The 207,228-nt window shown below is 60.7% G+C and carries 192 protein-coding genes, 1 tRNA gene and 2 riboswitches; of the genes, 103 read left to right on the forward strand and 90 right to left on the reverse strand.

Features of this window, described 5'->3' with window-relative positions:
- Positions 1-157: 157 nt before the first annotated feature.
- Entirely contained in the window at positions 158-832 is a 675-nt protein-coding gene (locus tag DET50_RS06055; RefSeq protein WP_113861983.1) for a class III extradiol ring-cleavage dioxygenase family protein, read from the forward strand.
- A 13-nt stretch (positions 833-845) separates the two neighbouring features.
- Positions 846-2,249, forward strand: coding sequence for an amidase (locus DET50_RS06060; protein WP_113861984.1), 1,404 nt, complete (start codon positions 846-848; stop codon positions 2,247-2,249).
- Between the two features lie 24 nt (positions 2,250-2,273).
- Here the strand turns inward: DET50_RS06060 and DET50_RS06065 are convergent, their stop codons facing one another.
- The 3 genes from DET50_RS06065 to DET50_RS06075 form a co-directional block, all read right to left on the reverse strand.
- Positions 2,274-3,320: a peptidoglycan -binding protein gene (locus DET50_RS06065; protein ID WP_113861985.1), complete on the reverse strand. Its 1,047-nt coding sequence runs from the start codon at positions 3,318-3,320 to the stop codon at positions 2,274-2,276.
- Positions 3,317-4,045: a flagellar motor protein MotA gene (locus DET50_RS06070; protein WP_113861986.1), complete on the reverse strand. Its 729-nt coding sequence runs from the start codon at positions 4,043-4,045 to the stop codon at positions 3,317-3,319. Before DET50_RS06070 ends, DET50_RS06065 begins: the two co-directional genes overlap by 4 nt.
- A 176-nt stretch (positions 4,046-4,221) precedes the next feature.
- Positions 4,222-4,905, reverse strand: coding sequence for a type 1 glutamine amidotransferase domain-containing protein (locus DET50_RS06075; protein WP_113861987.1), 684 nt, complete (start codon positions 4,903-4,905; stop codon positions 4,222-4,224).
- A gap of 202 nt (positions 4,906-5,107) precedes the next feature.
- Between DET50_RS06075 and DET50_RS06080 the strand changes: the two genes are divergently transcribed.
- The 3 genes from DET50_RS06080 to DET50_RS06090 all read left to right on the forward strand — a co-directional run bounded on the left by DET50_RS06080 (position 5,108) and on the right by DET50_RS06090 (position 7,783).
- The gene (locus tag DET50_RS06080; RefSeq protein WP_113861988.1) at positions 5,108-5,860 is read left to right on the forward strand and encodes a substrate-binding periplasmic protein; all 753 of its coding nucleotides are present in this window, start codon (positions 5,108-5,110) and stop codon (positions 5,858-5,860) included.
- Positions 5,857-7,248 (forward strand): ribonuclease J, encoded by a 1,392-nt coding sequence (locus DET50_RS06085; RefSeq protein WP_113861989.1) that lies wholly within the window; start codon positions 5,857-5,859, stop codon positions 7,246-7,248. The genes DET50_RS06080 and DET50_RS06085 overlap by 4 nt, the downstream gene beginning before the upstream one ends.
- A 106-nt stretch (positions 7,249-7,354) precedes the next feature.
- A complete protein-coding gene (locus DET50_RS06090; RefSeq protein WP_113861990.1) occupies positions 7,355-7,783 on the forward strand; it encodes a hotdog fold thioesterase in 429 nt (142 codons plus the stop codon).
- Between the two features lie 5 nt (positions 7,784-7,788).
- On the opposite strand, the gene DET50_RS06095 is transcribed toward DET50_RS06090, so the two are convergent.
- A complete protein-coding gene (locus tag DET50_RS06095) occupies positions 7,789-9,120 on the reverse strand; it encodes a cyclic di-GMP phosphodiesterase (protein ID WP_113861991.1) in 1,332 nt (443 codons plus the stop codon).
- A 122-nt stretch (positions 9,121-9,242) separates the two neighbouring features.
- Positions 9,243-9,974, reverse strand: a complete 732-nt coding sequence (locus DET50_RS06100; RefSeq protein ID WP_113861992.1) for a sulfite exporter TauE/SafE family protein — start codon at positions 9,972-9,974, stop codon at positions 9,243-9,245.
- Between the two features lie 67 nt (positions 9,975-10,041).
- On the opposite strand from DET50_RS06100, the gene DET50_RS06105 reads away from it, so the two are divergent.
- The 3 genes from DET50_RS06105 to DET50_RS06115 all read left to right on the forward strand — a co-directional run bounded on the left by DET50_RS06105 (position 10,042) and on the right by DET50_RS06115 (position 11,664).
- On the forward strand, positions 10,042-10,500 hold the full coding sequence (locus tag DET50_RS06105; RefSeq protein WP_113861993.1) for a YchJ family protein: 459 nt from the start codon (positions 10,042-10,044) through the stop codon (positions 10,498-10,500).
- A gap of 67 nt (positions 10,501-10,567) precedes the next feature.
- Positions 10,568-11,458, forward strand: coding sequence for an EamA family transporter RarD (gene rarD / locus DET50_RS06110; RefSeq protein ID WP_113861994.1), 891 nt, complete (start codon positions 10,568-10,570; stop codon positions 11,456-11,458).
- Positions 11,455-11,664, forward strand: coding sequence for a DUF3565 domain-containing protein (locus tag DET50_RS06115; RefSeq protein ID WP_113861995.1), 210 nt, complete (start codon positions 11,455-11,457; stop codon positions 11,662-11,664). Before rarD ends, DET50_RS06115 begins: the two co-directional genes overlap by 4 nt.
- Before the next feature lie 17 nt (positions 11,665-11,681).
- Here the strand turns inward: DET50_RS06115 and DET50_RS06120 are convergent, their stop codons facing one another.
- Together DET50_RS06120 and DET50_RS06125 are read right to left on the reverse strand one after the other, a co-directional pair.
- Positions 11,682-12,050 carry a thiol-disulfide oxidoreductase DCC family protein gene (locus tag DET50_RS06120; RefSeq protein WP_113861996.1) on the reverse strand — a complete coding sequence of 123 codons (369 nt, stop codon included), beginning with the start codon at positions 12,048-12,050 and terminating at the stop codon, positions 11,682-11,684.
- Entirely contained in the window at positions 12,034-13,389 is a 1,356-nt protein-coding gene (locus tag DET50_RS06125; protein WP_113861997.1) for a CHAD domain-containing protein, read from the reverse strand. Before DET50_RS06125 ends, DET50_RS06120 begins: the two co-directional genes overlap by 17 nt.
- Positions 13,390-13,560: 171 nt before the next feature.
- Here DET50_RS06125 and DET50_RS06130 point away from each other — a divergent pair, with 171 nt between their 5' ends.
- The 9 genes from DET50_RS06130 to DET50_RS06170 all read left to right on the forward strand — a co-directional run bounded on the left by DET50_RS06130 (position 13,561) and on the right by DET50_RS06170 (position 22,585).
- A complete protein-coding gene (locus DET50_RS06130) occupies positions 13,561-14,631 on the forward strand; it encodes a TRAP transporter substrate-binding protein (RefSeq protein ID WP_113861998.1) in 1,071 nt (356 codons plus the stop codon).
- 121 nt (positions 14,632-14,752) lie between these two features.
- A complete protein-coding gene (potA, locus tag DET50_RS06135) occupies positions 14,753-15,874 on the forward strand; it encodes a spermidine/putrescine ABC transporter ATP-binding protein PotA (RefSeq protein ID WP_113861999.1) in 1,122 nt (373 codons plus the stop codon).
- Positions 15,867-16,727, forward strand: a complete 861-nt coding sequence (gene potB / locus DET50_RS06140) for a spermidine/putrescine ABC transporter permease PotB (protein ID WP_113862000.1) — start codon at positions 15,867-15,869, stop codon at positions 16,725-16,727. The genes potA and potB overlap by 8 nt, the downstream gene beginning before the upstream one ends.
- Positions 16,724-17,494 (forward strand): spermidine/putrescine ABC transporter permease PotC, encoded by a 771-nt coding sequence (gene potC, locus DET50_RS06145; RefSeq protein ID WP_113862001.1) that lies wholly within the window; start codon positions 16,724-16,726, stop codon positions 17,492-17,494. Before potB ends, potC begins: the two co-directional genes overlap by 4 nt.
- Positions 17,491-18,531: an extracellular solute-binding protein gene (locus DET50_RS06150; protein ID WP_113862002.1), complete on the forward strand. Its 1,041-nt coding sequence runs from the start codon at positions 17,491-17,493 to the stop codon at positions 18,529-18,531. Before potC ends, DET50_RS06150 begins: the two co-directional genes overlap by 4 nt.
- A 155-nt stretch (positions 18,532-18,686) precedes the next feature.
- Complete coding sequence (locus DET50_RS06155) at positions 18,687-19,766, forward strand: extracellular solute-binding protein (RefSeq protein WP_113862003.1); 1,080 nt, start codon at positions 18,687-18,689, stop codon at positions 19,764-19,766.
- Between the two features lie 5 nt (positions 19,767-19,771).
- The gene (locus tag DET50_RS06160) at positions 19,772-20,866 is read left to right on the forward strand and encodes an ABC transporter ATP-binding protein (RefSeq protein ID WP_113862004.1); all 1,095 of its coding nucleotides are present in this window, start codon (positions 19,772-19,774) and stop codon (positions 20,864-20,866) included.
- A complete protein-coding gene (locus DET50_RS06165; RefSeq protein WP_113862005.1) occupies positions 20,863-21,723 on the forward strand; it encodes an ABC transporter permease in 861 nt (286 codons plus the stop codon). Before DET50_RS06160 ends, DET50_RS06165 begins: the two co-directional genes overlap by 4 nt.
- 4 nt (positions 21,724-21,727) lie before the next feature.
- A complete protein-coding gene (locus tag DET50_RS06170; protein ID WP_113862006.1) occupies positions 21,728-22,585 on the forward strand; it encodes an ABC transporter permease in 858 nt (285 codons plus the stop codon).
- Between the two features lie 27 nt (positions 22,586-22,612).
- Here the strand turns inward: DET50_RS06170 and DET50_RS06175 are convergent, their stop codons facing one another.
- From DET50_RS06175 to DET50_RS06195, 5 genes are all read right to left on the reverse strand, one after another.
- Positions 22,613-23,056, reverse strand: a complete 444-nt coding sequence (locus tag DET50_RS06175) for a universal stress protein (RefSeq protein ID WP_113862007.1) — start codon at positions 23,054-23,056, stop codon at positions 22,613-22,615.
- 33 nt (positions 23,057-23,089) lie between these two features.
- Positions 23,090-24,376 (reverse strand): TRAP transporter large permease, encoded by a 1,287-nt coding sequence (locus DET50_RS06180; protein ID WP_113862008.1) that lies wholly within the window; start codon positions 24,374-24,376, stop codon positions 23,090-23,092.
- Between the two features lie 35 nt (positions 24,377-24,411).
- Positions 24,412-25,005, reverse strand: coding sequence for a TRAP transporter small permease (locus DET50_RS06185; RefSeq protein ID WP_113862009.1), 594 nt, complete (start codon positions 25,003-25,005; stop codon positions 24,412-24,414).
- A 114-nt stretch (positions 25,006-25,119) separates the two neighbouring features.
- On the reverse strand, positions 25,120-26,148 hold the full coding sequence (locus DET50_RS06190; RefSeq protein WP_113862010.1) for a TRAP transporter substrate-binding protein: 1,029 nt from the start codon (positions 26,146-26,148) through the stop codon (positions 25,120-25,122).
- 141 nt (positions 26,149-26,289) lie between these two features.
- On the reverse strand, positions 26,290-26,829 hold the full coding sequence (locus DET50_RS06195) for a YqiA/YcfP family alpha/beta fold hydrolase (protein ID WP_113862011.1): 540 nt from the start codon (positions 26,827-26,829) through the stop codon (positions 26,290-26,292).
- Between the two features lie 120 nt (positions 26,830-26,949).
- Here DET50_RS06195 and DET50_RS06200 point away from each other — a divergent pair, with 120 nt between their 5' ends.
- Entirely contained in the window at positions 26,950-27,492 is a 543-nt protein-coding gene (locus DET50_RS06200; RefSeq protein WP_113862012.1) for a glutathione peroxidase, read from the forward strand.
- Here the strand turns inward: DET50_RS06200 and DET50_RS06205 are convergent.
- Complete coding sequence (locus tag DET50_RS06205) at positions 27,459-28,478, reverse strand: LLM class flavin-dependent oxidoreductase (RefSeq protein WP_113862013.1); 1,020 nt, start codon at positions 28,476-28,478, stop codon at positions 27,459-27,461. The two genes, DET50_RS06200 and DET50_RS06205, sit on opposite strands and share 34 nt — an antisense overlap.
- 8 nt (positions 28,479-28,486) lie before the next feature.
- The gene (locus DET50_RS06210) at positions 28,487-29,116 is read right to left on the reverse strand and encodes a metallophosphatase domain-containing protein (protein ID WP_113862014.1); all 630 of its coding nucleotides are present in this window, start codon (positions 29,114-29,116) and stop codon (positions 28,487-28,489) included.
- A gap of 94 nt (positions 29,117-29,210) precedes the next feature.
- On the opposite strand from DET50_RS06210, the gene DET50_RS06215 reads away from it, so the two are divergent.
- Genes DET50_RS06215 through DET50_RS06225 form a run of 3 tightly spaced genes read left to right on the forward strand, consistent with a single transcriptional unit; the run spans position 29,211 to position 32,035 of the window.
- Complete coding sequence (locus DET50_RS06215; RefSeq protein WP_113862015.1) at positions 29,211-30,098, forward strand: Nmad3 family putative nucleotide modification protein; 888 nt, start codon at positions 29,211-29,213, stop codon at positions 30,096-30,098.
- Entirely contained in the window at positions 30,091-31,236 is a 1,146-nt protein-coding gene (locus DET50_RS06220) for a mechanosensitive ion channel family protein (protein ID WP_113862016.1), read from the forward strand. Before DET50_RS06215 ends, DET50_RS06220 begins: the two co-directional genes overlap by 8 nt.
- Positions 31,237-31,282: 46 nt before the next feature.
- The gene (locus tag DET50_RS06225; RefSeq protein ID WP_258546065.1) at positions 31,283-32,035 is read left to right on the forward strand and encodes a putative 4-mercaptohistidine N1-methyltransferase; all 753 of its coding nucleotides are present in this window, start codon (positions 31,283-31,285) and stop codon (positions 32,033-32,035) included.
- 3 nt (positions 32,036-32,038) lie between these two features.
- On the opposite strand, the gene DET50_RS06230 is transcribed toward DET50_RS06225, so the two are convergent.
- Positions 32,039-32,815, reverse strand: coding sequence for a GntR family transcriptional regulator (locus tag DET50_RS06230; RefSeq protein WP_113862018.1), 777 nt, complete (start codon positions 32,813-32,815; stop codon positions 32,039-32,041).
- A gap of 229 nt (positions 32,816-33,044) precedes the next feature.
- Here DET50_RS06230 and DET50_RS06235 point away from each other — a divergent pair, with 229 nt between their 5' ends.
- The 4 genes from DET50_RS06235 to DET50_RS06250 are packed head-to-tail and all read left to right on the forward strand — an operon-like array spanning position 33,045 to position 37,716.
- Positions 33,045-34,733, forward strand: coding sequence for an L-lactate permease (locus DET50_RS06235; protein WP_113862019.1), 1,689 nt, complete (start codon positions 33,045-33,047; stop codon positions 34,731-34,733).
- Between the two features lie 40 nt (positions 34,734-34,773).
- On the forward strand, positions 34,774-35,601 hold the full coding sequence (locus tag DET50_RS06240) for a (Fe-S)-binding protein (RefSeq protein ID WP_113862020.1): 828 nt from the start codon (positions 34,774-34,776) through the stop codon (positions 35,599-35,601).
- Positions 35,598-37,043 (forward strand): LutB/LldF family L-lactate oxidation iron-sulfur protein, encoded by a 1,446-nt coding sequence (locus DET50_RS06245; RefSeq protein ID WP_113862021.1) that lies wholly within the window; start codon positions 35,598-35,600, stop codon positions 37,041-37,043. The genes DET50_RS06240 and DET50_RS06245 overlap by 4 nt, the downstream gene beginning before the upstream one ends.
- 1 nt (position 37,044) lies before the next feature.
- On the forward strand, positions 37,045-37,716 hold the full coding sequence (locus DET50_RS06250; protein ID WP_113862022.1) for a LutC/YkgG family protein: 672 nt from the start codon (positions 37,045-37,047) through the stop codon (positions 37,714-37,716).
- Positions 37,717-37,746: 30 nt separating this feature from the next.
- Here the strand turns inward: DET50_RS06250 and DET50_RS06255 are convergent, their stop codons facing one another.
- Positions 37,747-38,634: a LysR family transcriptional regulator gene (locus tag DET50_RS06255; RefSeq protein ID WP_113862023.1), complete on the reverse strand. Its 888-nt coding sequence runs from the start codon at positions 38,632-38,634 to the stop codon at positions 37,747-37,749.
- Positions 38,635-38,760: 126 nt separating this feature from the next.
- On the opposite strand from DET50_RS06255, the gene DET50_RS06260 reads away from it, so the two are divergent.
- Genes DET50_RS06260 through DET50_RS06285 form a run of 6 tightly spaced genes read left to right on the forward strand, consistent with a single transcriptional unit; the run spans position 38,761 to position 45,780 of the window.
- Entirely contained in the window at positions 38,761-40,203 is a 1,443-nt protein-coding gene (locus tag DET50_RS06260) for an aldehyde dehydrogenase family protein (protein ID WP_113862024.1), read from the forward strand.
- A gap of 11 nt (positions 40,204-40,214) precedes the next feature.
- Positions 40,215-41,216: a dipeptidase gene (locus DET50_RS06265; RefSeq protein ID WP_113862025.1), complete on the forward strand. Its 1,002-nt coding sequence runs from the start codon at positions 40,215-40,217 to the stop codon at positions 41,214-41,216.
- A 37-nt stretch (positions 41,217-41,253) separates the two neighbouring features.
- Positions 41,254-42,873 (forward strand): BCCT family transporter, encoded by a 1,620-nt coding sequence (locus tag DET50_RS06270; RefSeq protein WP_113862026.1) that lies wholly within the window; start codon positions 41,254-41,256, stop codon positions 42,871-42,873.
- Between the two features lie 3 nt (positions 42,874-42,876).
- Positions 42,877-44,607, forward strand: coding sequence for a hypothetical protein (locus tag DET50_RS06275; protein ID WP_113862027.1), 1,731 nt, complete (start codon positions 42,877-42,879; stop codon positions 44,605-44,607).
- Complete coding sequence (locus DET50_RS06280) at positions 44,604-45,371, forward strand: DUF3726 domain-containing protein (protein ID WP_113862028.1); 768 nt, start codon at positions 44,604-44,606, stop codon at positions 45,369-45,371. Before DET50_RS06275 ends, DET50_RS06280 begins: the two co-directional genes overlap by 4 nt.
- A 13-nt stretch (positions 45,372-45,384) precedes the next feature.
- Entirely contained in the window at positions 45,385-45,780 is a 396-nt protein-coding gene (locus DET50_RS06285; RefSeq protein ID WP_258546066.1) for a RidA family protein, read from the forward strand.
- A 21-nt stretch (positions 45,781-45,801) separates the two neighbouring features.
- Here the strand turns inward: DET50_RS06285 and nfsA are convergent, their stop codons facing one another.
- Positions 45,802-46,539 carry an oxygen-insensitive NADPH nitroreductase gene (gene nfsA / locus DET50_RS06290; RefSeq protein ID WP_113862154.1) on the reverse strand — a complete coding sequence of 246 codons (738 nt, stop codon included), beginning with the start codon at positions 46,537-46,539 and terminating at the stop codon, positions 45,802-45,804.
- Between the two features lie 111 nt (positions 46,540-46,650).
- Between nfsA and DET50_RS06295 the strand changes: the two genes are divergently transcribed.
- The 4 genes from DET50_RS06295 (at position 46,651) to codA (ending at position 51,313) form a co-directional block, all read left to right on the forward strand.
- Positions 46,651-47,859: an MFS transporter gene (locus DET50_RS06295; protein ID WP_258546067.1), complete on the forward strand. Its 1,209-nt coding sequence runs from the start codon at positions 46,651-46,653 to the stop codon at positions 47,857-47,859.
- A gap of 208 nt (positions 47,860-48,067) precedes the next feature.
- Positions 48,068-49,351: a cytosine permease gene (gene codB, locus DET50_RS06300; RefSeq protein WP_113862156.1), complete on the forward strand. Its 1,284-nt coding sequence runs from the start codon at positions 48,068-48,070 to the stop codon at positions 49,349-49,351.
- Complete coding sequence (locus DET50_RS06305) at positions 49,352-50,053, forward strand: PucR family transcriptional regulator (RefSeq protein WP_113862030.1); 702 nt, start codon at positions 49,352-49,354, stop codon at positions 50,051-50,053. It begins immediately after the preceding gene.
- Positions 50,054-50,083: 30 nt separating this feature from the next.
- A complete protein-coding gene (gene codA / locus DET50_RS06310; protein ID WP_113862031.1) occupies positions 50,084-51,313 on the forward strand; it encodes a cytosine deaminase in 1,230 nt (409 codons plus the stop codon).
- Positions 51,314-51,382: 69 nt separating this feature from the next.
- On the opposite strand, the gene DET50_RS06315 is transcribed toward codA, so the two are convergent.
- Positions 51,383-51,940: an NADPH-dependent FMN reductase gene (locus DET50_RS06315; protein WP_113862032.1), complete on the reverse strand. Its 558-nt coding sequence runs from the start codon at positions 51,938-51,940 to the stop codon at positions 51,383-51,385.
- Between the two features lie 253 nt (positions 51,941-52,193).
- Between DET50_RS06315 and DET50_RS06320 the strand changes: the two genes are divergently transcribed.
- The gene (locus DET50_RS06320) at positions 52,194-53,144 is read left to right on the forward strand and encodes a ketopantoate reductase family protein (protein WP_258546068.1); all 951 of its coding nucleotides are present in this window, start codon (positions 52,194-52,196) and stop codon (positions 53,142-53,144) included.
- A 45-nt stretch (positions 53,145-53,189) separates the two neighbouring features.
- Here DET50_RS06320 and DET50_RS06325 read toward each other — a convergent pair whose 3' ends face one another.
- A complete protein-coding gene (locus tag DET50_RS06325; protein ID WP_113862033.1) occupies positions 53,190-56,300 on the reverse strand; it encodes an efflux RND transporter permease subunit in 3,111 nt (1,036 codons plus the stop codon).
- Positions 56,301-56,312: 12 nt separating this feature from the next.
- Positions 56,313-57,461: an efflux RND transporter periplasmic adaptor subunit gene (locus DET50_RS06330; protein WP_113862034.1), complete on the reverse strand. Its 1,149-nt coding sequence runs from the start codon at positions 57,459-57,461 to the stop codon at positions 56,313-56,315.
- Positions 57,462-57,637: 176 nt separating this feature from the next.
- On the opposite strand from DET50_RS06330, the gene DET50_RS06335 reads away from it, so the two are divergent.
- The gene (locus DET50_RS06335; protein ID WP_113862035.1) at positions 57,638-58,402 is read left to right on the forward strand and encodes an IclR family transcriptional regulator; all 765 of its coding nucleotides are present in this window, start codon (positions 57,638-57,640) and stop codon (positions 58,400-58,402) included.
- 2 nt (positions 58,403-58,404) lie between these two features.
- Here the strand turns inward: DET50_RS06335 and DET50_RS06340 are convergent, their stop codons facing one another.
- The 14 genes from DET50_RS06340 to DET50_RS06405 all read right to left on the reverse strand — a co-directional run bounded on the left by DET50_RS06340 (position 58,405) and on the right by DET50_RS06405 (position 76,364).
- Entirely contained in the window at positions 58,405-58,737 is a 333-nt protein-coding gene (locus tag DET50_RS06340; RefSeq protein ID WP_113862036.1) for a hypothetical protein, read from the reverse strand.
- Between the two features lie 149 nt (positions 58,738-58,886).
- Positions 58,887-60,275, reverse strand: coding sequence for a phosphohexomutase domain-containing protein (locus tag DET50_RS06345; protein WP_113862037.1), 1,389 nt, complete (start codon positions 60,273-60,275; stop codon positions 58,887-58,889).
- Positions 60,276-60,335: 60 nt separating this feature from the next.
- Positions 60,336-61,814, reverse strand: coding sequence for a mannose-1-phosphate guanylyltransferase/mannose-6-phosphate isomerase (locus DET50_RS06350; RefSeq protein ID WP_113862038.1), 1,479 nt, complete (start codon positions 61,812-61,814; stop codon positions 60,336-60,338).
- Positions 61,815-61,892: 78 nt separating this feature from the next.
- A complete protein-coding gene (locus DET50_RS06355; RefSeq protein ID WP_113862039.1) occupies positions 61,893-63,089 on the reverse strand; it encodes an alginate lyase family protein in 1,197 nt (398 codons plus the stop codon).
- Positions 63,090-63,122: 33 nt separating this feature from the next.
- Positions 63,123-64,592 carry an alginate O-acetyltransferase AlgX-related protein gene (locus DET50_RS06360; RefSeq protein WP_258546069.1) on the reverse strand — a complete coding sequence of 490 codons (1,470 nt, stop codon included), beginning with the start codon at positions 64,590-64,592 and terminating at the stop codon, positions 63,123-63,125.
- A gap of 26 nt (positions 64,593-64,618) precedes the next feature.
- Entirely contained in the window at positions 64,619-65,266 is a 648-nt protein-coding gene (locus DET50_RS06365; RefSeq protein ID WP_113862040.1) for an alginate O-acetyltransferase AlgF, read from the reverse strand.
- 1 nt (position 65,267) lies between these two features.
- Positions 65,268-66,425 (reverse strand): alginate O-acetyltransferase, encoded by a 1,158-nt coding sequence (locus DET50_RS06370; RefSeq protein WP_113862041.1) that lies wholly within the window; start codon positions 66,423-66,425, stop codon positions 65,268-65,270.
- Positions 66,426-66,434: 9 nt separating this feature from the next.
- Entirely contained in the window at positions 66,435-67,853 is a 1,419-nt protein-coding gene (locus tag DET50_RS06375; protein ID WP_113862042.1) for an MBOAT family O-acyltransferase, read from the reverse strand.
- 2 nt (positions 67,854-67,855) lie between these two features.
- Positions 67,856-69,433 (reverse strand): right-handed parallel beta-helix repeat-containing protein, encoded by a 1,578-nt coding sequence (locus DET50_RS06380; protein WP_113862043.1) that lies wholly within the window; start codon positions 69,431-69,433, stop codon positions 67,856-67,858.
- A 10-nt stretch (positions 69,434-69,443) separates the two neighbouring features.
- Positions 69,444-70,868 (reverse strand): alginate export family protein, encoded by a 1,425-nt coding sequence (locus tag DET50_RS06385; protein WP_113862044.1) that lies wholly within the window; start codon positions 70,866-70,868, stop codon positions 69,444-69,446.
- A 5-nt stretch (positions 70,869-70,873) separates the two neighbouring features.
- Entirely contained in the window at positions 70,874-72,244 is a 1,371-nt protein-coding gene (locus DET50_RS06390) for a tetratricopeptide repeat protein (protein ID WP_113862045.1), read from the reverse strand.
- A gap of 14 nt (positions 72,245-72,258) precedes the next feature.
- Complete coding sequence (locus DET50_RS06395) at positions 72,259-73,428, reverse strand: PilZ domain-containing protein (RefSeq protein WP_113862046.1); 1,170 nt, start codon at positions 73,426-73,428, stop codon at positions 72,259-72,261.
- Positions 73,429-73,490: 62 nt separating this feature from the next.
- Positions 73,491-74,969 (reverse strand): glycosyltransferase family 2 protein, encoded by a 1,479-nt coding sequence (locus DET50_RS06400; protein WP_258546071.1) that lies wholly within the window; start codon positions 74,967-74,969, stop codon positions 73,491-73,493.
- Positions 74,970-75,053: 84 nt separating this feature from the next.
- Positions 75,054-76,364 (reverse strand): nucleotide sugar dehydrogenase, encoded by a 1,311-nt coding sequence (locus DET50_RS06405; RefSeq protein ID WP_113862048.1) that lies wholly within the window; start codon positions 76,362-76,364, stop codon positions 75,054-75,056.
- Positions 76,365-77,029: 665 nt separating this feature from the next.
- Between DET50_RS06405 and DET50_RS06410 the strand changes: the two genes are divergently transcribed.
- The 13 genes from DET50_RS06410 (at position 77,030) to DET50_RS06470 (ending at position 90,271) form a co-directional block, all read left to right on the forward strand.
- On the forward strand, positions 77,030-77,830 hold the full coding sequence (locus DET50_RS06410) for an SDR family NAD(P)-dependent oxidoreductase (protein WP_113862049.1): 801 nt from the start codon (positions 77,030-77,032) through the stop codon (positions 77,828-77,830).
- 67 nt (positions 77,831-77,897) lie between these two features.
- Complete coding sequence (locus DET50_RS06415) at positions 77,898-79,046, forward strand: acyl-CoA dehydrogenase family protein (RefSeq protein WP_404932720.1); 1,149 nt, start codon at positions 77,898-77,900, stop codon at positions 79,044-79,046.
- Entirely contained in the window at positions 79,046-80,071 is a 1,026-nt protein-coding gene (locus DET50_RS06420; protein WP_113862051.1) for a phosphotransferase family protein, read from the forward strand. Before DET50_RS06415 ends, DET50_RS06420 begins: the two co-directional genes overlap by 1 nt.
- Positions 80,068-80,430, forward strand: coding sequence for a DUF6285 domain-containing protein (locus DET50_RS06425; RefSeq protein ID WP_091997706.1), 363 nt, complete (start codon positions 80,068-80,070; stop codon positions 80,428-80,430). The genes DET50_RS06420 and DET50_RS06425 overlap by 4 nt, the downstream gene beginning before the upstream one ends.
- A 25-nt stretch (positions 80,431-80,455) precedes the next feature.
- On the forward strand, positions 80,456-82,069 hold the full coding sequence (locus DET50_RS06430; RefSeq protein ID WP_113862052.1) for a long-chain-fatty-acid--CoA ligase: 1,614 nt from the start codon (positions 80,456-80,458) through the stop codon (positions 82,067-82,069).
- A 130-nt stretch (positions 82,070-82,199) separates the two neighbouring features.
- Positions 82,200-83,423, forward strand: a complete 1,224-nt coding sequence (locus DET50_RS06435) for an ABC transporter substrate-binding protein (RefSeq protein ID WP_113862053.1) — start codon at positions 82,200-82,202, stop codon at positions 83,421-83,423.
- A gap of 77 nt (positions 83,424-83,500) precedes the next feature.
- Positions 83,501-84,370, forward strand: coding sequence for a branched-chain amino acid ABC transporter permease (locus DET50_RS06440; protein WP_113862054.1), 870 nt, complete (start codon positions 83,501-83,503; stop codon positions 84,368-84,370).
- On the forward strand, positions 84,367-85,314 hold the full coding sequence (locus DET50_RS06445; protein WP_113862055.1) for a branched-chain amino acid ABC transporter permease: 948 nt from the start codon (positions 84,367-84,369) through the stop codon (positions 85,312-85,314). Before DET50_RS06440 ends, DET50_RS06445 begins: the two co-directional genes overlap by 4 nt.
- Complete coding sequence (locus DET50_RS06450; RefSeq protein ID WP_113862056.1) at positions 85,311-86,093, forward strand: ABC transporter ATP-binding protein; 783 nt, start codon at positions 85,311-85,313, stop codon at positions 86,091-86,093. The genes DET50_RS06445 and DET50_RS06450 overlap by 4 nt, the downstream gene beginning before the upstream one ends.
- Entirely contained in the window at positions 86,090-86,794 is a 705-nt protein-coding gene (locus tag DET50_RS06455; protein WP_113862057.1) for an ABC transporter ATP-binding protein, read from the forward strand. Before DET50_RS06450 ends, DET50_RS06455 begins: the two co-directional genes overlap by 4 nt.
- 45 nt (positions 86,795-86,839) lie before the next feature.
- A complete protein-coding gene (locus DET50_RS06460; RefSeq protein WP_113862058.1) occupies positions 86,840-87,523 on the forward strand; it encodes a TetR/AcrR family transcriptional regulator in 684 nt (227 codons plus the stop codon).
- 36 nt (positions 87,524-87,559) lie between these two features.
- Positions 87,560-89,023 (forward strand): NAD-dependent succinate-semialdehyde dehydrogenase, encoded by a 1,464-nt coding sequence (locus tag DET50_RS06465; RefSeq protein ID WP_309472649.1) that lies wholly within the window; start codon positions 87,560-87,562, stop codon positions 89,021-89,023.
- 24 nt (positions 89,024-89,047) lie between these two features.
- Entirely contained in the window at positions 89,048-90,271 is a 1,224-nt protein-coding gene (locus DET50_RS06470) for a CaiB/BaiF CoA transferase family protein (protein WP_113862060.1), read from the forward strand.
- 41 nt (positions 90,272-90,312) lie between these two features.
- Here DET50_RS06470 and DET50_RS06475 read toward each other — a convergent pair whose 3' ends face one another.
- Positions 90,313-91,104, reverse strand: a complete 792-nt coding sequence (locus tag DET50_RS06475) for an enoyl-CoA hydratase/isomerase family protein (protein ID WP_113862061.1) — start codon at positions 91,102-91,104, stop codon at positions 90,313-90,315.
- A gap of 156 nt (positions 91,105-91,260) precedes the next feature.
- On the opposite strand from DET50_RS06475, the gene DET50_RS06480 reads away from it, so the two are divergent.
- The 6 genes from DET50_RS06480 (at position 91,261) to DET50_RS06505 (ending at position 97,896) form a co-directional block, all read left to right on the forward strand.
- A complete protein-coding gene (locus DET50_RS06480) occupies positions 91,261-92,076 on the forward strand; it encodes an ABC transporter ATP-binding protein (RefSeq protein ID WP_113862062.1) in 816 nt (271 codons plus the stop codon).
- Complete coding sequence (locus tag DET50_RS06485) at positions 92,076-92,954, forward strand: branched-chain amino acid ABC transporter permease (protein WP_113862063.1); 879 nt, start codon at positions 92,076-92,078, stop codon at positions 92,952-92,954. Before DET50_RS06480 ends, DET50_RS06485 begins: the two co-directional genes overlap by 1 nt.
- 1 nt (position 92,955) lies before the next feature.
- A complete protein-coding gene (locus DET50_RS06490; RefSeq protein WP_113862064.1) occupies positions 92,956-93,999 on the forward strand; it encodes a branched-chain amino acid ABC transporter permease in 1,044 nt (347 codons plus the stop codon).
- A gap of 71 nt (positions 94,000-94,070) precedes the next feature.
- Entirely contained in the window at positions 94,071-95,279 is a 1,209-nt protein-coding gene (locus tag DET50_RS06495) for an ABC transporter substrate-binding protein (RefSeq protein ID WP_113862065.1), read from the forward strand.
- A gap of 8 nt (positions 95,280-95,287) precedes the next feature.
- Positions 95,288-96,097 (forward strand): ABC transporter ATP-binding protein, encoded by an 810-nt coding sequence (locus DET50_RS06500; protein WP_113862066.1) that lies wholly within the window; start codon positions 95,288-95,290, stop codon positions 96,095-96,097.
- Positions 96,094-97,896, forward strand: coding sequence for an AMP-dependent synthetase/ligase (locus DET50_RS06505; RefSeq protein WP_113862159.1), 1,803 nt, complete (start codon positions 96,094-96,096; stop codon positions 97,894-97,896). Before DET50_RS06500 ends, DET50_RS06505 begins: the two co-directional genes overlap by 4 nt.
- Before the next feature lie 8 nt (positions 97,897-97,904).
- On the opposite strand, the gene DET50_RS06510 is transcribed toward DET50_RS06505, so the two are convergent.
- From DET50_RS06510 to DET50_RS06520, 3 genes are all read right to left on the reverse strand, one after another.
- Positions 97,905-98,852 (reverse strand): hypothetical protein, encoded by a 948-nt coding sequence (locus DET50_RS06510; protein WP_113862067.1) that lies wholly within the window; start codon positions 98,850-98,852, stop codon positions 97,905-97,907.
- Positions 98,853-98,955: 103 nt separating this feature from the next.
- Positions 98,956-101,724, reverse strand: a complete 2,769-nt coding sequence (locus DET50_RS06515) for a mechanosensitive ion channel domain-containing protein (RefSeq protein WP_113862068.1) — start codon at positions 101,722-101,724, stop codon at positions 98,956-98,958.
- Positions 101,725-101,851: 127 nt separating this feature from the next.
- Complete coding sequence (locus DET50_RS06520) at positions 101,852-102,139, reverse strand: YebG family protein (protein ID WP_113862069.1); 288 nt, start codon at positions 102,137-102,139, stop codon at positions 101,852-101,854.
- Between the two features lie 230 nt (positions 102,140-102,369).
- On the opposite strand from DET50_RS06520, the gene DET50_RS06525 reads away from it, so the two are divergent.
- Positions 102,370-103,620, forward strand: coding sequence for an ABC transporter substrate-binding protein (locus DET50_RS06525; protein WP_113862070.1), 1,251 nt, complete (start codon positions 102,370-102,372; stop codon positions 103,618-103,620).
- Between the two features lie 62 nt (positions 103,621-103,682).
- Here DET50_RS06525 and DET50_RS06530 read toward each other — a convergent pair whose 3' ends face one another.
- The 9 genes from DET50_RS06530 to DET50_RS06565 form a co-directional block, all read right to left on the reverse strand.
- The gene (locus DET50_RS06530; protein ID WP_113862071.1) at positions 103,683-103,922 is read right to left on the reverse strand and encodes a sulfurtransferase TusA family protein; all 240 of its coding nucleotides are present in this window, start codon (positions 103,920-103,922) and stop codon (positions 103,683-103,685) included.
- Positions 103,915-104,040, reverse strand: a complete 126-nt coding sequence (locus DET50_RS19595) for a hypothetical protein (protein ID WP_258546070.1) — start codon at positions 104,038-104,040, stop codon at positions 103,915-103,917. Before DET50_RS19595 ends, DET50_RS06530 begins: the two co-directional genes overlap by 8 nt.
- Entirely contained in the window at positions 104,037-105,209 is a 1,173-nt protein-coding gene (locus tag DET50_RS06535; RefSeq protein WP_113862072.1) for a formate dehydrogenase subunit gamma, read from the reverse strand. The genes DET50_RS19595 and DET50_RS06535 overlap by 4 nt, the downstream gene beginning before the upstream one ends.
- An 86-nt stretch (positions 105,210-105,295) precedes the next feature.
- On the reverse strand, positions 105,296-105,904 hold the full coding sequence (gene fdh3B / locus DET50_RS06540) for a formate dehydrogenase FDH3 subunit beta (protein ID WP_113862073.1): 609 nt from the start codon (positions 105,902-105,904) through the stop codon (positions 105,296-105,298).
- Positions 105,905-105,919: 15 nt separating this feature from the next.
- Positions 105,920-108,805: a formate dehydrogenase subunit alpha gene (locus DET50_RS06545; RefSeq protein ID WP_113862074.1), complete on the reverse strand. Its 2,886-nt coding sequence runs from the start codon at positions 108,803-108,805 to the stop codon at positions 105,920-105,922.
- An 88-nt stretch (positions 108,806-108,893) separates the two neighbouring features.
- The gene (locus DET50_RS06550; RefSeq protein WP_091997649.1) at positions 108,894-109,085 is read right to left on the reverse strand and encodes a twin-arginine translocation signal domain-containing protein; all 192 of its coding nucleotides are present in this window, start codon (positions 109,083-109,085) and stop codon (positions 108,894-108,896) included.
- A gap of 40 nt (positions 109,086-109,125) precedes the next feature.
- A complete protein-coding gene (locus DET50_RS06555; RefSeq protein WP_113862075.1) occupies positions 109,126-109,737 on the reverse strand; it encodes a TorD/DmsD family molecular chaperone in 612 nt (203 codons plus the stop codon).
- A gap of 109 nt (positions 109,738-109,846) precedes the next feature.
- Positions 109,847-110,473 (reverse strand): DUF3306 domain-containing protein, encoded by a 627-nt coding sequence (locus tag DET50_RS06560; protein WP_113862076.1) that lies wholly within the window; start codon positions 110,471-110,473, stop codon positions 109,847-109,849.
- Positions 110,473-111,051, reverse strand: coding sequence for a DUF3305 domain-containing protein (locus tag DET50_RS06565; RefSeq protein WP_113862077.1), 579 nt, complete (start codon positions 111,049-111,051; stop codon positions 110,473-110,475). Before DET50_RS06565 ends, DET50_RS06560 begins: the two co-directional genes overlap by 1 nt.
- 143 nt (positions 111,052-111,194) lie before the next feature.
- Here DET50_RS06565 and DET50_RS06570 point away from each other — a divergent pair, with 143 nt between their 5' ends.
- The 4 genes from DET50_RS06570 to DET50_RS06585 are packed head-to-tail and all read left to right on the forward strand — an operon-like array spanning position 111,195 to position 115,214.
- Positions 111,195-113,174 (forward strand): 4Fe-4S binding protein, encoded by a 1,980-nt coding sequence (locus tag DET50_RS06570; protein ID WP_113862078.1) that lies wholly within the window; start codon positions 111,195-111,197, stop codon positions 113,172-113,174.
- A 17-nt stretch (positions 113,175-113,191) separates the two neighbouring features.
- The gene (locus DET50_RS06575) at positions 113,192-114,040 is read left to right on the forward strand and encodes an Mrp/NBP35 family ATP-binding protein (protein ID WP_091997640.1); all 849 of its coding nucleotides are present in this window, start codon (positions 113,192-113,194) and stop codon (positions 114,038-114,040) included.
- On the forward strand, positions 114,037-114,741 hold the full coding sequence (locus tag DET50_RS06580) for a biotin/lipoate--protein ligase family protein (protein WP_113862079.1): 705 nt from the start codon (positions 114,037-114,039) through the stop codon (positions 114,739-114,741). Before DET50_RS06575 ends, DET50_RS06580 begins: the two co-directional genes overlap by 4 nt.
- Positions 114,738-115,214, forward strand: coding sequence for a DUF6505 family protein (locus DET50_RS06585; RefSeq protein WP_113862080.1), 477 nt, complete (start codon positions 114,738-114,740; stop codon positions 115,212-115,214). The genes DET50_RS06580 and DET50_RS06585 overlap by 4 nt, the downstream gene beginning before the upstream one ends.
- Here DET50_RS06585 and DET50_RS06590 read toward each other — a convergent pair whose 3' ends face one another.
- The 7 genes from DET50_RS06590 to DET50_RS06620 all read right to left on the reverse strand — a co-directional run bounded on the left by DET50_RS06590 (position 115,215) and on the right by DET50_RS06620 (position 120,798).
- Positions 115,215-116,462: a molybdopterin-binding protein gene (locus DET50_RS06590; RefSeq protein WP_113862081.1), complete on the reverse strand. Its 1,248-nt coding sequence runs from the start codon at positions 116,460-116,462 to the stop codon at positions 115,215-115,217.
- Positions 116,463-116,473: 11 nt separating this feature from the next.
- Entirely contained in the window at positions 116,474-116,965 is a 492-nt protein-coding gene (gene mobB / locus DET50_RS06595) for a molybdopterin-guanine dinucleotide biosynthesis protein B (protein ID WP_113862082.1), read from the reverse strand.
- A complete protein-coding gene (gene mobA, locus DET50_RS06600; protein WP_113862083.1) occupies positions 116,962-117,549 on the reverse strand; it encodes a molybdenum cofactor guanylyltransferase MobA in 588 nt (195 codons plus the stop codon). Before mobA ends, mobB begins: the two co-directional genes overlap by 4 nt.
- On the reverse strand, positions 117,542-118,411 hold the full coding sequence (locus tag DET50_RS06605) for a formate dehydrogenase accessory sulfurtransferase FdhD (RefSeq protein WP_113862084.1): 870 nt from the start codon (positions 118,409-118,411) through the stop codon (positions 117,542-117,544). The genes mobA and DET50_RS06605 overlap by 8 nt, the downstream gene beginning before the upstream one ends.
- Positions 118,412-118,476: 65 nt before the next feature.
- Positions 118,477-119,283, reverse strand: coding sequence for an ABC transporter substrate-binding protein (locus DET50_RS06610; protein WP_113862085.1), 807 nt, complete (start codon positions 119,281-119,283; stop codon positions 118,477-118,479).
- Between the two features lie 76 nt (positions 119,284-119,359).
- Positions 119,360-120,103 (reverse strand): ATP-binding cassette domain-containing protein, encoded by a 744-nt coding sequence (locus DET50_RS06615; protein ID WP_113862086.1) that lies wholly within the window; start codon positions 120,101-120,103, stop codon positions 119,360-119,362.
- Positions 120,100-120,798, reverse strand: a complete 699-nt coding sequence (locus tag DET50_RS06620; RefSeq protein ID WP_113862087.1) for an ABC transporter permease — start codon at positions 120,796-120,798, stop codon at positions 120,100-120,102. Before DET50_RS06620 ends, DET50_RS06615 begins: the two co-directional genes overlap by 4 nt.
- Before the next feature lie 117 nt (positions 120,799-120,915).
- Here DET50_RS06620 and DET50_RS06625 point away from each other — a divergent pair, with 117 nt between their 5' ends.
- Together DET50_RS06625 and DET50_RS06630 are read left to right on the forward strand one after the other, a co-directional pair.
- The gene (locus tag DET50_RS06625; protein WP_113862088.1) at positions 120,916-121,800 is read left to right on the forward strand and encodes a helix-turn-helix transcriptional regulator; all 885 of its coding nucleotides are present in this window, start codon (positions 120,916-120,918) and stop codon (positions 121,798-121,800) included.
- A 98-nt stretch (positions 121,801-121,898) separates the two neighbouring features.
- Positions 121,899-123,029, forward strand: a complete 1,131-nt coding sequence (locus tag DET50_RS06630; protein WP_113862089.1) for a putative sulfate/molybdate transporter — start codon at positions 121,899-121,901, stop codon at positions 123,027-123,029.
- 61 nt (positions 123,030-123,090) lie between these two features.
- On the opposite strand, the gene DET50_RS06635 is transcribed toward DET50_RS06630, so the two are convergent.
- Positions 123,091-124,047, reverse strand: coding sequence for a DMT family transporter (locus DET50_RS06635; RefSeq protein ID WP_113862090.1), 957 nt, complete (start codon positions 124,045-124,047; stop codon positions 123,091-123,093).
- 75 nt (positions 124,048-124,122) lie between these two features.
- Positions 124,123-125,502, reverse strand: a complete 1,380-nt coding sequence (locus tag DET50_RS06640; protein WP_113862091.1) for a sodium:solute symporter family transporter — start codon at positions 125,500-125,502, stop codon at positions 124,123-124,125.
- A 238-nt stretch (positions 125,503-125,740) separates the two neighbouring features.
- Positions 125,741-125,826: riboswitch (glycine riboswitch) on the forward strand.
- A riboswitch (glycine riboswitch) is annotated at positions 125,827-125,925 on the forward strand.
- A 22-nt stretch (positions 125,926-125,947) separates the two neighbouring features.
- Between DET50_RS06640 and DET50_RS06645 the strand changes: the two genes are divergently transcribed.
- The 3 genes from DET50_RS06645 to DET50_RS06655 all read left to right on the forward strand — a co-directional run bounded on the left by DET50_RS06645 (position 125,948) and on the right by DET50_RS06655 (position 129,556).
- The gene (locus DET50_RS06645; RefSeq protein WP_113862092.1) at positions 125,948-126,568 is read left to right on the forward strand and encodes a trimeric intracellular cation channel family protein; all 621 of its coding nucleotides are present in this window, start codon (positions 125,948-125,950) and stop codon (positions 126,566-126,568) included.
- Positions 126,569-126,609: 41 nt separating this feature from the next.
- On the forward strand, positions 126,610-128,394 hold the full coding sequence (locus DET50_RS06650) for an FUSC family protein (protein WP_113862093.1): 1,785 nt from the start codon (positions 126,610-126,612) through the stop codon (positions 128,392-128,394).
- A 154-nt stretch (positions 128,395-128,548) separates the two neighbouring features.
- On the forward strand, positions 128,549-129,556 hold the full coding sequence (locus tag DET50_RS06655) for a lipid A deacylase LpxR family protein (RefSeq protein WP_113862094.1): 1,008 nt from the start codon (positions 128,549-128,551) through the stop codon (positions 129,554-129,556).
- A gap of 245 nt (positions 129,557-129,801) precedes the next feature.
- Here DET50_RS06655 and DET50_RS06660 read toward each other — a convergent pair.
- From DET50_RS06660 to DET50_RS06685, 6 genes are all read right to left on the reverse strand, one after another.
- A tRNA-Arg gene (locus DET50_RS06660) sits at positions 129,802-129,878 on the reverse strand.
- Positions 129,879-129,979: 101 nt separating this feature from the next.
- Positions 129,980-131,824, reverse strand: coding sequence for a protein kinase domain-containing protein (locus tag DET50_RS06665; RefSeq protein WP_113862095.1), 1,845 nt, complete (start codon positions 131,822-131,824; stop codon positions 129,980-129,982).
- 9 nt (positions 131,825-131,833) lie between these two features.
- Positions 131,834-133,432 (reverse strand): dihydrolipoyllysine-residue acetyltransferase, encoded by a 1,599-nt coding sequence (locus DET50_RS06670; RefSeq protein WP_113862096.1) that lies wholly within the window; start codon positions 133,430-133,432, stop codon positions 131,834-131,836.
- Between the two features lie 26 nt (positions 133,433-133,458).
- Entirely contained in the window at positions 133,459-134,436 is a 978-nt protein-coding gene (locus DET50_RS06675) for an alpha-ketoacid dehydrogenase subunit beta (RefSeq protein WP_113862097.1), read from the reverse strand.
- Position 134,437: 1 nt separating this feature from the next.
- Complete coding sequence (locus tag DET50_RS06680; RefSeq protein ID WP_113862098.1) at positions 134,438-135,622, reverse strand: thiamine pyrophosphate-dependent dehydrogenase E1 component subunit alpha; 1,185 nt, start codon at positions 135,620-135,622, stop codon at positions 134,438-134,440.
- Positions 135,623-135,803: 181 nt separating this feature from the next.
- Positions 135,804-136,349, reverse strand: a complete 546-nt coding sequence (locus DET50_RS06685) for a YaeQ family protein (RefSeq protein WP_113862099.1) — start codon at positions 136,347-136,349, stop codon at positions 135,804-135,806.
- A 74-nt stretch (positions 136,350-136,423) separates the two neighbouring features.
- On the opposite strand from DET50_RS06685, the gene DET50_RS06690 reads away from it, so the two are divergent.
- From DET50_RS06690 to DET50_RS06745, 12 genes are all read left to right on the forward strand, one after another.
- The gene (locus tag DET50_RS06690) at positions 136,424-136,783 is read left to right on the forward strand and encodes a CidA/LrgA family protein (protein WP_113862100.1); all 360 of its coding nucleotides are present in this window, start codon (positions 136,424-136,426) and stop codon (positions 136,781-136,783) included.
- On the forward strand, positions 136,773-137,498 hold the full coding sequence (locus DET50_RS06695) for an LrgB family protein (RefSeq protein WP_113862101.1): 726 nt from the start codon (positions 136,773-136,775) through the stop codon (positions 137,496-137,498). Before DET50_RS06690 ends, DET50_RS06695 begins: the two co-directional genes overlap by 11 nt.
- Positions 137,499-137,655: 157 nt before the next feature.
- On the forward strand, positions 137,656-139,218 hold the full coding sequence (locus DET50_RS06700) for an ABC transporter substrate-binding protein (protein WP_113862102.1): 1,563 nt from the start codon (positions 137,656-137,658) through the stop codon (positions 139,216-139,218).
- Positions 139,219-139,295: 77 nt separating this feature from the next.
- The gene (locus DET50_RS06705) at positions 139,296-140,345 is read left to right on the forward strand and encodes an ABC transporter permease (RefSeq protein WP_113862103.1); all 1,050 of its coding nucleotides are present in this window, start codon (positions 139,296-139,298) and stop codon (positions 140,343-140,345) included.
- Positions 140,342-141,274, forward strand: a complete 933-nt coding sequence (locus DET50_RS06710) for an ABC transporter permease (RefSeq protein ID WP_113862104.1) — start codon at positions 140,342-140,344, stop codon at positions 141,272-141,274. Before DET50_RS06705 ends, DET50_RS06710 begins: the two co-directional genes overlap by 4 nt.
- 4 nt (positions 141,275-141,278) lie before the next feature.
- Positions 141,279-142,277 carry an ABC transporter ATP-binding protein gene (locus DET50_RS06715; RefSeq protein ID WP_113862105.1) on the forward strand — a complete coding sequence of 333 codons (999 nt, stop codon included), beginning with the start codon at positions 141,279-141,281 and terminating at the stop codon, positions 142,275-142,277.
- The gene (locus DET50_RS06720) at positions 142,274-143,284 is read left to right on the forward strand and encodes an ABC transporter ATP-binding protein (RefSeq protein ID WP_113862106.1); all 1,011 of its coding nucleotides are present in this window, start codon (positions 142,274-142,276) and stop codon (positions 143,282-143,284) included. Before DET50_RS06715 ends, DET50_RS06720 begins: the two co-directional genes overlap by 4 nt.
- Positions 143,285-143,359: 75 nt before the next feature.
- Positions 143,360-144,265, forward strand: coding sequence for a LysR family transcriptional regulator (locus DET50_RS06725; RefSeq protein WP_113862107.1), 906 nt, complete (start codon positions 143,360-143,362; stop codon positions 144,263-144,265).
- Position 144,266: 1 nt separating this feature from the next.
- Complete coding sequence (pepQ, locus tag DET50_RS06730) at positions 144,267-145,553, forward strand: Xaa-Pro dipeptidase (RefSeq protein ID WP_113862108.1); 1,287 nt, start codon at positions 144,267-144,269, stop codon at positions 145,551-145,553.
- Between the two features lie 105 nt (positions 145,554-145,658).
- Positions 145,659-145,865 (forward strand): bacterioferritin-associated ferredoxin, encoded by a 207-nt coding sequence (locus tag DET50_RS06735; RefSeq protein ID WP_113862109.1) that lies wholly within the window; start codon positions 145,659-145,661, stop codon positions 145,863-145,865.
- Between the two features lie 89 nt (positions 145,866-145,954).
- On the forward strand, positions 145,955-146,431 hold the full coding sequence (bfr, locus tag DET50_RS06740; RefSeq protein ID WP_091997532.1) for a bacterioferritin: 477 nt from the start codon (positions 145,955-145,957) through the stop codon (positions 146,429-146,431).
- Between the two features lie 9 nt (positions 146,432-146,440).
- Positions 146,441-147,799, forward strand: coding sequence for a phosphohexomutase domain-containing protein (locus DET50_RS06745; RefSeq protein ID WP_113862110.1), 1,359 nt, complete (start codon positions 146,441-146,443; stop codon positions 147,797-147,799).
- Between the two features lie 209 nt (positions 147,800-148,008).
- Here DET50_RS06745 and DET50_RS06750 read toward each other — a convergent pair whose 3' ends face one another.
- Together DET50_RS06750 and DET50_RS06755 are read right to left on the reverse strand one after the other, a co-directional pair.
- Positions 148,009-149,127 carry a phospholipase A gene (locus tag DET50_RS06750; RefSeq protein WP_113862160.1) on the reverse strand — a complete coding sequence of 373 codons (1,119 nt, stop codon included), beginning with the start codon at positions 149,125-149,127 and terminating at the stop codon, positions 148,009-148,011.
- A gap of 10 nt (positions 149,128-149,137) precedes the next feature.
- Positions 149,138-149,476, reverse strand: a complete 339-nt coding sequence (locus DET50_RS06755; protein ID WP_113862111.1) for a hypothetical protein — start codon at positions 149,474-149,476, stop codon at positions 149,138-149,140.
- A gap of 203 nt (positions 149,477-149,679) precedes the next feature.
- On the opposite strand from DET50_RS06755, the gene DET50_RS06760 reads away from it, so the two are divergent.
- On the forward strand, positions 149,680-150,093 hold the full coding sequence (locus DET50_RS06760; protein WP_113862112.1) for a c-type cytochrome: 414 nt from the start codon (positions 149,680-149,682) through the stop codon (positions 150,091-150,093).
- A gap of 73 nt (positions 150,094-150,166) precedes the next feature.
- Here DET50_RS06760 and DET50_RS06765 read toward each other — a convergent pair whose 3' ends face one another.
- The 3 genes from DET50_RS06765 to rep form a co-directional block, all read right to left on the reverse strand.
- The gene (locus DET50_RS06765) at positions 150,167-150,682 is read right to left on the reverse strand and encodes a hypothetical protein (protein WP_113862113.1); all 516 of its coding nucleotides are present in this window, start codon (positions 150,680-150,682) and stop codon (positions 150,167-150,169) included.
- Positions 150,679-153,003 (reverse strand): galactose oxidase early set domain-containing protein, encoded by a 2,325-nt coding sequence (locus DET50_RS06770; protein ID WP_113862114.1) that lies wholly within the window; start codon positions 153,001-153,003, stop codon positions 150,679-150,681. The genes DET50_RS06765 and DET50_RS06770 overlap by 4 nt, the downstream gene beginning before the upstream one ends.
- A gap of 101 nt (positions 153,004-153,104) precedes the next feature.
- Positions 153,105-155,123: a DNA helicase Rep gene (gene rep / locus DET50_RS06775; protein WP_113862115.1), complete on the reverse strand. Its 2,019-nt coding sequence runs from the start codon at positions 155,121-155,123 to the stop codon at positions 153,105-153,107.
- 140 nt (positions 155,124-155,263) lie between these two features.
- On the opposite strand from rep, the gene DET50_RS06780 reads away from it, so the two are divergent.
- The 6 genes from DET50_RS06780 (at position 155,264) to rsd (ending at position 162,524) form a co-directional block, all read left to right on the forward strand.
- The gene (locus DET50_RS06780; RefSeq protein WP_113862116.1) at positions 155,264-157,000 is read left to right on the forward strand and encodes a putative bifunctional diguanylate cyclase/phosphodiesterase; all 1,737 of its coding nucleotides are present in this window, start codon (positions 155,264-155,266) and stop codon (positions 156,998-157,000) included.
- Positions 157,001-157,054: 54 nt separating this feature from the next.
- The gene (locus tag DET50_RS06785) at positions 157,055-159,391 is read left to right on the forward strand and encodes a Tex family protein (protein WP_113862117.1); all 2,337 of its coding nucleotides are present in this window, start codon (positions 157,055-157,057) and stop codon (positions 159,389-159,391) included.
- Between the two features lie 65 nt (positions 159,392-159,456).
- Positions 159,457-161,004 (forward strand): glutamate--cysteine ligase, encoded by a 1,548-nt coding sequence (gene gshA, locus DET50_RS06790; RefSeq protein WP_113862118.1) that lies wholly within the window; start codon positions 159,457-159,459, stop codon positions 161,002-161,004.
- Positions 161,005-161,126: 122 nt separating this feature from the next.
- Positions 161,127-161,342, forward strand: coding sequence for a ribosome modulation factor (gene rmf / locus DET50_RS06795; RefSeq protein ID WP_113862119.1), 216 nt, complete (start codon positions 161,127-161,129; stop codon positions 161,340-161,342).
- Positions 161,343-161,434: 92 nt separating this feature from the next.
- Positions 161,435-161,941 carry a disulfide bond formation protein B gene (locus DET50_RS06800; protein WP_113862120.1) on the forward strand — a complete coding sequence of 169 codons (507 nt, stop codon included), beginning with the start codon at positions 161,435-161,437 and terminating at the stop codon, positions 161,939-161,941.
- Positions 161,942-162,044: 103 nt separating this feature from the next.
- Positions 162,045-162,524, forward strand: coding sequence for a sigma D regulator (gene rsd, locus DET50_RS06805; RefSeq protein WP_113862121.1), 480 nt, complete (start codon positions 162,045-162,047; stop codon positions 162,522-162,524).
- A 77-nt stretch (positions 162,525-162,601) separates the two neighbouring features.
- On the opposite strand, the gene DET50_RS06810 is transcribed toward rsd, so the two are convergent.
- The 3 genes from DET50_RS06810 to DET50_RS06820 form a co-directional block, all read right to left on the reverse strand.
- A complete protein-coding gene (locus tag DET50_RS06810; RefSeq protein WP_113862122.1) occupies positions 162,602-163,339 on the reverse strand; it encodes a BamJ family beta-barrel-assembly machinery protein in 738 nt (245 codons plus the stop codon).
- Positions 163,340-163,471: 132 nt separating this feature from the next.
- Positions 163,472-163,861, reverse strand: coding sequence for a DUF4124 domain-containing protein (locus DET50_RS06815; protein ID WP_113862123.1), 390 nt, complete (start codon positions 163,859-163,861; stop codon positions 163,472-163,474).
- On the reverse strand, positions 163,858-164,370 hold the full coding sequence (locus tag DET50_RS06820; RefSeq protein WP_113862124.1) for a TIGR02444 family protein: 513 nt from the start codon (positions 164,368-164,370) through the stop codon (positions 163,858-163,860). The genes DET50_RS06815 and DET50_RS06820 overlap by 4 nt, the downstream gene beginning before the upstream one ends.
- A 42-nt stretch (positions 164,371-164,412) precedes the next feature.
- Between DET50_RS06820 and DET50_RS06825 the strand changes: the two genes are divergently transcribed.
- Positions 164,413-166,359: an ATP-binding cassette domain-containing protein gene (locus DET50_RS06825; protein ID WP_113862125.1), complete on the forward strand. Its 1,947-nt coding sequence runs from the start codon at positions 164,413-164,415 to the stop codon at positions 166,357-166,359.
- A gap of 28 nt (positions 166,360-166,387) precedes the next feature.
- Here the strand turns inward: DET50_RS06825 and ppx are convergent, their stop codons facing one another.
- Positions 166,388-167,914, reverse strand: coding sequence for an exopolyphosphatase (gene ppx, locus DET50_RS06830; RefSeq protein ID WP_113862126.1), 1,527 nt, complete (start codon positions 167,912-167,914; stop codon positions 166,388-166,390).
- A 291-nt stretch (positions 167,915-168,205) separates the two neighbouring features.
- Here ppx and trxA point away from each other — a divergent pair, with 291 nt between their 5' ends.
- On the forward strand, positions 168,206-168,532 hold the full coding sequence (gene trxA / locus DET50_RS06835) for a thioredoxin TrxA (protein WP_014420340.1): 327 nt from the start codon (positions 168,206-168,208) through the stop codon (positions 168,530-168,532).
- An 84-nt stretch (positions 168,533-168,616) separates the two neighbouring features.
- On the opposite strand, the gene DET50_RS06840 is transcribed toward trxA, so the two are convergent.
- The 4 genes from DET50_RS06840 to moaB are packed head-to-tail and all read right to left on the reverse strand — an operon-like array spanning position 168,617 to position 171,131.
- On the reverse strand, positions 168,617-169,063 hold the full coding sequence (locus DET50_RS06840) for a molybdenum cofactor biosynthesis protein MoaE (protein WP_113862127.1): 447 nt from the start codon (positions 169,061-169,063) through the stop codon (positions 168,617-168,619).
- Between the two features lies 1 nt (position 169,064).
- Positions 169,065-169,325 carry a molybdopterin converting factor subunit 1 gene (moaD, locus tag DET50_RS06845; RefSeq protein WP_113862128.1) on the reverse strand — a complete coding sequence of 87 codons (261 nt, stop codon included), beginning with the start codon at positions 169,323-169,325 and terminating at the stop codon, positions 169,065-169,067.
- Between the two features lie 2 nt (positions 169,326-169,327).
- Entirely contained in the window at positions 169,328-170,542 is a 1,215-nt protein-coding gene (locus tag DET50_RS06850; RefSeq protein WP_113862129.1) for a molybdopterin molybdotransferase MoeA, read from the reverse strand.
- A gap of 13 nt (positions 170,543-170,555) precedes the next feature.
- Positions 170,556-171,131, reverse strand: coding sequence for a molybdenum cofactor biosynthesis protein B (gene moaB, locus DET50_RS06855; protein WP_113862130.1), 576 nt, complete (start codon positions 171,129-171,131; stop codon positions 170,556-170,558).
- Between the two features lie 370 nt (positions 171,132-171,501).
- Here moaB and rho point away from each other — a divergent pair, with 370 nt between their 5' ends.
- The 3 genes from rho to DET50_RS06870 all read left to right on the forward strand — a co-directional run bounded on the left by rho (position 171,502) and on the right by DET50_RS06870 (position 175,494).
- The gene (gene rho, locus DET50_RS06860) at positions 171,502-172,764 is read left to right on the forward strand and encodes a transcription termination factor Rho (protein WP_091997492.1); all 1,263 of its coding nucleotides are present in this window, start codon (positions 171,502-171,504) and stop codon (positions 172,762-172,764) included.
- A 239-nt stretch (positions 172,765-173,003) separates the two neighbouring features.
- Positions 173,004-174,491, forward strand: a complete 1,488-nt coding sequence (gene ubiD, locus DET50_RS06865; protein WP_113862131.1) for a 4-hydroxy-3-polyprenylbenzoate decarboxylase — start codon at positions 173,004-173,006, stop codon at positions 174,489-174,491.
- Positions 174,492-174,504: 13 nt separating this feature from the next.
- Positions 174,505-175,494, forward strand: coding sequence for a 2Fe-2S iron-sulfur cluster-binding protein (locus tag DET50_RS06870; RefSeq protein WP_113862161.1), 990 nt, complete (start codon positions 174,505-174,507; stop codon positions 175,492-175,494).
- Between the two features lie 55 nt (positions 175,495-175,549).
- Here DET50_RS06870 and DET50_RS06875 read toward each other — a convergent pair whose 3' ends face one another.
- From DET50_RS06875 to DET50_RS06900, 6 genes are all read right to left on the reverse strand, one after another.
- Complete coding sequence (locus DET50_RS06875) at positions 175,550-176,791, reverse strand: heme biosynthesis HemY N-terminal domain-containing protein (RefSeq protein ID WP_113862132.1); 1,242 nt, start codon at positions 176,789-176,791, stop codon at positions 175,550-175,552.
- Entirely contained in the window at positions 176,788-177,909 is a 1,122-nt protein-coding gene (locus DET50_RS06880; protein ID WP_113862133.1) for a uroporphyrinogen-III C-methyltransferase, read from the reverse strand. Before DET50_RS06880 ends, DET50_RS06875 begins: the two co-directional genes overlap by 4 nt.
- Before the next feature lie 8 nt (positions 177,910-177,917).
- The gene (locus tag DET50_RS06885; protein ID WP_113862134.1) at positions 177,918-178,730 is read right to left on the reverse strand and encodes a uroporphyrinogen-III synthase; all 813 of its coding nucleotides are present in this window, start codon (positions 178,728-178,730) and stop codon (positions 177,918-177,920) included.
- The gene (gene hemC, locus DET50_RS06890) at positions 178,711-179,652 is read right to left on the reverse strand and encodes a hydroxymethylbilane synthase (protein WP_113862135.1); all 942 of its coding nucleotides are present in this window, start codon (positions 179,650-179,652) and stop codon (positions 178,711-178,713) included. The genes DET50_RS06885 and hemC overlap by 20 nt, the downstream gene beginning before the upstream one ends.
- Positions 179,653-179,731: 79 nt before the next feature.
- Entirely contained in the window at positions 179,732-180,493 is a 762-nt protein-coding gene (locus tag DET50_RS06895) for a LytR/AlgR family response regulator transcription factor (protein ID WP_113862162.1), read from the reverse strand.
- A gap of 31 nt (positions 180,494-180,524) precedes the next feature.
- A complete protein-coding gene (locus tag DET50_RS06900) occupies positions 180,525-181,613 on the reverse strand; it encodes a sensor histidine kinase (RefSeq protein ID WP_181799942.1) in 1,089 nt (362 codons plus the stop codon).
- A gap of 55 nt (positions 181,614-181,668) precedes the next feature.
- Between DET50_RS06900 and argH the strand changes: the two genes are divergently transcribed.
- Positions 181,669-183,078, forward strand: a complete 1,410-nt coding sequence (gene argH / locus DET50_RS06905; protein WP_113862136.1) for an argininosuccinate lyase — start codon at positions 181,669-181,671, stop codon at positions 183,076-183,078.
- A 22-nt stretch (positions 183,079-183,100) separates the two neighbouring features.
- Here argH and DET50_RS06910 read toward each other — a convergent pair whose 3' ends face one another.
- A complete protein-coding gene (locus DET50_RS06910) occupies positions 183,101-185,542 on the reverse strand; it encodes an EAL domain-containing protein (protein ID WP_113862137.1) in 2,442 nt (813 codons plus the stop codon).
- A 142-nt stretch (positions 185,543-185,684) separates the two neighbouring features.
- Here DET50_RS06910 and lptM point away from each other — a divergent pair, with 142 nt between their 5' ends.
- From lptM to xerC, 5 genes are read left to right on the forward strand one after another with little or no spacing between them, the layout of a single operon-like run.
- Positions 185,685-185,855 (forward strand): LPS translocon maturation chaperone LptM, encoded by a 171-nt coding sequence (gene lptM / locus DET50_RS06915; RefSeq protein ID WP_113862138.1) that lies wholly within the window; start codon positions 185,685-185,687, stop codon positions 185,853-185,855.
- A 35-nt stretch (positions 185,856-185,890) separates the two neighbouring features.
- Positions 185,891-187,141 (forward strand): diaminopimelate decarboxylase, encoded by a 1,251-nt coding sequence (gene lysA, locus DET50_RS06920; RefSeq protein WP_113862139.1) that lies wholly within the window; start codon positions 185,891-185,893, stop codon positions 187,139-187,141.
- A gap of 14 nt (positions 187,142-187,155) precedes the next feature.
- Complete coding sequence (gene dapF, locus DET50_RS06925) at positions 187,156-188,070, forward strand: diaminopimelate epimerase (RefSeq protein WP_113862164.1); 915 nt, start codon at positions 187,156-187,158, stop codon at positions 188,068-188,070.
- Between the two features lie 17 nt (positions 188,071-188,087).
- Complete coding sequence (locus DET50_RS06930; RefSeq protein ID WP_113862140.1) at positions 188,088-188,834, forward strand: DUF484 family protein; 747 nt, start codon at positions 188,088-188,090, stop codon at positions 188,832-188,834.
- A gap of 40 nt (positions 188,835-188,874) precedes the next feature.
- Positions 188,875-189,789 (forward strand): tyrosine recombinase XerC, encoded by a 915-nt coding sequence (gene xerC, locus DET50_RS06935; RefSeq protein ID WP_404932723.1) that lies wholly within the window; start codon positions 188,875-188,877, stop codon positions 189,787-189,789.
- On the opposite strand, the gene DET50_RS06940 is transcribed toward xerC, so the two are convergent.
- Complete coding sequence (locus tag DET50_RS06940; RefSeq protein WP_113862141.1) at positions 189,783-190,016, reverse strand: DUF2789 domain-containing protein; 234 nt, start codon at positions 190,014-190,016, stop codon at positions 189,783-189,785. The two genes, xerC and DET50_RS06940, sit on opposite strands and share 7 nt — an antisense overlap.
- 95 nt (positions 190,017-190,111) lie before the next feature.
- Between DET50_RS06940 and DET50_RS06945 the strand changes: the two genes are divergently transcribed.
- A complete protein-coding gene (locus DET50_RS06945; protein WP_113862142.1) occupies positions 190,112-192,901 on the forward strand; it encodes an ATP-binding protein in 2,790 nt (929 codons plus the stop codon).
- Between the two features lie 11 nt (positions 192,902-192,912).
- Here DET50_RS06945 and DET50_RS06950 read toward each other — a convergent pair whose 3' ends face one another.
- Positions 192,913-193,278, reverse strand: coding sequence for a hypothetical protein (locus DET50_RS06950; RefSeq protein WP_113862143.1), 366 nt, complete (start codon positions 193,276-193,278; stop codon positions 192,913-192,915).
- Between the two features lie 203 nt (positions 193,279-193,481).
- Between DET50_RS06950 and DET50_RS06955 the strand changes: the two genes are divergently transcribed.
- On the forward strand, positions 193,482-194,084 hold the full coding sequence (locus tag DET50_RS06955) for a hypothetical protein (protein ID WP_113862144.1): 603 nt from the start codon (positions 193,482-193,484) through the stop codon (positions 194,082-194,084).
- A gap of 59 nt (positions 194,085-194,143) precedes the next feature.
- Entirely contained in the window at positions 194,144-196,306 is a 2,163-nt protein-coding gene (locus tag DET50_RS19715; RefSeq protein WP_113862166.1) for a patatin-like phospholipase family protein, read from the forward strand.
- A 9-nt stretch (positions 196,307-196,315) separates the two neighbouring features.
- Here DET50_RS19715 and DET50_RS06965 read toward each other — a convergent pair whose 3' ends face one another.
- The 3 genes from DET50_RS06965 to DET50_RS06975 form a co-directional block, all read right to left on the reverse strand.
- Positions 196,316-196,990, reverse strand: coding sequence for a GntR family transcriptional regulator (locus DET50_RS06965; protein WP_113862145.1), 675 nt, complete (start codon positions 196,988-196,990; stop codon positions 196,316-196,318).
- Between the two features lie 83 nt (positions 196,991-197,073).
- Entirely contained in the window at positions 197,074-198,507 is a 1,434-nt protein-coding gene (gene cls / locus DET50_RS06970) for a cardiolipin synthase (RefSeq protein ID WP_113862146.1), read from the reverse strand.
- Entirely contained in the window at positions 198,504-199,580 is a 1,077-nt protein-coding gene (locus tag DET50_RS06975; protein ID WP_113862147.1) for an AraC family transcriptional regulator, read from the reverse strand. Before DET50_RS06975 ends, cls begins: the two co-directional genes overlap by 4 nt.
- Before the next feature lie 390 nt (positions 199,581-199,970).
- Between DET50_RS06975 and DET50_RS06980 the strand changes: the two genes are divergently transcribed.
- From DET50_RS06980 to DET50_RS06995, 4 genes are all read left to right on the forward strand, one after another.
- A complete protein-coding gene (locus DET50_RS06980; protein WP_113862148.1) occupies positions 199,971-200,768 on the forward strand; it encodes an alpha/beta fold hydrolase in 798 nt (265 codons plus the stop codon).
- A 110-nt stretch (positions 200,769-200,878) separates the two neighbouring features.
- Complete coding sequence (locus DET50_RS06985; RefSeq protein WP_113862149.1) at positions 200,879-201,967, forward strand: SMP-30/gluconolactonase/LRE family protein; 1,089 nt, start codon at positions 200,879-200,881, stop codon at positions 201,965-201,967.
- Positions 201,964-202,437, forward strand: coding sequence for an acyl-CoA thioesterase (locus tag DET50_RS06990; RefSeq protein WP_113862150.1), 474 nt, complete (start codon positions 201,964-201,966; stop codon positions 202,435-202,437). Before DET50_RS06985 ends, DET50_RS06990 begins: the two co-directional genes overlap by 4 nt.
- Before the next feature lie 85 nt (positions 202,438-202,522).
- Entirely contained in the window at positions 202,523-203,506 is a 984-nt protein-coding gene (locus DET50_RS06995) for an NADP-dependent oxidoreductase (RefSeq protein ID WP_113862151.1), read from the forward strand.
- A 74-nt stretch (positions 203,507-203,580) separates the two neighbouring features.
- Here the strand turns inward: DET50_RS06995 and DET50_RS07000 are convergent, their stop codons facing one another.
- From DET50_RS07000 to DET50_RS07010, 3 genes are all read right to left on the reverse strand, one after another.
- Positions 203,581-205,458: a cation:proton antiporter gene (locus DET50_RS07000; RefSeq protein ID WP_113862152.1), complete on the reverse strand. Its 1,878-nt coding sequence runs from the start codon at positions 205,456-205,458 to the stop codon at positions 203,581-203,583.
- 20 nt (positions 205,459-205,478) lie between these two features.
- Positions 205,479-206,270, reverse strand: coding sequence for a tRNA cyclic N6-threonylcarbamoyladenosine(37) synthase TcdA (gene tcdA / locus DET50_RS07005; protein ID WP_113862153.1), 792 nt, complete (start codon positions 206,268-206,270; stop codon positions 205,479-205,481).
- A gap of 172 nt (positions 206,271-206,442) precedes the next feature.
- Positions 206,443-207,228, reverse strand: a 786-nt coding sequence (locus DET50_RS07010) for a transposase (protein WP_147252197.1), incomplete at its 5' end; no start/stop codon positions are given.

Genomic DNA, 207,228 nt, shown 5'->3' on the forward strand with positions numbered 1-207,228 from the left:
AGAGTAGGCTGAAGAGGATCAATCAGATAATCCGCTGAGAAAGATTTTCTTCTTTACATCTTTGGCATTTTATCAACCAGAAATTCCGGATACCCCTGTAAAAAAGCTGGGGCGATGAGCCTCAGCTGTTGATCTGATTATTTCTGGAGAAAGATCCGTGAACAAGCTGCCGGTGTTGTTTGTCTCTTGTAACGCGGGAAGTCTGCAGTCTCAGCAGGACGCCGGCTCAGGTCCAGCCCGGATGATTTGGGGAAAGCGTTACCAGAGCGTCGTATTGATCAGTACTGACACAGACCTTCAGGCACCCCTGATAGTTCACTTGAAGGGCAGTGCTGACCGATCCGAGAGCATCCATAGACTGCTGGGTTCGCAGGGTTTTGCACCCGATAGTCGCTCCTACAGCCCAAACAGCCGGGATGGCTTGCTGCGTGTCCTGCTATCCGAAGAGCCGGGAGATCTGTCTGAGTTGCGGTTGAATACCGGGATGAGCGAGCAGGAGTATCGGCGTATCGGGCAGTGCCTGGAGGTTCTGCGCGAACAAGGGGTGCTGATCATTTGTCTGGACGACAAGGCCGACAGCCAAGTGTTGCTGCATGACCGTCACTTGCGGGAGATGATCAATGGCTGGGTTCAGGACCAGCAATGGGGAACTGTAATGAAGTTCAAAGGGGATGCCCCGAAAATTGCACCAACCCTGCGACTGGATGACCCCACCGTGTGCCTGCTCAACGCGGCCTTCAGCCTTGGAGGTTCGCAATTTCCCCAGAGGATGTTCAGCAGCGGCATGGACAATTCCACCCGGATGCTCTCCGGGTTCGGTTGGATGAGGTAGCAAAGGTGCGATGATGCTTCAGAATCGCCTTCTGGCAATGCCGCTCAGAGAGCTGTCGGAAAGGCTCGCGGATGGAATGCTCACAGGTAGAGCACTTGTCGAGGCTTCGATCGCTGCGTACGAGGCCTATGGTCAATACGACAATTCGTATGTTCACTGGAATCCCGAGAAGGCACTGAGCCTTGCCATCGCTAGCGATCGGGTTCGAGCGGCTGGTGGCAATACCGGTGCTTTGATGGGGATTCCCATATCAGTCAAGGATTTATACGGTGTTCCTGGTCTTCCGATCCATGCGGGATGCGCAAGGCCGTTACCCGAGCAGTGGCAGGCGGCGGGGCCCTTGATAGATGCATTGCAATCTCAACTTGCGCCTGTCGTTGGCAAAACACACTGCGTTGAATTCGCGTTTGGAGGGCTGGGCACTAACGCTCACTGGGGAACGCCGAAAAACCCGTGGGATACGAGTTCACATCGTGTTCCCGGGGGCTCCAGTTCCGGGGCAGGTGTTTCACTGATCAACGGAACGGCTTCGTTGGCTCTCGGGACGGATACTGCCGGTTCGGTTCGTGTGCCTGCAGCCATGACAGGCGTGGCCGGTCTGAAAACAACCGAAGGCCGATGGCCAAAAGCACAAATTGTTCCTCTCTCACGCACGCTGGACTCGCCCGGGATGCTTGCCCATCGCGTTGAAGACCTTGCATACGCATTCAATGCGCTGGATCCGAAAGTACACAGGCGTGGAAGTCGAGTGCCGGATACGCCAGATCTTGCGGATCTCACTTTTGGCGTTCCAGAGGCATTCTTCTGGGAGAACTGCAGTCCAGGGATTGCTGAAGCCATTGAGCGGTCATTGAGACAGCTTGAATTAGCGGGTGCCAGACTTGTCAGTTTCGAGTTGTCAGGGCTGGATGAAATTTATTCTGTCTTCCTTAAGGGAGGAGTGGCGGCACCAGAACTAGCTGCTTTTATGAAGACTGAGTTGCCAGACTTTATTGAGTCGTTAGACCCGGACGTGGCGGCCAGACTGCATACTGCCGAACAGCTACCGGCCTGGGAATACATTCATCGTCGCCAGTTGATAAACAAGTTTTCTGAAAAAGCGGCGTCAGAACTGGCAAGGATTGATGCACTCCTGACTCCAACCGTTACCCTCACTCCGCCAACGGTAGCGAGCCTCAGTAAGCCCGAAGCCTATGTGAAAGCCAATATGCAGACGTTGCGAAATACTGCCATGGGCAACTATTTGGGACTATGCGGATTGAGTATGCCCGCAGGCAAAGATGAGGCGGGCATGCCGGTTGGGCTCCAGATACTGGCCGGTCCCTGGCAGGATCAGAGACTATTGGCAATCGGTCAGGCGATTGAAAAATGCCTTGGGTGTTGGCCCGATATATTGGGCACACCTCCAGTCCGGTAAGTCTCCACGGGGCCCGTTTCAGGTTCACCGATCCGTCAGCTTCAACTCAATCCGCCGGTTCTTCCGCAGCGCCTCCGGACTGGTGCCTTCGGCTACTGGGAAGAACTCGCCAAAGCCTGCGGCCACCATGCGCCGCTCGGGTACCCCCTGGGCAGCCAGGTAACGTACCACCGCCACGGCGCGAGCGGTGGACAGCTCCCAGTTGGAGGGGAATTTCGGCGTATTGATAGGCACGATGTCGGTGTGCCCGTCTACGCGCAGGATCCAGTCGACATCTTCGGGAATCTTGCTGGCAACATCCAGCAGCAGGTTCGCCAGTTTGTCGAGTTCGCGCTTGCCGTCCTCGCCCAGTTCCGCCGAGCCTGAGGCAAACAGCAGTTCCGAAGGCAGCAGGAAGCGGTCGCCCACGATCCGGATATTCTCGTTGGTGGCCAGGATATCCCGGAGGCGGGCAAAAAATTCCGACTGGTACTGCTCCAGTTCATTGACCCGTTCGGCCAGCAGGGTGTTCAGGCGCTGGCTGACCTTCGCCAGCTCCTCTTCCTTCTCCGCGGTCATCTGTTCCTGTAATTCCAGTGCCGAGGCAATTTTCCGCAGTTGTTCCCGCAGAGAGGCAATCTGGTTGGAGAGGCGCAGGATCATGGCCTGCTGGCTCGCGGACATGTCGTCCTTCTGGGCCATCGACTGTTCCATGCGGGCCAGTCGCTCGGCCTGGGCCTCGGCCGTGGCGGTCTGCTGCATCAGCTGTTCGCGGGTGGATTCGAGGCTGCTCACCAGTTCGTCGTTACGGGCCAGGCTGCTGCTGTAGTCCTCCTGCAGCGTGATCATCTGCTCTTCCAGGGCCTCGGTTCTGCTCCGTTCCATCCCCAGCAGCTCTGACAGTTCATCCAGCTGGGCATTCAGGCGGGCGAGCTGCGTATCGCGGTCTGACAGGGTCTGGGACAGATAGAGCTGACTGACCACATAGATCAGTAGCATGAAGATCACGAGCATCAGCAGGGCGGACAAGGCGTCCACAAAGCCCGGCCAGACGTTGGTGGTACTGCGGCTGCGGCGTTTGGATCCGATCATGACGGCTCTTTCTGGTCATCGACCCGGTCGACGAGGTTGGTGACCCCCGTGAGCCACTCCTCAAGCCCGTCGTAGAAACGGTTCTGGGCATGGCCGGCCTGGATATCGAGAAAGCCCAGGATCAGTGAGCCGCCCAGTCCCAGCAGTGAAGAACTGAAGGCCGTTCCCATGCCCTCCAGTGGCTTGAGCAGGCCCTCCTGCAGGTCCGCGAATACCTTGCCGAAATCCTCCTGACTCATGTCCAGCCCGGTGATTACCTGCCCCACTGCATTGATCGTGCCCAGCAGCCCCCAGAAGGTGCCCAGCAGACCCAGGAACACCAGCAGGCTGATGAAATACCGTGTGATTTCCCTCTGCTCATCCATGCGTGAATGGATACCGTCCAGCACCGTGCGCAGCGAAAGCGTCGACAGGGTAAACCGGTCCCGTTTGGCCTCTTCACCCAGCTGTCGGGCCAGGGGCTTCAGCAGGCGGGGCTCCTGCACCACCGAAAGACCGGCATGGCCCGTGCGGAACTGGGCAATCCAGCGCAGCTCCGGGAACAGGACAAACACCTGTCGATAGGTCAGGGCGATGCCGACAATCAGAACGCCGACAATCAGCAGGTTGAAGACCCAGTTGGCCATGAAGGCGGTCATCAGGGGCTTGTGGATCAGAACACCAACGACCACCACCACGCCGAGGAACAGCGTCATCCAGAAAAGAGTGTGTTTGGGGTTGCTCATGACGAAGGCCAGTCTGCAGGAAGTTTCACAGAAACATAGCACAGGCTGGGGGATGTGTATCGGAGGAGTCGGAGACATTAAAAAGGGGTCAGATGAACGATTTCATCAGACCCCAGGCTCAGCGCCAACTCCGGGGTCAGAAGAACGCTTTCTTCTGACCCCTCCTTCACCGGCAGTCAGCCCTCCTGCAAAGCCTGCACCACCGCCTTGGCAGCACCCTCGGAGGAGGCCGGGTTCTGCCCGGTGATCAGCTTGCCGTCGACCACGATGTGAGGGGCCCAATCGTCACCCCGGGTGTATTCCCCGGCGTTGTCCTTGAGCATGTCCTCGACCAGGAACGGCACGATGTTGGTCAGCTGTACCGCATCTTCCTCGGTGTTGGTGAAGGCGGTAACCTTCCGGCCGCCGACGATATTCTGCTCCGGCTTGATGAATACGTTTTTGAACACGGCCGGGGCGTGGCACACTGCGCCGATGACCTTGTCCTGATCGTAGGCTTTCTTGATCAGCGCGATAGAGGTCTCGTCGTTGGCCAGGTCCCACAGCGGGCCGTGGCCGCCGGGATAGAAAACCGCGTCATACTCGTTCATGTCGACATCGCTCAGCTTCTTGGTGCTGGCGAGCATTTCCTTGGCGTGGGCGTCCTTCATGAAGCGTTCGGTGGTCTCGGTGAGGGCCCCTTCGGCTTCGCTGTTCGGATCCACCGGCGGCTGGCCGCCCTTGGGAGAGGCGATGGTGATGTCGGCACCGGCGTCCTTGAACACGTAGTAGGGCGCGGTGAACTCTTCAAGCCAGAAACCGGTCTTGTGGCCGGTGTCGCCCATTTGGTCGTGTGATGTCAGAACCATCAGGATCTTCATACAGGTCGGTACCTCTCGTTTCGGAATAAATGGCACAATTTGTCCGATGTACTTACCGAGCTGGCATCGGAACGGTCCGGATTCAACCCTGCATACGTAAATTCACGGGGAGCAGATCTGGAGCGGCTATACTCGTTAGTGGCCAGAAACAGATCGTCGTCTGTTCCAAATGCACGGAAAATCCGCAAAGGATGCTTTTTAGATGGGACGTATCATTCTTCTCCTGCTGGTGTTGATGGCTGTTCCTGCCATGGCCCAGCGGGGTACAGAGACCGTCGAGCCGTTAGCCGTGACGGTCGGGGTGAACCACGCACCTCCCTACCGAATTATCGAAGCGGATCAGAAAAGCGGCCTCTACGTGGAAATCTTCGAGGAAATCGCGGATTTGCTCGGTTGGCAGGTGCATTATCGGGAAGCTCCCTTCCGCCGTGTCCTCCGGATGGTGACCCAGGGCGAGGTGGATATCATGCTTGGCCCGGTGCGTACTGATGCGCGGGATGAAGATCTGGAATTTGTGGCCCCCGCCTTTCCGCCGGAACGCCGGCTGTTTTTCTACCTGAATGATAATCACCGGATCGACCGGTATTCGGACCTGTACGGCAAGCGCATCGGAGTACTTGAGGGCGCGCGGTATTTCAATCGCTTCGACAGCGACGAGAACCTGACGAAAGAGCCGGCCCCACGCTATGAAAACCTGATGCTGATGATGGCCCGGGGCAGGGTCGATGTGGTGATCGCGCCGGAACTGGTAGGGCTGTACACTGTCCGGAAACTGGATTTGGCGGCGAGGGTGTCACCGTTCTTCGTGCCGGGTGAGCGCTCCTGGATCGCGGTAGCCAAGGATTCCCCGGCCCTGGCCTATGCCGATGACATTCGCGCGGCCCTGAAACTGATTGAAATGAACGGAACCCACGAGGCCCTGGTGCTGAAATACCTGGAAAATTCCCCGCAATGACCCCGGACCACAACGACCTCTGGTTTTTACCCCTTGGCGGCACCGGCGAAATCGGCATGAACCTGAACCTCTACGGTCACGATGGTCAGTGGCTGATGGTGGATTGCGGTGTCACCTTCCCGAAACCGGGCCGGATTGCGGCCGATGGCACCGTACATCACCGTGGCGAGCCGCCGGTACAGATGGCCGACCCGGCCTTTATCGCCGATCGTCGCGAACAGCTGGCGGGCCTGGTCATCACCCATGCCCACGAGGATCATGTCGGTGCGGTGCCCTACCTTTGGCCGATGCTGCAATGCCCGGTCTACACCAGCCGGTTCACCGCCGAGATCCTGCGCCGGAAACTGGCGGAATTCGATCTCCTGCATCGGGTGCCGATTATCGAGGTCAATACGGGTGAGGAAGGTGAGGAAAGGCAGATCGGTCCGTTCAATGTGCAGTGGCTGGCCCTGACCCATTCCATTCCCGATCCCAACGCCCTGATGATCCGCACGCCGCTGGGCAATATTTTCCACAGTGGTGACTGGAAGCTGGATGACCAGCCCCTGGTTGGCCATGGCTACTCGCCCGGGACCTTCACCGATCTGGCGGAGGAAGGGGTGGCTGCCATGGTCTGCGATTCCACCAACGCCACGGTGAAGGGGCATTCCCTGTCCGAGGCGGCCCTGCACAAGGGGCTTCTGGACGCTGTGCGCAGCGCCGAAGGCCGTGTTGTGGTGACCTGCTTTGGCAGCAACATTGCGCGGCTGCATACCCTGGCGGGGATTGCCCGGGAGACCGGCCGTTACATGGGGCTGCTGGGGCGCTCCCTGATCAACATGAGTGGTGCCGCCAAGGCAGCGGGTATCTGGGACCGGGCCGACGAACTGATCAATCCTTCCCACCTTGGTTACCTGCCCCGGGAAGAGGTGCTGGCGGTGGCGACCGGCAGCCAGGGCGAGCCCAGGACCGCGCTTCGGCGGCTCTCGATGGGCAGCCATCCGGACTTCGAGCTGGAGGCCGGCGATACCGTGATCTTCAGCGCAAGGGCGATCCCGGGCAACGAGGAGGCCATTGAAGCGCTGATCTCGAGACTCAAAGAGCTGGGCGTCCGGGTGATCACCGCCGAAGATGCCGGCGTTCCCATCCACGCCTCCGGCCATCCGGCCCAGGAGGAACTGGAAACCATGTACCGATGGGTGAAACCCAACCTGGCGATTCCGGTCCATGGCGAGATGGAGCATATGGAGACCAATGCGGATATAGCCCGGGCCTGCGGCGTGCCCCGAACCCTGGTGGGCCGAGACGGCGACCTGTTCATGATCCGGCCGGTACCGGGTATTCGCCGCCAGGTTGTGGAAACCGGCCGGCTCGGCTGGGAAAAGCGGGAGCTGGTTCGGGTTTACTGAGTGGATCTGTAAGGTCATAAAAGCCGTGGTGCTGAGCAAGCTAACCGGATAGACTCAGGCCATTAGCGCGTACCGAACAAGTTCAATTCAGGAGCAACGTACCACCATGGCAATCTGGACCAGAACCCCGAATCTAGAGCAAATGATGGAAGCCAGCCGGAAAACGGCTGTTGGCCACATGGGCATTGAATACCTCGAAGTCGGTGACAATTACGTGAAGGGCCGGATGCCGGTGGATGAGCGCACGGTCCAGCCGTTCGGTATCCTGCATGGCGGTGCCTCGGTGGTGCTGGCAGAAACCCTGGGCAGCATGGCCGCCAACTGTTGCCTGAAGGATCCCGGTACCGTTGCCGTGGGTCTGGACATCAACGCCAACCACATCCGTCCGGTCAGCAAAGGCTGGGTTTACGGAACCGCCACCGCTCTGCATATCGGCAGCGCCACCCAGGTCTGGGAAATCCGTATCGAGAACGAAGAGGGCAAAACCACCTGCATCTCACGCCTGACCATGGCGGTCACCAAGCGTCCCGGATAATCCGATTACGGGGCTGGTTGAGAAGGTTTGCTGGTGATCAGCCCCTGATCGACGAAGTCCTGCAAGACGATGTCGAAGCTGCCATCCGGCACTTCTTTCTTGATGCGATAGGTGTTGCCGGCGTGGTCATCGGGTAAAGTCATCAGGTCGATCAGGCGGTAGGGCTCAAGCAGGGATTTATCAGCTTCCCGTACCAGCAGAACCTTGGGCTTGAGCTTTTGCCCGGGCCGGGTTTCCACCACGATGCCCACTTCGCCGTTGTGCATTTCCACGATCGAACCGGGTGGGTAGACACCGATCATCTGGATAAAGGCCTCGGCCAGTTCCTCGTCGAACTGGGTGCCCCGATGGGTGTGGATGATCTCCAGCGCCTGCATGGAGGCCCGGCCCTTGTCGTAGATCCGGTTGCTGGTGATGGCGTCGTAGGTGTCCACCAGGCCGACCATTTTCGCAAACAGCGGAATCTGGTGGCTCTGCAGCCCGCGCGGGTAACCGGAACCGTCCATCCGTTCATGGTGGCTGAAGGCCACATCCACTGCCGTTGCCAGGGCATTGCTGGTGCCCATGAGAATGGAGCGGCCGTGATTGGTGTGTTCCCGCATGATGCTGAATTCGTCCGGGGTCAGGGCGCCGGGCTTGTTCAGGACCCGGTCCGGAATCCGGGTCTTGCCGACATCGTGCAGAAGCCCGCACAGGGCCAGGTTGCGGATTTCCCCTTCCAGCAGTCCCAGATGTTTGCCAAACGCGGCGGAGAGGATCGATACGTTGATGCAGTGCTCGGCGGTGTATTCGTCCTGATTCTTGATCTTGGTGAGCAGCAGCAGGGCATTCTCGTTTCTCAGAACGCTGTCCACGCAACTGTTGACCACTTTCCGGGCATTGTTCAGATCCAGGGTGCGCCCCAGGCGAAGCCCGGCCATCAGGGACTTCGCGGTATCCCGGGCCTCCTCGAAACGCATCACCGCCGGCCCCATTTCCTCCGACATGCTGACCTTGTTGATGTAATTGACGCGCTTGCGGGGCAGCTTGCTCCGGGACGAGGCTGTCGGGGGCTGCTGGGCGGGGGATTTCTTGCGCTTGCCGAACAGGCTGAAGCGTTTCCGGGCGGGTTGTTCCGATCGGGCTGCGGGTGCGGCCGCCTCGACGCGGCCTTCGATAAACACGAACTGGCACTGGGCCTGAAGGGCCTGCAGTTCGGACTTGTTCTGGATGACAAAGCCCTGCAGCAGGAAGTCGGTATCTTCCCACGGCCGATCCAGCCGGATTACGTGCATGCCGATTTCCAGGTCGGCAACGTCGATCCGGGTTTCAACGACTTCCTGGTGCCGTAGAGCCATGACGGAGTCCGCTTCTCTTTGATTCCTTTTTATTGCACCATTCTGGCCCTGATTGGTGAAAGTTTGGTCATCTGAAATGTAAAATCTCGTGAAACATCCGGTTTCCGGGATATGTTTGGCCTTCAGAGCGACATCAGCCCCCGCACCAGTGCCGCCGTTCCCGCCACTGCGGCGATCCCCAGGATGATCGGTCTCAGTCCTTCAAAAGGCATTCGGTTTACCAGTTTTCCGGACATCAGGAAGCCGATGAGCACTCCCGGAAAGGTGGCTGCGAACAGTCCCAGTTCCCGAATGCCGAGATAGCCGGACAGTGCCAGGGCGGTCAGACTGAAGAAACTGGCAACCAGAAAGAACGCGGACATATTCGCCCGCACCAGTGGGCCCTTCTCGTTCTGGTAGATCAGGGCAATCGGTGGCCCGCCGACAGCGGTAATGGTGCCCATGTAGGTGGAAGCGGCACCGGCGATGACGCTGTTGCGGGCATTGAGTCGGGGTTTGAGACCGCCCACGCTCAAGGCGACACCGGCCAGGATCAGGATGCCGAACACCAGTTCAAACCCATTCGGGGAAATCAGTACCAGGGTAATGCCCGCCAGGATCATGCCGACAAACCCGCCGCCGATGGCAAAGCGCACCTGCCGGATTTCCAGGGCACCGCGGTTGCGGATCAGCATCAGGATAGTGAGCAGCGTCGCATTCAGCACCAGGGGCGCCGGCAACAGGATCGGGCTGATCAGGAACAGCAGCGGTGCGGACAGGGTGCCGATACCATAACCGGCAACCCCCTGCAGGCAGGCACCGGCGATAATGGCCAGATTGGCCAGGACGAGCTGTGCCACGGAAAGGTCAAACAAGCCTTTTCATCCTTCTGAACTTGATACACTTTGGGGCTCCACAGCCAAACCGGAGCAAACCCACGAAATGATACCTGAGCAGTCAAACACCCTCTGCCCATGCGGCTCGGGGAGAACCTATGAACAATGCTGCGGCCCGTGGCACCGGGGTGAACCGGCGCCGTCTCCGGAAGCGCTGATGCGGTCCCGGTATACGGCATTTGTTCAGGGGCGGGCGGATTATCTGCTTGCGACCTGGCATCCCGATACCCGTCCCCCGGAACTGGGCCTGGACGGCTCGCCGGACTGGGTGAATCTTAAGATCCTCGATAGCACGGAACAGGGTAGCAGGGGCAGGGTCCATTTTCGCGCTGTTTATCGTGCCGGTGCCGCTTGGGGCTATCTCGAGGAAAAATCCGACTTTGTCCGGGAAGACGGGCGTTGGTATTACCTCTCCGGCGAGACCGAGGAGGGTCAGCTCAAGCCCGGTCGCAATGAACTCTGTCCCTGCGGCAGCGGGAAAAAGTTCAAGGCCTGCTGCAGGTAAGCCGTTCGTTCAAGCGCACTCATCATCGTCCTTGTGGTAGATTGACCGGCTGGATAATGAGGAACCTATGAAAGCAGCCACACCCGAGACGACCAAGGGCGTTCTCTATGGCCTTGCGGCCTACACCATGTGGGGAAGTTTCCCCCTGTATTTCGCCCTGTTCGAGGGGGTGCCCGCCTGGGAGGTCCTGATCCACCGGGTGATCTGGTCCTGCCTGTTCCTTGCCATCGTGATCACGCTCATGCAGCGCTGGCAGCCGGTGAGATTGGCCCTGGCCAGACCCCGCAAGCTGGGCTTTGTGCTCGGCTGTGCCGTGTTCATTGCCCTGAACTGGGGCGTGTATATCTACGCGGTGGAAACCCGCCATGTGCTCCAGGCCAGCCTTGGCTACTTCCTCACGCCCCTGGTGAACGTGGCTATGGGGATGCTGATTCTCAGGGAGACCATTACCCGCCTGCAGGCCATCGCGGTGGTGCTGGCCACCGTGGCCATCCTGTACCAGTTGTTCCTGTTGGGCATCGTGCCCTGGATCACCCTGATTCTGGCCTTCAGTTTCGGCACTTATGGCCTGTTGCGGAAGAAAGTGGAACTGGATGGGCTCTCCGGCCTGTTTGTGGAAACGCTCCTGCTGCTGCCCGTAGCCCTGCTGACCTGGGCCTGGCTTGGTAGTGAGGGTGTTTCCCACTTCTCCGACAGCACCGGCATGATGCTGTTGTTGCTGTCTTCCGGTATCGTCACTGCCATCCCGCTGTTGGCGTTCGCCGGTGCGGCCCGCCGGCTGCGGCTGGCGACGGTGGGATTTCTCATGTACATCAACCCGACCATCCAGTTCCTCATTGCCCTGTTTGTGTTCGAAGAGCCCCTGAGTGGTGAGAAGCTGGCCAGTTTTGTCATGATCTGGGTGGCGCTCGCGATCTATTCCTGGTCGGCCTGGAATGGGAGGAAATCACCGCAATGAAACAATCCATCACCGGTTATCACCGGGACGAGGAAAACCACTGGGTCGCCCAACTTGCCTGCGGCCATAACCAGCATGTGCGCCATGACCCGCCCTGGGTGAACCGTCCCTGGGTCACCACTGAAGAGGGCCGGCGGTCCATGCTGGGTTTTGACCTGGAGTGCAAGAAATGCGATCAGGGCGCGCCTCTGGACGATCAACCCTGATTCCGGAGCTTTGCCAGTCAGCCTGCGTCGCACTCTGCGCAGGCGTATTTGCGTTCATAGCGTCGGTCAGCCCAGAGCTCGTATACCGGTGAGGCGATCTGGTGGATCCCCGGCCAGAGCAGGGGCTTGAAGAGAAAGCCGAACGGTGTGTGGGACCAGGCGCGTACGGTGGCGTGCAGGCCGGTAACCCATTCGCCGGTCCAGGTCATCAGGTGCAGGCGGCGCAGCAGCATCTCGTGGGGCGGCAGGATCAGGCTGCCGTTGCGCTGCTGGTGGATATCCGCCAGAACCAGGTTGCCTTTGTTCAGGCGCCTCAGCGCCCGGACTTCCCGGGCGCACAACGGGCACTGGCCATCGTAGAAGAGAGTGTCATACCGGGGCTCCATCGAGTCCTCCTAGCGCGAGTATCTGGCGTCGGGCGTCCGCTTTCTGCTGTTCCAGTCTCTCCTTCAGGCCATCGACGGCCCCCGGCAGCGTTTCCGGTGCGCGCGTTCTGAAGGCTTTGACCAGCTCGATCTGCACGTGCAGGTCCTGGAACCGGCCATAGAGCTCCTGGCGGTATTTCAGGGTCTTGAGTGGCTGTTTCCAGCCCCTGGCATCCAGCTCCATCAGGTAGCGGATACGCTTGAGCAGCTTCCGGAGCCGGTGAATGTCGTCATCCGGTGAGTTGTGTAACAACTCGGCGGTACGCCTGTTGAACTCCCGTATACGATTCTCTACCGCCTTCCGGATGTCTTTTGGTGTCAGCCGTCCGGCCAGTTTCCGGAACTGGCGGGAATGAATCTGATTGTCCCAGTGGTGCATGGCGTCCCGGTAGGGCTTGCTCCCGAGCCGTTTGACGAGGGCGTGGTGCTCCTGGTCGGCCTCGGTTTCTGCCCAGGTGCCGAGGGCAGTTTGCAGCTCGCTGTTGTGTTCACAGAGTGCCGGCAGATCCTGGAGGAATACATGCAGATCCCGGAGCCTGCTGGTGGCGCGTGCGTTGCGCTTGAGTTGCCTGATCGATCGGTCCAGGGATTTGTCGCCGGAGACTTCCTCCACCGATTCGGTAATGGCCCGGCTGCGCCGGATGGCAATCCGGAACTGGTGCAGGAACTCATCATCCAGCCCTACCTTCACCCCCGGTTCCAGTTCCCGCATGCGCTGGAGCTGATGGGACAGGGCCTCGGGAATGTCGCGTCCGGGCTCGTCGCCGGTGGTCCGGGCCCGTTTTTTCCGTTTGCGATCGAACTGCTGGTAGCTGAATTCCCTGGGCGTGAGGAAGGCTTCGAGCCGACCTTTGCCGGCCGCCATCTTGCGCCAGGGCTTGTCCGGTAACCGTATGTGCACAAAGCCGGCCGTGGGCAGGTTCGCGGGTGGATGCTTGAGCAGGTGCCCGGCCAGTTCCAGCAGGGCGGGGTTATGGCCGATGATGGTGATGGTTTCTTCCCCGTCGTCCAGGGCTTTGAGCCAGTGCAGGAGCCGGCGGTAGTCGAAGGTGTAAAGCTCCGGGGTGACCTGAACCCGGTTATCGGGAAATCCTGCCGGAACAATGCCTGCCAGAGTCCGCCGTGCCCTGACTGCATCGCTGGCATGGATGGTGCCACCGAAGGCACCGCTGCGCACCAGTGCCCGGCCAAGCGGAGCGAGCTGGCTTTCGCCGCGGCTGTTGAGCGGGCGTTGGTGATCGCTGAGGGCTTCATCCGCCCAGCTGGACTTGGCATGACGTACGAGAAACAGGTGCTTCATGGAAAAGACCGAATCCAGGAGAGTTGGATAATAGAGTAGTGCCTGTGTGGCATGATGTCGCAGGGCCAGCCGTTGATTTATGACAAAGATTGGCTCCAGGCCGTTAGCAGGCTATGATGGACATGGACCCGAAATACCTATTCATACCTATAAAAAGCGGAAGCCAACACCATGAATTTACGCAAGTCTTTCTTTGCCGCTGTGGCTGTTGCGGCGTCGGCCTTCAGCGTGTCTGCGCTGGCACAGGAAACTCATACCCTGACCCTGGCTCAGACCTGGGGGCCGAATTCACCAATCCTGGGGGAAACCACCGAGCACTTTGCTGACATGGTCGAATCCATGTCCGATGGTCGGCTGAAAGTCCGTGTGGACGCCTCCAACAAGCACAAGGCGCCTTTCGGCATTTTTGACCTGGTGCGTACCGGCCAGTACGACATGGGGCACACTGCCTCATACTACTACAAGGGCACCATCCCCAATGCCATGTATTTCACCACCATTCCGTTCGGCCTGATCGCACCGGAAATGTACGCCTGGTTCTACCATGGCGGCGGTATGGAGCTCATGCAGAAGGTTTACGAGCCTTACGGCGTGCTGTCATTCCCGGGCGGTAATACCGGTAACCAGATGGGTGGCTGGTTCCGCAAGGAAATCAACTCCGTGGAAGATCTCCAGGGTCTGAAAATGCGCACCCCGGGCTTTGCCGGCGAGGTCATGTCAGAGCTGGGCGTCGCGGTGACCAATATCCCGCCCGGAGAACTGTATAGCGCCCTTGAGCGTGGCACCATTGATGCTCTGGAATGGGTGGCCCCGGCACTGGACTTCCCCATGGGCTTCCACCAGATTGCGAAGTACTACTACTCTGGCTGGCAGGAGCCGGGTGCCGAGGTTCAGTTCCTGATCAACAACAAGACCTGGAACAAGCTGCCGGCGGATCTGCAGGAGATTCTCCGGGTCGCCATGCGCACCGCAGCGTATGACATGTACATCCAGAGTGTGCATGAAAGCAGCGTTGCCTGGAACAAGATGAAGGAAGACTATCCGGACGTGACCCACAAGGTGTTCCCGCCGGAAGTTATCGACGCCCTGCGTGAAACCACCGACCGTCTGCTCGAGGAAGCGGCGGCCAAGGATCCGCTGGCCAAGGAAATTATCACTTCCCAGCGTGACTACCTGAAGCAGGTACGTCCCTGGATCAACATCTCGGACAAGGCCTATCTGAACAGTGTTGCCGGCGAGTGATCGCCCAAAACGCTTAAGGTCCTGAAAACAAGGGGCGTCGGGGTTTCGGATTACCCCGACGCCCCTTTTTGTTTGCTACGCTTTCTGGAAAAATAGCGGGCTCACTTTCCGGGCAGGGCCGATGAAAAAGACACTGCTTTCTCTGAGTAATCTCACCAAACAGTTTGACGGCAAAACCGTTCTGGATTCCCTGAACCTGGACATCTATGACGGGGAATTCATTACCCTCCTGGGTCCGTCAGGCTGTGGCAAAACCACCTTGCTGCGTTTGATGGCGGGCTTCGAACATGCCGATGCCGGCACCATTACCCTGTCCGGGGAAGACCTGACTGGCACCCCGCCGGAACACCGTCCCCTGAATACCGTGTTCCAGCATTACGCACTGTTTCCCCACATGTCGGTGTTCGACAACGTCGCTTACGGCCTGAAAATGGAGAAGCGACCGAAGGAGGAGATTCGCGAGCGTGTCGAGGAAGCGCTGGCGATGGTTCAGCTGCAGGATTACATGCGTCGCAAGCCCCATCAGCTGTCCGGTGGCCAGCAGCAGCGTGTGGCGATTGCCCGGGCGGTGGTCAAGCGCCCGCGACTGTTGCTGCTGGATGAGCCGCTCTCGGCCCTGGATTACAAGTTGCGGCGCACCATGCAGGTGGAGCTGAAGCGCTTGCAGCGGGAGCTGGGCATCACCTTCGTGTTTGTCACCCATGACCAGGAAGAAGCGTTGTCGATGTCCGACCGGGTGGTGGTGCTCAAGGATGGTGTGGTCCAGCAACTGGGCACCCCCAGGGAGGTGTACGAGCGCCCGGCCAACCTGTTTACCGCGCGTTTCGTCGGTGAGACCAATTTCTTTCCGGGCGAAGTGGAGTCGATCCATGACGGCGCCATCACCGTGGATGTGTTCGGCCTGAAACGGACCCTGCGCCGCCCGGACTTCCCGGTACGGGAAGGGCAGCCGCTGCATGTGTTGCTGCGCCCCGAGGATATCCGCGTGCTTGATCCGGCCGATGAGCAGGGCGTGGCCGGCAAGATCGTCGAGCGCAACTATAAGGGCAGTACACTGGACTCGGTGATCCACCTGGATGATGGCACCGAAGTACTGGCCAGCGAGTTTTTCGACGAGGACGACCCCGCCTTCGATTACCGGTTGGGCGAACCGGTGAAGGTGAGCTGGGTCGATGGCTGGGAGTGGTTGCTCCCGGAGGAGGCGGATGAACCTGTCCATGAGGATGCACTGACCGATGCCTAGCATTACCCGGCAGCCGTTCAGGACGGCGGTGCTGGTGCTGGTGTGGGGCTGGTTGTTGTTTCTGGTGCTGGCGCCGAACCTGTTGGTGGTGGGTGCCAGTGTGATGACCCGGGATCCGGGCACGTTCATCTCATTGCCCCTGAACCTGGATGCCTACCGGCAGCTGTTCGACCCGCTGTACCTGGAGGTCTTCCTGCATTCCCTCTATATGGCGGCGATGACGACCCTGGTCTGTCTGCTGATCGGCTATCCCTTTGCCTGGGCCCTGTCGAAACTGGGCAAGCAGCGCCAGTTGCTGCTGATATTCCTGTTGATCGTACCGTTCTGGACCAACTCGTTGGTGCGTACCTACGCTCTCAAGATGCTGCTGGCCACCAACGGTCTGATCAACAGTGCCCTGATGGGGCTTGGCTGGATCGATGAACCACTCCAGATGCTCTATACCGAGGGCGCGGTGATCATCGGTCTGGTCTATCTGCTGCTTCCGTTCATGATCCTGCCGCTGTATTCGGTGTTTGACGACCTGCGTCAGGAGCTGTTGCTGGCCTCCCATGACCTGGGCGCCGGCCGCTTCGCCACCTTTATCCACGTGATCGTACCACTGACCCTGCCGGGCGTTCTGGCCGGTGTGATGCTGGTGTTGTTGCCCGCTATGGGGCTGTTCTTCGTACCGGATATCCTTGGCGGGTCCCGCAACCTGCTGGTGGGTAACGTCATCAAGAACCAGTTTCTGGATGCGCGGGACTGGCCGTTCGGGGCGGCGGCGAGCATTGTGCTGACGGTGACCATGGCCATCCTCATGCTCGCCCACCGCCTGAGCAAACAGCGTATCGGTGAGGAGGGCGCGGGATGACCCGGTGGTTGCCAAGAGCCTATCTGGTACTGGTCTATCTGCTGCTGTACGTGCCCATTGGTGTGCTGGTGGTGTTCTCTTTCAATGACTCCCGCAGCGGCTACACCTGGGGCGGGCTGAGCCTGCGCTGGTACCAGTCCCTGTTCAACAACAACGCCATGGTGGAGGCGATGTGGAACTCCCTGTGGCTGGCGCTCTCGGCGGCGACCGTCTCCACCATTATCGGGGCACTGACGGCGCTGGCGCTACACCGGTACCGGTTCCGGGGCAAGAAAGTGCTCAATGGCATGCTGTTCGTGGTGATGATGTCGCCGGAGATTGTGCTGGCGATCTCGCTGCTGGCACTGTTCCTGCTGGTGGGCATCCAGCTTGGCTATGTGTCACTGCTGCTGGCCCACGTCACCTTCTGCCTGCCGTTCGTGGTGATTACCGTGATGGCCCGGCTGAGCGGCTTTGATGAGAGCCTGCCCGAGGCGGCCCGGGACCTGGGTGCCTCCGATTTCACCATGACCCGGACGGTGCTGATCCCTGTGATCATGCCGGCGTTACTGGCGGGCTGGCTGCTGGGGTTTACACTGTCACTGGACGATGTGGTGGTCAGTACCTTTGTGAGTGGCCCCAGTTATGAAATTCTGCCCCTGCGCATCTACTCCATGGTGCGGGTGGGGCTCAAGCCCGAGGTCAATGCCCTGGGCACGCTGTTGCTGGTGTTTTCACTGGTTATGCTGATGTTGTCGCAATGGATTCTTACAAGGAGCAAACGATGAAGAAACTCGCACTGGCCGGCCTGCTGGCTGTAGGCCTGACTGGCTGCAGTTCCGAGGAGCCGAAGGTTCTCAACCTGTATAACTGGTCCGAATACATGCCGCAGGAAGTGCTGACGCGCTTCGAGGAAGAAACCGGCATCCAGGTGGTCTATACCACCTACGACAGCAACGAAGCCATGTATGCCAAGCTCAAGCTGCTGGATGACAGCGCCGCCTATGACCTGGCCGTGCCCTCCACCTACTACGTGAGCAAGATGCGCCAGGAAGACCTGCTGATGCCCATCGATCGCAGCAAGATCGAGGGCTTCGACAATCTGGACCCGGATCTGGTAAACCTGGACATCGACCCGGACAACAAGTTCAGTATTCCCTACCTGTGGGGCACCACCGGCCTGGCGGTGGACACCGCCGATGTTGAAGGCGAGCCGGTGACCGCCTGGGCCGATCTGTGGGACGAGCGTTTTGAAGGCCGGGTGATGCTCACCAATGATATGCGCGAAGTGTTTCACGTGGGTCTGCGGGTGCTGGGCTATTCCGGCAACAGTACCAATCCCGAGGAGATCAAGGCGGCTTACGAAAAGCTGACTGAGCTGATGCCCTCCGTTCGTACCTTCAACTCCGACGCGCCCCGGGTGCCCTACCTGGAAGGCGAGACCGATGTCGGCATGATCTGGAACGGCGAGGCGGTGATGGCGGAAGAGACCATGCCTGCACTGGAATACGTCTATCCGGAAGAGGGCATCATCGCCTGGCTGGACAGTTTCGTGATTCCCAAGAATGCCAAGAACCCGGAGGCCGCCCACAAGTTCATCAGCTTTGTGCTGCAGCCGGAAATTTCCGCACTGATCAGTGAGGAGATCGGCTATGCCACTCCGAACCTGGCCGCCCGAGAGATGCTGCCGGAGGAAGTGGCCAACAATCGCGCCAGCTACCCGACACCCGAGGACATGACCAACGCCGAGTTCCAGGTGGATATCGGAGACGAGGCGCTGCAGGTGTACGCCAAGTACTGGGAGATGCTCAAGTCCGGGCGGTGATGTCAGTCCGATACATCAATGAATCCGGAACGGAGGCCTCGGCCTCCGTTTTTTGTGAATGGGGTTTCACAAAACTGACATACATGGTCTATACCTTCCTGATAACAACCGGTTAGCAAACTTGTTACCTACCGTTATCAGGAGATACAAAGATCATGGGATCGCGCACCGCAAGGACATCCGCACTGCTTGGCTCCACCTTCCTGGCTGCTGTCACTTTTTCCGGAAGCCTGCTCGCTGAAGAGCTGCGACTGATTACCTGGGGTGGATATGCCCCGGACGACGTGGTGGCCCAGTTCGAGAAAGAGACCGGAATCGATGTGAAGGTCACCCTCTCCAACAATGAGGACATGATCTCCAAACTGCGGGCCACCGGCGGTGCCGGCTTTGACCTGGCCCAGCCCAGCCAGGACCGGATCATCGGTGTTCAGCGCCAGTTCAATATCTACAAGCCCATCGATTTCAGCCGCGTCAACACGGATCAGCTGCAGCCATCCATGGTCAAGGCCACCAAGGACTCCACCGAGCTGGATGGCGAATTCTACGGTGTGCCTTCGGTCTGGGGTACCAGCGGCCTGATCGTCCACAGCTCGGTGGCGGATACGGTTACAGATTACACCGACCTTTGTGACCCGGCGGTGGCCGGAGAGGTCAGCTACCGTCTCAAGCGCCCGACACTCATCGGATTTGCCTTCGCCATGGGTATGGATCCCTTCGCGGCCTATAACGACCGAGACGAGTACGAATCGATCCTGGCGAAGGTGGAAGACAAGCTGATCGACTGCAAGAGCAACGTGAAGACCTACTGGACCGGTGGTGACCAGCTGCTGGCGTTGTTGCGCACCGGCGAGGTGACCGCGGCCATGGCCTGGGATGCCGGCGGCTGGAAACTGAACGCGGAGAACCCGGAGATCCGTTTCGTGGCCCCGGACTCCGGCGCCCTGGGCTGGATCGACACCTTTGCCATTCCCCGCCGCAGTGAAAACGAGGAAGCCGCCTACAAGTGGATCAACTTCGTGATGCAGCCGGAGATTGCCGCCCGGATCACCAACGCCTCGGGTAACTTTACTGCCTCCAAAGGCGCGGACGAGTTTGTCCGGGCGGAGCTGCGGGATGCCTACCGCGCCAGCTTCAATGACCAGGCAATCAATAATATCAAGTGGTATCCGCCGGTACCTCCCGGACTGGAGACCCTGGAAGGGCAGGTGCTGGACCGCGTCCAGGCCGCGAACTGATCTCTATGGGGATCGAGTCCGACCTGTTCTGCTCGAACCTGGTCCGCCGCTTTGGCAGCAATGCCGCGGTGGACCATGTTTCCCTCGACGTGCCCGCGGGCACGTTTTTCTCGATTCTGGGCCCCTCAGGCTGCGGCAAGACCACGCTGCTGCGGCTGCTGGCGGGTTTTGACCGGCCCGATGAGGGCGATATCCACATCCGCGGCGCCCGCATGAACGATGTGCCCCCCAACCGGCGCCCGGTCAACATGGTGTTCCAGCATCTGGCCCTGTTCCCGACCATGTCGGTGGGTGACAACATCGGTTATGGCCTGAAGCGCCAGAAAGTACCGGCCGCAGAGCGGCGCACGCGGATCGCCCGGGTGCTGGAGCAGGTGGGCCTGCCCGGTATGGAAAACCGGAATCCGGGCGAGCTCTCCGGTGGCCAGCGCCAGCGTGTGGCCCTGGCCCGCTGTTTGGTGCTGGAGCCGACGCTGCTGCTGCTCGACGAGCCTCTCGGGGCCCTGGATCTGAAACTGAGGGAGCAGATGAAGATCGAACTCAAGCATCTGCAGAAGGCCTTCGGGACCACTTTCGTGTACATCACCCACGATCAGTCCGAGGCCATGGTGATGTCGGACCAGGTCGCCGTGATGAAGGATGGTCGGTTTGACCAGGTGGCCCCGCCGGAAGAACTGTACCGGGAACCGGCTACCCCATTTGTTGCCGGATTTGTCGGAGATAACAATCGCCTCACCGGCGAGCTCGTAGCCGTGCAGGACGAGCTGGCGGAACTCCGGCTGGATGATGGCAGTATGGTCCGTGGCCGGCTGGGTCAGAGTTCGCCGCCCATCGGTGAGCGGGTGGACCTGTTCATTCGCCCTGAATCCCTGGTATTGGGAGGAGACGCCCTGAGGCCCGATTACTCGGCGCTCAGGGCTTCGGTGACCGCTACCCTGTTTGATGGCGCCAACAGTCGTCTTGAGGCCGACAGTGCCGGCCAGACCCTGTATGCACGGTTACCCCAGGACGGCTCGGCGCCAAGATTGCGAGAGGGTGCCGGTGTCCAGCTGGCGTGGGATCCGATGCTGGCAAGGGTGTTTGCCCCGGGGGCCGCATGAACGCCAGTGCCGGTCGCCTGTCCCTGTGGTTGCTGCTCACACCCTTCCTGCTGTGGATTGTGCTGCTGGTGCTGGTACCCCACCTGCAGATGCTGCGGGTATCCTTCCAGGTCCGGGAGAGCTGGGATACGCTGGCATGGGGGCTTGAGCAGTACCAGAACTTCTTTACCGAATCCTATTACTGGCGCACCTTTGTCCGAACGGGGGTGATGTCGCTGTTCACCACGTTTCTCACCCTGCTGATTGCCTTTCCCATTGCCTGGTACATCGCGAGGCTGGCACGGGGCCGTGCCAAGGGACTGCTGTTTCTGGCGTGCCTGGTGCCGTTCTGGGCCAGTGAACTGGTGCGTACCTACGGCTGGATGATCCTCTTACGGGAAAGCGGACTGTTCAGTTCCTGGCTGCAAGCTCTGGGCTGGGCGGATGGCCCGGTGGAAATGCTCTACAACGACGTGGCGGTGATCATCGGCCTGGTCTACAACGGCCTGCTGTTCATGGTGGTGCCGCTGGTCACCACCCTGGACGGCATGGACGAGAACCTGGTGGAGGCCGGCTATGATCTCGGGGGTAGCCACCTCACCGTGCTGCGAGAGGTGGTGGTGCCCTGGGCCATGCCTGGCATCGTATCCGGTTGCATCGTGGTGTTCATGCTGACCCTCGGCAGTTACCTGACCCCCATCCTCATGGGCGGCAAGGACAGTGCCTGGTTCACCGGGCAGATTTTTACCCAGTTCATTACCCGCTTTAACTGGGAACAGGGCGCCGCCCTCGGCGTTTTGCTGCTGGTACTGTCGTCGCTGATCGTCTGGCTGGGACTGAAACTCTCTGGCCAGTCCCTGCGCAAGGTCATGGGGTGAGGGCATGATACGGTCGGTTCCCCGCTCCCGTTGGTTCGATGGCCTGTACCTGGCCTACCTGGCGGCGTTTTTTGTCTACCTGGCACTGCCCCTGACCGTGACGGCGGTATTTGCGTTCAATGATGCCCCGTTCCCGTCGCTGCCCTGGAAGGGCTTTACCCTGGACTGGTACCTGGCGGACGGTTCTGGTGGTCGCACCGGCCTGTTCCACGATGACACGCTGTTGTCCGCGCTCTGGGTGAGTACCAAGATCGCCTTCTGGGTGACGGTAGTCAGCGTTACCCTGGGGTGCGCCAACGCGGTGCTGTTCGAGCGCCTGGAGTTTCGCGGCAAGGAGTTCCTGTACCTGCTGATGTTGCTGCCGCTGGTGATTCCGGGAGTAATTCTGGGGGTGTCGATCCTGGTGTTCTACAGTGGTATGGCCAATGATGCCTCCCGGCTGTGGGGTGTCGAGCTGGATGTGTTCCGGCCGGGGATGACTCTGGTGGTGATGGGGCAGGTGACTTTCATTGCCACGCTCGCCACCCTGGTGATCGCTGCCCGCCTGCGCAAGTTTGACCGGCAGCTGGAAGAAGCGGCGCTGAACCTGGGCGCCACACCCGTGGTGGCCTGGTTCACGGTGACGCTGCCCTGGCTGATGCCGTCGATTTTCGGGGCAGCGGCGATGGCGTTCCTGATGTCCTTTGAGAACTTCAACACCACGGTAATGCTCACCGGCAGTGATACACCGCTGACCGTTGCGCTGTTCAATCGGTTGCGGGAAGGATCGACACCAGTACTGAATGCGGTGGCGCTGTTGCTGATGGTGGGCTCTGCGTTGTTGGCAGTGATGGCGCTGGGAAGGTCCCGGGATAGCGCCTGATGGCGCTATCCCGGCCGGGATGGAGTGTCAGACCACCAGTACCGGGCACTTGGCGTGGGACGCCACCCGGTGGGAGACACTGCCCAGGAACATGCCGTCCTTGTCGCTGTTGGTACCCTTGGTACCGACCACAATCAGGTCCGCTTCCTTGTCCTGGGCGAACTTGATGATCACCCGTGATGGCCGTCCGGCTTTCACAAAGCCGCGCACCTTGGTGGCGCCATGTTCCTTGGCCAGGTCTTTGGCATGGTTTACCACTTCCTTCGCATACTCCGAGAGCACCTTGTCCGGAATGTCCATGTCGGCCGGGCGACCGATCGACAGTGAAGCCTCGAACAGGCTGTGGTGTTTGTACACGCAGAGGATGTAGATCTCCGCCTCGGGGATCAGTTTCTGGAGATCGATGGCCTTGTCCAGCGCCTTGAGCGAGGTCTTGGACCCGTCCACCGCGACCAGGATTCTTTTGAACATGGGTTTCTCCTTAAGGACCCTTGAGTCTCTCCATTAATCCCTGAACGCCACGTCCCGCAGGAACAGGGCAATGTCCGGGAAGGCGATAATCAGGCCTGCGGCCGCCACCAGCATGAAGATGAACGGCGGAGTTCCCCGAATCACCTCAAGGTAGGGCCGTTTGAAGATCGCGATGGCCGTGAAGATATCGCAGCCAAAGGGTGGTGTGGCTGAGCCGATGGCCACCTGGAGTGTAATCAGTACACCCACCAGAACCGGGTCCAGGCCGGTCGCCTCGATAGCCGGTGCGAAGATGGGGGTCAATACCAGGATCACCACAATCGGGTCCACGAACATACAGGCAATGAAGAACGCGACACAGATGGCGATCAACACGCCCACCGGGCCGGCTTCATTGACGCCAACCGCTTCCAGGATGGACTGCGGAATCTGGGCAAAGGAAATGATCCAGGAGAAGCCGTTGCCCACAGCCACCAGGATGAAGACGACTGCCGTTATCAGACCGGTTGATTTGGCAATCCTGTAGATATCTGCCAGCTTGAGCGAGCGGAATACGACAAACTCGAGCAGGAATGCATAGAGCACACAGACTGCCGCTGCCTCGGTCGGACTGAAGATGCCGCCGTAGATGCCGCCGACAATAATGACCGGGAAGAACAGTGGCCATAGTGCCTCTCGAACCGATACCGCTCGCTGTTTCCAGGTGGCCTTCTCTTCGGTGGGAACATTGTTCCTGTAGGCATAGATCAGGCAGTAGATCGAGAACATGAACAGTATCAGAAACCCAGGGCCGATACCGGCAATGAACAGCTCGGCAATGGAGGTCTCAGAGATGACCCCGTAGATAATCATGCCAATGCTGGGCGGGATCAGGAAGGCTATGTCACTGGAGTTGATGATCAGTGCCAGAGTGAATGGATCCGAGTAGCCTGCCTTCAGCATCTTCGGTCGCAGCGGGGAGCCCACGGCCACCACAGTCGCCTGGGTTGAGCCGGAGACCGCGCCGAACAGTGTGCAGGAGGTGGCAGTACTGATCGCAAGGCCGCCCTTCACATGGCCGATAAAGGCCATGACCATGTTGATCAGTCGATCCGCGGACTGGCCGCGGGTCATGATATCTGCAGCCAGAATGAACATCGGTACTGCAATCAACGACGCCGGCCGGATGCCCCCCATCATCTGCTGGATGAAGGTACCCATCTGGCCGAAGCCGTCGAACATCATTACAAAGCCGACCACCGCACCGGTAATCAGCGGAACCATCATCGGGAAGCCCAGCAGCAATAACCCGATCATGATCACCATCATTATAGTTGCCATGATTTCTTATCCTTACCTGAGTTCAGCTGCAGGGGTCATACTTCCGATTCGGTGTCGGCGTAACCATCAACAACGCCAGTGGAGAGGTAGACATCCTTGCTGGTGAAGTTCTTGATGGCGGTGAGGAAATACTGGATGCCGGTAATCGCAAAACCTACCGGGGCCCAAATATAGATCCACCAGATCTCAAAGCCCAGTGCCGGCAGAATCCGGCCCCGCTCATAGAGAGTCTCGATATAGCCGTAGGAATGGTAGCAGAGGAAAAACATCACCACCGAGGTGAACAGGGCAATGATGATCATCAGCAACTTGCGTCCCTTGGTGGGAATCGCGTCGTAGACAGCCGACATACGAATGTGGCGTCCGTGGCGGGCTGCGTAGCCGATACCAGCGAAGGTGATAAGAATGATCAGAATTCGGTTGATTTCTCCGGAGAAGAACAAACCCTCCTGGAAAACGAACCGGGCAATTACATTCACGCAGGTGTTGACGGCCATAAGGATCACGCCCATGGCGAGCATGACCGCTTCGACTTTGCTGATGAAAACGTCAATGGTACCCAGGAAGCCGGGTAAGCCGGATTCATAAGATCCGGTGTCGTCTTCGATCTCCGGAGACTTTTCGGACATAGGGTTAGCGCTCCGAAAAAAGGCTTTCAGCCGGGGGATGATGAATGAATGGCTGATAGCCGGGGGTTAACTGAGAAAGGGCTCCCTCTTCCGAGGGAGCCGCCTTCAGTGGGTTCAGTCGGACTGAACTTCTTTCAGGTCTTCCTTGAACTGGTTCAGCAGCTCTTTACCGCTTTCGCCAGTCATCTCGATGAACTTCTCTTCAACCTGAGGCGCGCGCGCCTTGAAGGCTTCGATCTGTTCGTCGTTCAGTCGGGTAACCGTGACCTCATCGCTGGCTTTCTTGATCTTCTCGAGTGACTCCTCTGCCAGACCGTCGATATGCACAAGGATCTTTTCAAATGCATAGTCGGCAGCATCCTGGACCAGCTTCTTGTCTTCCTCGGACAGGCCGTTATAGAAGTCCTGGTTCGCCATCATGGCCGTAGTAAACCATCCGTGACCGGTAAAGATCAGGTTCGGAGAAACTTCATAAAGACCGCCGGATTCGATCCAGAAGATCGGGTTTTCCTGACCCTGAATCATGTTGGTCTGCAGGGCACCGTAGACCTCACCCCAGGGCAGCGGCGTAGGAGTTGCGCCGAATGCGTCGTATGTCTCGGACAGAAGCGGGTTGGTCATGACCCGGATCTTCTTGTTGTTGAAGTCTGCGGGCTTGGTGATCGGCTCATCAGCCGTTACAACCATTTCACCTTCAGGATACATCTGCAGAAGCTCGAGGCCGTGTTGGGCATACAGCTTCGGGAACATCTCGTTGATTGCTTCACTTTCCCGGAAGAACTCTACCACTGTCTCCATATCGGTAGGCATCAGGTATGGAATGAAGAAAATCTGTGCCTCGGGAATCAGTGCGCCAGTGAAACCGGGAGACTGGTTTACGAAATTCAGAATGCCCGCCTGGGTCTGCTCCATGATATCACTGGACTCACCCAGCTCACCGAAGCGATAAACCTGCAGGGTGTGGTCCGAGTTTTCCTCGATATATTCCTTGAACTTGTAGGCGTAAACGTCCTGAACATCGCCTTCGTATTCTTCATGGGCATAGCGCCAGTTGGCCGCGTTTACGGCGTTTGCCGCGGTCAGGCCGGCGAATGCCAGCGCTGAAATACCAGCCAGTTTCCTGAATTTACTCTTGCTGCTCATCGGGTTGTCTCCGCTCGTTATTTTACGTTAATCCATTGTTACGTTTATAAAGACTGGCAAAACAAAGTCGTTTTCGCAAGAAAATGGCGGAAATAAGCCAATACCGGATACAGGTTTTAGCCGGATCGCAAGTGCATGAATTCAGGATGGATTCAGTTCTGACAGGCAGTTTTTCACGAACAGGGTGAATTCCCGTACCACGGTATCGACACTGTTCTGGAGGCGGTGCCCGTCGGGCAGAACCAGGGTGGTGATGCGTTGCTCCCGGGCCAGTTCCAGAACCGGCATTGCCGGTACCACATCGTCATCCCAGCCGTGGATGATCCGGGTGTGTTTCGCCTGAATGACGGGGCTGGACTGGGGATAACGCGGCAGTGCCAATGCCGGTGCCAGCAGGAAACAGCCCAGCACCGGGGTGAGGGCGCTGGTCTGGGCGCAGACCCAGCCACCCATGCTGGATCCGGCCAGGATCGTTCGCGCCGGATCCGCGCTGGCCTCATCCATGGCCGCCCGCATCTGCTGCAGGCGGACATCCGGATCCTTGCTGCTGCGGTGGTCGATGGCCTCGGCGCAAATGCCGGGGAAAGCTTCTGCTGCCTGTTTCATGGCCTGGATCTTGGTGCTGCCGGGCCCGCTTTCCAGTCCGTGGGAAAGGAACAGGTGAATGATCTCTCGGGGCATATCGGTCTTCCTGAAACGTGTATTTACAGGGATGATTGCGATTGATGGCGCCGGTGTCCAGTGATCAGAGCCGTATTGGTGTCCGGAACGTATGAAGGGTTGATATCAAGGAGGCTCTTTATGTCCAGATTGCTAATGATCCTGGTGCTCGCGGCTCTCACCAGCACCGCGCAAGCCCAGGAAACAGAGGGCTGCCCGGCGTTTCTCGACCACGAGCAGCGGAAGCTGCATTCCCGGGATTCCGTCAACCTGTGCGAGCTTGCGGGCGGCAAACCCATGCTGGTGGTCAACACTGCCAGCCGCTGTGGGTACACCGGTCAGTTCGAGGGGCTGGAGGCACTGCATCAACGATATGCAGACAAGGGTCTGGTGGTTGTGGGGTTTGCCAGCGACGACTTCCGGCAGGAAGCGGACAGCGAGGAAGAGGCCGCCAATGTGTGCTTCGTGAATTTCGGTGTCACCTTCACCATGATCGCACCGGGTCCGGTGACCGGCACCGACGCCAATCCGGTGTTCCGCGAGCTCAATCGGCAGAGCCAACCACCCCGGTGGAATTTCACCAAATACGTGGTGAACCGGGATGGCGAAGTGGTGCAGCGGTTCCCGAGCCAGGTCCGGCCGGAGGATCCTCAGTTGATCGAGGCGGTCGAGTCGGTGCTCTGATTCCGGGTAGCGGCCAGTATGTCGAGGGCATGGCGGCGCTTTTCCGGGTCGTAGATGTCCACCGTGAACATGAGCTCGTCCACCTCCACCGTCACCAGCAGGTCGTTTAGTTGCTGGCGAATGGTGGCAGCATCTCCCAGCAGCTGTAGCCCCAGGAAATCCCGGACACTGGCCTCCTCACCGGCATTCCACAGGCCCTCCATGGTTTCCACCGGTGGCTTCATCCACAGCGGCTGGCCCCGGAACAGCGACAGGATACGCTGGTAGCTGGTGGTGGCCAGGTAGCGGGCTTCCTCAACGGAATCCGCGGGTATGGCCGGCACTGCCAGCATGGCATAGGGCTCGACAAGCTGGTCGGAAGGCTGGAAGTTGTCCCGATAGACTCTCAGGGCCTCCCGGTAGAGGCGTGGCGCGAAATGGCCGGCAAAGGCATAAGGCAGCCCCCGCATGGCCGCCAGTTGGGCGCTGTAAAGGCTGGATCCCAGCAGCCAGATGGGTACATTGGTGCCGGCGCCGGGAATGGCCTTGACCGGTTGGCCGGGCTGTAACGGCCCCAGAAGGGTTTGCAGCCGGGCGACGTCTTCCGGGAATTGCTCGGCGCCCAGCCCATCCCGGCGCAGAGCCCGGGCTGTTACCGGATCGGTGCCGGGAGCCCGGCCCAGGCCCAGATCGATCCTGCCGGGATAGAGTGATTCCAGGGTCCCGAACTGTTCGGCAATCACCAGCGGCGGATGGTTGGGCAGCATCACACCGCCGGAGCCCACTCGAATGGTGGAAGTCTTGCCCGCAATATGGCCGATCAGTACCGAGGTTGCCGAGCTGGAGATGCCTTCCATGTTGTGGTGCTCGGCCAGCCAGAACCGCCTGAACCCGAGCTTTTCCGCGTGTTGGGCATAGGCAACACTGTTCGCCAGGGTAGTGCCGACGGAGTCGCCCTCGCGGACCGAGGCGAGTTCCAGCAGGGAATAGTCAGGGTGTTTGGACATGGTGCTCCTCAAAGGTCCAGAACGACAGGCAGGTTCAGTGGCTTGTAACTGCCTGTACAGGTGCTGGCGTTGACGTGCAGGCAATTGCCTACCTGTTTCTGGCCATAGCTTTCATGGATGTGCCCGAAAATGTGGAACCGGGGCGACCGGGATTCAAGCACCCGGGCCAATTCCTCGCAGCCCACGGACTGATCTCCCAGGCCGCTGGGCACCGTGTCCAGGATGCCGGCGGCCGGACCATGGGTGATCAGTACATCCAGCTTCTCGGGAATGCGTTCCCAGCGCTCGGCCAGCTCGGGCCCCCGCTCCAGGTTGAATGCCCAGTTGAAGAAAACCGGGGTCCAGGGGCTGCCCCAGAACCTCAGCCCTTCCAGCTCCAGGCCACTGTCCTGAAGATAATGGGCGTGGGTCAGCAGAACACGGGATTCCTCCGGTTCGTCCTGGAAACACCAGTCATGATTGCCCGCGATCAGAATCTTGTGCCGGTGGGGCAGGCTGCCGAACCAGTCATTCAGATCCTCCAGATCATCCAGGGTGCCCTGGCCCAGGCAGTCGCCGGCGTGGATCAACAGGTCGCCATCAGGCACTTTTACCTGGCGATGCATGCCGTGGGTGTCGGAAATACAGACAATTTTCATGGTGGTCTCCGATTGGCGGCCTGTCGGGGCGCATTGGACAACAATCTACGATAGCATTTTCCCCTGCCGAATCCCCATTGATCCAGGAGTGCGTGTGCGACTGATTCTGAGCCGGAAAGGCTTCGATTCCTCTGCCGGAGGCTGTCCCAGCCCGGTTCTGCCCGATGGTTCCCTGTGTGTCCTGCCAATTCCCGACCGGCTGTCACAGATCCGCTATGACGATGTGTCATTCGGGGCGCGCCGTCTCGGCAAGATTGCCCGGGACCTTTCCGGTGGCCGGGTGCGGGGCGGTTCCGGTGCACATCTGGATCCGGATCTGGTGGCCGATGCCCTGCCGCGCCAACCCGGCTGGCGGCCTTTGCTGGGCCAGACCGGTTCAGCCCAGGGGCATCTGAATAATCAGGGTGTGGGTGTGGGCGATCTGTTTCTGTTCTTTGGCGTATTCCGAAAGGCTGAGATGGTGCGTCGTCGATGGCGGTTTGTGCCGGGTACCCGGCCATTTCATGCCATCTGGGGCTGGTTGCACGTCGGTCAGGTGCATGCTGTAGATGATCTGCCGTCGAAGGCACTGCCCTGGGCGCGCTACCATCCGCATTTTTGCCGGGGACCGGATCCGGGCAATACCCTGTATGTGTCATCGGATTCCTGGCGGTTACCCGGGCATCGACGCGCTTTGCCGGGTAGTGGCGTGTTCCCGCAACTGCAAGATCGCCTGAGGCTGACTGATCCTGAAGGCCGACTCCCCACCCGTTGGCGGCTGCCGGCCGGATTTTTCCCCGCCGGGGGCAAACCGGCGCTAAGCTATCATCAGAAGCCTGACCGTTGGCGACTGGACCTGCCCTGGTGTTATCTGGCCAGTGCCGCACGGGGCCAGGAGTTTGTGCTGGATCTGGATGCCTATCCCGACCTGCTGCCCTGGCTGGCAGAGTTGATAGGGACGGGTAACGCCGAAATCAAGAACAAGGAACCGGCGAATGGCTGAGACCTTTATTACGGCTGTAATCGAACAGCTGAAGAAAAACCTCGGGGACACCGTCGAGGCGCTTGGCGGCGGAGAGCTGGACTGGGGGGCGCTTGCGATCCACGCCTTGAGCCAGTTGGTGATATCGGTGTTCTATGTCGCTCTGTTTGTTGGCGCCTACGTGATTGTGATCGGTCTGACTCGACTCGTCGTTGGCAAGCGCCGGGCTGCCCACCCGCTGTTCGGTCATCTGCGTACCGGAGTGCGTTACCTCATGGGCCTCGGCGCGTTACTGGTGATTCTGGCCCAGTTCGGGGCGGGTGCGGTGTTTCTGGCAGCGATGGCAAAGGCCGGATTGATGGCGCTCGGTTTCTTTGTCGCCTGGCTGGTCCTGGGCCGGCTGATTCGGGAGACGATGACCCGCTACCGGATGGATCCTTCAATCCGGCAGCTGGTGGAAAATCTGTTCTCGGTACTGGCGGTCACCTTCGCGGTTGTCACGGTCGTTGCCCAATTCGGCTTTGACGTGGTCTCCATCGTGGCCGGGCTGGGTATCGTTGGTATCGCGGTGGGTTTCGCCGCCCAGTCCACCCTTTCCAACTTCATCGCCGGTATAACCCTGCTTATCGAACGGCCTTTTCGCATCGGGGACTGGGTGACGATCAACGGCCAGGATGGCAAGGTGGTGAAAATTGCTCTTCGGACCACCTGGCTGCGGACCCGGGATAACATCTTCACAATGATTCCCAACGACAGCGTGGCGTCCTCTGATATTGTCAATTACAGCGCGGAGGGCGCGACACGACTGAATATTCCGGTGGGCATCGCCTACAAGGAATCGGCACAGGCGGCCCGGGAGGTCATCATGCCGGTATTGCACGCGCACCCGGAGGCACTGCAGTCGAAAGGCATGGAGCCCAGGGTACTGATGGAGAGCCTGGGGGATTCCTCGGTCAATCTGAAAGCGCAGGTGTGGATCACGCCGGACAATCTGGATGTGCAGCCCAGAATCATGGCCGAGATACTCGAGCAGATCAAAGAGGCGCTGGATGCCGCCGGTATCGAGATACCTTTCCCGCATCTGCAATTGTTTATCGATGACGCCAAGGGGCTGAAACCGGTGGTGGAGCCCCTGTACCCGAAACCGGCGGGCGACTGATTCGCTGCTCTCATGGCAGGATCGGCCCAGCAACGAGGATATGCATGTGAACGAGCCCAGCGGCTATTACGAGAGTGACACCACACTGGCGCAGTACCTGGAATTCCACTTTGGTGAATCCTGGCACGGCGAGCCGAACTTCCCCCAGGAACTGGCGCGGCTGTGTTTCGATGCGATGAACGGTCGGGATCACGGCAAGGCCCTGGATCTGGGCTGCGCCTGCGGCCGGGCCACCTTCGAGTTGGCTACCCGCTTTGACCACGTCGACGGTGTCGACTATTCCGAAAGCTTTGTCAGTGCAGCAGCAGACATGGCGAAGCAGAGGCAGGTACGCTATGCCCGCCCGGAAGAGGGTGAACTGGTGAGTTACCAGGAGCGGAGCCTCGCGTCCCTCGGGTTGGAAGATGCCGCCGGCAAGGTGAGTTTCCATCAGGGCGATGCCTGTGATCTCAGTTCCCGGTTCACCGGATACGATCTGGTACTGGCGGCCAACCTGATCGATCGTCTGTATCAGCCGTCAAAGTTTCTCACCACGATTCACGAGCGTATTACCGAAAACGGCCTGCTGGTCATCGCCTCCCCGTATACCTGGCTGGAGGAGTACACGCCCCGCGAAGCCTGGGTCGGTGGTTTCCGGAAGGACGGGGAGGACTACACCACCTTTGATGGCCTGCGGGATATGCTGTCTCCGCATTTCCGGCTGCTGGTGGACCCCCACAGCGTGCCCTTCGTGATCCGCGAGACCCGGAACAAGTTCCAGCACAGTTTCTCTGAAGTGACGGTCTGGGAGAAACTCTGAACGTCAGCTTCGGGTCAGGCTGTCCCGGCGGATGGCCCGCTCCAGACGACGGTGGCTTTCGCTGCGCTCGGACAGCACCTGCTGCACGTATTGTATGTGGGTGCCTGCGATCTCCCGGGCGTCATCCGCGCGCCCTTCCATGATGGCGTTGAACAGCAGTTGATGCTGCTGCTTGAGCCCTTCCCGGGTTTCTGCTTCTCTCGCGTACATGCCGCCGATGTTGGTCACCACGCTGCTCTTGAGCATGTTGAACAGGGTGCGGATGGTGTGCAGAAGAATGACGTTATGGCTCGCCTCCGCGATGGCCAGGTGAAAGCGGGCATCCGCCGCGCCCTCGGCTTCCACATCCCGCTCGGACGTTTTCTCGTAGCAGGCCTGGAGTTCCTTGTAGGCCGCCTGCAGATGCTCACGATCCACCTCTGTCGCTCGCTGGGCGGCGTAATAGGCGCAATCCGCCTCCAGGGTGCGGCGGAACTCCAGCAGATCCCGCTGGGCCTCAGGCCGGTCTTCCAGTAGCGAGATCAACGGGTCACTGAAGCTGGAGCCCAGGTTTTCGGTGACAAAGTTGCCGCCCCCCTGACGGCTGGTGAGCAGCCCCTTGGCGGCGAGTTTCTGCACAGCCTCCCGAAGCGAAGGGCGTGATACCCCGAACTGCTCGGCCAGCACCCGTTCCGGCGGCAGCCGCTCGCCCGGCTGCAGGGTTCCTTCCAGAATCATGGTTTCCAGCTGCTCGACGATGGTGTCGGCCAGGCGCCGGGGGGCAATATGTCCGATGGCCATTAAATGCACTACCTGAGGATTTCGGTGGATTTCAGATTGGTCTTACCAAAACAGCATACCCCGATTACCGGTTGATTTGACAGCAATCACCAAACGCAATTGGACCAATGTCGAGGGTGGTCGTTTTGACAGCGGTCGGCCCCTTCCCCTAACGTAAGCGCCTACCTCTTGTAAATTGGTAATACCAATTATCCACTAAAGATTCCAAAAACAAGATTTGGAGAGTTGTATGTCGTCCGGATTGCTTGCCCTCTTGGCGTTTACCCCCATCCTCCTGGCCGGGATTCTGCTACTCGGCCTGCGTTGGCCGGCCCGCCGTGCCATGCCGCTGGTGTTCCTGGTCACGGCCCTGATCGCCTATACCGGCTGGGACATGAGCTTCAACCGTATTCTCGCATCCTCGCTGCAAGGGCTGGTGATCACCCTCGGTCTGCTGTGGATCATCTTCGGCGCCATCCTGCTGCTCAACACCCTGAAACATTCCGGGGCCATTACTGCCATCCGCGCCGGCTTCACCAACATCAGCCCGGACCGTCGGGTGCAGGCGATCATCATCGTCTGGCTGTTTGGCTCGTTCATCGAAGGAGCCTCGGGCTTTGGTACCCCGGCGGCCATTGCCGCACCCCTGCTGGTGGCGGTCGGCTTCCCGGCCATGGCGGCGGTCATGCTGGGCATGATGGTACAGAGCACGCCGGTATCGTTCGGGGCGGTCGGCACTCCGATCATCGTGGGTGTGACCACGGGTCTCGATCGCAACAGTATTGGCGAGCGCATGGAACAGCTGGGTTCAAACTGGGACCAGTACCTGCAGCTGATCACCTCCGAGGTGGCCATTATCCATGCCATCGTCGGTGTGCTCATGCCGCTGTTCATGGTCATGATGATGACCCGCTTCTTCGGCAGGAACAAAAGCTGGCGCGAAGGCCTTGAGGTGCTGCCGTTTGCTCTGTTTGCCGGTATTGCCTTTGTGGTGCCTTATGCCCTGACCGGCGTGATCCTCGGGCCCGAGTTCCCTTCGCTGCTGGGTGGACTGATCGGCTTGGCTATTGTCACCACCGCCGCTCGCAAGGGCTTCCTTCTGCCGAAAACCACCTGGGATTTTGCGCCCCGAGACCAGTGGCCGTCCGAGTGGTTCGGCCTGATTGAAATGAAACTGGAAGATCTGGCCGCCAAGCCCATGAGCGGTTTCCGCGCCTGGCTGCCCTATGTGCTGGTGGGCGTGGTGCTGGTGATCAGCCGGGTGATCCCAGAGGTCAAGGCGGCCTTCACCGCTGTCGGCGTGGGCTTTTCTAACATCCTGGGCGAGGCGGGCATCAACGCCGGTGTTCAGCCGTTGTACCTGCCCGGCGGTATTCTGGTGATGGTGGTGATCGCCACCTTCTTTATTCACCGGATGCAGGTGCGGGAGCTGACCGCTGCGGTCAAAGAATCCGGCAGTGTGCTGCTGAGCGCCGGTTTTGTGCTGCTGTTTACCGTGCCAATGGTGCGGATCCTGATCAACTCCGGGGTCAACCTGTCTGACCTGCCGAGCATGCCCATTGCCATGGCAACCTGGGTGGCCGATACCGTCGGCGGTATCTATCCGCTGCTGGCGCCTGCCGTTGGTGCCATGGGTGCGTTCCTGGCTGGCTCCAACACCGTCTCCAACATGATGTTCAGCCAGTTCCAGTTTGGTGTCGCCGAGAGTCTTGGTCTGTCCACCGCATTGATCGTGGCGGTGCAGGCGGTGGGCGCTGCTGCTGGCAACATGGTGGCGATCCACAACGTGGTGGCCGCGTCTGCCACGGTCGGTCTGCTTGGCCGCGAGGGCCAGACCCTGCGCAAGACCGTCTGGCCAACCCTGTATTACCTGTTAATGACCGGCCTGATTGCCCTGATCGCCGCCTACGGGCTGGGCATCGTGGATCCGTTGGTCTGACTGTAAGCGCGCGAGCGCTGTTTCCGTGAAGGAGCCAATCATGAGCGAACTGTTTTACGACGCCGCCCCCAATGCCACCCGGGTGGCTCCGGAGCGACCCGGTCCGCGACACTATCCGGCCAAACCCCGGGAAGTGATCCTGTTCGGGACCTGTGTGGTGGATCTGTTCTTTCCGGAAGCAGGCCTGGATGCCATCCGCCTGTTGGAACGCGAGGGCGTCCGGGTACATTTCCCGGAAGGGCAGAGCTGTTGCGGCCAGCCGGCGTGGACCTCCGGCTATGCGGCCGAGGCGAGGGAAGTGGCCCGTGCGCAGCTGGCCATTCTCGATGCCGACATGCCGGTGGTGGTGCCCTCGGGCTCCTGCGCCGGCATGTTCCGCCAGCATTACCGGGAACTGTTCGCCGATGAGCCGGACACCCTGAAACGGGTTGAGTCGCTGGCCGAGCGTACCTTCGAGCTGACCGAGTTCCTGCTCAACGTCTGCCAGGTTGAGTGGCAGGATCTGGGTGAACCCACCCGGATTGCCCTGCACACCTCCTGTTCCGCCCGCCGTGAGATGAACACCCACCTCCATGCCCGGGAACTGCTGGGCAAGCTATCCAATGTGGAGCGGGTGGACCATGACCACGAGAGCGAATGCTGTGGCTTTGGCGGAACCTTTTCGGTAAGGATGCCGGAAGTCTCCGGCGCCATGGTAATGGACAAGACGCAATCCCTGATGGCTTGCGGAGCCGACGAAATGGTTACCGCCGACGGCGGCTGCCTGATGAACATCAACGGTTCCCTCGACAAACAGCAGCAGACTTTCCGGGGCCGGCACCTGGCCAGTTTCCTTTGGGAGCGCGTGAGCGGGGAGGGCAAGGTATGAGCCAGCGAATTCCTGTTACCGAACTGACCGGCGGTTTCCGGGACCGGGCGGAAATTGCGCTGGCGGACGGTCAGCTTCGGACCAACTTCCGCACCGCCATGGACTCGCTGATGAAAAAGCGGGCCGACGCCTTCCCCGATGAGGAGGAGCGCGAAGGCCTGCGGGAGCTGGGCAACCGGACCAAGGCCCGGGCCCTGTCCCGACTGCCGGACCTGCTCGAGCAGCTGGAAGCAAAGCTGACCGACAACGGCGTGAAGGTGCACTGGGCCGAAACCACCGAACAGGCCAACGAGATCGTCCATGGCATCATCCGGGCTCGCCAGGGTTCCCGGGTGGTCAAGGGCAAGTCCATGGTCAGCGAGGAAATGGAGATGAACGACTACCTCGCCGAGCGCGGGGTAGAGTGCCTGGAGTCGGATATGGGTGAGTACATCGTCCAGCTCGACGGTGAGAAACCCTCCCACATCATCATGCCGGCGATCCACAAGAACCGTCGCCAGGTGTCGAAGCTGTTCCACGACAAGCTGGGGGTTGAGGAGACCGACGACGTCAACGAGCTGATCCAGATCGGCCGTCGCACCCTTCGCCGCAAGTTCATGGAGGCGGATGTCGGGGTTTCCGGTGTGAACTTCGCCATTGCTGAGACCGGCACCCTGCTGCTGGTGGAGAACGAGGGCAACGGTCGGATGAGTACCACCGCGCCACCGGTGCACATTGCTGTAACTGGTCTCGAGAAGGTGGTGGAAAACCTGCGGGACGTGGTGCCGCTGCTCTCCCTGCTGACCCGCTCGGCCCTGGGGCAACCGATCACCACCTATGTGAATATGATCTCCGGCCCGCGCAAAGCCGACGAGTTGGACGGCCCGGAGGAGGTGCACCTGGTGCTGCTGGACAACGGCCGCAGCGGTGCTTTTGCCGATGCCCAGATGCGCCAGACCCTCAACTGCATCCGCTGCGGCGCCTGTATGAATCACTGCCCGGTGTACACCCGGGTGGGTGGCCACACCTACGGCGAGGTCTACCCGGGGCCGATCGGCAAGATTGTGACGCCGCATATGGTCGGCCTGCACCAGGTGCCAGACCATCCCAGCGCCTCCTCCCTTTGTGGGGCCTGTGGTGACGTGTGCCCGGTGAAGATCCCGATCCCGGAACTGCTTCAGCGCCTGCGCCAGGAGAATGTGAAAAGTCCGGCGGAAGGGGCGAAGGTGAAAGATGGGGGCGCCAAGTATTCCCGGAAGGAACGTCTGGTCTGGCGGTTCTGGCGGACCCTCAATAGCAGCCCGGTGCTCTACCGCCTGTTCCTCTGGGGGGCCACCCGGTTCCGCAAACTGACACCGAAAAATGTCGGTCCCTGGACCGAAAACCACACCGCGCCGGTCCCGGCGAAACGTTCCCTGCACGATCTGGCCAGGGAGCACCTGGCCCGTAACGGAGGGCAATGAGATGAGCGCCCGCAGTAATATCCTGAACAAGCTTCGCTCCGGTCTGGCCGGCTCCATTCCGCGCCCGGACGACTTCGACGAGCGCCTGGTAACCGAACCCTGGCAGTACGCGCCGGAGGACCGGATCATGCGGCTGCGCAATCTGATGGAGGCGGTGCATACCGAGATCCATCAGGTCAGCAGCGACAACTGGCCGGAAAAAGTGGCCGCGATCCTGGCCAAGCGGGACCTCGGCAATCTGCTCCATGCCCCGGCAACCGACCATGGCCAGCAACTCGCGGAATACTTGCAGCAGTCAGACTCGTCCGTGCAACTGCTGGCGTACGACCGACCGGTGGAGGAATGGAAAGAGGAACTGTTCTGGGAAGTGGACGCGAGCATTACCGGCACCGTTGGTGCCATTGCTGCCACCGGCTCGCTGGTGCTCTGGCCGGACCGGCACGAGCCGAGGCTGATGAGCCTGCTGCCGCCGTTGCACATCGCCCTGCTCAGGGCCAGCGAGATCGAGGATAACCTGTACGCCATGATGCAGCGCCAGAACTGGTCGGCGGGCTTGCCCACCAACCTGTTGCTGGTGTCCGGCCCGTCCAAGACCGCGGATATCGAGCAGGTCCTGGCCTATGGTGCCCATGGGCCGAAGGAGCTGGTGGTCCTCATACTTGAGGATGCCTGAGGTGGTACGGGCGTAGCTGCCTCACTGTTCTCATGACATATCCAGGCCAGCCAGGCTTGTCAGTATCCGTTCTTCCAGGGCCTGGGCCGGCGGCGACAGAGAACGATGGGCCGGCTTGATAATGCCGATCTGCCGTACCAGCCTGGGTTCACTCAGGGGTATAAAACAGAGCTTGTCACTATCTACGGGGAAGGCTAGTCGCGGCAGTGTTGTAATCCCACTTCCCGCCTCGAGCATGGCAAGCAGTGAAATCATGTTGGAAATGAAGAAGTCGTTATTTTCGACCAGGCTGGCCGCCGCCGTATTTTCCAGAAGCCGGGAGGTACCGTTGGCAATGAATCGCTCCCGGGCCAGTTCTGTCCATTTCAGACTTTTACGGTTCGCCAGCGGGTGATCCCGTCGCATGACTACACCCACCTTGTCCTCGAATAGTGGGGCAAAACTCAGGCGTTCGTCTTCCACCCAGACGCTGCTGATGCCCAGGTCCACCTCGCCACTGGCCACCAGGCGGCAGACAAATTCTGCATTCTCGTCGTGAAGGTTGATGTTGATGTCCGGATACTGGCTGACAAACCCGGCCAGGAATTCCGGCATCAGCCGACTGGCGACAGACGGAACCGTCGCCAGGGTCACCCGACCCTGATGACCGCCGGCCACCTGCTGTAATTCGCTCGCCAATCGATCGTGCTGTTTGACCAGATCCCGGAATCTTGGCAAACAGTATTCGCCAAAGGGCGTGAGCTGGGCTTTGTGGGTTTTTTCGAAAAATGGCTGGCCGAGCCGTTCTTCCAGGTCCCGGATCGCCATGGAGAGAGCCGGTTGACTGCGATACAACTTGCGGGCTGCGCCCTGAACACTGCCTTCTTCCCATACAGCCAGGACATAGCGTAGCGGCTGGATTTTCAACTCGATCGACACGCTAACTCCCTCAAAAACTTTGATTTCCCAAAAGTATAAGATCTTCTTATAAAAATCACGAAATTTTTGATTATCCTTATTAATGCTCAGGGTCTACTCTGTGGAAACATCTTGAGGAGGAACCCTATGTCACAGTCACACGCACTCTACATCGGCGGAGAGTGGGTCGCAGGCGCCAACGGAGCGCTGCCGAATCAGAATCCGTCAGATCTCAGCGACATCATCGGTCACTACGATCAGGCCAGCACCGATCAGGTAAAGCAAGCGATCACCGCGGCCAGGGAGGGGCAGAAGGTATGGGCCGAGACCGGGCTGGAAGCGAGATACAGCGTACTGATGGCGATTGGTGATGAGCTGATTGCCCGCAAGGATGAGCTGGGTGAGTTGTTGTCGAGGGAAGAAGGCAAGCCTCTGGCCGAGGGCAAGGGAGAGGTTTACCGTTCCGGCCAGTTCTTCCACTACTACGCGGCGGAAGTGCTGCGGCAGATTGATGACAGGGTAGCGTCAGTGCGTCCCGGGATTGAAATCGAGACGCGCCGTGAGCCCCTGGGCGTGATTGGCGTGATTAGTCCCTGGAATTTCCCTATGGCCACTGCCGTCTGGAAGATTGCGCCGGCTTTGGCTTTCGGCAACGCGGTGGTGTTCAAGCCGGCGAACCTGGTGCCGGCCAGCGCCTGGGCATTGACGGAGATTATCAGTCGGCAGGACCTGCCGGCGGGAACCTTCAACCTGGTGACCGGAAGCGGCCGTGAAGCAGGCGAAGCCCTCATCACCAGTCCCGAGGTTCAGGCGATTACCTTCACCGGATCGCTTGATGTTGGCCGTCGCGTGGCATCGGCCACAGCCGCCAATCTGGTGAAATGCCAACTCGAGATGGGCTCGAAAAATGCACTGATCGTGCTCGAGGACGCAGACCTCGATCTTGCAGTTGAAGCGGCTTTCGCCGGTGCCTACTCGGGCTCAGGCCAGAAGTGCACAGCGTCATCCCGACTGATCGTTATGGACGCTGTACATGACGAATTCGTGGACAAACTGACTGCCAGACTGGCCAGCGCCAAGGTTGGCCCGGCTCTGTCAGAGAATACGGTGATCGGGCCCATTGCCAGCAAGACCCAGCTGGAGGCCAATCAGCGTTGGGTAAACGTTGCCCTGGAAGAGGGCGCAAAAATGGCGTTCGGTGGAGACCACGTTAACGCCGAAACCGACGGTTACTACATGCAACCGGTGCTGTTCACGGACACCACTAATGACATGAGCATCAACCGTGACGAAGTTTTCGGTCCGGTGGCGTGTGTCATACGGGTGCCGGATTATGAGGCCGCGCTGGCCACTCTGAACGATACCAACTATGGGCTCACCGCTGGTCTGATCACCGGCTCCCTGAAACGCGCGACCGATTTCAAGGCCCGTGCCGAGACAGGCTGTGTCATGGTCAACCTGGCCACTGCCGGCACTGACTACCATGTGCCTTTCGGCGGTCGAAAGGATTCCAGCTTCGGTCCCCGTGAACAGGGACAGTACGCGCGGGAGTTCTACACCGTGGTGAAGACCTGTTACACGAAGGCCTGAGGAATCGCACCATGTCGAAGTCTGTATTAACCATTGATGGTCTCCAGTACTCCAACTGGTCCCGCGGTATCTTTGAACAAATGCGGGAGGGCGGTGTTGATGCTGTCCATGCCACCCTCGTGTATCACGAGAATTGCCGGGAAACTTTACTGCGGTTTGGCGAGTGGGAGCGTCGCTTCGAGGAGCACAGCGACCTGATCATGCCGGTGCGCGCGCCGGACGATATCGAGCTGGCGCGGGAAACCCATCGGGTGGGGGTGTTCTTCGGGGCCCAGAACTGCTCGCCAATCGAGGACGATATCGACCTGGTCGCCCTCATGCGCCGGCTCGGGCTTCTGATCATGCAGCTCACCTACAATAACCAGAGTTTACTGGCTTGTGGCTGCTACGAATTGGAGGACAGCGGAATTACCCGTTTTGGCAAACAGGCAATCCGGGAAATGAACCGGGTCGGCATGCTTATTGATATGTCCCACAGCGGCGAGCGATCCACCCTGGAGGCCATTGAAATCTCCGAGCGGCCGGTGATCATCTCCCACGCCAACCCGTCAAGTTTTCATCCGGCCAAGCGCAACAAGTCTGATTCTGTGCTCCGTGCCATCGCACAAAGCGGTGGTATTCTCGGCTTTTCGGTGTATCCGTTTCACCTGAAGAATGGCCCGGACTGCACGCTGGATGATTTCTGCGGCATGGTCGCCGATACCGCGGAGCTGATGGGCATCGATCACATCGGGATGGGTACCGATCTTTGCCAGGCTCAGCCGGAATCGGTACTGACCTGGATGCGTAACGGGCGTTGGTCCAAGGCGATGGACTACGGCGAAGGCAGCCAAGCGAACGCCGGGTGGCCATCACCGTTGTCCTGGTTCAGTGATAACCGGCACTTCCCGAACATCATTGAGGGCCTGCGCCGAAAGGGATTCAACCATGAAGAAATCGAGAAGATCATGGGCCGAAACTGGCTCCGGCAACTAACCGAGGGCACGCGGCCGGCTGTTGATACCGCGTTCTGAAAACCAATCTGTTCAAAAACAACAACAGGTAATCGTCATGACCAACTCAGCCAGCTCCATCGCTATCCCGGAAATCGGCGCCAGTCGTTTCGGCGACCCGATTGTACTGTTCCTGACCGTCGGCTTTATTCTGCTCTTCCTTGGGCTGTCACTGTATGACATTGAATGGACAGCCAGCCTGATCAGTGCGGGCTTTGCCTGGACCGCTGCTAATCTGGGCTCCTATTTCCAGCTTCTGCTACTGCTCACCTTTCTGATCGGTATGGGCGTGGCCATATCGCCGGCGGGTAGCGCAAAAGTCGGGAACCTGGATGCGCCCGAGTTGAGTACCTTCAAGTGGTTGTCGGTAATTATGTGCACCCTGCTGGCGGGCGGCGGGGTTTTCTTTGCTGCTGGTGAGCCAATCTACCACTTCGTCGTCACGCCGCCGGTGTTCGATACCGAAGCAGCCACAGCGGAGGCGGTTGCCCCGGCTCTTGCCCAGTCCTTCATGCACTGGGGCTTCCTGGCCTGGGCCATTCTTGGCACTCTTTCCGCCATCGTTCTGGCTCATGCCCATTATGTGAAGGGGCAGCCGCTGAAACCAAGGACTCTGCTCTACCCGGTATTTGGTGATCGGATAATGCAGGGATGGTTTGGGGCCTGTGTCGACTCAGCCTGTGTAATCGCGGTAGTCGCGGGAACGGTCGGGCCTATCGGTTTTCTGGCTACCCAGGTCAGTTTTGGCTTGCACGATCTGTTCGGGTTTTCTGGAGGGTACGGTACCCAACTGGTCATACTTGGCGTCCTGGCGGCGGTATATGTGACCTCGGCAATGACGGGCATTCACAGAGGGATTCAGTTACTGAGTCGTCTCAACGTGTTTCTTGCCCTGGCGGTTGCTGCCGTTATCTTCCTGTTCGGTCCGACGCTGTTTCTCACTAACGCCTTCACCCAGGGGTTTGGTGAATACATTAGTTCCTTCTTTGCCATGGCTACCGTCACTTCTGTCACTGCAGAGGGCTGGTGGATGCAGTGGTGGACGGTGTTCTTCTTTGCCTGGTTCCTGGGCTATGGCCCGTTGATGGCGCTTTTTGTAGCGCGTATTTCACGGGGGCGGACCATACGGCAGATGATTCTCGCGGTCAGTGTTCTGGCCCCTATTGTCACAACCATCTGGTTCACACTCCTGGGTGGCTCCGGCATTTTTTATCAGCTCACTGGAGTGATTGACTTGAGCGAGGCGCTCAACAACTTCCAGTTTGATGTCGCAACGCTCACTGTTGCCCAGGCCTTGCCGGGCGGAGCAATGATGGCCCTGGCGATCCTCGTGCTGACAACCATTTTCGTGGCAACGACCGGCGACTCGATGAGCTACGCCATTGCCGTGGTCAGTGTGGGCCATGATGAGCCGGAACCGATTGTGCGGGCCTTCTGGGGTGTGGCCATGGCGCTCATGGCGGCTGTACTGCTGTACATGGGAGCAGGCCAGATCAGTGCGCTGCAGCAGTTTATTGTGATAACGGCGATACCCGTGTCACTGATTCTTTTACCCTCGCTGTACATTGGCCCAAAATCGGCCTACGCCATGGCCCGTGAACAGGGAATTGTCGCTCCCAAGGGCGAAGTGGCACTAGTTGGCGCGACCACCGCCTCGCCTGCGAGTTCAGGAGACTGAAGCATGGCAACTCCCTCACACGTTACCGAGCAGTTACACCTGCGCCCGTCGGATCAGGTGATGAAACTGGAGCGACTGGGAAGCCTTCACGCCAGCCGACTGAGCTTCTGTCGCAGCCTGGTTCGCCAGATGGCGCGCGAGGACTGGACAGTCAACACGGACCGTTTTGACCTGGATGCTGACGGCCACGGGGTCGTGATCTACCGGCTGAATACGCCCAACCACACCTATCACGGAGTGGTATTCTCCCAGCACCTGGATCCGGCGCGCCGGTCTGACCGGGTGATTGCCGAAGCTTGGGACGTCACTTTTGCCCTGGTAGAAGGAGAAGTGGAGGCCAGCCTGCTCGACCAGATGGCGGCCAATGTACCGCTTCAGGAGGCTGGTCGTCAGCATCCGAGATTGCTGGTGCTATCGAGAGCCAACAAGAGCCTCCGAAATTTCAGCCACTTTGTTGAGGCATTGGCCTCCGGGCGCCAGCCGGATCCCGCCTGGTTAACCCGGGTGGGGTACCTGTACCGCACGACAGCCGTATACGGCAATGGCAAATTCGGGATCGCGGACTACGCCCGGCTCCAGAAAAACCCGGATTTCAACCGGCCGTTCTCCGCGCAGATGTTTGCCGTGTACCTGCTTCGCCATTTCTCGGTGCAGCAGGTAGAGCATCTTGCCCAAATGCATTCGCCGGAGCGTGCCGTGACCCTGGCCCCGGCACTTCAGCGTTACCTGGGTATCGGCAACTCAACCGGTCTTGGGATGGCTCCTTTCCTGATCAATCATCCGCAGCTGATCCAGCAATGGGTATATGGCAGGGAGCGGGCACTGGCGTATGCCCGCGAACAGTTGCCGGATGACGCCGGCCGTCGGGAGCTGCTGGCGTTATTGAAGCGGGCACATCAGCATTTTTCCGAAACGGTGACGGAAGACGCTGAGCAGAGCCTGCGCAACGAGGCCACCGTCGCTTCTATCAAAGCGGTTATGGAGTGGCTGGAAAGAACCCCGGCCACATCCCGTCTCTGGACCGATTTGCTGGCGTGGGCGGATGAGCAATGCGCACTGGAGGCGCAGGAGCTGATCAACACCTTACTGATCGAGCTATATCCGGACATCATCGATGCTATGGAGAATGAGCTGGGTTGTGAGGAAATACTCGAATTACAGCCGGAAATGCGGGCGGCAACCCTGAAAAGCCAGATTGAACGCCGGTTTTCGTGGGCGCTCGACTACGATCCCAAGAATCCCGACCACCATTACTGGTTCTGGTACCGGTCCGCCGAAAAGGAGGAACCGCGCCTGGGTGTGCGTGCCGCCGAACCGGGTGCCGAGAAGGAAATGCTCCTGGCCATAGGGCCGCGTATTTACCGCACACATCAGTTGCTGGATGCGTTTCTCGACCGTTGTCCGGCAGGTTCCGTGGTCGAGTTCCTGATGGCCCATCCGCGGCAGAAGGAAACGGTAAGGCGCATCCAGACCATGGCAGCTACGCCTTATGGAGAAATTCAGGCCAACCTCTGGCACCGGGACATGAAACCTATGCACCTGCTTCGAACCAAACTGTCGTTTTTTGGTGCCAGCCGCTTTGACCCCAAATCCGATCGCTGGGTTCGGGTTACGTTGTTTCAGGGGGCGCCGCTGTTTTGTGAACTGTTCAGCGATCATGGTGCCAACAAGGCACGTCTGGCGGAGCTGGATGACTGGAGTTTTCCCGTGCAACCGGAGTTGGAATCGCAATGAAAGTGTCATTTAACGAACTTCAGGGCATCGGTCGAAAAGCCTTTGCCGCGATCGGCTTTGCCGAGGGTGACGCGATAGACGCTTCGGAAATGGTTGCCTGGCTTGAAGCCCACGGCCTCGGCGGTGCCGAAGCCCTGAAGAAGGGCTTGCGATACATCGTTACCGAAGATCAGAGCACTTCACCAACACTGGTCTATCAGGACGCCGACTTCAGCGTACTGGATGCCCACAACCATAGCATCCTGGGCAATGCCAGCCTGGCTGTCGAACTCGGCTATGCCCGGGCGCGGTCGAGGGGATTGTCGATCACCAAGATTCGTCGCTGCCACAACCGTATTCTGATTATCGGCTATCTGTCGCGGCTGGCGCGCCGCGGCATGAACGTCACCGCGTTCTGGCGCAACGCCCACGACCCTCTGACGGAAGTGGTGGTCGGCTTCAAGGCGGGGCATCCGGTGCCTGAAATCTGTTTCTACAGTCTGGATGATGCGCCCGATGACACCGAGAGGAACGACGGCATCACCCTGATCATGGCCAATCACGTTGATTTGTTGCCAAGTCTGCGTTCGGACTACGCATTGACCAACTTGATGTGGCAGACCGAGGAAGACCTGGAACGGCTGAAGGATCGGGCGCTGGTTGAGGGCATGGAGGTGGACGACGAACTCTGGCGCAGCCTCAAATCCCTGGCCGAGCAACTGTTGGTCGAGGCGACCGATGCTTCACGGGGTGGCGCGGGTGCGGGTACCAATGACAACGACTGACAGGAAGGCAACAGTGACCGAATCCATAACGACCACTCCTATTGCAACCGGCTTGCCGCAATCAAAGGCCCCCCTCGAATGGGCCGTGAGTGCGAACGGCATCCTTTTCACCGCCCAGATTCCGATCGACGCCAGCGGCCAGGTGGTTGCAGGCGGAATAGAAGCGCAGGCCCGGCAAACCATGGAGAATCTGAAACACACACTTGAGTGCGCAGGGGGCGGGATGGCCAGCCTGGCGCAGGCCCTGATCTATGTGACGGATCGGGCCCACCTGCCGGTGGTGAACCAGGTGTACGGTGAATACGTTACGCAACCATACCCGAACCGCGCGGCAATCATCGTCTCCGGATTTGCCCGAGAAGAGATGTTGGTCGAGATCGTGGCTTATGCCGCGACACCTCATCCTTGAGGACGCCTGAGGCGGTCGGGGTTACTTGACCCCGAACCCGCGCTTGTTGAGAAATTCCTTCATGTGCGGCCGAAGCTTGGTGGTGAACAGCGGCTTCAGCTCCTTGGACCAGTTGGAATCCTTGTTGCCACCGGTGCGGTCCAGGTAATACTGGTGCATGGTGTCGTCGAATGCGGCGACCTGCTCCTCGTCCTTGCTGTCGTCGTAGTAGTCTTCCTTGAGAATGGTCTCCAGCGACAGCCGGGGCTTCACTTCCGGATCCTGGTCCGGGTAGCCGAGGCTCATGCCGAACACCGGGTAGACGTGCTCCGGCAGTTTCAGAATCTCGGCCACCTGGGCCGGATCATTCCGGATCCCGCCCACGTAACACAGCCCCAAGCCTTCGGATTCGGCGGCAACCGCCACGTTCTGGGCCATCAGCGCGGCATCAACACTGGCCACCACCAGCTGCTCGGTCATACCCCGGACCACGTCGGCGCCAGCTCGCTCCGCGGCTTCGGTGGAGCGTTTCATGTCGGCGCAGAACACCAGGAAATCTGAAGCCTCCACCACATGGGCCTGGCCACCGGCCAGTTCGGAAATCTTGCGGCGGTTCTCCGGATTGACCACGTGGATGATGGAGTAGGCCTGAACGTGGTTGGAGGTGGCGGCGCACTGGCCGGCACGAACCAGCTCTTCCAGCAGGTCGCGGGGGATCTTCTGGTCCTTGAACTTGCGGATGGAGCGGTGGGATTTGATGAGTTCAATGGTCGGATTCATGGGTTCTCTCTGATACATGGCTTTCAGATAGCATACGAAACAGTTCACAATAATCCGTTCCATTGCCGTAAGGCAAACGACTGAGAATTCCCTTCCCTGGAGATTACGCTCTTGTCTGCTGACGAGACCAAACGAAATTTCGTGGCCGTCTGTGTATCGCTGACGTTCTGCTTTGTCGTCTACTCGATGCTGCTGGTGACGGTTCCGGTCTACAGCCTTGAGTTGGGCGCGACACCGCTGATGCTGGGTGTGGTTCTGAGTTCCCAGTATCTACTCCCGTTCCTGCTGGCCATTCCGCTCGGCGGCGTGGTCACTCGGCATGGCGGTCGGGTGACCCTGGTGGCGGGGGCGCTGGTCATGGTGGTGGGGCTGGTGCTGATGCAGGTGCTGCCGGGTTTCTATGGCCTGATTGCCGGCCAACTGCTGGTCGGGCTGGCCCATCTGCAGATGGTGCTCTCGGCGCAGACCGTGATCTCGTCACTGGCAACGGGGCCCAGGTTGGAAGGTTATTTCGGATGGTATGCGACCTGGCTGTCCGGCGGCCAGGTGATTGGGCCGCTGATTGCCGGCGGCTGGATCGAAGTAGCAGGAGGCGTTGGCAATCTTTTCCTGGTGATGGCCGCCATCGCCCTGGCAGGTGGAATCACGGGCCTGCTGCTCACCGGCGAGGCGAACCGGGGCGAGCGGGTTGCCCGATCGCAAACCGGGTTCCGGGCCCAGGCCAGGCTGATGCGGGAGAATAGCGGGGTGCAGATTTCCGTGCTGATCACAGTTGCCGGCATGTTCGCATTGGGTGTCTATGGCAGCTACCTGCCGGTGTACCTCGACAGCCTTGAAATGGGCGCGGCATTGATCGGGGTGCTGGTCAGTATTCGGGCGGGCGTGTCCATGCTCGCACGCCCCTTCATTCCGAGGATCATAGCTGCTGTGGGCGGTCGGGAAAATGCGACTTATTTGTCCCTCGGCACGCTTGCGGTTGGCCTGGGTTGCCTGGGATTTGCCGGGAATGCGCCCCTCGTGGCGCTGTTGTCGGTTCTGGTGGGAGTGGGCTCTGGTCTGTGTCAGCCCCTGTCGATGGTGGTGCTGGCGGAAAGTGTCGAGAAGGCCCAGCGGGCGGGGGCGCTTGGCATGCGGCTGATGGCGAACCGGGCGATCCACTTCCTGGCCCCGTTGCTGTTCGGTGCGATCCTGGCTATTAGTGGTTTTGGCGTGTCGTTTGCGCTGTCGGGGATTGTGGTGGCGGTGGTTGCCGGAGCTCTATATCGCTTTGGGTTTCCAACTCCGGGGGCATCGGCACGGCAGGAATCGAATCGTAAGTGATCGTGGGCTGCACCGTAATGAAAACCGGCCCGCTTTATTGCACCAAAACAAGGCGAAAAGGTCTCGTCAGAGGTCTCTTCGCCTTTCTTTTTGTGCAGATTGCACATGCAGGGTCCTCTTTTTGTTAGCGCGTGGCTGAATTAAACGGCATATGGCATAGACGTTGCCATGTCTTCTGGTGAGTTTTCACCACAGAGAGACAATGGCAATGACTTCACAAGTATCTCCCCAGGAACAGGACTATCCGCTTAGCCCGGTTCCCATGGACCAGCGTCGCAGTATCTGGTCCATGGGTCTGGTTCTGCTTGGCTTCACGTTCTTCACTGCCACCATGTGGGCTGGTGGCAGTATCGGTGTCGCATTCGATTTTTCCACCATGCTGCTGGTGCTGGCAGTGGGTAATCTCCTGCTGGGCACCTACGCGGCGATACTCGGCTATATCGCCGCCAAGACCGGTCTGAACACGGCGCTGATGAGCCGCTTCACCTTTGGCGAGCTGGGCAGCAAGCTGTCCGACTTCATTCTCGGGTTTACCCAGATCGGCTGGTACGCCTGGGGCACGGCCACCATGGCCATCCTGCTGGTCAAGCTGACCGGCCTGCCGGAAAGCTGGACCACCCCGCTGATGGTGGTGTTCGGATTTGGCTTCTGTATCACCGCCTTCATTGGCTACAAGGGGCTGGAAATGCTGTCCCGCTTTGCGGTGCCGGCCATGATCATTCTGGTGGCGGTCAGCATGACCATTGCCACCTCCGATGCCGGAGGTCTCACCGGGCTGCTGGCCATTACCCCGGCCGATGACATGACGGTGGCGGCCGCGATCACTCTGGTGTTTGGCACCTTCGTGAGTGGCGGCACCCAGGCCACCAACTGGACCCGCTTTGCCAAATCCGGAAAGACTGCCGTGATTGCGACCCTGGCTGCCTTTTTCCTCGGTAACGGTCTGATGACCCTGATCGGCGCCTTCGGCGCGCTGGTCTACCAGCAGGCAGACATCGTCGACATCATGGTGGCCCAGGGCCTGGCCACGCTCGGCATCCTCATGCTGTTCCTGAATCTCTGGACGACGCAGGATAATACCGTATACAACTTCGCGGTCGCCGGCTGCAACATGTTGCGTACCCGTCGACGTAAGTCGGTGACCATTGGTGGCGCAGCCATCGGTACGGCACTGGCCGTCATGGGGATGTACGAGTGGCTGATCCCGTTCCTGGTGCTGCTGGGAACCTTCATCCCGCCCATCGGTGGCGTCATCATGGCCAGCTACTTTATCGGCTACAAGCGTCAGTACCCGGCCCTTGAGGAGGCGACCCTGCCGGCGTTCAACGTGCCGGGACTGGCAGCCTATGCCATCGGCTCCGCGGCGGCCTATACCTCACCCTGGATTGCGCCGATTGTCGGGGTACTGGTTGCGGCGGCGAGCTATGGGCTGGTACTGCTGGTCAGCGACGCGGTGCGTGAGCGCCGGGCCCAGGTCCTGGGAGTCGCGTAAGTGGCCCTGCAATGCCGCGACATTCCGCAACTTCCCGGCCTCGGAGCGATTCAGCTCCGGGGCGGAAGTTCCGGCGCGGACAACTCGGTGCGCTGGCCTTACCTGGCGGAGAATCGTTCTTTCCGGCAGTGGGTAAGGGGCGGCGAGCTGGTGTTTGTCACCGGGATCAGCCGCCATCGTAGCCCGGCGAACCTGGCCGAGTGTCTCTACGAGGGCAGGGACTGCCGCATCTCGGGGCTCGTCGTGCTGACCGGCGATGCCTACATCGGTCAGTTGCCCGCCATGTTGAGCCGTCTGGCGGATGAACTTGCCATACCGTTGTTCGAGCAGCCGTACTCGCTGCCGCTGGTGGATGTGACCGAGGCCATCGCCAGGGCCATTCTGACCGGGGAGCAGGCGCAACAGCCCGAGGGTGACAGTCTGGCTGATGCCCTGGTGGCCCGCCTCGACGGTCATCAGCTGGACAAACTCATCGGTCAGTACCTGCCCGGGATGCAGGACCGTCTTGCCGGGAGTGCGGATCTCCTCGAAGCCTGGCTGGCCGAGCGGGGTAATCAATGTGCCATGGCCGAGGCGCTTGGCTGCCATAGAAACACCATCCGGAACCGGATGAACCGGTTGGCGGAGGACATGCCTCCGCAGACCGATCCTGATGAAACCTTCAAGACCCTGGTGCTGGCTCACCTGCTGTCAAAGCGATGATCCGGGCCAGAGTGAGAATGTGGAGATGTTATGAGTGAAAACCTGAATGCCATTGTCAACGCCCGGCTGCAGGGCCGCGAGGGACTGTATCAACTGATCATCGCCGATGGCCGGTTTCGCAGCATCCAGGCCCAGTCCGCACCCGCCGATGCCGGAGAGAATCAGCTGGACGCCGGCGGTAATCTGGTCACGTCACCGTTCGTGGAGCCGCACATCCACCTGGACGCGGCCATGACCGCCGGCGAGCCACGCTGGAACCAGAGCGGAACCCTGTTTGAGGGCATTGAATGCTGGTCCGAGCGCAAAGCCAGCCTGACCCGCGACGACGTGATCGGCCGGGCTGAGCAGACGCTGAAACTGTTTGCCGATCATGGTATTCAGCATGTCCGCACCCATGTGGATGTGACCGACCCCAAGCTGACAGGCCTTAAGGCCATGCTTGAAGTGCGTGAGCGCGTGGCTGAAACGGTGGATCTCCAGATCGTCGCTTTCCCGCAGGAGGGCCTCTGGTCGTTCCCCCAGGGCCGGGAATTGATGGAGGAGGCCGTGCGTCTGGGAGCCGATGTAGTTGGTGGCATTCCCCATTTCGAGTTCACCCGGGATTACGGTGTTGAATCGGTGCGTTGGCTGGTGGAGCTGGCCCACAAGCACGACCGCCTGGTCGACGTGCATTGTGACGAGATCGACGATCCCGAATCCCGCTTCCTGGAGGTTCTGGCTGCCGAAGCTCTCAGGCTCGATTATGGCTCCCGGGTCACTGCCAGCCATACCTGTGCCATGGGTTCCTATAACGACCACTACTGCAGCCGGCTGTTCCGGTTGTTGAAGAAATCCGGCCTGCGTTTCCTATCGATGCCCACAGAGAGTCTGCACCTGCAGGGGCGATTTGACGGTTACCCAAAACGGCGTGGCCTGACTCGGGTCCCTGAACTGCTCGATGCGGGCCTGAAGGTGGCGTTCGGTCAGGATTCCATCCGGGATCCCTGGTACCCGCTCGGGAACGGCAACATGTTGCGCACCCTGGACGTCGGCCTGCACGCCTGCCACATGCTTGGCATGGGCTGGATCGATCGGTCGCTGGAACTCATTACGGACAACGGCGCCGCAGCCCTGGATTTGAAGGAGTACGGCATCGAGGAAGGGCTGCCGGCACGCTGCGTGGTTCTTCAGGGGCGGTCCCCTTACGAGGTGTTGCTGGGGCAGTTGCCGGTTGCCGCGTCCATCCGCGATGGCCGGGTTCTGGTGAACCGGCGGGCTTGAGCCGCCTTTCAATAAAAATGCAGAATCCCCGGTTTGCCGGCCGGGGATTCTGGTCGCCTATTCCCCTGTTCAGCGAATCGTTTTAAGGGCCCTCGCCCATTTTTCCATTTCCTCCAGCATGGCGTTGGCGGAGCCCGTGTGATGCTCGGCCGGGAGGAAACGACGCTGGTCATCCAGGCTTTCCCAGGGCATCTGGACCATCACGCCTTCCACCATCGGCATCATTTTTACCGTGGTGACCAACTGCTTGGCGACCTGGGCCGAGCGTAGACCTCCGGAAACACCGCCGTAGCTGACAAATCCGCAGGGCTTGTAGTTCCACTCGTTGTAGATGTAGTTCAGCGCGTTCATGAATGACGGCGGCGGGCAGAAATTGTATTCGGGAATGACGAACACATACGCATCTGCCTTGCTGACGCTCGCTGACCAGGCTTTGGTGTGCTCATGTTCGTACTTCTGCATGCGAGGATGGTTGGCCTCGTCATAGACCGGAAGGTTGAAATCTGCCAGATCCACCAGTTCGCTGGTAAATGCTCCCTGGGCATTGGCCAATGAGTCGAACCACTCGGCAATGGAGGGGCCGACCCGGCCGGGGCGTGTGCTGCAGATGATGGTTTGCAGTTTCATGGAAGGACCTCGGATAGTGGATTCTCAGCCGTAGTGGGCCGGCCAGAGAATCTGTTTAACAAATCTTGATTGAAAACAGAGAGTAAAGTGCGCGAACCCGAAAAGATAACGGAGGATTCAGCAGGATTTCATCAAATATTCTGAGCGTCTCGGTGCGCTCAGGTAGTGATCCTGCGGGTCAGCGGGTTTGCCTCACATTCCCCGACGTTGTCCATGGTAAAATGCCGCTTTCCATGCAGCAGGAAATTACTCCATGACCCTCAAAGTGTTGATGATCGGTGCCGGCGGGATCGGCGCCTATTACGCAGCCCGGCTCGCCAGGGCCGGCCATGACGTGGTGCTTACGGCCAGGGGGGATCACCTGACAGCGCTGCAAAGCCAGGGGCTTCAGGTGGATTACGAGGGTGAGAAGCTGGACTGCCGGTTGCCGGCGGTCGACCACGCGGCACTGGTTCAGGATTATCGGCCGGACGATTTTGATCTGGTTGCAGTTGCCCTCAAATCAACCGCAACCGGTCCGGTAATGGACGAACTCGGGGACTGGCTTGGAACCGGCTCCGTCCCGGTGTTATCCCTGCAGAACGGCGTGGACAATGAGCCGCTGATTGCGGATGTGATCGGGGAGAATCGGGTGCTGGGCGGCCTGGCCGTGCGCATTGGTGGCCACATCATCGGGCCCGGTAAGGTGTTCGCCGAAGGCGTGGCACAGATCGTTATGGGGGCCTGGCCGCAAACAGATGGTCCGGACGATACCCGGCTGCCGCTGCTCAAGCGCCTGGAAAAAGCCTTCAACGAAGCGGGCATTCCCACCACGGTCACTGACAACATCCGTTACGAACTCTGGCGCAAGCTGGTCATCAACAATGGAGTCAATCCACTCTCGGCCCTGACCAGCCTGGATACCCGCAGCCTCACTCACCATCCCGAGTTCAGCAAGATTGTCTACGGCATGATGGCGGAAACGGTGGAAGCGTCGAAGGCGGATGGGGTAAACCTTGGTCAGCAGGATCTGGACGAGATGTTTGATCTGATCAGCAACTTCAACGCCATCAAGACCTCCATGCTGGTGGACAAGGAAAAGGGCCGGCCACTGGAACTGGACAGCATCGCCGGGGCGGTGCTCAGGCGATGCAGTCAGCTCGGCGTGGCAGCACCCCATACCTTTACGGTAAATGCCTTGTTGAAGCACCAGGAAGGGCAGTGAGAATCCGTGGTCACCGGAGTCGGTGACCACGATCTGGGGCTGGTGTTACTCGCCCGTCTTTCCCTTATTACCGGTCAGCCCGGCTACCACCACATAGAATAGCGGCACGAAGAAGATGGCCAGGAACGTCGCCGCGAGGGTGCCTCCCACTACGGCGGTCCCGATGGCGTGCTGGCTGGCACTGCTGGCACCGCTGGCGATCGCCATGGGCAGGACCCCGAACACGAAGGCCAGCGAGGTCATGATGATCGGACGCAGCCGCAGTCGTGCTGCTTCTGCGGTGGCCTGCAGCAGCGGTTTGCCTTCCTCTTCATAGAGTTGGCGAGCGAACTCCACGATCAGGATGGCGTTCTTGGAGGCCAGACCCATGGTGGTGAGCATGCCCACCTGGAAGAAAACGTCGTTGGACAAGCCCCGCGCCATGGTGGCCAGTACCGCTCCGAGCACGCCCAGTGGCACCAGCATGATGACCGCAAACGGGATTGACCAGCTCTCGTACAGAGCCGCCAGGCACAGGAATACCACCAGAATCGACAACAGGTAGAGCATCATGGCCTGGTTGCCCGCCTGTTTTTCTTCAAACGAGAGACCGGTGTACTCCAGGCCCAGCCCCGGCGGGAGATCGCGGGCGATACGCTCCAGCGTCGCCATGGCATCGCCTGTGCTGTATCCCGGGGCCGGGCTGCCCTGGATCTGCACGGCAGGCACGCCCTGGTAACGCTGCAGGCGCGGAGAACCATACACCCATTCACCGGTGGCAAAGGCCGCAAAGGGCACCATCTCGCCCTGGGCGTTGCGTACAAACCACTTGTCGAAGTCTTCCGGCGCCAGCCGGGATTCCTGCTGCCCCTGGACATAGACTTTCTTCACCCGGCCATTGTGCAGGAAGTCGTTGACGTAACTGGACCCCCAGGCCGCTGACATGGTGGCGTTGATGTCGGCAATGGACACTTGCAGTAACCGGGCCTTTTCGTCGTCGATCAGTACCTGGTACTGGGGCTCGTCCGGCAGGCCGTTATGACGCACCATGGTCAGCTCCGGTGCAGCATTGGCCCTGGCGAGGAACTCGCCCATACCCGCCATCAACCCCTGGTGGCCGATGGCGCCATTGTCTTTCAGGTAGAGATCGAAACCGCTGGCGTTGCCCAGCTCCAGAATGGCCGGAGGCACGATCGGGAATACGATTGCGTCCTTGATCCCGGCGAACCGACCGCCGGCCCGGCCGGCCAGCGCAAAGACGCTCCGGGCAAAGGTTTCCCGGTCGGCAAAGGGTTTGAGATCGACAAACAGAATCCCGGAGTTCTGGCCGCGGCCGGCGAAGTTGAAGCCCCGCACAGACATCACGCTCTTGACCACGTCGGATTCTTCTTCAAGCAGGTAATTCCCGGCTTCCGCCAGCACGGCTTCGGTACGCTCGGCGGTGGCGTTGGCGGGCAATTGCACCATGACAATCATCACGCCCTGATCTTCATCCGGCAGGAACGCGGTGGGGAGCCCTTTGAACAGGAAAGCCACACCGACAACCAGCAGAAGGTACAAGCCCATAAAGCGCCCTTTGCGCTTGATAAGGTAACTGACGCTGGATTTGTAACGGTCTGCATTGCGGTCAAAGGTACGGTTGAACCAGCCGAAAAAGCCTTTTTTGGCGTGCTGGTTCCCAGGCTTCAGCAGGGTGGCGCAAAGAGCCGGGGTGAAGATAAAAGCGATCAGCACAGAGAATGACATGGCCGAGATGATGGTGATTGAGAACTGTCTGTAGATCACCCCGGTAGAGCCGCCGAAGAATGCCATGGGCAGGAATACCGCTGAAATCACCAGGCCGATACCCAGCAGGGCGCCTGAAATCTGGTCCATGGATTTCCTGGCCGCCTCTTTGGGGGACAGACCTTCTTCTTCCATCAAGCGTTCAACGTTCTCCACCACTACGATGGCGTCGTCTACCAGCAGGCCGATAGCCAGCACCATGGCGAACATCGTCATGACATTGATCGTGAACCCGAAAGCGTACAGCACGCCAAAGGTCGCAAGCAGAACCACCGGCACCGCGAGTGTGGGGATGATCGTGGCCCGCCAGCTCTGGAGGAACAGGAACATCACCAGGAACACCAGAACCACGGCTTCGGCCAGGGTCTTGGCCACCGTCTCGATGGACGCGGAGACCACCGGCGTGGTGTCGTACGGCAGAACAATCTCTATACCTTCAGGCAGGAAGCGCTCCAGCTCGGCCAGGGTTTCTTTCACCCGTGCGGCCGTTTCCAGCTGGTTGGCGCCGGTCGCCAGGCGCAGCGCCATACCGGCCGCTGGCGCGCCATTGTATTTACCGGTGATGGCGTAGTTTTCGTTGCCCAGATTCACCTCGGCCACATCGGCCAGGCGCACCTGTGAACCATCCGGTTTCACTTTCAGCAGGATGTTCTCGAATTCTGCGGCGGTTTTCATGCGCTGTTTGCCAATCACCGTGGCCTGCAGCTGAACACCCTCCGCCGTGGGCAGCCCGCCAAGCTGGCCCACTGACACCTGGACGTTCTGGGCCCGCACCGCGTTGATCACATCCTGTGGGGTCAGCTGGAAACTGTTCAGTTTTTCCGGATCAAGCCAGATGCGCATGGCGTACTGGGAACCGAACAGCAGGAAGTCACCCACACCCTGGGTGCGGGCAATCGGGTCCTGGATGTTAGAGACGATGTAATCGGCCAGGTCGCCCTGGGTGTACTTGCCATCCGGGCTGGTCAGCGCAAACACCGTGAAAAAGTTCACCTTGTACTTGGACACCCGGATACCCTGGCGTTGCACTTCCTCCGGTAACAGTGGGTTAGCCAGCTGCAGTTTGTTCTGAACTTGCACCTGGGCAATGTCCGGGTCGGTGCCCTGTACGAAGGTGGCAATGATGGTCATGCTGCCGTCCGAGTTGCTCTCGGAGGAGATGTAGCGCAACCCATCAAGGCCGTTGAGCTGTTGCTCGATGACCTGTACCACGGTGTCCTGCACAGTCTGTGCCGAAGCGCCGGGATAGACCACAGAGAGTGCGATGGCCGGCGGGGCCACGTCCGGAAACTGGTTGATGGCCAGGTTCTTCACCGCCAGGCCGCCACCAAGCATCAGCATCAGCGCGATGACCCAGGCAAAGATAGGCCGTTCGATAAAAAATCGGGGCATGCTGGGAACTCCTTATTCGGTCCGGGGTGTCAGATCAGGACGCAGGTCGACATTGGTTGCCGGGGCGGCCTGCACGGGAATGCCCGGTGCCAGGCGCTGAACGCCTTCGGTCACAATTTTTTCGCCGGCCTCCAGGCCAGCGTTGACTAACCAGGTGTTGCCTACCGTGCGGGCGGTCTCCAGGGCACGGCGACTGACGGTGTTGTCCTCGGTCACGACCCAGACCGTGGGGACGCCCCGCGTGTCACGGGTCACGGCCTGCTGGGGAATCAGGATGGCATCCGGTCGCGTGCCTTCTTCCACCACAGCACGGACAAACATGCCCGGGAGCAGCTTGCCATCAGGATTGGGGAATTCTGCACGCAAGGTAACCGAGCCGGTGCCTTCGTCCACCATCACCTCGGAAAACTTCAGGACGCCTGCAAGGGGATAACGCTCGCCATTTTCCAGTACCAGGGAAACCCGGACATCGTCGTTTTCATTCGCCTCGATCAGACCGCTTTCGATGGCTTTCTGGAGATCCAGCAGTCTGGTGACCGGCTGGACAATGTCGACGTAGATCGGATCCAGTTGGGTAATGGTGGCCATTTCATCCTGCTGGCCATTGGTGACGAGAGCCCCTTCGCTGACCCGGGAGCGGCTGATTTTGCCACCGATGGGGGCCTTCACCGAGGTGTAGGCAAGATTGATCTGTGCAGCCTGGTACTCTGCCTCTGCACTGCGGCGGGCTGCCAGAGCATCATCATACTGCTGGCGGCTGATGGAACGGCTGCCCACCAGATTCTCGTAGCGCTGGGCCAGATTGCGGGCATTCACCAGAGCCGCTTCGGCCCGGGCCAGGGCGGCCAGGTAGGGCGCATCATCGATCTGGTAAAGCACTTCGCCCTCTGCCACAACACTGCCCTCGGTAAACAGCCGTTCCTCGATAATGCCGTTCACCTGCGGGCGAACCTCGGCAACACGCCAGGCCCGTGTTCGGCCCGGGAGTTCCGACGTCAGCGTCAGGGGTTGTTCGGTGACCTCGTAGACTCCGACCTGGGGTGGCGGGCGCTGGCCCTGATCCACGCTGTTCGGGTCACTGCATCCGGCCAGTATCATCGGCAGGGTTAATAAGACTGCAAGAAGCCGCGCGAGCCTCTGCCGTTCAAGGGTAAGGTGCATCCGATATCTCCGTATGTGCTGGTGAGGATGTACTGCAATGCGGGATAACAACCGTATTGCGATACACCCGTTAATATCGGATTCTACTGCGGATTGCGGGTAGCGCGGCGGGTTGACAGGGACGTCCCGGGGCTCCGTAATACCTCCACATGTGAAACCATCCGGAAGCTGCGCCGATGATGTCAGAACAGGATCAGAACCCCGAACCCAGGCACGGGGGGATTCAGGTAATCGCCCGCGCGGCGGCGATCATGAGGGTGTTGGGTACCCATCCCGATGGCCTGAGCTTGGGTGAATTAGCCAGGGAATTGTCGCTGCCCCGGTCCACGGTCCAGCGCATTATCGCGGCGCTGGAAACGGAAGGTTTTGCGGAGCACGCCAGAAGCGGTTACCGGCTGGGGCCGGAACTGGGTCGTTTGCTCTACCATACCCAGGTTGACGTGATATCCGTGGCCCGACCATTGCTGGATGAATTGAGCCAGAGCCTGGACGAAACCGTTGTGTTCTGTACCGCAGAACGGGAACGGGTACTGGTAATCGACAGGGTGGTTGCCGAGCGGGAACTTCGGGTGGTCCCGCCCATGGGCACGATTCGCGTACCGTTTCATTCCACGGCGCCGGGCAAGGCGCTGATGGCTAACATGGACGACCAGAGAGTTGGTGCACTGCTGGATCTGGCGGAGGCCGAGACCTCAGAAAAGACGGTGGACCGGCAAGGTCTCCTGCGGGAAATTCAGACCGTGCGCCGAACCGGCGTGGCGGAGGAAATGGAGGAGTACCGCGAAGGCATCACAGCCTTCGCGGTGGCACTGGAAACCTACCTGGGCCACTTCGCCGTGGCGGTGGTGGTCCCGACTTTCCGGGCCCGGCATCACCGCAAGGAATATGTTCAGCCTCTCAAGGACTTCAAATCCCGTCTTGAAGCCAAACTCGGCGCCTGATCCTATTCGGTGCCGTAACGGTCCTCGGACCAGTCCATCAGGCTGCGCTTCTGCAGTTGCGTCAGCAGGCTGTTGATGCCGGCGAGCATCAGGAACACGAAAATGCCGAAAGGCACCAGGCCGTGAACCTCGGGGTTCGGCGCGGCGACGGCGGGCACCAGGATCAGGCCGATGCCGTTACGCAGCAGCCGGATGCCGAGGATGCTGTAGTGGAATCCCGGCTGAAGGGTGTTGGCCGGTCCTGTCAGAGTGCGTCCCAGCACAGGTAACAGGTGTACGGTGTTCAGCAGTAGAATGATAAAGATAAGTGTCTGGGCTATCTGCAAAAATGTCATGATACTGGATGAAAAGGTAAGAATATCGGGTCAAAAAACGGTCGGAATTATCGCCGATTGGCGCTTTTTTATCCAGTGTCTCGCGATCCTGGCCCTGGCCGGTGGAGGTGCCCTGGCGCCCCGCTTGCGAGGGCCAGGGTGGCCCCGGGTCAGATGGCGATGCTGATCTGTGAATCCTTCTGGGCCTCGCCATCGAGCTCGTCGATGTCATCGAGCAGGGATCGGGTAAAGCACTTCATCAGTTCGATATCACCCCGGCTCTCCACGTTCAGCCGGATCACCGGTTCGGTGTTCGACATCCTCAGATTGAAGCGCCAGCGCTGGAACTCCATGCTCAGGCCATCGATGTGCGTGACCGACAGGGCCTCCTCCAGATATCGGCGCTCGATGCCCTGGAGGATGTGTTCCGGGTCTTTCACGGTCCGGTTGATTTCACCGCTGGCAGGGAAGGCCTCGATCCGGGCGTCGATCAATGACGACAGCGCTATCCCGGATTGGCACAGCCGCTCGGCCACCAGCAACCACGGGATCATGCCGCTGTCACAATAGGCGAAGTCCCGGAAATAATGATGGGCGCTCATCTCGCCACCGTAGATGGCGTCCTCGTCCCGCATCCGCTGCTTGATGAAGGCATGGCCGGTCTTGCTTTCAATGGGCTCGCCGCCGGCTTCCTGTACCAGTTCGCGGGTATTCCAGGTCAGGCGCGGGTCATGGATCACCTTGCCACCGCCGGTCTTGCACAGGAACTGGTCTGCCAGCAGCCCGACAATGTAATAGCCCTCGATGAACCGGCCCTTCTCGTCGAAGAAGAAGCAGCGGTCAAAGTCTCCGTCCCAGGCGATGCCCATGGCGGCATTGCTGGCAGTGACCGCCACGGATGTGGGCGTCCGGTTTTCCGGTAGCAGCGGATTGGGAACGCCGTTGGGAAAGTTGCCGTCGGGTGTATGGTGAACCCGATGGAACTCGAACGGCAGATACGGTTCGAGGGCATCGATCACCTCGCCGGCACCGCCGTTGCCCGGATTCACCACGATGCTCAGGGGCGTCAGGGTATCCCGGTCGATGTAGCCCAGAAGGTGCTCGATATAGGGCTTCATGGCATCGATCTGAAAAAACTCGCCTGGCTGGCGGGCATTGCCCAGGGGTTCCCGGCAACCCTCCCGGATGGCGAGCAGGCCGTTGGTGGAACTGATCGGGCGGGCGTCCGGGCCGACCATCTTCATGCCGTTGTAGTCCCTGGGGTTGTGGCTGGCGGTTACCATGATGCCGCCATCCATGCCGAAATGGCTGGTTGCGAAATACACCTGCTCGGTGCCGCACTGGCCGATATCGAACACATTGGCACCGGCCGTGCGTAGTCCTTCGCTGAGTGCTGCCGCAATCTCGGGGCTGGACAGCCGGATATCGTAGCCGACGATCACCTTGCGGGCGCCGGTGACCTCCACATAGGACTGGCCGATGCGCTCGGCCAGTTCGGGATTGAGTTGTTCCGGTACCTTGCCCCGAATGTCATAGGCTTTAAAGCAGTCAAGATCCATGGTCAGTCTCCTCTGAATCGCTGGGAAACAGGCCCGTACCCCGGAGGGCGGGCCCTGGTTTCAGGCCCGGGTCATCATTACCGGGATGGCTTCTTCTTCCACTTCGCCGTAGCCGGACTCCGTTTCCTGGGGCGTGCGGCCGTACTGGTCATCCAGTCGCTCGATGTCGTCCTCGCCGAGGTAGGCGCCGGACTGGACCTCGATCAGTTCCAGGGGAATCTTGCCGGGATTGAACAGGCGATGGACCGAACCGATGGGGATGAAGGTGGATTCGTTCTCCGAGAGCAGGAAGGTTTCCTCATCCCGGGTCACCTCGGCGGTGCCACGCACGATGATCCAGTGTTCGGCCCGGTGGTGGTGCTTCTGCAGCGATAGCTTCTCGCCGGGTTTGACGGTGATCCGTTTGACCTGGAACCGGTTGCCGTTGTCGATGCTGTCATAGCTGCCCCAGGGCCGGAAGACTTCCCGGTGTACTTCGGTTTCGGTCCTGGCCTGTGACTTGAGCTCGTTGACGACGTGCTTGACGTCCTGGACGCAATCCCGGCGGGCCACCATCAGGGCGTCCTTGGTATCGACGACAACCAGATCCTCCACGCCGACCATGGCCACCAGTTTGTCCGGTGCATGGACCAGGCAGCCGGAGGTCTCCCTCAGGCAGGCGTCGCTGTATACCGCATTGCGCCGCTCATCCTTGTTGCTGATGTCCCAGATGGATGACCAGGCGCCGACATCGTTCCAGCCGGCGTCCAGGGGCACCAGGGTGGCGCGGGTGGTTTTCTCCATCACCGCGTAGTCGATGGAGTCCTCGGGGCAGTGTGCGAAAATTTCGGCTGGAATCCGCTTGAAGCCCATGTCCTGCTCCAGGGAGCGGGCCGCGAGCATGGCGGTGTCATAGATATCGCGGCTGTGTTTTTTCAGCTCCGCCAGATAGACGTCGGCGCGGAACATGAACATGCCGCTGTTCCAGTAATAGCCACCTTCCTCGAGCAGTGCCCGGGCTGTGGCCGCATCCGGCTTTTCAATGAACCGGCGGACCGGGCGCGGCTCGTTGGGCTCAAGCTCGGGGTGGCCGGCAGCGACATAGCCGTACCCGGTTTCCGGCCGGTCCGGAGTGATGCCGAACAGGACCAGGTTTCCGTCCCGGGCAACCTTCATGCCTTCTGCGATGGCCTTGTGGAAGGGCTCGGTCTGATCAATGGCATGATCCGCCGGCAGCACCAGCATGATCGCCCTGGGGTCCTGCCGGGCCACCTCGATGGCGGCCAGAGCCACGGCGGGTGCGGTGTTGCGCCCGAACGGTTCCAGCAGGATGGACTGTGGTGCTTTGCCAATGGCGCTGAGCTGCTCCTGAACCAGGAACCGGTGGTCCTCGTTGGCCACGATGACGGGTGCCTCAACCTCCGTTTCGGGCAGGCGGGCCAGGGTCTGCTGGAACATGCTTTGTTCGTTCAGCAGGGGAAGAAACTGCTTGGGGTAGGCACGGCGCGATAACGGCCAAAGCCGGGAGCCTGTGCCACCTGAGAGTATCACTGGAATCATAGTCCTGCTCCTTTCCTCGTTTCCTGAAGGCCCGGAGTCGGTTCCGGGCGGGTTTCTGACCTGGGTCGGTGCCATTGGTCAGCCGTTGGTTGTGTGTCCGTTGATGCGCAGGTCCGTCGGGGGGAAGGGATCGGTCCCGTTGGGCCAGAGCGGTTCGATGCCATACAGAAACTCGATGTCGCCACCCAGGCGGGTGCTCTTCATCGGGCCATACTCCTCCAGGAAGGAGGACATGCCCGGCAGGCCACTCCAGGTTTCGGTCCAGGGGCGCATCCAGGCCAGGCCCCAGCCGGTATAGAGCCCCTTGGTGATCTGCTCGTGGCCATTGATGGCGGCTATCCGGTCGGGCTCTTCCAGGCCATCCACCACGTTCTGGGCGAGCTTGACGAACCGCTCCCGGTTGCCGTCGTATACCGGCGTGTCGTTCACCTCGGCGAACACGGCAAGGAGCGTCAGTGGCTGCATGGCATAGTTCAGGTACTCCAGGGCGCGATCCTCGCGGCTGAGCTCCTTGGGCAGGTAGCCGTCGGAGGTGATCTGGCCCATGGCCTCGTCAAACTTGGCAAGGGACCAGGACCAGTCGTCACAGTCACCGGTCGCCACGGACGCAGACATGACCGCCCAGGCGGCCCAGTAGTCGTGGTTGTTCACCTTCCTTGGCTCGCGATCGGTGTAGTATTCCCTCACCCCACCGACCACCCGGGAGAACCAGTCCTCGATGCGGGCCAGTCGCTCCTGGTCCAGGGCGGTTTCGCTCGACGACAGCTTCATCCGCAGGTAGGCATTGGCCGATGCTGCCAGTGCCCATTTGCGCACCGCCTGGCCAACATGGTTGATGTTCTCCGGCAACAGGGCGTCGGCACTGGCCCACTGTTCCAGGTTGTCCAGCACGCAGTCCCGGGCGGCAGGGCCGTCCCCGTCTACCTGGTAGTCGTCGGCGGCGGCGATAACCGTTTTTTCGAAGTTGCGGATGTTTTCCGATGCCTTCAGGTATTCCTGGTAGGCGGCTTCGTTGAGTTCATTGCGGGCGCTGTCGCTGCCCTCGTACTTGCTGGTGAAGTCCATGTCACCGGTGTGCGGTGGCACCATTTCGCAGTCGTAGTCGCCGGCACCCTCCCGGACTTCGGGGATCTGGTAGTAGCCGAGAGGCGCCCTCAGGCCCTCAGTCGGGCATTCTGCGGCGTTGAGAACGGGCGTGGCGGCCAGGCTCAGCACTGTGGCCGGGAGGAGGGTGCGCCAGGCTCCGGGTATTCGTATCGGGTTTTCCGTGCTCATAAGGCAACTCTCCTTTCAGAGTTGATGAATTGCTCAGATTTCCTGACGGCGGCAGATTTTGGCCGTGACCGTCAGGCCTTCGGTGACCTGTTCCGGTTCCAGCGCCAGGTCGAGGGACATGAACAGCTCGTCGTTCCAGCTTTCGCCAGTGGGTAGCTCAAACATGAAGCGTCCGGTGGTCTCGACCCGGGAGCCGTATTCCAGATCAATCCGGTCCTTACGGCCGAAGACGAACCAGATGAGAGCGTCGAGCTTCTTGACCTTCGGATCGCTGAACTGGAGTTCGATGAGGTACTCGTCACTTGGCAGTTCCAGGAATTCACCACCGCCGTTGAACAGCACTTCCGTGGTTCCGGCGGAGACTTTGGCGGTGTTCTGGAGTACCGGCTCGCTGCCGGAGCAGCCGTCGGTCACCATCGGGACGAGCTGGCGGTAGAACTCGGCGCTGTCCAGAGTGTGGTAGGCCGGCACCTCCCAGAGCAGGATCTTTGGAGGCGACTGCTGGAAGTTATCGGACATCAGGTACTCGAAGATGGAACCGTCGTAACTGCCGCCGGCAACGGCGACGTTGAGAATCTCCACGCCGAGAAACTCCTGCAGATAACCGACAAAGTTATAGTCCTGGGCACCTTTGCTGTTACTGGTGCCCACCAGGGTGATGGGCGGCAGGGTGTCCTCGCCGAACAGGGCGCTGGCCTCGGAGGATTCCAGGGTGCCAGCGGCCTGGGTACGGAACTCGTCCACGTACTGGGTGGGCCAGGTCTGGCCACAGATCCTGCGGGCGGCATCCTGCAGCGAACCGTCCTTGCGGATCAGGCCGGTGCGTCGGGTCTCGAAGCTCTGTTTGGGCAGGGACTGGTAGGCCGGCATCTGCTTTATCCGGTCGGCCACCAGCTGCGCCGTGCGTTTGGCTCCGAAAGGGGTCCAGTGGTGGTCACGCTTGAAGTAGTAGGCATCCTTGCGGTCCTGCTCCCGCAACAGGGGGCTGAGGTCGGGTACCACCAGCCCCGCCGAGCGGAAACGCTCGAGCGCGGCGACGTAATTGGTCCGGGCAAAGGGCCAGGAGAAGGACACCGGCATGTACTCCGGTAGCTTGTCGGGGTGCACCAGGCCTTTGGTTGGCTGGAACACCATGACCAGTTCGGTGCCGGTGGTCTGTTTCAGGTGACGGGCAAATCGCCTGAGGTGGGCAAGCCCTTCGGGGCTGGGACCGAATTGTTCGGGCAGCTCGGCTTCTGACCGGAACAGCCAGCCGTCCTTGCCATCGACGAGAACATTGAAGTTCTTCAGATAGCTGGTGTCGTAGGACTCGATCCGGGAAGCTGCCGGGCAGAGGTCGCAGCAGGGCTCGACCTCGTACTCCGGGAACTCCACCGCCGATGCGTCCGGCAGGCCGAAGGCAACCCCGGCCAGAACCGCCGCCAGAAACCGCCCCGGTCCAGGGCCGAGGCGGAGTGCACGCTTGCTGATGCGGTGCATGAATACCGTCTCCAGTTGTTTCACGGAATGTTTCTTTGCCCTGTCACGGCTCAAATCGAGGTGTCCACCTTGTTCTCACTCACGATCAGTCGCGGTGAGCCTTCCACCTCCAGGATGAAGAAACTGAACACCTTGCCGCGCTGCAGGTTGACCGGCGGGGTGGTGGCCAGTGCCTGGCCGTCGTCGAAGGCACCCAGAGATACCTTGACCGCATTGATCTCGCGGTTGGCCACGTCCATGGAATCCAGGCCCTTGATGACGTCGACCTTGCCGTCGGCGGTCTTCAGTGAAATGGGCGCCTCAGGCGTCAGGTTGTAGAAAGAAATCAGCGCCTTGCGCGGATTGTTGAAGGCTTTGTCCTCAAGGATCATCAGCTCGCCGGAATCCATTACCACGGCGGTGTAGAACCGGTTCTTTTCCATGGTTACCGGTGCCGAGCGGCCGGCGACGGACAGGTGATAACCGCCCTCGGGCAGGTAGATGTAGGGGCTGGCCTGCAAGGGCTCGATATCCTTGAGGGATTTGCCGCCAATGGAGGCTTCGGGCACGGTGCCCTTGATGTCGGCGTTGACCACCCGGATGAACGCGGCGCCATCCGGCGCTTCAGCGGCATACAGGGCGTCCTCGCCCGCCTGGGCGGCCAGGGGAGTGAGCAGAAATGTCAGTAGCAGAGTCAGGGCTTTGAAGATTGGATGCATGTCAGTGCTCCTCAGAGATTGATGGGTTGCGGTTGGTGGCAGCAGCCAGTTGATGGCTGTTGTTCCCGAACCAGGCGAGTGCCTGTTCGGATTCAATGGGCTGGGCCAGGTATCGCTCCGGGAATTCCCAGAGCACCAGGCTCGGCCGGTTGGTCCGGAACTCCTCGGACTGGAGGTATTCCGTCATGGGTTCAAACGGGCCTTGTCCTTCCTCGGCCAGGTTGATCAGATCCTTGCCCAGGTAGCGGCGCAGGGCGCCCGGAAAGTCCCACAGGGGATTGGCGCTGTAGCTGGTGCCGACCAGCACAAGGTCGGTCTGCTGTTCCGAAAACAGCAGGTCACTGGCGCTCTCGTCGCTTTTGGCCTTCACTGTTTCGCGCTTGTTGAAACGGTCCGGGCGGGGAGCCAGGTGCTCGAACAGCGGGTCCAGGGGCAGGTAGTTGAGCAGATCGCCCTCATGACGAATCGGTTCGCCCAGCGTGGTCACAAACGTCTGCTCTCCCCATGACTGCTTGTCCAGGCTATGGCGGATGAAGCCCGAAGCATGGCGCGCGAAGACTTCGGCGCCTGCAGGCGACCAGTGGGTGTCGGTCCGGAGGAAGACCTGTGTTCCCTCCACCTGCGCCCGCTCCAGTTCGCCCAGCAGATCTGGCGCGTCGACACCTTCCGACTTCAGGCGCTCCAGGAACCGGGGATACAAGGCCTGCATCTCGGGGGCAGGGCGGGTATCGCCGAGTTTTTCGGTATAGACGCGGGCTTTGCTGGGGACGACCAGAACGACCAGCGGGATATCTCGGGCGCGCAGGAAGTTGCTGACTTCAGCCACACGCTCGAGATTGGTGTCGATCAGTTCGGGATTGTCGGTGGCCGGGAACAGTTCCTCATCGGTGAACAGCCAGTTATCACGCCCGATGGTCACGCCGGGACGTCCCTCGTCGAACACCAGGTAATTGATCGCCGCCCAGATATTCGTCCCGAGGTCTCGAACCGGGAACTGGTCGTCGTAGTGGCTTTCCAGATCCCGTGCCAGCTCGCCGTTGATGGGGTCGAGCTTTTCGGCAGCCCCGTAGTTGGCTAGCGAGCGCAGGGACAGCCCGCCCAGGGTCAGGACAGTGACGATGAAGAGTCCGGCGGTCAGTTTTTTCGAAGTCCTGGTCATGGCATCACCTCAGAACTGGAAGTAGAGGAACGGCGAGAAGCTTTCCGCGGAGAGCTTGAGCACCGCCATCAGGAACACGGGCAACAGCAGCGTTGGCAGCACCACCCGCAACGGCGTGGCACGGACCCCGTCGAGGCTCCAGGAGAAACGGTCCTTCATACCCATGACCACAACGATCAGGTAGGCCAGTACCAGGATCGCCACGTTGAGGCCGCGAATGTCCTTCAGGTAGGCGCCGCTCAGCTCAAAGCCGGAGAAACTGAACATGGCGCTGTAGAACTCGAAGGCCGATCCGATAGTCGAGGCCCGGAAGGTTACCCAGCCGACCATCACGAACAGGAAAGTCATGAGCCAGCGGCTGACCCGGAAGCTGCGGGGTGCACCCGACACACCCAGGGCCCGCTCGATCGCCAACAACCCGCCGTGCCAGGCGCCCCAGAGGAGGAATGTCCAGTTGGCGCCGTGCCAGAGACCACCGAGCAGCATGGTCAGCAACAGGTTGCGATAGGTGCTGAACACACCACCCCGGTTGCCGCCGAGCGGGATGTACAGGTAATCGCGCAGCCAGCTGGACAGGCTGATGTGCCAGCGCCGCCAGAACTCGGTGATGCTCTGGCTGATGTAGGGCTGGTTGAAGTTCTCGATAAAGCGGAAACCCATCATCAGCCCCAGTCCGATGGCCATGTCCGAGTAGCCGGAAAAGTCGAAGTACAGCTGTGCGGTGTAGGCCAGGATGCCGAGCCAGGCGTCCGCCGTGCTCGGATCGGACAGGGCAAAGGCGCTGTCCGCCAGCGGTGCGATTGAGTCGGCGATGAACACCTTCTTGATGAAACCCTGCATGAAACGGATGGCACCTTCGCCGAACTTTTCCAGGGTATGGGTGCGGTAGGCGAACTGGTCCGCCAGGTCCTTGTAGCGCAGGACCGGACCGGCAATCAGTTGCGGGAACAGGGCGATGAACGCAGCGAAGTCGACAAAGCGCCGGGTCGGCTCGGTGTCGCCCCGGTAGACATCCACCACGTAGGAAATGGCCTGGAAGATGTAGAAGGAGATGCCGATGGGCAGGATGATGTGGGCCAGTTCCAGCGGCTGATAGCCCAGGGACACGAACAGGCCGTTCAGGCTGTCCACGCCGAAGTTGGCGTACTTGAAGTAGCCGAGAGTTGCCAGATCGCCGGCGATACCCACGGCGACCCACTTTCGGGCCTTTGCGGTGCCAATGCCACTGTGATGGATTCCGAGGCCGATCAGGTAGTTCCAGAGCGTGACCGCGACGAACAGCAGCAGGAAATCCACCCGCCACCAGGCGTAGAAGGCATAGCTGCCCAGCAGAATGACCCAGGACCGGTGCCGGAATGGCGTCAGGTAATACAGCCCCAGGAACGCGGGCAGGAACAGGAACAGAAAGATATTGGAAGAGAAAACCATCGTCAGCCTCCGGCGTTACCGTTGTTGGAAACGGGTTCCGGTGTCAGGCGCACGGCGTGGCGCCCGTTCAGGAGAGCATCGAAAATTTCGGTCTGATAGGTGCCCAGCAGGCCTTCGAAGTGGATGCCCACGTCCGAGCGCGGAAAGCGCATGTTGACGTCATAGAGCTCGAGATACTGCGGGTTGTCCGAGGCCAGGGGACCGCTGGCGTTGGCGGCCAGGTTGCCGCCGACGATGGTCATCGACACCGCCTGGTGGTAGTAGTCTTCCTCGAAGTTCCGGTCGGTGGCGCTCAGGTCCTTGACCTGACCGAGCACGCCGTAAGTACCGTTGAGGGCGGCGACGTTGTTGTAGACCCGGACATTGGTGCTGTTGCGCACACGGATGCCATTGCGCAGGTTGTTCATCAACCGGTTTTCCCACAGCAGGTTGTCCGGTGACTCGTACAGGCCGATACCGTCGCCCTGGTTATCATGGACCAGGTTGTTCGCGACCACGTTGCGGCGGCTTTGCCGGTCCAGCACGATGCCCGACAGGCCGTTCTCGTAGCTGTGGTTGTTGATGATCCAGCTGTCGTTCACCTCCCGGGAGATGATGATGCCGTGCTTCTCCCTGGTCCCGTAGACCTCGTTGCCGGCGATCAGCAGATGGCTGGAGTAGTCGTGCGGGTCGATGCCGTAAACGATATTGTCGTGGTAGACATTGTTCACGATGGCCACGTTCTCGGCTTCGTAGCAGTAAAAGCCGTAATAGATGTCGGAGAAGGTGGACTCGACCAGCCAGGCTTCCGGCGCCGACCGTTGCAGACGTTTGTTGTCGTATTCCGAGTATTGGGCCACGGTGAAGCCGTAGGATTTGCTCTGGTTGTATCCGAGGTGCTTGAAGGTTGAGCCGAGCACAAAGGTCTCGCTGCCGCCCCAGCCAACGAAAAATGGTCGGAAGTTGGACTTCCTGACGAAGGTGGCCGGGCCTTTGGCCTTTTCCCGCCAACCGGTGACGGTGCTGTCGATCACGAACAGCCAACCGTCATTGGCCATGAACGCGCCCCGTTCCTCGGACAGGCGCAGGGTCTGGTCGCGGATCACCAGGGTCGCTTCCGGCTGCACCACCAGCGGCAGACGTATGGTGTAGGAGCCGTCGTCGTTGCGCTCCATGTAACGGGGATTGCCGACCTGCTCGTACACGTCATCGAGCGTTGCCCGGCCGGCATCCACCAGGATCGCCTTGGGGTGGGAATACTGGCGAATCACCCATTCCCGGGCCCGGCCCTGATCGACGAAGTCCCCCAGGGCCGGGATGTCGCCGATGCGCTGGACGGATACCCGGGGAGCACCCTCTGGCCGTTGGGCCAGCTGCTGCTCCACCGCATCGCGGTTGTATTGCGACACGTCCGGAAGTTCCGGAAGCTCGGTGGCCACCTCCTCGCCTGGTACTACCTGCAACCGATAGTCCTCCAGCTCGTACTGGGGCGCGGATTCCGATGGCTCCAGCCGGGTTTCCAGATTCGCCGCAGCCGCCACGGGTACCAGCAGGGCGCAGGTACAAAGAGGCAGCAGGCGTAACAGTTGATGGTGTTTCATGGCCGGTTCCCTAGAATCGCTTCGCGACATCGAGCACGACACGATGACGGGCGTCGTCCGCGTCCGGACCATAGGCGTCGCCCGGGAAGAAAACGCCGCCGCGCAGTCGCACGTCAAAGGTGTTCCAGGCAGCGCCGTCATCACCGTAGTAACCCAGCACCAGATCGACGGACTCGCCCAGGTCATCGCTGGTGCCGGTGAATCCGGGCTCGATCAGGTCCGAGGTCACGGAGCCGGCCTGGTCTGCCAGCCAGTAGCGGTGGTAGATGAGGTTGGCTGCCCAGTCGTCCCGGTTGGTGAGGGCGGTGTAGGCCGTGACGGTCTTCAGGTTGCTCCACTCGGGCTGGAAGGCCTCCCCGAACCGGGCGACCTGGGAGCGGGTGCCGGTGTACCGGGACCGGTTGCTCTCCAGACCGGTCTGGCGGAAGGCGTCGGATTCGTCTCCGCTGTCGCCGCCGGAAGCGATGGCACCATGGACCCCTGCGGTCCAGCGTGGGCTGTCCACAAGCTGGGCCCGCAGGCCGATATCGGCTGCCCAGCCGCTGACATCCTGCTCCTGCCGGGACAGTAATCCGGTCTCGGTGGTCGACAGACGGGACTGGTCACCGGTCACGGCCGCCACCGACGCCAGGTACTGGAGTCGGCTGTGGGAGTGCCAGTCGAAGTAGGCGTTATCTGCTCGGGCGTTGGCCCAGGTCAGTGAGTCGGTCACCCGCTCGGGCAAGCCATTGTCGGTCTCGGCTGCCAGGTCGCGGTCATTGCTGTAGCGCTCGGCATGGGTCACAAGGAAGGTGAGATAGTGGTCCTTGTGCCACTGCCACCGGGTCTGACCAAAGGCCCGGGCAATGTCCTGTTCCTCGACCGGCAGTTCGCTGACATCGGTATGTGCCTCGGAAATCTTGTTGGCAATACCCGCCGTGGCGTCCAGCAGCGTGGTGTCGAAAATCCAGCGGGTCAGGGTGATGTCATCGTCCCACCACATGCCGGTGTCCTCTTTCAGTCGCTCACGACCGAAGCGGATCGATTCCCCGGGGTAGTCGGTCAGGCCGTTGTAGTCGAACCAGAATTCCCTGAGCGCAAAGAAGGCGTCGGTTTCGGTACCGCCGATTTCATCACTGACGTCCACCTGGCCGGTGGCCCCGAACGCCTGCAATCGGAGCTTCGAGCGCCAGTGATCGGACAGCTGCCAGACCCACTCGGGCTTGAGGTCCAGTGCCACTTCGTCCGACTTGGTGCTGGAGCCGGGGGTGGTGCCGAGCCTGCGGTCACCCTCGCTGATCAGGCTGAACTTGGCCCGGGTGTTGTAATCCAGAAGCCTCGGATAGGACACGTCGGTTTCGCTGTCCCGGGTTTCCTGTGCCCAGCTGGTAGTTGTTCCGAGGCAGCCGAGTACCATCATCAGTCCGGCCATTCCGGTGGTTCCGTTCGTTGCCATGTGGGTTAGCCCCCCTGACGTTGTCTGTTTGTTTGGTCTGAAGCGCCGGTCGCCTGGCGGCGTGCTGCCAGCTCCCGGTTCGCCAGTGTTTCAGCCGCCTGCTCCAGCGCCCTGGGCATCTGGGGCACCATCTCTACCAGGAGCTCTCTTGCTCTTGGCAAACCGGCATCGGTGGCAAGCAGGGCGAAGGACCAGGCGTAGAGCTTGTTGACCTCGATGCCCTTGCCTTCCCAGTACATCTCCGCAAGCAGGTAATCTGCCTTGGGGTACCCGCGCCGGGCCGCCTTGAGCAGGTGATCCCTGGCCTTGCGCGGTTCCGGCTCGCCCAGGTAGCCGCGCTTGTAGATCCGCCCCAGCAGGTAGTCGGCCGAGGGATATTTCTTGCTGGCTTCGCGGGCATACTCGATGGCCTTGCGGGCATCGATCGGGACAATGCGTCCCCGCTCATACAGCCGGGCCAGGGTGAGGGAGGCCTTCAGGTCCCCCTGGCTGCGGGACGTTTCCAGCAGCCGGATGACTTCCTCCGCGTCCGCCAGATAGGTGTTGTCCATGATCAGGCGCGCCCGGCCGGTGATGGCCGGCACATAGTCGGGAATAAGCAGTTGGTAAAGCTCGTTTGTGACGGCGACTTGCTTCGCTGGTGATTCCTCGTCCGATAGCCAGCGGGCAAACAGGTACAGGTCACGGTCGTCGATCTTGCCCTGTTTCCAGGCCTTACGGGCCCTGGCCACCAGTGCGTTGAAGCGGTCGGTGTGTCCGTCCGCCAGGTAGACCCGGGCGAGGATCACCAGGCAATCCGGATGGGATACGGCGATCGGCTCGCACAGGGAAACGATTTCACCGGCCCGGGCTTGCAGCTGACCGTTCAGGATGTAATAGCGCGCCAAGGCAAGATCACCGGAGGGGTCGCCTTTCTGCCGTGCCCGCTGGATCCACTGCATCGGGTCGGCCTTGGGGAACTCCTGCGGATGATCCAGGTAGAGCTCGATCAGCGGCATCAGCGCGCTGTCATCGCCTGCCGCCATGGCTTTTTTCAGGTAGAACTCGCCTTTGGCTCGCTGGCTGACGCTTTTGCCCTCGCGGGCATACAGCTTGCCCATCCGGCTCAGGGCCCGGTCGCTGCCTTGCTCGGCCGCAGCCTGGTACCAGTGCAGTGCCTTGCCAAAGGCCGCTTCGGAGTCCTCGTCGGAGTACAGGTCGCCGAGCTCCACCTGGGCGTCGGCAAGCCCGAACTTTGCGAGTTTGGTCAGCTCCGCCCGGGCCGCGCCGAGGTTACCGGCGGCGGCCTCCTGCTCGGCGCGTTGCATGTCCGGGAGGCCGCTGCAACCGGCGATTCCCATCAGCAGGAGCATGGCTGTGGATGCCTTGTGGATCATGGCCTGGGCTCCAATCAGTTGCCGGATACCCGGTCGACGATGCCGTCCAGGGCAGACAGCTGGATGACATCAACGGTCACGCCGATGGGGCGGCCCACCGATTCAAGCGGCATGGGTTGCTCGGCCTGGATCAGGGCGTTGATCGCGGTGCCCGGCTGGTTGGGGGTCTCGGCGTCGACATAGAGTGATTCGATGGAGCCCCCGCGGGTCTCGCCACCGGCCAGGTGCAGGGTGACGCTCTGGCCCTCCTGCAGATTTTCACCTTCGGTGAAATTGAACCGGGCGATGATGTGGGCAGAGGCGTCGGTCGGGACCAGCACCGCGATCTGTTCACCCTTGCTCATGTACTGGTCTTTGGCGGGCAGCAGGTTCAGCACCTTGCAGTCACACGGACTGGTCAGGGTGCCCCGGACGCTCTGGCCCAGGAGTTCCTCGATCTGCTCGACGGTGTAATTGCCGTTACCCACCAGTTCGTTGACGTAAGCCAGCATGGGCGCGTCGAACGTGGCAATGGGCTGGCCTGCTTCGACCTGATCACCGGGTTGGACCAGGGTGGTGACCTTGCCGTCCTTGGGCAGGCTGACCGGGATGTCCTCGGAGGCCACCATGGCGGTCTCCGCCTTGGTGACGAAGTAGATCTGCCAGAGCTGGTATCCGATGAAGGTAACGGCGATCAGGCCAATCCCCATCACCACCAGGCTCACGACCATCGCCCGGGCGCTGGCGAAGAACCCGAGGGCCTGACTGGACTTGCTCTTGCGCGCCTTGGTGAAGTTCTCCCGGGACAGGGTGTTGAGGACATCTCCGGCAGACACGATCTCACCACTGAGGAACGAGGTGATCAGGTAACGCAGGACGGAAACCTCGCGCTGGCCCAGGTTCTGGAATTCACAGCCACAGCGGTCACTGTCGTGCCCGAGGTTCCTGGGCACGAATTCCACTTCCACCGCCATGTCCATGCCGTCCACCTTGAACACCAGCCGGCCGTTGTAGACCTTCCCGCGGCGCAGGGACTCATTGCCCAGGCGGATGCAGAAACCACCGGCAGACAGATCTTCCAGTGGAAAGCGCACGGGGGCGCCGTCGAGTTTCACGAAGAGTGTCGCCGGCATGCGGACCCGGGCGAACTGCCTCTGTGCTTCGGATTCGTGTACAAACTGCGGTGCTATCGCTGCCGTGTTCATTACTTTGACCCTTGAATGTTGGCTGTTTTGTTAATGCTTGATTCCCCGTGGCGCGGTTGGCGTCACACGATGAACATGACGGTTGCCAGGAAGACGCTCGAGGCAGAGAACGTCATGATCCGGGATGACCAGCGGTTCATGCGCTGCTGGAACGAGGCCGAATCCGTGCTGTAACTGGTCTTCTGGCGTGTCCAGGACTGCCGGTCGAGCCGGAAGAACACATAGATCTTCATCAGCGACCCGAAGATCTGGTTGAAGTACAGGATCAGCGGGTAGGCCGGCCCCACCGGGTGCCCCGTGGCCACCAGCATGGCGCTCAGCACCAGGCGGGTAAGGCCGATCCAGAGCAGGTAGGCGATCAGGATCACGCCGGAGTATTTGATCGCTGCCACGATCGCGGCGGTCAGTCCCAGGATGCTGGTCCACATGGAGATCCTCTGATCCCAGAGCACGTACCAGGTGAACCACCCCAGGCGGCCCGGCCCCAGCTTGGTGGCCCGGCTGTTCTGGCGCAGGTTGTTGCCGTACCACCGGAACATGAGCTGCCTGGCCGAGCGGATGAAACTCGGATCAGGTGGATGCTCGACGGTGTGGATGGACGCATCGGGCACGTAGAAGGTGTCGTAGCCAAGGCGCATCATGCTGTACCAGCTGGACTTGTCGTCGCCGGTCAGGAACCGGAACTGGCCCAGCCGCCAGTGTTTGAGGGAGTCGTACTCCACGTCGGAGATGAACTCCGGACGGGTCACCACGCTGGCGCGGAAGACCGACATCCGGCCGGTCAGCGTAAGGACGCGCCGGGCAAGCCCCATGGAGCACATGTTGATGTGCCGTTGAGCAAAGCGCAGCTTGTGCCACTCGGACATCATGTAGCTGCCCTTGACTTCGCAGAATTCGTTGGTGGTCAGTGCACCCACCCGCGGCATCAGCTTGAAAAAGGGGGCGGTCTTGCGCACGACACCCGAGTCCAGGACGGTGTCGCCGTCGACCACCGCAACGATGGCGTTGTCATCGGGAATGGCGCGGGAAATGGCCCGGAAGCCATAAGCGAGGCCGTCGCGTTTACCGGTGCCGGGAATGCGGACCAGGTTCAGCTGGACCCGCTCCGGTGGGTTGAGCTTACGCCAGAGCGAGCGCATCAGCATTTCATCGGACAGTTCCACGATGGAGGCAACCACGGTGGTCGGCCAGCCACAGTCGATGGCTTCGCGGATGATGGATTCGTAAACCTGTGCGGTGGTGGCGGCGTCGATCCGGAAGCTGGTCACCATCAGGAAGACATGGGACGGCGCTCCCTCATCCCCCAGTTTCCGGGCCTTGCGACGCAGGATCGGGTAGGCGTGATGCAGGAAGTACATGCCCCGGACAAAATGGGTGATGCCCACGGAGTAACGCCAGAGTCCGATGCCGCCGATCAGCAGGATGAAGTGGGCGCCGCCCGGGACAATGAACTCCCTGGGCAGGGCGACCGCTAGCGATCCCAAGGCCGCCAGGTACAGGCACCAGCCACCGGCACGGGAAAAAGGGTTGTCCGGAATCATCGACATGGCCGAGGTTCTCCAGGGTTCATCAATAAGGTCTGCTTGCAAGGAGCCCCGGCGCACTGGGGTGCCGGGGCGCGGGCGTTACCAACAGATGCCTTCGAGCACACCGTTGGTGGTGGTTTTCATGAAACCCACCAGGTCCACGACCCGTTTGCCTTCGGGCACTTCCGCGATGACGGTTTCAAACAATTCGTCGTTGTTGCCGACCACCAGTACATCCCCATGCTCGACCACGCCGCGCAGATCGCTGTCCATCAGGTTGGAGAGATGGGGAATCTTCTGGTTGATGTATTCCCGGTTGGCGCCGTGGGTGCGGGCATAATCCACGTTGCGGTCGAAGATCCGGAGGTCATAGCCCTTGCCGATAAGCAGCTCGGCCAGCTCCACCAGGGGGCTTTCCCTGAGGTCGTCGGTGTTGGCCTTGAAGCTCAGGCCCAGCATGCTGATCTTGCGGCGGCCGTAACCGGTCACGATGTTGAAGGCCTTGGCCACCTGCTCGTTGTTGCTGCTCATGATGGAGCTGAGCAGGGGATGTTTGACGTCCATCTGGTTGGCCCGGTAGGTCAGGGCGCGGACATCCTTGGGCAGACAGGAGCCGCCGAAGGCGAAGCCGGGGCGCATGTAATAGCGGGAGATGTTCAGCTTGTTGTCGAGGCACATCACGTCCATGACGTCCCGGCCGTCCACACCCATGGACTTGGCGATGTTGCCGATCTCGTTGGCAAAGCTGACCTTGGTGGCGTGCCAGACGTTGCAGGTGTACTTGATCATTTCCGCCACCTCGATGGGCTTGCGGATCAGCGGCGCATCCAGATCGCCATAGAGTTCCGCAAGCAGTTCACCGGAGCGGTTATCCAGCTGCCCGATCACGGTCATGGGCGGATGGTCGTAGTCCTTGATAGCCGTGCTTTCCCGGAGGAATTCCGGGTTCACGCAAACACCGAAATCCTGTCCGGCGATCTTGCCCGAGGCCTCCTGCAGGATCGGGATGACCACGTCCCGCACGGTGCCTGGCAGCACGGTGCTGCGAACCACCACCAGGTGCCAGCTGTCCTTCTCGCGCAACGCCATGCCGATGTCCCGGGAAACCTTCTCAACAAAGGTCAGATCCAGGTCGCCATTGGGCTTGCTCGGTGTGCCGACACAGATCATGGACATCTCGCTTTCCAGTACAGCGGTCATTCCCTCGGTGGTCCCTTTGATGCGGTGGGCGCGAACGCCGTCACCCAGCAACTCTTCAAGGCCCGGCTCAACGATCGGCGATTTGCCGCTGTTCACCAGTTCGATCTTGACCGGGGAAACGTCCACCCCGACCACCTCATGACCGCGACGGGCCAGACTCGCCGCACAAACGGCACCCACATAACCCAGACCAAATATGCTTACACGCATGGTTTCCGCTCCCTTGTTGTTCCGGAAAGATGTGCCGGTGTTACCGGTTTCGATGTTGCTCTCCGAAAAACGTCAAAAAAATGGTGTTTCTGAGGTTGTCTGCCAAAGCCGTTCTGTCCTTGCTTCGTGTCTGCAAAAAAATGGTCCATCACCGCGCTGTGAATCAGTGCGAACACGACCGGTTTTCCTGCAGTCCTTTTGCTGTTTCGGGCTCTGGAAAAATTTCCTCCGGCGGCCCTGAAACAGTTTTAAAACGTACCGAAACAAATAATTAAATGCCTGTTACGCAATGATAATTTTGACTTGTCGGCTTGATTTACATGTATGGGATCTGGTGTGAATCCGGGATTGACAGGTGTGCGTCAAGTGCTTGATTCCCCGTGGGAGCACCAGGCGGATCTGTCGTTTTCACAGGCAGGAATGGGCGACAAAAATTTGACGATGGTGATTTTGTAAATTCTGTTTATCTATTTTGGGGAGGGAAACTATTTCGAAAACGTCTTAAAAATAGTTCTTGTTACGGGAACTTTCTGAACGATGTCCCGATTGTCATTTCCGGGATGGATCTTTTTTGAGGGCTCATCGTGTCCGCGCGCCGCCTTCCCGAAATTGGGGCTTGAATATTTCGAGCGCTCGTTCTATTTTTGGGTTCCGGAGGTCGAGATATGAACAATTCCAATAACACGAACCCTGGCAATACAGACTGGTCCCTGCACGTTGGCGGCAAGACCGCACTGGTCACCGGCGCCGCTGGCGGTCTGGGCCACAGCTTTACCCAATGCCTGCTCGAAGCCGGCGCCACGGTCATCGTCAGTGGCCGCCGCCGCGAGGCGCTGGAGTCTCTGAAGAGCGATTTTCCCGAACATGCTGGCCGGATCCATGTGGTCACCATGGATGTCACCGACGAGGCAAGTGTCACCGAAGCCTTCGACACCATGGCCGATGACGTCGGCATTCCGGATGTGGTGGTTTCCAATGCCGGTGTCGCCACCAGCAAAAAGGCGCTGGACCTGACTGGCTCCGACTGGGACCAGGTGGTCGACACCAATCTGAAGGGTTGCTGGCTGGTGGCCAATGAGGCCGCCCGTCGTCTGTCCGCCATCAACCGGGGCGGCAGCATCATCATGATTTCTTCCATCCTGGGCCATCGGGTGGCCGGCAACGTGGCGCCCTACGCGGCGGCCAAGGCCGGTGTCGAGCAGCTGACCCGGGCACTGGCGCTGGAATGGGCCCGTTATGGTATTCGCGTCAATGCCCTGGCTCCCGGCTACATCGAGACCGATCTGAACCGTGTTTTCTTCGCGACCGAGCCCGGCCAGAAAATGATTCGCCGTATCCCCCAGCGCCGCCTCGGCCAGGCCGGGGATCTGAGCGGGCCATTGCTGCTGCTGGCCTCGGACCTTTCCGACTACATGACCGGCAGCACCCTCGTGGTGGATGGCGGCCATCTTCAATCCTCGCTGTAAGGAGCAGGCTGTGGACTTCAATCTGGATCCCAGGAATGAATCGTACCGGAAACGCATCCGGGACTTTGTGGAACAGGAGCTTTTGCCGCTGGAGCAGAATCCGGACGCCTATGACGAGCATGAGAACATTGCGCCGGAATATCTGGAGCAGATGCGCGCCAAGGCCAAACAGCAGGGCCTGTGGTGCCTGCAGATTCCCGAGCATCTCGGTGGCCAGGGGCTGGATATCTCCGGCATGGCGGCCTGCTACGAGGAAATGAACCGGTCCATCTTCGGGCCAGTGGTGTTCAACTCCGCCGCACCCGATGACGGCAACATGATCGTGTTGGCCAAGGTGGCCACCGAGGCCCAGCAGGAGCGTTGGCTCAAGCCCATTGTGGAGGGCCGGGTCCGGTCGTCCTTCGCCATGACCGAGCCACCTCCCGGCTGCGGCTCGGACCCCGGCATGATGCAGACCACCGCTACCCGCAAGGGCGATCGCTGGGTCATCCATGGTCACAAGCATTACATCACCGGGGCCGGGGAAGCGTCCCATTTCATCCTGATTGCCCGTACCTCCGACGATACCCGCAAGGGGCTGAGCGCCTTCATGTTCCACAAGGACGATCCGGGCTGGGAAGTGGTGCGGCGTATTCCGATCATGGGGCCGGAGGAGCACGGCGGCCATTGCGAGATCCGTTTTGACGGCCTGGAGATTCCCGACGAGAACCGGCTGATGGAAGTGGGCGACGGCCTCAAGGTGACCCAGATCCGCCTGGGCACAGCCCGCCTGACCCACTGCATGCGCTGGCTGGGACTGGCCCGCCGTTCCCTGGAAATCGCCACCGACTATGTCGAGAAGCGCGAATCCTTCGGCCAGACCCTGGCCCAGCGTGAAGGTGTCCAGTGGCTGCTCGGTGAGGCCGCCATGGAAATCCAGATCGGCCGGCTGCTGACCATGCACGCCGCCTGGAAGCTGGACCAGGGCGACTTTGCCCGCAAGGAAGTGTCCATGGCCAAGGTTGCGGTGGCGGATACCCTGCATAAAGCCGTCGATACGGCGATCCAGCTCTGTGGTGCCCGGGGTTATTCCAAGGATACACCGCTGGAGTGGATCTACCGCTATGCCCGCCAGGCCCGCCTGGTGGATGGCGCGTCGGAAGTGCACAAGATGGTGTTCTCCAAGCTGCTGCTGTCGGAGCGCACCGATTTCTGGCACTGGGGAGTGAAGCCCTGATGTCTGCTTTGGCCGACACCTTCAGCAATTTTATTGTCCGGCAGAGTGGTGCCGAAAGCGCGCGGGTCATCGAGTTCAGCAAGCTCTCCGGGGGCGCCATCCAGGACAACTTCGGGTTAACCCTGGAGCTGGAAGGCGGCGACCGGCCGGGCCGGCAGGAATTCGTGGTCCGGCAGGACGCCCCCTCGGGGGTGGCGGAGAGTCTGTCCCGGCCGGAGGAATTCCGGGTATTGCAGGCGGCATTCGGCGCCGGAGTTACCGCGCCGGAGCCGCTCTGGCTATGTGAGGACGCCGAAGTCAGCGGCCGTATCTTTTATGTCATGAGCCGGGCCTCCGGGTCCGCGTCGCCGCGCAAACTGGTCAAAGGGGATCTCACTGACGATCAGCGTCGGCACCTCGTGCGCCGGCTCGGTGCCGAGCTGGCCCGGCTGCACACGGTGCGGCCGCCGATGGCATCACTGGCTTTTCTCGACATGCCGGCAGGGAACAATCCGGCCCTGAGCCGGGTGGCGCTGTACCGCCGCTACCTGGAGGAAATCGGGGAGCCGCATCCGGTGCTGGAATGGGCCCTGAACTGGCTCGAGGACCACGCGCCGGAACCCGGTCCCACGGTGCTGTGCCACTGTGATTTCCGCACCGGAAACTACATGGTGGATGGTGACGAGCTGACTGCTGTGCTGGACTGGGAGTTCGCGGCCTGGAGCGATCCCTGCGAGGACCTGGGCTGGCTGTGCTGCCGCAGCTGGCGCTTCGGTGGTGATGACCGGGAAGTCGGTGGCGTTGGCGATAAAGACGATCTTCTGGCCAGCTACCGGGAAGTGAGTGGCGCCGACATCGATCCGGCTGCGGTCAGTTACTGGGAAGTCGTGGCACTGGTGCGGTGGGCGATGATCGCATTGCAGCAGGCACGCCGGCATATGTCCGGAGAACAGCGCTCCCTGGAGCTGGCCCTGACCGGGCGCATGGTGGCCCAGATGGAATACGACCTGCTGAACCAGATTCCGGAACTGGAGGAGGGGCAATGATCAACGAGCCGGATAGCCGCGACCTGCTGACCGAGGCCCGCCAGGTATTACTGGATTCCCTGGTACCGGATCTGGCGGGGGAGCAGAAATACCAGGCCCTGATGATTGCCAACGCCATGGGCATGGCCATCCGGGAGATCGAGCAGCGGGCGCAGGGTGAACCTGACGCCACCGACCGGTCGCTGTCGCAATTCCTGGCCGGACACCAGTTACCGGATGACCCTTCACAGGGTGAGCAGACCCTCGCCCGGGCCCTCCGTGACCGCCGGCTCGATGGCGATGATCCGGAACTGAGATCGGTTCTGAAGGGCATGACGGAGGCCCGGTTGCGAATCAACAACCCGGGCTTTCTGAAATAATCCGGACAGTCCAACACGGTGCGATATGAACAAGTACAAGAACCTGAACAAGACCGCCGCCAATCATTCCGCCCTGACCCCGCTGACTCTGCTGCAGCGGTCGGCGCGGGTCTACCCGGACAAGCAGGCGGTCATCGACGATGACATGAGCCTGTCCTACCGGGACCTGTATCGCCGTTGCCGACAGATGGCGGATGCCCTGCGCGCCCGGGGTATTGCCACCGGCGACACGGTAGCGATCCTGTGCCCCAACAGCCATGAAATGCTCGAGTCCCACTACTCGGTACCCATGGCCGGGGCGGTGCTCAACGCCATGAACATCCGTCTGGACGCCGGCACCCTCTCGTTCATCCTGGCCCACGGTGAGGCGCGGGTGCTGTTCTACGACACCCAGTGGGAAAACCAGGTCCGGGCGGCGATTGCCGAGCTCGAGGTGCGGCCACTGCTGGTGGCCATCGAGCGCAAGGCCGGCGCCAGCGAAGGTCTGGCGGAACTGGACTATGAGTCCCTGATTGCGGAGGGCGGCCCGGAGGCATCGTGGTCGCAGCCGGACGACGAATGGGATGCCATCACCCTGAACTACACCTCCGGCACCACCGGCAATCCCAAGGGCGTGGTCTATCATCACCGGGGGGCCTACCTGGCCGCCATGTCGAACGCCATGGCCTTCGATATGACCGCCGAAACCGTCTACCTGTGGACCCTGCCCATGTTCCACTGCAACGGCTGGGCCTACACCTGGGCGATCACCGCCGTCGGCGGCACCCATGTCTGCCTGCGGGAGGTCGATACCCGGGAGATCTATCGGCGGATCGAGGAATACGGCGTGACCCACATGTGTGGCGCCCCGGTTGTGATGAACATGCTGGTGCAGGATCTCGGTCATGAGAACCTGACCCTTTCACGGCGCGCCCGTTTCGCCCTCGGTGGCGCCGCGCCCCCCAGCGCCGTGATCCGCAAGGCGGAGGAAATCGGTTTCGAGATCACCCACCTCTACGGCCTGACCGAAACCTTCGGCCCGTCCACCCTGTGCGTGCCCCAGCCGGAATGGCAGGCGCTGCCCCTGGAAGAGAGGGCGGTGAAAATGTCCCGCCAGGGCGTGCCCACCCATGGCCTGGACGACGTGGACATCCTCGATATGGCCAGCGGTGAGCCGGTACCGGCCGATGGCAGGACCATGGGGGAGATCTGTATCCGGGGCAACACCGTGATGAAGGGCTATCTCAAGAACCCGGAAGCCACCGACAAGGCCTTCCGGGATGGCTGGTTCCATACCGGCGACCTGGCGGTCATGCACCCCGACCGCTACGTTGAAATCCGGGACCGGGCCAAGGACGTGATCATCTCCGGCGGCGAGAACATCTCCAGCCTCGAGGTGGAGGAAGTGCTCTACCGGCACCCGAAAGTGTCCGAAGCGGCGGTGGTGGCCATGCCCGACGAGAAGTGGGGCGAGGTGCCCTGTGCCTTCGTCAATCCCATTGATGACGGTGACGAGCTGACTGCCGAGGACATTATTGCCTTTTGCCGGGACAACATGGCGCACTTCAAGGCGCCGAGGAAGGTGGTGCTGGGCGAGCTGCCCAAGACCGCCACCGGCAAGATCCGCAAGAACATTCTCCGGGACTCCCTGTCCCGATGATTGGGCTGACCATGGTCAGCAGGAGGTTGCGATAGCGCGAACAACGCATTCAGACCCACGAAAACCGGCCCCGATGTAACGGGCCTGACAGTTCCAGTGACAACAAAGACAAGAACACAGGAGCAATACCATGAAGAAAACAAGCATGAAGAAACTGCTGGTTGCGATGACCGCAGCCGCAACTCTCGGTACCGCCGGGACCAGCTATGCCGAGGATCCGATCCAGATTGGCGGGATCTACATTCTGTCCGGCAGTGCTGCCACTTACGGTGAGTTTGCCCAGAAGGGTATCAACCTGGCGGTGGATGAAATCAACGCCTCCGGCGGCATCCTGGGTCGCCAGGTGGAAATGGTTTATGAGGACAGCCAGGGCAAAGCCTCGGTGGCTATCCAGGCCGCCCGGAAACTGGTCTATTCCGAGGGTGTTGAAGCCCTGGTGGGCCTGGACAGCTCGGGTGTTGCCCAGGGCATGGTGCCGACCATGCCGGAGTTGCAGAAACCGCTGATCATTACCCACGCCGCCACGCCGGATGTAACCGGCAAACTGTGTAACCCGTTCACCTACCGCATCAGCGTCAACGTGGCCCAGAACATGAAGGCTGCGGCTCTGGTTGCGGCGGAAACGGATGCTACCAACTGGACCACCATCGGTCCGGACTACGCCTTTGGTCACCAGTCCTGGGAATTCTTCGGTAATTACCTGAAGGAAATCAATCCGGACGTGAACCTGATGTCGGAGACCAACTTCCCGCGCTTCGGTGCGGAGGACTTCACGCCATTCATCGACCGGGTGATGAACTCCGATGCCGAGGGTGTGCTGATCTCCGTCTGGGGTGGTGACCTGGTCAACTTCATCCGTCAGGCCAACACCCGTGGTTTCTTCGACAAGGACATGGAAGTGATGTTCACCGTGGGTGCCGCCACCGAGGTGCTGTCCGCCCTGGGTGAGGAGATGCCTGAAGGGGTTCACCTGTCCACACGCTACTGGTATGACGCTTACGACAATGAGGTGAACGACCGCTTTGTCAAAGCCTACATGGATGCCTATGGTACGCCGCCCAGCTATAACGCCGAGGGTGCCTACGCTGCCATCTATGCCTACAAGCAGGCGATGGAAGCGGCCGGAACCACCGAGGGTCCGGCTGTGGCCAAGGCCCTCAGTGGCATGAGCATGGAAGCGCCGAATGGCACCGTGACCTTCCGTGCCGGGGATCACCAGGCCATGGTCAGCCCGAACTGGGGTGTTTCCGGCCCGATGCATGCCGAGCACGGTATCCGGACCCTGACCAACCTGCAGATCTTTGACGGCGAGAAAGTAGCCCGCACCATTGAAGAGACCGGTTGCAAGCTCTGATCAGACCATCTTTCATCAGCTTGACGTGGCGCCCTCCGGGGCGCCACGAAACCGGCCCTAACCTAATGAGGTAATCCATGTCTGGCATCGGAGCGGCGTTGCTAAACAGTCTTGATATCGGGCTGCTGCTGTTCATCATCGCAGTGGGCCTGAACATCGTGTTCGGTGTGCTGAACATCATCAACTTTGCCCATGGGGCGTTGTACATGTTGGGAGCCTACCTGGCTTTCACCCTGATCAATCTTGTGGGGATGCCCTTCTGGGCGGCCCTGCTGCTGGCGCCGATCGGTGTGGCCATCCTGGCCGTCATTATTGATCGGCTGCTGTTGCGATTCATCTACAGTCGGGACGTGGCGGACAGCCTGTTGCTGACCTTCGCGATCCTGCTGATCATCAACGAGAGTGTCCGCGTTATCTGGGGCAGTGGCATCCACGTGGTGCAGCCACCGCAGCTGCTGTCCGGCTCGATGGAGCTGCTGGGCAGTTCCGTGTCCACTTACAGCCTGTTCGTGATTGTTGTCGGCCTGCTGTTGCTCGCCGGGCTGTGGTACCTGTTCAATCGCACCCGTGTTGGCCGCATCATGCGCGCCGCAGCCCTGGACCGGGACATGGCCGAAGCCCTGTGCATCAATACCCGCATGGTGGTCACCGGCGTGTTTGCCTTCGGTGCCTGGCTGGCCGCTGTTGGTGGTGTGGTGGCAGCGCCGATGCGGGCCCTGGACCCGGGCATGGGCGACAAGATCATCATCGAGTCCTTCATTGTGGTGGTCATCGGCGGCCTGGGCAGCTTCCCGGGCGCACTGCTCGGTGCCATCGTCCTCGGCCTGATTCACGGCTTTGGCGGCCGCTATCTGCCGGAAGTGAACCTGCTGCTGCCGTTCCTTGGCATGGCGCTGGTTCTGTTGTTCAAACCCAATGGCATCATGGGCAAGGGGGCGACCGCATGAAGACCAAGATCCTGATGGGCCTGCTGGCCGTGGCGATTGCGGGGCTGATTGCGGTGCCCTGGATTGCTTCCTACTTCTATATTTTCATCCTCACCGAGATCCTGATTCTTGGCCTGTTCGCGGCCAGCTTCAATCTGATCTTCGGCTACACTGGCATGCTCAGTTTCGGCCATGCGGCCTTTTTCGGTATCGGTTCCTACGCCACGGCGCTGGTGCTGATTCACCTGGAGTGGCCATTCCTGGCCTGCCTGCTGGTGTCCATGGGCGCCTCGGCACTGCTGGCCCTGGTGATCGGCTTCCTGAGTGTAAGGCTCAATGAGGTCTATTTCGCCATGCTTACCCTGGCGTTCGGCATGATGGTATTTGCCATCGCCTACCAGTGGCGTTCCGTGACCAACGGCAGTGACGGCCTGGCCGGCTTTACCCTGGGCTCCTTCGGGCTCGGCGTGGACCTGATCCTGGGTAACCCGGCGGTCTACTACCATGTGGTGCTGGTCATCGTCGCTATTGCCGCGGTGGTGCTGTACCTGGTCTGCCGCAGTTCCTTCGGCATGATCCTCAAGGCGATCCGCCAGAACCCGGAGCGGGTGTCCTTCGCCGGGCTGAACGTGCGCACCTACCGCCTGGTGGCATTTGTCATCGCAGGCTCCTTTGCCGGCCTCGCCGGTGGCCTGATGGCCCCGTTCCTGCGGGTGGCCAGTCCGGAGCTGTTGCACTGGTCCATGTCCGCCGAACCGGTTCTGATGGCGATCCTTGGTGGCACCGGCTACTTCCTGGGGCCGTTTGTCGGCTCTGCGGTGTTCGTGCTGCTGGAAACCTGGATCACCAGTTTCACCGAGTCCTGGATGCTGGTTCTGGGGATCATTCTGGCGATGATGGTGATTTTCTTCCGCAAGGGGTTGCTGGGTACCGCCCTTGACTGGTGGCTGGAGGTGAAGAAATGAGCAAGCCGATCCTGACCATAGACAACCTCACCAAGCGTTTTGGTGGTGTTACTGCTGTCAACGGTATCAACCTGGAGGTCATGCCGAAGGAAACTATCGCCATCATCGGGCCCAACGGTGCCGGCAAGACCACTTTCTACAACATGGTGTCCGGGCGGATGCTGCCGACCGAGGGCAAGATCACCCTGGACGGGCAGGACATCACCGGACTGCCGCCCCACAAGATCAGCCGTCTGGGGGTGTCCCGGTCGTTCCAGATCAACAACATCTTCCCGGAGATGACGGTGCAGGAGAACGTGGAGGTGGTGCTGTCGGCCTACCATGGCCACAGCCGGAAACTGTTCAACATTGCCTCCCGCAATACCGGGATCCAGCAGGAGGCCGTGGAGTACCTGAAGCGGCTGGGCATTGACGGTCTCAGGGACCAGCGGGCCGAGGTCATCAGTTACGGTGACAAACGCTTGCTGGAAATTGCCATGGTGCTGGCCACACAGCCCAAGCTGGTGCTGCTGGACGAGCCCACTGCCGGCATGACCCCGGACGAGACCCGCCGCACCACCAAACTGGTGAAGAGCCTGGCGGACAGTGGCGATTACACGTTTCTGATCACCGAGCACGATATGGACGTGGTGTTCAATCTGGCCGATCGCATTCTGGTCATGCATCGCGGCGAAAAACTGTTTGCCGGCACTCCGGAAGAAGTGAAGAACCATCCGGAAGTTCGTGTCGCCTACCTGGGTGAGGAAGAAGAGGACGCGGTCGAGGAGGCCAACCCATGATTCTTGATGTTCGCAATATCCAGACCTTCTACGGCGAGAGCCAGGCGCTTCAGGGTGTCACGCTGCAACTGGACGAGGGCGAGACCGTGTGCATCCTGGGCCGGAACGGTGCCGGCAAGAGTACGACCCTGAAAAGCATCATGGGCCTGACACCGCCACGATCCGGCGAGGTGATCTTTGATGGCAAGCCGATTCACGGTCTGCCGGCCCATCAGATTGCCCGGGCCGGTATCGGTTATGTGCCGGAGGACCGGCGGATTTTTCCGGGCCTGACAGTGCGGGAGAATCTGGATGTGGCTGCCTACCAGCGCAAGGGCAGTGCCGCCCGCTGGACCGTGGATGGCATTCTCGATAAGTACGAGATGCTGGGTGAGCGGGCCGATCAGGACGGCGCCACGCTTTCAGGTGGACAGCAGCAGATGCTGGCCGTGGCCCGGTCCCTGATGATCCAGCCGCGGCTGTTGTTGCTGGATGAGCCCAACGAAGGGCTGGCTCCGGTTATTGTGCAGCAGATCGGTGAACTGATCGACGACCTCAGCAAGACCACCACCATTCTGTTCACTGACCAGAGCGTACAGTTCGCCCTCAAGCATGCCCGCAGGGCGTACATTCTTGAAAAAGGACAGGTGGTGCACGAGGCACCGAGCGATGAGTTGCGCAAAGACCAGGCAACCCAGGACCGGTTCCTGTCGGTGGCGTGATCTGACTTATAATCCCCGCCGCAGGAGCAGACAGGCGTGGTACCAATGATTGAAAACTACGAGGCATTTCGCAACGAGCTGAGCATGTCCAAGGAGGATGTGGTCCGCGAGGTTTATCGTCAGAACAAGGACAGGATCAGCATCAAGAAGGAGGCGACGGCGGTCAAGAACCTGATCCGCATCATCGAGTCGACGCTGAGACTGGCCAACTCCAAGGGCTTCCATGCCATGACCCTAAGGGATCTGTGTTCGGATTCGGGCATGAGCATGGGCGGTCTTTATGCCTACATTCGCAACAAGGACGACCTGATCCACCTGATCCAGAGTCACGGCTTCACCATCACCCGTCGCACTTTGTTGCACTACACTGGCGAGGTGGATGACGTACGTGACAAGCTGTTCTCGGCGATCAAGGCGCACCTGTACCTGAGCGAGCTGATGCGGGCCTGGTTCTATTTCTCCTACATGGAAGCGAAAAGCCTGCCGGCGCCGGAGAAGCGGGATGCGGTGGCCATTGAGCTGGAGATCGAAGACATCTTTCTGGGTGTTATCGAGGACGGTATCGAGGCTGGCGTGTACCGGCCGAGGAATGCCCGGCTGGTGGCCTCGATGATCAAGGCCCTGCTGCAGGACTGGTACCTGAAGCGCCGGAAATACCGCGACCAGAATGTGGCCGTTGACGACTATGCTGCCTTTGTCAGGGATGTGATCGAAAGCTATCTGCTCTGAGGGCGTTGACTCTCTCCTGTGAGGACTGTGATGACTATCAGTTTGACGAATCCGGAACTGCTGCGTGAAAGCGCTTATATCAATGGCGAGTGGGTCCAGGCTCATTCGGGGGATCTGTTGCCGGTGACCAACCCTGCCAATGGCGAACATCTGGCCAGCGTGCCTGACATGGGCGCCGACGATACCCGGCAGGCGATCCAGGCGGCCGAGGCGGCATGGCCGGAATGGCGTGCCCGTCCTGCCAAGGAACGCGCTGGTATCCTGCGCCGGTGGTTTGATCTGGTGATGCAGAATCAGGAAGACCTGGCCCGGCTGATGACCGCGGAGCAGGGCAAGCCCCTGGCGGAAGCCCGGGGCGAGGTGGGCTACGGCGCCAGTTTCATCGAATGGTTCGCCGAGGAGGCCAAGCGGGCCTATGGTGACGTGATTCCGGGCCACGGCCGTGACAAGCGCATCGTGGTGATCAAGCAGCCCATCGGGGTGGTGGCGGCAATCACACCCTGGAACTTCCCGGTGGCCATGATCACCCGCAAGGTGGCCCCGGCCCTGGCTGCCGGCTGTCCGGTGGTGGTCAAGCCGGCGGAGGATACCCCGCTGTGCGCCCTGGCCCTGGCGGTGCTGGCGGAAGAAGCCGGTGTCCCGCCCGGGATTCTCAACATCGTGACCTGTTCGAAGGGCCGGGCGCCGGAGGTGGGCGAGGAGCTGAGCACCAACCCGGTCATCCGCAAGGTGTCGTTCACCGGCTCCACGCCGGTGGGCAAGTTGCTGATGCGCCAGGCCAGCGGCACGGTCAAGAAAGTGAGCCTGGAGCTGGGTGGCAATGCCCCGTTCATCATCTTTGACGACGCTGATCTCGATGCCGCGGTGGCGGGGCTGATGGCCTCCAAGTACCGCAACACCGGGCAGACCTGCGTGTGCGCCAATCGCATCTATGTCCAGTCGGGTGTCTATGACGAATTTGTTGAGAAGCTCAAGGCTGCCGTCAGCAAGATGGTGGTGGGTGCCGGCCTTGAAGGTGACACCCAGCAGGGCCCGCTGATCAATGCCGCGGCCCTGGACAAGGTCCAGCGCCACATCGAGGATGCCACCACCAAGGGCGCAAAGGTGGCCCTCGGTGGCAAGGTGCATGCGCTCGGCGGTACCTTCTTCGAGCCGACTATCCTTACCGACGTCACCCAGGACATGCTGGTGGCCAGTGAGGAAACCTTTGGCCCGGTGGCGCCGCTGTTCCGGTTCGACACCGAGGAACAGGCGATTGCCATGGCCAATGATTCGGAATTCGGCCTGGCAGCGTACTTCTACAGCAATGACATCCGTCGCATTTGGCACGTGGCCGAGGCCCTGGAAACCGGCATGATCGGTATCAACGAGGGCATTATTTCCACCGAAGCGGCGCCGTTCGGCGGGGTCAAGGAGAGCGGCCTGGGCCGGGAAGGTTCCCGTTATGGCCTGGATGAGTTCATGGAGCTCAAATACCTGTGCCTTGGTGGCATGCGCTAACACGTCGGTTGCGAGGAGAGTCGGATGGCAGGCCCCCTGTCGCACCTGCGTGTGCTGGACCTTTCCCGGGTTCTGGCTGGCCCCTGGGCCGGTCAGATTCTCGGAGATCTTGGCGCCGAGGTAATCAAGATCGAGCGCCCAGGCACCGGGGATGACACCCGGTCCTGGGGGCCGCCCTATCTTCAGGGCGCGGATGGCAGTGCCGAGTTATCCGCCTACTTCCTGACCGCCAACCGCAACAAACAGTCCCTGGCCGTGGATATCGCCCATCCCGAGGGGCAGGCGCTGGTCCGCAAGCTGGTGGCCGAATCGGATGTGGTGCTGGAGAACTTCAAGGTCGGCGGCCTCAAGCGCTATGGCCTGGATTACGACAGCCTCAGGCGCATCAACCCGAAACTCATCTACTGCTCCATTACCGGCTTTGGTCAGGATGGCCCCTATGCCAGTCGTCCGGGCTATGACTTCCTGATCCAGGCCATGGGCGGGCTGATGAGCATCACTGGCCAGCCGGACGGCGAACCCGGGGCTGGGCCGATGAAAGTCGGCGTGGCCCTGACGGACATCATGACCGGGCTCTACGCCACCATTGGCGTGCTCGCCGCCCTCAGCCACCGGGACCGGACCGGGGAAGGGCAGTACGTGGAGGCCGCGCTGCTGGACGTGCAGGTGGCCTGCCTGGCCAACCAGGCCATGAATTACCTGACCACGGGCACGGCACCGGCCCGTATGGGCAATGCCCACCCCAATATCGTGCCTTACCAGGACTTCCCCACCGCGGACGGCAACATGGTACTGACGGTGGGCAACGATCAGCAGTTTGCCCGCCTGTGCGACGTGCTCGAACACCCGGAGTGGGCCAGCGATGAACGCTTTGCCACCAACCGGGCCCGGGTGGCCAACCGCAAGGAACTGATCCCGAAACTGAGGCAGGCCACGGTGATGCGCTCGACCCGGGAGTGGGTCGGGATCCTGGAGCAGGCCGGGGTACCCTGCGGACCGGTGAACACCCTGGATCAGGTCTTTGACGATCCCCAGGTGCTGGCGCGGGGCATGAGGCAGAATGTTGCCCACCCCAACCTGGGTGAGATACCGACCGTTGGCAATCCGATCAAGCTGAAACTGACCCCGGTCACCTACCGCACGGCGCCACCATTGCTCGGGGAGCAGTCCGAACAGGTGTTGCAGCGGATTGCCGGTCTGTCTCCCGGAGAGATCGAAGCGCTCCGGGAGCGCGGCGTGATCTCATGACACCGACGGTGCGGGGATTCCGATACAGGTGCCCGCATCGCTCATTGCCCCCGGAATTGTGCCGGTCGCTTGGCGAGAAACGCGGCGACCCCTTCCTGGAAGTCCGAAGTTCCAACCGCTTCCAGAAAGGCCTGTCTTTCCGCTTCCAGGTGTCCGGAAAGGGCACCGCCGAAGGCCTCATCCGAGAGTCGTCGGAAGGCGGCGTAGGCTCGGCTCGCGCCGTTGGCAACCTTGCTGGCAAGGTCGGTCAGGGCATCGTCAAACTCGCCTTCGGGGGCAACCCGGTTGATCAGCCCCCAGTCCAGCGCCTCCTCGGCGGTCAACGTCTGGCCCAGCAGCATCAGCTGACTGGCGCGACCGGCACCGATGCGGCGGTTCAGGAACCAGGTGCCCCCGCAGTCCGGAACCGTCCCGATGCCATCGTAGGCCACCATGAACCGGGCGTTGGCGTCAGAAATAATCAGGTCCGCGCCCAGGGCCAGGCTCAGCCCGGCGCCGGCGGCAAAGCCCCGGACCCCGGCAATGACGGGGGCGTTCAGTTCGCGCAGGATCAGGATGGCCGGGTTGAGGGCATCCAGCAGAGCATTGACCACCTCCCGGGCCTGTTCGGGGCCGCCAGCCATGCTGGCGACATCTCCGCCGGCCATAAAGGCACGGCCGGCGCCGGTCAGCACCACGCACCGAAGCCCGGTCTGGTCCCTCAGGGCTTTGGCGGCCTCCAGAAAGGCCTCGGCCATGGGAATGTCGATGGCATTCAGCGCGTCGGGGCGGTTGAAAGTCAGGGTGGCCACGCCGGTGTTGTCGTCGAACTGCAGGATCACGGGGGAGGTCATTGTTGTTCCTCTTTTTTTGGCAGACCTGAACCCTGAATATAGAACACAGTTTTCTGGCGCGGGCCCCCTGCGTCGACTATTTTTAAGAATGGACGTTCCACACTCGTCCAGACCAGCAAATAACAACAATCATAAACATCTTGAGGCGTGTTATACGTGAGTATCCTCGAGGTCAGTAACCTGTCCTTGTCCTTTGGCGGTGTAAAAGCGCTGCAGGACGTCAGTTTCCGTGTGCCGGAAAATACCGTCACCACCATCATCGGTCCGAACGGGGCGGGCAAGACGTCGCTGTTCAACTGTATTTCCGGTTTCTACAAGCCCCAGCAGGGCACCATCCGCTATGAAGGGCGGGAGCTTTCCAGTGGCATCAAGCCGCCGAAACGGGCCGCCCTGGGCCTGGCCCGGACTTTCCAGAACATCGCCCTGTTCCGGGGCATGACCGTACTGGACAACATCAAGCTCGGTGCCCATGTGCACATGAAAAGCGGGCTGCTGGGTTCGATGTTCTACTTCGGGGCCGTCCGTCGGGAAGAGATGGAAGTGCGCCGGGAGGTGGAGCACCGGATCATCGACTTCCTGGAGATCGACCATATCCGTCGCCAGTCGGTGGCCAGCCTGTCCTATGGCCTGCAGAAGCGGGTCGAGCTGGCCCGGGCGCTGGCGATGCGCCCGAAGGTGCTGATGCTGGACGAGCCGGTGGCGGGCATGAACCGGGAAGAGAAGGAGGACATGGCCCGCTTCATCCTGGATATCCGGGAAGAGTGGGGCGTGACCGTGCTGATGGTAGAGCATGACATGGGCATGGTGATGGACATCTCCGACCACATTGCCGTGCTCAACTTCGGGCAGGTCATCACCGAGGGCGAGCCGGCGGATGTCCAGAACAACCCGGAAGTCATCAAGGCCTACCTGGGTAACAGTGACATCGACAGCCTGCGCAAGAAACTCAATCCGGAAGGGGAGGCCGCCTGATGGACTGGTTGTTCTTTGGTGAGATCAGTCTGGCGGGGCTGGCCATGGGCGGGCTGTATGCCCTGATCGCCCTGGGATTCGTGATGATCTACAAGGCCACCCGGGTGATCAACTTCGCCATCGGCGAAATCATGATGTTTGCCGCCTACCTGTTTCTGGCCTTTGCCGGTGGTATGGAACTGTCCGCCTGGATCGCGCTGCCACTGGCTGTGATCGGCGGCAGTATCCTGGGCGGGGTGATCGAGAAAACCATGATCCGTCCGATGTTGGGGGAGTCTCCGATCTCGGTGGTGATGGTGACCATCGGTATCGCCAGCATCCTGGTGGGCCTGGTGGAATTCATCTGGACCGCCGACCCGCAATTGCTGCCGAGCTTCCTGCCCCGTGAGCCGGTGTTCATCGGCCCGCTCTACCTGGCTCCAAAAATCGCCTACGGTTTCTTGATCGGTTCCGCCCTTTTGATCATTTACCTGCTGTATTTCCGGTTCTCCCGGGGTGGGGTGGCTCTTCGGGCCACCGCCTCGGACCAGGCCGCGGCCTATTCCATGGGCATCAATGTGCGCCGGGTATTCAACCTGGCCTGGGTGTTCGGCTCACTCGCCGCCTCCCTGGCTGGTGTGCTGGTGGCGGCCACCGGGGGGCTCAGTCCCCAGTTCGGGATCATCGGGCTGAGTGTGCTGGTGGTGGTGATTGTCGGGGGGCTGGACAGCATCCTCGGTGCCCTGGTGGCTGGCGTGTTCATCGGCTGGCTGGAAACCGTGGCCGGCGCCTACCTGGGTGGCGAATACCGGATGCCGGCCACCTTTGTGGTGCTGGCGGTGATTCTGGTGATCCGTCCCTATGGCCTGTTCGGCACCCACGAAATAGAGCGAGTATAAGATGCGCATCGGTGACGCAAAACAGACCTACGAGGCCGATGAGGCAATCTGGACCAGTAGCACCCAGAAGTTCTGGTTTGGCCTGTTGATGCTGATTCTGCTGCTGTTCCCGTTCATGGTTGACTCCTATCTGCTGTATCTGGGTTGCCTGGTGGGCATTGCCGTGATCAGTGCTACCGGCCTGAATATACTGACCGGTTTTACCGGCCTGATTTCCCTGGGACAGGCGGGCTTCATGGGGGTGGGTGCCTACACCGTGGCCTGGCTCTCACTCAACACCGGCCTGCCGTTTCCGGTGACGCTGCTGCTCGCGGGACTGGCGGCCGCCGCTGTCGGTATTCTGGTAGGGCTGCCCTCGCTGCGGGTCAAAGGGCTGTACCTGGCGATTGCCACCCTGGCGGCCAGTGTGTTCCTGCATTTCATTTTTGCCGAGTGGGAATCGGTCACCGGGGGTATGGGAGGGCTGAGCCTGGAGCCGGCGCATCTGTTCGGTCTGACTTTCCAGAGCGACTTCCGGATGTATTTCATCATCGTGCCGCTGGCGGTGCTGATGGTGTTCGCCGCCCGCAATGTGTTGCGGACCCGGGTTGGCCGCGCCTTCATCGCCATCCGGGACCGGGATATTTCTGCCGAGATCCTGGGCATCAACCTGTTGCGCTACAAGCTGATGTCCTTTGCCCTCAGCTCCTTTTATGCCGGTGTCGCCGGCGGCCTGTTCGCCTATTTCTATCGGGTGGTGACCCCAGAGAGCTTCCCGCTTTCCATGTCGATCTTCTACCTGGCCGCAGTGATCGTCGGCGGCATGGGTAACCTGCTGGGGGGCATTCTCGGTGCCGCCTTCATGACCCTGGTGCCGGAAGCCCTGAAACTGCTGACCGCCGCGCTGACACCGTTCTATCCCAATGCCCCCGTGTTCATGTCGCCGATGCTGGAGATCATTTTCGGTGCCCTGATCGTGGGCTTCCTGATCTTCGAACCCCATGGCCTGGCGGAGATCTGGCATCGCATCCGCCGGTTTTTCCGGCTGTGGCCATTCCGGAATTAATCGTGTTTCAACGAGTCTTTCTCCGAGAGACCGTGCAACACCAACAACAAGAAGCAGCAAGGAGAAGAAACATGTTCAGAAACATCCTCAAAAAAGGACGCAAGCTCGCCGGGCTTGGTGGCCTGGTTGCTGCGTTGACCGTAGCCGCCCCTGCCATAGCCCAGGACAAGGAGCCCATCGTGTTCGGTGGTTCCATTCCGCTCTCCGGTGTCTTTGCCTTTGCCGGTATCCATATTCATGCCGGCCTGACGGACTACACGGACTGGATCAACAGCCAGGGTGGCATCAACGGCCACCCGGTGGAATACGTGATGGAGGACACCGCCTACGAGGTGGACCGTTCGGTGGCCGCCTTCAAGAAAATCTCCGGCAGCAGCTCACCGGCGACCTATTACGGTGACAGCACCGGCTTCATGAAGGCCATTGCCTCGGAACTCAACAGCATGGGGACCACGCTGATGAGTGGGGCGTCCTTCGCCACGGCGCTGACTGACAACGAGCAATATCCCTACCAGTTCATCCCCGGTCCCAACTACAGCCAGATGTTCGGCATTATTCTGGAGTACATCGCCTCCCAGGGTGAGGGCGACGACATGCCGACAGTGGCCTTCGTCTACAGCGATACCGAGTTCGGCAAGGATCCCATCGAGAACGGCAAGGCCCGGGCTGCCGAGTTGGGCATCGAGGTGGTCGAGGAGATCGTCACCAAGCCGGGCAGTGTGGACGTGTCCGCCGAGGTTCTGAAACTGCGCCGGGTTCGTCCGGATTACGTGGTGTTCCACGGCTACGTGCTGTCGCCGATCAACGAGTTCATGGTGCAGATGCGCCAGATGGGCCTGGATACCCAGTTCATGGGTACCTTCTGGTCCTCCGACAAGCTGATCATTGACAAGATGGGCGCGGACGCCGACGGCTACATGGGGGTCATGCCGTACAACTACTATGACAGCGAGGAGAGCGGCCCGATGCTGGATGCGCTCCGTGCCCAGGCCGAGAAGAGCGATCCTGAGGCAGGGTATCGTCCCACCGGCTACATGCAGGGCTGGTTCAACGCCATGGTCTGGACCGAGGTGATCAAGCGCACCCTGGATGCCGGAAAGGAGCTGACCGCGGACAACATGGCCGCGGCACTGGCTTCCATCGAGGACTGGGATACCGGCGGCATCATCGGTATTCCGGTCACGGTGAAAGACATGTCGTTCCCGGTCGGCCGGATCTGGCGCGTCAATGCCGAGAAAGGCCGTTACGAGCCGGTGTCGGACTGGATTCACCTCGACTGAGGGGCTGTATGGAAGCCTTACTGGAAATCGATAACATCGAGGTGGTCTACAACAAGGCGGTGCAGGTCCTCCGGGGCCTGTCACTGCGGGTACCGGAGGGCGCCATTGTGGCGCTCCTCGGTTCCAATGGCGCCGGCAAATCCACCACCCTGAAAAGTGTTTCCGGCCTGCTGACCCTGGAAGACGGCGAAGTCACTGCCGGCGAGGTGCGCTTTCGGGGCCAGGATGTGAAGGGCATACCGCCGGAGAAACTGGTGCGCAACGGTCTGTTCCACGTGATGGAGGGGCGCCGGGTATTCGAGGACCTGACCGTCGAGGAAAACCTGATTGCCGCCACTTACGCGCTCAGTGGCCGCAAACCCTCTTTGAGCGACAGCTACGAGCTGGTCTACAACTATTTCCCCCGGCTCAAGGAGAGGCGCAAACAGCTGGCGGGTTACCTGTCCGGCGGTGAACAGCAGATGCTGGCCCTGGGTAGAGCCCTGATTGCCCAACCGGACCTGATCATGCTCGACGAACCGTCCCTGGGCCTGGCGCCACTGCTGGTCGAGGAAATCTTCACCATTGTGGCCCGCATCAACCGGGAGCAGGGCACGGCGATCCTGCTGGTGGAACAGAACGCGGCGGTTTCCCTGGCGATCGCCTCCTACGGCTACATCATGGAAAACGGCAAGATCGTGATCGATGGGCCGACGGAAAAACTCACCGCCAATGAGGATGTCCAGGAGTTCTATCTGGGGGTGGGCGGTGCCGAAGGTGAAACCCGCAGTTACCGGGATATCAAGCATTACAAACGTCGTAAGCGATGGCTCTCATGACAACACCGACAATACCCGAACTCACCCTTCCCCAGATGCTGCGGGCCCACGCCCGGGACCGTTCCGATCACCTGGCCCTGCGCCAGAAGGATTTCGGCATCTGGCAGGCCTATACCTGGCAGGACTACTATCAGCGCGCCTGTCATTTCGGACTGGGACTGCGGGCACTTGGCCTCGGCGAGGGTGGCCATGTGGCGATCATCTCGGAAAATCGGGTGGAGTGGGTGATTGCCCAGATGGGTATTGGTTTGGTGAAGGGCATCTGTGTCGGTGTCTACCCCACCAGTCCCTGGAATGAAGTAGCCTACGTGTTGGAACACAGCGATGCCGAAATCGTGGTGTGCGAGGATCAGGAACAGACCGACAAGGTGATCGAGGCCTGGCCGCAGCTCCCGCACCTGCAGCACTGCGTCACCGTCGATATGAAGGGCCTGCGCAACTATCCGGCGCCACCCACCGCCTTCGAGGCCGTGGAAGCCATGGGCCGCGAGTATGAAGCGCAACACCCGGACCTGATTGACCAGATGCTCGCCAGCCAGGTCATGGACGATACCGCGCTGATGATCTACACCTCCGGCTCCACCGGGCGTCCCAAGGGCGCCATGATCAGCTGGGGCAACCTGCATGCCGCGGCGCCGGGGCTGATTGAACTGCTGGGTGTCGACCGGCACGCGTCCAGCCTGTCCTACCTGCCTTTGTGCCACGTGGCCGAGCAGGCACTGACCAACATTGCGCCGGTGTATGTGGGCAGCACCGTGAGTTTCGGGGAAAGCCTGCGGACCGTGCAGGAGGATCTCCGGGAAATCGCGCCGACCTTCTTCCTGGGCGTGCCCAGGATCTGGGAAAAGCTGCATTCCGCTATCTACATCAAGATCCAGGAGACGGGGCGCCTGCGCCAGGCCCTGTTCAATTGGGCGATGCGGGCCTGCGAGCCGCTGGCCACCAAAAACCGGGCACAGCGGACCCTGAAGGAGAAACTGGTCTATGGGATGAGCTACTGGCTGGTCTTCCGGGCCTTGCAGAACTACATCGGCCTGCGCCGCTGCCACATTGCCCTGACCGGCGCGGCCCCGATCTCTACCGGCATTCTCTCCTTCTTCCGGACCATTGGTATTCCCCTGGTGGAAGTCTATGGCCAGACGGAGAGCACTGGCGTTGCCACCGCCCAGCCCCTGGACGACATCCGGCTCGGTACCGTCGGCGTGGCGATCAGGGGCGTCGAGGCCAAGCTCGGGGAACAGGACGAAATCCTCATGCGCGGCGGCAGCATGTTCAAGGGCTATTACAAGAATGACGAGGCCACGGCATCGACCCTGAAGGACGGCTGGCTCCACACCGGGGATGTGGGTGAGTGGTGTGACGGCCAGTTGAGGATTGTCGACCGCCTGAAAGACATCATGATCACCGCCGGAGGCAAGAACCTGTCGCCCACCGAGATCGAGAACACCATCAAGGCCAGTCCCTACATCAAGGAGTGCATCGTGGTGGGGGAGGCGCGGAAGTACGTCTCGGCCCTGATCCAGATTGATTTCGAGACGGTGGCCAAGTGGGCGGAGCAGGAGCGGATCCCCTACACCACCTTCCGCAGCCTGGCCGAGCACGAGCAGGTCAATGACCTGATCCGCACCGAAATCGAGAAGGGTAATGACCAGCTGCCCCAGGTGGCGCAAATCAAACGCTTCCACCTGCTGACCAAGGAACTCGACCACGACGACGATGAAGTGACGGCGACCATGAAGGTGCGCCGCAGCAACATCTACGAAAAGTACATTGATGTGATCGAGTCGCTGTACGCCTGAGGCGACTCTCAGTAGCTATCATTGAGCAGCTGGTGGTATTCCGTCTTGAAGCGCTCCAGGCTCAGGTAACGGTTCCGGTGATCCACCAACCCGGCAGCGTTGAAGGCTTTGACGAAAGCTTCGGATTCGCCGGAATAGACTGTGCCGTACAGGCCCTCCCAATCCGCGAACTGGACGAGATCCAGCAGTACCGTCAGGGCAAGTTGGCCGTTCGCCTCTTCCAGGTAGTGGTAGGCCAGGGCGTAGTGTTCGAAGCGGTAGTCGGTGGTGGTGGCGTCGTAGATGGTGACATCCAACAACGGGTCGTAATCATAGTGCTGGTAGACCGGCGCAATGGGCTCTCCGGCTACCAACGCTGCCTGGCCTTCGGCAAACCACAGGGGCAGGAGCGAATTCCTCGCCTGATAACGGCTCAGGTTTTCCTGGACGTAGTGGGCCAGTTCATGGGTGAGGATCCGGTCGGTGTCGTAGGGCCACTGGCTGGTGTAGGGCATGATGCTGACGGCCGCAACCGATGCGGACGCAAACTCGGTTCGGGAAACGGTCGGGCTCAGGCAACCAATCAGCCGGTCCGGGTAGCGAACCGCGGTGCTCCGGTCCTCAACAAACTCCGGCCAGCGTAGCTGGAACCGGCTCAGTACCCCATCAATGCGCCGCTCCAGTTCGGTTGCCGCCGCGCGGAAGTCGGTTTCGCTGTAGGCGGATGAACCGTAGACCCGGACCCGGCCGCTCTCGGTTTCAAAATACAGGTTATCGTCAACACAGACTTCCGCTGCCGCGTCCAGGCTCCAGGAATCGTCCGGGAAGTCATCACCGGTGTCACCCACATAGAGGAAGAATCCGGGGGTATAGGAATCCCGGTCCCAGTCGTCATCATAACCATCGGACACCGTCACCTTGCAGCCTGAGAGCAAGATAACGGCAAGGCCTGTGAGTACTGCTGCGGTTCTGTTCATCCCGCCCCCCGGCGATATTGTTGTTACCCGCTATCTTCTCAGAGCGGGAAACGGGATGCCGTCAACCGGTGTAAAGATCCGGTAAATGCCGTTCCTCTGAGACTTATTCCGGATCATAAGCCTGCTCCCTGGGCGAATCCACAGCTCTGCCCGGGAATGAGCCCGTAGCGGTGCGGATGTGAATGTCCCGCTGGGGGAAGGGGATCTCGATCCCTGCCTCCCGCAAGGACCGGGTGATGGTTGCGTGCAGCTCGTGAGACAGGAGCATGATGTCGTTGATGTCCCGCACGAACACCCGGATCTCGAAGTTCACGCTGCTGTCGCCGAGGCCAACGCAGAATACCGCCGGTGCCGGATCGTCTACCACCCGTTCGTTGTCGGTGGCTATCCGGAACAGCAGTTCCTGAACCTTGTCCACGTCGGAGCCATAGGCAACACCCACCCGGACGATAACCCGGGTAATGGCGTCGGTCAGGGTCCAGTTGGTCAGGTCCTGGGTGACAAAGGTCTTGTTGGGAATGATCTGTTCCTTGCGGTCCCAGTCCACCAGGGTAGTCGCCCGGATGCGGATCCGGGAGACGGTGCCGGTAATGCCGCCAATGGAAACGGTATCGCCGACCCGGATAGGCCGTTCGAACAGCAGGATCAGGCCCGAGACGAAGTTGGCCACGATTTCCTGCAGACCAAAGCCCAGCCCCACCCCGAGGGCTGCTACCAGCCACTGCAGTTTCGACCACTGCACGCCCAGCACCCCGAGCGCGGCGATGATGCCGATAAAGACGATGATGTAGGTGGCCATGGTGGTGATGGCGTAACCCACACCAGGCTCCAGCCGCAGCCGGCTCAGGAACATGACTTCCAGGGTACCCGGCAGGTTGCGTGCCGCCAGTACGGTGCCTGCGCCGACCGCGAGCGCGAGCATCAGGTCACCGAGGTTGATGGGCACGGGATCTTCACCCTCGACCCCGGCATCGATGCTCCAGAGGGTGATGGCGTCAAAGATGCCCAGGGCCGGGAAGACATCGTCCCACAGCATCCACAGGCCGATACCGGCCACCACTAGTGAAAGCGTGCGAAGCAGGGTCTCACTCTGCTGGCTGATGTCGTTCATGTCCTGGCGGGGGGATTCGAAACTGGCCGGCATTGCCTCACCAGTGGACTCAGCCGCTTCCCGGGCCTCAGCCAGCTTGCGCTCGGCCTCGCGCTCCTCAAGACGTCGGATCAGCGCCATGCGCCGTTCCCGGACAGACAGGCCCCGCAAACCAAGGTAGTGCAACAGGATCACGAAGGCGAGCCAGCAGATACTCATGAACATCAGGCCTTCGAGGCGCACCGCACTGTAGTGGTAGCCCCAGAAGGAGAGCACGGCGAGCATCGGTGGCACAGCAACCGCCCCGACATGCAGGATCTTGAGGGCCCGACGTCCGGGCTGATCCTGGCGCACAGCGGACATGAACTGGTGGGCGAACCAGGCCAGTGCCAGTGAGGCGATGGCAAAAAGCGCGCGGCCCAGGCTATCACTGTAGGCCGAACCTTCCGGGATGGCCATGGTCGGCATGATGATCACGATCGGTGTCAGTATCCACAGCAGAAGCGGAATCTGCCTGCGGAGGGCCTGGAGCGTGTTGGAATTCCAGTGGAAATGCCGCTCGCCCAGCCCTTCGGGATAGGCAACGGTATACACGCTCCGCAACAGGAGCATGGTGAAGGCAGCATTGGAGAAACCCCGGGACAAAGCGTGCAGGAACTCGTTACCTTCGTCGAGCAGCAATGAAACCAGCCCCAGTGCCCCAACTGCCGGTAGTGCCCGGAGCAGGCTCAGCAGGCTCGCGTAAAGAGTCAGGTTCCAGTGGTCCTTCCCGACATTGCCCACGTCTTCCCCGGTTTTGACCAGCGCCCTGCGGAAGGCAGTACGACGCGCCGAGAGGATGATCAGCACGATTACAAGTGCCGTGATCGCCAGCCAGTCCTCATTGAAGGAAGCTTTTACCGCCTCGCGCAGCCCCGACCAGCCCGGGTTTGATACCAGCCAGCTGACACTCTGGAACAGCTTTCCAAATGTTTCCGTGTTGATGGTATTGGTACTGGGAAGCCAGAACAGGCGCTGCTGCAGCAGTTCCTTGTAAGCCTCGAGGCGATCCTGGATCTGCGTGACGGTGCTGTAATAGTCGTTCAGCACCTCGATGTGTTCGGTGACCGCACCGTGCAACTGACGCAGGAGGCGGGCCCGGCGTACCTCCAACTGGCCCCGGATGTCGTCGGTGGGATTGATTACCGCTTCGAACTCCTCAAGGCGCAGCTGTTCCTCCCGCGCTGCGGAGAGTTGGGCGCTGATGCCCTGGGTGAGCCCCGCTGCGATGGTCTGGCTCCGCAGGCGTTCGAGGCGCTGGCGAAGCAGATTGGCATACTGGTTGGTCAGGTTCAGCCCGGCGCGCTCCAGCCGCAGCTGGAAACTTTCGTACTCGTTGTCGAGGCGCTTGAGCAACGACTCGGCAAATTCCAGTCGTTCCTGGCTGGTGCCCAACGCCTGCTGGCGCGTATTCAGGGCTTCTTCCAGTTTCTGGATCTGCTGGCGGATGTCCTCGGTCTCGGGTGCCGGTAGCTGGCTTTCCAGCGGCTCTTCCAGTGCCTCGATTTCCGGCTTTACCGGAGTGGGAGAGGGTTCGGGCTCTTTCTCCTCTTCTTCGGGCGCCTCCTGATCCTTATTCTCGCCGTTCTCGCTGTCTTCCTCTTGCACGGGGGGCTGCTGCTCGGTCTGGGTCTGTACCGGTGGAAGCAGGTCGTCCAGGGCCGCAGTCATCTGTTGGGCGGCAACCCCGCTGGTCCAGAAGGCCAGGGAGCAAAGCAACAGGAGAAGCAAGCGAATAGTCATGGATGAAAAGAGATCCCGCACGAGTTTCCGATAGTGTAGCCAGAATACCGGGTGGGGAGGGAGGATAACGGCGTTACGGTCGTGTAAATGGCCGACGGGTAACGCCGCATGATAGGGCGGTGGCAGCTTACTCGCCGGTTTCCCCGGCGGCCTCTGCATTCAGCACCTGCGGCTTCTTCAGGGCCTTCTGGAACAGGTCTTTCTCTTCGGCAATGGCCATGGCGCATTGTTCGGCCAGTTGCTCGCCCAGCCCCTCGACCTTGCGCTCCAGGAACATCTGGATGTTCTCGGCCAGTTCCAGAATCTTGTCGCGGGCATCCGCCTCGGCTTTGGATTGAAAAAGCATCGTGTCGGGATTCTTCAGAGCCATTTCCAGGCCATCCTTATCCGAGTAGTAGAGTGCTTGTACTGCCATGAGGTTTCCTCGCAGTCTTTTGGGATCTGTATGTTTGTACAGTAGTGGATGGTACACGAGTGTGGGGAAGTTGGGGAGTCAAATACAAACAGCAAGGCGGTTGTGGAGCCTTGGGATACAGTTCGTAACGAAAAATACCGCTCTTTTTACATTGAACAACCGTTCAGTTTTTTAAATGCGGGTATAGTTCCGACACCAAAAAATACAAGACAAATCAGAGGACTGTATCAATGAAAAGGAGAGCAATCCTGCTCGCGGGCTTGATCCTGTGTATTGCCAGTTTCCCGTTGATGGCGGAAACGATACGGCTGGGCTTCAATTATCCGGAATCCGGGCGTTATAAAAATCTTGGCTTGCAGCAAAGACTCGCAGCCTTCCTTGCGGTGAATGAAATCAACGAGGCTGGTGGTATCCTCGGCAGGGAGGTTGAGCTGGTCATTCGCAATACGGCCGGTGAGCCAGAAAGGGGCGCTACCAACACGGAAGAGCTCATCCGCGAGGAGAACGTGGACATGATCTTCGGCGGCGCCTCAAGTGCTGTGACCATCGCCTCGGGCAAGGTGGCGAAAAAGCTGGGCCGCCTGTATTTCGGAACCACCACTTCCGCCAACGCCACCACTGGCAGCGAAGGCCATGATCACATGTTTCGTGAGTATCCCAACGCCTGGATGACCGCGAACGCGCTCGGCCACTACCTGACCGAAAACTTTGGCGATGCCAATTACTTCTACGTGACCGCCGATTACACCTGGGGCCATTCCTCGGAGGCGTCACTCCGGGCGTTCACCAATACCACCGACACCGAGAAACACCCGCATGCCATGACCCCCTTTCCAAGGGCGCTGATCCGGGATTTCAGGAAGGCTCTGGAGGCTGCCGAGGCAAGCAATGCCGACGTGGTGGTGTTGGTTCTTTACGGCGATGACCTGGTTCGGGCACTGCAGGTAGCCTATGAAATGGGTCTGAAAGACAAGGTGCAGATCGTCCTGCCCAACGTCACGCTGGGCATCGCCCAGGCCGTCGGTGCCACAATCCTGGAAGGGGTTATTTCCACCACGCCCTGGGAGTGGATGATTCCCTACCAGCTCGACTTCCCCCGAGGCCAGGAGTTTGTCGAGGCGTTTACGCAAGAATACGGGGTAAGGCCCACCTCAACCGCAGCTACCGCCTATGGCATTGTCTATGAGTACAAGTCTGCCGTTGAACGTGCTGGCACCACCGACACCGAGGCGCTGATCAAGGCCCTGGAAGGGCATGAGTACACCCTGCTGAAAGACCGTCAGCAATGGCGTGCGTTCGATCACCAGAACCTGCAGACGGTTTATGTGGTGCGCAGTAAGCCCCGGAATCAGGTGCTCGACGATGAACTGCGCAGTGACTTCTTCGAGGTTGTTGGTTCTCTTGAAGGGGGGAAAGCCGCGCAGACACTGGAGCAGTGGCAGGCTGAACGGGCAGCAGCGAATAAGCCGCCGTATTTGTGAGAGGGATTGATCCCGCCTGACACGCCAGAAGCGCCCCGCTCAAGACAGGGCGCTTCTGAAGCCTATGCCAAACAGATCCGATAGCGGAGAACGCCCGCCTCCTCCTCCCGAATCCATTCAATCCGGTGCCCTGTTACCTCGCAAAGTGCCTGCATGTCCTTGCGGCCGCTGGGATCGTCGGCCAGGAACTCGACCTGCGTGCCACTGGGCAAACCCTGGGTGCGTTTCTTGAAGCGCAGAATCGGAAGAGGGCACACCAGACCGACTGCATCGATCTGGTATACCCCGGACTGATCAGTCAAGACGCACGCTCTCACTGCTGGTCATTTCGGCTGAGGACCAGCCGAACTGGTTCAGAACGATCGGGGAGAGAGAAGCAATGACCAATGCTGCGACAAATGCGGAAATCATGACCTTCATGAAGATCCTCCTTTGTCCTGTTTGGCCTCGACGTCGGCCACCCAGAGGTCGTGGTGCTGGCGGGCCCACTCGAGGTCAACCTGACCGTTACCCATGGCATCGAAAGCACCTTCCATACCGACCGAGCCGATGTAGATGTGAGCGATGATGGCCACCATCATCACGAACGCCACGATCGAGTGCCAGATGTTGGCATACTGCATCTCCTGATGCGGTGCCAGGTCAGTCGGGAGACTGGTACCCAGAACGCTGTTGATGACACCAAAGGTGTCGGCAAACATGGGCATCTGGAACGGAAACAGCAGCGACAGCCCGGACAGGGAGACAGAAACACCCAACACCATCACCGTCCAGAAAACGATCTTCTGGCCCGCGTTGAATTTCTTTGCCGAGGGATGGCTCTTGGTAAAGATGCCGCCACCAGCCTTGAGCCACTGCCAATCCAACTTGTTGGGAATGTTGTGCGCCACCCACATGACAAACGTCATGACCAGGCCCAGCATAAAGGCCCAGGCAATGTTGTTGTGAAGCCACTTGGAGCCGGCTGCCAGAGTCGCAAAGGCGTCGGGCCCCAGAACGGGAATCAGGAAGCTGCGCCCCATCAGGGTAATCAGTCCGGTGATACCCAGTGCGATAAACGAGCCCGCCAGTAACCAGTGACCAAAGCGTTCCACGGGCTTGAATCGTTCAATGGTCGTGCCCGCAGGGCCGCCATCGATCATGATTCTTCCGCGAACGAAGTAGAAAATTACAAGCAGTACGATGATGCCCAACAGGGCGCTGCCACCGTAGGTAATGACCGGACCTTCCCGCAGCTTGTACCAGGCAATGCCTTCATCCTGGATCATGACGCCATTGGCGGGGCCGGGGGACTGAACGGTAGGGTCAATCTTGTTGTAGCGGATGGAACGCCAGGCATCGGCATCAGAGATACCGCCCCGGGTTCCAAGCTGATCGGTGATTGGCGCCGCATTGGCCGGATTACCCAGGTTCTCGGAGCGGAAACTCTCGTCCAGTTTCAACTGCTCCTGACGGCGCATTATGTCTTCGAGGGTCTGGGCTCCCCCGGTCGCTGTTCGATCAGCCGTCGGGGCCTCTTGTGCCCAGGCAGGATTGAACAGCAGTGTCGCCAGCACGAGGGCGGCGGCACCCAATAGGTTTTTGTTCATTAGAGCACTCCAACGGAATGAACAAGAAGACTTCGTTGCCTCAATGGATTCCGGGGCCCAATGGACCCCGGAATACTCAGGCCAGTTTATGCGCCCTTCTTCTCGTAGGCTGTGCCCCATCCCCAGGCGCCGGAACCGAAACCACGGTTCACAACACGCTGGCGATAGATGTCCGCCACCTCGTTGCCGTCACCGGCCAACAGGGCTTTGGTGGAGCACATTTCCGCACAGATTGGCAGTTTGCCTTCGGCAATACGGTTGCGACCGTACTTCTGGAACTCGACGGTGGAATTGTCTTCTTCCGGGCCGCCTGCACAGAAGGTGCACTTGTCCATCTTGCCCCGGCTGCCAAAGTTACCCGCTTGCGGGAACTGGGGCGCGCCGAAGGGGCAAGCGTAGAAGCAATAGCCACAACCGATACACAGATCCTTGGAGTGCAGCACCACACCGTCTTCGGTCTGGTAGAAGCAGTCCACCGGACAGACGGCCATGCAGGGCGCGTCCGAACAGTGCATGCAAGCTACCGATATCGAGCGCTCGCCCGGCTTACCATCTTCGATGGTTACCACGCGGCGACGGTTGATGCCCCAGGGGACTTCATGTTCATTCTTACAGGCCGTTACGCAGGCATTACATTCGATGCAGCGCTCGGCGTCGCAAAGGAATTTTGCTCTTGCTTGTCCTTCAATAGCCATGGTCTACACCTCTTGTTATGCCGGCATGATCGAACACAGGGTTGCTTTGGTCTCTTGCATCTGCGTGACCGAGTCATACCCGTATGTTTGAACCGTGTTGGTGGATTCGCCCAGAACGATTGGGTCGGCGCCCTTGGGATACTTGTCCCGCAGGTCCTTGCCCTGGTAGTGACCACCGAAGTGGAAGGGCATGAATGCCACGCCTTCTCCGACACGTTCTGTCACCATGGCCTTGACCTTGATCTTGGCGCCCTCCGGACCATGAACCCAGACGTCGTGACCATCACGGATGTTCAGGTTATTCGCATCGCGCGGGTTCACCTCAATGAACATCTCCTGCTGAAGTTCTGCCAGCCAGGGGTTCGAGCGGGTTTCATCACCACCACCCTCGTATTCGACCAGACGGCCGGAGGTGAGGATGATGGGGAACTCCTTGCTGAAGTCCTTCTTCTGGATTGACTCGTACAGAGTCGGCACCCGCCAGAAGGTCTTGTCTTCGTAGGTCGGGTAATCCTGGACCAGATCCCGGCGGTTGGTGTACAGCGGTTCGCGATGCAGCGGTACCGGATCCGGGAAGTTCCAGACGATGGCGCGGGCCTTGGCGTTACCGAAGGGTGCGCACTCGTGCTTGATTGCCACGCGCTGGATACCACCGGACAGGTCGGTCTTCCAGTTGGTTTCCGGGCCTGCAACCGCGTCGATGGCGGCACGTTCCTCGGCGGTCAGATCGCCATCCCAACCCAGGTCCATCAGCATCTGCATGGTGAATTCCGGATAGCCGTCCTTGATCTCGGAGTTCTTGGAGTAAACACCGTCTGCCAGAATGTTCTGGCCATTGTGCTCAACACCAAACCGCGCGCGGAACGTCAGGCCGCCCTTGGATACCGGCAACGACATGTCGTACAGGTTCGCGGTGCCCGGGTGGTTCATCTCTGCGGTACCCCAGCACGGCCACGGCAGACCGTAGAAGTCACCATCGCAAGGTCCACCAACCGCGCGCAGGGTGGTCTTGTCGAAATGGTGCTGGTATTTCATGTGCTTCTTGAGACGCTCCGGGGACTGGCCGGTATAGCCGATGGTCCACATGCCGCGGTTGAACTCGAGGGTAATGTCCTCAATCGACGGCTCATCGCCATTGATGGCGATGTTGCGGAACATGCGATCGGTGAAACCGAACTTGTCGGCAAACAGCTTCATGATTTCGTGATCGACCTTGGAGTCGAACAGCGGCTCAACCACCTTTTCCCGCCACTGGAGTGAGCGGTTGGAAGCGGTTACCGAGCCGTAAGTCTCGAACTGGGTCGTGGTGGGCAGCAGATAAGCGCCTTCTTTACGATCATGCAGCACTGCAGAGACGGTGGGGAACGGATCGACGACGACCAGCAGGTCGAGCTTTTCCATCGCTTCCTTCATTTCCGTCATCCGGGTCTGGGAGTTGGGCGCGTGGCCCCACAGCACCATGGCCCGGGTGTTGTCCGGCTGCTCCAGGTTTTCCTTGGCCTCCAGAACACCGTCGATCCAGCGGGATACAGGGATGCCCTTCTCGTTCATCATGGCCTTGGATTTACCGTTCTTGTCCCACACGGCAAAGCGGCCTTTCAGATAGTCCAGATCCTCTTCCCAGACTCGTGCCCAATGGGCCCAGGAGCCAGCGGACAAGCCATAATAGCCGGGCAGGGTGTCGGCGAGCACACCGAGGTCGGTAGCGCCCTGAACGTTGTCGTGGCCGCGGAAGATGTTGGTGCCGCCGCCGGCGACGCCCATGTTGCCGAGGGCCAGTTGGAGTACGCAGTAGGCACGGGTGTTGTTGTTACCGTTGGTGTGCTGGGTACCACCCATACACCAGATCACCGTGCCGGGACGGTTGTTGGCCAGAGTGCGGGCGACCCGCTCGAGCTGTGCACCCGGTGTACCGGTGACTCGCTCTACCTCTTCCGGCGTCCACTTGGCGACTTCGGCGCGGATATCTTCCATGCCGTAAACGCGGGTACGGATGAACTCTTTGTCTTCCCAGCCGTTTTCGAAGATGTGCCAGAGAATACCCCACACCAGTGCCACGTCAGAACCCGGGCGGAAACGCACGTATTCGTCGGCGTGGGCTGCGGTGCGGGTGAAACGTGGGTCGCATACGATCAGCGGCGCGTTGTTTTCTTCCTTGGCCTTCAGTACGTGTAACAACGACACCGGGTGCGCTTCGGCGGGGTTACCCCCGATAATGAAGATCGCCTTGGAATTGTGGATGTCGTTGTAGGAGTTGGTCATTGCGCCGTAGCCCCAGGTGTTGGCTACGCCGGCAACGGTCGTCGAGTGACAGATCCGGGCCTGGTGGTCGACGTTGTTGGTACCCCAGTAGGCAGCGAACTTGCGGAACAGATACGCCTGTTCGTTGTTGAACTTGGCGCTGCCCAGCCAGTAGACGGAATCGGGGCCGCTTTCCTCACGGATTTGCAGCATCTTGTCGCCGATTTCGTTAATGGCCGTATCCCAGGAAATCTTCTGCCACTGGCCGTTGACCATTTTCATGGGGGACTTGAGGCGACGTTCGCCATGGGCGTGTTCACGGACCGAAGCGCCTTTGGCACAGTGAGCGCCCAAATTGAAGGGGCTGTCCCAGCCAGGTTCCTGACCGGTCCATACGCCATTCTGGACTTCGGCTTCAACGGTGCAGCCGACCGAACAGTGCGTACATACCGATTTCTTGACGACGACTTCGCCACCCTCAGTCGATGGGGTCGCAGCTTCAACCCTCCCCGACGTCAGCGATAGTGCCGCCAAACCACCCACTGCGACACCGGAGGTTGTCAGGAACTGACGACGATCCAGAGTCTTGGCAGCGAGAGACGAAAGCAAAGAGCCTGCACGGGGGCCTTTCGCTACCCCGTTGGTCTTCTTCCTTAACATGTCTCATACCTCTCTCATTGTTATTCTCGTTTTTTTGGAGGTGTGATCATCCAAGAGCATCACGCAATCTTGAATGAATCACGCTTCCTCAAAAGCGAGCCGATTCGAAATACTTACGTGTATGTTCGGTATCCCGTAAACCGCGGCTTTTTGGCGCGTCTGTTCTGACGACCTCCGCAGCGGCGTTCGGTGCAACCGTCATTGCCACAGCAGCCGGAGCTGCGGCAGCGGCCATTTTCAGGAAACGGCGACGGCTGTTTTCACGCTTCGGGTTGTCCATTGGACACCTCCCCCTGGGTTAAGGGATCTTTCGATCCCGGTTACTGAATCGCAAAGGCGTCGGCTTCCACGGCCATGAAGGCTCTTCCAAGCGAGCCAACCGGCGCGTAAAAGACGGCGCTTTGCGCTTCCTCCAAATCGGTAAAAAACAGTGCTGCCCACTTCGCCAGATGAGCGTCAAAAAAAACTTTCTGCGATTGAAGTCCGCTATCGCAGGGAAATTCGCCGGTAATGATGCCCGCCATGATTTCACACAGGGTGCCGATATGGTCTTCGGGCTCTTTCACCTCACTGCGGGCTTTGATGCCCCGGGACCTGAGGTCCGTTCGCAGCTCCGCCAGGGGCTTCTCGTTCAGAAAGCCGGTGAGGTAATAACTTGCGTAGGGGAGCAGCTCGCCACGGCCGAGGCCAACAAACAGGTTATTGAACTCTCGCTCGGCATCGCAGGGATTGGTTCGTTCGGCAAGGGCGGCCAAATTTTTGCAGGCCAAACCCAGGGGCGTTTCATCGCCCTGCAGTGACGCCAACCCCTGTAACAATTCACCGGAGGGTGGGTCTGCAAGCAGAACGCCCAGCAGTTGATAGATCTGGGCCCTCGCACGATCCTCTTCGGAGACCGAACGCGGGCACTGGATTTCCGCAGTGTTACTCAATTCGTGTTCCTTCTAGTTATTATTTGCGGTCTGTCACACTATTCTAGTACACATTCAAGAATAGTGGCCTAACCCGACTTTGATTCGCTAATAGCTGAAATGTATTCGGCTAATAGTCAAAACGCATCCTTGGCCGGAATCGTGGTTCCGGCGTTTCTTCCGGCTGGCTGGTTTCTTTTTGGGCAAATTGTTGCTCGGGAAGTTCTGTCGGCGTTGCCTTGTCATCAAGCTCAAGGGTGTCATCGGGCTCCGGATCCTCGGCGTTTGTCGAAACAGGCTCAGCCGAGGATATCCGCACCTGCTCGTTCGACTGGTCTTCCACGACGTCAGCGGCTTTTTTGGCTTTGTCGACAAGGCCCTCGCCAACTTTGTACACCGATGTCACGGTCTGGCCGGCCGTCGAGGCCAGGGTGTAATCCTCATCGTAATCATTGAGTCCATCCAGAACTGCGAGTACCGGGTTGGATTTCCAGAGCCCCCGCAGAGCCTTCCGGCGAAGGAACTCCGGAATTTCCTTGCGCATGAATCCGGTGATGTCGGTGCCCAGCTCGATGGTTTCCGGGTCGGGCAGGCCATATTTCTCGAGCAACTCGTGTTCGGGCAATGCTTCGTTGATCGCAAGCTCCTGCTCCTCCGGGGTAGGCTCGGACTCGACAACCGGAGGGGGGGATTGTTCTGCCTGCTTGCCGGCTTCGGCTTTTCTGCGCGCCCAGCGCTGAAGACGTGACTCGGCCATTACTGAATTCTCGGTTTTTTGATGTTCGCAGGAGCACGGAAAACGTCGCTTTCCTGACGTATGCGCGGGTCGCCCTTGGCGTCCTCAACGCGATCGACACGGACTTCGTCGCGACGGCGCTTCTTGAATGGCTCCTCGATGTAGTGCATGTCGATGAACTCTTTGATCCAGGCCGCCAGGGATTCGGGAATCGGAACCGCCTCGACAATGCTTTCGCCACTATCCAGGGAATCCAGTGCTTCATGGGCGCTGGCTGTCACGGTGCTGACAACCCACCCGGATGGCGACTGGCTCGTTACATCTTTGTCCATAATGATCCAGACAGAAGGCACGGCCATGTTAAGGGAGACCAGATAGCCCTCCACATCAGCCCGAAACAGTTCCATTGTCACGGTGCCCGCGTGGTAATCGACGACTTCGCCCCCGCGAACCATCTCTTTCCAGAACGCGTCAGGTGCCCCCGGTATGACAGCAACGGGCTTCCAGATATCCTTTGCCCAACGTGTCACGCCTGGAGATCGGCGGACGACGGCGCCCACCTTCAATTCGCGATTCCACTGTTCTGTACGACTACTCATGGTGCTTCTCATTTTTTGTTATAGCGTAAAACTAGCAGGGCACAAACGATTATCCAATTGTCCCAAAGATAATGCCTGTGGCATGCTCGAAAAGCGATACGGATACGTATACGTATAAAAACAACGAAAGAGTCAAACTCCTGATGACGGCATACAAGACCCTATTATTATGCAGCTGCGATAAATCACAGACCTTCGATTCAGAGGCCTTGCGCAAAGCCGCGGCCGCTGAGCAGGTGGTCGCGGTTGATCAACTGTGCGGCAAGGAAATGAGTATTGCCGCCGAGCACCTGGGCGCCAGCAACGACGTGCTCATTGCCTGTGGTCAGCAGGCGGCTCTGTTCGAGCGCCTCGCCGAGGACATCTACGCCGAGATCCAGCACTCTGCACCGCTGCATACCATTGATATCCGGGATCGCGCCGGCTGGAGTGCACCCGACGCGAAGCCCGAGCGATTGCACGCCAAACAGGCAGCCCTGATTGCCGCAGCTCAGCTGCCAGCGCCTATGGCACCGGCAAAGACCATCCAGTCCAGCGGTGTGTGCTGCATCGTCGGTCCGACCGAACAGGCGATAAGAATGGCCGAACTGGTACAGGACGAGCTGGGTGTGACCTGCATCGTGAACGATGCAGGCCCCATTCAGCTGCCATCCGCCGCTTACGACGTGGCTAAAGGTCAGCTAACGGGCGCCTACGGCGCACTTGGCAATTTCAAGCTGGAATTTGCCCACCTGCAAACCCTGCATCCGGCCGGTCGCGGTGAACTGGGTTACGAGGCCGCAAAGCCCACCGCCCGCAGTGAGTGCGATGTTTTTATCGACCTTCGTGGCGGCGCTCCGGCATTCCCCAGCCACGAAAAACGCAACGGTTATTTCTGGGCCGACCCGAAGAAGACCGGCGAGCTGGAGCGAATTGCCCTGACGGCCAGGGAAATGGTGGGCGAATTCGAGAAAACCGTGTTTTTCCGGTTGGAAGAATCCCTGTGCGCGCACTCCCGAGCCAATAAGCCCGGTTGTACCCGTTGCCTGGATGTCTGTCCCACCGAGGCTATTTTTTCCGCCGGGGACCACATCCAGATTGATTCGGATATTTGCGCCGGCTGCGGCTCCTGCGCCGCTGTCTGTCCCACTTCTGCGGTGACCATGAACGAAACCCCGTTCGAGGCGCTTACCAAGGCCGTGGAAGTCATGGCCAAGGTTTATCGGGAGCATACCAACCAATCGCCAAGGCTGGTGTTCCACACTCTTGGTGCGGGTACCGAAGCCATTGCCAACCTCGCCCGTTACGATAATGGCCTTGCGGATGATTTGATCCCTATGGGGCTGGAGCATGTCGACCGGATTGGCCACGCAGAAATCATGGCGGCGTTCGGGGCAGGTTACGCGGAGGTGCTGATCCTGGCGGACAACGAGATCGACCGTCGGGCGCTGGCTGCGGAAGTGGAGCTGGCCCAGGCCATGCTCAAAGGTACCCATAACTCGCCGAGCCGGGTGCGGGTTATTTCCGCCATTGAACTCTGCGATGCCGGTGACAACGCCGGCCGCGTGAGCGACCCGGTCTTGCTGGTGGGCGGTCGCCGGGACATCACCCGGGTGACGGTTGCCGCCATGTCAGACAAGATCGAAGAGCCGATTCCGCTACCTGTGGGCGCACCCTACGGCGCGATCGAAATCGACTCCGATAAATGCACGCTCTGCCTGGCCTGTGTATCACTTTGCCCGACCGGTGCACTTGGCGATCACCCGGACCGACCGGAAGTCCAGTTCACGGAGAACGCCTGCGTCCAGTGCGGCATCTGCGACAGCACTTGCCCGGAGACGGCCATTACCCTTAAGCCGCAGCTGGATGTCTCCAAGGCAGCACTGAGTGCCCGGGCATTGCACGGTGAAGAGCCGTTCGAGTGCATAAAGTGTGGGAAGCCATTTGGCGTGGCCAGTACCATTAACCGGATCGTCGAGAAGCTGGAAAACCAGCACTGGATGTACAAGAACTCTGATAACGTGCAGCTCATCAAGATGTGTGACGACTGTCGGGTCAAGGCTCAATTCCATGGGGACACCGCACCCATGGCGGGCGGTGAACGCCCCCGGGTCCGCACCAGTGATGATTATCTGGACAGCTGAAAACAACAGGACACACCATGGTTGAGTACACCGAAGTAGGAAAGAAGCCGAACCTGATCGGAACTGACGCCCCCCGGCCCCAGGATAAAAACCCCAGAGGGGTTGATCGGATCATTGCCATCGCCTCGGGTAAGGGCGGCGTTGGCAAGTCCACTGTATCGTCCAACCTGGCCGTTGCCCTGGCCTCGAAAGGTCTCAAGGTCGGCCTGCTGGATGCGGATGTCTACGGCCCGAGCCAGCCCCGTATGCTGGGGGTTTCCGGCCGTCCGTCCAGTCCGGATGGAAGTACAATTCTGCCTTTGAGAAACCACGGGGTAACACTGATGTCCCTGGGTCTCATGGCCCCTGATGATGAAGCCATCGTCTGGCGCGGGCCGATGTTGATGGGTGCCCTGCAGCAGATGATGAATCAGGTGGAGTGGGGCCGGCTGGATGTACTGCTGGTGGATCTGCCGCCTGGCACCGGCGATGTCCAGATGACCCTGAGCCAGAAATTCTTCGTGGCCGGCGCGGTCGTCGTCTCGACGCCCCAGGACATTGCCCTGATGGATGCCCGCAAGGGGATCGATATGTTCAAGCGGATGGACGTGCCGCTGTTTGGGCTGATCGAAAACATGGCCTCGTTTATCTGTGATGGTTGCGGTAAAGAGCATCACCCCTTCGGGCACGGCGGTGCGCGGGCGGAGGCCGAGAAACTGGGCGCGCCTTTCCTGGGAGAGATTCCGCTGGATCTCGATATCCGGGTCGGTTCCGACGGCGGTGTCCCGATTGTGGTGTCGAAGCCGGACAGCCCCCAGGCGCAGGCTTTCCAGCGCATTGCCGATGAAATTGTCGCCTCTGACGTCTACGCCCGGGCTATCCAATGATCGAGTCACCCCAGTTCCCGCCGTTACTGACCGGAGAAGTGGTACCCAGGCACACCGATCCTTTTGACAAGGCTGTCAGCCGGGCCATCGCGGGTGTCGATTCCGGCACGGTGTTTTACTCCGAGCAGGGCGACACCCTGCGAGCGGCCTTGGTGCTGGCGCCGGAAACACCCCTCGAAGAGGCGATTCAGGCAGTCTATGTCGCCCAGATAGGCCTGGCCGAGAGTCTAGGTGCACTGGCGCCGCCTGAAGTTCCGGTGCACTTTCAATGGCCCGACCGCATCAAGGTCAATGGCGCCCTTTGCGGCAGTGTTCGTTTCGCTGCGGATGTTTCTGACCCGAAGGCGCATCCCAATTGGCTGGTCATTGGCATTGAGGTGCCCTTTATCCCGATGACTGACGAGCCGGGAGAGAATCCGAACGAAACCTGTCTGTACGAGGAAGGCTGCGTCGAGATTACTCCCATGGCGCTGCTGGAAAGCTGGTCCAAACACACCCTGCTGTGGCTGACCTATTTCATGGACAGCGGATTTGAGCGCGTCCACAACGAGTGGCGGCCACGCTGTGACACTCTGGGTAAAATGATTGACTATCCCAGGCCCGGGCTCTTTGTCGGGCTGGACGAGAAAGGCCGGATGTTGTTGCGTGAGGGTGTCATGACCGAGACAGTGAGCCTGATTGAATTTGCGGAGCATGTATGAAATTGGCCCGAACCCTTCAGTTGGACATTTCTGACGAGAACGTCTTTGAAAAGCCTGCGCCCAGCGGCGAGTGGGCGATCTCCGGGGGCTTCGAATTTTCCAACTGGAGCGACGCGGATCTGAAGGGCAAGGCCCGCCAGGCCTTCAGCAACGGCTGGTACAGCATCGAGTCCGGTGGCCGCGCCAGTTTTGTGGGCGTTTGTGATATCACCGAAGCCGAACTGGAGCAGCTGCGGCTGACCTTGGCGCAAACCTTTGTCGAGATTTACGGCGCGCCGGATATCGATGCGGCCTATCCGGTCGCCTGTGAAGAGATTGATCAGATGCGCAGCATGTGTGAGGACTTCGAGGATAACACCCTGTTGATGGTCAGCCGCCGGCTGACCGATCTGGGTGTTGAGGAAACCTACCGTTCCCGGGCCCCGCAGGATGCCTCACTGGAGGCGTTTGCGGTGCACGGCAGCGTTGACTGATTACAGCCCGAAACTGCCGTACGGAATAAACTGGACGGGGGTTCCCGGCTCGATCTGCCGGGCACTCTCATCCAGATCCACCAAGCCTTCGGACCAGGCCAGACCGGTGACCCGCCCCGAGCCTTCCGAACCGAACACTTCGACCTTCCCATCACGGACCCGGGCGCGCAACATCTCGCTGCGCCCCGGTTTCTTGTTCTTGGAAAAGTTGGCTGGTACGAGATAGCCTTGGGGTTCGAACCATTCGGCCCCTGCCAGCAGCGCCATGGCCGGCGCACCAAATCGTAGCGCACAGACCCAGGCGGCAACCGGATTGCCCGGCAACCCCACCACGGGCGTGCCTTTGAACATGGCCAGCGCCAGGGGGCGCCCCGGTTTGATCGCGATGCGCCAGTTGCTGATCTCGCCATGGGCTTTCAGGGTCTTCGACACATGATCCTCGTCCCCGGCGGAAACACCGCCACTGGTCAGGATCAGATCGCATTGCTCAGCGCCGCGCTCCAGTGCCGCTTTTACCTCTTCGGCCCGGTCCAGCGAATGGCCGAGGTCCACCAGCTCATAACCCAGCTGTGTCACCAGGGCGCTCAGCATCGGGCGGTTGGCATCATAGATTTGCCAGTCGGTGACCGGGGAGCCGACGGGTTTCACTTCATCGCCCGTCGATAGCACGCCGACGCGCAGCCGCTGATAGACGTCGACCGACTCGACCCCCACACTGGCGAGTACCGAAATCTGGGTTGGGGTCAGGCGGGTACCCGCTGTCAGAATCCGGTCCTGTGCCTGGATGTCCTCTCCGGCCTTACGCCGATTGGCCCCGGCCTTTAACGTGCCATTCAGATGGAGCTGGCCATCGACTACCTCGCAATCCTCCTCCAACACCACAGTGTCCGTACCAGCCGGCATTATCGCGCCGGTCAGGATACGAATCGCGTGCCCCTCGGGCACCTGCCCGCTGTACGGTTCACCGGCAGCACTACGGCCATCCAGCAGGGGCAGGGTGCAGGGCACATCGGTCAAAGGTCCCGCAAACGCATAACCATCGACCGCGGAATTGCTGCTGGGCGGATGGGCCCGAGGCGCATGGACATCGCTGGCCAGTATCCGGCCATTCAGCTGCGACAGCGGGACGTCAAGATCCACGCCCACCACCGGATGCAAGCGTGAACGTAATCGCTCCAGGGCCTCGTCCACCGGCGTCCAGTTCACCCCGGGGGGCAGGGCAAAACAGTCGTTGCGAAGCGGTTTCATGGTATTTCCGTTCATGGTTTTTCACGGTTCAGAATGAAGTTAGCGATTGCGGGCACATCACTTACGTCGAAAACCGGGCCCGCAAAATCCGGAGTATAGTCCGTCGCTACGGCAATGATGCTGGCGTCTTCCCGGTAAAGGGGTGAACGGGAAGACTCTTGGCGGTGTACTTCAATCTTGGGGTGTGCATGGGTCTTAAACCCCTCGACGACCACCCAGTCGCAGGGGCCCAACCGTCTCAGCAGTTCATCCAGTGTTGGCTCCTTGGCTCCCCGGAGTTCGTGCATGATGGCAAAGCGCTGACCGCCCGCCAGGATAACTTCCCGGGCACCGGCCTCCCGGTGTTTGTAGCTGTCGGTGCCGGGTTGGTCCACATCCACCATGTGATGGGCGTGTTTGATCGAGTTGACGGTTAACCCTCGGCCGGATAACTCGCGAATCAAAGCGCTGGCCAGAGTGGTCTTGCCCGAATTTTTCCAGCCTACGATGCCTATAACGTTCACTTCAGATGCTGCTCCGCCCAGGCCAGATCTTCTGGCGTATTGATGTTGAAAAAATCGCCCTCATCGAAAATCACCAGGGTTTCACCCTGGGCTTGTGTCCACTGGCGGATCTTGCGTACGCCGTCGTTCAGAGCGGCTCTCAGTTCGTGCCGCAGCGAGACCTGCCAACGGCCAAAGGTTGGCTGTGGCACCCGGCCACGCTCCGGGTCCGGCGTTGCCGCCAACACAACCGGGGTGTCGTGCCCGGACAATCGCTGGACCAGTTCCAGGGGGAAAGACGGCGTATCAGCGGCGACACTGATCAGCCACTCATGGCCCTGTTCGGCCGCCCAGTCCATACCCGCCAGCACGCCCGCCAGAGGCCCGGCATAGCCGGGGACCGAGTCGGCGACCACCGGCAGCCCCAGATCCTCGAAACGGCTCAGGTCGCCGTTGGCATTCAATACCACGGCGTCCACCTGCGGCGTGATTCGATCGATGACGCGCTGGATCAGGGAACGGTCGCCCAACATCAGTCGCCCTTTATCGCCACCGCCCATGCGGCTGGCCTGGCCACCGGCCAGAATGACGGCGCACTCAGTCATGCTCTGCCCCTTTTCGACGCATTTTCTTGTCTTCATCGGGAACCTGCGACAGATCCTGATCGAACACCAGACGGTGCTGGCCGCTGAGGCAGGTGAATTTCTTGCCCCGCATCCGGCCGATCAGTGTCAACCCGACCTGCCGGGCGATATCGACGCCCCAGGCGGTGAAGCCGGACCGGCTGATCAGGGTCGGAATGCCCATCAGTGATGTTTTGATCACCATTTCAGAGGTCAACCGGCCCGTGGTGTAGAGAACCTTATCGGCGGCCGGGATATCGTTCAGGTGCATCCAGCCGGCGATCTTGTCGACCGCGTTATGGCGTCCGACATCTTCCATATAGACCAGAATCTGCCGGCCCTGGCACAGGGCGGTGCCATGGATGGCGCCGGTTTCCATGTACAGGCTGGGCGTGTGGTTGATCTGGTAGGAGAGATCGTAAAAGGTGCTGGTGTGCACCGGCGTATCCGGCAATGACAGGCCCTCAAGGCCTGCCATCATGTCACCAAAGACCGTGCCCACGGCACAGCCGGACGTCCGGGTTTTCTTTTCCAGCTTGCCCTCGACATCGGTGACACCGGCAGTGCGGACCACAGCGACTTCCAGTTCTTCATCGAAATCGATTTTGGTGACCTGGTCGGTCTCTTTCAACATGCCCTGGTTCAGGAGAAAGCCGAGGGCCAGATACTCCGGATGATCGCCAATGGTCATGGCCGTGACTATCTCCTGACTGTTCAGGTAGATGGTCAGGGGGCGTTCTTCGATCACACTGATCGACTTCGGTTGACCGGTTTCATCGACGCCCTCTACCCCGCGGGACAGTCGGGGGTCTTTGGGATCGGGAAGTATGGGATCAATCGTCATTTTTACTCTGGCCGTCTCGGAGGTGCCGTAGAATAGATTATCTACGGAGATTGCCAGAGATTAGCCTATTTGGCATTCGGGAAAAACAGCTGTTGTCCATCCACCTTGAAGTCGGCAATCGCTTGTTGGCCATCCTCGGAAATCAGCCAATGGTGCCACTGTTTGGCCAGATCGTGCTTGAGGTGCGGGTGCTTCTCTTCGGAGAGCAGCAGGCTACCGTACTGGTTGAACATCGACTCGTCGCCGGCAAACAGCAGTTTCAGGTTCTGAGGATTTTCAAAGGCCACCCAGGTGGCGCGGTCGGACATCACGTAGGCATCCATGGCGGCGGCGGTGTTGAGGGTTTGTCCCATGCCGCTGCCCAGCTCGCGATACCAGTCGCCGTCCGGTTTGACGCCCGCGTTTTCCCAAAGGCGCAACTCGGCGCGATTGGTGCCGCTGTCATCGCCACGTGATGCGAAAGGCGCTTCGGCCTCGGCGATCGCCGCGAAGGCCTCGGCGGCACTCTCCGCCTCACTGATATTGGCAGGGTCGTCCGCGGGGCCAATCAACACGAAGTCGTTGTACATGACATCGGCCCGCTCGGTGGCGTAGCCGTTTTCGACAAAACGCTTCTCACCTGCGGTGTCATGCACCAGAAGGCTGTCGGCGTCGCCCCGGCGGGCGATTTCAAACGCCTGACCGGTGCCTACGGCTACCACACGTACGTCGATGCCGGTCGCGTCTTTAAACTTCGGTAAAATAGAGTCGAACAGCCCCGAGTTTTCGGTAGAGGTCGTCGAGGCCAGGGTGATGTAATCCTCGGCGTGAGCGCTGAACGCCAGACCCAGGGTGGTCACGCCTGCCAGTACCAGATTCAACGTCTTTTTCATCTTGTTTTCTCCTTGTCGTGGGGGGGGGGGACTGCATTCTTTTGGGCAACTACTCGGCAAAGCCGTACGAGCCGAACTACTCAACGAGCTCTCCAGCAACAAACGCCTGCGCCTCCCGCGAGACGGGCGCGTTGAAAAACGCATCAGCAGAGGTGTGCTCGCGAACTTTTCCGCCAGAGAGAAACAGTACATCGCCGGCAAGGCGCCTGGCCTGATGGATATCGTGGGTGGTCATCACGATGCGCGTGCCTCGCTGATGAAACTCCCGCACCGCCGCCTCTACGGCCTTGATCGCCGCCGGGTCCAGCGCGGACGTAGGTTCATCCAGGAACAGCACTTGCGGAGAAAGCACCCAGGCGCGTGCCAGTGCCAGGCGCTGTTGCTGGCCGCCAGAGAGCACCCGTGCAGGCGTGCGGGCGCAGGCGCTCAGTCCGAATCGATCGAGTGCATCAAACGCGAGCTTGCCACGTTCCCTGCGCGGGACGTTATTCACCGCCAGTGCATGAATGAGGTTGGCCACGGCCGATCGACGCAACAGCACGGGTTGCTGGAATACCATCGCCTGACGGGGTTTCCGGTCGCCTGACCACGTCACCCGTCCCTGAGAGGGGGAGAGCAAACCATGGGCCAGACGGAGGAGAAGACTCTTGCCTGCCCCGTTGGGCCCCATCACAAGGGTAGGGCCGATGCCGTCCAGGGTGAATGAGCAGGGGCCCAGAAGAACCTTTTCCTCGTGGCTGTAGGTGACCCCCTGAAAGGACAGGGATGGTGGTGAAAGCAGGGCAGAGGAGGCGAGGCGTGGAGCGTTTAATGAGGTCATCCTGTCCGCCTCCGGGTCAGTTCACCCAACAGATAGGCAGCTGCGTTAATCAGCATCACCAGCGTCAGCAGCACAATGCCCAGCCCAAGCGCGAGGGGCAGGTTGCCCTTGCCGGTTTCCAGCACGATGGCCGTCGTCATGACCCGGGTGACCCCATCAATGTTGCCGCCCACCATCATCACTGCGCCCACTTCGGCACTGGCCCGGCCAAATCCGGCGAGCAGAACGGTCAACAGCGCAAAACGGGCATCCCACAAGAGGGTGGGCATCATGCGTGCCCGGGACATCCCCAGTGAAACAAACTGCTCGCGATATTCACCCAGCATTTCTTCTACTTTCTGGCGCGAGAGCGCGGCGAGGATCGGCAACACCAGCACCACCTGCGCAATCACCATGGCCCCCGGTGTAAACAGCAAGCCCCACTCACCCAGGGGGCCGGCGCGAGAGAGCAGTAAATAGACCATGAGCCCGGCCACCACGGGAGGTAGTCCCATCAGGGCATTGAGCACGACAATCACAGCGCCACGCCCGGGGAAACGCCAAAGCGCCACGGCCGCACCGAGGGGAAATCCCAGCACAGCCGCAATCAGTACCGCCAGCAGCGACACCTGCAGCGAAAGCGCCACGATTTGATACAGCGAGGCGTCGAAATTTAACAGTAGCGAGAGCGCCACATAGAACGCATTATTTTCCACAGCTGCGTCTCCTTTATATTGAGCATCGTGGCGTTTTTAACTACGCTTTGCACAGTCTTCTGGAAAATATGCAGAATAAAACAGTCCTGTGCTTTCCCTGCACAGCAGGAGAAACTGATGCCCCTTCCCGCTTACCTCACCACGGCCGAAGCTGCCGAGTATTTGCGCCTGAAAGAAAGAAAAATCTACGACCTGGTCAGCCAGGGCGTTATCCCCTGTGTGCGGGTGACAGGAAAACTTTTGTTTCCGCGCCAGCGTATAGATCTGTGGTTGATGAACCATCTGGAGGGTGACGATGCCGTCAGCTCTCCGATCCCGCCGGTGCTGGCAGGCAGTCAGGATCCCCTGTTGGAGTGGGCCGTGAAGGAAAGCGGCGCGGAGCTGGCGTTGCTTTGTCAGGGAAGCGGCGATGGCGTACAGAGATTAGTCGACGGGCGCGCAATGCTCGCGGGTATGCATATCTGGCATGCTGAAAGCCTGCGCTACAATGACCCTGCCACGCTGGGGCTGAGCGGGATGCGCGATCTGGTTCTGATCCGGTGGGCAAAGCGCCGGCAGGGGCTGCTCCTGGCGGCCGATAACCCTCACCGGCTCGAACGACTTGAGGATATCGCCCGTCCCGGCATACGGGTTGCGCATCGCCAGCCCGATGCCGGTGTCAGCCATTTGCTACAGGGGTTACTTGCTCGCCACCGTATCAATGCCACGCAGCTTACGTGGGCCGACCACCCTTCGCTCAGCGAGGACGATCTCGCCCTGGCCATTCGCCAGGGCGAAGCGGATATCGGCCTGGGAATCGAAGCTGCGGCCCGGCGCCAGGGGTTGGCTTTTATTCCTCTGCAGCAGGAACATTTTGATCTCGCCATGCGCCGGCGTCACTACTTTGAACCGGCCATGCAACGGCTGCTGGCGTTTGCCGGTAGCGAGCGTTTTGAACAGCGCGCCGAGGCTCTGGGTGGTTACGACATCAGTGAACTGGGACGGGTCGTATATAACGCTTGAGCGGCGCCAATAATAGATGGGCGAATGAAATCGGGGTCAGAAGAAAGCCTTCTTCTGACCCCTGGGACAATAACCAGACAGGCGAACCGGGAGCCTGCATGCCTTCAACCCGAAAAGATCTGGTCAACGAGCTCAGCGGGGCTTTGGGTGATATCGGTACCCTGCTGCCATTGAGTCTGGGGGCTATTGCGGTCGCAGGGCTGGCACCGGTACCCGTGCTGTTGGGCTTCGCCGCATTCTATATTGCAACGGGACTGTATTATCGTCTGCCGATACCGGTGCAGCCCATGAAAGCGGTTGCAGCGTTGTTGCTGACGACCCAGGTGAGTTCCGGGAGCCTGATCGCCAGTGGCCTGTTGATCGGGGCCATACTATTGCTGCTGGGTACAACCGGATGGATCAACCGGGTGGCCCGTCTGGTACCGGGATCGGTATTGAGCGGCCTTCAGTTGGGACTGGGATTGTTGCTGGCCTACATGAGTCTGGGCCTGATGGCCACGTCTTTGGCGCTGGGCGTGATAACTCTGTTGCTCTTGGTCATTACCCTGAAAATGTTTCCAAACTGGCCGGCGGCGCTGATAGGGCTGGGTGTATCCGTAGCAATCGGGGTAGTGCTGGGGGCGCCGGGGCTCTCGCTTCCTGTGGCGGATTCCGTGGCATTCACCATGCCCCGGTTACCGGGCATCGACGAATGGCAACAGGGCTTTTCAACGTTGGTGTTACCCCAGCTGGCCCTTACGATCACCAATGCCATCGTATTGACGGCTCTGGTGGCGGGGGATTATTTCGGCGAGCAATCGAATCGCGTGTCGCCTGCCCGGCTGTCCGTGAGCACCGGCCTGGCCAACCTCTTTCTGGTTCCGTTTGGTGCGTTGCCCATGTGTCACGGGGCGGGTGGCGTGGCCGCGCATTATCGCTTCGGCGCGCGGACCGGAATGGCTCCCGTTCTTCTGGGAACGGGCTTGCTCCTGGTCGCTTTTATACCGGGCGGCCTCTCGGTCATTGCCGCGATTCCAACGGCCGGCCTTGGCGCCCTGTTGTTGGTGGCCGCCGTCGAACTGGCTGCGTCGAAGCGCCTCTGGACAGCCAAGCCGTCCTGCTGGCCGGTCATCGCCATAACCGCACTGGTGACTGTCTGGGCCGACCCGTTTTTCGGGCTTCTGGCCGGGGTAGCATCGGAAACGGTTCGGGCGGCCCTGGTGCGTAGGCAAAAGCCTGGAGTGGTTTGAGCCCATCGTCGAGAAACGCCATCTACCGCCGAGTGAAGATCCACGGAAAGCTTGGGTTTCATTACTGAGGAGTATCGTTTCCGGCGGCCCTGTATCCAGTGCTTACATTGCGGTTGGCGGACTGAACCGGCTGGTCGGAATTGTTTCGGGACATTTCCCGTGTCAGCCAGGCACCGGCGCCGAGCAGGAGTATCCCCCCGTAAAGCATGCTGGGCGCAGGAACTTCGTTGAATATGAGGAAACCCAGCAACGTCGCGACCGCAGGCGAGACGATGATATCAATCAGCGAATACAGGTTCGCGTTAATGGACTTCAGTACGATCGAGATGCCGAAATAGGCGAACCCCATGGATATCAGTCCCAGCCCTGCTGCCCAGAGCATCACTGGTAGAGACAGGTTGAGGCTGTCATAGCGGATAAAGCCGGTTACATCGCCCGGGCCAATAACCAGTACCGACGGAGACATGATCAGCGCCGCGAACAGCAGAGACCACGCGATATCATTGCCGGTTTCGGTTTTGCCTTCATGGCGCATATACGTGACCATGGCCGCGTAGATCGCACCCACGCCAAGCGCCACCATGTTACCAAGCAGGTAACCCTCCTGAAGCGGCTTGGCAATGACGATCCCGGCGAGGGCAATAATAAAAATGAGGATATAGCTCTTTTTCGCCTTTTCACCCAGAAAGAGCCACGAAAGAATAAAAGTGAAGAAGGGTGCGACACTCCAGAAAATTACCGCATTGGCAATGGGTACCAGGGTCATGGCGTAGTTGAAAAAGCCGCTCTGTCCCGCAATCAGTGCGCCTATCAGAAACGTATCCTTCCAGTTGCCATGGGGCAGCTCAAGAGGCTGTCTGTTCGCCCTTGGCATGGCCAGCATCAGAAATGCCGTTGCAAAAACAAAGGCATAAAAAGTCAGCGTCTGGACCGGAATCCGGCCATCCGTGAGCTTGACGAAAACACCGATGGTTGCTTCCGACAGGGTTATCAGAGCCAGCAATAGCCAGACTTTCATCGACGCCCCCTTTATCTACCCGGTTGAACGGGTTTCATGTCAGATGATCCTCCGGGGTATTTCAAGACACCCATTTCATCCTGATGACGCCCGGGCAGATCGCACCAGGGGTAGTAGCAACGTAACTCCGCCCGAAGCCAGGATTGCTCCGGCAAACGGCGCCAGTGTCGGCACCCCACCGGGGAAACTGGCGATCTGGAGCGCTTCGTTGAAACTTCCGCTCATGATCCAGCCCGGCAGAATCGCGCCGATCACCCCAGCCACCACCCCACTCAAGGCAGCAACTGGTGTCACCCGGGCCCAGAGCCCCATCAGGATGGGAATGATGGCCGTTGCGCACAGCAGATCGGCGATCAGGAATAGCCGCAGAACCGACGCACCCTGCAAGGCTATCACCACAACCGGCACCATCAGTGCGACCGTTACCCAGCGCGCGCCGGAGAGTGTCAGGCCCGCTTTTTCGGCGACCGCGAGGGAGGCGATGCCGTTCTGTAGGGTATCCACGGACGATGCTACCAATGTGACGGCCAATACCAGCGCGACCGCGCCCAACCATTGTGGTGCTTCATTGATCAGGGCAAAAAACGGAATGGGCGGCTGCCCCAGTTCAAGCCCGGCCATAGCCGCGCTGATTCCGAGGCCACCCACAACGGCAACCACAATGATGGTAGTGCCACCGCCGAGGAGGGCGCCTTTCCACAGTGAGGCGCTGTCCCGTGCGGCCCAGACACGTTGCCAGTAGCCCTGATGAAAGAGATTGGCCGCGGTTACCGCCAGCACCAGGGTAAGCGCGACACTGACCGCGCTCCAGAAGGGAATGCCTGGCATTTCGGCCGATTCCGCCACCGAAGGCAGGTGTTTCCAGTCCACAAATAGCACAGTCGCCAGCAGCGCCATCAACAGCAACGCCTGCCAGCGATCGGTGGCCAGGCTGGCGCGTAATCCACCCCAGGTGGTGTAGACCAGCGTTGTGACTGCAACGCCAATAATGACGATCTGACCGTTCAGATCCGACAGCAGCCCGGTAATCGCGCCGATGGCGGTAAGCTCTGCGGCCAGAAAGCAGGACATGTACAACACCGAGATCAACGAGACCCAGCGGCGCATGCCTTTGCCAAAGCGCTTTTCGGCGAACTCGCTGATGCTGCGCCCCTCGGGCATCTGCCGGCGAATGACGGGGCCGAGCATGGCGAATACGATAAAGGGCAATGCCGCCCCCAGGGCGTAGCCGGCGAGTGCCACCGGCCCGACAAACGCGCCCACTTCCGGTGGCGCAAAGAGTATCCAGGCGCCCATGCCCGAAGCAAGAAAGGAAAGACCAATGGTGGTGGCGCCCTGACTGTTGCGGGCGGTCATGTAGTCGTCAATGCCGTTGGCTGTTTGACGGGCACGCAAGCCCAGCCAACCGAACAGGCACAATGCCGCGACAATGGCGGCCATCTGGGTAATCATCATGTCGCGCTTCCTCCGCCGGAATGATCCGGATCAGGTTCCAGGGTCTGCCGAAGGCACTCTCAGCCCCGGCTGTGTTGCCGGAACTCCCCTGTCGACTGGAATTGTCTGTGTGTGGTGTTGAATGCGTAGCCGGTGGGTAAGGGCATCAGGCATTCATTTGATCGCCAACGGCATGGTAAAGACATGTCAGTTGGTGGGCAACTCTACCTCGACGCCTGCCCTGCGCCGCTTTATAATGCGCGCCTCCGCAGGAGAGTGGGCATCTTGCCCCGCCGAAGGCGCAACCTCCCATAAACGCTCAGGCACATGTACTGCGGACATCATTCATAGCCGTCTGGAGAGAGGCTGCCAAAGCAGTCCACCGAAGGGGCAAGCAGAGCCGGGCTCTGTAAACTCTCAGGTATCAGGGACAGGGGGAGAGGCCACAGAAACTCAGGAGTCCTGTGTGCTGATCTCCATCTATATGATTGCCATTACTGCCGAAGCCATGTCCGGAGCCCTCGCTGCCGGCCGAAGGAACATGGACCTGTTCGGGGTGGCCGTGATTGCTTTTTTTACTGCCCTGGGCGGCGGTACGGTCCGTGACATCCTCCTGGGCAACTTTCCTGTCACCTGGACCCAGCACCCACGCTATATCTACATGACCATTACCGGCGGTCTGGTGACTGTCGTGATCGCTCGCTTCATGCGGCATCTTCACCAACTCTTTCTCGTCCTTGATGCCATTGGCCTCGTTGCATTCACTGTTATTGGCTGCAACGTTGCTCTGAGCCTGGGTTATGACACGGTTGTGGTGGTTATGTCCGGTATCACCACGGGTATCTTCGGCGGTATTATTCGAGACATCATGTGCAATCGCACGCCCCAGGTGTTGCGCCACGAACTCTACGCCAGCGTTTCCCTGGTCGTGGCTTTGCTCTACCTGGGGTTGGTTCGCCAGGGAGTGGGCGAGAACATCACGTTGCTTGCCGCATTCAGTCTGGGTTTACTGCTTCGCATGGCTGCGATCCGCTGGAGTCTGTCGCTGCCAGTGTTCAGTTATTCTCAGGCCCGCTGGGACTCGTAGCCGCCCGAATGTGAGCGGGGAATGGAGACAGGAAGCCCGGGATGACAGCGTTCATTAAAGCGGCACGTGACAGGCAGCTGGTATCCGACCCCTGCCTCGCACGGTTGATTTTTGCCAGCAGAGCACTGTTGGGTCTGGTCGCTGTGGCCGTTGTTGGCTGGTTTCTGTCTGGCAGTCTGGGGTTCAATTTTTCGGGCGTGATGCTCGGCGTTGTGGCATCCCACTTCAGCCTGCTTCTGGCGCGCCAACCGGCGCGCCGCACCAGAATTTCCACTTCCTTGATCATGATTCCGGGGTATTGGCTGGGGCTGATCCTGATTCACGGCGTTGCTGGCCAGCCGGCATTGCAGATTGTCCTTTTGCCAATCTTGGTCGGACTCGGCTTCTGGCTCCAGAATGGACGCTCCAGGCTGGCAACCATGATCATGGCGGCCGCCTGGATCTTTATGTTCACAATCTACTTTCAGGCTCAGGATGGATCGTTGATCTGGCACCTGATGGTCGTCAGCGTTTCGGTCCCGATTATGATGGTGCTGCGTTTCATGGTCTGGTCTGAGGATCGGCCGGTAAGCCCGAGCCTGATCCAGCGCAGTCACCAGCTGATCCTGATTCGAGCGGCTCAACGGGCCTCCAGATCAGAGCAGATAGCCGATGTGCTTGGCTGGCTGCACAGGTCGATGGTTCCCGTCATTCAGTCATTAGAGGCTCATCCCGATATTGATGCTGCCACCCGGGCTGCGTTACTCGATCGGCGACGCGCTGTCGAAATAGAGCTGCTCCGAGCGCCGGCCCGCGGAGCGGAAATCGCGGGGATGCTCGCTGAGAATCCAGACGCCGGTAGTGTAAAGGTGTCTTACGGGTTACCTGTGCTGGCACACATTGCGGAACCTCAGGATGCTGAAGCAGAAGAGAAGACGGCCTCTGCGCAGAGTTCGTCGGCGAACATCTCGCGCAGACGAGCGATACAGGTGACGGCAGCCGTGTTGCCGGCAGCCTTGGCAGGATTTCTTATCTCGCCTGAACGATGGCCATGGGCGGTTCTGGTGGCGATGTTCATGTTTCTCGGGACAGAAAATTCGGGACGGCTCCTGAGCAAAGGGGTGCAAAACATCGTTGGCGTGATTGCCGGGGTCGCGCTTGCCATCGTTCTGAGCAATGTCCTGCCACCCATGCTCTGGCTCGGGTTCGCAGTGATCATGATGCTGACGTTTCTGGCCTTTTACCTGATTCCAGCGCACTATGCGGCAGGGATGGCGGCAGTAACGGCTCTGATCGGGCAGGCACTCGCCCTTGGCGGAGGCGATATCGCCATGTTGTTGCAGCTTCGACTGTCCGAAGTTCTGGTCGGTGCGGCCTTCGGGTTGTTTGCCGGTCTTTGCGTGATGCCTGAGAAAGCCAGTGATAATGTTCGGCGCGCCTGCGCGAACCTGCTGAACGATGTGGCGAATGTGCTTGACCCTGATCAGGCCGGGCCAGGCACAGCCCGCCTTCGGGACGGTCTGGCGGCGGCCTACACTGCGGCGGACTTTGGCCGCCTTTCGGGACTGCTGATAGACGGAACAGGGATGCGGGTCGCCCTTATCGAAATGGCTCAGTTGCAGCACCTGACAGAGCTCTATCGTCACCTAAAAGCCCGGTCTGAAGGGGAAATACCCACCCACTACCTTTATGAACTGGCCCGTCGCTGTCGAGCCACTGCAGAACAGGTGGTAAACCGCAGGCGAGAGATTTTGACGCCTCTTTCCTGGCCGGACAACGCATCCCCGGAGTTGGGAGTTCTTGCAGCGATAGACGCGAGCGTTCAGGCGATTGCGAGGCAAGGCTGAACAAGAGAGGCAAAACTTCCTGAGGAGTCAATCTCTTGCCCGGTTCCGTCTTTCGAAAGTGCTGATGGTTTCCGACGAAAATCATGGCTTTTTATTGGAGAGAGGAAGCAGGAGAATAGGCTGCTCACCAACTGTGTGGGGCTCGGTAAAGCGAATGTATTTCCCTGAATTTTCGGTACGAGCGCCTCTGCGGGCATTTTTGCTGCTCACTCTGGTAACTGGCTGTGCCCACGCACATACCTTCAGTCTTTCCTGGGACAACGACCTGCTTCTGGGGCTTGATCAGGGCTATACCAATGGCGTGCGCCTGTCCTATCTCTCGTCACCGTCCAGCGATCAGAACGCCGGTTCGGCCAGGCTGTCTCGCGCTGCGGGACAATGGCTGAAGGGGCTGCCGGGTATTGACCCGGAAAGTCAGAACCAGGCGGTATCGTTCAGCCTTCGACAGCTTATGGTTACTCCGGAGGACATTTCCCGCGAGCAACCCAGCCGGGATGACCTGCCTTACGCCGGTTTCCTTTTCCTGAGCAGTACCGCCTGGAGTTGGGATGCTGACAGCATCACGGGCTACGGTATGCATTTGGGCCTGGTCGGCCCGGAAAGCGGAGCTGAAGCCTCCCAGAAGTGGGTGCACACACTGACCGGCAGTGAAGAGCCCAGAGGGTGGGATGATCAGCTCGGAACAGATGTTGTCGGCGGCCTGCAAGGTACCCACGCTCGCAAGCTGTGGCGAAGTGGTCGTAAAGGGCAGCTGGAGCAGGAGCTTGCCTGGGTCGGCTCGGCCAGGGTTTCCAGTTTCCGTTCCAACGCAAGAGTGGGCTGGATTTGGCGCACTGGCAGATATCTGCCGATCAATTTTGTGCCCGACTATGCCGGGACTTCCAGCACGGTTGGCCTTCCGGCCGCTTTGAATGACGCAGGGAGAGGCTGGTCCGTGTTTATCGGTCTAGGCCTGGAATACGTTCCCTATTCCTACCTCGAAGAAAACGCCGACCCATACCAGTTCGAGGAGAGTCCTGTACTGGCCCAGGTCGGTATCGGTGTAACCTGGCAATGGCAGAATCTCCAGACGGCCTTGATTCTCAGGGCTACCACTGGTGAAGAGCAGTCGAATAAAGAGAGCTTCAGTTTTGGTACGTTGTCTCTGACCTGGGCTTATTAAGGATGAAGGGAGCCCTCGAGGTGTTCTGCCGCCGACTTCAAGTTTGTTGCGGAGCCAGAGTGGCCCGCCCGTCAGGATGGACTCAGATCGCCTTTGGGCGATCTTCGGGGCGTTGCCACGCCTTCTCCGCGCTGCGGCGTCCAAATCGCTTTCGCGATTTGTCGAAGGCAGGTTCTCATCAGGACTAACAACCGATCCATATTCCACAAAAAAGCCCGCTCGATGGCGGGCTCTTTCGTGGAATATGGCCCGCCCGTCAGGATTCGAACCTGAGACCTTCGCCTCCGGAGGGCGACGCTCTATCCAGCTGAGCTACGGGCGGAAGAAATCGGGCACGGTGTGCGTCAATTTCGAGGCGCAATCTTACGTGTGATCGGTGGCTCTGTCCAGCCCTCCGGCTATCTTGATTGCATTGCCCTCGTTTCATGTGGAGCCGACTTCGGCCCTCGGGTTTTTGGGGTAGTAACGTTCGGGCAACCGCTCGATGTGGGGAAAGAATCGGGTGTCCTTGTAGGGCATCTTCATGTATCCCGAGACGCCCAGTCCGGCGATCTGGTCCACGGCCGAGAGGATCTCGTCAAGCAGGCGGGCAAACTCGTTTTCCCGGTCCGGGTCGAGCAGGCGGTAGTGGCTGTGGATCTTCAGGTGCCGGGGCAGTGACTCGAAGATGATCATGCCGGTGTGGTGGATGTCGTTCAGGGCTTCCAGAGCCTTGATCATGGTCTCCGGCAGTACCAGGAACTCCTCCGGGTCGGGGCCGTCCTCGAAGTAGGAGTGCACCCGGGATTCGTCTTCCACCTCCGGTGCCGCACTGACTTCATAGCGCAGTTGCATGCCGGGATCGATCCGGAACGGCTGGTCCGGTCCGTCGCGGTCCACGTGCAGGGTGTTGCGGGCATTGAACAGGCAGCTCTTGAAGATGCCCTGACGGTAAATGGCCTGGGCCAGGCAGACCATGTTGTTTACGGCCCGGATGAAGGCGGTCTTGAGGCCGGGATCGTGCAGGTTCAGTGACGTATCGATGTAGACGCCATCACTTTCCCAGCGCACGGCCAGGCCGCCTTCCACCGGGTACCGTCCCAGCCGGCTGACGGCAGCCAGGAAAGCTTTTTCGGTCTCGCCCATGCCCTGCATGAAGTTCTTGTAGTACCTGTCCAGCTGGACATCGTTGACGTCGCTGAGGGTTTCCGGGGCGTTCTCCTGGCGGAGGAACGACTTGCGGGAGCTGTATACCACGGTGTCGATCTCATGGTCCGAGGCGCGGGTCCAGACCGGCACCATCGGGGTGATCGGCGGCGCCGGCAGGTCGATCATCACCGTGTGCGCCATCCTCGGCATTTCTTTCAGGTAGTAATCACCGGCCTTCCGGCGGGTCTCCGGGTCCGGCGACAGCATGCCGTCGAGCATGCGGGCAAATTCCATGGGCAGGCCCAGGGAGTTGGCGGGAATCGCCTGGTGGCCGAAACGGCAGGACTGGCCGGAGGCCAGGGCATAGAGGGTGCCTGCGGCGCCCTGCTCATCGAAGCGGGGAGAGGAGAGCCCGCCGTTGAGTTGTTCCTCGCCGATGAAATAGACGTCTCCGAGCCGGGCGTTGGTCTGTTGGAGGTTGTCGGACATCAGTTCCATCACATTGGCGGTGATGAACTGATGGTTGGCGTCTAGCTGGGCGAATACCGAGGAGCCCCAGTCGATCAGGGCGATGTTCTCGGTGCTGGCGTCAAAGACCAGGTTGGACGGTTTGATGTCGCCGTGGACAATGGGCCGCCCGCCCGAACTGGCGCCGCTGCGGAGGCTGCGCAGGATGTCCGCGAGCTGGTCGGCAATGCGAATCACCAGCCTGGGTTTCAGGCGGCCTTCCCGTAGCGACACTTCCTCCAGGTTGATGCCCGCGGCCCGTTCCATCACCAGGATGGGCTGGTTGTGCGCCCGCTGGTAGGCGATCAGTCTTGGTACCCGCGGATGGCGGACCTGTTCGAGAATAAAGGCTTCATCCTCAAGCCGGTCCTGGAGGTGTTGGGGCAGGTTGATGCGGGTGAACTTGAAGACGTGTTCCGGACCACTGTAACCGTGGCCCGGAAGCCGGCCGGCAAACACAAATCCGTAGGCGCCCTTGCCGATTAGTTCAATGTCCCGGTAACCCAGTTGGCGGAGCTGGGCGGCGCACAGCGCCACCCAGTCCTTGAGCTTCTTGGCATCGTCATGGCTGAGCAGGTAGATCGACTGCTCTTCAGGAATGTAGAACTGCTGAAGTTCGGTCTTCTGCTCCATAACAACCCGTCAGCCCAGATGCAGCAACATGGATTGCGGCGATTCCAGATAGCCCTTCCAGCGGTTGCAGAAGCGCGCGATGGTGCCGCCGTCGATGATGCGGTGATCGCCCGCCCAGCTCACGGTCAGGATCGCCCGTTCCACCACGTTGCCATTGGCATCAAAGCGCGGCAGTTTCTGGGTCCGGCCCAGGGCGACGATGGCCACTTCCGGCGCGTTTATGATGGGCGAGGCGTAGGTGCCGCCCAGGGCGCCAATGTTGGAAATGGTGATGGTGCCACCCTTGAGGTCTTCCTGGCTGACCCGGCCCGAGCGTGCGGCCTCGGTCAGACGGGTGACCTCATCGGCCACGCCCAGCAGGGTCAGGCTTTCCACGCCCTTCACGTTCGGCACCATCAGCCCGGCCTTGCTGTCCACCGCCATACCGATGTTGCAATTGGGTTGGTAGTGGATCTCCGTCACCTCGTCATTGAGCCGGCTGTTGAGCACCGGGAAGTCTTGGATGGCCAGGGCCATGGCCTTCATGAAGAAGGGCATCAGGGTCAGTCGCGAGCCCCGGGCCTCGGCGTCCGGCTTGAGCTGCTCCCGCAGGGCGAGCAAGTCGGTGACATCGATGTCCTCACTGTAGATGAAGTGGGGAATCGTGGTCGCCGAGGCCACCATGCTGCGGGCCATCGCCGCCCGGACGCCCCGGATGGGTTCCACCCTGGCCTCCAGTTCACGGGCCGGCTTCCGGTTCGCGCTCTCGGCCTTTTCCTCAATGGCTTCGTTGGCCGGTTGTTTCCCGGACGCCGGTGTCGCAGGTTGTTCGAGGTGTGAGAGCACGTCGGCCTTCAGCACCCGGCCATCCTTGCCAGAGCCGGTGATGTCGGCCAGGTCCAGGTTGTGCTCCCGCACCAGGCGGCGCACCGCAGGACTGGCAGGGATCCGTTGCCGGTTTCCGGTGGCGACCGGTCTGGCGGCTGCCGGAGCGGTTTCTGCTACCGGTGCGGGTGCCGATTCGGTTTTTGCTCCGGCCGACTCCTCCCGATCCCGCGGAATGAACGCAAACAGCGGGGAATGCACCCGGGCCATTTCCTGTTGCTGGTGATACAGCCTGGTAACCCGTCCGGCCTTGGGCGCGGTGATCTCGACCATCGCCTTGTCGGTCATGACATCGACCACGGGCTGGTCTTCCTCGATCTCGTCGCCTTCGGCCACACGCCATTCCACCACCTCGCACTCGACAATGCCTTCGCCGATGTCGGGCAGGATGAAGTCTTCGGTGGCTTCCTCCCCGGCCGGTGTTGCCGGGGTGGGTGAGGGCGCGGGCGTCTTGCTGACGGTTTCGGCCAGCTGTGCCGCAGGCTCGGCAGCCTTGCCGCCTTCGCCATCCAGCTCCACCAGCTCAAACAGCGGGGCGTGCACTTTCGCGATGTCGCCTTCCTTATGGTAGAGGCGGGTTACCTTGCCCTTGTACGGTGCCGGGATTTCCACCAGAGCTTTGTCGGTCATCACCTCGGCCACCGGCTGGTCTTCCTCGATGATGTCTCCCTCGGCGACCAGCCACTTGACCAGTTCGCACTCCACGATACCTTCGCCGATATCGGGCAGTATAAAATCACTCATGATTGCTCTCCTGTCCTGATATCAACCTAGAAATCCACGCTTGACCTGATGGCCTCGAAGACCTTCAGGTGATTGGGCAGGTGCTCTTTCTCCAGCACCAGCGGGAAGGGAGTGTCCATCCCGGTAACCCGTGCGATCGGGGATTCCAGGTACAGGAAGCAGCGTTCCTGGATGGTGGCTGCGATTTCGCCGGCGAAACCGCCGGTGAGGGGCGCTTCATGGGTAACCACCAGGCGCCCGGTCTTGAGCACCGAGTTGGCGACGGTCTCCACGTCCCAGGGCAGGATGGTTCGCAGGTCGATGACTTCACAGGAAATGCCATCTTTCTCCGCCATGTCGACGGCCTGTTCAATCACTTCCATCTGCGCGCCCCAGCCCAGCACGGTCACGTCCGTGCCTTCTTTGAGGACTTCGGCTTCACCCAGGGGCAGCCGGTATTCCTCGTTCGGCACTTCACCGACGGAGGCGCGGTAGAGCCGCTTGGGCTCGAAGAACAAGACGGGGTTGGGGTCGTGAATCGCAGCCAGCAGCAGGCCCTTGGCTTGGTGGGGGTTGCGTGGAACGACGATCTTCAGTCCCGGCGTGTGTGCGAAGTAGGCCTCCGGCGACTGGGAGTGGTAAAGCCCGCCGGCAATGCCGCCGCCGTAGGGGGCGCGAATGGTCAGCCCGCCCACGTTGAACAGGTTGCCGGAGCGGTAACGGTACTTGGCGGATTCGTTAACGATCTGGTCGAACGCCGGGAAGATGTAGTCGGCGAACTGGATCTCGGCCACCGGCACGGAGCCCTGGGCCGCCAGGCCGTTGGCGAAGCCGATGATGCCCTGTTCCACCAGAGGGGTGTTAAAGCAACGAGCCTTGCCGTACTTCTGTTGCAGGTTGCTGGTGGCCCGGAAGACACCACCGAATACGCCCACGTCCTCACCGAAACACAGCACCCGCTCGTCGGCGGCCATGGCTGTATCGAGGGCGTTGTTGATGGCCTGAAGCATGTTCATCTGTGTCATCTCAGGCACCTCCCTTGGCGTGTTCGGCACTCTTGGGATAGGCGTCCGGATAGCGGCGGATGTGCGCCTTCAGCTTCTCGAATTGATCGGCCAGGGCCGGCGGCACTTCGTCATAAACATCGGTGATCAGGGTTTCCAACGCGGGTGGCGGGCGCTTCTGGGCCCGTTTCATGGTCTCCAGTACCTCCCGGCGCATGGTTTCCTGTAGCTGTTTCTCGTCATCCTCGCTCCACCACTTCTTGCGCTCGAGCCAGAGTCGCATGCGCAGGATGGGATCTTTCTCGCGCCAGACCGCTTCTTCGTCCTTGCTGCGATAGCCGGAGGGATCGTCCGAAGAGGAGTGGGCGGCCAGGCGATAGCTCATGGCCTCGATCAGCACCGGGCGGTTGTGTTCCACCGCCAGGCTGCGGGCGGCTTTGGTGGCCTCGTACATGGCCAGGACGTCGTTGCCGTCCACCCGGATGACATCCATCTTGTAACCATAGGCCCGGGGGGCCACACCGTCTGCGGCGAACTGTTCGGCGGCCGGGGTTGAGATGGCGTAGCCGTTGTTGCGGCACAGAAAAATTACCGGCACCCGCTGCACGGCGGCCATGTTCAGGGCGGCGTGGAAATCGCCTTCCGAGGCGGCGCCTTCGCCGAAGTAGGTAATGGTGCAGTGGCCTTCGCCCGCCAGTTTCTGGCCGTAGGCGTAACCGGTGGCCTGGGGGATCTGGGTGGCCAGGGGCGAGGAGATGGTCATGTAGTTCAGCTTTTTGGAGCCATAGTGCACGGGCATCTGGCGGCCTTTGCCGTAGTCCAGCTCATTGCCGAACAACTGATTCATGAATTCATCGATGGTGAAGCCCCGGTAGGCCAGGGCGCCCTGTTCCCGGTATTGCGCCATGATCATGTCGGCGTCATCAAGGGCGGCGGCACTGCCGATCACGGCGGCTTCCTCGCCGGTGCACTGCATGTAGAAACTCAGTCGTCCCTGACGCTGGGCGGCGAGCATGCGCTCATCGAGAATCCGGGTGGTGACCATGGTCCGGTAGATGCGCAGGGCTTTGTCTTTGTCCAGCGCCGGTGCCTTGGCGCCCTTGTACAGGGAACCGTCCTGCTTCAGGACCTTGAACGTGGGAATACGGAACTCTGCACCGTCGGTGAAAGACGGGGTGTAAACAACTCTGGATTTTGTTGTTGTCATAATCCTCTTCCTGGGGTGGTGGCCTGAGGAACACGGCTCCCCTTGTGGGGGTGCCGATCATTTAAGTGTAGACAAAACGGCAGGGTCTGGTGTGACCTTGCACAATTGTCTGATGCTTACCTTAACGTAAACTGCAGAATTCGGGTAGTCCCTGAACAGCGGTTTCACCGAACCGGTACTATCAGCTGGCCGGATACAGGCGCGAGGGCGTCAGGGTGACCAGAGTGTCCTCATTGCCTATGCCCACCTCGCCATCCTGGATGGTGCATTGAAGGCTCATGGTGCGCTCGGCCAGGCCCGCAAGCGCCTCGGTGCCCTCCTGGGGCAGGTCGATGATGGTCAGATTATTGAAGCGGGAGAGCTTGTTGTGATTTTTCTCCCACCACAGGGAGGCCGCCCGTCCGCCATAGGTGTACAGCAAGACTTTTTTGGCCCGGTTGCAGGCCTTTCGCAGTCGGCTTTCGTCCGGCAGGCCCAGTTCAATCCAGAGTTCGATCTCGTCGCTGAGGCTTTTCTGCCACAGCTCCGGTTCGTCGTCAGTACTCAGGCCACGGGTGAATTCCAGGTTCTCGTCGGCATTGAGAACAAAGGCCAGCAGCCGGACCATCATCCGCTCGTCGGTCTCCGAAGGATGCCGGGCCAGGGTCAGGTGGTGGTCCGAATAGTAGTGTCGGTCCATGTCGGCGATGTTGAGCGTGGCCTTGAAGACGGTTGCTTTGAGTGCCATGGGCGTCCTGCGTTGGTATCGATATGTCTGTTTGCGATAGTGTAATGCATTCCTTCCCGGCTGAGCGTGAACGCATGACGATGTTGCGTGGTTTTCTGGTATTGGTGCTGTTTTTTATCCTGGGCGAGTCCATGCGGGTGCTGCTCGCCCTGCCGGTCAGTGGCGGTGTGCTCGGGATGGTGGTCATTACCTTTACGCTGATGGTGAAGGGCAGCGTCAGTGATGATCTGGCCTCGGCGAGTCAGGGGCTGATCTCGGTGCTGGTGCTGCTGATCATGCCCGGTGTGGTCGGGGTGTTCTTTACTGCCGATCAGTTCTCGGGCCAGTGGCTGGCGGTCGCCGCAGCGCTACTGGTCGGTACCTTCCTGAGCGTGCTCACTACCCTGTTGTTAATGAAGCTGGTGACGGAGAGGGGAGAGCAGCATCGTGAGTGAATTGTTCAGCCGCCTCGGGGTCCTGGCGGATACCCTCGCGGCCACGCCGATTCTCGCCATCGGCCTGACCCTGGGGGCCTTCTTTGCCGGCAACTGGCTGTTCGCCCGCATCGGCAGGCCTTTGTGGCTGCCGCCGGTGTTGTTGTCGGCGTGCCTGCTGTCCGGGGTGATTGCCATCCTGGCCGTGGATTACCAGGCCTACCAGCAGGGCGCGCGCTGGCTGACCGTGCTTCTGGGGCCGGCCACAGTCGCTCTCGGCATTCCGCTGTACCAGCAGATGCACCATATCCGTGCCATGTGGCGCCCGATTGTGGTGACCCTGCCCATTGCCGCAACCCTGGCGGCGGTCTACGCCCTGGTGATTGCCTGGGCACTGGGGGCCACCCCGGAGGTGCTGGCATCGTTGGCGCCCAAGTCGGTGACCGCGCCCATTGCCATCGGCATTACCGAACAACTGGGTGGCTCGGTGCCCCTGATGATGGGCGGCCTGCTGATCACCGGTGTGGTGGCAACCCTCTTCGTTGACCTCCTCGCGCGCCTGTTGCCGGTGACGGATGAGAGAATCCTGGGGTTTGCCCTGGGCCTGAACGGTCATGCCATAGGTACCGCCCGGGCATTTGAGATCAGCCATACCGCCGGGGCGTTTGCGTCCCTGGGCATGGGGCTGACCGGGGTGTTTACCGCCATGATCCTGCCGTTGGTGTTCCATCTCTGAATCCTGCCCCACATCGGGTCATTCACCTGGCGAATAACCCCATGTCGCAATTTCGATTGCCGTAAGGGTTTTCCGAGACTAGCTTGTTGCCCAGGCAATCGGCGCCATTTTGCGCCGATGTTCCGTGAAAATTCCTAAAACAGCGACGGAAAACGCGATGAAAAAACTGATTGCAGCATTTGTCGGTTCCATGGCCCTGGCAGCGGCACCGGTAGCCCTGTCCGCCGAGGCGACCAAGGAACTGAAGATGGCGTACGACGCCGACCCCGTGACCCTTGATATCCATGAGCAGCTCTCAGGTGGCATCCTGCAGTTGTCCCACATGACCTTCGACCCGCTGCTGCGCTGGACCCAGGACCTGGGTTTCGAGCCGCGTCTGGCCGAAAGCTGGGAGCGGATCGATGACAAAACCATGCGGTTCAAGCTGCGTGAAGGGGTGGAGTTCCATTCCGGTAACGAGCTGACAGCCAAGGATGTGAAGTTCACCTTCGACCGGCTGAAACAGAGCCAGGACTTAAAGGCGATCTTCCAGCCATTCAGCGAGCTGAAGATTATTGATGACTACACCTTCGAGCTGGTGACCAAGGAGCCGTACCCGCTGCTGCTCAACACGGCTACCTACATTTTCCCGATGGACAGCGAGTTCTATACCGGCAAAACCGAGGACGGCAAGGACAAGAGCGCCATCGTCAAGCATGGCAACTCCTTCGCGTCCGAGAACCTGTCCGGAACCGGTCCTTACATTGTCACCGAGCGCCAGCAGGGCGTCCGGGTGGAGTTCGAGCGTTTTGACGACTACTGGGATACCGAGTCTCCGGGTAACGTCGGCAAGATCACCCTGACTCCGATCAAGGAGAACGCCACCCGCGTTTCGGCGCTACTGTCCGGCGGCGTAGACTTCATCGCGCCGGTGCCGCCGACCGATCTGGAGCGCATCAAGCAGGATCCGAACAGCAGCCTCGTCACCATGAGCGGTACCCGGATCATCCTGTTCCACATGAACCAGGAGCGAGTCGAAGCGTTCAAGAACCCGAAGGTTCGTCAGGCCATTGCCTATGCCATCAACCAGGAGGGCATAGCCGCCAAGATCATGAAGGGCTTCGCCACGCCGGCCGCCCAGATGTCTCCGGCCGGCTACCAGGGCCATAACGAGTCCCTCACGCCGCGCTTCGATGTGGCCAAGGCCCAGCAGCTGATGAAGGAAGCCGGTTACGAGGATGGCTTCACCATCACCATGATGGCGCCGAACAACCGCTACGTGAACGACGACAAGATCGCCCAGGCGGTAGCGGCGATGCTGGCCCGTATCAACATCAAGGTGGACCTGAAGACCCTGCCGAAAGCCCAGTACTGGCCGGAGTATGACAACCGCGCGGCTGACATGATGATGATCGGCTGGCACGCGGATACTGAGGACTCCGCCAACTTCTACGAGTTCCTGACCTTCTGCCCGGATGCCGACAGCGGTTCCGGCCAGTACAACGCGGGCAACTACTGCAACCCGGAAATCGACGCCCTGGTACAGAAGGCCAACGTCGAGACCGACCTGGACAAGCGCGCCGCCATGCTGCAGGAAGTGGAGCAGCGTCTGTATGACGATGCCGCCTTCGTTCCGCTGCACTGGCAGGATCTGGCCTGGGCCTCGAAGAAGAACGTGAACATTGAGCCGGTGCTCAACGTCATGAACTTCCCGTACCTGGGTGACCTGGTTGTGGAGTAATCGCCTTTAATGGCAGGCCGGCACTGGAGTGATCCGGTGCCGGCCTTTTGTTTGCAAGCCTTATCCGGAAAATTTCCATGTTAGCGTTTTTGGTTCAGCGGATTTCCCAGGCGTTGCTGGTCATGTTCGTGATCAGTGTGATCGCCTTTGCCATTCAGGATGGCCTCGGGGACCCGCTTCAGGAAATGGTGGGCATGTCCGTCTCCGAGGAGGAGCGGGAAGCCATTCGCGACGAGCTCGGGTTGAACGACCCGATGGTGGTCCAGTACCTGCGGTTTGCCGGCAATGCGTTGCAAGGCGACCTGGGCAACTCCTACTTCTACAGCAAGCCGACCCTGGAGGTGATCGCCGAGCATCTGCCCGCGACTCTGGAACTGGTGATCGGTGCCAGCCTGATCATCGTGTTTCTGTCGGTGCCGATTGGCGTCTACGCCGCGATCCGGCCCCAGGCCTGGCTGTCCAAATTCTTCATGGGCGTCAGTACCGTGGGTATTTCTATCCCGGTGTTCCTGACGGCCATCGTGTTGATCCAGCTGTTCTCCATCGGGGTGGCGGTGAACTGGTTCCCGTCGGACACCGGTTGGGGGCAATGGCTGAATGACTTCTTTACCACCGAGGGCGGTCTGCCGTCTTATGGGCGCGGGGATAATCTGACGCACCTGTTCGGCACCTGGAACTCCGGTTTCTTCAGCGAAGGTGGGTTGATGCATCTTGTTCTGCCCTCGGTCTCGCTGGCTTCCATCATGCTGCCGCTGTTTATCCGGCTGATCCGGGCCGAGATGATGGAAGTGCTGCAGAGCGACTACATCCGCTATGCCCGGGCCAAGGGTCTGAGCGCCGGTCGCATCAACTTCCTGCATGCACTGAAGAACACCATGCTGCCGGTGATTACCGTCGGCGGCGTGCAGATCGGCATCATGGTGGCCTACACAATTCTCACCGAGACCGTGTTCCAGTGGCCGGGTGTCGGGCTGATGTTCCTGGAGGCGATCACCCGCAGCGACATTCCCCTGATCGTGGCCTACCTGATGGTGGTCGGCCTGATTTTCGTGATCACCAACACCGTGGTGGACCTGGTCTATGGCCTGGTGAACCCCACCGTCAAACTGACAGGTAAGAAAGCATGACAACGGCAACGGTTTCCCGCTGGGACCGCTTCCGCGAGTCCTTCTTCTGGTACAGCTTCAAGCGCGACAAGGTGGCCATTGCCAGCTTTGCCGTGCTGCTGCTGATGGTGCTGGCGGCCATTTTTGCGCCGCTGCTGGCGCCCACCGATCCCTACGATCTGGCGCAGATCAACATCATGAATTCCGAGCTGCCGCCGGTGGGGATGAGCGGATCGGATCCCGCCTTCCCGCTGGGCACCGATGCCCAGGGCCGGGATCTGCTGTCCACGATTCTCTATGGCACCCGGGTGTCTTTGATGATCGGCTTCGGGGCAGTGATTCTGCAGGCGTTCCTGGGCATCCTGTTCGGCCTGCTGGCGGGTTACCTGGGCGGCAAGGTGGATGCCATCCTGATGCGCATCGCTGACGTGCAGCTCTCGTTCTCCACCCTGATGGTGGCGATCATTGTCGGTGCCGTGTTCAAGGCCAGCTTCGGCAACCTGATGTTCGGCGAGATTGCCATCTACATGCTGATTTTCATCATCGGTGTCGCCGAGTGGCCGCAGATCGCCCGTACCGTGCGAGCCTCGGTGCTGGCGGAGAAAAAGAAAGAGTACGTGGACGCGGCCAAGGTGATGGGCTTCGGCACACGCCGGATCATGTTCCGGCACATCCTGCCCAACACCCTGTCGCCGATCTTCGTCATCGCCACGGTCCAGATTGCCAACGCCATCATTTCCGAGGCGGCGCTGTCATTCCTGGGTCTGGGCATGCCGGAAACCCAGCCTTCCCTGGGGTCGCTGATCAAGTCCGGCTTTGACTACATCCAGAGCGGTTCCTGGTGGATCACCCTGATCCCGGGCCTGGTGCTGGTGGTGCTCGTGCTGGTCATCAACCTGTTGGGTGACTGGTTGCGGGATGTGATGAACCCACGGCTGTACAAGGGGTAACACCATGGCACTGTTGGAAGTAAAAGATCTGGATGTTCGCTTCGCGGTGCGCGGTGGCGACCTGACTGCCCTGCGCGGCATCAGCTTCAGTCTGGACAAGGGCGAGCGGCTGGGCCTGGTGGGGGAATCCGGCGCCGGTAAATCGGTGGCGGCCTTCTCGATTCTGAACCTGATCGCCAAGCCCGGTTATATTGCCGGCGGGCAGATCCTGTTCGAAGGCAAAGATCTGGCAGCCATGAGCGAGCGGGAGTTGCGCAAGATCCGTGGTAACCGCATCGCCATGATCTTCCAGGATCCGATGATGACCCTGAACCCGGTGCTTACCATTGGTACCCAGATGGTGGAGGCCATCCTGGCGCATCGGAACATCAGCAAGAAAGAGGCGAGGGCGATTGCCCTGGACCGGCTGAAGAAGGTGCAGATTCCGTCGCCGGAGAAGCGCCTGGACCAGTATCCCCATGAGCTGTCCGGTGGCATGCGCCAGCGGGTGATCATTGCCATCGCCCTTTTGCTGGATCCGGAGATCATCATTGCCGATGAGCCCACGACCGCCCTGGATGTGACCATCCAGGCAGAGATCATGGATCTGCTGCTGAACCTGTGCGAGCAGGAGAACGTGGCGCTGATGCTGATCACCCATGACCTCGGCGTGGTCTCCCAGGTCACCCAGCGCATGCTGGTGATGTACTCGGGCCGCATCATCGAACAGGGGCCGACCCGGGAAATCATCAACGATGCCCAGCACCCCTACACCCAAGGGCTGATCAACGCGCTGCCCCAGATGGGTGAACCCGGAGCGCGACTGTTCCAGATTCCCGGCTCCATGCCGTCCCTGAAGAATGTGCCCACCGGTTGCCCGTTCCATTCCCGCTGCAACTTCGCCACCGAACAGTGCAAGCAGGCGATGCCGGAGTATGTGCGTTCGGGCAATGTCGATGTGGCCTGTTACGAAGTCGCCAACCTGATTGAGCAGGAGAAACGCATGCAGGAGGCCGAATCATGACCTCCCCCCTGGTAAGTATTCGCGGTCTGGAGAAGCGCTTTGACCTCTCCGGCAGCCTGCTGGAACAGATCACCTTTGAGGGCGGCCGCTTCCGCCGCAAGCAGGAAGCCGTGCACGCCATCAATGGCGTCGATCTGGAAGTGCAGAAGGGCGAGGCCCTGTGCGTGGTGGGCGAATCCGGCTGTGGCAAGTCCACCGTAGCTCGCACGGTGATGGGGCTGATTTCCCCCAGCGCCGGGGAGATCCACTACGACGGTCAACGCATCGATAACCTGGACGGCAAGGCGGCACTGCCTTACCGGCGCAAGATGCAGATGATCTTCCAGAATCCCTATGCCTCCCTGAACCCTCGCATGACCATCCAGCAGACCCTGGAAGAACCGATCCGTTTCCACCATCCGGACTGGTCACAAACTCAGGTGCGGGACAAGATCCACGAGGTGATGCACTCGGTGGGCATCGATCCGGACTGGGGCAGCCGCTTCGGCCATGAGTTCTCCGGCGGCCAGCGCCAGCGCATCGCGATTGCCCGGGCCCTGGCGGTGGACCCGGAGTTCATCGTCGCGGACGAGCCGATCTCCGCCCTGGATGTGTCGATACAGGCCCAGGTGCTGAACCTGTTGATGGACGCCCAGGAAAGCCGCGGGCTGACCTACCTGTTCATCACCCACGACCTGGCAGTGGTGGAACATTTCGGCACCCGGGTGGCGGTGATGTATCTCGGCCGGGTGTGTGAGCTGGCCGATACCAGGAACCTGTTTGCCGCGCCCCGCCATCCTTACACCCAGGCACTGCTGTCTGCCATTCCCAAGCTGGAGGATGACCGGCCGAACCACATCCGGCTGAAAGGGGAAGTGCCAACGCCGGTAAATCTGCCCTCCGGCTGTGTGTTCCATGGCCGTTGCCCCTATGCCAATGAACGCTGCCGGCAGGAGGTCCCCCAACTGATCGCCACCGACGGCGGCACACAGGTGGCATGCCACGCGGTGGAAGAGGGGCGGTTGTAACGGGTGCGCTGCGATAGGCTATGATGCCTGCATTGACGTCCGGACCCATTCAATCGCATACCCTCAGGGAACTCCATGGAAGTACGCTGGCTGGAAGACTTTCTGGCACTTGCCCGCACGCGCCATTTCTCACGTGCTGCCGAATTGCAGCACGTGAGCCAGCCTACGTTCAGTCGGCGCATCAAGCTGCTGGAAGAGGCCATGGGCAGTACCCTGATCAACCGACAGACCCTGCCGCTGTCGCTGACACCGGCCGGGGAGGTTTTCCGGGAATTGTGCGAGCGCATTACCCGGGATGTCCGGGATACCAGGGACCGCATCGCGGCACTGGAAGCCGAGGCGTCGGCAAGGATCAGTGTCGGCTCTACCCAGGGCCTGTTCTCACATTTTTACCAGGGCTGGGCGACGGATGCGGGAATCGCCGAGCGCCTCAAGCTGAACCTGAAGGCCACCAGCTGGGTCGGAGAGCAATTCCTGGAAGCCCTGGAGAGCGGCGAGTGCGATCTGGTGCTGTGTTACTGGCACCCGGATCTGCCCTGGGGCGGCCGGCTGACGGCCGACAGTTTTGATTGGCTCGTGCTGGCCCGGGAAGCCCTGGTGCCGGTCAGCGTGGCTGACGAGCAGGGTCGTCCAAGGTTCCCGCTGCCCGGAAGTCCCGAGCAGCCGGTGCCGCTGATTGCCTACCATAACCGGGGTTTTCTGCAGTCGGCGATCGAGGGCCACCTGGCGCGCCACAAACTGACCGCCAACCTGTTGCCCCTGAACGAGAATACCCAGTCAGCCAGTATCAAGGCCCTGGTCAAACAGGGTTTTGGCATGGGCTGGCTGCCGCAACGGATGACGGAGAAAAGCGAGCAGTTCGGCAGCCTGGTGCGGGCTGGTGATGAGCGCTGGGACGTGCCCCTGGAAATCCGCTTGATCCGCCTGCGCGATGCCCGCTCGGACGATCTTTTGAAACTCTGGAAACAACTGGAAGACTGACATGCCTGATAAAGCCCTCCTGTCATTGCAGCTGGACCACCTGAACGAGCTGCAGGCCCGCTACGAATCGGCGCTGGCGGACCAGGGGTTCGACAGCCTGCTGATCGCCTCCGGCGCCGCGCCCTACCGCTATGGGGATGATCAGGCCTGGCACTTCCAGGGCTATGGCCCCTTCCTGCACTGGACCGGACTGACCGGCCGCGAGCACTGCTGGCTGTGGATCCGTGCCGGACACAAACCGGTGCTGTGGCTGTACGAACCGGTGGACTTCTGGCACGCCAACCAGCCGTTGCCGGAGGAACCCTGGCAGACGTTTATCGAAGTCCGTAGCAGTCAATCGCCCGAGGCGCCGGTGCTCGATGATCCGGGCAGTCTGGCGGTGATCGGCGATTCTGCTCTGTTGGATGGCGTACCCGGGGAGCCGAATCCGGAACACCTGCTCAGGGCCCTCGATGAAACCCGGGTGTGCAAGACCCCCTACGAAATCGAATGCCTGGCGCACGCCAACGCCCTGGCCCTGGCGGGGCACCGGGCGGCCCGGGACGCCTTCGCCGATGGCGAGAGCGAGTTCGGTATCAGTCTTGCCTACCAGCAAGCCACCCGGCAGCGGGAAGCGGACGCGCCGTATCACAGCATCATCGGTCTCAACGGCCATGCCGGAACATTGCACTACCAGTATTACGACACCCAGCCGCCGGGCCATTCCCGCAGCCTGCTGATCGATGCCGGCGTCCGGTTCCGGGGCTATTGTTCCGACATCACCCGAACCACCGCCGGGCCGGGGGAATCCCATTTCGCCGCCCTGGTTCATGGGCTTGAGCGACTGCAGCTCCGGCTGTGCGACATGGTGGCACCCGGTGTGGATTACATCGACATTCACCGCAAGGCCCACCAGGGCATTGCCGCCTTGCTCTCGGCCACCGGCCTGGTGACCGGTCTGGAGGACGACGACATCGTCGAGCAGGGCATTACCCGGGTCTTCTTCCCCCATGGCATCGGTCACTTCCTGGGCGTGCAGGTCCATGATGTGGCCGGTAAACCGACTCCCCCGCCGGAAGATGCCCCGTTCCTGCGCCTGACCCGGCAACTCGAGCCGGGAATGGTGGTGACCATCGAACCCGGGCTCTATTTCATTCCGTCATTGCTGGATCCCTTGCTGGAAGGGGGCTCGGGGCAGCACCTGAACCAGGATTTGATCAAGCAGTTACGGGGCTGCGGCGGCATCCGGATCGAAGATAACGTCGTGGTTACCGAGACCGGAAGCCGGAACCTGACCCGGGACGGTTAAGCCCGAAACACTCCGTTGCATAAAATTGATACAACGGGGTTGCAATTCCGGATGTGAATAACAATAATTATCACTAACTTTCATAACCGTTGGTGAGTTATTGCTATGTACGTTTGCCTGTGCCACGGGGTAACCGATCGGGAAATCCGCGAAGCAGCCGATAATGGCGTTTCATCCATGCGCCAGCTGGGCAAGGAACTGGGCGTCGGAACCCAGTGCGGCCGGTGCGCCTGCACGGCACGGGAAATTCTCCGGGAGAGCCGCTCCCCGGATTACCTGTCGCTTGCCAACATGCTCGCCCAGCCAGCCTGACGAGATTTCTTGCCGCGCCGTATTTTTCTCTTGGGCCATAAGGGGCTATCCTAAAAGACTGATTCACCAAGTCATCATGGAGCCCCGTTATGAAAGGCGACAAGAAGGTCATTCAGTATCTGAACAAGGTCCTCGCCAACGAGCTGACCGCTATCAACCAGTACTTCCTGCATTCCCGCATGTACAAGGATTGGGGCATCAGCAAACTGGCTGCCAAGGAGTACGAGGAATCCATTGACGAGATGAAGCACGCCGATCAGCTGATCGAGCGCATCCTGTTCCTCGAGGGCCTGCCCAACCTGCAAGACCTGAACAAACTGCTGATCGGTGAGAACGTCGAGGAAATGATTTCCTGCGACCTCAAACTCGAGCAGATCGCCCACACCGACCTGAAAGAAGCCATCGCCTATTGCGAGGAAATCCAGGACTACACCAGCCGCCAGCTGTTCCGCAGCATTCTGGATAGCGAGGAAGAACACATTGACTGGCTGGAAACCCAGCTGGAAATGATTGCCCAGATGGGGATCCAGAACTACATCCAGCTTCAATCCTCTGCTGCGGAGTAAACCCCGACAATGGACCTGTCCTGCTTCAAGGCATACGACCTGCGCGGTCGTGTGCCGGATCAGCTCAACCCGACCCTGGCCGAAAAAATCGGCCGGGCCTATGTGGAAGTGACCGGCGCAAAGAAAGTGATTGTCGGCTATGACATCCGCCTGTCCAGTCCGGAAATCGCTGAAGCCCTGAGCTCGGGCCTGATGGCGGCCGGCGCTGATGTGTTCGACATCGGCCTGTGCGGCACCGAGCAGGTGTACTTCGCCACCAGCCACTATAAGATGGATGGCGGCATTATGGTTACCGCCAGCCACAATCCCAAAGACCACAACGGTATGAAAATGGTCGGTCCCCAATCCCGGCCGATCAGCTCCGACAACGGCCTGAACGAAATCCGCGACCGCGTGCTCGAGCCCTTTGCCGACGCCGCGGAGCAGGGCAGTTACGAGCCGCTGGAAGTGATGAGCGCCTACGTCGACCACCTGCTCGGCTATATCGATGCTGGCGCCCTCAAGCCCATGACGATCGTCTGCAACGCCGGCAACGGCGGCGCCGGCCTGGTGATCGACGAATTGGAACAGCACCTGCCGTTCGAGTTCGTGAAAGTGCACCATCAGCCGGACGGCCACTTCCCCAACGGCGTCCCCAACCCGATTCTCCCGGAAAACCGCGCCGCCACGGCCGATGCCGTCATCGAGCAGGGCGCCGCCATGGGCATCGCCTGGGACGGCGACTACGACCGCTGCTTCTTCTTCGACGAGAACGGCCGTTTCATCGAAGGCTACTACATCGTTGGCCTCCTGGCCGACCAGTTCCTGCGTAAAACCGGCGGCGGCAAAGTCATCCACGACCCCCGCCTCACCTGGAACACCCTCGACCTGGTCAAAGCCGCCGGCGGCGAAGCCATCGAAAGCAAAACCGGCCACGCCTTCATCAAACAAAGAATGCGCGACGAGGACGCCGTCTACGGCGGCGAAATGAGCGCCCACCACTACTTCCGCGACTTCGCCTACTGCGACAGCGGCATGATCCCCTGGCTCCTGGTCGCCGAACGCCTCTGCCAGTCCGGCCAGACCCTCTCGTCGCTGATCGACGCCCGAATCGAAGCCTACCCGGCCAGCGGCGAAATCAACCGCACCATCGCCGATCCCCCCAAAGTCATCGCCGCGATCGAAGCCAAATACAGCGTCGGCGCCAAAAGTGTCAGCCACGTGGACGGCGTCAGCATCGAATTCGACGACTGGCGCTTCAACCTCCGGATGTCCAACACTGAGCCGGTTGTACGCCTGAACGTGGAATCGAGGGCGAATATCCCGCTGATGGAAGAAAAGACAAAAGAACTACTGGCGGAAATGGATCGACTGAACAAAGAAGGTTAACCAGAGAAGGGCACAAGGTGAGCTAGGCTCCAGGACTCTGGGGCGAGCGGGCAGGAAGGGCGGTCAGAAGCTGTGCGGAGCCATGGATGGCGGAGCTCAAGCGCCACATGGATGTGCCGCAAGGAGCGGGTTTCTGACCGCCCTTCCTGCCCGCTCAACCTTCTACAAAGCCTGCCTGCTTCGGCCTTGCACCAGAGGCCAGTCAGACCTCAGAGCCAATCGTTCAACATAATCCCGATCCCGAACCTCTCAATCCGGTGGTTATAGTCAATCAGACTCTCACCATACCCGTTGTAGTACTGAAAGAACCCCTTGACCGTCTCTCCCATCGGAAAACTGTACCCGAACTCAACGGACGTCCGATTGTCCGACCGCAGATTGTTCATCAACCGCAACGAAAACGTCCGGTCCTCAGACAGTTTATACACTGCCCGGTAATTGGCATGCCCCAGATACCGTTCGATATCGGCATTGTCATCGTTACTGTTCTCGGGAATCCGGTACCAGGGCTGCACCATGAACAGCCAGCGCCCGTAACTGTAGGCCGCGCTGCCCATAATCCGGTTCCAGCTCCGGGACCAGGGCTCCGACTGGCCGTTGGACTGGTGGTTAAACCCGAGGGTCACGCCACTCAATGTTCCCGGGCCAATATCCCAGTCGGTCCGGTAGCGCAGAAATATCTCCGGTTCATAATTGGTTTCCCGAAAGGGAGCTGAATCGTCCTGGTTGTAAACCTGCCAGTAGGATTGCTGGGTATAACCGAACCAAAGGGTAGTGCGATCGTCGAACAGGCCCGTTAACAACGGAACCTTGAAACTGATCTGGTATTTGGCCTCCAGGTTCCTGAGCTCGTAATCGTAGTTAGTGGTTCCGAGTCGGGGACTGGTCGGGGTGGCGTTGGGGTCATCAATCCAGCTGACCGGAAGGATATAGGTGGGACGGTGACCCACGAAACTGCCGGAGAAGGAAAAGATGGCCTTTTCTGCCGCCACATACTGGTCCAGCAGCGAATTCATGACGCTGTCGTCGTCCTCTGCAAGCCCCGAATCTTCCTGGACTTTTCCTTCGGCCATTGGCAGTTCCTCGCTCACGGCCTCCTCGGCCTGTTCCTGCTCGCTCTCGCGGGCCGCCTGCCTTTCCTCGTCAGCCTTGAATACCCGATCGAAACAGGCGAGCCTGCGAACCCCGTTTTCAATAAGCGCGCATTGCTCGGCGGACAAATCCCCGGATGGCTCGGTGCCCGCCGTCTGGGCAAAGGCCGCCGGAGCGGCCAGGGCAGTGAGACAAACGCTCAGGCCGGTGTTTCGAAGCCAGGCTGGATGCGTCATGGGATAATCCTCAGCTTGCATTCAGGCTCATCCAGGTGTTGGCAATGCCGTACACCCAGACCCCGATCAGGGTGATTGCCAGCAAGGCGAAAATGATTCTGTGGCGGGTACGATTGGTCGCATTAGCGGCTGCGACCCAGCGCAGGTACATCAGGCCGATAAAACTCAGAAACACCCCCAGGCTGGCAAAAGCCGGGATCAGCAGCCAGCCGGCGCTGATCTTGCTGCCGTCGGCGGTCTGGCTGGAAAACCAGGCCATGGAGCCCAGAAGAACGGCCAGGGCGGAGAACTCAAGAATCAACAGCGGTTTGCGCCAAGGATGCGGGCGGTTGCTTTCTGCGTCTGGCATTGAGCGGGTCCTGGAAGTCGGGTTGGTTGGAATGCCGGTATGGTACCTGTATTCACAAATTCGTGCCTGAGGGCTTACGAAATCGCAATTAAACCGGTTGAAATCAATTTATGATTCTGGCCTTTGGTTTTTTTGCCGGGGTACAGTCGCTATAATGCGGCGACCAAAGATTATAACGCTCAAATGCGAGGTGCATTGTGAACATGAAAAGAGTCCTGGCTGTTGTTCTGCTCGGTTTCGGCCTCACCGCCGGCGCCGTCATGGCTAGTGTTGAAGACGAGATCCGCGCGCGTATCGAACCGGTTGGTGAAGTGTGTCTGGAAGGCGAGGAGTGTGGCGCCGCAGCCGCTCCGACCCAGGCAGCCAGCTCTGGCCCCCGTTCCGGCAGCGAAGTCTACGACGCTGTCTGCATGGCCTGTCACACTACCGGCGCTGCTGGCGCACCCAAGATTGGCGACACCGCGGCCTGGGCTCCGCGCATCGACAAAGGCATGGAAACCCTGATTAACCACGCCCTCAATGGCTTCAACGCCATGCCGGCCAAAGGCGGCTGTGCCAGCTGTCCGGATGAGGAAATCAAGGCGGCGGTTGAGCACATCGTTTCCCAGAGCCAGTAAGCACAAAACGCGCTTAACATGCCTTGGCACCCATCTGCGCCCTTTTAAGGGGCGCAGATGGGTGTTTTCGTTTCTACGGCATGGGTTTTGGTTCGAGACTTCCCTTGAGTTCGAAGAGCCCCCCGTTTTCGTCCACGATCTCTATAGTCCACTCTTCCCTGTGACCCGACCCGACCGCCAGACGAGGGTCCATCCATCCGTACGTGCCTGACTCTGAAACAGTGGTCCAGCCTGAGGGCTGAGCCTGTTTCTGCCGCTGATCGCTGAGCCTGTGGGTAAGGCTATCCTGGTTGGCTTTCACGGCCCTTTCTGTGATCCGCAACATCGGCTCCTGGTTTTCACCAAGGACCGTCAGTTCCTGTTCCCCGCGGTAGCTCAACAGCAGCCCGGGTCTGGGCGCATCCAGGATCATCACATCGAGCCCCTCAATGACCGGGGCCGCCGTGATCGTGGCGGCGATCCGGCTGTCCGGCGAGTTGTCTGTCTCCGGTGCTCCGTGCCCCAGGGCTGGCCCGGCGCAAAGCGCCAGGCCAGCCGCTGCCACGGTGCAAAACCATCGGATGCTACCCTGATGGATTGCTTCGCTCATAGCATGTCTCCCAGTTCATCCAGCAGGCTTCCGCTGCTGGTCGAGGTATCGGTGTCTGCAACCTGGGTGTCAGCCGTGCAGGCGAGGGTGGTATTTATCACCGTGACCGGCGCCGAGACCGAAGGCACCCGGCCTTCGTCCGATGGTTTACTGACAAACAGCATGTACTTGCCAGCCGGCACCACGTCGTGGCTGTCCGGCATAGCGAGACGCAGGTTGCGGCCACTGCGGGAAGCAATCGGGAGTTCCACTGCCCGCTGGTCGCCGTCGATCAGGTGGGTCATGGCGGTGCGCCGGATCAACAGCACTTCATCGATGCGTTCGGCGTCATCCACCTGGATGCTGAGGGTGTCGCCGATGGTGGCCGTTTCTGGCGCTGACAGGATCTCGGGGCGGTCATCCCGCATGGCATAGGGCGGGGTATAGATCTCGAAACTCGGATCGCGGCCGGCATTCGGTCCCAGGCCGAAGTCCTCGAGGTTGATATGGGAGAGGTAGGCGGTATTGATCGGGGCGTGGCCGGCCACCAGAATCCGTCCGTCCGGAAGCAGTACCGCAGTATTGTGGTAGGTCCTCGGGCGGTTGGCCGTGGCCATTTCGGTCCAGGTGCCGGTTTCGGGATCAAAGCGCTCGGTGGTCATGATCGGCCCTTCCAGCCCCGGCGATACTACGCCATCGCGGGTACCGCCGCTGAACACCATCACGCTGCCATCGGGCAGCAATACATTGGTGCCGTACCAACGGGGCTGGTTCAGCGGCCCGGTCAGTCGGGACTCGTAATCCAGTTGTTCGCCGTCAATGCTGATGGTGTCGATGCGGCTCTGTGCGACCGGCAGATAGCCGCCCGGGTTGGTGAGCAGGGCGTAACTGGGTACGCCGCCCGCCGTCAGCAGTTCGACTTCGTTGTACTGGCCGTTCTCATCCGGCCGCAGCGGCAGCATGGTGCTGGAGGTGGAGCCGCGCATACCACCGGCAATGGCGGTTTTCAGGGTTTCCTCGTCCAGATTCAGGTCAGAGGCGGCAGTCAGCAGGTCGGTGGGGGATTCGAGCACGCCACCCAGCAGGCTGCCAGTCTGTTCCATGGACAGGTTGGTGATGTTGAGGGTGCTGCTCAGCTGTTCCAGGCCCACTTCATCCAGACGCAGGGGCAGGCCGGCATAACCGATGTCGGTCCAGCGCTGGGTGTCGGGATTGAAGCTGGCCACGATATTCCAGAGCGCCTGATCATAGCCCTGGCCGAAGGGATTGAAGGCCTGGCCGCCGGCGTTGTACAGCACATGGCCATTGGGCAGCAGGTGCATCCTGGGATAGAGAGGGAGTGATCGCTGGGCGGTACTCGGGTTCTCGGTCCAGGTACCGGTGCAGGGGTCGTAGGTTTCCGTTTCCACCACGTTCCGGCCGGAGTTGAGCGGGTCTTCGGGGTAGACCGGCTTGATCAGTTTGGTGACGCCGCTGGCCACAAACACGTCGCTGTTTCCGAGCGTCACCAGCGACGGGTACCAGCGGCCATAGGTCATGTCGCCGCTCTGGGTCCAGGTATTGGTGCTTCCGTCAAAGATCCGGGAGTTCTTGATGCCCTCCAGTTCGGCCACCCCGATCGGAAAGCCATCGACCCCGGGTTCTGAATAGTAGTCAGTGCCGCCGACCGCCATGATCCTTCCATCGGCCAGAGCGATGATGTCGGAGCAGAACAGCGCGCCGTCGTTCTTTGCCGTGTTGTCGGCGGTATCCAGGGCGCCATCGAGTTCGGTGCCATCAAGCAGGGTTTCTGAGTCATTGCCGTCGGGATTGGCGCCTGCCCGCAGCGGATCCGGTTTGATCCACCGGGGTGTGTCCGCCTCGCCGAGCGCCAGAACCCGGCTCTGATCGTTGATGGAGACCTCGCCGAATTCCGCCACGATGGACAATTCGACGTTTTCCGTTCCTTCCAGAGCGTTCAGGTAGAGTACCCGGCCGTCCTCAAGTACCGCCATGGTGCCGGCCGCCGGTTTGCACTCCAGCAGGCCCTCGCTGTTGGTCACGCAACGCTCATCGGTTGTCACACTCTCACCGTCGACGGTGATTAGGGGCTCGGCGAAGGGATCGCTGAAGAAACCTTTGACGGGATCACCGGTCGGTGCCCCCGATTCGGCGGATTGGGCCACCTGATCGCCGGCCACCACTGTGTCCTGGCCGGACGAGGTTTCGGCGCCGGAGCTGTTGCTGCTGGTGCCGGAATCGTCACCGCCGCAGGCGGAAAATGCCAGTGCGGAGCTGATGGCCAGCAGCAGTTTACCCGGCCGCAGCTTGCTGGAGCCGTACGAAAGATCGATCGGTTTCATTTCGTTCTCCTGGTCTTGTTGTTGTGTCGAGGGGAGGCTTCCCCATCGGGGTAACGGGCCAGGAGCGGGAATAGTTGCAGGGGGTGAAGATTAAAAAATAGTCAGCTGCCGAGATCCCCGAGCAGGGCGCTCAGGGTGGCTTTGCCTTTTTTCTGGTTGGCTTCCCGGTCGAGGTCTCCGAGGCCTTCCCACTTCAGGTCGTCCTCGGGCAGCTCATCCAGGAACCGGCTGGGAATGGTTTCGATCTTCTCGCCATACTGTTTGCGGGACGCGGCATAAGTCAGGGTCAGGGTCTCCCGGGCCCGGGTGATACCCACGTACATCAGGCGGCGCTCCTCCTCGATGTTGCCTTCCTCGATGCTGGCGCGGTGGGGCAGGATTTCCTCCTCCAGGCCCATGATGAACACATGGGGAAATTCCAGGCCCTTGGAGGCGTGCAGGGTCAGCAGCTGAACCTTATCGCTGTCGTCGTCCTCTTCGCGCTGCTCCATCATGTCCCGCAGGATCAACTTGCTGATGGCGTCCTCGATGCCGATCTCGTCTGCCGTGCCCTTGCCGTCATCGAGCATGCGCTGGATCGAGTCCACCAGGTACCAGATGTTCTCCATGCGCCGCTCGGCCTGTTTGGGCGTGCCGGAATGCTGGTGCAGCCATTCCTCGTACTCGATGTCGGTGAACAGCTGCTTGATCACCGGGATCGGGTCCTCCGAATGCAGTCGTTCGCAGGTGCGGTCGACCCAGTGGGCAAAGCGCCGCAGCCGGTCCAGGCCCTTTTCGGTCACGTGGGCTTCCGCGCCCATGTCTCCCAGGGCCTGGAACAGGCTGACATTACGGGAACGGGCGTAGTGGCTCAGCTGCTCCAGGGTACGCGGGCCGATTTCCCGGCGGGGCACATTGACCACTCGCAGGAAGGCGGCATCGTCATCCGGATTGACCAGCAGCCGCAGGTAGGACATGGCATCCTTGATCTCGTTCTTGGAGAAGAACGACTGGCCGCCTGAGATCCGATAGGGAATCTGGTAGGCCTGCAGCTTCATCTCCAGCAACCGGGACTGGTGATTGCCCCGGTACAGCACGGCGAAATCCTTGAAATCCAGACCCTGCTTGAGCTTGTTGTCGATGATCTCGGTTGCCACCCGTTCGGCTTCGGCATCCTCGTTGCGACAGCGGATGATGCGGAGTTCCTCGCCGATGGTATGGTCACTCCAAAGCGCCTTCTCGAACACATGGGGGTTGTTGGCAATCACCGTATTGGCGCTGCGCAGGATCCGCCCGGTCGAGCGGTAGTTCTGCTCGAGCTTGACGATTTTCAGGCTCGGGAAGTCTTCCTTGAGCTGGGCCAGGTTCTCCGGCCTGGCCCCGCGCCAGGCATAGATGGACTGGTCGTCATCGCCCACCACGGTAAAGGCCGCGCGCTCGGCCACCAGCAGCTTGACCAGTTCGTACTGGCACACGTTGGTGTCCTGGTACTCATCCACCAGCATGTAGCGGATCTTGCGCCGCCACTTGGCCAGCACATCCGGATGGCTGCGGAACAGCTGCACCGGCAGCAGGATCAGGTCGTCGAAATCCACTGCGTTGTAGGCTTTCAGGTATTCGTTGTAGCGCTTGTAGATCAGGGCGATGCGCTGTTCCCGTTCATCGGCGGCCTTGCTGTATGCTTCCTCCGGCCCGCGCATGGCGTTCTTCCAGGAGGAGATGGTCATCTGCACGTCGTTGAGTTCATCACCGGCATCGGCACTGGCTTCGCGCAGCATCAGGTCCTGCAGCAGGGCCTTGGCATCCTCGGCATCAAAGATGGAGAAGCCGGGGTGGTAGCCCAGGTGCGGATGCTCTTCCCGGATCATGTTCAGGCCGAGATTGTGGAAGGTGGACACGATCAGCCCGCGGGATTTGCCCCGGTCCACGATCCGGCCTACCCGTTCCTTCATTTCCCGGGCGGCCTTGTTGGTAAAGGTCACCGCGGCAATATGACGCCCCGGAATGCCCAGTTCCTCGATCAGGTAGGCGATCTTGCGCGTGATCACGCTGGTTTTGCCGCTGCCGGCGCCGGCGAGCACCAGGAGCGGGCCATCGGCGTAACGGACGGCTTCACTTTGTCGGGGGTTGAGCTTGTTCACAGATTGCAGACCAGAATGGAACGGGGGTCAGGAAATTCGCGTGTCATTATTCTACACCAGCAGGCGTTACTGTACCTCGATCATCTCTGGGCTATGATAGGGTTAACAGTTACAGCCTTTGCAGAGACGGATCCTGTTTGATGACATTGCCCCTGGAGACTCCGAGGCCCGATCGGTTACGCGTACTGGTGCTGACGCCACACCACGCGGACTTTCTCTGGCTGGACTCGCTGCTTTCGGGCGATTCCGAGATCGATCCGGATGTCACCTGGTGTCCGGATCTCATCGATTGCGACGATCTCATCCGCAACGCCAGTTTTGACGTCATCGTCTGGGATTGTGTGTTTCACGGCGGCAATGAAGCCGCCTTCCTGCAGTATCTCTCGGTCTCCAGTGACGACAAGCCGGTGCTTGCACTCAGCGCCGAGCTGCCCGGCGAACGGGCATCGGAGCTGGTTGCCGAAGGGGCGGCGGACTATCTGAGCCGGCAGGGACTCGACCGCTGGAGTTTCCCCCGGGCGGTGAAATACCTCTGGTACCGGGAGCAGCTTAATATCTCCGCCCAGGGCCATCTGGGGCGTGATGTTGCCACCGGGGTCATTAACCGGGACCTTTTCTTCGATCGCCTGCAGCAGGGCTTGCTGCGGGCCGAGCGGGGCAGCCAGAGGCTGGCTTTGCTGCACCTCAATATCGACGATTTCCGCAGTATCAACGAATCCTTTGGCTACCAGCGCAGCGACCAGCTGATGATGAAGCTGGCGGAGCGGCTGCGCCACGCCTTGCGCCGTGTGGACTCGCTGATGCGCATCGGCGGGGACGAGCTGGCGATCATTATCGAGAAGGTCGAGGATTCGCTGGACATTACCCGCATCATCCGCAAGGTGGTCACCATCCTTGATGAACCCGTGACCGTGGATGGCCAGCCGCTGGTGGTCAACGCCAGCCTCGGTGTCGCCACCTACCCGGAATCCGGCGACAGCGCCGAGAACCTGATGCGCCGGGCCAACCGCGCGATGTTCGAGGCCAAGCGGGACCCGGGTACCAGTTACCGTTTCTACGACCGGCAACTGCACATCTCCGCCGGCTACCAGCTGCGACTGGAAGCGGACTTGCGCAATGCCCTGCGAGGCAGGGAGCTGGAAGTGTATTACCAGCCCCGCATCGACCTGGCGACCGAGGAGGTGCGCGGCGTGGAATGTCTGCTGCGCTGGAACCATCCCCAGCGTGGCCTGGTCGGGCCGGACGAATTCATTCCGGTGGCCGAGCGCAGCGGCCTGATCGTTCCGATCGGCTACTGGGTGATCGAGCAGGCCTGTCAGCGGCTCAAGGAATCCGCGGAGCTGGGTTTCCCCGGGCTGGTGTTCGCGGTCAACCTCTCATTCCGCCAGTTCCATGACCGCAAGATGACCGAAACCATCTTCCGGATCATCTTCAATGCCAACGTCGATACCAGCCTGCTGGAGCTGGAGCTCACCGAGAGCGCCATGATGCACGATCCGGAGTACGCCCAGCGCTGCCTGCGGGAGCTGAACCAGCTGGGCATCAGCTTTGCCCTGGACGATTTCGGCACCGGTTTTTCCTCCCTGAGCAACCTGCAGCACCTGCCGATTTCCCTGGTCAAGATCGACAAGTCCTTTGTGGAGGAGCTGGGGCAGTCGGCGGACGCCGAGCACATCATCCGGGCGATCATCAGTCTGTCCCACAGTCTGCAGATGAGCGTGGTTGCCGAAGGCGTGGAGAGCGAAGGGCAGCTGGAGTTCCTTCGCCAGCAGCATTGTGACGAGGTCCAGGGCTACTATTACGCCCGCCCGATGCCCTGGAACGAGCTTGTGCAATTCCTGAACAGCCGCAGTCAGGCCGCTTGCTTGCAGAAGTAAGCCGCTGTACCTTTTCCCGTTAATTCGATTCCTATGTGATTTTGCCGAGGTTGCATGAAGACGATTTCCAGCCGTATCGCGGAAGAACTTGGTGTCCGCGAACAACAGGTTAATGCCACCGTTGCACTGCTCGACGAAGGCGCGACCGTTCCGTTTATTGCCCGCTACCGGAAAGAAGTCACCGGTTCGCTGGACGACAGTCAGTTGCGGAACCTGGAAGAGCGGTTGCGCTACCTGCGGGAGCTGGAGGACCGCCGGGCCACCATCCTCAACAGCATCGAGGAGCAGGGCAAGCTGACCGATGAGCTCAAGGCCGCGATCAACGGTGCAGATACCAAGAACCGGCTGGAAGACCTGTACCTGCCCTACAAGCCCAAGCGTCGCACCAAGGCGCAGATTGCCCGGGAAGCCGGTCTGGAGCCGCTGGCCGATGCCCTGTATGACGACCCGAGCCTCGATCCCGAAGCCACCGCCGGGGCCTACCTCAACAAGGAAGCCGGCGTTGAGGACACCAAGGCGGCCCTTGATGGCGCCCGCTACATCCTGATGGAGCGCTTCGCCGAGGATGCCGAACTGCTCGGTGACCTGCGGGACTTCATCTGGCAGCAGGGCCAGCTCAAGGTATCCGTGGTGGACGGTAAGGAAACCGAGGGTGCCAAGTTCCGGGACTACTTTGACCATGTCGAGCCCCTGAAGAAGGTGCCGTCGCACCGGGCCCTGGCCATCCTGCGTGGCCGCAACGAGGGCATCCTCACCTACAGCATTGTGGTTGGTGACAGGGAAGATGATCGTCGCCAGCCGCACCCGGCGGAACAGCGAATTGCCGCGCGCTGGCGCATCCGGGATAACGGTCGCCCGGCTGACAAATGGCTGTCCGAAGTGGTGCGCTGGACCTGGCGGGTCAAGCTGTCCACCCAGATCGAGACCGATCTGATGGCGCAGGTGCGGGAGGCGGCGGAAACCGAGGCGATCAACGTGTTTGCCGCCAACCTGAAGGATCTGCTGTTGCTGGCACCTGCCGGCCCGCGTCCGACCCTGGGCCTGGACCCGGGGCTGCGCACCGGGGTCAAGGTGGCAGTGATTGACGGCACCGGTCAGGTGGTGGGTCACGGTGCGATTTTCCCCCATGCGCCCCAGAACAAGTGGGACCAGTCCATCGAGCAGCTGGCCACCTGGTGCCGGGAATACGGGATCGAGCTGGTGGCCATCGGTAACGGGACCGCCTCGCGGGAGACCGAGAAGCTGGTGGCGGATCTGTGCAAGCGCTACCCGGAACTGAAGCTGGCACGGATCGTGGTCAGTGAATCCGGCGCCTCTGTCTACTCTGCCTCCGAATTCGCCTCCCGGGAACTGCCGGACCTGGATGTCACCATCCGGGGCGCGGTGTCCATCGCCCGTCGTTTGCAGGATCCCCTCGCCGAGTTGGTGAAGATCGAGCCGAAATCCATCGGGGTCGGGCAGTATCAGCACGACGTTTCCCAGGTCCAGCTGTCCCGCAGCCTGGATGCGGTTGTGGAGGACTGTGTAAACGGTGTCGGTGTGGACCTGAACACCGCCTCGGTGCCACTGCTGTCCCGGGTTTCCGGCCTCAACCAGAGCATTGCCCAGAACATTGTCGATTTCCGCAACCAGAACGGCATGTTCACCAACCGCAAGCAGCTGCTGAAAGTGACGCGCCTGGGGGATCGTACCTTCGAACAGGCAGCCGGCTTCCTGAAGATTGCCGGTGGTGAAAACCCGCTGGACCGCTCCTCGGTGCACCCGGAAGCCTACGGCGTGGTGGAGGCGATTGCCGCCCGGAACAGCCGGAAAGTGGAAAATATTATCGGTGATTCCGCGTTCCTGCGTGGTCTGAATCCGCAGGATTACGTAACAGAACAGTTCGGGCTGCCAACGGTCCGGGATATCATTGCCGAGCTGGAGAAACCCGGCCGGGATCCGCGTCCGGAGTTCCGTTTTGCCAGCTTCGAGGAAGGGGTGGAAACCCTGAACGACCTGAAGCCGGGTATGATCCTGGAAGGTTCGGTTACCAACGTGACCAACTTTGGCGCCTTCGTGGACATCGGTGTTCACCAGGACGGACTGGTGCATATCTCCGCCTTGTCCCACACTTTCGTCAAGGACCCACGGGAAGTGGTCAAGGCCGGTGACATCGTCAAGGTCAAGGTCATGGAAGTGGATATCCCACGCAAGCGCGTCGGCCTGTCCATGCGTATGGACGACCAGCCCGGTGAGAAAAATGATTCCCGTGCCTCATCCGGCCGTGGCCGTTCCGATAACCGTTCCGGCCAGCGCCAGAAACGGGCGCCGAAGGGTCAGAAGCCGGCCCAGGGCGCAATGGCCGGTGCCCTGGCCCAGGCGCTTGCCTCGGCCCGCAAGGACGGAAGCTAAACTTTCAATCATCAGGTTCACCGACGGCCCCGTCACGAGCGGGGCGGTCGCAGCAGGAGTCAACCATGGCTGAATCCCGCCATTCGTTATTTCGGCAGTTCTCAAAATCGGAGTGGCACGGCTTTCTCAAGGGCGTGGAGAAGGAAGGCCTGCGGGTTGACCGGAACGGTTTCATCGCCCAGACCCCGCACCCCAAGGCGCTGGGTTCCACGCTCACCCATCCCCGCATTACCACGGACTACTCCGAGGCCCTGCTGGAACTGATCACGCCGGTCTGCGGCAGCACCGACGCCTTGCTGGAGTCCCTGCGGGATATCCACCAGTTTGTGCAGCAGAATCTCGGCGACGAGGTGTTCTGGGCGGCCAGCATGCCCTGTGAACTGGAAGGGGACGAGAGCATTCCCATCGCGGAATACGGCACCTCGAACATCGGTTACCTGAAGCACGTTTATCGCCAGGGCCTGGCGGTGCGCTATGGCCGCATCATGCAGAGTATTGCCGGTGCGCACTACAACCTGTCGTTGCCGGATGCTTTCTGGGAAAAGTGGCAGCAACTGCTGGGGGACCAGCAGTCCCTCCGGGATTTCAAGTCCGAACAGTACTTCTGGCTGATCCGCAACTTCCGCCGCCGCAGCTGGCTGCTGATGCTGCTGTTCGGAGCCTCCCCGGCACTGGACGCCAGTTTTGTCGCCGGGGTAAAGCACGATCTCAACCGCTTTGATGAGCGCAGCTGGTACGGCGAGCATGCGACGTCCCTGCGCATGGGGGATCTGGGTTATCACAATAACGCCCAGGCCTCGCTGAATATCTGCTTCAATGAACTCGACACCTACACTCGCACCCTGGACCGTGCCATTCACACTACCTGGCCGCCCTACGAGGCGATCGGCACCCGCCGTGGCGATGAGTTCATCCAGATCAATACCAGCGTCCTGCAGATCGAGAACGAGTACTACAGTGCCGTTCGTCCCAAGCGCACCACCGAACGGGAAGAAAAGCCGATCCAGGCGCTGGAGGCCCGTGGTGTGGAGTACATTGAAGTGCGGTGCCTGGACCTGGATCCGTTCTCGCCGTTAGGCGTGAACCGGGAGCAGATCGATTTTCTTGACCTGTTCCTGCTGGACTGTCTGCTGTCGGATTCGCCCCGGATCGGTGACGCCGAATGTGAACGCCTGGACGACAACTACAAGGATGTCGTGGCCCGGGGCCGCGACGCCAGCCTGACCCTGTGCCAGGAAGCAGGCAGGATTCCGGCGATGGAGGCGGCCTCCGGGCTGCTGGGCCGCCTGGAGTCGCTGGCCGAGGTGCTCGATGACTGGACGGGTACCGAGAGCTACACGACGGCCCTGGCGGCCCAGAAAGAGAGCCTGGCAAACGGTGTGCCTTCCAACCGGGTACTGGATGCCATGCGTTCGTCCGGCCTGGGACACCGGGACTGGGTGATGGAAATGTCCCTTCGTCACCAGCAGACCTTGCGGAACGAGACGATGGCTCCGGATGTGCTGGAGGCGTTCCGGGCAATGAGCCGGGATTCCCTCGCCGAGCAGGCGCAGATGGAAGCCCACGATACCCAACCGTTCGAGCAGTTCCTGGCCGACTATCTGAGATCCTGAGCGCGGAGTTCGGCCTCCGTCACAGCCCGACAGGGACCTGCTGCACAGAACCCGGATATCGGTTTGTCAGTGGAGCAGGCCCTTGCTAGCGTTGGTGCAACGGGATTACGGAGGATACCGGTATGGCAAGGGACATCAAGCTCGGCTGGGATGTGGAGGCGCTGAACAAGGCCTACCGTCAGGGCCACCTGGCGGCCTCCATGGGCATGGCGAAGAGTCGCTGTCCGTATCGGGGCGATGTGGTGATAGCCGCCTGGGAAGCGGGCTGGGATGATGCCGAGGCGACCGCCCGCGATCAACGAAGCCAGCCCGACGATTTCTTTTCCCGCATTGCCTGACTGCCACCGCCCACAAGCGCTTGAAGTTCCCCGGGGTTTAGGGTTAAGTGACGGGTCTCTGAGCTTCAAGTCTTCATTCCGAGGGTGTTGTTTTGGCTGGCAGATGGGTGTTTGCAGTTGTTTTTCTGGTCTGTGCCGGGTTGCTCGGCGTGGCCTTCTATATGGAGCACGTCATGGGCCTCGAGCCCTGTCCGCTGTGCTGGCTCCAGCGTTTCGGCTTCATGGGCGCCGGGCTGGTCAGCCTGCTGGCGTTCCTCCATGGCCCCACCGGCTGGGGCGTTCGTGTCTACGGCTTTTTGCTGGCACTGACCGCGGGAACCGGCCTGGGTATTGCCGGGCGCCAGCTGTGGCTGCAGAGTCTGCCAGCGGATCAGGTGCCTGCCTGCGGTCCGTCAGTGGATTACATGCTTGAGGTTCTGCCCTGGATGGAGGTGCTCACCACTGCCCTGCGCGGGACCGGCGACTGTGCCGCAGTGGTATGGCGATTCCTGGGGCTGAGCATTCCGGGCTGGACTGCGGTGTTTTTCTCTGGGCTGGTTCTGGTCGGCCTCTTTTTCCTGTTCCGGCGACCGCAATCCCGTAGCTGGATTCGCAGCTGAAACGGTTGCGGCCAACCGTGACGTTGGGGTACCTTGAATCCCGAACTGTAAGCAATTGCACCGGGGTCAAACGCTTCGGGTAAACGAGCGGAGAACAGGCGTCATGTTGGAGAATTGCCGAAATGCCAGGGAACGCTGGGGCGGCGTCAGCGAACTGATTGATCGCTGGCTGAAAGAGCGTCAGGAGCTACTGGTCCATTACTGTGATTTGTCCGGAGAAAATGACTTCTCCCAGACCGAAGCCCTGACGGAAAAGTTCGTTCGCCTGTGCGAAGTGCTGGTGGATTATGTCTCCGCGGGCCACTTCGAAATCTACGAGCAGCTGATCCAGGAAGCCCGCGAGTTCAACGACGGTGGCCTTGAGCTGGCGGCCAAGGTGTATCCGAAGATCGAGCAGACCACGGAAATCGCGCTCAACTTCAATGATCGTCTGAACGGCCAGTCACTCTCCGAAGCCCAGGTCCGGGAGCTGTTCAATGAACTGTCCAGGCTGGGGGAAGCGCTGGAGAGCCGGTTCGAGATGGAGGATTTCCTGATCGAGCACCTGCACAATGCCCATGCCGGGAAGGTCGCTTCCGCCTGACCTGTGTCCGGCCATCAGCCATAAAAAAGCCTCAGCCCGACAAGTTGCCGGCACTGAGGCTTTTTTGTGCCCGGAGCTTATTCGGAGGCTGAGTCCTCTCCGGCGTTTTCCTCGGGGTTGACGTCAAGCAGTTCGACATCGAACACCAGGGTCTCGTTGGGGCCGATCGCGCGGTTGCCACCCGGACCGTAGGCGAGTTCTGACGGGATGTAGAGCTTGTAACGGGCACCTTCGCTCATCAGTTGCAGGCCCTCGGTCCAACCCGGAATGACCTGGTTCAGGGCGAAAGTGACCGGTTCGCCACGCTCACGGGAGCTGTCAAACACCTCACCGGACAGCAGCTCGCCGGTGTAGTGAACCCTGACGGTATCCTCGGCGGATGGCTTCTCTCCGGTGCCTTCCTCGATCACTTCATACTGCAGGCCGGACTCGGTGGTCTCAACGCCGTCCTTTTCCGCATTTTCCGCCAGGAAGGCTTCGCCGGCCTCCTTGTTCTTCTGGGCCAGTTCGTCCATCTGCTTCTTCTGGTCTTCCTGCATCTGCTGCTGGTAGGCCATCAGGGCTTGCTGGATTTCCTCGCGGGTCAGGCGCTTGGTTTCCTCGTCACCGGCATGGCCATGCTGGATGCCTTGCAGGAACTGCTCCATCTGCAGGTCCGGCAGGTCATTGCTCATCCGCTCGCCAAGCACCAGGCCCATACCGTAACTGACCTTCTGCTCGGTGGATTCCAGTTTGGGATCTTCGGGGGCTTCCGGTGGAGTGGAGCAACCGGTGACGACACCGGCCATGGCCAATGCAAGCAGGGTTTTCTTCATTACTGAGTCCTTAACGGTTTACGTAAGTGCGCGGGAGCGGCACTCCCGGATTGTCATCATTGAAACACAGAAGGTAACGGGTTCCGGCGCGAGATGCCACTGAACATGTGTTAAGGAACCCGACTCTTTCTGTCAGCTGCCGTTGCTGCCGGCGGTGGGGCCCAGGGAAAAGGGCGCACTGTAGGGGGACTGCCAGTCGGTATCAGGGTCCTGGCCTGGAGATCCGCCGCGGGCCTTGTCCGGGCGTTCAATGGCCAGTGTATTCCAGGGTCCCTGGGCCGGGGGTTGGTCAGCATAGTGCCAGTTGCCGTCTGTGTCCTGCCATTTGAATATGATCTCCGGGCCTTCGGTTGGCACGGGGGAGGGCACCAGGCCCTCGAATGCAGGAATTTCCTGCTCGGGTTCCTGATTGTCTGTTACGGGTTGGGATACCTCCTGGGGATCGTCAATTCCAAAGAACATCAGAACCAGAAGAAATCCCAGGGCCGGAAACGAGAGCCGGATGAGCCATTTCATCATCATGGCTGGGAGTCTCCATTGGAGAATGAGGCCAGAATATCGGCCAGTGTATTCAGCTCAACTGCTGCATCGTTGGCCTGTTCCGGCCGGTAGGCAGCAGCGGCAAGGTTGTCTTGAATCAGCTGGGCATGTCCCGTCATATGGGCCTTGTCCGCAGTCTCAGTCGCAAGTTGTTGCCACGCCAGGGCCAGTTCCAGCTGCTCGGCCTGCAGTTCCAGGCCGGCGACGCCTTCGCGAAGGGTCTGGCAGTGTTCATGGCCTTTCGGGAGATATCTTCGTACTGCCCGCAAAGCACCGGTTACATGCTGGCGCCACTCTGTTACCGTAGCGTGCTCCGTGCCGCTGTAGGGCCTGCCTTCAAGGGCCAGCCAGCCGGCGCATAAAATACGTGTAACGCTCCAGCCCCGATCCTGGAGCGCAAGACAGGTTCGCTGAGTGCCGGGCTTTTGCCAGAACGCCAAGGCAAAACGCCAAATCGGGTTGTCCGGTTCCAGTTTTTCCGGTAATTCCACGCCGAACCTGCCCTGACCATCTTACGCTGATAAAATGGATTTATGTTAACGATTACTGATCTCAGTTTACAACGGGGCGGTGTCTGGTTGCTAGAATCCGTGAATCTCACGGTTCAGCCCGGCCAGAGAGTTGCCATCGTAGGTGCCAATGGTGCCGGTAAATCCAGCCTTTTCCAGCTCTTGTTGGGCCAGTTGGCGCCGGAGCAGGGCAGTGTTTCCCTGCCCGGGGGCTGCCGCATCGCCCACATGGCCCAGGAAGTGGCGGCGTCAGAACGCAGTGCACGGGATTTTGTGCTCGATGGCGACCTCGACCTGCGCCGAATGGAGGCCGAGCTCGCCCGGGCCGAAGCGGCCGGTGACGACCATGCCGTGGCGAGGATTCACGGCGAGCTGGATGTGCATGAGGCCTGGTCGGCGCCGCGCCGGGCCGAGTCCTTGCTTCGCGGCCTGGGATTTGCCGACGGGGATGCGGAACGACCGGTTGCGGCTTTCTCCGGTGGCTGGCGGATTCGTCTGAACCTTGCCCAGGCGCTGATGCGGCCTTCGGATCTGTTGTTGCTGGACGAACCCACCAACCACCTGGACCTGGATGCCTGCCTGTGGCTGGAGAACTGGCTCCGGCGCTATCCCGGAACTCTGCTGTTCATTTCCCACGACCGGGACTTCATGGATCGGGTTGCCTCCCACGTGGTGCATTTCGATCAGCGTAAACTGGAGCTATACACCGGCAACTACTCCGCCTTCGAACGCCAGCGTGGCGAGCGTCTGTCCCAGCAACAGGCCAACTATGAGCGCCAGCAGGCGCGAATCGCCGAGATCCAGCGCTTTATCGACCGGTTCAAGGCCAAGGCCACCAAGGCCCGCCAGGCCCAGAGCCGGGTCAAGGCCCTGGAGCGGATGGAGCGCATCGCCCCGGCCCACATCGACTCTCCATTCAGTTTCGAGTTCCCGGTGGCGGAAAAAGTCTCCAATCCGTTGCTGTCCATTCGCAACGGACGGGCGGGCTATGGCGACACCGTCATCCTGGACAATATCAACCTGACGCTGTTGCCGGGCAGCCGGGTCGGCCTGCTGGGTCCCAACGGCGCCGGCAAGTCCACCCTGATGGATGCCCTCCGGGGTGAAAGCACCTTGCTGGGCGGCGAGCGAACCTGTGGCGAGCACCTGGCCATCGGCTATTTCGCACAGCACCAGCTCGAGTCTCTGGATCTGGATGCCAGCCCTTTCCTGCATCTGCAACGCCTGACGCCGAAAGCGTCGGAGCAGAGCATTCGCAACTTCCTGGGCGGCTTTGATTTCCATGGCGATGAGGCCCTGAGCCCGATCCGCTCCTTCTCCGGTGGCGAGAAGGCCCGGGTGGCCCTGGCCGTGATCGCCTGGCAGCGCCCGAACCTGCTGCTGCTCGACGAGCCCACCAACCATCTGGATCTCGAAATGCGGCAGTCGCTGACCATGGCCCTGCAGAATTTCGAGGGCGCCATCGTGGTGGTCTCCCACGACCGGCACCTGCTACGCAACACGGTCGACAACTTCTGGCTGGTCAATGACGGCCGGGTCGCCGAGTACGATGGCGATCTGGAAGACTACGAACGCTGGCTGGCTGACCGGCGCAAGGAAAGGGACGAGGGCGAGGCTCCCCGTCGGGAGACCGCCGAGGCAACCGCGGCCCGGGCGGCCAATGGCGTGGGTGAAAGTGCCGACGATCGCAAGGCCCGCAAGCGCATGGAAGCCGAGATTCGCAAGAAGCTAAGCCCCTACCGGAAACAGCAGACCAGTCTGGAAAAAGAGATGGAGCAGTTGCAGCAGACGCTGGTACGGCTGGAGCAGGATCTGTCGGATCCGGGATTGTATGGCGAAGCGGGAAAAGCCAGCTTGAACGAATTACTCGCTAACCAGGCCGACGCCAGCCGGCGACTGGAAGAGGTCGAGGCGCAGTGGCTGGAGGTCAGCGAGACTGTCGAGGCGCTGGAAGAAGAGCTGGCCGGCTAGTGTTCTGTCAACGAATCCCTGCCGGACACTAGTCCGGATTGATTTTCAGGGTGAAGTCCTGCCGCGCCAGGTAGTCCCGTTCGTTCTTGAGGTCGGCCAGGGTCAATGGCCGGTCATCGAGCCAGCCGTCCGGAAAGGTGACGGTCAGCTTGTCGTTGCCCGGTTCCAGCCGGAATTCCGGTGGCGGCTCCATGTCCCTGGGATGCTGCAGCAGCACGGCCAGCCGAACCAGGATGCACAGGCGGCGTAGGCGCGAGGTATCTTCCGGGTCGAGTCCTTCGAAGATGGTCGGTGCAAACTTGCGCCGATGGCCCCGGACGAGCGTCGCCAGATCCCGCTGGAACTGCTGGCTGAAGCCCGGAAGATCCGAGTATCGAAGCAGGTAGGCTCCGTGCTTGTGGTACTGGCTGTGGGAAATGGTCAGGCCGATCTCATGCAGCCGGCAGGCCCACCGCAGTACTTCCTCGTCCGTAGCGGTGCGCAGACCCCACTGGTCTGCAACCTGCTCCCAGGCCGTCACGGCGGTTGCCTCCACGGCGGCACCATGGGCCTGATCCACGTGATAACGTTCCTGCAGTGCCGAGATGGTGCGCTCGCGCACGTCCTCGTGCTGGATCCGCCCGACGATGTCATAGAGCAGGCCCTCCCGCAGAGCGCCGTCAGCGAAGGCCATGTCCTCGATGCCCAGGGACTGGAAGGCCCCCATCAGAATGGCAAAACCACCGGGGAAGATGCTCTGCCGGTCCGAACGCACCCCAAGATCGCCGAGCTTGTCGGTCTTGCCCATGTCCACCAGGCGCTTGCGCAGCTCCTGCATCCCGGCACGGGTGATGGTGCCGTCGGTAATCTTCAGGGTTGCCAGCACACTGGCAATCGCCTTGATGGTGCCGGAGGAGCCGACCGCACTCTGCCAGCCCACATTCCGGTAATGCTGGCGGATATTCAGTAATTCCTGCTCGGCATGGGTCACCGCCCGGTCCATCTGGCGCCGGGTGATCTTGCCGTCGGGAAAGTAGCGGTTGCGAAAAGACACGCAGCCCATGTGCAGGCTTTCCAGTTCCTGGGGCTCGAACCGCTGGCCAATGATGAACTCGGTGCTGCCGCCGCCGATATCGATCACCAGCCGCCGGCCGATGTCGTCGGACAGGGTATGGGAAACGCCCAGATAGATCAGGCGGGCTTCCTCCCGGCCGGCGATGATCTCGACCGGGTAGCCCAGAACTTCCTCGGCACGATTCATGAACTGGTGGGCGTTGCGGGCTACGCGAAGGGCGTTGGTGCCCACCACCTGGACGGCCTCCGGCGGCATTCCACGCAGCCGCTGTGCAAACCGGCTCAGGCATTCCAGTGCACGAGCCTGGGCTTCTTCGGTGAGACGGTTGTACTGGTCCAGGCCGGCGCCCAGCTGCACCTTCTCGCCCATTTTTTCCAGGGTACGGATTTCTCCGTGTACCAGCCGGGCCACGACCATGTGGAAACTGTTGGATCCCATATCAATGGCTGCCAGCATCTCCGGCCCTTGTGCAGCGTTTTCGGCGTTGTTGTCGGCCGTCACGTCGTCAGAAATCCTTGTGAGATGAACTTGCCGGGTACTATAAGCCATCTGTCTCCGGCCTGTCAGTAACAGAACGCCCCGCCCAATTGACCGCGGTCAGCATCCTGGCGATGAATAGTGTGGGATCTACTGCTTCACATCGGCCTGATCAATCGCGTAAAGTATTGCGTAACTTGAGCAGGTTGAACGGCTGTTCTATTGGCAGCCTTCAGACTACAGTCAACAGCACCCCTGCCGGCTCGCGCGACCGCGCGGTACAGTCATTGGCGGTGCCTGAATCAGGAAAAGGTAATGAGCGGAAATATCGTAAATGTCACCGACGCTTCTTTTGAGCAGGATGTACTGAAGTCCGACGTTCCCGTACTGGTGGACTACTGGGCCGAGTGGTGTGGCCCCTGCAAGATGATTGCACCGGTCCTCGAAGAGATTGCCGACGAGTACGAAGGCAAGCTGAAGGTCTGCAAGCTGAACATCGACGAGAACGAGCAGACGCCGCCCAAGTTCAACATCCGGGGTATCCCGACCCTGATGCTGTTCAAGAACGGCAACGTTGACGCAACGAAGGTTGGTGCCCTGTCCAAATCCCAGCTGGCCGCCTTCCTCGACAGCAACCTCTGATCCCGTTGCTGCCGGAAAACCGCCCCTGAACAAGGTTCACGGGCGGTTTTTTTATTGCCTCGAGAAAATCACGTCCCCGGGAAATCAGTCCCAGGCCTCGGACCGGTCCCGGTCAGACGCCTTCTGTTCCACCCAGTGCTCGGTGTTCCCGGTAATCTCCTTTTTCCAGAATGGCGCCGAGGTCTTCAGCGCGTCCATGATGAATTCGCAGGCGGCGAAGGCATCTCCCCGGTGGGCACTGCAAACACCCACAAAGACGATCTGGTCACACAGATCCAGGCGCCCGACCCGGTGAATCACCCTGGCCTTGCGTACATCCCAGCGCTGGGAGGCCTGATCAATCAGCCCCTGGATCACCTGTTCGGTCATCCCCGGGTAATGCTCCAGGTACAATCCGGTCACCCCCTGGAGATCACCGCTGTCCCGAACCAGCCCGGTAAACGTCGCAATGGCTCCGGTGCCTGCGCCGCTGTCCCGTAGCGCCTGGTATTCCGCTGCCGGATCGAAATCGTCAGTCTGGACCGTGATCATCTCAACCTCCGGTTACCGGCGGGAAAAAGGCCACTTCGTCCCCGGCTTTCACCGGGGTCGACGGTTTGGCCATCGCCTGGTTGACCGCGATCATGACCGGCTGGTCGCCCTGCAGTTGGGCCCAGGGGCCGCCCCTGGCAGCCAGTTCGGCGAGAATGTCACCGGTGGTCAGGTCCGGCGATGCCGCCATCTCCAGGCTTTCGGTGTCCAATTCTTCGCGCAGGCGCGCGAAAAACCGCACAGTCAATGTTTCAGTGTTCATAATCAGCTCATCAGCTCCGCAAATGAGTAATAGGTCAGCTCGTCCCCGGCTTTCACCGTGGTGTTTTCCGGAACCACGGCAAGCCCCTCTGCCCAGCAGGCGGAACTCAGTACACCGGAGCTCTGGTTCGGATAGGCAACAATCTGGAGCTCGTCGCCCGATACCTCTTTCCTGGCACGCACGAATTCACGCCGAATGGATGTGGATTCCACGTCAAAGCCGGCCGGGAGTCGTTCGCCCACAGGCCAGGTCTTGTGGCGCCCCTGGCATTTCCGGATATAGGGCATGCCGACAATGAGGAAGGTCACCAGAACGGTGGCGGGATTGCCCGGCAGACCCAGGATCGGGGTGCCGTCGATGGCGCCAAATGCCAGGGGCTTGCCCGGCTTGATCGCCAGCCGCCAGAGCGAAAGCTGACCCTGGTCCTCCAGCACCGCCCGGACATGATCTTCCTCGCCCACCGACACGCCACCGGTGGTGATCACCAGGTCCGCCTCGGAGGCTGCGCGCTTGAGTGTTTCCCGCGTCGCGTCCCGGTTGTCTTTCAGGGTCTCGCAGAGGGTGACCTCGCAGCCGGCCTGAGCGAGCAGGCCGAGCAGGGTGAATCGGTTGGAGTTGTAGATCTGGCCGCCGGCGAGCGGCTGGCCCGGGTCCACCAGTTCATCGCCGGTGTTGAGCACCGCCACTTTCAATCGGGCGAGTACCGACACCTCGCCAAAGCCCATGGAGGCAATCAGCCCCATTTCCTGCGGGCGAATCGGAGTGCCCCTGACCAGGGCCATATCACCCTGTTTCAGGTCCTGGCCCCGACCACGGATGTTCTGGCCCCTGGCAACCTCGGCCTGAACCAGGATGCCGTCGTCGGTTACTTCCACCCTTTCCTGCATCACCACGGCATCGGCCCCCTCGGGGATTTCCGAACCGGTGAAAATCCTGGCAGCGGTGCCTTCGGCCAGCGGGATGGGGGCCTCCCCGGCGGCGATCCGGCCGGAAAGCGGGATTGGCTGACCGGACTTGAGGTCAGCCTGGCGGATCGCGTAACCATCCACCGCGCTGTTATCAGCGGGCGGCACATCAGCCGGCACGTGCAGGTTTTCAGCCAGCACACGGCCCAGGCTCTCGGTGAGCGGCACGGTTTCCACCCAGGAAATCTCCGGTGCCCGGTCGAGAATGTGGGCGATGGCGTCGTCGACGGAAGTCAGGTTTTGGCCTGCCATGGGTCAGCTCCTGTTATTTGGTTGCCCGGTTACCGATGACCTGCTGCAAGCGGGGGAACGCCTCGTTCGCCGGCTTGCGCAGGGTCAGGGCGGTAAAGTTGCAGGGCTGGTGTCGGCTGTCCAGCTGGCTCTTCAGGATGCCCTCCCAGCCGGTGCGGCAGGCGTTGGTGGAGCCGGGCAGGCAGAAGATCACCGTGTGATTGGCCAGGCCACCGAAGGCCCGGGACTGGATGGTCGATGAGCCGATTTCCTCGGCGGAAAGACGGCGGAACTCCTCGCCGAAGCCTTCGATGGCCTTGTCGAACAGTGCCGAAACGGCTTCCGGGGTGCTGTCGCGTTCGTGGAAACCGGTGCCGCCGGTGATGATCACCACGTGGACCTCCGGATCCGCGATCCACTGGGACATGATCGCCCGGATAAGGTAGACGTCATCCGGCAGAATCCGGCGGGTAATCAGGTTGTGGCCTGCCTCTACCGCGCTGTCTTCAAGGTACTGACCTGAGGTGTCCTGCTCCAGTCCGCGGGTGTCGGAGACGGTGAGGATGGCTATGTTCAGGGGTTTGAATTCGTTGGTGCTTTCGCTGCTCATGGCTGGGCTCCGAATTGTCAAAACTGGAGGTGATGGAATTTTCTCCAGTATCCGTATTGGCGGTGGATAATGGAAGAGGAGTAACCCCAGAGGGGGAGGTATCAGGCCGGTCTTGCACCCGTTTCATGGTAATTTGGTCTAATTTTGGTCAGTGCACTTGACATTCGCGTCCAAGGTGGCCGATGATCCTTCTTGCCCGGCGAACGGTTGTTCCCACTCTACTGGCTTCAGCAAACTATTCCGGATTCCACAACACCGGCTTGCTCCATCTGGCCAGCACCTGTTTCAGCTTTTATTTGTTCAATACGTTCAGGGGCACCCCTGTCATTCCAACACTCGTTTATTTCCATTCCTGAAAATCCAACAAACTATGAATCTTACTGAACTCAAGCAGAAATCCGTGCCCGAATTGCTCGAAATTGCGCAAGAGATGGGCCTCGATAACCTGGCTCGTTCGCGCAAACAGGATGTGATCTTCACCATCCTGAAGAAACATGCCAAAAGTGGCGAAGACATCTATGGCGACGGCGTACTGGAGATTCTGCAGGACGGTTTCGGCTTCCTCCGTTCCGCCGATGCCTCCTATCTGGCGGGTCCGGATGATATCTACGTCTCCCCCAGCCAGATCCGTCGATTCAACCTGCGTACCGGCGATACCGTGGCCGGCAAGATCCGCCCGCCGAAAGACGGCGAGCGTTACTTTGCCCTGCTGAAAGTTAACGAGATTAACTTCGATAAGCCGGACAACGCCCGTAACAAGATTCTGTTCGAGAACCTCACACCGCTGTTTCCCCAGGAGCGTCTGGTCCTGGAAGCCGGTAACGGCAGTACGGAGGATCTGTCTTCCCGGGTCCTGGACCTGGTGGCTCCGATCGGCAAGGGCCAGCGTGGCCTGATCGTGTCTCCGCCCAAGGCCGGTAAGACGCTGTTGATGCAGGGGATTGCCCAGTCGATCACCCGGAACAACCCGGAATGTCACCTGATGGTGCTGCTCATCGATGAGCGTCCGGAAGAAGTGACAGAAATGCAGCGTACCGTGCGCGGTGAAGTGGTGGCGTCGACTTTCGATGAGCCGCCGGCCCGTCACGTGCAGGTTGCCGAGATGGTGATCGAGAAGGCCAAGCGTCTGGTCGAGCACAAGAAGGATGTGGTGATCCTGCTGGATTCCATTACCCGTCTGGCCCGGGCCTATAACACGGTGATTCCGTCCTCCGGCAAGGTATTGACCGGTGGTGTGGATGCCCACGCCCTGGAGAAGCCGAAGCGGTTCTTCGGTGCGGCCCGGAATGTGGAAGAGGGCGGTAGCCTGACCATCCTGGCGACGGCGCTGGTGAACACCGGTTCCAAGATGGACGAGGTCATCTACGAGGAGTTCAAGGGTACCGGTAACATGGAGGTACACCTGGACCGCAAGATCGCCGAGAAGCGGGTTTATCCGGCCATCAATATCCGTAGCTCCGGCACCCGCCGTGAGGATCTGCTGATGTCCGAAGCGGATATCCAGCGTATCTGGATCCTGCGCAAGCTGCTGCACTCCATGGACGACGATACCGCGGCCATCGAGTTCCTGCTGGACAAGCTCAAGGACACGAAGACCAACGAAGAGTTCTTCCAGTCCATGAAGCGCCGGTAATCACCGGCCTCAGCGCTTCTGATTTCGGGGGCGGGTGTCTTCGGGGGCCTCCTCCGGAGACACGCCGTGAACCCATCCCTGGGGGCTTGGTCTTGCCATCCCTGGCAAGACACAGTCTCCGGAGGACGCCCCCGAAGACACCGTTCTGATTCCCTGCGCGCGCCGTATTCCGGACTTCCGAGAAGGTCCAAAGGGCGGCAAACTCCGTACCAAAAGGCCAACCTAGAGCGGAGCACACGATGAAATACAACGACCTGCGTGATTTCATTCATCAGCTGGAGAAGCTGGGTGAGCTGAAACGGATCAGCGTGGAGGTCGACCCCCACCTGGAGATGACCGAGATCTGTGACCGCACCCTGCGGGCAGGTGGGCCGGCGTTGTTGTTCGAGAATCCCAAGGGTTACGACATGCCGGTGCTGGCCAACCTGTTCGGGACTCCGAAGCGGGTGGCGCTGGGGATGGGGCAGGATAATGTCACGGCGCTGCGGGAGATTGGGAAACTGCTGGCGTTTCTGAAGGAGCCGGATCCCCCCAAGGGGTTCAAGGATGCCATCGAGAAGCTGCCGCTGTTCCGGCAGGTGATGCGCATGAGCCCCAAGGTGCTTCGCTCCGCGCCCTGTCAGGAGGTGGTGATCGAAAAGGATCAGGTGGATCTTTACCAGATTCCGGTTCAGCACTGCTGGCCCGGGGATGCCGGTCCGCTGGTGACCTGGCCGTTGGTCATCACCCGTGGCCCGCACAAGGAGCGGCAGAATCTGGGGATCTACCGGCAGCAGGTGATCGGCCGTAACCGTCTGATCATGCGCTGGCTCAGTCATCGTGGTGGTGCGCTGGATTTCCGGGAGTTCCAGAAGGCCAATCCGGGTAAGCCCTACCCGGTAGCGGTGGCGCTGGGGGCGGACCCTGCCACGATTCTCGGGGCGGTGACGCCGGTGCCGGATACCCTGTCCGAGTATGCTTTTGCCGGGCTGCTCCGAGGGTCGCGAACCGAGCTTGTGAAGGCCGGGTTGAGTGACTTGCAGGTGCCGGCCAGTGCCGAGATCGTGCTGGAAGGCTTTATCTATCCGGACGATATGGCGCCGGAGGGGCCGTTTGGTGACCATACCGGTTATTACAACGAGGTGGATCAGTTCCCGGTGTTCACCGTGGAGCGGATTACTCACCGCCGGGATCCGATCTATCACAGCACTTACACCGGTCGACCACCCGATGAGCCAGCGATCCTGGGCGTGGCGTTGAACGAGGTGTTTATTCCGATTCTGCAGAAGCAGTTTCCGGAGATCGTGGATTTCTACCTGCCGCCGGAAGGCTGTTCCTACCGGCTTGCCGTAGTAACCATGAAAAAGCAGTACCCCGGCCATGCCAAGCGGGTGATGATGGGGGTATGGTCGTTTCTGCGGCAGTTCATGTACACCAAGTTCGTCATTGTCACCGATGACGACGTGAATGCCCGCAACTGGGAAGACGTGATCTGGGCGATCACCACCCGGATGGATCCGGTGCGGGACACCACGATGGTGGAGAATACGCCGATCGACTACCTGGATTTCGCCTCGCCGGTGTCGGGCCTTGGCTCGAAGATGGGGATGGACGCCACCAACAAGTGGCCCGGTGAAACTGACCGGGAGTGGGGCGAGCCCATTGCCATGACCGATGAGGTGAAACAGCGGGTGGATGATATGTGGGACAGCCTGGGGATTGAAATTCCGGGGGCTCGCCCTGATTGAGAAGGACAGTTATTTGCATCGGGTAGTGCTGTGGCCGTCAGGGTTGTGTTATTCGGTGGATCCCGACGCCGATCTGCTCAGTGCCGCGGCGCAGGCAGGTATTGCCGTACCGGCGGCCTGTCGTAACGGGGTCTGTGAGATTTGTGAGGCGCAGTTAGTGTCCGGCGCCGCCCTTAATACCCGTAATCAACGTGAAATTTCGATTGGTGAGCGGCTGATGATGTGTCGAACCCACGCGCTCGCCGACCTGGAACTGGAGATAGGCGCCGTTATGGCAGCAGGAAACAATCAGCCCCGCAAGGTGCAGGCAAAGGTGGTGGATGTCCGGTCCATCAGCCACGACGTTTACCGGGTGGAACTGGAGATTCCCCGCCGCCGGGAGTTGTCTTTCCATGCCGGGCAATACCTGTCGGTGAATCTGCCGGATGCGGATCCCTGTTATTTTTCCATTGCCAGCAGTCCTTCCGAACAGAACATCGAACTGCACATCCAGGCCTCTCCGGACTGGGTGTCGGCGCAGAAGGTGATCGACGCTTTGACCTCCGGCCAGGATGTGACCCTGGAGTTGCCCCACGGCAAGGCCTGCCTGGCGTCAGCCCCGGAGAAGCCGGTGCTGCTGGTGGCCGCCGGTACCGGCTTTGCCCAGATGAAGAGCCTGGTGGATTACCTGCGCGAGACCAATTTCAATCACCCCATCAAACTCTACTGGGGCGTGCGCAAGCATGAGGACATGTACCTGCGCACCCTGGCCCAGCAGTGGGAGCAGGACTGGCCGCCGTTTACCTTCCTCCCGGTGGTCGGGGATGACGAGGATAATGACTGGGGTGGCCACCATGATCAGCTGGTGCGTGCGGTGCTCGCTTCCGGCATGGACTGGAACAATGTCGAAGTGCATGCCAGTGGGTCGCCTACCATGGTGTATACGCTGATGGATGCGCTGATTGAGGCGGGGTTGCCTCAGGAGGCGTTTTTCTCCGACGTACTGGAGTACGCGCCGAGGTGAAAATGGGGTCAGAAGAAAGCTTTCTTCTGACCCCGTCCTGGATATACCCCCAAGTTCAGGCCCTCGGCATCGGCAGCTCGGGCAGCCCGTTATCCTGGGCCAGCCCCTGCATCATCAGCTTGATGCTCAGCTCTTCCTCGCCCATGTGGGCATTCAGCCGGCTCAGTTCTGCCAGGGCCTCACGGCTGCGGCGCAGGCGCAGGCTGGTTTCGAAATACTCCCGGGCCTTGCCCCACAGCTCGTTGCGCAGGCTCAGGCGGCCCAGGGCCAGCAGGAGTTCGGGATTGTTGGGGCGGTCCTTGAGCCATTGCTCGGCGAGCAACAGCTGCTCATCCGTTTTCTGTCCCTCGAGCCGCCCATAGAGGTTGATCAGCTCGTCACTCCAGTGGTTGCGCAGTACCTTCCGTAGCAGTGTTTCGGCCTGGGCCTCCTCGCCCAGTCTGGCCAGCAGGCGGGCATAATCCCGGATGGTGTATTCATCCCGGCGCAGGAACCCGGGAAGCTCGTCCCACAGGCGGGTGAGGGGTTCCAGGGAGGCTTCCGGATCCGCCTTGCGGGCCCGTTTACATTCCTCGGCCGCCTGTTCCAGCAGGTTGTGCCAGACTTCGCGCTCAAGCTCGTGGAACTCCGTCTCCGGCAGGACATCCCGCTTACGCAGTTCCGGCAACAGCCTGGACAGCTCCCGCCAGTCCTCGAGCCTCAGGTAGGTGTTCTTCAGCAGTTTCAGAACGAAGGGATGATGCGGTGACTGTTTGCGCAGCCTTATCAGCGTGGCGAGCGCCTGTTCCAGGCGGTTGCCCGCCAGTTGCAGCTGGGCCTGGGTGATACCCACGGCAAGATCCGAGCCCGGGGTGCTCTCGAAAGCCTGTCGCAGCAGGTCATCCACCGCCTCATGGTCGCCGGATTCGAAGGCCGCCTGGGCTGCGGCCAGGTAGTTGATCAGCGGGGTGTCGGCCTTGTCAGCGGCGGAGGTCAGCAGTTTCCGGGCCCTGGGCCAGTTACCTTCGGCCAGCGCCAGCAGCCCCTGAGTGGTGCGGCGTCGGGCGCGGCGTTCGTTGCCCCGTGCGATCCAGCCAGCCACCACGCCGGTGCCCTGGCGGAAACGGCGGATCAGGTTGATGGCGACCACCGCCAGCACTACCAGCGCCACAAACAGCGCCAGCCCCACCCAGAAATTGGTTTCCACCAGGTAGTGGCCGAGACTGACCCGGATATAACCCAGATCATATTGCAGGCCGAGCGCCAGGCCGGTGCCGATCAGCAGGGCAACCAGGATAATAAGCAGCAGGCGGATCATGATTCCGTGCCTCCGGCGTCGGCACTGGTCTCCTCGCCGTCGCCGCCATTACCATCGAGCCGGCCGGCCAGACGCTGCTTGAGAAGGTCGAGGGATTTGCTGATGTCCGGCAGTTCCGGATCGACGTTCCGGGTGGCCAGCTCCGCGAGCGTATCCGACAGTGCTTTCACCCTGGGATTTTCCGGGTTGTACCAGTCGCTGACAGCCGTCCGGGCCTTGGCGAGGGCGCGCTCATACAGGGCCTGGTTGCCACGCAGGACGGCCATTTCCGCTTCTTCCAGCATCAGCTGGAGGTTGAGCCGGGCGTAGGCACTCTGGTCCGGTGACAGCAGGGGTTTGACCGGCTCATCCAGCCGGCGTACCACCACGACCCGGCCGAGGGTATCGGTGAACTGGCTCCAGGCCTGGGCCAGCAGGCTCGGGCCGCCTTCGCTGGCGTCCAGGGTGGCGCCGCCGTCACCGCCTACGAATCCGGGAGCGGATTCGTGGATCAGGGCCTGATCGGTGAGCTGGTTGACGCTGTCGATGGCGGCTTCCAGGGTGAGGTAAAGGCCGGTCCGGTCGACGTTTTCAATGCTCTTCAGAGCGAGGATTTCTCTGGCCAGTTGCTCGCGGACGGGATAGACGCCGATGTCATCGGACTCGGCGAGGACCTCGTCGGCGGCCCTGAGAGCCGACAGGGCGCCACCAATATCCTTCTCGATCTGCAGGCGCTGGTTGGCGATCCGGATCAGATATTCCGCCTCGGCGAGCAACCAGTCGGTGCGGGTGCGGTTGCCGGCTTCGAGCAACTCCCGGGCGTTGTGGTCAATCTGGCGTTGCTGGGTGGCAATCAGCTCGCGCTGGGCCGCCAGTTTTTCCTCCAGGGCCTGGAGTCTCTGCGCCTGTTGGCTGCCCCGGTCGCCATACAGATCTTCCAGTTGGCGGGTATCCTGTTGCAGGCTCTCGATAGTCTGTAGCGTAGCTTGATGCGCCTGCCATTGCTGCCAGCTCCACAGGGCCAGGGCAATGGCGACGACCAGTGCAACAATCGCAAGTAACCACAGGGGCCAGAGCTTCTGGCGGCTGGGCTGTTCCCGGGGAATGGGAGCGGGCAGTTGATCGGTTGTTTCAGTCACGGGCGTCCTTACGTTTTATTTGCGGCGCCACCGTTTCTGCCATAAAGCTGTGCTGTAACAGTGGCCACGATGTCATTATCGGCAAGACTTCCTGGTACACACGGTTTTTCGAATCCCGCCCCTCGGGCCGTCTGGGCCACACGTTCGGCGGGAACGATCAGTAACCTATCGTATAGATTATGGCCGCTCTTCGCACATAGTGCGATGAGATTGTTCAAGGTTTCCCCGGACAGTGCCACGATAACCTCCGGCGCGAACTGGCCGAGGGCAAGGTTCACCTGCTCCGGGGAATGGTCCGGACAGAACCGTCGATACAGAGGCAGCAGGGTGACCCGAGCGCCTCTTGATTCCAGGGTCTGGCGGATCAGTTCACGCCCGTCCTCGCCCCGGGCAATCAACACCCGCTCTCCGTCCGGCCGGGCCAGGGAAGGGAGTTCCAGCAGGGCTTCACTGGTCCAGCCGCTGGCTGGCCGGCGCACTGACAGGCCGTGACCGGCGAGGACTGCCGCGGTGCCCGCGCCGACTGCATACCAGCGGATACCCATGGGGATCTGGGGCCACCAGGTGTCGATTTCCTCCAGCAGCCGGCGGGCGGCGTAGGGGCTGACGGCGATAACATGGGTGAACTGGTCCAGATTCAGGATCGTGGTGCGGTTTTCCGGGGTTTCCGGCAAGGGCTCCCGGTCAATCAGCGGCAGGATCCGGGTTTCGGCGCCAGCGGATTCGAATGCCCGCGCAAGGCGCCCCGCTTCCGGCTCCGGCCGGCAGATCAGCACCCGCCGGCCGGCCAGGTCTGGCAGATCAGCGAGGGGTGTGACCATAGATTTCCGCCAGTACCTTGTCTGCCCCCATGGCCAGCAGGTCTTCAGCGAGTTCCCGGCCCAGGCGTTCGCCCTCGCTCCGGGGTGCACGACCTTCCACCCGGAAGATCTGCTCGCCGTTGACTGCGCCTACCAGGCCGCGCAACCAGAGCATATCTTCGTCTTCCAGCAATGCATAGGCGGCGATGGGTACCTGGCAGCCACCCTCCAGGCGACGGTTCAGTGCCCGCTCGGCACTGACCCGGTCCCACGTGTCGGTGTGGTTCAGGGGTGCGATCAGTTCCAGCAGTTCGGTGTCATCCACGCGGCATTCGATACCGAGGGCACCCTGGCCAACGGCGGGCAGTGACACCGTGTCCGGCAGGCAGTAACGGATACGGTTGTGGAAGCCCAGGCGCTTGAGGCCGGAGCTTGCCAGCACAATGGCGTCGTATTCCTCGGCGTCGAGCTTCGCCAGCCGGGTATTCACATTGCCACGAAGGACCTTGATCTGCAGGTCGGGGCGGTAGGCCCGCAGCTGGGCTTCCCGGCGCAGGCTGGCGGTACCGACCACGGCACCGTCCGGGAGGGCATCCACGGTTTCGTACTTGTTGCTGACGAAGGCATCGGTCGGATCCTCGCGCTCGCAGATGGCCACCAGTCCCAGGCCTTCCGGGAACTCCATGGGCACGTCTTTCATGGAATGCACGGCCAGGTCGGCGCGGCCATCGAGCATGGCTTCCTCGAGTTCCTTAACGAACAGTCCCTTGCCCCCGATCTTGGCCAGCGGCACATCCAGGATCTTGTCGCCCTGGGTCTTGATCTTGACCAGTTCCACGCTGACGTTGTCGTGCAGGCGCTCCAGTTCGGCCTTGATGTGTTCTGCCTGCCAGAGCGCAAGGGCGCTGCTGCGGGTTGCGATGCGAAGGGTACGTTTGGACATGGCACTCACTGTCGGTTGGGAAAATGTTCGCCAAGGTTAACGCGTGACGGCAGAAATGTCCCGTGGGGAAAAACCGCAGTCAGCCGGGCTGGTGCTCCTGCAACCACTGGCGCACATCGGCGGCGTGGCGTCGGCTGACTGCCAGACGCTCGGGCCTGTCCCGCAGGATGATCCGGCTCTGCCCTTCGGAGGTGCGCTCCAGTGCCTTGACGAAGCGCACGCCCACCAGGGTGTTGCGGTGAACCCTCAGAAGTTGGTCTGGATAACTGGCTTCCAGTTCCTTGAGGGTGTAGTCGGAGACCGTCTCACCACCCAGGTGGTGGATGGTGACGTACTTCTGGTCTGCCTCGCAGTAGAGAATGTCTGCCAGGTCGATCAGCTCCGTGCCCCGGTGGGTCCGGACTGCCAGCTGGTCGTTACTCTGTCTGGTGTTGCCGACCAGCTGCTGGCGCTGGACCCGATTGACCCGGCCAACCCGTTCAAGGGCCTCGGCCAGGGCTTCCTTGCGCACCGGTTTCAACAGGTAGGCGGTGGCCTGCACGTCGAATGCCTGGATGGCGTAGTGATCGTAAGCCGTACAGAAAACCAGTGCTGGCGGGTGCTCCAGCTGGCTCAGGCGAGCCGCCGCCTCCATGCCGTCCATGCCCGGCATGCGGATATCCAGCAACAGGATGTCGGGCTCCAGTTCGGCGACCTGCTGCAGCGTGCTGTCGCCATCGGCGGCTTCACCACAGATGCGATAGCCGGGCAGGGCGTCAACCAGTCGCCGGAGGCGCTCCCTGGCCAGGGGCTCGTCATCGGCAATCAGGATATTCAGGTTGTGGTTGCCGTTTGCGGTCATGGTGTCTGGTCTGCTCATAGGCGTTTGTTTATTACTGTTGGCTGGCTTTCCGCCGGGGCAGGCGCAGCGTCACGGTGTAGGTTTCGTGCTGCTGGCTGTGTTTGAGCACCGCAGGCTCGCCGAACAGCGCCTGCAACCGTGACTGGATATTCGCCAGCGCAATGCGGTTACCCCGGTGGCGACGCTGGTCCTGTTCCGGTTTCGGATTCTGCACCATAAGGTAGACAAACTCACCTCGTGCGGAAATCTCGATCCGGACGGTGCCCCCTTCCGGCCGTGGCTGGATGCCATGGTAGATGGCGTTCTCGATCAGCGGCTGCAGGGTGAGGGGCGGAACGGCCTGGCGCTCCAGTCCCGGGCTGACGGCCCAGTCCACCTGCAGGCGCTCGCCCAGGCGCAGGCTTTCGATGGCCAGGTAACGACGACACAGTTCCAGCTCCCGGGCCAGCGGGATCAGCTGGTCGGAGGTGCGCAGGCTGGCCCGGAACAGTTCGGAGAGGTCCAGCACCGCCTCTTCGGCCTGTTCGGGGCGGGTGGCAATCAGGCTGGCGATGGTGTTCATGCTGTTGAACAGGAAATGTGGCTGGATCCGGGCCTGAAGCGCCGCCAGCCGGGCCCCCATCTCGGCTTCCCGCTGGGCCTGCCACTGGTGCTGGAGGTAGAAGTAGCGCAACACCATGAGCACGATCAACAGCGCCACCAGAAGTTTCTTGGCAATGCCCTGCCACTTGGTGACGCCGGGCTCGGGATGCAGGACCCGATCGGCAAACAGGCTGAAGGCGAGGACGTCGGCGAGCACAATGGCAACGATAAGCAGGGTCGAGCGGGTGACCGTCATCCGCGCCAGGCGGCTGCGCAGCAGGCAGATCAGGGCGGCGCTGGTGAGGGTGGTCCACTGGACGAACAGGGACAGCAGGCCGAAATAGTTCCAGTCGATCCAGCCGGTCTCGGTCTGCACGATCGACAGAACCAGCACGAACAGTTCGCTGGTGACCAGAAGCAGGAATACGGCCCGGACCCGGCACAGGTCCGGGACAAAGAAATCATGACTGCTCACACTTTTGTCGCCGTTCAGGGGTGTCTCCTTTGCACCGGTCAGAATGCTATAATCCCGCCACATCAAATGTACCCGTTGCCCGCAGATGATGCCGGGCCGTCAGCAGGAAAGATAGACCATGACGGATCAGAAAAAGTCTGACCAGACCACATCCTCCGAAAAACCCTGGGGCGGGCGCTTCAGCGAGCCCACTGATGCCTTTGTCGAGCGCTTCACCGCGTCCGTGGGTTTTGACCAGCGCCTGTATCACCACGACATCACCGGTTCCATCGCCCACGCCACCATGCTGGCGGAAGTGGGTGTGCTCACTACCGAGGAGCGGGACCAGATCATCGAGGGGCTGAAGGGTGTGAAGGCCGACATCGAGGCCGGCAACTTCGAGTGGTCCGTGAGCCTTGAAGACGTGCACATGAACGTCGAGGCACGGCTGACCGATCGCATCGGCATCACCGGCAAGAAGCTGCACACCGGCCGCAGCCGGAATGACCAGGTGGCCACTGACATCCGCCTGTACCTGCGCGACGAGATCGATGTCATCGCCGAAGAACTCAACCGCCTGCAAACCGGCCTGCTGGACCTGGCCGAGCGTGAGGCCGATACCATCATGCCCGGTTTCACCCACCTGCAGACCGCCCAGCCGGTCACCTTCGGCCATCACCTGCTGGCCTGGTACGAGATGCTGGTCCGCGATGGTGAGCGCCTGCAGGACTGCCGCAAGCGGGTCAACGTGATGCCCCTGGGCGCCGCTGCCCTGGCGGGCACCACCTATCCCATCGACCGGGACATGACTGCCCGGCTGCTGGGCTTCGACCGGCCGACCGAGAACAGCCTGGATTCGGTCAGTGACCGGGACTTCGCCATCGAGTTCTGCAGTTTCGCGGCGCTGCTGATGACCCACCTGTCCCGTTTCAGCGAGGAACTGGTGCTGTGGACCTCCGCCCAGTTCGATTTCATCGACCTGCCGGACCGCTTCTGCACCGGTTCTTCCATCATGCCCCAGAAGAAGAACCCGGATGTGCCGGAGCTGGTGCGCGGCAAAACGGGCCGGGTCAATGGTCACCTGATCAGCCTGCTGACCCTGATGAAGAGCCAGCCGCTGGCCTACAACAAGGACAACCAGGAAGACAAGGAGCCGCTGTTCGATACCGTCGATACCATCAAGGGCTGCCTGAAGGCCTACGCCGACATGATTCCGGCGATCCGCGCCAAGGCGGACAACATGCGGGTGGCGGCCAAGCGCGGTTTCTCCACTGCCACCGACCTCGCGGATTACCTGGTCAAGAAAGGTGTGCCGTTCCGGGATGCCCACGAGATCGTTGGCAAGTCGGTGGCCTTTGGTGTGGCGGAAGGTCGTGACCTGTCAGAGATGACCCTGGAAGAGTTGCGCCAGTTCTCGGACGTGATCGGTGAGGACGTATTCGATGTGCTCACCCTTGAAGGCTCGGTCCAGGCCCGCAACCATCTGGGTGGCACGGCGCCGGAGCAGGTGCGGGCCGCTGTCGCCCGGGCCCGCAAGCTGCTGGGCTGAACGGGGATATCCGGTGTCTGGCTCAGCCGCCCGGGTGACCGGATGAGAGACCGATCACCCCCGGTGTCAGGTCCTCCAGTGGCCGGGGATCTTCCAGATGGGAGCCCTGGCCGAAATGAATCCCGAGGGTCCTCACTCTGCGGAGGGTGTGGTCGCTTTCAATGTGGGTGGCGACCGTGGTTTTACCCGCCGCCTCGGCAATCCGGTGCAAGGCTTCCACCATGACCTGTTGCACCGGATCCTCCTCCAGTTTTTCCATCATCCGGCGGTCCAGCTTGATGATATCCACCGGCAGTTTTGCCGCCAGGCTGTAGCTTTCCACCGAGGCGCCTGCTCCTTCCAGTGCCACCCGGCAGCCAATCTTGTGCAGGGCATCACACAGGATGGCAACGTCGTCCGGATACTGGGTAGCGTGTTCCTCTCGGATTTCCAGGCAAAAATATTCCGGCGAGAACGGCGAGTTGGCCAGTTCGCCTTCGAGGAAGTCGGGAAAGGTGTCATCAAGCACGCTGGTGATGGAGAGGTTGAAGCCACAATACTTGATGCGCGGCTCCAGCAGCTCGTGTTGCGACAGCCAGTCCAGGGTCTGGCGGATCACCTGGCGGTCCAGGCGCTTGGCCAGGTCAAAGCGTTCGGTGACCGGCAGGAACTGGTCCGGTTGGAGCTGGCTTTGACCATCCCGGAGAGCCGGGATGCGGCACAGGATCTCGATATGGTCGCCCCAGGTCGCGCTGGCGACAGGTTTCAACGCCTGGTATTCCAGTAGCAGCCGATCGTTGTCCAGGGCTTCCCGGATCTGATCCAGCCGTTGGGCAATCAGGTTTTCATCGATGTTGGAGGCAATCGCCCGGGCGGTGTGAATCCGGTTGCGTCCGGACGTCTTGGCGGTATGGCACAGGTCCGCGGCCTGGGTCAGCAGCTTTTCCGGATCCCCGGGAAATTCTTTCTCCATCACCAGCAGCCCGCCGCTGACGGTGGTCTGCAGCATGCTTCCCTGCCATTCGAAGACAAAGCCGCGCACCAGCTCCCGGATATCGTCGGCAATCTTGCGGGCCCGGGGCTCGGGGCAGTTCTCGATGAGCAATACAAAGGTATCGCCGGATAACCGGGCCAGGGCATCCCGTTGCCGTATCCTCACCCCGAGATTGCCGGCCAGCTCCCTCAGGTAGCGGTCGCAGGTACCGCTGCCGGCGGTTTCGTTGAAGCGGTTGAAATCGTCCAGGTCCAGGTAAAGCAGGCTGTCGACGCTGTCCCGGTGGGTTTTCTGCTCCAGGGTCCGCAGCAGGCGGGCCAGGAATTCCCGGCGATTCATCAGGCCGGTGACCGGGTCACGGCGGATCCGGTCACCGGCTTCGCTCTGGCTGATCCGGGTGTGGGTGTTGCGGCCAACGTGAACGGCGCCGAGGATGTCGCCCTGAGCGCTGGTCAGGCGCTGGTAGTGGAATTCGTGGATCGGCAGTTCGCGATTCTGGTGGGCCAGGGGCATCTCCACCACGAAGCTGCCCCGCTCGAACGCCCGCTGCCAGAGCCGCTCGATCAACCGGCGTTCGTTCGGATGCTCCCGGAGCAGTTCTCTGAGATTGTCGCCGGCGGCAGGTGCTTTGCCGAAGGTCTGGGCAAACTGGCTGGCGTAGGCCTGATTGCAGTGCAGGAGGGTCAGCCGGGTGTCCACCGCTGCCACCAGGTCGGGGGTTGCCTGGCCGGTGGCTTCCAGCAGCCGATGGCAATGGTCCAGAGCTTTTTCCTGTTCCATGATCGCGGTGCGATCCACCAGGGTGCCGACCAGTCGGTGGATGCGCCCCCCCTTGCGCAGTGCCCGGCCATCCAGGGTCATGCGGCACTGCTTCTGTCGTGCTGTCAGCACATTCAGTTCCAGGGAAAACGGCTGGCCGGTGCGCATGCAACGCCGGAACAGGGCCCGCACCCTGGACTGGCCCGCCTGGCAGTAGAACAGCGCCTGTTCCGGCGTGATGTCCAGGCCCGGCCGCAGCTCCAACAACTGGTAGATGCCTTCACTCCAGGTCATCTCGTTGCTGGTGATGTCCAGTTCCCAGAGTCCGAACCGGGCAAGGTTTTCAGCGGATTTGAGCAGGCACGGATCCACGCGGGAGGCATCGGCGAGGGCAATGGTGGCCCGGGCCGCCTGGTCGGAGTCGTGGATGGCCTGCTTGAGACTGAGCTGGGCGGTAAAGAAAAAGCCTTCCCGGTGCCGGAAGGTCACCAGAATGTGCTGCCCGCCCTCGATCTGATGGCGGTTTACCGGTGCAAACGGGTCGTCCTGGCGGGAAGCCAGGATGCGATGGACCGGCTGCCCCACCAGCTCCCCGGCCTCGTATCCCAGGACGGCTTCGGACTGGTGATCAACCTGCACCACGGTGCCTTCGTCGTCGATTCTCAGCAGCGTCTGGCGACCATCCTGTGGTGTCTGGTCTGGCCGGTAGCGGCGAATCACGAATTCTTTCACGTGCGGGTAGCCTCAGGTGTAGGACAGTGGCTCCATGATACTGATACTGCCATGGAAAAGAAGCTCCGGGTCCGGTGCAGTGTCTCGCCCGCTGCCATGGGTGTCAGGTATACTGCGCCAAAGCAACTTTCCGGGGGCGCCCATGCCTTTTCGACTTTTTGCGATTTTCAGCCTCGTGTTTACCCTGTTGCTGGCAGGCTGTGGCCAGAAGGGCCCGTTGTACCGCGACCAGGGTGGAACCACGGCCAGCGAGGCGGTCCGGGCCGTGACCGACGGCCAGGCCGAGGAAGACCGTGAACAGAGTGATAACTGAGCAACCGCGTACCCGCTTAACGAATCAGGACATCCATGGACCACTTCAACTACCGTAACGGCGAGCTCTACGCCGAAGACGTCCCTGTCTCCGAAATCGCCGAGCGCTTCGGCACGCCGGCCTACATCTATTCCCGGGCCACCCTTGAGCGCCATTACCGGGCCTACGACGACGCCCTGGAGGGTCGTCCGCACCTGGTGTGCTATGCGGTCAAGGCCAACAGCAACCTGGCGGTACTGAATGTGCTGGCCCGTCTGGGTGCCGGTTTCGATATCGTGTCTGCGGGTGAGCTGGAGCGGGTGCTCCGGGCCGGCGGCGAGGCCGGCAAGGTGGTGTTCTCCGGCGTCGGCAAGCAGGAGTGGGAAATGAAGCGTGCCCTGGAAGCGGGGGTACGTTGCTTCAACGTGGAATCAGACACCGAACTGGACCGCCTGAACCAGGTGGCTGGCGAGCTGGGGGTTAAGGCTCCGATCTCTTTGCGGGTCAACCCCGATGTCGATGCCGGGACCCATCCCTACATTTCCACCGGTCTGAAAGAGAACAAGTTCGGCATCGATATCGCCGAGGCGCCGCAGGTCTATGCCCGGGCCGCGGCCCTGCCGAACCTGGAAATCCACGGTGTGGATTGTCATATCGGGTCCCAGCTGACTTCGGTATCGCCGTTCCTGGATGCCCTGGACCGGGTGCTGGCGCTGATCGATGCCCTGGCCGAGCAGGGTATCCGGATCCGCCACCTGGACATGGGCGGTGGCCTGGGTGTGACCTATGACCAGGAGCAACCGCCACAGCCGTCAGATTATGTGAAGGCCCTGGCGGAACGCCTGGGTGACCGTAAGCTGGAGCTGATCCTGGAGCCGGGGCGCTCGATCGCCGCCAACGCCGGGATTCTGGTGACCCGCGTCGAATTTCTGAAGTGCACCGAACACCGCAATTTCGCCATCATCGATGCCGCCATGAACGACCTGATTCGTCCGGCCCTGTATAGCGCCTGGCAGTCCATCATTCCGGTCCGGCCACACCAGGACGGCGAAGAGAAAGCCTGGGACCTGGTGGGGCCCGTGTGTGAAACCGGGGATTTCCTGGGCAAGGACCGGCAGTTACGGTTGCAGCCGGGAGACCTGCTGGCGGTTCGCTCCGCTGGCGCCTATGGTTTTGTTATGAGCTCCAATTACAACACCCGCAACCGTCCCCCCGAGCTGATGGTGGACGGTGACCAGGTTCACGTGGTTCGTCGCCGGGAAACCCTGGAGGACCAGCTTGCCCCTGAAAGTTGTCTGCCGGAATGACCAGGGAACAGGAGATGAGTCAGCAGCGACGCAGCCAGGGTCCAGCCCTCCGGTTCACCAAGATGCATGGCCTGGGCAACGACTTCATGGTGGTGGACGCCATCAGCCAGCCCTTCCGGCTGCGTCCGGAGATGATCCGGGAACTGGCGGACCGGAATTTCGGTATTGGCTTCGATCAGTTGCTCGTGGTTGAGCCTCCCGGCCTGCCGGACGTGGATTTCCGTTACCGGATTTTCAATGCCGACGGTTCGGAAGTGGAGCAGTGTGGCAACGGTGCCCGCTGCTTCGCGCGGTTCGTGCGGGACCAGCGCCTGACCAACAAGAAGGTCATCCGGGTCCAGACCGCCGGGGGTGTAATCGAGCTGCGGGTCGGGAAGGACGGCATGGTCATGGTCAACATGGGCGTGCCTGAACTCAATCCGCCGGCAATCCCGTTTGCCGCCGACTGTCGAAAGGATGTTTACACCGTGGATGTGGACGGCCAGACCGTGGAGCTCAGTGCGGTCTCCATGGGTAACCCCCACGGCGTGCTGGTGGTGGATGACGTCGACACGGCGCCGGTGGAAACCCTGGGGCCGTTGCTGGAACGCCACCCCCGTTTCCCGGCCCGGGCCAACATCGGGTTCCTGCAGATCCTCGATCGTGGCCATGCCCGTTTGCGGGTGTTCGAACGGGGCTCCGGCGAGACCCTGGCCTGCGGCAGTGGTGCCTGCGCCGCGGTGGTGGCCGGCAATATCCGGGGCTTGCTCGACCAGCGGGTGGAAGTGGAGTTGCGCGGTGGCAAGCTGGTCATCGAATGGCAGGGTGAGGGGGCGCCTGTTATGATGGAAGGCCCTGCGACAACAGTGTTTGAAGGGCAGTTGCGACTGCCAGGTGACAACCATACCCGCCGCCGCAAGAGCGGTCGTTCCAACAGACAACGGTCCTGACAGCCCGGGAGAACGCGATGACAGAGCAGACGGTCCGCAAGAAGGCCGAAGACCTCACGCCAGAACAGGTGGCCGACTACCTGAGGGCCAATCCTGACTTCTTTGTTGAGCAGGATGAGTTGTTGCGCAGCCTGACCCTGCCCCATGACAGCGGGCGCGCCATCTCGCTGGTGGAGCGACAGGTGCATCTGTTCCGCGAGCAGCGCGATACCCTGCGCCGGGAACTGGTTGAACTGGTCTCCATTGCCCGCCATAACGACCGACTGTTCGAGAAAAGCAAGCGGCTGCTGATGCAGGTGATCGAGGCCCGCACCCTCAACGACATGGCCGCGGCCATCGATGACTCCATCCGGGGCGATTTTGGCCTGGATGCCGCCTCGGTCCTGCTGTTCACCGATCAGGACCTGCCGGAAGCGTCCCAGGGTGCTTTACACGTGGTCGGTCCGGAGCGGGCCCGGGAACGGTTAGGCATGCTGCTGGACGGCGAGCGGGCGGTCTGTGGCCAGTTCCGGGAGAGCGAGCGGGAGTTCCTGTTCCCGGACCGGGAAGAGCCGATTGCCTCGGTTGCCCTGGTGCCCCTGCGTCGGGAGGAACTGGTGGGCGTGTTTGCGGTGGGAAGCTGCCAGCCCGGCTACTTCGATCAGAGCATGGGGTCGTTGTTCCTGAGTTACATCAGCGACACCCTGAGCCGCCTGCTGCCTCCCATGATCCAGCGCCACACCGGCGGTGCGCCGGTGACCGATATCACCGCGGAGTCCCGATAGCGTGTCAGTGGGGGCCGTCGCCACGATGTTGCCCGATTCCCTGCAGGAACCGCTGTCCCGGTTCGTTCGCCACCTGGCCTCCGAGAAGCGCCATTCGCCACGTACCTGTGACAGTTATGAGCGGGATCTGAACCGGCTGGCGCTCTGGCTGGCGGAGTCCGGCCGTGACCAGTGGCGGTTGCTGCTCAGCCATGACCTGCGCCGTTATGTGGCGGTCCTCAGTCGGCAAGGGTTGAGCGGTCGCAGCATCGCCCGCCATCTTTCGGCCATTCGCCGGTTCTACAACTTCCTGCTGCGGGAACGGCTGGTGGCGGACAATCCGGCGGTGGATGTCCGTGCCCCCAAAAGCGGCCGCCGTTTGCCCCGGGTGGCAGATGTGGACCAGCTCAGCCAGTTGCTCGATGCCAGTCCTGACGATCCCCTCGAGGTGCGGGATCTGTGCATGTTCGAGCTGATGTACTCCTCCGGTTTGCGGCTGTCGGAACTGGCGGATCTGAATCTTGAGGCGCTGGACCTGCGAGCCGGGGAAGTGCGCGTAATCGGTAAAGGCAACAAGGAACGGGTTCTGCCGGTGGGGCGCAAGGCGGTGGACGCTATCCGGGCCTGGTTGTCGGTGCGACCGGAGCTGGCGCCGGAAGGCGAGAAGGCGGTCTTTGTCAGTCGACGGGGGGATCGGCTCAGCCGTCGCAGTATCCAGTCCCGGCTGGGGCGCTGGGGTATTACCCGCGGTGCCGACCAGAAATTGCATCCGCACCTGTTACGGCATTCCTTCGCCAGTCACATGCTGGAGTCCAGTGGCGATCTGAGGGCGGTCCAGGAACTGTTGGGCCATGCCGATATCGCCACCACCCAGGTCTATACCCACCTTGATTTCCAGCATCTGGCGCGGGTCTATGACCAGAGTCATCCCCGGGCCCGGCGCAACAAATCCGGACCCGGTCCCGACGATCAGTGACGCATCATTGCGTCCAGCTCGTCGATGATTTCGGCCCAGTCACTGTCCTCTTCCAGCCCTTCTTCCAGGAAGTGGGACTGGCTTTCCGACCAGAACGGAGCATCCTGCAGGGCAATCTCCTGCGGGAGCGGGGAATGCCGGGCGACAAAGTCCTCGATGCTTTTGTCATCGGAGGCCAGGCCGAGTTGCTCGAACAGGGTGCTCAGGGAATGTTTGCTGGTGTCCATGGAGTACTGTCTCCTGGTTGAGAGTGTCTGAATGAAATCGCCAACGTTTGCAGGTATTGTTCACTGAACTTTAGCGAATCCCGGGAGGATATCCAGTGAAGGTCGTCCTTCGCTCCCTGTTACTATGCAGCCTGCTTGGCCTGTTTCAATCCCCTGTCCTGGCGGATCCTCCCCAGCCCTCGCCAGCGCCGGTGCTCGGCCAGCCTGATCTTGAGTGGCTGCAGCAGCAGGAACGTTTCGTGGTGGGCGTCCGGGGCGGGCAGGTACCGCTGGTTTTCGATACCGGAGACGGGGTGCTGGCGGGAACCTACATCGATTATCTGGCCCGCCTGTCGGACAAGCTGGGTGTGCCGGTGGATCCGGTGGTCCTGGATGACAGTGAGCAGCCCGGCGCCGTGCCGCCGGAGACCGATGTGCTGCTGACCACCCATGCGCCGGGTACCCGGATCGCCGGCGGCCAGCGCATGACCAAACCATTGATGACGCTGACCTATGGGCTGTTTGTCAGCGCCGGTGACGCCGCAATCCAGTCCCTTGCGGATCTGGAGGGTGGGCAGGTCGCCATCATCGACGGCGACGCCAACCAGTACGCCATGCTGGAGCCGGTGGAAGAGTTCCAGCCGGTGCCGGTAAACGGGATCGGTGAGGCGGTCAGCGCTGTCCTCTCCGGCAAGGCCCAGGCGTTTGTCGGACCGGTGCCGGTGGTCTCTGACTATCTGCAGTCGGCCATGATCAACGGCATCGGCCTGGCCAGGCTGCTCGATGACAAGGAGGTGGATGTGGTGCTTCAGGTCCCGGCGAAACAGGGTCGTCTGTTCCGGGTACTCGACAGCGCGATCGCCGCCATCAGTCACAACGAACACAGGGTGATCCGTCAGTCCTGGCTGCAGGCGGATGTCCCGTCCATGGAGCGCAGTGGCGTCGAGCTGTCGGCCACCGATCTGGACTGGCTCAAACGCAATCCCAATCTGCGGGTGGCCTTCCGGTCGGACTGGCCGCCGTTCGAGTATGAGCAGGATGAAAGACCCACCGGCCTGGTGGCGGACCTGGTAACCCGGCTGGAATCCGAGTTGGGCATTCGCTTTACTCGTACCCTGGTCGAAGACCGCTCCCTGGCGGAACAGAAACTGGTCGATGGTGAGGTGGATATTCTGCCCGGTCTGTCCAGAACCCCCCGCACTGAAAACAAGTATCTGTTCACCCGCGCTTACCTGAATGTACCCATTGCCCTGGTGATCCGGGATGATGGCCGGTTTATCGGGGATCTTCGGGAATTGCGGGATGAGCGTGTCGGTGTTGTTAGCCACCATGCCGCCCACGATTATCTGCTGATCAATCATCCCGACCTGAATCTTTATCCCGTGGAGGATGTGGAGGCTGGGCTGCTGGCCCTGTCCAACGGGGATCTGGACGTCATGGTGACCCATATCCCGGCGGTCAGCTATACAGTCGCGCGACTGGGGCTGTCCAATCTCCGTATTACCAGCATTACGCCCTACCAGTACGATCTCAGGCTGGCGGTGCGCAAGGACAACCCGGAGCTGCACCGGATCCTGAACAAGGGCCTGTCAAACCTGGAGGCGTCGGAAACCGAGTCCATCTATAACCGGTGGATTCACCTGGATATCGAACAGGAAACCGACTACACGGTGGTACGACGGGTGGTGCTGATCGCCATCGTGGTGGTGCTGATCTTCCTGTACTGGAACCGGAAGCTGTCCCGGGAGGTAGATGAACGGATCCGTTCGGAGAATGCGTTGCGCCGCAGTGAGGACGAGCTGCGCGCGGCCAAGCTCGAGGCCGAGCGACTGGCCCGGGAGGCCGAGGCCGCAAGCCGGGCCAAGAGTGAGTTCCTGGCCAACATGTCCCATGAGATCCGGACCCCGATGAATGCCGTGATCGGCTACAGCGACCTGCTCAGCAACAGCGTGACCGATCCCCAGCAGCGCAGTTACCTCGACGCCATCCGTGCCGGCAGCCGGAGCCTGCTGATGCTGATCAATGACATCCTGGACCTGTCCCGGATCGAGGCCGGAAAGATGCGCCTGGACTATTCGGCGGTATCCGTGCGCCGCCTGCTGAGCGATGTCCGGCATATTTTCGATCTTCGCGCCCGCGACCAGGGCATTACCCTGGAAGTGAGCGTGGATTCGAGAATGCCCGCGGCCATGATGCTGGACGAGACCCGGTTGCGCCAGGTTCTGTTCAACCTGGTGGGCAACGCCATCAAGTTTACCCACGAAGGAGGTGTGACTGTCCGTGCCACGGCAAAACCGCTGAAAAATGCTCCGGACGAGGATGGCAAAACGACGGAGCGCCAGTTCTATCAACTGGTGGTCACGGTCAGTGATACCGGTATCGGAATAGCTCCGGACCAGTTGGACCGGATCTTCGATGCTTTCGAGCAGCAGGAAGGGCAGAACACCCGGCGCTACGGCGGCACCGGCCTGGGGCTGGCGATAAGCCGCAAGCTGGCGCGCATGATGGGTGGAGACCTGGCGGTGGAAAGCGAACCTGGCACGGGGTCGGTGTTCACCGTGAAGCTGCCGAAAGTGGAGGCGACGGTTGAGCAGGCCGAGGAGGATGGCGAGCCGAAAGAAGAAGAGCGTCTGCTGGCCCAGACCCTGAGCATGCAGGAACGCGGCTGGTTGCGGGAGCAGCTGGCCCGGGACTTTGGTGATGAGTGGAAAACGGTCCGCGAGAGTGGCGACCCGGAACAGATGAAGGATTTTGCCCGCCGGGTTGTGGCCTGGGGGCAGCGCCACCGGTCACCGTCGGTTACCCGCTACGGTGAAAAACTGCTGGCGGATGTGGAAGCGTTCAATCTGGATGCGGTGAACAGTGCGCTGGAGGCATTTCCGAAGCTGCTGGGGCGACAGGGCTGACCTGCCGCTGGTTACAGACAGTCGAACTGGGAGCGCCGGTCAAAGGCCACAGAGACCATGTCGTAGCCGGATTCAGACAGGTTGCGGATCAGGTCGCGATCCTTCAACAGGGTCATGCAGACCTTGTGGACGCTGGCCTGCAGCTGCTCGGTGGGCGGTTCGCCCGCTGCGAAGCGGAAATCCACGATCAGGTATTTGCGATCCACCGTCGCCGCCACCGGAATATCCTCGCGGATGATGCTTTCGTAGCCGATGTAGGTGGCCTGCTGCTGGGGGAAGACCTGGCTCATCAGTACATCAATGTTTTCGGCGTGCGCCATTGGCGCTGCCAGCAGGATGCCGGCGATGACGGTGCGGGGAAAGGTGCGAAGGTTCATGTGTCCACTCCCTGGTTTCCTTTTGGGTAGTGTAACAAAGTGTAACATCTCGTTACAGGCCATTATTGCAGAGTGCGGCGCCAATTACGCCGGCGGTGGCAAAAGTTTTTCAATTGTTTGCAGTCTGGATACAGTCAGTCCGGGCTGCCTCGGGCGGGCGGATCAACTATTCTTTCAAGAGCGAAAACAGTAGGGAGAGAGCCATGTTTCAGCTGGTATTCAAAGGTGAGTGTGTTGCAGGAACCGATGAGCAGACGGCGAGAAATAACGCCCGGGCGCTGTTCAAGGCCTCTGTCGAACAGGTTGAACGGATGTTCAGCGGTCAGCCGGTGGTGATACGCAACAAACTCGAGGAGGCCCAGGCCGAGAAGTACCGGGCGGTGCTGAAAAAGCATGGCATGGTGGCCCATGTGCAGCCCATGCCCGGTGCCCGGCCTGCGCCAGAGTCAACCCGTCCCGGGGTCGAGGATCCGGAGCGCAGCGAACCGACACCCAAACCGAGCGCCAGCGCCCCTGCGCCGGCCAGAGGTGGCGCAACTCCGGAGGTGGAACCGGGGGACCGGTTGCCAGTGGCCGGAGAAAAGGTGGATGACATCCTCGCAGGCAGCGGCCTGAACCTGGATCCCGTCGGGGTGACCCTGGCTGAACATCAGGAAGCCGAGGCACCGATGTTCGAGCACCTGGATGACTGGACCCTCGCGCCGGCGGGTTCGGACCTCGGGGTGGAGCGGGAGCTGCCGCCACCCATGGTCCCGGATGTCTCGCACCTGTCCCTGGTGGACGAGGACGACAAGGACCGGCGTTGAGTGTATCCGGTGACAGGACGCGTCTGTTGAAAGCTCTGGTTATCCTGCTTCTGTGCCTGATGACGCCGGCATCCCTGCTGGCGCAAGAGCGCGAGCGTGCCCGGGTGGGACTGGTGCTCAGCGGTGGCGGGGCCAAGGGTATGGCCCATGTCGGGGTCCTCCGGGTGCTGGAGGAGATGAATATTCCGGTGGATGTGGTGGTGGGCACCAGCGCCGGTTCGGCCGTGGGTGCCCTTTATGCCTCCGGCATGCCGGTTGCCCGGATTGAAGAACGCTTCATTGAAATGGACTGGCTGTCCAGTTTCCGGGACGACCCCGGCCGGGTCTACAAACCGATCCGGCGCAAACAGGATGACTGGCGGTTCCCGGTGCTGCCCGGTCTTGGTGTCCGTGCCGACGGTCTGCATGTCGGGGGCGGCATTGTCGCCGGCCAGAACCTGGGCTTCATTCTCAACGAACTGACCCGGAATGCCGCCCTGGTGGAGGACTTTGACCGGCTGGCGATTCCGTTCCGGGCGGTGGCGACCGACCTGGCCACGGGGGAGCAGGTGGTCATCGGCCGCGGCAATCTCGCCGAGGCGGTCCGGGCGAGCATGAGTATCCCTGGTGTCTATGCCCCGGTGGAGCTGGACGGCCGGCTGCTGGTGGATGGGGGTGTCGCCAACAACCTGCCGGTCAGCGTGGCCAGGGATATGGGCGCGGACGTGATCATCGCCGTGGATATCACCGATCCGCTCATGGATTCCGATGACCTGCGCGAAGCCTTTTCCGTGGTGGGCCAGCTCACCACTCTGCTGACCCGCCGCAACACGGAGCAGCAACTGGATCTGCTTGGTGAGCGGGACATCCTGATCCGGCCAGATCTGCGCGGGCACACCTCGGCGGACTTCTACCAGGCGCCGCTACTGTTCGAACTGGGCGCGACCGCCGCCCGCAACCATGCTGTTGAGCTCAGACCCTTACAGGTTTCACGCACCGACTGGACCGGCTACAAGGCGCGGATGGCCACGAGAACGTTCAGTGCCGGCCCGATTGCCCGCATCGAGATCGAGAATACCCGACGGCTGGCTCGGGATTTCCTGCGGGAAAGGATTCGCCAGCGTGTTGGTGAACCCCTGGATGTCCCGGCCCTGGAGGAGGATCTCAAGCGGATTTACGGTCTCGGCTATTACGAAACCGTTTCCTACTCGCTGTCTCCCTCTCCGGATGGCACCGTGCTGGTTATCCAGCCCCGGGAAAAGACCTGGGGGCCCAATTACCTGTCCTTCGGGCTTGGTTACGAGGACAATTTCGACGGCGAAACCCGTTTCAATATCGCCTCCGCATTGCGCATGACCGAACTCAACCGGCTCGGGGGCGAATGGCATACCGGCCTGCAACTGGGGACCGAGCCCTGGGTCCGCACCCAGTGGTATCAGCCCCTGGACTATGGCTATGACCGGTTCCTGGTGCTGGGTGGCGAGTATTCCCGGGACAATTTCAGCGTCTATGATGAAACGGGCCAGCGAATTGCAGAGGTGGACGTTACGTTCCGCGCGGCAGACCTGGCGCTTGGCATGGAACTTGGCGGTGATGCCGAGGCCAGGCTGACCTACACCCGCGGCTATGCCACGGTGGACGAGGAAGTGGGGGAACCGGTCGCCCCGGATGACGCTATCCACCAGGGCAACGTGACACTGCGACTGGTCCATGATTCCCTGAACGATGCATTCTTCCCGACCGCCGGGGCTTTCGCCGGCGTCAAAGCACGGTTTGAACGGGAAGACCTGGGGTCGGACCGGCATTTTGACTCGGTGACCACGCTGCTCCTGGGTACCGGAAGCTGGCAGGGCCTGACCCTGACGGGCCTGATGTTCGCGGAGGATGTGACCCGGGGCGAGGCCGGGGTTGAGAACCATGTCCGCCTGGGTGGCTTCCGGCGGCTGTCGGCGTTTGCCCCGGGCCAGATCACCGGTGAGAGCGCCGCTATGGCTTCCGCCTACGCCAGCCAGAGTTTTGGCGGGCCGCTGGTGCCCTGGTTTGCCGGTGTCGGGTTCGAGGCGGGCAACGCCTGGGAGTCCCTGAGCGATGCCAGCTGGGACGGTTCGGTCCGGTCCTGGAGCCTGTTTGCCGGGGTGGACACCTTCCTCGGGCCGGTCCAGCTGGCGGGCGCCTACAACAATGCGGATAATTGGAGCGCCTACCTCAACATTGGCTTCTCCTTCACCCAGCTGTTCTATTGACGCAGCCGTTCAGCTTCGCTGTCCCTTCCCGGCAATGGCGTCCAGTACCTGCTGGCACTGTTGCAGGGCAAAACGGTGCAGGATGCCGGCAAGGCGTTCCTCATCGCGGTCCCGGATCGCACTGATGGACTCTTCCATGTTGGCGAGATTGTCCTCCAGAACCCGGCTGCCACCATGCTGGAAGGCAACGAAGGCGCAGCGCCGGGCCGAGGGCCAGAGGTCATCAATGGCATTCACGATGAAGTAGTTGTCGGCGTAGACCAGTGAGGCCTTGGTATATTCGATGCCCAGCTCGAGAAACTTCATCAGGTCGTTGTTCTGGTAACTGGCCTTCATCTGCCGGTGCAGGGATTCGAGCCGCTCCATGTCCGATGGCTGCCACTGGCGCACCAGCTTCCTTCCGGTGTGTGTGAGATAGAGTTCCAGGGTCTCGTACAGGCTGCGCACGAAATAATCGTCGAGGGTCGTGACGAACGCGCCCTTGCGCGGGACGTTGCGTACCAGGTGCCGCTTTTCCAGCAGAAGCAATCCTTCCCTTACCGACCCGTGGCTGACGTCCAGCTCTTTGGCCATGGCGCCTTCGTAGATGCGTTCGCCGGAGCGAAGCTGGCCAAAAACGATCAGGTTTTCGATGTGGCGGGCGACCTGTTCGGTCAGGGTCTCACGGGGCTTGAAAGCGTTCATGTCGGTTCAGGGCTACTGCATGGAATTGGAATTGCTCGCATATTCGCACATTCCGGTGGCTCCGAGCCAGTCTGAGGCCGGTGTCACAGCAGGGGGGCGCTAAGGCGGATCGCCCGGCAGGTCAGCCGGAACAGGATCGAGCGGTCCCGGTAGTCGCGCTCGGTCATCAAGCGGCAACTGTTCAGGTCCTCCTCCAGCATCTGCTCGACATCGGACACGAACTGTCGGTCGGTATTGACGGCGGTGATCTCGAAGTTCAGGCGCATGGAGCGGTTGTCCAGGTTGGCGGTACCCACGGCGGCATAGCGGTTATCCACCAGAACCACCTTCTGGTGCATGAAGCCCGGCTGATAGCGATAGATGCAGATGCCGGCCTGGCTGGCCTGTACCAGGTAGGAATAGGCGGCGAGTTTGATCAGGTGATTGTCCGGGGTTTCCGGGATCAGGATGCGGACATCGACCCCCCGCAGCGCAGCAAGCTGCAGGGCATTCATGATCTGGAAATCCGGGACGAAGTAGGGCGAGGCAATCCAGATCCGGGACCGGGCATTGTTGATGCAGTTAAGGAAAAACAGGGTGCAGGTTTCCCAGCTATCGGCCGGTCCGGTGGGAAGGATCAGCACTTCCTGGTCCCCGGGGGTGTGCTCGCCGGCACTCCAGTCCAGGTTGGGCAACTCGTCACTGGCCCAGTTCCAGTCTTCCAGCCAGGCCAGCTGGAGGCCGCTTACCGCCGGGCCTTCGATCCGGCAGTGGGTGTCCCGGAGGGGGGCCTGGTTCATGGCGGTCCCGAGGTATTCATCCCCCAGGTTGATGCCCCCCACGAAACCCACCTTGCCGTCGCACACCAGCAACTTCCGGTGATTGCGGAAATTGATCTGGAACCGTCGCCGGCGGATGTTGCCATCGCCGAACGAGGCGACGCGGGCTCCGGCCCGGGACAGTTCCCGCAGATAGCGGCGGGGCAGGAAGGCGCTGCCGATGTCGTCGTACAGGAACCATACCTCCACGCCTTGGGCCAGCTTCCGTTCAAGGATCGATTTGATGCGCTGGCCGACCCGGTCCGAGCGGACGATGTAGAACTCCAGGAGGATGTAGTTGCAGGCATCCTCCATGGCTTCGAACAGGGCTTCGAAGGTGGCTTCGCCGTCCCGCAGCAGGGTGCACTGGTTGCCGGAGGTGAAAGGCTGGCGGCCGAGTTTACACAACACCTGCAATTCGTCCTGGAAGCGGTCATTGCCGGGAGCGGGAATGGACGTGGTTTGCTGTTCGAACCGGTTGAGCAGGGCAGTCAGGGATTCGTCGCCCATCCGCCGGGCCTTGACGTAGCCACCGAAGCGGTTCCGGCCGATCAGCAGGAACAGGGGGACAGTAAGGTACGGCAGACCCAGCAGGCCAATGATCCAGGCGATGGCGCCCTGGGACGTGCGGTACGTCAGCAGGATCCGGTAGATGCAGGCCAGTGCCGCCAGGTACAGCAGGCCGACAGCGATGGCAATCAGCGGAAAGCCCTCCGTCATGCCGTACTCCCGGAGTCCGTGGTGCCGGTATCAGCACCCAGGTGGTCGGCCCGGTACTGCGCCGGCGCCTGCCCGGTCCAGCGCTTGAATGCCCGGCTGAAGGCGCTGAGTTCGGAAAAGCCCAGCAGGAAAGCGATCTCACCCAACGCATAATGGTCGGCGGCGACATAACGCAGGGCCTTGTCCTTGCGCACCTCTTCCACCAGTTCGTGGAAACTCAGCCCTTCCTTCTTGAGTTTTCGGTAGAGGGTCTGGCGGCTCATGTGACACTGGCGGGCCAGGGTGTCGGCATCGATCCGGTCGGTCGCCATCTGCCGGGAAATCAGCCGGCGGATCTTGCGGCTGAACGAGCGGCGGGTCTGCAGTCGGGCGAGCAGGAAGTTGACCTGGCGAAGAACCGCCGAATACACGTAGGGGTTGCGGTGAGGTATCGGGTGGCTCAGATGCCGGCTGTCAAAGGCAACACGGGTGATGCCGTGGCCGAAACTCACCGGGCCGCCCAGCAGCAGTTCGTATTCGTTGGCGTAGGACGGCTTTTCATGGGCAATCTCGGCCCATTCGGCCTGGAAGCCGGGGTGGATGAAATGCCGGGTCCGGCTCATGGCAGCGGCCAGGGTCCGGTCCATGTCCTGGCGGCAGTAGTGTTCCGGGGTATCCGGTTGCCAGGTCAGGATCGCGGTGTCGCCGCTCTGCTCGAAGGTGAGGATGACCGATTCGTTGATCAGCCGGTGCAGGCGGACATACTGGGTTACCGCCTCGCCCAGGGTGTCGCAGTTGAAAAACACGTGTCCCACCAGGCCCATGCGTTCCGGGTCGACCAGCTTGCCGGCATGGAGCCCGACACCGGGGTCCCCGGTGATCTGTTCGGCATACTCCCACAGCCGGTAGTGGGCCTCGGCAGGCACCCTGCGGTCGGGATCTTCGAGTTCACCGGTGCCCAGCCCGGTGATACCGGCGATCCGGCTCCGGTCCAGTACACCCTGGCGCTCCAGGTAATGCACCAGCGCCAGCGTGCTGGAGGCGGCAACGCCGGGAGTCTGGGCTGTAGGGGTATCCGGGTGCGAGGAACTCACAACATTCCTTCTGAAAGTTAACAGGCTGTCATGGACACTGGTACAAAATGTCAAGCGTATGGGACAACTTGTCAACGGCCTCTGTGCCTTACAACGATAGCATCATCCCATCAGGTTGGAGTAATGAATGCACACTTGATGGAGGTGTTGTATGGAACAGGAAATCTTTGTGCCCCATAGCGAGCAGGAACGCAAGAACGTGATTGCTCTCGCGGAATATCTGGACAGCATTTTCTACTGCTGATCAGACAGGCGTTCAGCCTATGACCTTAAGCCGGGTAACCCCCGGCTTTTTTTCGTCCCGACAATCTCCTGCCTTGCTCGCTGGGCTGGCAATGGTAATGTATCCGCTCCGAGAACAATCCTGTCCAATGCGGAGGCTGTCTGTCCATGAGTGTCGAGCTGAATCATCGAATTACCGGCGAAGGCAAACCCCTGATCTTGTTGCATGGCCTGTTCGGGTCACTGGAAAACCTCGGGGGGATTGCGCGCCGGCTGCAGGATGAATGGCAGATTCACGCCCTGGACGAGCGCAACCACGGCAGCTCTCCGCATACCGATACCATGGACTACCCCTCCATGGCGGAGGATGTACTTGCCTACATGGATGCCCAGGGTCTGGACAAGGCCTCACTCCTGGGGCATTCCATGGGAGGCAAGGTGGCCATGCAGGTGGCCCTGATGGCGCCGGAGCGAGTGGACAAGGTGATCGTGGCGGATATCGCGCCGGTCAGTTACAAACCCCGTCACGATGCCATTCTCGAGGGGCTGAGAAGTCTGGATCTGACCGCCGTGCGCTCCCGCCAGGATGCCGACAAGCTGCTGGCGGAATTTGTCGAGACCCCCGGCGTCCGGCAGTTCCTGCTGAAGAACCTGGAGCGGGTGCCCAGCGAAGAACAGACCGCTGACGTCCCCATGTTCCGGTGGCGGCTGAACCTGCCGGTGATCGATGACTGCTATGAAAATCTGGCCAAAGCCCCCGAGGGTGACGGCCCCTTCAACGGTCCAGTCCTGTTCCTCAAGGGCGCAGAATCCGCCTATATCCAGGAAAAACACCGGGACCAGATCATGCGGCTGTTTCCGTCGGCCGAGCTGCGCATCATCCAGGACACCGGCCACTGGCTGCATGCCGAGAAAGCCGATACCTTTGCTGCCCTTTGCCGCCGTTTCCTCGAGAGCGAAACCTGATTCCGGAGCCGTCTGGCGCGGGTCGTTTTCATGGTCTGGCCCCCGTCTGCTATGGTTAGGCCATTGTCCTGGCGGGGAAATCGGAAAATAACAACGGGCGGACGCACTCTATGAAGTGGTTGTTGATCGGGTTGCTGGTGGTGTTTCTTTTGCTCGGCAGTTTTCTACTGACGCCGTCGCCCATTGACAGCAAGGCCTGGGAGCCGCCTTCGCCACCACCGCTGACCGGGATCCTGGCACCCAACGAACGGCTTCGCCTGGCGGACCTGCTGGCCCGGGGCCAGGTCTATGGGCCGGAAGACACCACGGTCGGGCCGGACGGCGTTCTCTACAGCGGTACTCAGGACGGTTTCATCGTCCGGGTCTTCCCTGACGGTCGCGTTGAAAAGTGGCTTGAGACCGGAGGCCGGCCACTGGGGATGGTGTTTGACCGCGAGGGCAACCTGATCGTTGCGGACGCCTGGCAAGGGCTGCTGTCCATTGCCCCGGACAAGACCGTGACCGTGCTGGCCCGGGAGGCCGGGGGCACACCGTTCCGGTTTACCGACGATGTGGACATCGGCCCGGATGGCACCATCTATTTCACCGATGCCAGCTCACGCTTCCATCAGCCGGACTACCGGCTAGACCTGCTGGAAATGCGTCCCCACGGTCGTCTGCTGCGTTATTCACCCCGCACCGGTCGGGCCGAAGTCCTGCTGGGTAACCTGCACTTCGCCAACGGTGTCGCCGTTTCGCCGGACGGAGACTTTATTCTGGTCAACGAGACCTGGAAATACCGGATCCTGCGTTACTGGCTGCAAGGCCCCCGGGCCGGCCGGGCCGAAGTCTTTGCCGACAACCTGCCCGGGTTTCCCGATAACCTGGCGGTGGATGAAGAGGGCCGTTACTGGGTGGCATTCCCCACACTGCGCAACGCCCAGGTCGATACCTTGCACCGCTCCCCCTGGCTCAAGGACCTGGTTGCCAAGCTGCCGGACAGCCTGAAACCGGCACCCCAGGAATATGGCCTGGTGGTGGCCTTCGACCGGGACGGCAAGCCCATTACCAGTCTGCACGATACCCGCGGCACTCACTTGCAGGAAATCACCTCGGTGAATCCCCACGACGGGGTTCTATACTTTGGTTCACTTCACAACGACCGTATCGGGCGGCTACCGTTGCACGCCATTCCGGGGCTCGGAGACACTGACGAATGACCGCCGAACAGAACATTGACTGGGACCTGCCGGATCCCTTCACCCTCGAAATTACCGTGCGCGAGAAGGACACCGATCGCCTCGGGCACGCCAACAACGTGGTTTATGTCCGCTGGCTGGAAGACGTCAGCTGGGCCCACATCGAGAGCCTGGGCATGACCTGGGAGTTGCATGAGGCCACCGGCAAGGCCATGGCCATCACCCGTACCGAGATCGACTACCTGGCCTCCGCCAACGCCGGGGATCGGCTTATTCTGGGTACCTGGCTGACCGGGTTTGACGGGCGCTTCCGCTCCTCCCGCCAGTTCCAGCTGGTGCGCCCGGCGGATGGCAAAACCCTGGTGCGGGCGGTCTCCACCCATGCCTGCGTCAACATGAAAACCCAGCGACCGTCCCGCGCACCGAAGGAGTTTGCCGAGATCCTGTCAGCGGCCTCGGTCAGGGTCGGCAAGGGCCTGGCCCCGGAGTGAGCTTCCCCGGAGCCGGTTTTCTGCTAGTCTGAAAGCGTCTGTCTCAGTTAGCTCCGATCATTACCACCGAAGTCTGGAGAGACCCATGGAATCCACCAATGAACACAACATCGATACTTCCATGCGCCACGTGGTCTATGACCGTTTTGGTGAACGGGATGTCCTGCAGGTGATCGAAAGCCCGGTGCCACAGCCTGAAGATGGCCAGGTACTGGTGCGGGTTCATGGCGCCGGCCTGAACCCCATCGACTGGAAGACCCGCAAAGGGCTGGGTTTTGCGGCGCGCCAGATCGAGAACTCGCTGCCCTGGACGCCAGGCTATGATGTCGCCGGTGAGGTGGTTGCTGTGGGCGACGGAGTGACGACCCTGGCGCCGGGTGACCGCGTGATGGGCATGGTGGGGTTCCCGGCCGCCGGTGGAGGCTACGCCGAGTTTGCCCTGGCCGCAGCGGATGAGCTGGCGATCGTGCCAGAGGAACTGGATCTGGTGACGGCCGGAGGTATCCCCCTTGCGGCACTGACCGCCTGGCAGGGGTTGTTCGAGATGGGCAAGCTGGAGTCCGGGCAGAAGATCCTGATCCACGCCGGTGCCGGTGGTGTTGGTCATTTCGCGGTGCAGTTTGCCCTGGAGCGGGGCGCCCATGTCATTGCCACGGCCTCGGCGCGAAACCGCGATTTTCTGGCGGAACTCGGGGTGCACGAAGTGATCGATTACCACACCACCGACTTCGCCGACGAATGCTACGGCCTGGACATGGTGCTGGACCTGATGGGCGGCGATGTGGGCAAGCGTTCACTGCACACTTTAGGTGAAAACGGTGTACTGGTGACCATTCCCACGGTAACCGCGGACGAGATTATCAGCATCGCCGAAGAGATGGGGCTGCGGGCGCACGGGATGACCGTACGCCCGGATGTCTTCCACCTGGAGGAGATTGCCGAGTTGATCGAGGACGGCGATGTGCGGGTGCACGTGGACGGCCGATTTACTCTGGACCAGGTACGGGAAGCCCACGAAGCGCTTGAAGGTGGGCACGTCCGCGGCAAGCTGGTGCTGGACTGCCGCTGAGGGCTCTCTACCACCGCTTGAGGGCTCTCTACCGGCGCTGAGGGCTCTCTACCACCGCTTGAGAGCTCCGGCCCTCAGTCCTTTTCTTCCTCGCCCCCGGTTTCTTCGGCCGCCGTTTTTGCGGCTTTCCCGCCGTTGTTTTTCTCCTTGCGGTCCTTCTGCGGCTGCGGCGGTACCAGGCTTATCAGCACCCAGTCTTCTTCCGGTTTCAGGTCTTCCATCTTGCAGACCGGCGAGATGTATCCCTTGCTGTCGAACACGAACAGCACCAGGGCCTGGCGCTGGTATTTCTCCAGGAAATCCTCGTAGCTGAACTCCTCGCTCAGTTGGGTGGTCCGCACGGTATAGCCCTGGCTGGCCAGGCTGGCCAGCTTGGCGTAGCTCACACCATCAAACAGGCCCCGGGTCATCTGGATCTTCTCCGCTGTCTGGTGGCGGGCCTTCTGGTCCTGGTCTCCCTCGGCCAGGCTGAACACGCAGTTCTTCCCGAACCAGTCGAGGAAATGGTACGTGGCCAGTGAATTCATGTGCTTGTACGGTGAGATGACCAGCAGCTTGCCGATGCCGGTCAGATCCAGGTGGGTCGAGGCGTGCTCGGATACAGGGTTGCCGAAGTAGACCTGCAGGTTATCCATCCGGGCCTGGCGCACATTCTCCCAGTTGGTGTCGGCCAGGGTGACCGGCACTTCATGCTTCTTCAGTGCATGGGCAATCATTCGGGCGACATTGTTGGCACCCAGGATCAGGAAGCCGAATTCGGCCGGTTCCGCAACCTTCAGCAGTCGTGCCACAGGGCGCGCCGTCAGACTCTGAAGGGTGACCGTGGCAATGATCAGCATGAACACCAGGGGCACCAGCGTGCCGGCGCTGTCATAGCCGAGTTTCTGCAACTGGAAGGCGAACAGCGCCGAGACCGCGGCCGCCACGATGCCCCGGGGCGCAATCCAGCTCAGGAACAGTTTTTCCCTGAGGTTGAGTTCGGTGCCGATGGCGGACAGGAAGATGCTCAGGGGGCGGGCCACCAGCATCAGGGCGGCCAGAACCACCACCAGGGCCCAGCCAAGCTCCGCGATGGCGGCAAACTCGACCCGGGCGGCCAGGATGATGAACAGGGCGGAGATCAGCAGGACACTGAGGGATTCCTTGAACTCGAGAATGCTATCGATCGGTACCCGCTTCATGTTGGCCATCCAGATACCCATGATGGTAACTGTGAGCAGGCCGGATTCGTGGGCCAGTTCGTTGGAAATGGCGTAGACCCCGAGCATGAAGGTCAGGGTGCCGGCATTGTGCAGGTACTGGGGAATCCAGTGCTTGCGCAGCACTAGGCCGTTGAGATAGCCGGCGGCCGCCCCGATCAGGAAACCCACCAGCAGGGTTTTGCCGAAGATGTAGAGGGAATGGCTGAAAACGTTGCCCTGGCCCCAGGAGACGATGCCCTCGAATACCAGCACTGCGAGCAGGGCGCCCACCGGATCGATGATAATGCCCTCCCAACGCAGGATATTGGCCAGCGTGGACTTCGGCCGCACCGACCTCAACAGGGGCGCAATCACGGTGGGGCCGGTAACGATTGAAATTGCGCCGAACAGCAGGGCGACTTCCCAGGACACGTCCAGGGCCCAGCGGGCGACCAGGGTGCCGATGAGACAGGTGATAATGGAGCCCACTGGTACCAGGTTGCGCACCATCTTGCCGTGGCCGCGAATCTCCTCGTAACGCAGGGTCAGGCTGCCCTCGAACAGGATGATGGCCACCGCCAGCGAGATTACCGGGAACAGAAGGTCGCCAAAGACCTGCTCTGGTACCAGGAAGCCGAAGAGAGGACCTGCGGCGATGCCGCCCGCCAGGAGAAACAGGATGGCGGGCATTCGTACCCGCCAGGCCAGCCACTGGCAGAACAGGGACAGGACGCCAATGCTGGCGAGAAGCATGACAGTGCTGAGAGGCATAGGCTTTCAGGTCCTTTGAATTACTGGTTGGCGCGCCTGGCAATACGGTTAAGCAGGCGCGATGCCGCAATAAATCCGAAACTGGCGGTGACCGGGCTGGCGGCGCCGAATCCTGAGGCGCAGTCCAGCCGTACCGGGCCATTGCCGGCCGGTTTCTGATGGCACACTTCCCCGTCTCCGGCAGGATACGTGAGCTGTTCCAGTGAGTATACGGCCTCGATACCAAACCGCCGCTTCGGATTTCTGGAAAATCCATATTCCCGACGCAACAGGTTGCGGACTTTCGCGAGCAAAGGGTCCTGGGTGGTTTTGGCAAGGTCCGCCACCTGGATCTGTGTGGGATCCATCTGACCACCGGCGCCGCCGGCGCAGACCAGTGGAATCTTGCGTCGCTGGCAATGGGCGATCAGGGCAGCCTTGGCCTTGACGCTGTCGATGGCATCCACCACCCCGGTCATCTCTGGGGTAATCAGCTCGGCGGCATTCTTCGGGGTCAGGAAGCCAAAATGAACCCGTACCTCGGCATGGGGGTTGATGGTTTTGAGTCGATCAGCCATGGCGTCAGTCTTGGTTCGACCGTACTGTCCCTCCAGCGCATGCAGCTGCCGGTTGGTGTTGGACACGCAGATGTCGTCCATATCGATCAGCGTCAGGGTGCCGATCCCGCTGCGGGCCAGCGCTTCGGCCGCCCACGAACCGACTCCGCCGAGGCCGACGATGGCAATGTGGGCATTCCGGAATGCGTCCAGGGCACGGCGGCCATAGAGCCGCTCGATTCCCCCGAAACGAAAAGCGTAATCGTCCGCGGACATTCAGCCTCCGTCAGTAGCCGGCAGTGCCGGCGCGAATCAAAGCATGCAATTGTACCCCACGCAGCGGAGGGAGACGAAAAGCAGGCACAAAAAAGCCACGCCCGAAGGCGTGGCCCAGAGTGCTGACGAACCCCGGTTTTTCCGGGGTTCGTTGCGTTTAGGCGCTTTAAATTTAGTTGGCGATGGAGTTAGCCCAATACTCCTGACCGGATTGCCAATACTTCAGCAAAGCCAGTTTCCGGGCCCATTTTCGGATTCGCCTCTGTAACCCAGGCATACCAAGGGATTTGAGCCGTAAAAGACGCGCCAGGATCTGCGCGATCTTCTTCATATTCTGGGCTGCGGCGGCCAATAGGCATTGCTCACGCACCTTGGAGAGCCCTCGTAAGCGAGCGTAGCGGTGACCATGGAGCTGTTTAGCATCGGCGAACGATCGCTCCACCGTTTCCTGTCGTCGTTTGTAGAGCGCTTTGCCCCATGGGGTTAGCCGGTAACTGTCTGTTCGATCCTTGCTGTCTTGCCAGACATGCCGGGTCAGCACTTTGACGTGGTTGGCGCTGCGTGTGCATTGACTCAGCAGCGGGCAGTCTTGGCAGTGGGTCGGGTTAGACTTGTACTCCCGGTAGCCTTGGCGATTGGTGGTGGCGTAGATCAGTTTCTGGCCTTGCGGACAGCGATAGCTGTTGGTCTCGGGGTCGTAAGTGAAGGCCCGTTTAGGGAGATAACCCTTGGGTTTATTCGGTCGCCGATAGCCCATGACCCCGTAGATACCCCGGTCTTCCAGGCCCTTACAGATACCGGCGGTGTAGTAACCCGCATCCAGTCCGACGCCCCAGACGTCGAAGCCAAAGCGCTCACATTGCCGATCCAGTCGATCGAGATAGGGACGGCTGTCATGCAGATTGGCTGGCGTGGCGTAGCTGTCGGTGATGATGGCGTTGCGGCCATCGACGGTTCG

Source organism: Marinobacter pelagius, from assembly GCF_003315345.1.
Lineage (GTDB): Bacteria > Pseudomonadota > Gammaproteobacteria > Pseudomonadales > Oleiphilaceae > Marinobacter > Marinobacter pelagius_A.

Excerpts from the sequence above, each read along its gene's own strand:
- DET50_RS06060 (WP_113861984.1), top strand. The coding sequence starts at position 846 with ATGCTTCAGAATCGCCTTCTGGCAATGCCGCTCAGAGAGCTGTCGGAA.
- DET50_RS06065 (WP_113861985.1), bottom strand. The coding sequence starts at position 3,320 with ATGATCGGATCCAAACGCCGCAGCCGCAGTACCACCAACGTCTGGCCG.
- DET50_RS06070 (WP_113861986.1), bottom strand. The coding sequence starts at position 4,045 with ATGAGCAACCCCAAACACACTCTTTTCTGGATGACGCTGTTCCTCGGC.
- DET50_RS06075 (WP_113861987.1), bottom strand. The coding sequence starts at position 4,905 with ATGAAGATCCTGATGGTTCTGACATCACACGACCAAATGGGCGACACC.
- DET50_RS06080 (WP_113861988.1), top strand. The coding sequence starts at position 5,108 with ATGGGACGTATCATTCTTCTCCTGCTGGTGTTGATGGCTGTTCCTGCC.
- DET50_RS06085 (WP_113861989.1), top strand. The coding sequence starts at position 5,857 with ATGACCCCGGACCACAACGACCTCTGGTTTTTACCCCTTGGCGGCACC.
- DET50_RS06090 (WP_113861990.1), top strand. The coding sequence starts at position 7,355 with ATGGCAATCTGGACCAGAACCCCGAATCTAGAGCAAATGATGGAAGCC.
- DET50_RS06095 (WP_113861991.1), bottom strand. The coding sequence starts at position 9,120 with ATGGCTCTACGGCACCAGGAAGTCGTTGAAACCCGGATCGACGTTGCC.
- DET50_RS06105 (WP_113861993.1), top strand. The coding sequence starts at position 10,042 with ATGATACCTGAGCAGTCAAACACCCTCTGCCCATGCGGCTCGGGGAGA.
- rarD (WP_113861994.1), top strand. The coding sequence starts at position 10,568 with ATGAAAGCAGCCACACCCGAGACGACCAAGGGCGTTCTCTATGGCCTT.
- DET50_RS06115 (WP_113861995.1), top strand. The coding sequence starts at position 11,455 with ATGAAACAATCCATCACCGGTTATCACCGGGACGAGGAAAACCACTGG.
- DET50_RS06120 (WP_113861996.1), bottom strand. The coding sequence starts at position 12,050 with ATGGAGCCCCGGTATGACACTCTCTTCTACGATGGCCAGTGCCCGTTG.
- DET50_RS06125 (WP_113861997.1), bottom strand. The coding sequence starts at position 13,389 with ATGAAGCACCTGTTTCTCGTACGTCATGCCAAGTCCAGCTGGGCGGAT.
- DET50_RS06130 (WP_113861998.1), top strand. The coding sequence starts at position 13,561 with ATGAATTTACGCAAGTCTTTCTTTGCCGCTGTGGCTGTTGCGGCGTCG.
- potA (WP_113861999.1), top strand. The coding sequence starts at position 14,753 with ATGAAAAAGACACTGCTTTCTCTGAGTAATCTCACCAAACAGTTTGAC.
- potB (WP_113862000.1), top strand. The coding sequence starts at position 15,867 with ATGCCTAGCATTACCCGGCAGCCGTTCAGGACGGCGGTGCTGGTGCTG.
- potC (WP_113862001.1), top strand. The coding sequence starts at position 16,724 with ATGACCCGGTGGTTGCCAAGAGCCTATCTGGTACTGGTCTATCTGCTG.
- DET50_RS06150 (WP_113862002.1), top strand. The coding sequence starts at position 17,491 with ATGAAGAAACTCGCACTGGCCGGCCTGCTGGCTGTAGGCCTGACTGGC.
- DET50_RS06155 (WP_113862003.1), top strand. The coding sequence starts at position 18,687 with ATGGGATCGCGCACCGCAAGGACATCCGCACTGCTTGGCTCCACCTTC.
- DET50_RS06160 (WP_113862004.1), top strand. The coding sequence starts at position 19,772 with ATGGGGATCGAGTCCGACCTGTTCTGCTCGAACCTGGTCCGCCGCTTT.
- DET50_RS06165 (WP_113862005.1), top strand. The coding sequence starts at position 20,863 with ATGAACGCCAGTGCCGGTCGCCTGTCCCTGTGGTTGCTGCTCACACCC.
- DET50_RS06170 (WP_113862006.1), top strand. The coding sequence starts at position 21,728 with ATGATACGGTCGGTTCCCCGCTCCCGTTGGTTCGATGGCCTGTACCTG.
- DET50_RS06175 (WP_113862007.1), bottom strand. The coding sequence starts at position 23,056 with ATGTTCAAAAGAATCCTGGTCGCGGTGGACGGGTCCAAGACCTCGCTC.
- DET50_RS06180 (WP_113862008.1), bottom strand. The coding sequence starts at position 24,376 with ATGGCAACTATAATGATGGTGATCATGATCGGGTTATTGCTGCTGGGC.
- DET50_RS06185 (WP_113862009.1), bottom strand. The coding sequence starts at position 25,005 with ATGTCCGAAAAGTCTCCGGAGATCGAAGACGACACCGGATCTTATGAA.
- DET50_RS06190 (WP_113862010.1), bottom strand. The coding sequence starts at position 26,148 with ATGAGCAGCAAGAGTAAATTCAGGAAACTGGCTGGTATTTCAGCGCTG.
- DET50_RS06195 (WP_113862011.1), bottom strand. The coding sequence starts at position 26,829 with ATGCCCCGAGAGATCATTCACCTGTTCCTTTCCCACGGACTGGAAAGC.
- DET50_RS06200 (WP_113862012.1), top strand. The coding sequence starts at position 26,950 with ATGTCCAGATTGCTAATGATCCTGGTGCTCGCGGCTCTCACCAGCACC.
- DET50_RS06205 (WP_113862013.1), bottom strand. The coding sequence starts at position 28,478 with ATGTCCAAACACCCTGACTATTCCCTGCTGGAACTCGCCTCGGTCCGC.
- DET50_RS06210 (WP_113862014.1), bottom strand. The coding sequence starts at position 29,116 with ATGAAAATTGTCTGTATTTCCGACACCCACGGCATGCATCGCCAGGTA.
- DET50_RS06220 (WP_113862016.1), top strand. The coding sequence starts at position 30,091 with ATGGCTGAGACCTTTATTACGGCTGTAATCGAACAGCTGAAGAAAAAC.
- DET50_RS06230 (WP_113862018.1), bottom strand. The coding sequence starts at position 32,815 with ATGGCCATCGGACATATTGCCCCCCGGCGCCTGGCCGACACCATCGTC.
- DET50_RS06235 (WP_113862019.1), top strand. The coding sequence starts at position 33,045 with ATGTCGTCCGGATTGCTTGCCCTCTTGGCGTTTACCCCCATCCTCCTG.
- DET50_RS06240 (WP_113862020.1), top strand. The coding sequence starts at position 34,774 with ATGAGCGAACTGTTTTACGACGCCGCCCCCAATGCCACCCGGGTGGCT.
- DET50_RS06245 (WP_113862021.1), top strand. The coding sequence starts at position 35,598 with ATGAGCCAGCGAATTCCTGTTACCGAACTGACCGGCGGTTTCCGGGAC.
- DET50_RS06250 (WP_113862022.1), top strand. The coding sequence starts at position 37,045 with ATGAGCGCCCGCAGTAATATCCTGAACAAGCTTCGCTCCGGTCTGGCC.
- DET50_RS06260 (WP_113862024.1), top strand. The coding sequence starts at position 38,761 with ATGTCACAGTCACACGCACTCTACATCGGCGGAGAGTGGGTCGCAGGC.
- DET50_RS06265 (WP_113862025.1), top strand. The coding sequence starts at position 40,215 with ATGTCGAAGTCTGTATTAACCATTGATGGTCTCCAGTACTCCAACTGG.
- DET50_RS06270 (WP_113862026.1), top strand. The coding sequence starts at position 41,254 with ATGACCAACTCAGCCAGCTCCATCGCTATCCCGGAAATCGGCGCCAGT.
- DET50_RS06275 (WP_113862027.1), top strand. The coding sequence starts at position 42,877 with ATGGCAACTCCCTCACACGTTACCGAGCAGTTACACCTGCGCCCGTCG.
- DET50_RS06280 (WP_113862028.1), top strand. The coding sequence starts at position 44,604 with ATGAAAGTGTCATTTAACGAACTTCAGGGCATCGGTCGAAAAGCCTTT.
- nfsA (WP_113862154.1), bottom strand. The coding sequence starts at position 46,539 with ATGAATCCGACCATTGAACTCATCAAATCCCACCGCTCCATCCGCAAG.
- codB (WP_113862156.1), top strand. The coding sequence starts at position 48,068 with ATGACTTCACAAGTATCTCCCCAGGAACAGGACTATCCGCTTAGCCCG.
- codA (WP_113862031.1), top strand. The coding sequence starts at position 50,084 with ATGAGTGAAAACCTGAATGCCATTGTCAACGCCCGGCTGCAGGGCCGC.
- DET50_RS06315 (WP_113862032.1), bottom strand. The coding sequence starts at position 51,940 with ATGAAACTGCAAACCATCATCTGCAGCACACGCCCCGGCCGGGTCGGC.
- DET50_RS06320 (WP_258546068.1), top strand. The coding sequence starts at position 52,194 with ATGACCCTCAAAGTGTTGATGATCGGTGCCGGCGGGATCGGCGCCTAT.
- DET50_RS06325 (WP_113862033.1), bottom strand. The coding sequence starts at position 56,300 with ATGCCCCGATTTTTTATCGAACGGCCTATCTTTGCCTGGGTCATCGCG.
- DET50_RS06330 (WP_113862034.1), bottom strand. The coding sequence starts at position 57,461 with ATGCACCTTACCCTTGAACGGCAGAGGCTCGCGCGGCTTCTTGCAGTC.
- DET50_RS06335 (WP_113862035.1), top strand. The coding sequence starts at position 57,638 with ATGATGTCAGAACAGGATCAGAACCCCGAACCCAGGCACGGGGGGATT.
- DET50_RS06340 (WP_113862036.1), bottom strand. The coding sequence starts at position 58,737 with ATGACATTTTTGCAGATAGCCCAGACACTTATCTTTATCATTCTACTG.
- DET50_RS06345 (WP_113862037.1), bottom strand. The coding sequence starts at position 60,275 with ATGGATCTTGACTGCTTTAAAGCCTATGACATTCGGGGCAAGGTACCG.
- DET50_RS06350 (WP_113862038.1), bottom strand. The coding sequence starts at position 61,814 with ATGATTCCAGTGATACTCTCAGGTGGCACAGGCTCCCGGCTTTGGCCG.
- DET50_RS06355 (WP_113862039.1), bottom strand. The coding sequence starts at position 63,089 with ATGAGCACGGAAAACCCGATACGAATACCCGGAGCCTGGCGCACCCTC.
- DET50_RS06365 (WP_113862040.1), bottom strand. The coding sequence starts at position 65,266 with ATGCATCCAATCTTCAAAGCCCTGACTCTGCTACTGACATTTCTGCTC.
- DET50_RS06370 (WP_113862041.1), bottom strand. The coding sequence starts at position 66,425 with ATGACCAGGACTTCGAAAAAACTGACCGCCGGACTCTTCATCGTCACT.
- DET50_RS06375 (WP_113862042.1), bottom strand. The coding sequence starts at position 67,853 with ATGGTTTTCTCTTCCAATATCTTTCTGTTCCTGTTCCTGCCCGCGTTC.
- DET50_RS06380 (WP_113862043.1), bottom strand. The coding sequence starts at position 69,433 with ATGAAACACCATCAACTGTTACGCCTGCTGCCTCTTTGTACCTGCGCC.
- DET50_RS06385 (WP_113862044.1), bottom strand. The coding sequence starts at position 70,868 with ATGGCAACGAACGGAACCACCGGAATGGCCGGACTGATGATGGTACTC.
- DET50_RS06390 (WP_113862045.1), bottom strand. The coding sequence starts at position 72,244 with ATGATCCACAAGGCATCCACAGCCATGCTCCTGCTGATGGGAATCGCC.
- DET50_RS06395 (WP_113862046.1), bottom strand. The coding sequence starts at position 73,428 with ATGAACACGGCAGCGATAGCACCGCAGTTTGTACACGAATCCGAAGCA.
- DET50_RS06400 (WP_258546071.1), bottom strand. The coding sequence starts at position 74,969 with ATGATTCCGGACAACCCTTTTTCCCGTGCCGGTGGCTGGTGCCTGTAC.
- DET50_RS06405 (WP_113862048.1), bottom strand. The coding sequence starts at position 76,364 with ATGCGTGTAAGCATATTTGGTCTGGGTTATGTGGGTGCCGTTTGTGCG.
- DET50_RS06410 (WP_113862049.1), top strand. The coding sequence starts at position 77,030 with ATGAACAATTCCAATAACACGAACCCTGGCAATACAGACTGGTCCCTG.
- DET50_RS06420 (WP_113862051.1), top strand. The coding sequence starts at position 79,046 with ATGTCTGCTTTGGCCGACACCTTCAGCAATTTTATTGTCCGGCAGAGT.
- DET50_RS06425 (WP_091997706.1), top strand. The coding sequence starts at position 80,068 with ATGATCAACGAGCCGGATAGCCGCGACCTGCTGACCGAGGCCCGCCAG.
- DET50_RS06430 (WP_113862052.1), top strand. The coding sequence starts at position 80,456 with ATGAACAAGTACAAGAACCTGAACAAGACCGCCGCCAATCATTCCGCC.
- DET50_RS06435 (WP_113862053.1), top strand. The coding sequence starts at position 82,200 with ATGAAGAAAACAAGCATGAAGAAACTGCTGGTTGCGATGACCGCAGCC.
- DET50_RS06440 (WP_113862054.1), top strand. The coding sequence starts at position 83,501 with ATGTCTGGCATCGGAGCGGCGTTGCTAAACAGTCTTGATATCGGGCTG.
- DET50_RS06445 (WP_113862055.1), top strand. The coding sequence starts at position 84,367 with ATGAAGACCAAGATCCTGATGGGCCTGCTGGCCGTGGCGATTGCGGGG.
- DET50_RS06450 (WP_113862056.1), top strand. The coding sequence starts at position 85,311 with ATGAGCAAGCCGATCCTGACCATAGACAACCTCACCAAGCGTTTTGGT.
- DET50_RS06455 (WP_113862057.1), top strand. The coding sequence starts at position 86,090 with ATGATTCTTGATGTTCGCAATATCCAGACCTTCTACGGCGAGAGCCAG.
- DET50_RS06460 (WP_113862058.1), top strand. The coding sequence starts at position 86,840 with ATGATTGAAAACTACGAGGCATTTCGCAACGAGCTGAGCATGTCCAAG.
- DET50_RS06470 (WP_113862060.1), top strand. The coding sequence starts at position 89,048 with ATGGCAGGCCCCCTGTCGCACCTGCGTGTGCTGGACCTTTCCCGGGTT.
- DET50_RS06475 (WP_113862061.1), bottom strand. The coding sequence starts at position 91,104 with ATGACCTCCCCCGTGATCCTGCAGTTCGACGACAACACCGGCGTGGCC.
- DET50_RS06485 (WP_113862063.1), top strand. The coding sequence starts at position 92,076 with ATGGACTGGTTGTTCTTTGGTGAGATCAGTCTGGCGGGGCTGGCCATG.
- DET50_RS06490 (WP_113862064.1), top strand. The coding sequence starts at position 92,956 with ATGCGCATCGGTGACGCAAAACAGACCTACGAGGCCGATGAGGCAATC.
- DET50_RS06495 (WP_113862065.1), top strand. The coding sequence starts at position 94,071 with ATGTTCAGAAACATCCTCAAAAAAGGACGCAAGCTCGCCGGGCTTGGT.
- DET50_RS06500 (WP_113862066.1), top strand. The coding sequence starts at position 95,288 with ATGGAAGCCTTACTGGAAATCGATAACATCGAGGTGGTCTACAACAAG.
- DET50_RS06505 (WP_113862159.1), top strand. The coding sequence starts at position 96,094 with ATGACAACACCGACAATACCCGAACTCACCCTTCCCCAGATGCTGCGG.
- DET50_RS06510 (WP_113862067.1), bottom strand. The coding sequence starts at position 98,852 with ATGAACAGAACCGCAGCAGTACTCACAGGCCTTGCCGTTATCTTGCTC.
- DET50_RS06515 (WP_113862068.1), bottom strand. The coding sequence starts at position 101,724 with ATGACTATTCGCTTGCTTCTCCTGTTGCTTTGCTCCCTGGCCTTCTGG.
- DET50_RS06520 (WP_113862069.1), bottom strand. The coding sequence starts at position 102,139 with ATGGCAGTACAAGCACTCTACTACTCGGATAAGGATGGCCTGGAAATG.
- DET50_RS06525 (WP_113862070.1), top strand. The coding sequence starts at position 102,370 with ATGAAAAGGAGAGCAATCCTGCTCGCGGGCTTGATCCTGTGTATTGCC.
- DET50_RS19595 (WP_258546070.1), bottom strand. The coding sequence starts at position 104,040 with ATGAAGGTCATGATTTCCGCATTTGTCGCAGCATTGGTCATTGCTTCT.
- DET50_RS06535 (WP_113862072.1), bottom strand. The coding sequence starts at position 105,209 with ATGAACAAAAACCTATTGGGTGCCGCCGCCCTCGTGCTGGCGACACTG.
- fdh3B (WP_113862073.1), bottom strand. The coding sequence starts at position 105,904 with ATGGCTATTGAAGGACAAGCAAGAGCAAAATTCCTTTGCGACGCCGAG.
- DET50_RS06545 (WP_113862074.1), bottom strand. The coding sequence starts at position 108,805 with ATGTTAAGGAAGAAGACCAACGGGGTAGCGAAAGGCCCCCGTGCAGGC.
- DET50_RS06550 (WP_091997649.1), bottom strand. The coding sequence starts at position 109,085 with ATGGACAACCCGAAGCGTGAAAACAGCCGTCGCCGTTTCCTGAAAATG.
- DET50_RS06560 (WP_113862076.1), bottom strand. The coding sequence starts at position 110,473 with ATGGCCGAGTCACGTCTTCAGCGCTGGGCGCGCAGAAAAGCCGAAGCC.
- DET50_RS06565 (WP_113862077.1), bottom strand. The coding sequence starts at position 111,051 with ATGAGTAGTCGTACAGAACAGTGGAATCGCGAATTGAAGGTGGGCGCC.
- DET50_RS06570 (WP_113862078.1), top strand. The coding sequence starts at position 111,195 with ATGACGGCATACAAGACCCTATTATTATGCAGCTGCGATAAATCACAG.
- DET50_RS06575 (WP_091997640.1), top strand. The coding sequence starts at position 113,192 with ATGGTTGAGTACACCGAAGTAGGAAAGAAGCCGAACCTGATCGGAACT.
- DET50_RS06580 (WP_113862079.1), top strand. The coding sequence starts at position 114,037 with ATGATCGAGTCACCCCAGTTCCCGCCGTTACTGACCGGAGAAGTGGTA.
- DET50_RS06585 (WP_113862080.1), top strand. The coding sequence starts at position 114,738 with ATGAAATTGGCCCGAACCCTTCAGTTGGACATTTCTGACGAGAACGTC.
- DET50_RS06590 (WP_113862081.1), bottom strand. The coding sequence starts at position 116,462 with ATGAAACCGCTTCGCAACGACTGTTTTGCCCTGCCCCCCGGGGTGAAC.
- mobA (WP_113862083.1), bottom strand. The coding sequence starts at position 117,549 with ATGACTGAGTGCGCCGTCATTCTGGCCGGTGGCCAGGCCAGCCGCATG.
- DET50_RS06605 (WP_113862084.1), bottom strand. The coding sequence starts at position 118,411 with ATGACGATTGATCCCATACTTCCCGATCCCAAAGACCCCCGACTGTCC.
- DET50_RS06610 (WP_113862085.1), bottom strand. The coding sequence starts at position 119,283 with ATGAAAAAGACGTTGAATCTGGTACTGGCAGGCGTGACCACCCTGGGT.
- DET50_RS06615 (WP_113862086.1), bottom strand. The coding sequence starts at position 120,103 with ATGACCTCATTAAACGCTCCACGCCTCGCCTCCTCTGCCCTGCTTTCA.
- DET50_RS06625 (WP_113862088.1), top strand. The coding sequence starts at position 120,916 with ATGCCCCTTCCCGCTTACCTCACCACGGCCGAAGCTGCCGAGTATTTG.
- DET50_RS06630 (WP_113862089.1), top strand. The coding sequence starts at position 121,899 with ATGCCTTCAACCCGAAAAGATCTGGTCAACGAGCTCAGCGGGGCTTTG.
- DET50_RS06635 (WP_113862090.1), bottom strand. The coding sequence starts at position 124,047 with ATGAAAGTCTGGCTATTGCTGGCTCTGATAACCCTGTCGGAAGCAACC.
- DET50_RS06640 (WP_113862091.1), bottom strand. The coding sequence starts at position 125,502 with ATGATGATTACCCAGATGGCCGCCATTGTCGCGGCATTGTGCCTGTTC.
- DET50_RS06650 (WP_113862093.1), top strand. The coding sequence starts at position 126,610 with ATGACAGCGTTCATTAAAGCGGCACGTGACAGGCAGCTGGTATCCGAC.
- DET50_RS06655 (WP_113862094.1), top strand. The coding sequence starts at position 128,549 with ATGTATTTCCCTGAATTTTCGGTACGAGCGCCTCTGCGGGCATTTTTG.
- DET50_RS06665 (WP_113862095.1), bottom strand. The coding sequence starts at position 131,824 with ATGGAGCAGAAGACCGAACTTCAGCAGTTCTACATTCCTGAAGAGCAG.
- DET50_RS06670 (WP_113862096.1), bottom strand. The coding sequence starts at position 133,432 with ATGAGTGATTTTATACTGCCCGATATCGGCGAAGGTATCGTGGAGTGC.
- DET50_RS06675 (WP_113862097.1), bottom strand. The coding sequence starts at position 134,436 with ATGACACAGATGAACATGCTTCAGGCCATCAACAACGCCCTCGATACA.
- DET50_RS06680 (WP_113862098.1), bottom strand. The coding sequence starts at position 135,622 with ATGACAACAACAAAATCCAGAGTTGTTTACACCCCGTCTTTCACCGAC.
- DET50_RS06685 (WP_113862099.1), bottom strand. The coding sequence starts at position 136,349 with ATGGCACTCAAAGCAACCGTCTTCAAGGCCACGCTCAACATCGCCGAC.
- DET50_RS06690 (WP_113862100.1), top strand. The coding sequence starts at position 136,424 with ATGACGATGTTGCGTGGTTTTCTGGTATTGGTGCTGTTTTTTATCCTG.
- DET50_RS06700 (WP_113862102.1), top strand. The coding sequence starts at position 137,656 with ATGAAAAAACTGATTGCAGCATTTGTCGGTTCCATGGCCCTGGCAGCG.
- DET50_RS06705 (WP_113862103.1), top strand. The coding sequence starts at position 139,296 with ATGTTAGCGTTTTTGGTTCAGCGGATTTCCCAGGCGTTGCTGGTCATG.
- DET50_RS06710 (WP_113862104.1), top strand. The coding sequence starts at position 140,342 with ATGACAACGGCAACGGTTTCCCGCTGGGACCGCTTCCGCGAGTCCTTC.
- DET50_RS06715 (WP_113862105.1), top strand. The coding sequence starts at position 141,279 with ATGGCACTGTTGGAAGTAAAAGATCTGGATGTTCGCTTCGCGGTGCGC.
- DET50_RS06720 (WP_113862106.1), top strand. The coding sequence starts at position 142,274 with ATGACCTCCCCCCTGGTAAGTATTCGCGGTCTGGAGAAGCGCTTTGAC.
- DET50_RS06725 (WP_113862107.1), top strand. The coding sequence starts at position 143,360 with ATGGAAGTACGCTGGCTGGAAGACTTTCTGGCACTTGCCCGCACGCGC.
- pepQ (WP_113862108.1), top strand. The coding sequence starts at position 144,267 with ATGCCTGATAAAGCCCTCCTGTCATTGCAGCTGGACCACCTGAACGAG.
- DET50_RS06735 (WP_113862109.1), top strand. The coding sequence starts at position 145,659 with ATGTACGTTTGCCTGTGCCACGGGGTAACCGATCGGGAAATCCGCGAA.
- bfr (WP_091997532.1), top strand. The coding sequence starts at position 145,955 with ATGAAAGGCGACAAGAAGGTCATTCAGTATCTGAACAAGGTCCTCGCC.
- DET50_RS06745 (WP_113862110.1), top strand. The coding sequence starts at position 146,441 with ATGGACCTGTCCTGCTTCAAGGCATACGACCTGCGCGGTCGTGTGCCG.
- DET50_RS06750 (WP_113862160.1), bottom strand. The coding sequence starts at position 149,127 with ATGACGCATCCAGCCTGGCTTCGAAACACCGGCCTGAGCGTTTGTCTC.
- DET50_RS06755 (WP_113862111.1), bottom strand. The coding sequence starts at position 149,476 with ATGCCAGACGCAGAAAGCAACCGCCCGCATCCTTGGCGCAAACCGCTG.
- DET50_RS06760 (WP_113862112.1), top strand. The coding sequence starts at position 149,680 with ATGAAAAGAGTCCTGGCTGTTGTTCTGCTCGGTTTCGGCCTCACCGCC.
- DET50_RS06765 (WP_113862113.1), bottom strand. The coding sequence starts at position 150,682 with ATGAGCGAAGCAATCCATCAGGGTAGCATCCGATGGTTTTGCACCGTG.
- DET50_RS06770 (WP_113862114.1), bottom strand. The coding sequence starts at position 153,003 with ATGAAACCGATCGATCTTTCGTACGGCTCCAGCAAGCTGCGGCCGGGT.
- DET50_RS06780 (WP_113862116.1), top strand. The coding sequence starts at position 155,264 with ATGACATTGCCCCTGGAGACTCCGAGGCCCGATCGGTTACGCGTACTG.
- DET50_RS06785 (WP_113862117.1), top strand. The coding sequence starts at position 157,055 with ATGAAGACGATTTCCAGCCGTATCGCGGAAGAACTTGGTGTCCGCGAA.
- gshA (WP_113862118.1), top strand. The coding sequence starts at position 159,457 with ATGGCTGAATCCCGCCATTCGTTATTTCGGCAGTTCTCAAAATCGGAG.
- rmf (WP_113862119.1), top strand. The coding sequence starts at position 161,127 with ATGGCAAGGGACATCAAGCTCGGCTGGGATGTGGAGGCGCTGAACAAG.
- rsd (WP_113862121.1), top strand. The coding sequence starts at position 162,045 with ATGTTGGAGAATTGCCGAAATGCCAGGGAACGCTGGGGCGGCGTCAGC.
- DET50_RS06810 (WP_113862122.1), bottom strand. The coding sequence starts at position 163,339 with ATGAAGAAAACCCTGCTTGCATTGGCCATGGCCGGTGTCGTCACCGGT.
- DET50_RS06815 (WP_113862123.1), bottom strand. The coding sequence starts at position 163,861 with ATGATGATGAAATGGCTCATCCGGCTCTCGTTTCCGGCCCTGGGATTT.
- DET50_RS06825 (WP_113862125.1), top strand. The coding sequence starts at position 164,413 with ATGTTAACGATTACTGATCTCAGTTTACAACGGGGCGGTGTCTGGTTG.
- trxA (WP_014420340.1), top strand. The coding sequence starts at position 168,206 with ATGAGCGGAAATATCGTAAATGTCACCGACGCTTCTTTTGAGCAGGAT.
- DET50_RS06840 (WP_113862127.1), bottom strand. The coding sequence starts at position 169,063 with ATGATCACGGTCCAGACTGACGATTTCGATCCGGCAGCGGAATACCAG.
- moaD (WP_113862128.1), bottom strand. The coding sequence starts at position 169,325 with ATGAACACTGAAACATTGACTGTGCGGTTTTTCGCGCGCCTGCGCGAA.
- DET50_RS06850 (WP_113862129.1), bottom strand. The coding sequence starts at position 170,542 with ATGGCAGGCCAAAACCTGACTTCCGTCGACGACGCCATCGCCCACATT.
- moaB (WP_113862130.1), bottom strand. The coding sequence starts at position 171,131 with ATGAGCAGCGAAAGCACCAACGAATTCAAACCCCTGAACATAGCCATC.
- rho (WP_091997492.1), top strand. The coding sequence starts at position 171,502 with ATGAATCTTACTGAACTCAAGCAGAAATCCGTGCCCGAATTGCTCGAA.
- ubiD (WP_113862131.1), top strand. The coding sequence starts at position 173,004 with ATGAAATACAACGACCTGCGTGATTTCATTCATCAGCTGGAGAAGCTG.
- DET50_RS06875 (WP_113862132.1), bottom strand. The coding sequence starts at position 176,791 with ATGATCCGCCTGCTGCTTATTATCCTGGTTGCCCTGCTGATCGGCACC.
- DET50_RS06885 (WP_113862134.1), bottom strand. The coding sequence starts at position 178,730 with ATGGTCACACCCCTCGCTGATCTGCCAGACCTGGCCGGCCGGCGGGTG.
- hemC (WP_113862135.1), bottom strand. The coding sequence starts at position 179,652 with ATGTCCAAACGTACCCTTCGCATCGCAACCCGCAGCAGCGCCCTTGCG.
- DET50_RS06895 (WP_113862162.1), bottom strand. The coding sequence starts at position 180,493 with ATGACCGCAAACGGCAACCACAACCTGAATATCCTGATTGCCGATGAC.
- DET50_RS06900 (WP_181799942.1), bottom strand. The coding sequence starts at position 181,613 with ATGTGGCGGGATTATAGCATTCTGACCGGTGCAAAGGAGACACCCCTG.
- argH (WP_113862136.1), top strand. The coding sequence starts at position 181,669 with ATGACGGATCAGAAAAAGTCTGACCAGACCACATCCTCCGAAAAACCC.
- lptM (WP_113862138.1), top strand. The coding sequence starts at position 185,685 with ATGCCTTTTCGACTTTTTGCGATTTTCAGCCTCGTGTTTACCCTGTTG.
- lysA (WP_113862139.1), top strand. The coding sequence starts at position 185,891 with ATGGACCACTTCAACTACCGTAACGGCGAGCTCTACGCCGAAGACGTC.
- dapF (WP_113862164.1), top strand. The coding sequence starts at position 187,156 with ATGAGTCAGCAGCGACGCAGCCAGGGTCCAGCCCTCCGGTTCACCAAG.
- DET50_RS06930 (WP_113862140.1), top strand. The coding sequence starts at position 188,088 with ATGACAGAGCAGACGGTCCGCAAGAAGGCCGAAGACCTCACGCCAGAA.
- DET50_RS06940 (WP_113862141.1), bottom strand. The coding sequence starts at position 190,016 with ATGGACACCAGCAAACATTCCCTGAGCACCCTGTTCGAGCAACTCGGC.
- DET50_RS06950 (WP_113862143.1), bottom strand. The coding sequence starts at position 193,278 with ATGAACCTTCGCACCTTTCCCCGCACCGTCATCGCCGGCATCCTGCTG.
- DET50_RS06955 (WP_113862144.1), top strand. The coding sequence starts at position 193,482 with ATGTTTCAGCTGGTATTCAAAGGTGAGTGTGTTGCAGGAACCGATGAG.
- DET50_RS19715 (WP_113862166.1), top strand. The coding sequence starts at position 194,144 with ATGACGCCGGCATCCCTGCTGGCGCAAGAGCGCGAGCGTGCCCGGGTG.
- DET50_RS06965 (WP_113862145.1), bottom strand. The coding sequence starts at position 196,990 with ATGAACGCTTTCAAGCCCCGTGAGACCCTGACCGAACAGGTCGCCCGC.
- cls (WP_113862146.1), bottom strand. The coding sequence starts at position 198,507 with ATGACGGAGGGCTTTCCGCTGATTGCCATCGCTGTCGGCCTGCTGTAC.
- DET50_RS06980 (WP_113862148.1), top strand. The coding sequence starts at position 199,971 with ATGAGTGTCGAGCTGAATCATCGAATTACCGGCGAAGGCAAACCCCTG.
- DET50_RS06985 (WP_113862149.1), top strand. The coding sequence starts at position 200,879 with ATGAAGTGGTTGTTGATCGGGTTGCTGGTGGTGTTTCTTTTGCTCGGC.
- DET50_RS06990 (WP_113862150.1), top strand. The coding sequence starts at position 201,964 with ATGACCGCCGAACAGAACATTGACTGGGACCTGCCGGATCCCTTCACC.
- DET50_RS06995 (WP_113862151.1), top strand. The coding sequence starts at position 202,523 with ATGGAATCCACCAATGAACACAACATCGATACTTCCATGCGCCACGTG.
- DET50_RS07000 (WP_113862152.1), bottom strand. The coding sequence starts at position 205,458 with ATGCCTCTCAGCACTGTCATGCTTCTCGCCAGCATTGGCGTCCTGTCC.
- tcdA (WP_113862153.1), bottom strand. The coding sequence starts at position 206,270 with ATGTCCGCGGACGATTACGCTTTTCGTTTCGGGGGAATCGAGCGGCTC.